The following is a 225430-nucleotide window of genomic DNA, read 5'->3' on the forward strand; positions in this document are numbered from 1 at the left end:
AGAAGTTTCGGATAGAGACGCACAGACCGACGATGTCGTCCTCGAGCGCCGCTCATGGAACTACGGCTACGTCAGTGAAGACACAGAAGGCCGACACCGCCACGTCGACCACAAATACGACCGCATCGTCATCACGACGTCCCGCGCCCATCGTGACGACTCCGGCGCCGTCCCAGTATTCTCACTCGAGGGGGTGATCCTGTACACCGAAGCCATCGAACTCGGACCGATGGATGAAGGTGACGAGGACCCCCGGCGCTGGATCCAGTTCATCGACCAGGAGTGTGGCGGCTGGGCCGACCGCCCTGTCTCCGCAGCCGATCAGGCACAGGACGTCCTCGAGGAGGTTCTCTGAGCATGTCGATCGGCAGAAATCGACACCAGAGCCGCCGCAGTGGACAACTCGAGCGCAAAGCTGCCCGCCAAACCCGCCACCTCGCAGAAGGGAAGGCGGTCGCCAGGCCAGAGCCCGACGACTCTACTCCCTCGGTTGACGACACCCCAACTACTGACTCGAACCCGGAGGTCGAAGCATGACGACCGGACCCGAGCATCCGATCCGCGTCCGTCTCGAGGAAGTCCTCGCGGACGTCTGGATTCTCGACGGGGACATAATCGAACCGCTGTCACTCGAGCCAGCGATTCAGAATCTCGAGGAGACGATCGAGGTATACAAGCGCATCGAAGCAGATGACTCCTACTCCACGGAGGACGACCGATGACGGACTCCTGTGTCTGGCTGGCGTCGGTCTGTGATAGCGACCTCGAGTCACCGAACAGCCAGCCACAGCAGACGCCGGCCGAGACCCACCGTCACTGTCTCCTCGAACAGCAGTTCGAGGGTGCACGGATCACGGCAGGCGAGACTGTGTCCTGTCGCGACTGTGGTGACCACCTCCACGAAGGACGTCCAATAAGCGTTCGAGCCTGCCGGTACTCGGACGAGCCTGCCTACACGATTGCGGCCATCTACTGTGCCGGCTGTGCTCCCACCGATCTGACGGAGACCGCGCACGGTCGAGACGATGGCCTCCTCGAGGGCGACCTCGGGCTCGCGATGGCCGGGCAGACGCACTGGACGATCCTCGTCGAGCCAACGATTGTGGCTACTTCCTGAGTACCACCACCTCGCATAGCCTCCCTGAACGGTGCTCCCTTCACGTACGGCCAGTCTCCAGTGGCCACGTCGCCAGCAGTCGCCCCACTCTCGAGACGGGCACAGTCCCCGTCGCGATAGCGGTAGTGCCGTGACTTCTGGTTGGCCTCCGAGCTCCGTTCTGACGAACGATCTCCGACTTCCTCCACTTTCCCGATGACACCCAACAATCCCGACAGCGACGCATCGATTCTCGACCGACTCGAGCAACTCGAAGCACGAATCGACGATCTCGAGAGCGAAAACAACGCTCTTCAAGAGACCGTCGCCGAGCAGAGCGATCAGATCGAAACACAACAAGAGCAGATCGATACCCTCCAGGAAGAGAACACGCGCCTCGAAGCAGTCGCGCAGGCAGCCCTGAAGAAAGCCGGCGCAAACAAAGACCGCATCGCCGAGCTCCAGACCAGAGAACTCGAGAAAGGGGCGCATCTCCTCGCCGATCACGTCGACCCAGACTCGCTTGCGGACGGAGTCGAACGTCTCGAACGGTTCACCAAAGAGGACGACACGTACATGCGGATTCCCGACTCCGAGGACCCACTCGACCGTGGTGGATCGGTCACGCTGTCCCACGGCGATCTCCTACCGATCCAGCAGCTCGCACAGATGGACGACGATATGCTCCGGTCGTCGACGAACTCGTTACCGTCTCGACTCGCGGTAAAACTCTGGCGGGCTCGGAGTGATCCGAGTGTCGGTGACAATCCGTGGCAGGAGGGGTGCAAGGGCGTCCGTGAGTACGTGAAGGCCAGCGATATGAAGCACTGGATTCGCCGGCAGGAAAAGGGCGTCAGCGACGCCTACGCGAAGAAACTCGTCTCGAGGACGATCGACGCTTTGCTCGAACTCTCGAAGAATCGTTTGGCCATTCGGAAGCAGACCGAACGGAAGAACGGATTGCCATACACAGAGCGACGAGTACTGCTGAAGACGGATGTCTCGATACCTGGCGAGACCGCAAAAGCGACTGGTTCACTGGAGCCGTCTGGTGTCCACGGATAGAACTGGCCACAGGGAAAGACCACCGCCCCACCGGGCTCATTCAGGTTTCCAGGACGAGTAATACGCTGCGATCGCGTTTGTCTGCGGGGTCTCGTTACGTGGTGGTCTCTCGTTCGATCGGTCGACGGCGGGTAGTGCTCGAGACGCGCTCCGGGTATTTCCCGAGGACATCAGCTGTCTCTTGAGTAGCACAGACTGTTCCAGCCTCGTACCAATCACTCACAGAGGCGATCTTTGGTCCACTCTATCAGACAATATCGTAGTGGAGTCGCATCGCGAGTCCGCGAATGACCACATCTTGTAATATCTCTCAGCCGTCGTTCGGAAATCCACTTTGAGGCGTACTCGATTCAACGAACATGTGCAAGCTGTGTGCATCAGCCGAAATCGTTTTCCTCCCGTGTGCAAAATATGCACATGAAATGAGTTCGAGCGATGATCCGCGACGGGTCCATTTCCAATCCCCGGAATACCTCGTCGAGCGGCTTGATGCTATCGCCGACCTCTTCGATACAGACCGGACAGATTTGCTTGTAAACGCTATTCGCGAGTACATCGAGGAGACAGCTGAGAGTCAGTCGTTCCAAGAATTGGTCGCAACGAAGTACTACGACAATCAGCTCGACTTCGAGACAGTCAAACAGTTGGTTGGGGCCGAAACCGCACAACGTCTTCGCCTCCTCAAATCGGATCTCGAGGATGAACCGTTTGATCTCGCTGCTCCTGACGATATCGATATTTACGATGGGGATAACAATACGATCGATACGGAGTCCCCGTCCACCGATATTGATGAGCGATGAGCGGCCAGTCCACGTTGCGAACGGTGGTTGCTGATACGAGCGCACTCGTGAGCCTCGGTGTTCCACGTGCTGACGCCGGATTCGACACCGCCACCAACCCGGATCCACTCCAGTATCTTCTTACGTCATGTACTGTCTCCGTGCCACCCGAAGTCGTCTCGGAACTCCACGATATCGCCCAATATCACGATATTCACGGTGCAGCGGCCACTACCGTTCTCGCCGCACAAAACCACTACAGCGTCAAGGACCCATACCAGCAGACAGAAACACCTGATTCACGCCCGGCGATCGGGTTGGACGACGGCGAAACGGACGGGATCCTCCTCGCAAACGCCGTCGATGCCGATGGCTTTCTCACTGACGAGTTCGGCGGTAATAACTTCGCACTCGTTCATGCAGCTCTTACTGGGCCTCGAATCGTCCCAACCCCGCGACTCATCTGTGACTACGCTCGTGATGGCCATATGTCTCCTGAGGAGGCGCAGAATCTCGTCACCGCGATCAGTCCGCATCGAAGTTGGGACAACAGCCCCTATGTCACCCAGTTGTTGGAACTTCTAGAGTGACCTGTTGATCTCTCGTTCGATCGGTCGACATCGGCCCTTGCTCGAGACGGGATTTGAAGTGTTCCACGAGAACACCATTTTACTCTCGAGGAACGCTGTAGATGTGATGCCATGGGACACAAATAGTCACGCCGGTGCAACGTCTGGGGAGTGGTAGCCGATCGGAAGATCGATATCAATCTCGTCATACTGGACGATTAGGACGTTTCGCGCGACCATCCTGTTCGACGAGGCCGTAGTCCGCGAGTTCGGTGATGTTGTCGGTAACTTCTGGCGGATGACGAGCGACAGCCTCCGAATCGGGTTCATGGAATGCTGACACGTTAATTACGGGCAAAGAGCGCGAATCCGGGCTGGAGAGTAATCACTTTCCCCCTGCGCTCGAACGAACACACATGGAATACGTCCCTCGAGAGCGCGTGCGGCTTCTCACCGGCGTGTTGAGCGTAGTGTCGCTGGCGGTTGTTTTCGCGGCTGCAGGTGGGCGGATTCCGTCCTCGAGCGTGCCCGCGTCCCCGGAGTGGGTCCTCGAGACGATTCCGCTGGTCAATGCCGTGCTCAGTGCGGCCGCAATCGGGACGATCACAGTGGGCTGGCGGGCGATCCGACGCGGCGACGTCGAACGCCACCGGATCGCCATGGTCACCTCGTTCGGCCTGTTCGTGAGCTTTCTCGCGCTCTATCTCTACCGGCTGACGGCGACCGGTGGACCGCAGCCGTTCCCCGGCCCCGAAGCGGTCTATCAGTTCGTTTACCTCCCACTGCTGGCGATCCACATCCTACTCGCGATCGTTTGCATCCCGTTGCTCTACTACGTGCTCCTGCTCGCGCTATCGCGTCCGATCGCCGATTTGCGCCGGACGAGCCACGCCCGCGTCGGTCGAATCGCGGCGACGCTGTGGCTGATTTCATTTTCACTCGGAATCGTCGTCTTCGTGGTACTACACGTCGTCTACTGAATTCGTCGGCTACCAATTTCATACGGACTGCTGTAAATCATTGCCGGTGCAACCGCGACCGTCCTGCGGGTGCACCGGTACATCGGTACAGCAGACCGTATCAGTCCAGAATGTCGCCGATTCGTCTGGGCTCGCCCTGCAGGTTCGGCTGTTCGGCGACGATTTTCAACACCTCGTGATCGGTCACGTCGTAGTAGGTCTTCTCGGTCGCTTCCTCGACGAGGTCCCGTTCGAGACGGAATTCGGTGCCTTCGTAGACGACGTCGACGCCGTCGTCGTCGAACGCGAGCGTGGTCATGAGCGGACGTATGCAGCGAGTGTGTAAAAGGGAGGCGGCTTCCGGCGTCGGTCGAGGCACCTCGAGCAGTGTAACTCTGGCAGACGGGCGTCAGACGAATGGCAGACGACGCGGGGGGTTTATTAGTCGGTGCTCCCTTTTGATGTGAGTGTGGCCTTCAGCAGGGACCCGCTCGATAAACTCGTCGTTCCCGACGGGACGGAAGCGCAGGAACGCGACCTCGTGACCGACGGGGACGTCCTCGTAGGCGGTCGGGCGACCGTCGAATTCGGCGTCCGCGGACGAAACGTTCTGGCTGGCGAATCGGCCGAATTCGGCGGTGCCATCGAGGCCGGTGGCGATTGTCGACTCGACATGTGGTGTGACGTCGCCGAGAACGTCCTCATCGGTCAGGACGCCTACATCGGCGAGCGCGTCCACATCGGCGGCGAGTTGAAAGTCGCCGGCGACCTCGACATCGGCGACGACGTCGAGATCGAAGAGGGATTCGAGGCCAACGGCTGGATCGTCATCCGGAACCCAATGCCGACGATCGTCTTCCTGTTCGTCTACCTCAAACACCTCCTTTTGATCGGCGAAGAGGATGCCGCCGAGCGGCTTATCTCCAATCTCGTCGACGAAGAGGACGACGAACCCGATGCAGACCCCCTCGTCATCCCTCGAAATGCGACCGTCGGCGACGACGCCTGGCGCGTCTCGACACCCGCGACGATCGGGTCGGAGTGCCGGCTCCACGGCAACGTCCGCGCCGAGACGATCGAGGTCGGTCCGAAAAGCAACGTCTTCGGCAGTCTTCGCGCTCGAGGCGACGTCACCGTCGGCGAGGAAACTCGGATTCACGGTGACCTGACGACGCGAGACGGCGACGTCGCTATCGAGCGCGGCGCTCGCGTCCTGGGCGACGTCTCCTGTGACGACCTCGATCTCGGCCCCGACGCCGAAATCGACGGCACGATCCGGGCCGACGGCGAGATCACGATGGGCACGACCGACCGGGAAATCGAGTAGATCGATCCGCTCCGATCGCCGGCGACCGCGGCCTCGGTACGTGTTGCGGCCGGGATCACCGCTCGACTCGAGTCGATAGCCGGCAGCGGTCGCACGAGCAGAGTGTGATTTCGGGCCAGGAACATATCTTCGGAGTCGATCCGGCCGGTTGGGACCTGCCTACGACGTCTGTCACGTTTGATGTGGTGAAATCGGCCTCGTTGAAATCCTCCGGCGGTGTTAGGTTTCGACAGACGTGCTGAACGAGAGCACGAATGCAGCAGAAACAATATTCCAGCAAGGGATGAGTCAGTCAGTATCGGATCGACACGTACCATGACCACCTCCGATGGGAAGCGTGAACGAGAACATCGCTCCTTCGCCAGGTTCGGAGTCGACCCAGATCTCGCCGCCGTGGCGTTCGACAATCCGTTTGCAGAGCGCGAGTCCGAGGCCCGTCCCATCGTACTCTTCGCGGCTATGCAGCCGATTAAAGACCGTAAATATTTGGTCCTGATCCTCAGGATTGATTCCGATCCCTTCATCGCGAACCGAGACCACCCATTCCTCACCCCGGTCGTCGGCATCGACGTGGATACGTGGCGGTTCGTCACCGCTATACGTGATCGCGTTCGAGAGCAAATTCTGAAATACCTGCCGTAATTGATTGATGTCGCCTTTCACACAAGGAAATTCCGCCGTCGTGATTTCGGCATCGCTTTCTTCGATCTGTATCTGCAGATCATCGAGAACGTCCCCGAGGACGACGTTCATGTCTATCGGTTCGAAGGGATCACCGCGCGTCTCGACACGGGAATACTTGAGGAGCCCATCGATCATCTCGCGCATCCGGTCGGCGCCGTTAATGGCGAACTCGAGGAACTCTTCGCCGTCTTCGTCGAGTTCGTCACCGTATCGGCGGTCGATGAGTTGCAGGTAACTCGAGACCATTCGGAGCGGTTCCTGCAGATCGTGGGAGGCGGCGTACGCGAACTGCTCGAGGCGGTCGTTCGATTCCTCGAGCTTGCGCTGATACGCCCGCCGTTCGGTGATATCGGAGATGGTGACGACGCCGCGGATCGCGTCGCCGCTGGCGTCCTGTACCGGCATTCCCTTCGCCTGGATGAGCCGCCGCTTTCCGTCCGTAGTCTCGATCTCGAAGATATCGGGGTCAGTCATCTCCGCGCCCTCAAGCACCTGGGTCATCGTCCATTCATCGGGCTCGACGGCATCGCCCGACTCGTCCCACACTGCCGGATACTGCTCGTACTTCTCGATAGACTCGGCGTCGAACACGTCTCCGCCCCAAATCTGCTTCGCCATCTCGTTGGCCTCGACGGCCCGTCCACTCCTGTCAGCGACCACGACCCCGACGGGAAGGATTTCGAACAGCGTCTCCAGTTGTTCAGAGGCTCGCTCGAGTTGTAACTCGGCTCGTTTTCGCTCGGTGATGTCAGTGAGCGCGCCGGGGAACGTGACTGGGTTGCCGTCCTCGTCGCTTTCTACGTGACCGCGGGAGACGACCCACCGAAGTTCGTCGTTGGCATTCCACACGCGGTACTCCGCCTCGTATTCTCCACGCGTTTCGACGGTCTCCTCGATCTCGGCCACGACACGATCGCGGTCGTCCTCGTGGACAGCCTCGAGGAACTGATCGAGGGAGACGCCGTCGCGGGCCGCCTCAGGATTCACCCCAAACGTCCTCGCAAACGACGGACCCACGATCATCTTGTCGTTCTGGATATGCCACTCCCACGTGCCCACCGCGCCTGCCTCCGTTGCCGCCTCCAACTGGGACTGGGTATCCTCGAGTTCGCGTTCGTGCTCCTTGCGCTTCGTGACGTCCATCGCTTCGCCGACGATACGGAAGGTGTTCCCGTCGTCGTCGATGATCGGAATCACGCGATCGTTGATCCATCGCACCTCGCCATCCGGTTGAACGATCCGATAGTCTAGTACATACGGTTCGTCGACCTGTTTGTCGAGTTCCTTGCGCATCATCTCCCGGTCGTCCGGATGGACGGCTTCGAGCAATGTTTCTGGGTTTTCGTACAGACGCTCACGATCCTGGCCGTAGACCTCTTCGAAAGCCGAGTTCACGTAGAGGGTTTCCCGCATGTTGGCAGTTGTCATCCAGACGACTTGATCGAGGTGCTCGACGAGTTGGCGGAACGTCACCTCGCTCCTGTGGCGGCTCTGCTCTGTCTCCCGATCCCCGGCAATGTCCTCGACGCACGTCCGCTCAGTAATGTCTCGGACGATGCCGACGGTTCCATGAAACCCGTCGTCGCGAAGGAGGTGCAACCTGAGTTTACAAGGGCGCCTGTTGCCGTCGGCAGTATGTACGATCGATTTGATCGTTTCATTCCGCCGGTCACCCGTCGTACGTTGCTCGGCGATTTCTTGCTCGATCTGCTGACAATCGTTCTCGTCGAATATGAAGGAGACGTACTCCCCTAACAGTGTCTCGCGCTTATAGCCTGCCATCTCAACGATAGTATCGTTGAGCGCGACGAACCGTCCGTCGGGACCGATCTGGAAAATACCGTCATCGATTCCATTCACGAGCGTCTGATACCGCTGGAGGGCTGTGGCTTCGTTCGTGCCATCCCAAATACCCTCTTTCGCGTCCTCTGCTCGTTCACCCATATAACTGCTATCACCCGGAGGTCGAAAAGTCTCTTGTCCACTGATTGAGACCAGATGGGGCTAGACGTCCTGTGGTTTTGTATATAAGCTGGAACAATTAAGTTCGGTAATCAACGATTGTCAATTACATCTATCGTACTGAACTCGATATCTGTATCCAGCGGACCGCTTCCCTCATATTTCCACACATTCACATTCCTCGTGTAAAATAGTGTGGCCTCGTTCCATGGTATGAACGACGCATTTGATGCGAATTCACGGAACTACTTCCGCCAGACGCGTGACCGTAGCGAACGCGCCAGGTTTCTGTTGTACGACGACATTCACCGACTCGCTCGTTACTGCGTGCCGCGAGAAGCGACGCACGAAGACATCGCCGAATCGCTTGACCTGTCCACTGGTACCGTCGGCGAGCACTTCCGGAAGATCAAAGCGAACGTGACGGTGGCGATCGGTCCGTGAGCCGCGCTGCGCTACGTGTCGCATCGGCAGCCCTCGCCCGGCGAACTCGGGCGAACTCGCGCGCGAAACCGAGTCTCGGGCTATCGGACTTCCGCTTTCGATTTGACCAGTTTGGGCCTCGAGTGCCTAAAATATCCGAATTAGCGTCGATTTTCGGTGAATATTTCGATACCTGCCGCTGCGTTCGGCTCCCCTGATGGCGATTCTAACCCGTATTCTTAATAGCGATAATTGCGATAGGGAGACACAGACATGTTAATATCAACCATTATTCCACGACGGAGGGGTCCATGCGATCGATCGTTCTGACGAAAGGCGTCCCCGACTTCTCGGAGGGTGCCGTCTCGTTCGACGAAGACGGCCACCTGGAGCGGGGGAAGACGCCGACGGTCATGAACCCGAACGACGCGTTCGCACTGGAGGCCGCGCTTCAGACGAAAGTTCGCCACGGCGGCCACGTCTCCGGGGTGAGCATGGGTCCGCCGGGATACGCCGACGTTCTACAGGGTGCGATGGAGTCGGTTTACACTGACGACAGCTATCTGCTCTCGGACCGCGAGCTGGCCGCCTCGGACACGTGGGCGACGGCGATCACGCTGAGTGCCGGCCTCGAGAAGTATCAGGAGGAAGTGGCCGACATCGACATCGTGTTCGCGGGATTCAAGACGGCCGACGGAGAGACCGGTCAGACCGGCCCGCAAACGTGCTGGGCGATGGAGTGGCCGATCGTCACTCACGTCATCGCACTCGACATCGATCCCGACGAGCGGATGCTGCGCGCAAAGCGCCTCGTCGAGGGTGACATCGACGAAATCGAGACGGTCGAGGCGCCCCTGCCCTGTTTCGTCGTTACCGATCCCGAGTTCGAGCCGACGTACCGGAAGGCTTCCCACCGGTTGACGCACAAGCGGCTCCGGGCAGAAACGGAAGCGCGGGCCGCAGCGCACGACGACCACCTGACGACGTGGGACCACGTCGATCTAAATCTCGATCCCGACTACATTGGACTCGACGGCTCGCCCACGATCGTCTCGTCGGTCGACCCGATCCCCAAAGCGCCCTCAGAGCGGGAGGCGACGATGATCGATCCCAACGACATGGGAGACGTACTCGAGGAAATGTATCCGTATAGCGCGGAGGCAGGTGATTGAAATGACGACAGTAGACCCGGACAACCACACCGTCGACGAACTGACCGACGAACTCGAGACGATTGACGACGCGGACGAACTCCAGGCGATCCTCGAAGCCGAACGGACCGGCCAGGATCGGACGACGGCCCGCGAAGCGATCCACAACCGACTCGAAGAGATAGGCGCTACTCTCGAGGGGGTCGAGGAGGGAACGGAGACAGAAGGCGAGTACGAGGAGACGGCCGAAGACGTGGGTGACGATGCCGATGCCGACGCCGAAGCCGAGGACGAGGGCGAGGCGGCAGACGAACCCGACGCTGACGAGGGCGGGGAAGACGAACCGGCGGAAGACGACGGACTCACGCACCCGACTCGCGACAAGAAGCACGTCAGGGCGCTCGCAGACGGCGAGTACGAAGACATGTGGGTCTTCTGTGAGACCCAGGCAGGCGAGTTGCTCGAGGTGTCGCGAGAGATGCTGGGCAAAGCCCGCGAGCTGATGGACCAGTTCGAAGCGGATTACGACGACGACGAGAACGTCGTCGCATTCCTGATGGGCGACGACTGCGAGGGACTCGCCGAGGAGTGTATCGCTCATGGAGCGGACGTGGCGGTCTACCACAACGACGACAGGCTGGAACGGTTCCTGCACAAACCGTACACAGAAATTTCGGCGCACATGGCACGCGGCGAGGGATCGATCGAGAGTACCGACTGGCGCGACTACGACAAGCCGCGCTACGTCCTGTTCCCTGCGACGAACAACGGGCGTGACCTCTCGGCGAAGGTCCAGGCCGAACTGGATTCCGGGCTGGCCTCGGACTGTTCGGACCTCTTCATTCAGGAGAACAAGGTCTCGAACCCGGTCAAGACCGGCGAACCGGGCGTCAAGAAGACCTTCGAAAAGGTCCTCCACATGAAGCGACCCGACTTCTCCGGGTTCGAGTACTCGACGATCCTGTGTCTCGACAACCCGGGACGAGAGTTCCACCCGCAGGGCTGTTCGGTCATCCCGGGGAGTTTCGAGCCCATGGAACCCGACTCCGATCGAGAGGGACTCGTCGTCGAACACGATATGGAACTCGAAGAGGAGTGGTTCCGCGTCGAGATTACCGACTCCGATCGACTCGAGGCTGGGATCGACCTCACCGATCACGACGTAATCGTCTGTCTGGGCCGGGGGATCGCCGACGATCCGACTCTCGGGATGGAACTCGGTCTCGATCTGGTGGATGCGTTCGAGGACGCCGAACTCGGCATCACGCGCGGAATCGTCACCTCCTCGTACCAGTTCGAAGGCCACGTCGAGCAGTACTCGAAAGAAGAGCGCCAGATCGGCGAGACAGGCCAGGTCGTCGCGCCAGATCTCTACATCGCGGCAGGGGTCTCCGGCGCGGTCCAGCACAAAGTCGGCATGGACGAATCCGACACCATCGTTGCAATCAACACCGACACCGACGCCCGCATCCATGACTTCAGCGACTACTTCATCGAGGGCGACCTCTTCGAGGTGTTACCGCGGCTCACCGAGGCCGTCGAATCGGGTGAGACGACGCTCGAGCCCGAAGCTGTCGCCGACGGGGGTGACGAGTGATGGGGGCCGAAACCGACGACTACGAACACTACGAGGCGGTCGTGGTGGGCTGTGGCCCCGGCGGGGCCGCGGCGGCCGCGCGGCTTGCCGACCACGGCGTCGAGACGCTCGTCCTGGAGCGAGGGACGGAAGCGGGCTCGAAGAACGTCTCGGGCGGGTTGATCTACGCCGAAGACTCCGCGCCCTATACGATCGACGACCTCTTCGACGGCTTCCGCGAGGAGGCGTCCGAACGGCCGGTCACGGACTACTACATCCATAACGTGGCCGGGAACTCGGTCAAGACCTACGATCTCGTCGATCTCCACGAACACGACACTGACTGGTGTGACGCTGTCCTCCGCCGGGAGATGGATTCCTGGCTCGAGCAGCGGGTCCACGAGAAGACGAGCGAGACGGGCGGTGGCGTGCTGACGAACGTTCGGGTGAACGGTCTTCTGAGGGAAAACGGCGAGATCGTCGGCGTCACCTGTGACGAACTCGACCCGATCAAAGCGGACCTGATCGTCGGGGCCGACGGCGTTAACTCGGAACTCGCCCGCGATGCCGGGCTGATGGACTGGGAGGACCCCGACGAGTGGTTCCAGGGCGTCAAGGCGGTCGTCGACATGGAACCGGACGCGATCGACGACCGGTTCGACATCGGTCCCGACGAAGGAGCTGCACACCTGTTCTCCGGCGACCTCTTCGAGGACGTCCGCGGCGGCGGTTTCCTCTACACGAACGAGGACTCGCTGTCGATCGGGACCGTCTTCCACCTCGACAGCCTCGTCGAACAGGAGGCGAACCCGCACGACCTGCTCGACGCCTTGCTGACGCATCCACTGCTCGCCGGCTGGTTCCGCAACGACTATCACGAGCTCGAGTACGCCGCAAAGCTCGTCCCCGACTCGAAGAAGGTCGCCCACCGCGAGCCCTATCGGGATCGGCTCGTTCTCGTCGGCGATGCCGCCGGGCAGATGCAGGCACAGGGGCCGATCATCAAGGGGATGAATCACGCCGTCACCGCTGGCGCGCTCGCGGCGGACGCCTTCTCCATCACTCGCGGGAACAACGATGCGGAGGCCGCCGGCCGGCGGTACGCCCGGATGCTCGAGGATTCCGGCACGATGGACAAGCTTCGGCCCCGCCGGTACGAACTCAGCCGGACCGTCGGCGAAAACGACACCGTTACCGCAGCCGTCGAACGGGTGCTCGACTCGCCGGTCGGCTCGGTCGCGGTCGGCAATCCGATCGCGAATCGCCTGCTCGAGCGCGCCTACAACTCGCCGTTCCTGGTGTCGATGCTGCCCGACACCAAGACCGGCTACGTTTCCCTGCCGACGGTGATCGGCGAGCAACACGGGCGAACGATCCAGTGGGAAAACGAGATCGAGCCGCCGAGCCTCGAGCAGCGGATCGGCGACCTCACCTACGATACCGACGTGGGCAATCCGCACATCGAACTCAGAGACGAGTCCTACGCGGCCAGCGGCGCGGCCGTCGCCGCCTGTCCCGTCAGCGCGGAGGACTTCGGCGGTGGCTGCTACCGTTCGGAGACGGTGAAGACCAACGGTTCAGAGGAGACGCTGGTCAGTCTCGACACCCAGCCGTGCGTCGAATGTGGCACCTGCGCGATCGTCGCCGACACCAACTGGAAACACCCCCGAGGCGGCAAGGGCGTGGAGTTCCGCGAGGGATAACGTGAGCCGGTACGGCCCCCGAATCGCCGCGCTCGCCCGCCGTGCCGAGCGCGAACGAGCTGCGCTCGAGGCAGCCTCCCGTTCGGGAGGTGCCAGCGGCGCAGACGCCGCCAGCCGTTCGCCGGCCGGAACCGCGGTCCATACAGATCCCGACGACGCCGACCGCTACCTTCGCGACGGCGCTGGTCAGGCTATCTGGCTCTACGTGGAAGCCCGCACCGGCGGTCGACTGGTCCCGTTTAGCGAGTACGAATTCGACGCACTCGAGGTCGCGATGAATCGCTGGTTCGAGTGTTACGCGCGCTGTCACGGCGTCGAACTCGAGGCCGAGTTCACCGTTCGGGAAGCCGCGGAGGTGTTGCTCGAGACGAGAAATATCGTCGATACGACACAGTTGTTGACCTGCGTTCCGAAACGCGAGTCGAGGTCGCAACCGACGCGGTGATCGCGGGCGAGTCGTGTGCGTATTTCACACGCTGAACGTGGCGTAATCGCCGATCCTTCCCGTTACAGACCCGCCCGTATTTGACTCCCACGCACTTGACGGGTATTCGTATATTCCCGGCGAGCACAAAATCGATATGATGACACGAGACGAGACGGTATCTCGACGGCGGATGCTCAAGCTAACAGGTGTCGCGACATCGACGGCGTTCGTCGCCGGTTGCGGTGGTAGCGGCGGTAACGGCAACGGCAACGGCGGTGGTGGCAATGGCGGTGGCGGTAACGGCGGCGGTGGCGGCGGCATCGAAATCGATCCCGGAACGGAGATTGAGTTCAGCGGTCAAACCAGCTACTGGGAGGGTCTCGCACCGTCCTCGATCGAGGGCGAGCAGAACCCGCCCCTCGTTTTGCAGGAAGGCGAAGACTACACGATCGGATGGACAGAAGGCGACGGCGCGGCCCACAACATGGAGATCCGAGACTCCAACGGAGAGGTCATCGACGATCTCACGACCGGGGACCCGACCTCAGACCCGGGTGACGGACAGTTCATCGATTTCACCGCCAGTAGCGATATGGCCACCTACAACTGCCAGCCACACCCGAATATGGAAGGCGAACTCCAGATCGGCGGTGGCGGCGGTGGAAATGGCGGCGGCAACGAAACAGGCGGGAACGAAACTGGCAACGAAACCGGCGGGAACGAAACCGGCGGGAACATGACCGGATAGAAACCGTCGCGATCGATTCCGAATACAAACCGTCGCGATCGGTTCTGGCCAGCCATCGGTGGTATCGCTCCGGGGCAGCGAGCTGTGGGTACCGCGATCCGGTACCGGCCTCAACCGACGAGCGAGTCTCGGTGCCGATCGGGGTCAGTAGATGAGTTCGTCGTCGTTTTCGACCATGTACAACGTCCGCGCGGCGATGTTGACCGTATGGTCTCCGACGCGCTCGAGATCACGTATCGTCAACAGAAGGCGCGAGACGTCCTGTAGCAACTGTTCGACCTCGTTCGGCGACTCGAGTTCGCGTTCGATGAGGTCACGAACGACGATTTCGCTGGCTCGTTCGGCGAAGCGATCGAGTTCGTCGTCGCGGGCGGCCAGTTGTCGACATCGATCGGTATCTTCGGAGTCGTAGGCGACCATCGCCTCCTCGAGCATATCGAGGGTCAATTCGCCCATTTCCTGCACGTCGACGTCCGGGAACAGGTCCCGTTCGGCCTCGATCGTGTACTCGCCGAGATTGGTCGCGAGGTCGGCGATTCGCTCTAAGTCGGTGATGATCTTGAACGATGCCGCGATAAACCGAAGGTCGCTCGCGACCGGCTGTTGGAGCGCGAGTAGGTCGATACAGTCCTGTTCCAGGTCGAGGTACATCCGGTTGACCTCGCCGTCACCTTCGATCACTTCGCGGGCGAGTTCCTCGTCTTTCTGCTCTAACGCGTCGAGTCCCATCCGAAGTCGCTCCATTACGACTTCGCTCATGTAGAGAACATCCTCACGAAGCTCCGTGAGTTTCTCCTGGTACGATTGTCTGGCCATATCTATGACACCTCGTCCGTCCGTGATAAAGGCTGCGTGCGAACCTCCGGGACGGCCACGGGGTCGGACGAGACAGTCGTCCACCCCTGCGGTGACTCGTCAAACTCCGCTCGCAGGCGCGACCACCGCCCCGGTCGACACCGGCTTACGACCGTGCCAGTGCCGACTCGACCTCGTCGTACGGCGGCGACTCGGGCCATTCGTCAGCGACCCAGACGTACTGGGCGGTCAGATCGGCGTCGATCAGAAAGACCGCCGGTCGTGGTTCGGCGATTCCGGCCATTCCATCGAGGTCGTGAACGATGTCGTACCGTTCCGCGACGCCGTTTCCGGGATCCGAGTAGAGCGGGTACTCCAGTCCCCTTGCTTCGATAAACCGCTGGTGGTCGAACGGTTGTGAAATTCCGACGCCGACGACTGCGACGTCGGCGTTCCCCCACTCGCGGTTCTGAATCTCCGTCCACCAGTACAGCGATTTTCCGCCCCAGTTCAACGGGTAGAATACCAGTAGGATGGATCCGGCGTTCTCGGCGAGGGCGGATAGTGAGATGTCCTCCCAGTATTCCTCCGTGACGAGCGGGCGTGTAAAGTCCGGCACGGGGTCCCCCTCGACGGGATGGTTCGACGGCGGAAACTCGATCAGTTCGAAGTCGGCCACGTTAGACACCCTCCTCGTCGGCGGCCGTCTCGGTGCCGTACTTTCGATCGAGGTACTCGACGATCTGGCCGCTTTCCGACATCGTAACCCCTCGCTCCCGATCGATCAACAGGGGAACCGACCGCGTGCCCGCGACGCGTTTGACGGCGTCACGCCGACTGTGTTCGCCGGCGACGAACCGGGAGCTGTACGACACGTCGTATCGCTCGAGTCGTCGCACGACTCGTTCGCAATACGGACAACCGTGCAGTCGATACAGTGTCACTGTCGGATCATCGCCGTCGAATCCGGTCGGTTCGGCCATGACGAGGATAGCAGACCGGATCCCTTAAACTATCACCCCCGCGGGAGTCGCTCGCGGAACTATCCCGGGGACGATCGAGCGTCTCCGAAGAGCAGGTGAACGCGCTCGAGCGATCGGTGGTCCGAAAAGCGATCGAGAGCGGCCCAACACGACGGCGCTACTGAAACCAGTCGAACACCGGTTTCGGGGCGAACGAGGAAGCCCCGTACTCGAAATCGTACTTCGTGGCGAACATACCGCCGAGGAGAACGGTCACTGCGAATGCCGACGTTACCAGGTTCAGGAGCAGCCAGTCTACGGAAACCCCGTACAGCGTGGGATCGAACGGGGCGAACAGTCGGACCCCGCCGGTCAGCGAATCGAAGACGAGGTGTGAACCGTATCCGATAGCGGCAGCCCGCCAGGGGCCGAACATGGAGAGGAAACCGATGACGACGACCCCAGCTAGCAACGAGTGTGTCAATCCCCGATGGGCCCACAGGACGCCCTCGGCGTATCCGAGGGTCGCCAACGGTCGAAAGACGATGACGTCGATGTCCGGAACGACGGCGGCGAGTGCCGTAACGAGGTACGGTTCGTGTTGTCTCGATCGAAAGATAATCATCACCAGTGCCAGGCTGATCAAGATATGGACCCCGTCGGCGACCATGTGCACATATGGCATGCTGTGGTAACGGATAAACTGCATGGTAAGTATCCGTCACTGACAGGAGTTAGAGACTGTCTCGAGCAGTTATGCCGATCCGCGAGGAAGTGTTTCCTCTGCACACGCACCAAAGTGGTCTCGTCAAAATGGATCGACGATGGTGACACCGCGGACCGACGATGGTGACCAAAACGGTACGGCGGTAGTACCGAAACGAGCCGACGATATCGAAACCATGAATCGAACGTAGTTCTAGAACGACCTGTTCGAGGGGTGCGTCTCTCCCTTATCCGAATTTCCCGGTGATGTAGTCCTCGACGCGGTCGTGCTCCGGGTTCTCGAAGATCTTGTCGGTGTCGTCGAACTCGACGAGTTCGCCGCCGGTCAGGAAGACGGCGGTCTTATCGGAGATCCGGGCAGCCTGCTGCATGTTGTGGGTGACGATGACGACCGTATACTCCTCGGCGAGGTCCTCGATCAGATCTTCGATTTTCGAGGTCGCGACCGGGTCCAGCGCCGAGGCCGGTTCGTCCATCAAGATCACGTCAGGGTCGGGTGCGATGGCCCGGGCGATACATAATCGCTGTTGCTGCCCACCCGAGAGGTCCAGTCCGCTCGAATCGAGTTGGTCTTCGACCTCCTCGAGTAACGCCGCCCGCTCGAGGGCGCTGTGGACCGTCTCGTCGATGTCAGCGTCCTTGCCCTGGACTTTGAGTCCGTAGGCGACGTTGTCGCGGATGCTCTTCGGGAACGGGTTGGGCGACTGGAAGACCATTCCGATCTTCCGGCGGAGTGCGACCGGATCGACGTCGTCGTCGTAGACGTTCTTCCCGTCGAACAGCAGTTCGCCGTCGACGCGGGCGGCGTCGACGAGGTCGTTCATCCGGTTGATACACCGGAGGAACGTCGACTTCCCACACCCCGACGGGCCGATGACGGCCGTGACCTGCTTTTCGGGAATTTCGATGTCGACGCCCCGGAGTGCCTGTTCGTCGCCGTAGTAGACGTCGAGATCGCGCGCCTCGAGCAGCGTTCGATCCGTCGTCGTGCGCTCGCCGGCGTCGCTGTCCGTCACGAGGGTGTCGGTTCCCGGCGTCGGGGCTGGTTGGTCGTCGGTCGGTTCCGTTTCCGAGGAAGTCATCTGTTTGTTAGTCATTGTTACGTGCGCTGTTGATATCGATTCCGGATGATGATCGCGATCGAGTTGATGGTTAGTAAGACGACGAGCAGCGTGACGACACCGGCGGCGACGACGCCGTACTGGAACTCCATTTGTGGGTACGACGCCCAGTTGTAGATCTGCAGGGGCATCGCGCTGACCTTGCTGAGCAAGCTGTTTGGGATACCAAAGACCGTCGTCGGGGCGGCGATCATGATCAGCGGCGCCGTCTCGCCGATCGCGCGGCCGAGCGCGAGGATGGTCCCCGTCATGATACCAGGCATCGCCCGCGGCAACACGACATTGCGAATCGTCTGCCACTTCGTCGCGCCCATCCCATAGGACGCTTGCCGCTGTGAGTCCGGGACGGCCCGAATCGCTTCCTGGGCCGAAATGATCACGATCGGCAGGATGAGCAGGGCGATGGTAAACGCCGCGGCCAGCACCGACCCGTATCCGATATTAAAGAACCCGATGAACAGTCCCAGCCCCAGTAGGCCGTAGACGACCGACGGGACGCCCGCGAGGTTGGCGATGTTGAGCTGGATGAACTGCGTGAGGTACCCGTCGTCGGCGTATTCCTCGAGGTAGACCGCGGCGCCGACACCGACCGGGAAGGTGATCAGCGCGATCAAGAGCATGATCGCGACAGAACCGACGAGTGCGGGCAGGAATCCAGCTTCGTTCGGATTCGGATGCGGCGGGCTCGTGAGGAATCCCCAGTCGAGCCAGCCGACGGCGTCGACGGCGACGTTCAGGAGCAACGCCGCGAGCGAAACGATCCCGATGAGCGTTGCCGCGAGCGCGAGCAGACGGAACGCGACGTCTTTCGTTCGGCTGATCTGTCCGAAACCAGTATCCACTGCGTTTTCGCGCGTATCGGCCGCCATTAGCGATACACCTCCCGGTAGTGCGATGCGACGAGTTCACTGACGAGATTCATCGCGAAGGTGATGACGAAGAGAGTCAGCCCGACCGCGAAGAGACTCTTGTACGCGGCGCCCTGGCCGACGATGTCGCCCGTTCCGATCTGCACCATCGCGGAGGTCATCGGCTGGATCGAATTGAGGAACATCCCCGCCGGATCGGTCAGGTCGATCATCCGTGGTGTCTGGCCGGCCGCGATTGCGACGATCATCGTTTCGCCGATCGCTCGCGAGAGCGCGAGGATGAACGACGAGAAGATTCCGGACAGTGCCGCCGGCACCACGACCGACGTGGAGACGGTGAACTTCGTTGCGCCGAGGCCGTAACTGGCCTGGCGCAGCGAATCGGGAACCGCGCTCATCGCGTCCTCGCTGATCGAGGAAACCATTGGGATGATCATGATTCCAACCATGATCGACGCCGACAACGCGTTGAACGTCGACAGCGGCAGGAACCGATCCAGAGCCGGTGTGACGTACACGAGTGCGAAGTAGCCGTAGACGACCGTCGGGACGCCGGCCAGCACCTCGAGTGCCGGCTTGAGATAGGCCCGCCGGCGCTCGGAAGCATATTCACTGAGATAGATCGCCGTGAGAAGACCGATCGGAAGCGCGACCATCGCCGAGCCGATCGTGATGATCAGCGTCCCAGAAATCAGCGGGAGAACGCCAAACGAGATCGGTTCGTTTGTCGGAGTCCACTGCGTTCCTGTGAAGAACTCTACGGGCGAGACGAGCCTGAAGAAGTCGACCGCGTCGACGAGGAGCGTCAGCAAGATCGCGATGGTCGTCAGGATCGAAAGCAGCGCGCACAGTTTGAACAGATACCGAAATAGCGTTCCGCGGGCCGTCCGGATCCCGTCGTGGGAGAAGTCAGGAACGCTCATCCAGTCACCTCCGCGATCTGCGCATCGAGTTTCTCGAGGTTTTCATCGCGCTGTTCTTCGGTGATCGGCACATAACCGACCTCTGAGACCAGATCCGTCGCAGCTCGTTTCATGTAAAACCGGACGAAGTTTCGGACGGCGGACTCCGCGAGCGATTCCTTCGCGACGTAGATGAACAGCGGTCGCGAGAGGGGTTTGTACTCGCCCGATTTTGCCGTCTCGATCGACGGTTCGACGCAGCCGTTCCCATTATCGATCGAGACCGCCTTGATCCGATTGGGGTTCTCGCTGTAGTACGAGAATCCGAAGTAGCCCATCGCAGCTTCTGACCCGCGGACCCCCTGAACGATCGTTCGATCGCGTTCGGTGGCGTAGTAGTCGTTTCGGTGGTTCAATTCCTCGCCGAGAATGGCCTCGTTGAAGTAGTCGAACGTCCCCGATGTCGTCGCGGCGCCATATAGCTCGAACTCTTGATCGGGCCACTCGTCGTCGATATCGCTCCAACGGTTGGCACCGTCGGCGCTCCAGATCTGCTGGAGCTGTTCGACGGTGAGGCAGTCGACCCAGTCGGCGTTCGGATTGACCACGACCGTCAGCGCGTCTGTGGCGATCTGGAATTCGATCGGCGTCACGTCGTTGCTCCCACACTGTTCGATTTCGGCGTCGGCGATCGCTCGACTCGCGTTGTTAATATCGGTTCGTCCCGCACAGAAGAAGTTCCCGAACCCACCACCCGTCCCCGTCTTGCTGAGCGAGAGGTTGACGGTGGGGTATTCTTCCGAGAACGCGGAGGCGATCGCCTCGGTCACGGGAAATACCGTACTACTTCCCGCGATGTTCACCTGGTTGCCCTCTGTGGCGAAGACGCCGGTACAACCGGCCAATCCGCCGGAGAGAGCAACGCTCGCCGCGGCGAGAAAATCTCGCCGACCGTGAGTGGCCGGCAGAGACGCCGTGGTATCTCTCGACATCACCGGATCGAAGTCACAGAGTAGGTAAATATACTACTATTAGTTCTATATAGTAGTATGTATCCAGATTCTAGACTGTCGGTATGGGGGCTACTGACGAGGGGGCCCGTTCAACGCATACGTATGACAACAGTTGTCGGTGGTCATTCTCTGCCAAACAAAAACCATCCGAAACCGGACTATACGTTGCAGAAATAGAGACGAGATATATAGATCAGGTACGTGCGCCCTCAGACCGGGTAAAACGCGCTTTCAGAAGAGTAACTCGTCGCTACTTTCGATCGCGTACAGCGTCCGAGCGGCCACGTTCACTGCGTGATCGCCGATCCGCTCCACGTCCCGAACGATTACGAGCGTTTGCGAGACGTCGGCAAGAACGTCATACGCTGACGAGAAAGTACCGGACTCGCCCTGGATCGCTTGGGTGTCTGTTGCGTCGATCTGCAGTTCGATGCAGGTCCTGACGGCTCGCTCGGTACCGGCGACACAGCGGGAGTCGAGTTCGTCATCTCGATCCGCAACCGCGAAACAGGCCGCCGAATCCGCGGCCGAGAAGGCGTCGGTCGCGTGCTCGACGAGTTCCAGCGCGGGCGCGGCGATCCGCTCGTAATCGGTGTTGGGAAGCGGTGACGACTCGGAGCCGTCTAGCGCGTACTCGGCCAGATTCGTCGCGAGATCGCCGACGCGCTCGAGGTCTGTAACGATCTTGAACGCTGCGCCGACGATCCGGAGATCGCCCGCAGCCGGCTGTTGGAGCGCGAGCAACTCGAGACACTCGCCTTCGATCTCGAGGGTGCGATGGTTGACGGTTCGATCCCCGGAGACGACCGTTCGTGCGAGCGCTCATCACCGGTAAAGAGCGCGGTGAATCCGTCGGCGAGTTGTTCCCGGACGAGGTCACCCAGCGCGATGACGGCTTCGTGAAGGCGCTCGAGCCGTGCCCGAAAGCCCTCGAGCGTCATCGTTTGTCACCCGAACTTGCCGGTGATGTAGTCCTCGACGCGGTCGTGCTCCGGGTTCTCGAAGATCTTGTCGGTGTCGTCGAACTCGACGAGTTCGCCGCCGGTCAGGAAGACGGCGGTCTTATCGGAGATCCGGGCAGCCTGCTGCATGTTGTGGGTGACGATGACGACCGTATACTCCTCGGCGAGGTCCTCGATCAGATCTTCGATTTTCGAGGTCGCGACCGGGTCCAGCGCCGAGGCCGGTTCGTCCATCAAGATCACGTCAGGGTCGGGTGCGATGGCCCGGGCGATACATAATCGCTGTTGCTGCCCACCCGAGAGGTCCAGTCCGCTCGAATCGAGTTGGTCTTCGACCTCCTCGAGCAGCGCCGCCCGCTCGAGGGCGCTGTGAACCGTCTCGTCGACGTCGACGTCCATGTCCTGGACTTCCAGTCCGAACGCCACGTTGTCGTAGATGCTCTTCGGGAACGGGTTGGGCGACTGGAAGACCATTCCGATCTTCCGGCGGAGTGCGACCGGATCGACGTCGTCGTCGTAGACGTTCTTCCCGTCGAACAGCAGCTCGCCGTCGACGCCGGCGCTATCGATGAGGTCGTTCATCCGGTTGATACACCGGAGGAACGTCGACTTCCCGCACCCCGAGGGGCCGATGAGCGCCGTAACACAGTTGTCCGGGATCTGGATGTCGACTCCGTCGAGCGCCCGGGTCTCGTCGTAGAAGACGTTCAGATCGCGCGATTCGATGATCGCGTCGCTGTCTGCTACCGTCGATCGGCCGTCCATGTCGAACGACTCGTCGAGCAGTGGTGTGGTCCCGGAGTCGGACTGAGTCATTGATTCCGGGACGGTAGATCCGCTGCCGTCCGTTCGCTGTTCGACACTGTCGTCGGCCTTTGGTGTGTCTTTTCGTGCCATCTCAATCTCGTCTCTGGTACTTGTTGCGCAGGAGGATCGCAGTGCCGTTCATCATCAGCAAGACGACGAGCAGGGTGAGCACTCCCGCAGCGAGAACCCCGTGATAAAACTCGGGTTTCGCCAGTTGGGCCCAAGCGTACAGTTGTCGCGGCATCGCGCTGAACAGCCCGAAGAACGACCGCGGCGGGATGCGAACGACCGCCGCGACGCCCACCATCAACAGCGGTGCCGTCTCACCGATCGCGCGGCCGAGCGCGAGGATCGTGCCAGTCAGTATCCCGGGCATCGCGCGTGGCAGCACGACCGTCCGGACCGTCTGCCACCTCGTCGCACCCATCCCGTAGGCAGCCTGCCGCTGCGAATCGGGAACCGCCTGAATAGCCTCCTGGGAGGAAACGATAATGATCGGCAGGATGAGCAACCCGATCGTCAGTCCACCGACGACCACGATACCCGGCTGTAGCCCGCCGATCTTGACGAACAGCGCGAGACCGAGTAGTCCGTAGACGACCGAGGGAACGCCGGCCAGGTTCGCGATGTTGATCTCGATCAGTTCGACGACTTTTCCCAGTAGGCCCCCGTTGGGAGCGTACTCCTCGAGATAGATCGCTGCGCCGACGCCCACGGGGAACGCGGCGACGGCGATCACGATGACCATCATCACGGATCCGACGAGTGCCGGATAAATCCCGGCCTCGCGGGGCGTCGTGTCGTGGACTTCGGTGAGGAAACTCCAGTCGAGCCAGACGGTCGGGCCGGCGAGTCCAACGATATCCGCGAGAAGGGCGCTACCGAGGACGCCGGCGCCGATTACGACGGGAAAGGCCAGGCCGGAAATGCCGTTCCCCCGTCTGATAACCTGCTCGACATATAGTCCGATCGGGACGACGACGATTGCCGTCAAAACGATCCACGCCATCGCTCCGATCCCGACGAGCGGACCCGCGACGATGCCGAGAGCCGCCATAGCGACCGTCGCACCGCTGGCGAGTAGGCCGGCACGGTCGCTCTCGCGAACGCGACCGATATGCCAGCCGGCCACCGCGGCAATCGGCACGGCAAACGTCCCGACGAGTGACAGCGACTCCGTCGGTAACACCGGAAGCGAGAGGATCAGGGTACGGAGGCTCGGGATCGCGCCCGGAACGCCGACGATCGAAACGACGAAGACGACCGCCGCGATCAGAGTGCGATCGTACGAATCGGTGTCGCGAACCCGACCGTACAGCTCGGTCAGGCCGACGGCGATACCCGTAGCCGCGACGAGTGCGAGCCACTCGTGGGGCGACAGGATGTGCCTGAAGAAAATTACGACGCCGCCGGCGAGCAACGTCGTCGCGATCGGGAGGCCGAGCGACGTATACGCCACTTCGCCCGCCGCCGGGTCGTATCGATAGTAATAGCCCGCCAGGACGAGCGCCGGTACCGGGACCAACACGACGACCGTTACCCACCAGCCAGGGTCGGCTGACAGGGGTTCGATCGCGTCGATGGCGACGTAGACGAGGAACACGAAGACGAGAAACAGGGTCAGCACGGTTGCGCCGAGACAGCCGGCTTTGAACAGTCGGCCGCGGAGCTGGCTCACCTGTCCGTCCGTGCCGAACCAGGCGTCGACGGATTCGTCGGTGGTGGCCATCAGTAAGTCACCCCCGATTCGGTCGCCTCGTCGGCGATGAGAGTCCGGTTCATTGATACTCCTCCCGGTAGCGTGCTGCGATGCGGTTGCTGAGCAGGTTCATCGCGAACGTGATCGCGAACAGCGTCAGCCCGATCGCGAACATCGAATAGTAGCCGGCCGTGCCGCCGGACAGGTCCGTCGTCACCGCCTGCACCATCGCACTCGTCATCGTCTGTCCCGAGTTGAAGAGGTTCGACTGCGGGTTCGTCGGGTCGAGCATTCGCGCCCGGCTCCCGCCAGCGACGACCACGATCATCGTCTCACCGATCGCCCGCGACAACGCCAGGATGTACGACGAAAAGATCCCCGAGACCGACGCGGGGATGACGATTTTCGTCGAGACTTCGAACTTCGTGGCACCGAGGCCGTATCCCGCCTGTCGGAGCGAGTCCGGGACGGCGCTCATGGCGTCCTCGCTGATCGACGAAACCATCGGAATGATCATGATTCCGACCATGATCGACGCGGAAAACAGGTTGAACAGGCTCAGATCGAGCCCGATCTCCTGGAGCCACGGCGTCAAATAGACGAGCGCGAAGAAGCCGTAGACGACGGTCGGAATTCCGGCGAGGATCTCGAGCGCCGGTTTGAGGACCGATCTCGTCCGCGCGCTGGCGTACTCGCTCAGGTAGACCGCGGCCGCCGTGCCGATCGGGATCGCGACCATCGCCGAGACGACCGTCACGATGAGCGTGGCGGTCACGAGCGGCAGGATTCCGAGAATCGGGTCCTCGCTCCGGAGCACCCACTCCGTCCCGGTGAAGAACGCGTACGGGTCCACCCGCTGGAAGAACTCGACGGCGTCGACCGCCAGCGTAGTGGCGATACTGATCGTTACGAAGACTGTCAGCGCCGCGCAACTGAACAACAGTCCGTGATAAATCCGTTCCTTTGCAACTCTCCCGTGTGCCGATCGCGTGAGATCAGCGTCGACTGATGTGTCACCCATGTTCTGTTCGTTTTCTCTCCGGAAAATCGGATCGGTCGTTCGCGTTACTTGCCTGCGGCGTTATCGAGCGCGCTCATGTTCTCGTCGACCATATCCTGGTTCGAGGGAACGTACCCGACGTCGTCTGCGATCCAGCTGGCGTTGCTGTTCTCGAGGTAGAACTTCAGGAACTCGTAGACCTCCTCGCGCTGGACGGCCTCCTCGGAGGGGTAAATGAACAGCGGGCGGGCCATCGGGTACGTCCCTTCGCTGGCCGCCTGCAGGTCGGGCGTGCCGCAGTCGTCGCTCTCGGTCTCTTTGACGTCGAGCGCCTTGACGCGGTCCTGGTTCTCGGCGTAGTATGCGTAGCCGAAGTACCCGATCGCGTACGGGCTGTTCGTGAGCCCCTGAATAATCGTGTTGTCGTCCTCGGTCCCCTCGTAGTCGGTGGTGTGGCTGCCGCCGCTGACGTTCGCGGTGAACCAGTCGTAGGTTCCGGAGGTCGTGTCGGGTCCGTAGCGCAGAATCTCCTCGTCGGGCCAGTCGGAGTTGACCTCGGACCACGTGCTGGCGGCGTTCTCGCCCCAGATCTGCTCCATTTCGTCGAAGGACATGCAGTCGACCCAGTCGTTGTCGGGGCTGACTGCCATCGTGAGCGCGTCGCCCGCGATGTGCATCTCAATCGGAGTGACGTCGTTCTCTGCGCAGTGATCTTCTTCCTCGGATTTGATCGGCCGGGAAGCGCCGTTGATGTCCGCGTTGCCGGGACAGAAATGGTTCTCGAATCCGCCGCCACTGCCGGTTGAGTCGACCGTGACGTTGACGCCCGGATTCTCGTCCATGAATCGCTGTGCCATCTCATCGGAAATCGGGAAGACGGTACTCGACCCCTTGACGATGACCTGACCGGAGAGGTCACCGCCGCCGTTGCCGTTCCCTCCGTTTCCGTTGCCTTCCCCGGTGTTCTCGGTACAGCCCGCGATAGCGACTGCGCTCACAGCTCCCGTTGCGGCCATAAACTCCCGTCGCGATACTGCGTCGCGTCCGAACTGGTTGTCTGCCATCACGTGGTTGATTCGAGAGGCTATAAAAAAGGGATGCTATGAACGATATATACTGGTCAGTGATCACATACTTCTATATAGTAGTGCACTGGTGTCAGTAGAACAAACCGGGTTCAGTGCCTTCCAGTCCGAGGTTCTCGAGACACCGTACCGGAGATATTCGCTGGTGCTTGCCGCAGACGGATCGTCGTTTCCTCTCGCGGACAGCGCAGCTCTAGGGCGACCGTTCCCGACGGGAGTCGTTTGTCGCCGCGCTCGAGAGAACGGATTGCGCGGCTATCGCCGGTTCGATCGGAGCGCCGCTGACGGTCGTGGGTGGGTCGAGAGGGACGATTTCCTCCCGGCGATGAAGGAACGAGGACGGTGTCAACCATACCGTATACGGAACTATTCCGATCGCTACCCAATACGAGGCGCAAGTATATTTGGTAACTCTTCGAAGTGATATTCTGACGAAAACGGAGTGTCAGTTACCGCCATTTTCAGCCCATTACGGGCGACAATCCCGCGCTTTCGTCGTCACTCTATAGATCCATGTATATTTATATTCGAGCGGTCGAAAGGCCGCCACATGGAGACGCGCAAGGTGCAGGTGACGGGCGGGTCGACGTACACGGTTTCGCTCCCCAAAACGTGGGCGACCGAAAACGAGGTCAGCGCGGGCACGACCGTCGAATTTTATCCCGAAGACGACACCCTCCTGTTGACACCCAAGAGCGAGTCGCATCGGCAGGAAGGAACGCTCGACGTCTCGAATCTGGAGGGCGACCGACTCACGCGGGCCGTGATGACCATGTACGTCAGCGGCTTCGACATCATCAGGCTCGAGGCGGGCCGAATCACGACGGACCAGCGACGGGCGATCCGCAGCGCGACACAGGGGCTGGTCGGCGTCGAGGTACTCGAGGAGACGACCGATAGCGTGGTCATCCAGGACCTCCTCGATTCCTCCGAACTGTCGATCCTTAACGCCGTCACGCGCATGCGATTGATATCCCAATCGATGCTCGAGGACGCCGTCAGGGCACTGATCGACAACGACGACGACATCGCCCACGACGTCATCGAGCGAGACGACGACGTCGACCGCCTCTGGCTGGTCGTCTCGCGAATCTTCCGTGCGACCCTTCGATCCCCACGTGCAGCGGAGGAACTCGGTGTCCCTCGCGAAGACTGCTTCGACTTCCACTCGAGCGCCCGCCAGCTCGAACGCGTCGCCGACCACGCGACGAAGATCAGCAACCTCGCGCTCAAACTCAACGAGATTCCCGAGCCGGTCGCCGACGCGCTCGAGGACCTTCAGGCGGACACATCGACGATCCTGGAAACGTCGATGGACGCGCTGTTCGCCGACGACACCGACGAGGCGACGCGACTCGGCCACGACGCCCGCGAAGCCATCCTCGAGATCGACGAACACACCCGACAGGTCGACAACATGCTTCGGGACCTCGACTCGGTGCAAGCCCAGTCGCTCGGGCTAATCGTCGACTCGCTGTCCAGAAGCGCCGACTACGGCGGAAATATCGCGGAAACGGCGCTACAGAAGGCCGCGCCACGACCCTGATTCGAATTTCGCTGGCTCACGTCCGCATTCGGAGGTCATCGCTCACCCACCGTGGACGGTCACGCACACGCCTCGAGATCCGTTCGTTCACTTCCACCCTCCTGCGGGAACGCTTTTGAAGCCCCGACTCGAATTGCCGCTGATGGAACTCGACGATCATGCCGAGGACCTCGCCTCCGACCTCGGTGTCGACAAAGAGGAGGTCAAATCCGACTTGCAGAACCTGGTGGAGTACAGCGTCCCGTTCGACGAGGCGAAACAGAGCCTTCGGCGGAAGTACGGCGACGGTTCGGGCGGCGGCGGGACTCCGTCGGCGAAGGAAATCGCCGAAATCACACCCGACGACGGCTCCGTTACCGTCACCGGCGTCGTCCTGACGGCGGGCAAACGATCGATCCGCTACCAGGGATCGGATCACGTCATCGTCGAAGGTCGACTGGCCGACGAGACCGGTGCGATCGACTACACGGCATGGGAGGACTTCGGCCTCTCGCCGGGAGAGACGATCACCGCAGGGAACGCGGGGGTCCGCGAGTGGGACGGCGAACCCGAACTCAACTTCGGAGAGAGCACGTCGCTCTCGTTCGAGGAAGAACCGGTCGACGTCTCCCACGAAATCGGTGGCGACGCGCGACTGGCCGACCTCCAGACCGGTGACCGCGCGGTCACCGTCGAGGTGTCGGTCCTCGAGTGCGAGCGCCGAACGATCGACGGCCGCGACGGCGAGACGGACATTCTGAGCGGCGTCTTCGGCGACGAGAGCGGTCGACTCCCGTTCACGAACTGGGATCCGTCGCCCGAAATCGAGGAGGGCGGATCGGTTCGAATCGAGAACGCGTACGTCCAGGAATTTCGCGGCGTTCCCGAACTCAACGTCTCGGCGTTCTCGACGGTCACCGGACTCGACCGGACGGTCGACGTCGGCAGCGACGCGGTGAGCATGACCGTCGGGGAGGCCGTCCGGACGGGCGGCGTCTACGACGTCGAAGTGGGCGGCAACGTCCTCGCCGTCCGGGAAGGGTCCGGCCTGATCCAGCGTTGTCCGGAGTGCTATCGCGTCATCCAGAAGGGACAGTGTCGGACGCACGGGGACGTCGACGGGATCGACGACCTTCGGATCAAAGCGATCCTCGACGACGGTACCGGAACCGTCACCGTCATCCTCGACGACGAACTGACCGAACGGGTCTACGGCGGCACCCTGGACGACGCTTTAAACCAGGCCCGCGAAGCCATGGATCAGGAGGTCGTCGCGGATACGATCCGCGAGTGCATCGTCGGCCGCGAGTACCGCGTGCGCGGTCACCTCTCGGTCGACGAGTACGGCGCGAACCTGGACGCCGAAACGTTCGAAGAAAGTGATGACGATCCGGCCGATCGTGCGACGGCCGTCCTCGAGGGGGTGAACGTATGAGCGCGAACGGGACCGACGACGAGATTCCTGGGCGGGAAATCGCCTACAGGCTGCTCGCGACGGAGTACGACGACGCCTCACTCTCGTACGCCGAAAGCGACGAAGAACGGGCACCGAACTACGTGATCTCGCCGACCGGCGCGAGACTCAACCGCGTCTTCGCCGTCGGCACGCTCACCGAGGTCACGTCGGTCAACGACGAGATGGTTCGCGCCCGGATCGTCGACCCGACCGGCGCGTTCGTCGTGTACGCCGGCCAGTACCAGCCGGACGAACTGGCGTTCCTCGAGCAGGTCGAGCCGCCCGCTTTCGTCGCAGTCACGGGCAAGGCGCGGACCTTCCAGCCGGACGATTCCGATCGCGTCTACACCTCGATTCGACCCGAGAGCATCGCCACAGTCGACGCCGACACCCGCGACCGCTGGGTCGTCAGCGCAGCCGAACAGACGCTCGAGCGTATCGGCACCTACGCGTCGGCCGCTCGAATTGACGGACCTGACGACGCGCTGACCGACGCCCTCCTCGAGGCGGGCGTCGAATCCGGCTTCGCCGCAGGGATTCCGCTCGCACGGAACCATTACGGGACGACGACGTCGTACCTCGCGGCGCTGCGGGAGCGTGCGCTCGAGGCGTGTGAAGTCATCGCGGACGAGCGCGATCAGGTGAGCGGGGTCGACGTCTTACCGGGGGACACGAATCCCGAGTCCGACGCGACCTTCGTCGCGCTGGCCGAACTCGCGGACGTCGGTCTCGACGAACTCGACGTGCACGACGAGCCGGATTCGGAGCTGGCCGCAACGTCGGGACGTGTAACGGCGGCGGCAAGCCCCGAGGCCGAATCCACATCGGCAAACGCACACCCGGGCTCAGCAGCAGGGACGGCCACCGGCACCGGGACCGATGCCGCCGGTGCCGAGACACAATCGACGACCGGTGAATCAGCCGCAGAGACGCTCGAGGGCACCGACGCGGAACCGGAGACCGACGAGGGAGACACGCCGCCCGCGGAACGTTCCGAGCCCGAAGCCGAATCGCCGGCTTCGACCGCCGATTCCGACACCACCGGGACGGAGACCGAGATCGCGGTCGACGACGAGACAACTGCCGTCGGCGAGACCGGCGAGGACGGCGACCTCGGCGATTTCGACGCCGGCGACGTCGATGTCGACGATGGCATGTACGAGATGGACGACGAGGAACGCGACCAACTCGAAGCCGAATTCGGGACTGAGTTTACGACCGGGAGCGAAGTCGACGACCCCGGCCAAGCCGACATCGATACTCCCGATTCGGACGAAGCGTCGACCGACCGATCGGCAACCGACGACCTCGGCGCACCGCCCCAATCCGGACTCGAGGACGCCGTCGCTGACGCGCCAGCCGACCCCGAGGAGCCGGAATCGGCCGAGACAGCGGCCGATGCACCGGACGAGCCTGACACTGACGAAACTGCGGCTCCAGCGGAGGTGGATTCCGCGGCCGGCGTCGAACTAGCGGACGAAACCGCCGATGAGCCAGCGGACGACGAACCGGCAGCCGACGTCGACCTGGAGAGCTACGTCGTCGAGACGATGGCGGAACTGGACGACGGAGACGGCGCCGCTCGAGGGACCGTCATCGAAACGGTTGCTGCTGACACCGGCGCGTCCACGGACGAGGTCGAGGACGCGATCCAGGACGCACTGATGGGCGGCCAATGTTACGAACCCGACGACGAGACGCTGAAAGCGATCTAACCGTTCGATGGGAGACGAGTCGTCTCGGTCGGATGGATCGGATCGGTCGGATCGACCGTGTGATCGTCGATGACTGCACCGCTCGTCCAGCCGATTCCCGATGAACCGGCCGCCACCGCGACCGTCGGCACCCAGCAGGCCCTCCTCGTCGCCGATTACCACGCCGGATACGAGGCCGGCCTACGATACGAACACGGCGTCGACGTTCCGAGCCGCGCCCCCGAGCGCCGCGAACGTCTCGCCTCGTTGCTCGAGCGTATCCGCCCCGATCGTCTACTCGTGCTTGGGGATCTCATGCACTCGATCGGCGACCCGGGCGGGGCCGAGCGCGGCGAACTCGAGGTGCTGTTCGAGTCTCTTCCCGACGACGTGGCGGTGACCGTCGTCAAGGGCAACCACGACGGACGCATCGAAACCTGGCTCACCGATGGTGACGGCATCGACATCGACACCGATATCGACGTCGTTCCCGGCGACGGCATCGCACTCGGCGACATCGGCGTCTGTCACGGCCACACGTGGCCCTCACAGGAGGTTCTCGAGTCCGATGTCGTCTGTCTGGGTCACGAACACCCTTGCGTGCGACTCGAAGACAAGATCGGTGGCAGCCGCGTCGAGCGAGCGTGGCTGCGCGGTCGACTCGATCCCGCTCCGTTTCGTGACCGTCTCGAGTACGAGGACGTCACGTGGCTCGAGCGAGCGGACGAAACGCCGCCTCGGGTGGTTGTCATTCCGGCGTTCAACGATCTCGTCGGCGGGACGTGGATCAACGTACCCGGACAGTCGTTTCTGTCGCCGTTCCTGCCTGCGGGGCTGGCCGACGGAGAGGCCTACCTGCTGGACGGGACGCGACTGGGTCCGTACGAGTCAGTGTAACGGTTCGGCACCACGATCCGATGGTCACCAACGTGATCAGGTTCTGGGCCGCGCTCGGCGGACCGGTGTTCGGACCGCGCGAGAAGCAACGCCTGAGCCGGGGAGGCAGCGGTCACCGCCGGACGGTTTCCGATCGGATTTCGTCCCCCTCGCGCCACTGGTAGTACCGGTATTCGGTCCCGCCGATCGTCGTCACCGAAACGCTCGCGCGTTTGGGAACGCGGTCGGGAAGTGCGATCGAATCGGCGTCCGCCGTCGCATGTGTTCCCTCGTCACCCTCGTCGTCGGCGCCCCGTCGCTCCGTCCACGCCGCCAGTTCTTCGAGATAGCGCCCTGCTGCGCGGAGCGTCGACGCGTCTCGACCCTCGAGTTCTCGGAGCGCCTCGCACCCCGTTCGGTCCAGTTCCGCCGGCACCGACGGCCGTTCGTCCGCGGTCATCTTTGTCGATGCGAGTGTGCGTACGGCCACTCTAAAACGTCTCGCTTCGAGCCGCGCGGGACAGCATAGTCTGTGACATGCTGACGTAGCCTCTATTGAGACCTAGTATTCTTTAGTTCCCCACTACGTGTAGATTTATATACCAGAGTGAGGTCCGTCCTGATGACAATGACATCACAGAAACACCGTTCTGCGACGAAGATCGATCCGGTTCCCGAGGGGCTGGAATCGGCGCGAGCGAAACTAGTGTACATCTATCTCGACGCGACCGGCGGTGCGACAGTCGAGGAGTTAGGAGAGATACTTGCGATGAAAAAGATCAACATCCTCTCCGTCCTGAACTCGCTTTCGAGTACGGGCTACGTCGATCGGATGGGAGACGAGTTCGTCGTCACGAACTGATCGCCACGCGGCGACGTCGCCGACGCCCCCGTTTTCGGTCCGTTCACGGTTCCATCGCAATCAGTCGTACACTCCGTAGTGATGGGGTTCAGCGACGACTTCGGTTGAACCCGCTCTCGAGACCGTTCGGATCAGAACGCCTCGAGAGTACGTTCGAAGTCGCGACGTGGATGGCGCTCGGAGTGTCACCCGTCGCCGGTCGACGTAACGGGCCGCTGGACCGTAGCCGGGAATCAGTACGCGTAGCGTTGACCCGGTGGTCGGTGGCGACGAGCGCAATCGGACCGTCGACCGGCTATGTGCGTCCGGACGCGCCGAACAGGGCAACCAGACTCGAGGTGCTGGCGTCTACGCTGGCCCGCCAGACGGTCGCCGACACTCGAAACGCCTCTCGCCACGCCACGATCGGTCTCGTAGCCGCGACGCTCGGTTTCGACGGGCGCCGCCGTGGTCGCTTCCCGAGCGTAGTCTCGCAATCAGGGCAGATGTATGCGACGAACGTCGGCCGTGACTGCAATACCCAGTCACCGTCGATGGGATTCGTGTGATCGCATTCCCAGCAGAACAGTGTCGCTTTTCGACGCGTCGGCGCACCGTCCACGGGGTCGGATGCGGGCCGGGTCATCGCGCAGGGATACGATTGCCAAGCATAAAGTCACCCATCGTGATTCGTTCACACGACCCACTCGGCCGATGACTCGACGAAACGCCGCTATCGTTAGTCTGGAGACGATGAATCGCAAGGGTGGTGACTGTCGACCACCCACCGCCTGGTCGATTGTCGGTAGCGACCGTCCGTCCCCGAATCCGCCATCGGTTTTTGCGAGCGGTCCGTACGTGACAACATGATCGCGACCGATAAACCGACCAGACTCGAGACGGGCGACGACGTCGACACATTCGTCGAGACCCACGACGTGGCACTCGTAGAGTTTTACACCAGCGGGTGTGCGATGTGTCAGGCGATGGAACCGGTACTGGGAAACGTCGCCCGCGCGACGCAAATCTCGATCGGGATGGTAAATCCCGGCACCGACAATGCGCTCGTCGACAGATTCGACGTTCGGTCGGTGCCGACGTTGATTCTCTTCGAGAACGGAGGCGAGGTCGCCCGTCTGGCCGAGGGATTCCAGGGTGGCGATGCGGTGACGGATTTCCTGGCCGAACACGTGCCCCACGCAGCTGAGACGGTGTAACGCGCGAGGTCGTACGCGTCCGGCCCAAGTTATCTCGATGCTACCGATCCGTGGATGCAGCGAAACGGAATCTCGTCCCGTCTCCCGTGTCTGCCGCGCTCGAATCTCCCACTCTCGTTTCCGTTGCCCCGTCGCTGCTCGCACTCGTTCGAGTCCACGAACGCTTATAGCGGCCCACACGCATTCCTTCGCCATGACCGCGGCCGAAGGTGTCGAACTACTGGGACTCCGTTGCGACGCCGTCGCCGATTTCGGGGCCCCGGCGCTCCGGGACCTGCTCGAGCACTTCGATCCGGACCTGGTTTACGTCGCCCGCGAGCGATCGGACGCGAGAGTCGTCAGCCGCCTTCGCCGATCGTTCGACGGTCCAGTCGTCTTCGCCGGCGGCCCAGCTAAAATACGAACCGAAACGGTGGCCGGAGTCTCGATTACGTTCTCGAGCGCCGCATTGCTGCTCGGGGATCCGGCCGACGAGCAGGTCGACACCACCGGCGATACGTGGAACGCCGATTTCGTCGTCTGTGACGACCTCGAACTGACGACCGACGCCGTTTCGCTCGACGTAACTCTCTCTGGCCGCGACGCCATCGCCCGCTACCAATCTCGGACGAGCGCGACGACGACGTTCCTCACGGGCGCGCTCGAGGCGAGTTACGATCACGTCTGGGACGCGACGGTCGACGGCGACCCCGTCCGGCTGCCGATTCGGGGTGTCGGTCCGCTGCGGCGATCCGGTGCGGCCGAACTTGCCTGCCTCACCTGCGACCGGCACGGTTCGGTGGCGGTCTCGTCGGTGCCGGCCGATCGGTTCGGGCTCCGAGCGCTTTCCGGCGTCGGTCCCACGACTGCTGATCGACTCCGTTCCAACGGATACGACACGCGGGCAGACGTCGCCGAGGCGACGTCGGTGGAACTGCGATCGATCGACGGCATCGGCGCATCGACTGCTCGAGAGATTGGGTCCAGCGCGCGTGCGCTCGAAGAATCGCGCGTAGTCCGTCGCACGGACGAGCCAGTTCCGCCGGCTCCCGAGGGATCGATGCCGCTGTTCGTCGATATCGAGACGGACGGGTTGCAGCCGACGATACTCTGGTTGATTGGCGTTTACGATCCCGAACGCGACGTCTACGTCGACTTCGTCGACACCGAACTGACTCGCGACGAGCCGGGTGCGGCGACCCTCGAGTTCGTCTCGTGGTTGGCCGCGGAGTACGACTCCCCCTCGCTGATCGCCTGGAATGGCCACGCGTTCGACTACAGACACCTCGAGCGGTTCATCTCTCGTTACGCACCCGACTATCACGAATACTGGGACGAGGACGTGTACGCGTACGACCTCTACGACTGGGCGGTGAGACGGGACAACGCCGTCCTGCCGGGCCGAACGAACCGGCTCGAGGACGTCGCCGACGGCCTCGGCTGTGCGCGGTCGGGGACCGTGGCCGCCCTCGACGGCAAGACGCTGGCGGAACGAATACGACGGCGGCTCGAGGGGCCGGGTACCCTGGCCGTCGAACCGGGCGACGATGCGGCCGCGGGAGCGTCAGAAATCGACTGGGACGCCGCCCGAGGCTACTGCGAGGCGGACGTCCGGGAACTGGCGGCGACCTACGACGCGATTGCGAGCGCCCCCCTCGAGGCGGATGCGGAGACACCGGAACGGAATCGAGCGCCGACCGACGGGACGACGCAAACGGGACTCGCCGATTTCTGACTATGCCGACCGACAAACCACCGGACCCGAACGACGGAACGGACGGAACAGCAGCGAGAAACGACGGGACCGAACGCGCAGGGTCGGACGGTTTTGCGATGACCGGCGAGGAACTCCGTGAGAGCTATCCGCGGAATCGCTATCGCGGGCAGGTTCACGAGGAGATTACCCTGCCGGCCGAACCGTCCGATCACGTGCCGGCTCAGCGGGTCTTGCCGCCGGAACTCGGAGCGAAGCTGGGTGTCGATCTCTGGAGTCATCAGGCGGCGGCACTCGAGGCGCTGGCAGACGACGAGAACGTATGCGTCGCCACGTCGACGTCTTCGGGAAAGACGTACGTCTACGGGATACACGTCGCACGACGGTTCAGGGAAAACCCCGACGTGCGCGCGCTTCTCGTCTACCCGACGAAAGCGCTCAGCCGCGACCAGGAACGCGAACTAAACGCGCTCTTCGAGTCGCTCGGGGTTGACGTCACCGTCGGCGTGTACGACGGCGACACGAAACGTGAGGACAAAGCGCGGATTCGCGACGAAGCGAACGTCGTCATCACCAATTTCGCGGGGTTGAATCACTATCTCGAGGGACACCACCGCTGGGCGTCGTTCCACGCGAACTGCTCGCTGGTCGTGATCGACGAGGCGCACGCGTGGACGGGTATCAGCGGGATGCACGCCGCCTGGATTCTCCGGCGTGCGCGGCGCGTGATCGACTGGTACGGCGGGGATCCTCAGTACGTGCTGACGACGGCGACGGTCGGCAATCCGTCCGAACACGCCCGCGCGTTGACCGGCGAACCGGCGACAGTGATCGGCGACGATGGCTCGCCCAGCGGCCGTCGCCATCTGGTGTTCTGGGATCCGCCGGCGGACGCCGACGGCGGCGCGACCCGCGTCGACACTGCCGACTGGAGCCCCGGCAAACGCCCCGCAACGGTCGAGGCACCCGAGGTCTGGGCTCACTGCTGCCATCACGGCGTCACCTCGTTGTTGTTCTGTGATTCCCGCAAACAGACGGAACTGGCCGTCGGACGGGCACGGGAGTTCCTCGAGCGCCCCGGCCTCCCCTCCCGGGGATCGACCGAACTCGCCGCGTACAACGCGGGTCACGGGAAGAGATTCCGCCGCGGGACGGAGAACAGGCTCAAAGCCGGCACGCTCGACGGCGTCGCGACGACCAGTGCACTCGAGGTCGGCATCGACGTCGGGGGGATCGACGGAACCGTCTTGCTCGGATATCCCGGCACCCGCCAGTCGTTCTGGCAGCGAGTCGGCCGGTCGGGTCGCGACGAACGCGAGGCGCTCTCGGTGTTCGTCCCCAGCCACGCGACGCTCGATCAGTACATCCTGCGTCATCCGGAATACCTCCTCGAGGAAGCCCCCGAGAGCGCAGTCGTCGATCTCGAGAACAATCCGGTCTACCTGCAGCACCTGCGCTGTGCCGCCCAGGAACTGCCGCTGCGCCGCGAGGACGCGTCCCGATTTGGTGGCATCGACCGACTCGAGCGGGCCGTCGAGTACGGCCGACGGACGGGCGATCTGGAGGGCTCGCTCGAAGGCGGGGTGACGTACGCCCATCGCGACCGGCCGCAAAGCGATATCAGCCTCTACGCGTCGAGCGGCAACGCGTTCGAGGTGCGCCTCGCCGGAGCGGACTCGTTCGATCATCAGCCGATCGGACGCGCACGCGCCTATCGAGACTATCACGAAGGTGCGACGGTACTGTATCGAGGCGACCAGTACGAAGTCGTCGAACTGCGGGAAGATCGCCCCCAGCCCATCGTCGAACTCGAGCCGGTCGACGTCGATTACTACACGCAGTCACAGCGCCGAACGACGATCTACGACACCGAGGTCCGCGAGTCCCGCGACCTCGGCTCGTTCCGACTCAACTGGGGATACGGGACCGTCACGGTCCACCACGACACGTTCATGAAACGGGAGATCGGCACGGGCGACGTTCGGGCCGTCGGCCTCGAGACCGGTGTCCCGCCGCTCGAGATGCGAACGCAGTTGTGCTGGGCTGAAGTACCGGCGGACGTCGAACGCGCGGTGACAGCCGCGCACAGCGACTACCACAACGACGACTGCCAGGACCTGCCGCCGCGACTCCACGGGTACCTTGGGGGGATTCACGCCATCGAACACGCGATGATCGCCGTGGCACCTCTCGAGCTGACGGTCGATGCGGCCGATCTCGGCGGCCTCGCGACGAACCGCCTTCCCGACGCGTCCGAATCGAGCGGCTGGTTCATCTACGACGGTGTCGAGGGCGGCCTGGGATTTTCGCGGCGCATCTACGAGGAGTACGAGGCAGTCGCACGACGGGCTCACGAGCTGATGACCGACTGCCCGTGTGGACGTGACGAGGGCTGTCCCGCCTGTCTCATGGATCCGCGGTGTGGGAACGATAACCGGCCACTGTACGCGCCCGCGGCGACCGACGTGATCGACGCGCTGCTCGGCGATCGTCCGCTCGACGATCGTCGATCGACCGAGTCGACAGACGAGGCGGCCGAGCCAGGCGACGACCGTCGCCCGCCCGCATCGATCTCGTAACCGGCTTAGTTGTCGGACTCCAGATCGCTCGGATCGAGGTCGTCCGCGAGGTAGCGTTCTCCCAGGTCGCTCACCTCGTAGAAGCCCGGCATGATTTTCTCGAGGAGGCCGTACTTGGTCATCTCGCGACATCGATAGGCGGCGTAATTCGCGGGACAGAGTCCCTCCTCGTCGATCTGGTTCGGCTCGAAGATATCCTCCTCGGAGTGTAGCAACTCGAGGATCGGCCTGTCTGCGGGCTCCATCCACTCTGCGTCGGTTTCTGCTTCCGGTTCACCGTCGGTTTGGGCGTCAGCCTCGGCCTCGGCTTCGGGGTCGGGGTCGGGGTCGGTAGTGGAGTCGTCCATAGGTATACGCTTCGCTCCCGGTCGGGGAGTCAGTGTCTCTATCGAATCGATGGGTGTCGCGCCACATGATTGTACTGGTCGTCGCGACCCGTCGACGGTATCGGGAACCGGTAACGGCGTCACGAGAGGTATCGATCGGCGTCGCGCGACGGAACGACCCGCGACCGACTACGCCCGTTCCGGCTCAGCGTAATCGACGTGGACGTTCGGCGTGGTTGCGGGCTCGTCGCCGGTGATCCCACGGTCGACGAACGTGACGTTCGTCAGGTCGCCGGTAAACCGGAACGTGATCATGCCGGTCTCGATCGCTCCTTCGACGGTGGTCCCCGAGAGGACGGTCACGTCCTTCGCCCTGTCTTCGTCGGCCAGTTCGATCTCGCCGTCGACAGTCAGTTCGAAGCTCGAGGGCGTTCCCTGACCGATAATGGTCAGCGTGTTCTGGCAGTCGCCGTCCGATTCGGCGGAATCGGGCGTCGGCCTCGTCGCTGCGACCGTGGCCGTAGCCGTCGTATCGGTGCTGATCGGTCCCGTCTGCTGGCGATTCGACTCGGCGGGAAATGCTCCGTCTTCACGGTTTACTGTCGCTTTTTCACGTGCCATATGGTGGACACAGTCGCGTATCAGATTATAAATCTTGTCACTGAACTAATGGTTAGAATGGACGAAATATAACTGCTCGATTGGAAGTACGTCGAAATTATGACCGAATGTTACGGATTTCTAGCCGATCTGGATCGTCCTCGAAGAACGAGGGAACGTAGTGTGACCGCTCGAGGTATTCCGTTCGCCTCAGGCCGCCGTCGTGGCCGAGAGCAACGATTCGAACACTTTCTGCTGGGCCCGCCGGAGATGTTGATGGAACGTCGCCGGCGCGATATCGAGCGATTCGGCGATCTCCTCGCCGGAAGCATCGCGTGGCCACTCGAAGAACCCCGCGTGATAGGCTGCCCGGAGCGTCGCCCGCTGGCGGTCGGTGAGATCATCCGTCAGAACGGCTCGAACGCGCTCGGGAGTGGTATCGCGGCGTGTATCCTGGCGATGCTTCAGCAGTTCCGCCGTCGGATAAGACGACTGTACGACGTCGATGACTCGGCGGACGTCAGTTCTCGGTGCCAGGTGTATCGTCATCTGGTAGTCGCCGTCCTCGATGACGACGTCTTCGATGGACCCGCCGAGCGAGGCGACCGTCGACAGCACCGGCGGTTCGGAGAGCCGAAGTTCGAAGTTCCGTCGTCCGCTCTCGGATCGGAACCGCACGTCGGTCCAGTGAGGGAGTGCTTCGACGACCGACTCGACTGTCTCGACCGCGTCTTCCGTTGCGCTTCCGTAGACGAGGTACTCGTCGTCCTCGATGGGCACAGCGTGGTCGAGCGTGATCGTGCCCGCGGGCTCGAGGTCGACGTCGAGCGCATCGAACATGTTTCGGATTCGAAATTGGAGTTCGACGACGTCGTCGCTCATCAACGCCCGCTTTCGCTCGGTAGCGGCGATGGCGTGACCCACCACTTCCCCGAGTCGGCCGATCACCGCCCGCTCCGGGCCCGTGAACGCGTCCGGCCGTTCGGCGTAGACGTTCAACACGCCGTATATCATATCCTCGTGAACGATCGGAATGGCCGCCGACGACCGGAATCCGTACTCCTCGATGGTGCTCCGCCAGGGATCGTACCTGGAATCGGCAGCGACGTCCTGGGTCGTCTGGAGTTCGCGCGTCGCGATTGCCCTGCCAGTTGCCCCTATACTTCGCTCGTCGTCCGGGTCGGTGGTGATCGTGATCTCCTCAAGGTATCCGTCCACGCCGGCTTCGGTTCGCACGTTCACCGTTTGCGTTGCGACGTCGACGTCGCCGATCCAGGACAACAGATAGGAATCCGAGTCGGCGAGGTGGTCGCAGACGACCTGTTCGATCTCCTCGCGTGTGGACCGATCGATGACCGCCTCGGAAATGCGGTTGACCACGTCGTTGAGATTGTTGAGCGCGGCGAGTTGCTCGCGCTGGCGCTCGAGTTCTCGCTCGCCGGTGCGTCGATCGATGGCGGTCTTGAATACGTTCGCGACCGATTGGACGAAGGCGACGTCGTGTTCGGAGAACGCCCGACGGTCCGCGTCGTGGACCTCGAGGACTCCCCAGGGATCGTCTCGCGTCCCGATGACAGCGCTGATACCGCTCGCGATCTCGTCTCCGGTCAACTCCTCGATGGTGCCGAAACGCGACTCCGTCGCAAAATCGTCGACCACGACAGGTCCCTCGTCGGTCAGCGTGTAGGCCGCCTGTGAGTTGTTCCCGAGTGCCGGGACGGTCGCCTCACCGACGACGTCCCTGTCCCACCCGACTCCCTCCCGCAGCAAGAACGATTCCTCGGCCGCATCGAGGTCCAACACCTTGCAGTAGTCGGCCTCGAGCATTTCGACCACCAGGTCGCTCCCCTCGGCCAATAGCGCGTCGACGTCGTGGCTCGCGAGCGCCCGCTGACCGAGATCGGCGACCGCTTCCTGCTGTCGAACTCGTTTCGTGAGTCGGTCCTCTCGCTCGAGGTGACTCGAGATGTCGCGAACCACGCCGCAACGCCCGGTGCCATCGTCCATCGGGAAGGGCCCCAATCGGCTCTCGCACGGCACGGTTTCTCCGCCCTTCGTGTAAACGTCGAGTTCGATACTCGCGACGTCGCGATCATCGTCCGTGATTTCCTCGGATAGCGATTCGGCCCGCGGTGTGATCCAGTCGTCGTGGATCGTCGCCGCGGCTTCGCCGAGGAGTTCCTCACGAGCGTAGCCAGTCAGCTCACAGAAGCCGTCGTTAACCATGACGAATCGGGCCTCGTCGTCGACCGCGTAAACGCCGTCGTCGATCGTCTCGACGATACGTTCGTACTGTTCGAGTTCCCGTTCGCGCTCTTTGCGTTCGGTGATGTCGGTGAAGTATACCGAGAGCCCGGATTCAGAGGGATAGACCCTGATGATCTCCCAGATATCGAGCGGGTCAGAGTACCGTTGAAAACTCGTCGCGGTCTGGGTGGCCAGGGCCGTCTCGAATCGGTCTCGAATTGGATCGTCGTCGGCCACGGACAGCACCTCCCAGGCGTTCGTTCCCAGGAGTTCGGTTTCCGTGTGGCCGAAGAGCTCTTCGGCGCGGTCGTTGACGTACGTGAACCGAAAGTCGTCGTCGAGTGCGCAGAACGCCTCGGAAACCCGGTCGAACACCTCCTCGAATTCGGTTTCGAGGTCGTCGCGCGTCCGCTCGAGTCGTCGTGCCTGCTCTTCGAGTGGGGTGACGTCGGTCACCGTGACGATGACGGAATCGCCGTCGAGCGGTTCGGCGGTCATCGACAACCACCGCGTCTCGCCGTCGGCATCGTCGACTCGAACCCGCTGGTCCACGACAGAGTCGCCGGTCGCGAGCGCCCGCTGGGCCGGCCGGTCCGGAGGCGGGATCACGTCGCCATCCTCGTCGAGCAGGGGCTGATCGCCCAGCGTGTGCTCCGCAGAGTCGTCTCCGTCCATCCCGAGATACTCGGTAAAACGCCGGTTCAATCGCCGCGGTTCGCCGTCTTCGTCGAAGATGCCGATCCCGGTCGGATTGAGCTCCATGACGCGCTCTACGAGATCGTGTTCGCGGCGGACCTGCTGTTCGCGCTCGCGTCGATCGGTCGCGTCCCAGGTGACCTTCGCGTATCCCTCGAGGGTGCCGTCTTCGTCGCGGATCGCGGTGATTGCAACCTGCGCCCAGAACCGCGACCCATCCACCCGAACGCGCCACCCCTCGTCCTCGATCGACCCGGTTTCGGCTGCGGCGGCGAGATTCGACTCGGGGACGTCGGCGTCCCGGTCATCCCGGGTGTAGAACATCGAGATGTGTTCGCCTACCACGTCGTCCGTCGCGTATCCTTCGATTCGTTCGGCTCCCGCGTTCCAACTGCGGACGTAGCCGTCCGCGTCGAGCACGAAGATGGCGTACTCCTCGACGGTCTCGACCGGCGATTCGGCGATGGCGGGCGCGTCACCGTTGTTGGCCGGCCGATCGGTCGTCGACGGTCGCGAGCGCCACCAGACACGCCCGCTCGCGCCGACCTTTTTCGTCTCGAGCGTCCCATGGTCGACGAGTCGCTCGAGTCGATCGTAGGTGCTCCGCCGGCCGAGCTCGAGCCGATCCGCTACCTCGTTCGTCGTCCGTGGAGCCCCGGACCCATCGAAGAGGGCGAGCGTCTCTCGGAGGCTCTCGGTCAACTGGCGTGAACTCATTCGATCGTGTGAAGTATACGGGTGCGTATCAACCCTCCGCCGACGGAATGTCAGCGGGGAGCGAACGGGTGATCGATCGATTGGTCGTGTCATACCGGACCTCGAGACGCTGCTCCGGATCGGGCTACCCGACCTGCCGCCGATCAGTACCTAATCACCTCTAGTGTATCCTTTCCCGGGAGAGGGTCCTCGTCTAGTACACGTCGGTCGCCGACCGAAGAAGTCCTCTATGACTCAATCCAAACGCGATTTCACGTGGCAGCAAACGGAACTCGACGAGCGATCCGAGGACACCCGTTACCGATTGCTCGAAGCAGAGCGGCGCAGAATGACGCTCGATATCCTCGCCGGCGTGACCGCGACCGTCGAACTCACGGAGTTGGCGGCGGGGATCGTCGCTCGAGAGGACGGCGTCGATGCGGTCACCGACGACGCCATTTCGGACGTGACGATAGTGCTCCACCACGTTCACCTCCCGATGATGGACGAACTCGGTATCATCGATTACGATGCGAGCAACCAGCGTATCGAATCGTGTCCCAGCAGGGCCGACGTGCAGGACACCTCGTGACCCGCCGTCCGTTCTCGGGTCGTTCGACGTCCGGATTTCGATACCGGTCACGTGTCGAATTCGCGCTGAAATCGCGCTATTACCCGTTCGTGGCGTTTTTGACGGCGTATCGACTAGGAGACGGCTGACGTGTTTTGGACAGCGCATTCGCTTCGAGACGGCTGACGGCTATCCCCGAATCGGATCGTCGGCACGCACGTCGTATTCGTTCGTGAGTGAACGGATTTCGGAGCGTGATAGCTGGCCCTGACGTCCGTCCGGGACGGAACCCGTCTCTCGATGCCGGTCTCGAAAAAGAAAGCCTATAACGGTCCAATTGTCAGCTTCGGTTGATATGAACGAGAACAGGACCGTTGCTGATATCCTCGAGCGAGTGCGCGAATCTCGTCGCCAGAAGCGCTGTCCCGACTGCGACGCAGCCGTTTCGATCCGTGGCTTCAGGGGGGAATACCGCTGGGAGTGTGTAAACTGCGATGCGCTCGGCATCGGATACACGTCCCGTTCGGCCGCTTTGGACGCGATTCGGAAACGTCGGTAACGTCTCGTCGCTCCGACGAGCCGGGCGTTCTCACCGGATTTCCGACCACCGCATTGGCGGAATACTGATCCCGCCGAGGGTCGGTCGGGAGATCGTGACTTGCCCGGTGGTCGACACCCCTCTCCCGGCGTGATAGATCCGCCCCCTCGGGCCCGAGGCCCTCGTTTTCGAGCGTTGTTCGTCCTCAAGCAGGCCGAGTTCGGCGGCTGCGAGATCCGCGATCCGGTCGGTGACGCCGGGATCGACCTCGGTGGGCCGCGTGAGCGCCCTGTCGCGGTCGGAACCGCAGTGTCGAGTAGCAGTGACGGCTTCCTCCGGCCGTTGACCGATCCGTCTACCGGTGTTCCTTGCAGAGTCGTTCCCCGTCACGAGTCGTGACAGGTGGCGCGGTCCCCAGTTCCGAGAGGGCCGCCTCGTCGTGGCTATCGATAGTATCGTGCAATGACCGCGATCGAAATGGCGACACCGGCCGCCAGCGGGCCGAATCCAGGCATTTCGTCGCGACCGTTATCGTCGGTCTGGCCTCCGTCGGTGGTGTCTCCGGTCCCGTCTTTCGGTTCGGTCGAGTCGGTTCCGTCGGTATCGTCATCCGAGGAGTTCGATTCGTTGGGGATCGTTCGCTCGTCGGCGGGCGCGTCGAGTTGCAACACGACGACGACCTGTCCGTGATTGGAGTCCTCGGTGGTGGTCCAGCCGCCGCCGGCTTCCTCGTAGGGCTCTGCGGCGTCGATCGGATCGATATCCGTATCCCAGCCGTCGCCCTTGGGGACCTGCTGGATGTACCCGACGACGTCGATCCGATCCGCGTACTGGCCGGTTATCTCGGCTTCACCGTACTCGATAGACGAGCCGACAGGATTCCCGTGGAATTCGATACAGTGGGAGTCCATGTATCCGTCACCTTGTGCGATGTCTGGGCTCGTCCCGAACTGGTCACCGTCGAGCGCGAACTCGTAGTTGTCGGTCATGGGGAATTTGACGGTCATCGGGTTCGCGTCGGGATGCCACGTCGTCGCCCCGCCGGTTGGAATCGTTACGGACGTGTTCGAAACCGACGTGCCGACGACCGGTTCGCCATTTTCGTTGACCAGCGAGACGCAGATTTTCCCGGACCCGTTCCCGAGATAGGGACTTCGGTACTCGTCGCGTGGGTTCTCGTAACTTACCCAGGACCCATCGTCCGCTGCCGCCTCGAAGTACGGATCTCCCTCTTCTGGCGCGGGCTCGACGTAGGCTTCCTCGGACACGCCGCTTTGGTCCGGATCGATCGCACTCGCGGCCGTGCCGGCAGCACCCGACGCGATGAGGCCACCGATCACGACCAGGCCGAGTCCGACCGCGAGTACTACGTGCAGTTCCCCCGGGAGCCACTCCGAGAGACGGTGTCGCCGGGACATGGATTACGCTCCGGGCCCAGTTCGGCCCGTCAGAGACTCGATCGATCTACTGTTCCGTGCCGATGACTGTCCTGATATGGTACTGATCATCCAATTGACGTACCGGATTGCCCGTTCTATATATGAGCAGCGTACTCACCGGTAGACGGGTTCTACGGACGGTAGGCTTCATTTGAAATCCGAAACGCCGATCGAAGACGGTGGATAACCGTCCGGTTCGATTACGGACGTCGGCCGGTGTCACGATGATCGACGAGCGATTCGAATGTGCCGGAACGGACGCGTGCCGCCCCATTTTCGCGGCCTGTGATAGTCGACTGGTATCCGAAAGACGAGCCTACCGCGGGTCGTACGACTCGAGTGATGGCTCGATACGGGCTGAACAGACACGCCGGTTGGTCGTCGCCAGCAGAGGGTGATAACGGTGTGCCGTACCCCCACGACGAAAGAGCATTATTTGAGCGCAGTATCGACAGAACCGCGCACGCGCTGGCCGGCCGCTTTTCTACCGGGTGACGGTACAGCTTCGTATGAGTGACGACGGACGGGGCCACGACCGCGTGCAAACGAGTGCCGAACGGCGGAAAGCAGAGCGGGCGGACCATACCGAATCGATCCTCGAGGACGTCGAACGCGGCCTCGAAGAGATGGAGTATCCGATCAGTAGTGAGGAACTCGCCACGGAGTACGGCGACCAGCCGATCGACATGCCGAACGAGACGGAATCGCTCGGGTCCGTCTTCGATCGGCTGGTCGACGAGGAATACGAATCACCCGAAGCAGTCCGTGAGGCCGTCTATGGGGAGATAACAGGTGAGGCCGGCAGTCCAAACGAAGCCAACGCCGAACGCGATCTCGAGGAACTGGACGCCGACACGCAGAGCTCGAGCGACGCGAGCGGCATCGACACGTACTGAAGTCGGTCCGTCTCGAGACGACTCGACCAAACGATGACCGGATAGCGACGAGCCTGCGGTGGGAAGAGCGTCCCACGACGGAACGACGGTGAACGGAGTCCGCCCTCTCGACATCGACACGTACCAGCACATTCACCGCCTATCGTCGTCCAGTCGGGCGGATTGTGAGAGCAGAACGGATTTACGTTCGCGTCGTCTGTTCTCGTGTATGGATTACGAATCGAGTCTCGACCGAGCGATGGAAGACGTTCCCGATATCGGGGGCGACGAACAGCGACTCCAGATTCCAGACCCCCAGACCCAGAAAGACGGCGCGTTTACCCGAGTGAAAAACTTGGACGAAGTCGCCGACGTTCTCTCTCGAGAGACGGAACACCTCCACCGATTCCTCCAGCGAGAACTGGGGACGAGTGGCAAACTCGAGAACGGCCGCGGTCGATACAATGGGACGTTCTCCCAGCGCGACATTAGCGCGGCGATCGACGCCTACGTCGACGAGTACGTCCTCTGTTCGGAGTGCGGACTGCCGGACACGCGGCTGGTCCGAGAGGACCGAACGCCGATGCTTCGGTGTGACGCCTGCGGTGCGTTCCGACCGGTTTCCAAACGGTCGACCAGCAGCCAGCAGCAACAGCAGCAAGACGCCGTCGAAGAGGGCCAGACGTACACGGTCGAAATCACCGGGACCGGACGGAAGGGCGACGGCGTCGCGGAGAAAGGGAACTATACGATTTTCGTTCCGGGTGCGGACGAGGGCGACGTCGTGGACATCTACATCAAGAACATCTCGGGGAACCTTGCGTTCGCCCGACTCGCCTGAATACGGTTGAGTCGGCCGGCAGCGCACCGACCCGTCAGCCGGTAGTACGCCGTCGTATCGGGCGACGTTGCGTCTCCGTGGCGACCACAGTCGGATCGCGAAATTAAAGTCAGTTTGTGCTAGTAACACGGACGTGGGAGTATCGTTCGATCTCTTCGGGACGCTGGTGACCGCCGATCGGCCGGCCGATCCGGCCGCAGCCATTGCAACAGAACTCGAGAAACGGGACGTCCGGGTTCCGGACGACTGGGCCGACGCGTACGCGGAACCACACGTCGACGCGCCAGACGGCGCGGAGGTCCCGCTTCCGGCTCACGTCTCGCGCGCGCTCGCGAGTCGCGGCGTCGAGTACGAGCACAACGCAGCGAGACGAGCCGTCGTCGCCGCGTTCGATCCGACCGTCGAAACCAGGCCGGGCGCCCTCGAGACGGTCGAGGCGGCCCGCGAACTGGGACCGGTCGGGATCTGTTCGAACTGCAGCGTTCCGGAACTCGTCGGCCGGACGCTCGTCAGATCCGACTTCGAGCGGGACGATTTCGACGCGATCGTAACCAGCGTCGGCTGTGGATGGCGCAAGCCCGCGCCCGAGATGTTCGACGTGACTGCGGACCGACTCGGCGTCGATCCGGCCGATCTCGTCCACGTCGGCGACGATCCGCAGGCCGACGGCGGGATCGAAGCCGTCGGCGGCACGGCGCTGTTACTCGAGGACGTGGCGCTCGCGGACGTGCCGACACGGCTGTCGACCGTGAAGTCACAGCAATCATGACCGAAGGGAGACGGATGGCCAGTACCGAGGGAATTCCGTGACGTTGACGACGCTCGCGGTGATCGGCCTGGCGTTCAGTCTCGATATACTGTTCGGCGAGCCGCCGACCGCCTTCCACCCGGTGGCGTGGTTCGGCCGACTCGTCGACGGTCTCGATCGCCAGTGGAGCACGACCGCGCGACGCCAGCGCCTCGTCGGCGTCGGAATCGCGGCCGCTGCCCCGCTCGTCCCTGCGACGGTCGCCGGCGCCACCGTCATCGCTGCGGCCGCGCTCAACCCGATGGCCGAAGGAATCGCCGCCGCGCTCGTCCTCTACTCGACGACCAGCCTTCGTTCACTGCTCGAACTCACTGCGAACGTCGTTCGAGCGACCGACGGAGACGGAGCGCGCGCCCGTGAGCTGGTCGTCGGCCTCGTCGGTCGCGACGTCTCGACGCTCTCGCCGCGTGAGCTCCGCAGCGCTGCCCTCGAGAGCGCCGCCGAAAACCTGGCGGACGGGTTGGTCGCGAGCCTGCTCGCGTTTTCTGCCCTCGCGCCGATCTCGCTACCGGTCGCAGCGGCCGTCGCCGCCTGGATCAAGGGCGTCAACACGCTGGACTCGATGCTCGGCTATCCCTCGAAGCCGATCGGGACCGCGAGCGCGCGACTGGACGACCTCGTGATGTATCTGGCCGCTCGAATCGCGGCGGTCACGATCGCCGTCGCTGCGGCCAATCCGCTGGTACTCCGCCGAGCCGGACAGTGGGCGCGAGTCCCGCCGTCGCCCAACTCCGGGTGGCCGATGGCGACGCTGGCCTGTGCCATGGATGTCCGTCTCGAGAAGCCATCGACGTACGTTCTCAATTCCGAAGCCGAACTCCCGACGCTCGCAGAGGGCGAGCGCGGCGTTGCGCTCGTCACCTCGGCTGCCATCGTCTCGGTCCTCGTGGCCGTCGGACTCGCGATCGTCGCGTCGACGGCCGGTACGACACTCGAGTCGCAGGCCACGGCGATAGCGGAGGTGATGAGATGACCACGGTCGAACGCTGGATCAGTGCCACTCGCGGAGCAACGGGGTTCCTGACGCGTCTTCCGGTCGGCTACCGCGACGAGGACTGGGACGCGTTTCGTTCGACGCCAGCCGCATTCCCGGTCGTCGGGTTCGTCGCTGGTGCACTCGCTGGAGTGCCGCTACTCGCGGCCGATTCCCTCGCACCGCCGACCGTCGCGTTCGGCTATCTCCTCGCGGTGTACGCCGTGATGGGAGTCCACCACCTCGACGGAGTCGCGGATCTGGGCGATGCGCTGGTCGTACACGGCGACGTTGAGCGTCGCCGCAACGTGCTGAAGGATACGACGACTGGCGTCGGGGCGCTACTTTCGGTGGCGGTCACCGTCGCCACCCTCGCACTCGGCGGGCTCGGACTGGCTGGCCTCCCGGTCCGCGCGGCGGTCGGCGTCGCGGTCGGCGCCGAAGTCGGGGCAAAACTCGGCATGGCCGCGATGGCCTGCTTCGGAGCAAGCGGATACGAAGGGATAGGAGAGTGGTTCACCTCGGCGTCCACGCCCCGCGCGTTTCTCGCACCCGTGGTCGTCGCCTTCCCCGGCGTCGCGCTCACCTGGCCCGATCCCGTCGCAGCGGTCGCCATCTGTGGTGGCGTCGCCGGCATCGGACTGCCGTGGTACCTGGCAAACCGCGACCTCGGGGGTATAAGCGGCGACATCTTCGGCGCGGCGAACGAGGTCGGTCGCATCGCCGGCGTTCACGCGGGGGTGATCGCGTGGACGCTGTTGTGATGTGCGGCGGTGCAGGAACTCGCCTCGAGAGCCCACACGAGAAGCCCTTACACCCGATCGACGGGTCGGCGATGGTCGATCGAGTACTGACGGCACTCCGCGGGAGCGGGGTCGAAACGACCTTCGCCGCCGTCTCGCCGAACGCGCCGGCGACGCGCTCTCATCTCGAGCGTGCCGACGACGTCCTCCCGATCGAGACGACCGGAGAGGGGTACGTGACCGATCTACTGGCGGTCCTCGAGCGACCCGAGATATCGCCGCCGATCCTGACCGTCGCCGCGGACGTACCGCTGCTCGAAGCCACCGTCATCGACCGAATACTCCTGATCCACGGCGACGGGGACGGCTCGCGGACAGTCTGCGTCCCCGTGGCGCTCAAACGGCGACTCGGGGTCAGCATCGACGCGCGACTCGAACCCGACGATCACCTCGCGCCCACCGGGGTCAACGTGGTCGGCGAGACGGACGCTGGGGGGAGCAACGCTGACGATCCGACGAGCGACGTGGGCGATTCGACGACCGACTCGCCCGATCCCACGACTATGACTGACGTCTACTACGACCCACGACTCGCGGTGAACGTGAACCGACTCGAAGACGCTCGAATCGCAGCCGATCGACTTCGGAACCGACGCGCTGAGGGGCGCTGACGATGCGGGTCCTCCTCTCCGCTGGAACGACGGAAACGGCGCTGATCGACGGCATCAGCGCCGCCGGTGCCGCGCCCGAGCTGATGGAACACACGCCGTCCGCGGACGTCGAAATCCTCGTGTACGGCGAGCCGATCGCCTCACCGGTGACTCCAGTGAGCCCGAACGGCTGTCCGACGCCCGCGGCCGTGACGCGCGCCGTTCGGGAGGTCGTCGGGTTCGAGGTCGCGGTAATCGACGCGGGACTCTCTCGATCGACGGCCGCGCCGACCGTCGGCCTCGACGTGCGTCCCGGCATGGACGTTCGAGAACCGGTCGCCGTTCTGGACGCTGACGCGACGTTCGATCGCGCGTACGACTACGGAGCGAGCCTCCCCGACGACGAGATCCTGATCGGTGAAACGGTCCCCGGCGGCACGACCACCGCCCTCGGCGTCCTCACTGCGCTCGGCGAGCCGGCCGGCGTGTCCTCGTCGCTCCCGACGAACCCGATCGAGCGCAAGCGCCAGGTCGTCGACGAGGCCCTGACCGCGAGCGACCTCGAGCCGGGCGACTGCGACGGCGCCCCTCTCGAGGCGGTCGCGGCCGTCGGCGACCCCATGCAACCGACGGTCGCCGGCGTGACGGCCGGCGCGCTTGAGGCCGGAATCGACGTAACGCTAGCCGGAGGGACCCAGATGGTCGCCGTCGCCGCGATCGTACGCCACGCCGGGATCGACGTCCCGCTTTCGATCGCGACAACCTCGTTCGTCGCGGACGAACAGGGCGGCAGGCTCGCGGACGCGTGTGAGCGGTTCGACTGCGGCCTCACCGTCACGGACCCTGGCTTCGACGAGCGGGAACACGTCGCGATGGACCGATACTGCGCCGGCGAGGCGAAAGAGGGGGTCGCGATGGGGGGCGCACTCTCGCTCGTTCCGGACGGTCGGATGAGTGAGGTCCGGGATCAATTCGAGGGGGTCTGTGCCCGACTCGGGATCGATGCCGAATCCGGGTGTGACGGGATCGACGGACCGTACAACGACGAGTCAGCGACGGTGGCGATAGGCGCGGCGGACGCCGCGGATGCAGACGGGTCGGACGCAGCGAACGATCGAGACGTCAGTGCGGAGGACGACCGTGGACCCTGACTCGATCCGAGCCGGAAACCGAGTGCCTCACGGCGGCGAATCCGATCGGGCGCTGTTGGACTTTTCGGCCAACACCAATCCCCGAATTCCGGCTGGCGTCGGCGACGCGTACGCGGCCGCGCTCGAGGACTCCCGCCGGTATCCGGACGACGACTACCCCGATTTCCGTGCCGCTGCGGCCGACTTCGTCGGCTGCGGCCCGGCGCAGGTGAGTCCGACTCCCGGGGGTCTGGCCGCGATCAGGCTGGCGATGGAGACGTCCCTCGAGCCGGGCGACGAGGCGCTGGTCCCGTACCCGAGCTTCAGCGAGTACGCTCGGGAAGTCAGACTCCAAGGGGCGAAGCCGCGGTTCGTTCGGTACGACGAGCTGTGTCGGGTCGGTCACGCACTCCTCGATCCCTGCTCGCTCGCGGTCGTCTGTCGGCCGAACAATCCGACCGGGGACGCGGTCGAGTTGGAGACGCTCGAGGCGTTCGCGGCCCGCTGTGCGGACGCCGGAACGACCCTGCTCGTCGACGAGGCGTTCCTCGGATTCACCGATCGGTCGTCGGCGGTCGAACTCGAGTCCGAGGCCGTCGTCGTCGCCCGCTCGCTCACCAAACTGTTCGGTCTGCCGGGACTCCGCGCCGGGTTCGCCGTCGCGACCGGCGATCGGACGGACGCGCTCGCGATCGCTCGACGCACGTGGTCGCTCGGGAGACCGGCCGCGAGCGTCGGCACGCACTGCCTCCGACAGGCGGCGTTCGTTCGCGACACGCGCGAGCGGGTCGAGTGCGAGCGCGAGCGGATGTGCTCCACGCTCGAGGATCGATTCGACGTGTATCCGTCGGCCGCCCCGTTCCTCCTCTGTGACGTGGGCGACCGCGACGTCTCGAGGGTGATCGCCGACGCACGCGCAAACGGCATAGCGATCCGTGACGCGACGACCTTCCGCGGGCTCGACTCGCACGTCCGGGTCGCCGTCAAGGATCGCTCGTCGAACGACCGCCTTCTCGAGGCGCTCGGCGTTCGTGAGACCGGAGACGGACCCGCCAACCGGATCAATGAGTTCGACGATGAGTGAGCACGAACCAGCCTACGCCGCGACTCGGCGAGCCAACGTCCTTCGAGTCAGTCGACCCGCCACCGAGTGGCTCTCCACCGGCTGGAACGGCGGCCGTCGCGTCGCCGATCACGCGTACAACGTTTCGGTTCCCGACGGCTGGGACCGAACGGATCTCGGCACCTACATCGGCGAACGGCTCGAGCGGGCGCGCTTCGGGCGGACAGCCGTGGACGAGACGGGACCGGCGCTGCTGACCGGGGTCGACATTTCGGACGCTCGGGGTGCCCGTCACGGTCCAGTGACGGCTTATGCGACAGCCGGGGTTTCGAACCCGGCCGCGTTACCGATGATACCGGAGCCGACGGCGGCGTCAGATGCGAACTCGAGGTCGGACGCGCGCGTCCTCGAGCCAGGCGAGTCCGACCTCGAGCAGGGACTAGAACGGAGGCCGGGAACCGTCAACGTCATCGTCGGAACGACGCGGGCGCTCGCACCGGGTGCGCTGGCCAACCTGGTCGCGGTCGCCGCAGAGGCGAAAGCAGCGACGCTGCTCGCCGAAACCGGCTTCCCAGGAACTACGACGGACGCAGTCGTCGTCGGCCACGATCCGGCGGGACCGCCAGCCGATTTCTCGGGGAGCGGAACCGAGGTCGGTGCGGCGACGCGGGCTTGTGTTCGGGAGGCCATCCGAGCGTCGCTGAGTGTCCACTATACCGAATCCGACGTGTCCCTCCCGGAATCGGTCGCGGACGCGGTGTACGGTGTCTCGACGGACGTTCGAGCAGAGGTCTTTTCTCCGCGGGTCGCTGACGACGCTGCCGAACCCGAAACCTAAATCCGCTGGGTGCCTATCCGTCCCCGATGGTGGAAGACGATCCGTCTGCGATCCGCTCGGTCGCCCTCTCGCCCGAGGACGCGGTCGACGCGTACGTCTACAGCCGAGAGAATCCCGGCGACGCCGTCCTCCGGGCGACTCCGCCATTTCACGGCCGAATGCGGGCCCGCATTCACGTTTACCAAGTTGACGACACTGAACTGACCGGGGCGGTTCACATCTCGCCCGCGGATGTCATCGCGGACGACGTCATCGCCACGTATCCGGATCTCGAGTCCCACCTCCCGGAGGTGGACGAGGGCGGGGGATCCGACGATCCCGACGCGATCCACAAACGTCACGCGAAAGCCGTCGCAGACTGGCAAGACCGGGCACGCGAAGCCATCGTCGACTCGGTCACACTCGAGACCGACGCCGGTCCCGTCGACGTCGAAATTAAGGCGCTCGGCTAGCAGCACCCCGTCAGGCGACCACCCGTCCAGTGTCGCTTTCGTTGTCCGGTTGATCCGCCACTACCGTCTCGGTCCGGATTCGGTTCGCCCATCACCGATTGCTCTGCTCGAGTGCCTCCGTTGCGTCCTGCACTTTTATTTTCACTTTCACTCCGGATGGGTCGGTTTGACGTACTGTCGGTCTAATTGAAACGTATGTCACTGATCGTCGACACAGAGGACGAGACCGCTGATCGCGGCGAGGGGCGCGACAGACACGACATAGGTGCATCCGCCGATTACCGGACCGAGACAGGAGACCGGTACCGGCGGATCGACGTCACTGATCTGCACGCGGCAGGAATTGACGACTTCGTTCGCTCGAACGTCGAGACGGACGCCGTCTCGCTCGAACACCGCGGTGCCCGAACGTACCTTTTGCTCGAGAGATAGCGAGCAGCGACCGTTCGCACCAGCGCCAATGGCGACGAAGCGGTGAGAGCTATCTCGTGATTCGCTTCGGCCCGAGACGGCCAGCTGAGGTGGCAGGACTCCGCCAGACTCCGGCTTTCCGCTGGTTCCAATCGCGATTACCAGCGCGGTTGCTCGAGTTCCACGTGCCGGCACCGACGTCGATCGCCGCTTCCCGGAATCGGTACGACTAATGCACCGGAACCGAGAGCGCCGGTAATGAAACTCGCGCGGATCGCGACGGACGAGGGGCCGGTCTCTGGACGGTACGAAGGTGGCGTCGTTCACACGGACGACGGCGTCTACGAGGTCGGCACGGAGGCGGATTTTCTCCCGCCGTGTACCCCCACGGCGCTGTACTGCGTCGGCCGAAACTTCGCGGCGACGATCGAACAAATGGAGTACGAGCGCCCCGACGAGCCCGATTTCTTCATCAAGTCGCCCGCCTCGGTCGTCGGCCACGAGGACCAGATACCGTACCCGACGTTCTCCGACGAACTCACCTACGCCGGTGAACTCGCGGCTGTCATCGACGAACCCTGCAGAAATCTCTCCGAGGCCGCCGTCTCCGATATCGTCCGCGGCTACACGATCCTGAACGACATGGACGCCCTCGACCAGGGCGACCGGACGCCTCGGAAGGCGTTCGACGCGTCCGGTCCGCTTGGACCGTGGATCGAAACGGCCATCGACCCGATCGGAATCGACATGTACACCGACGTCGCCGGGGAGCGACGACAGGAAGCGAACACCGAACGCATGCTGTTCTCTCCCGCCGAAATCATCGCTCACCTCTCACGCCGGATCACCTTTCAGCCCGGTGATGTCGTCTCCTTCGGGAGTCCCGCGAATCCCGGTCTGGTCGAACCCGGCGACGATGTCGAAATCACCTACGAGGGCGTCGGCACCCTCAGTAATACGGTCGTCGACTCGAGCGAACGCGAGTCCCTCGGACACGAGCAAGCGGTCGTTCGCGCCTAACCCGACTGGGTAGAAAGGCACTTGTGGACGACCACCGATCCACGACACGTGAGCGCTGACGTACCGCGACGAGTCGAAGTCTTCCCCGGCTGCGAGGCCGTCGTCGAGTTCGATCCGGATCTCACGTTCGAATGCGTCGACGATTGTACGTGGTGCTGTCACCACGGGGTTCTCCTCTACGACCGGGACCTCATAGCGCTCGCGCAGCGAGCGAATCTCGCCGAGACCACGACGGAATTTCGCGGCGAAAAATTCGTTGCACGCGAGGAAAAAGACCGGGACGACCACGTCGCCGAAGACGGCTGTGCCTGTGCGTTCCTGCGGGAAGACGGCCTCTGTTCGCTTCATCTCGAAGAGGACTGGAAACCGACTCGGTGTTCCGTCTTTCCGCTCGGCGTCTGGCTCGAGGACGGAGAACTCCACGTCGATATTCGCGATTCGGCCCACGACCACTGCGACGGACTGAACGTCAGTGAACGTCGCGTTATCGACAACCTCGAGGCCTTTTTGCCGGAGGTACTCTGGGCCCTCAAAAACCCGGACTCGGACCGCGAACTGTGAGTGCACAGTTGACCGTGAACCGAGTGGCTGTAACTGACTGCGTCGTTCAGAACGACCGGTTCGCCCGGCAGTCGAGCGGTGCTGCGTCGGTGATCAGCCTGCGCGTCGACCACCGGTATGAGAGTCGCTACCACGACTCTCCCATGTTTTAAACGTCTGCCCCCCGTAGGAAAGTTGTGACAGAAGAATCCGGGCGACGGAACCTCCGTATGCCCAACAACGATGAAGTATTCGCCGTCGTAACCGAACATCTCGGGGGCAATCACGTTCGCCTCCGCTGTGAGGACGGCGAGGAGCGACTCGGCCGAATTCCCGGGCGCATGAAATACCGTACCTGGATCGAGCAAGACGACATCGTCGTCGCAGAGCCCTGGGACTGGCAGGACGAGAAGGCCACTATCGAGTGGCGCTACACCGGCCAGGACGCCGATCAACTCCGTCGCGAAGGCCACATCGATTGAGTATCTCGGTTTCAGCCTGAGACGCAGATTTCTCTCGTAGACTGGTATCGAACGTACAGGTCAGTCTCGACCAGCATGTAGCGTCTCGACCAGTACCAGTGATTCGAAGCGGGTCGCTCGAGCCACCTCGAGCGGGACGGGAACGCGAGCGAGGCGAAACGACACACCCGGTTCGTGATCGGACCGACCGCGGGTTAACAGAAGTATACCCAGTACGTATCCCCCTGTGAACACGTAACCGTAGTGCATTCGCCGAACGCCGCGACAGATTTCCGTACGCGCACGTCCGTCTCCTCGTCGGGGAGCGCGACGCTCGCGTTCTCCCCGCAGAAGGGACAGGCGACCGCTCTCGTTACGACCTGATGCATCTCCTTTCTCCACGTTACCATACATCACGGTTTTGCATAACTGTTGTGTGGGATTTCCGTGACTGTTCGCGAATCGGTGACGGGAATCGCTTCGTGGTCCTTCCACGAGTTCGCTTCGTCGTTTACACTCGCCGTGCGCACGGGACCGACGAGAGTCGATTGCTGGATACGCCGACGAGTCTGACGACGCGGTCGTCAACCGTTGGTGACCGGTCGCATACCCTACCTATGTATGACACATGTTTAACACTGGTCCCCTACTCACCAGTACGTATGGAATCGCTGGTCGGTGAGTCGGTCGTCGTCGTCGGGGGCGGAATCGGGGGACTCTCGACGGCCTGTTACCTCGCCGATGCGGGTGCCGACGTTCGCGTCATCGAAAAGAACGAACAACTGGGTGGGCGAGCGAGCCGCCTCGAACGAGACGGGTTTCGGTTCGACATGGGCCCCTCGTGGTATCTGATGCCCGATGTCTTCGAGCGATTCTTCGCCGACTTCGATCGCACGCCGAGTGACTACTACGAACTCACACATCTCGATCCCCACTACAGGATCTTCTTCAAAGATGGGGACCGCGTCGACGTTACGTCAGATCTCAAGCGAACGAAGGCAGTCTTCGAAGCGTACGAACTGGGTGCCGGCGAGACGCTGGAGCGATACCTCGAGACGTCGAAAGAGAACTACGAAGTGGGGATGGAACACTTCGTCTACGAGGACCGGCCGCGACTGCGCGATTACCTGGATCTCGACGTGGCTCGACAGGCGCGAGGGCTCTCGCTGTTGGGGTCGATGCAGGGCCACGTCGAGAAGTACTTCGACCATCCGAAACTCCAGCAGATCATGCAGTACACGCTGGTGTTCCTGGGCGGTTCGCCCACGAACACCCCGGCGTTGTACAATCTAATGAGCCACGTCGATTTCAATCTCGGCGTCTGGTATCCCGACGGTGGCATCGGAACGGTCATCGATTCGATCGTCGAACTGGGCGACGAACTGGGAGTCGAGTACGACACCGACCGACCGGCGACAGCGATCAAGGGACGAGTGGGCGGATTCAAGATCGAAACGCCGGACGGTGCCCTCCGCCCGGATCTGATCGTGAGCAACGCCGATTACGCCCACACTGAACAGGAACTGCTGCCGCCCGAACGCCGCGGCTACGACGCCGACTACTGGGAGAAGCGCACCTACGCACCGTCCGCGTTCTTGCTCTATCTCGGCGTCGATGGCGACGTCGACGAGCTGGCCCACCACACGCTCGTTCTCCCGACCGAGTGGGACCGACATTTCGACCGGATCTTCGAGACTCCGCAGTGGCCCGAAAATCCCGCCTATTACGTCTGCGTCCCCTCTAAAACCGACGATACCGTCGCGCCTGATGGCCACAGCGCCCTGTTCGTGCTCGTCCCCATCGCACCCGGTCTCGAGGACACGCCCGAAATCCGGGACCGGTACCGCGATATGATCCTGTCAGACGTCGCCACACACACCGGGACCGATATTCGCGACCGGATCGTCCTGGAAGAGCGGTTTTGCGTCGACGATTTCGCGAACCGATACAACAGCTACGACGGCACCGCGCTGGGCCTGGCACACACGCTCCGGCAGACCTCGCTCTTCCGACCGCCGCACCGTTCGAAGGGAGTCGACGGACTCTATTTCGTCGGCGGTGATACCACACCAGGAATCGGAATGCCGATGTGCCTCATCAGTGCCAGGTTGACGGCCGAGGCAGTGCTCGAAGACCACGGATGACTGACCATATCGGGACAGCCAGATGGAACGTGATGATTCAACGTAACAGAACGGTCAGCCGGACCGCCATGGCCGACCAAACCGACTGTACTGGATACTCGAGGCGGCATCGATGACGGAGCGATCGAGTTCGACAGCCGCGACGGATCCCACGGTCGGCGAACAGTTGTCGTACCTGGTGACGCTCTCACGGCCGCGGTTCTGGCTGTATCTTGCGGGTCCCGTCCTGGTCGGTGTCGCGTTCGCCGCCGATTCGGTCGGGGAGTTGGTTACGCCGTCGACGGTTGCCCTGTTCGGCTACTTCCTCGTGCCGGCGAACGTCTTCCTCTACGGGATCAACGACGTCTACGATCGAGAGATCGATGCGGCGAACCCGAAGAAGGAAGTACGCGAGGCCCGCTATCGCGGTCAGCGATTCGTTCCCGCTGCCGTGGGGCTCTGTGCGGCCCTCCCGCTACTATTCGCACCGCTGATCGCCACTGCGGCGGTACCCTGGCTCGTCGTGTTTCTCGTCCTCGGTGGAGCCTATAGTGCTCCTCCGGTGCGGTTCAAGACGACGCCCTTCCTCGACTCGATTTCGAACGGCCTCTACGTCGCACCGGGGATTGCAGCCTACGCGGCCGTCGCCGGAGTGCAGCCACCGACCCTCGCGATCGCCGGCGGCTGGCTGTGGGCCATGGGAATGCACACCTTCTCGGCGATCCCGGACATCGAACCCGACCGGGCGGCGGGGATTCGAACGACTGCGACGGTGCTCGGCGAGCGTCGGACCTACGCCTACTGCGGCGCGTGCTGGCTCGCCAGCGCGGCCGCCTTCGGCCTGCTCGACGTTCGACTCGGCGCGCTCGTATTCGTGTATCCGATGCTCGTCGTCGCGATTGCCACCGCGAACGTCGCCGTCGATCGCGCCTACTGGTGGTTCCCCGCGATCAACACCGTCGTCGGTGCGCTCCTGACGATGGGCGGACTCTGGAGGATCCTGTATGGATAGCGGGGAAGCGAACGAGTCGACGTCGAATTCGAACCCGGACGCTGACGGCCGTTCGAATCCGCAACAGTCTATCGACTCGAGGAGCCGATCCGTCCTTTCTTTCAGCGCGGATTCCGAAGCAACGCGAGTCGTACTCCAGGATCGGCTCGAGGAACTCGTCCGCGAGAATCGCGTCACGATCGCGGTGGTGTTTCCAGTCGTTGGCGCGGTGTCGCTGCTCGCGAGCGCCGAGGGACTGCTCCCGCCGTTGCTTTCGTACAATCCGGTGTTGCTCCTGTTCGGCACCCTCGTGATGCGTTCGCCGTTAGTCGTGGCGCTCCTGCCACAGATCGACCGACGAGCGATCGGTCCGCTTGTCGTTTTGACGGGATACACCTACGCGATCGAACTGGTGGGCGTGCGGACGAACTGGCCGTACGGCGCGTTCCAGTACGGCGTGGAACTTGGACCGATGCTTGGCGGCGAGGTGCCGCTCGCGCTCCCGCTGTTTTTCGTGCCGCTGGTGCTAAACGCCTATCTGCTCACCCTTCTCGTCCTCGGTCGACACGCCGACCGCACCCTCGTCCGTCTCCTCGGGGCGATCGGTGCCGTCCTCGCGGTCGACCTGGTTCTCGATCCAGGGGCCGTCGCGATCGGATTCTGGACGTACACCCCGCCGGGCAGTTACTACGGCGTGCCGGCCTCGAACTACCGTGGGTGGCTCCTCTCTGGCGTCGTCGCGATCATCCTCGTCGATCTCGCGTTCGATCGCGCGACACTACTCGAGCGCATCCGAACCTGCGAATTCGCACTGGACGATCTGGTGAGTTTCGTCCTGCTCTGGGGATCGATCAACGTCCTGTACGGGAACTGGCTGGCTGCGCTCGTCGCGGGGCTGTTCTGTCTCGGCCTCTTGCGGACCGACCGTTACGATCTCGAGATGATCGGATCCGCATTCCCACTCGGCCGGAACTAACTCACTGCATTTGCCGCTGTCGAGATGTCGTTAACCTGACGACGATCATACGCAGTAGATGGCCCGTCATTCCGGCTACAGCAGCGATCCCGCCGGAACCTGTAGCGAACGCTGTGAAGAGTGTGATCGGTTCGACCACGAGCACTGTCAGGTCTGTGCCGAGAAACTGCAGGATTGCGCTGCTGGTGATTCGCGTACGTTTTCATACGTTCCAGCGTAGTGAAACGCAGATATATTGAAATAACAGTGAACGATAAAGAGGATGAGTTCAGCAAACGCAATACGTGCGTTCCGTGTGCTATCGATGCAATGTATATATGTACGAGTCAAGTTCGATACTAACTCACATGGACAAAGTCGCTATCTCCGAGGTAGCGTCATTCACAGTTGGCGAAGAGAGTACACGCCGCAGACTCACCGAACACCTCGGCACGACTGACATTTCACTCAATCACTATCAGCTTGCTCCCGGTGATGGTCTTCCCGGCGGGCTCCATTCCCACATGGATCAAGAGGAGGTCTTTGTGGTGCTTGACGGGACGGCAACGTTCGAAACGATGGGTGGGGAGGTTACCGTCGATGAATTCGAAGCGATTAGATTCGGTCCCGGCGAGTTCCAGTCCGGCGAAAATACATCAGACAGCGACCTGATCGTGTTAGCCCTCGGTGCGCCTCGTGAAACTGGCGATATCCGAATTCCAGTACCCTGTCCCGACTGCAATCATGAAACGCTGCGCTTGGATTCTGGTGATGAACTGACGTTCATATGTCCAGATTGTAGTGTTGAATACATCCCTCAGAATTGTCTAAATTGCGGGCACGACGATCTTCGGGTAACGCTAGGAGAGGAGACCCAAACAGTAGTTGTCTGCCAGAATTGTGAAACTACATTCGATCAGCCCCCGCTTCAAGACTGAATGCACGGCACTATCTAGTTGAGGTCCTCCTCGGCTAGTGTTCGGCCATCGAGCGCTTGATTCGGTCGATCGTGGTTGGAATGGTGTCTGAACCGTCGTAGCCAGCGGCGAGCGCTGGCTGGACTCCCTGCAAGAACGAATGAAAGCGGTCAATCCGTTGGCATTCCATAGCTCGATTGAGATACTCGGGCGGAAAGACGGCTGTCGATGTGGAGCGCCCGAGTTTCAGATAGTTGATGCCGACGTTCGAACGCGAATGGGGGCCGATCGGCAGTAGTCGCTCAAGGTGGGGGTAACGAACGCTGTCCAAATTCCGGTGAGACTCGGCGAAAAGGCGATCGTATTCGGACGACGAGCGACATCTTCACGACTCTTCGGTGACTGCGTCGTCCTCCCACCCCTCACTGTGGATCCGCTCCTCCGGCGCGCCGAGATCGCGGAGTTCGTCTTTCGTCTCGACGACCATCCCCGGGACGCCACAGACGTAGAAATCCCTCGTGTCGAACTCGTCGAAGAGGTCCTCGAGATGATCCTGGACGTAGCCGGCCCGGTCGAGCCAGTCCCACTCGGGGTCAGAGAGAGTGTAGGTCACCTCGACATCGTCGTGCATCGCGGCCAACTCGTCGAGCGTGCTCCGGTGGAAGATCGAGTCGGCCGTCCGCTCGCCGAAGACGAGGTGCGCGTCGCCAGTCCCGACCCGTGCATACTGCCTGAGGATCGACAGCAACGGCGTCAGCCCGGTTCCGCTCGCGAGCAGGGCGATATCACGGTCCGGATCCTCGAGGGAGAGGTTCCCCTCGAACTCGCCGATTTCGATGTCGTCGCCCGGCGGTCGGGTGTGCATATACGAGGACGCGAGCCCGTCGTCGTACCGCTTGATCGCCAGCGCGAACTCGTCGGTGCCGGGGAGGGTCGTCGGGCTGTAAGGGCGGACGACCTCCTTGCCATCGGCCTCGAACTGGACTGTGGTGTGTTGTCCTGGGTCGAACTCGAGTTCCGCGCCGGGAACACGGAGGCGGAACCCCCTCACTCGCGGCGCGAGGTGGTACGTGTCGACGATTGTGGCGGTCCGCGTCATCGAGTCGAATGCTACGCTGACCGGACAGAAAACGGTCATTGCTGTGACCGACGACTGTCACGACTAGGAGAACGATGGCGCCTGTGAACGGTCTGTGTGCAGCCGGCCGTCGTCAGTTCGCAGGCCGGCCCGGGCACCCTCGATCATCGACCGCACGTCGACCGTGCGTCACTCTTCGGCGGCGCCATACGCGGCCTCCGTCAGTGCCGTAATCGCGGGGCCGACGTCGCCGCCCACCGCGGGCCCGCCCCCACTGCGGACTAGAGGTCGTGGGCGACGATTGCGATATACACGGGGAGCGGGTAGCTGCGTCGAGGGCTCGAGTCGAAACGGACGGCCGTGATCCTGCGACATGGCCGCAGTGGCCTACGAAAGTGGCAGGTCGGACAATACTGATCGTGATTCTCTCGGTCTGTTCACCCAGAACAGAGAGCATACGATTACCAGACTGCAACAGATGTATCTAACAAGCCGGAAATAACGCAGAAGGCCGCAGATATTCGTTACTCGTTACCGAACATCTGGCGCATCATCGGGTGCATCTCCATGAGTTGCTCTTCTGCAATCTCCTCGTACAGCTTGTACGTGATGGAGACGGCCAGCAGCAGTCCCGTGCCGGAGACGGAGCCGATGGTGCCGAGCATGTTCGCCCAGACGGCCAGCAGACCGACCAGTGCACCACCGACGACGGTCACCTGCGGGATGTACCGCTCCATGACCTTCTCGATGACACCGATGTTCTGTCGGAAGCCGGGAATCTGCATCCCGGAGTTCTGAATCTGCTGCGCCGTCGATTCCGGACCCATGTCCGTCGTCTCGACCCAGAAGATAGCGAAGACCGCACCGCCGACGACCATGAAGGTGACGTCGATGCCGATTCGGATCAGGACCTGCCACGCGTCCTGTGAGACGTTCGCCGTCCACCACATCCAGTCCTGCGGTGAGTAGATCGGCGCGACGTAGTAGAAGAATCCGCCCGTCGGCTGTCCCTGTTGTGAGTACGTGCCGAGCCAGGCCGGCATGTTCGCCAGCTGGCGGTTCAGAATCTGACCCAGGAACTGGACGTTCGCTTGCACAGCGCGAACGAGGATCATCGGCAGGACGCTCGCGTAGATCAGCTTCACGGGGAAGCGACCGCGCGCGCCCTTGACTCGAGCGTGGCTCAGCGGAATTTCGACGCGAACCGATTCGGCGTAGACGACGATCCCGAAGATCAGCAGCGTCGTTACCAGGGCGATGATGTGTCCGTCGTTGAGCAACAGCGTCTGCAACCCTTCGCCGGAGACGATCGAGCCGACCTCGACCTTGCCAGTCAGGATCCGGTACCAGTCGAAGAAGAATCCGCCCGCAGCAGGCTGGACGAATCCGGTGACGAGTCGCTGGCTCACCCCGGCGATGATGAACAGGCCGATCCCGCTTCCGACGCCCCACTTGCTGACGACCTCGTCCATGTAGAGGATGAGGACTCCGCCGACGAAGATCTGAGCGAACATCAGCATCTGGACCTGCGTCTGATCGAGCGTGAGCCCGCCGAGCTGGAGTGACGGTTGGGCTGGCAGGAAGCCGCCGGCGAACACCATCGGCAGCCCGGTCAGGATCACCATCAAGACGACGAGTACTTTCTGGAGACCCTGGTAGAGCACCTGATCCCGCGGATCGTCCGTGTCGAGGCCGAGCAGGTTCGCCCCACCAAGTAACTGGAGGACGATGCTCGCGGTGACGATCGGCCCGATACCGACCTGCAACACCGATCCCTGTGATCCGGCCAAAATCGCACGGAACTGGCCGAAAAGATCGCCCGACCCGCCGGTCTGATATCCGAGCAGCGTGACGTTCGTCAGGAAGAAGTACAACACGAGGATACCGGCCGTCCACATCAGCTTTCGCTTGAAGGGAACGTGTCCCTCCGGACGGCGCACTGCTGGCATCCGCGTTAGGACCGGTTCAGCGGCTTCCTTCCATCCCATATGTTATTCCTCGTCCTGTTCGGCTTCGGCGTCGGCCTCAGCGTCCGATTCCGCTTCAGCAGCCTCCTGTGCACGCTCCGAGAGGACCGCCTCACCGCCGGCGTCCTCGAGTTTCTCGCGTGCCGCCTCGGAGAAGGCGTCCGCGGTGACCGAAAGCTGGTTGCGGACCTGGCCCGACCCGAGCACCTTGACGACGTCGGCCTCGTGGCCGTCCTCGACGATGTCTCGAGCGTCGAGTTCGTAGCCGTCGTCGGTCTCCGCTGCGAGATCGTCTTCGACGTAGAGGATCGCGTCCTCGTCGAGTTTCTGGACGTCGATCTCTGCGACTTCCTTGCGGATGTCGTGCGGTCGCTTGAAGCCGTGTTTTCCTTTCGGTTCGTAGTTGTGGAACTCGTGTTTGCTGCGTCCGGCGCGGCCGCGGCCACCGCGGTGACCCGCACCGCGTCGGTTCTTGTGAGAGCCGCCGCTGTGGGTTCGTGATCCGCGCTGGCGTCGTTTTTTACTCGTCATGGTTATCGCATCGATTCTAGGAGGTCGTTCATCTCCCCTGTTGTATGTTTTCCAAGTTGGCCACCCTCGATGGTTGGCTTTTTGATACCATTGTGACCGCCCCGCGGCGGGTGCAGCCGAAGCGTCGGTGACAGTCCCTCGTCACGAAGCGTCGTCTCCTCGTCGATCAGCGCGTCGGCCAGTTCGCCGAAGTCGTCGTACTCGGTGTTCGCCGCCAGCCACTCCTCGTCGACGTCGGACTGCTTGCCCTCGAGGGGCTCTGCGCGCTTTGCGAGGAGCGTCTCGAGGACGTCCGCGCTCGGCTCGCCGTGGGCGACGTAGTCGTTGACCTTCGCTATCATCCCCTCGTAGGCGTCGGTTTCGGGGACGAGCGTGCAGTGGTTGACGCTGTGGACGTTGAGCATCGACAGGGTGTCTTCGACGTCTTCCTGTCGATTGACTTCGCCACGAACCTGGACGATGGCCTTCATTGATCTGCCACCTCGGGTTCCTCTCGACCGCCCTGGTTCCGTCGCGGCATGCGCGACTGAGAGGCGTTCTCGAGCGCGTTGAACGTCGCTTTCGCGAGGTTAACTGTCGTTCGAGTGTTGCCGTGGCTCTTGGTCCAGGCGTTTTCGATGCCGGCCAGTTCGAGGACGGCGCGGACGGTGTCGCTCGCAGCCAGCCCGAGCCCTTCGGGGGCCGGGATGACTTCGACTTCGACGGAGCCAGCTTTGCCAGTCGTCCGTCGGGTCAGCGAGTGAGGCCGGTCCGAGCGGTCCTCCCAGGAGCCCGAACCGCGGGGCACCTGAATCATGTTCAGCTTCGCGATACCGATCGCCTTCTGGATGGCAGACCCGACCTGATCGTCTCGCCCTTCGGCGTAGCCGACGAATCCGTCGCGGTTGCCGACGGCGACGACGCAGCGGAACTTCACGCGTCGTCCGGAGTCGGTCATCCGCTGGACCATGTTGATGTCCAGCACTTCGTCTTCCAGCCCCGGCAGGAGCTGGTCGACGAGTTCGGGTTCCTTCAGCGGGAGGCCCGAATTCAGGGCGGTCTCCATGTCGTCGATCTCGCCCTCCTGGACCTGCCGGCCGAGACGGGTGACGGGCTGCCAGCCGTCGTCGTTGTAGTCGTTTGCGCTCATTCGAGAATCGCCTCTCGTACCTCGTCGAAGTGTTCTGGCAGTTCTGTTGCGTCGAAGTCACCGCTGTACAGCGGCTCGTCGAGCTGTTCGGCATACTCGGCGACGTGTTCGCCGCGCGTGCGCGACCAGTCCGCGAGCACGCTATCGTTGTGCGGGATCTCGAGGCCGGCGTCGATCGCCCCTTCCTGCACCGCAAACACCTTGTTTCCGGGCGTGGCTTTGTTGAGGCCGATGTCGAGAACCGCTTCCTCGAGACCGGCGTCGATCGCCCGCGTACCAGCCAGCAGGCCGGTCAGGTAAGCCGCGGAGATGTTGCTTGTGGGGGCGTCCCAGCCGTACTCTTCGAGATCGTTCGAGTGTGCACTCGCAAGCGTCTCGTCTCCCTGAGGCCCGGGAGTGATCAGCTGCGCCGTAGTGTGCTTGTTGCTCTTGCGAGCAACGAGGCGGGGCTTGCCCGATTTCAGCAGGCGCAACCTCTGATGGTAGTCCGTCCGGACCTCACGGCGACGGCGCATCGGCACTTTGTATCGTGGTCCTGTCGCCATTATTGGTCACCGTAGTTATCGTCGATGTAGTTCAACAGGTACCGGACGCTCCGGAACTCCCCGCCACCAGCCTTTTTGTAGAGCTGGCGGTACTGCGTGGGCGTCAACTCGCCCTTGTCGCGGAGTTCGCGCAGCTTCCGGCGCTGTGCGCGGATCTTGTTCTGCCACTCGTCTTTCTCGTTCTGGCGTGCGCCTTTCTTGCCGCGGCGCTTACCCTGACCGTTCTGGTGGCCGTAGGCCCGCTTCGCATTGCGCTCGCGTGCACGGCCCCGGGAATTACCCTTCGCATCGTCGGCCCGAATGCGACCCTCGTCGACGAGTTCACGGATCTCGTCTCGCGTGATCGCTTCAGCGATGTCGGCCTGCGCGTCGGGGTCGAGCCAGACGCGATTCTTGCCGACATCCAGGATGTCGGCGGCCAGTCGCTTCTGTGCGGAGAGATCAGTCATGTGATTCCACCTCGACTTCTTCGTAGGTCGGGTTCAGGACGCGGACGCCCTGGTCCTCGGCTTCCTCTTCGATTCGTTCGCGCTTGCGCGCGCCGACCGCGGAGGCGATCCGAACCGCCTCGCGGGAGCCGTCGACGCCCTCGAGGTCGGCTACGTTCTCGACGTAGACTTCCTCGAAGCCGCTGGGGTGTTTCCCTCGGACGGACTCCGGTGTGCGGTAGCCGGCCTGAACCGTCGGGCCTTTTCCTTTGACGCCACGGCGCTGCTTCGAGAGGCCGCCGCGTGGTCGGCGCCAGGATTCCGGCGTCCGTTTTTTCTTGTGGTAGTCCTGCCGATTAAACTGCGGTTTGCCCTCGCTCTGCCGACGGGTGAGCAGCCGTTGCTCGTTCTCGGAGAGGTCGGGCGTCTTCTCGGTCAGCCCGCGGGGCCGCAGTTCCGTTTCCACTTCTTCGGCGGGTGCTTCTTCCTCGACACCCTCTTCTTCGATTTCGGCTTCGGTCGTCTCTGTGACCTCGAGGTCGCCGACGTCGGCCTTGATACGCGCTGCGAGCGCGTTCCCGATGCCTTCGGCATCGGCCAGGTCGGACTGATCGGCTTCCTTGACGTCTTCGATGGACTCGAATCCGGCCTCGCGGAGCGCCTCGGCCTTGCTCTCGCCGACACCGCTGATTTCCTCGAGTTCCTGCGGTTCGTCCGCAGCCCTCTCGTCGTTCGATTGCTCGTCTGCCATCTATCAGACACCTCCTTTGGCGGGTTTGTTGGTGATGTAGACCCCGTCCTGGAAGATGCGGGTGTCCTTGCCGCTGACCTTCGTCAGCTGCTCAATGTCGGCCGCCGTCTGTCCGACGTGTTCCTTGTCGGGACCGGACAGGACGAGTTGCTCGTCGTCGACGGTAACATCGGTCTCACCGTGGATAGTCGTTCGTCGCGCTGCTTTTTCGCCGAGGAAGTTCTCGATGACGACCTCGTCGCCCTCCACGCGGACCTGCATCGGGAAGTGAGAGTAGAAGACTTCCATCTCGTACTCCCAGCCCTCGGTCACGCCGTGGGTAGCGTTCTGAATGTGGCTCTCGAACGTTCCGACGGTCGCGTTCGTCTTCGCGTCCTCGGACTCGCTTTCGATGACCACCTGATCGTCGTCGGCTTCGACGGTCACGTCGGGGTACCAGAGGCGACGCGAAACGCTGCCTTCTGGTCCCTCGACGGTCACGTCGAACCGATCGACCTCGACGGTTACGTCTTCGGGTATTTCCAATTCGACTCGCATTGTTAGTAGACGTACGCGATCACCTGACCCCCGATACCCTGTTCGCGCGCTTCGTAGTGGCTCATGATGCCACTGCTCGTCGTGACGACGAGGGCACCGAAGTCTCGAGCGGGGAGATACCGTTTCTCCCACTTCTCGAAGTCCTCGGAGCCGACGGCGTAGCGGGGCTTGATGGGGCCGCACTCGTTGATCGCTCCTTTCAATTCGACCTCGAACTGACCGGCTTTTCCGTCGTCGACGTACTCGAAGCCGTCGATGTACCCGCGGTCGTAGAAGACCTCGAGTACGCTGCCGATCTCGTTCGAGGCGGGCGTTACCTCGTGGGTGAGATGACCCACGCTCTCGGCGTTATCGAGGCCCGAGAGCGCGTTACTGAGTGGATCGTTTCCGGTCATGTTATCGATACTTCTTGAATCCCATGTCGCGGGCGATTTCGCGGAAGCACTGCCGGCAGAGGTTGATGTCGTATTTGCCAACAAGCCCCTGCTCGCGGCCACAGCGCTGGCAGGACTCGATCTGTCCCGTTCGCTTCGCCGCGTGCTCGCCCGTGCGGTCGTTTTCTGGTTCTGTTTCGCTCTCACTCATCGTCTGCGCCCTCCACGCTGACGTCGAAGTTTGCCTCGAGGAACGCGATGGCGTCCTCGGGGGTCAGTCGGTGGTTCGACGGGATCGATCGGGTGGCCTTGTCGCGCTTGGCGATGCGGTAGCCTGGACGTACCAGGTTGACGGTGACGTCCAGCCCGTAGATCCCGACGTTCGGATCGTACTCCTGGCTGGGGAAATCGGTGTGTTCCTCGACACCGAAGCTGAAGTTCCCCGTATCGTCGAACTGCGCCGTCGAGATCAACGAAAGCGGCAGCGCCGTCTCGAGGAACTCGTGAGCGTCGTCGCCACGGAGAGTCACCTTCGTGCCGATCGGGTCGCCCTGGCGGATGCCGAAGTCGGGTTCGGTTCGCTTGGCTTCGGTCCGGACACTCTGTTGTGCCGTGATCTCCTCGATGATGTCCTCGGCCTTGCCGAGTTCGCGGCCACCCTGGCCGACGCCCATGTGGACGACGACTTTCTCGACGCGCGGTTCACGCATTTCGTGGAACTGACCGTCTGAATCGGCTTCGCTACTCATCGTCATCACCCACGAAGTTCTCGTCGATGACCACGACGTACTCTTCGACGGTTTCGAAGCTGCCATCGTCAGTCGAGACGCCGACGGTGTTCGAGCCACTACCAGGCGTGACGTCGATCGCGTCGATCTCGCCGATCTTCCCGCCGTGGTTACCACGAACGGCCGTGACGAGTGCGCCTTCTTCGTAGGGGAAGTGAGCAACGACCGACTTGTCGTCGGTGTCGATGACGATCGAGTCCTTCGCGTTGTAGTCGTCGTCGGTGATGACGGTCGTTCCGTCGTGCAGCGTCAGCTGCGTGTCGCCACCCGGCACCTGCTGTTTCCCCTCGATCTTGCCGAGGCGGCTCTCTGCGGCGTCCTCGTCGATCTCGGTCAGCGCGAGCCGACCGCCTTCGTCGGGGAAGACGCGGTAGTACTCGTTCCGACCCGGGAACGCGACGATATCGAACATACCGATCGGGCGCTGTTCGTCGTTGATCGCGTTCCCGTTGATGAGGATCGCATCCTCAGACAGGGCGTATCGCGCTTCCTTTCGGGAGTCCACGTAGCCGAGGACGTCCCGCAAGAGGACGACGAGCGGCACGCCGTCTTCGCCGTGCGGGCCGGCGTCGGCCTTGACCGTGAAGGTTTCGGTCTTCCGTTCGACCGGCCAGGACTTCGGTACTGACAGTCGTTTCTGGTGTTTCGTCATTCGCTATCACCTTCGAGACGCGCCTCGCGACGCTCGTCCTCGAGATCGAGTTCCGTGATTCGAACGTTCGACGGGTCGAGCGGCCGCGGCACCTCCTCGCCGTCGGCCGTCTCAACGGTGACGTCTTCGACATGGACCGTCCCGTCCTCGAGAATCGCACGCAGGACCTCGCCTTCCGTGCCGGCGTGGTCGCCGCGCAGGACCTCGACCGTGTCGCCCGCGTTGACGCGGGTGCGTCGAGTGTCGTACTCCTCGCGGAGCTCGTCGGACAGCGTCGCGTGCAGCTGTTTCTGACGCTCGTGAAGCGGGGCGCGCTCCGTCTGCGTTCGCTGTTTGTGTGGTTGCTTGCTCATATCTATACGATCATCGTCGCCGTGCTGGCGATTGCTCCGAAGCGCTCTGCGACTTCGCGGGCGATCGGCCCCTTGATCTCCGTGCCGCGGGGCTCTTCGTTCTCGTCGATGATGACCGCTGCGTTGTCCTCGAACTTCAGTCGCGTCCCGTCCGGCCGGCGGATCGATTTCCGCTGACGGACGACGACGGCCTCGAGCACCTGGCGACGCATCTCGGGGGTCCCTTTGGTGACCGAGACGGTCACTTTGTCACCGATTCCTGCCTTCGGCTGGCGGTTTTTGGTACCGTGGTAGCCCGCGACGCTGATGATTTTCAGCTCACGCGCACCGGTGTTGTCGGCACACGTGACCAGCGACCCCTTCTTGAGGCCCTGCGTGACGTCGGCTTTCAGCGCCTCCATCACTCTTCACCCTCGTCTTCGGTTGCGGCGAAGTCCTCGTCCGAGAGCTCCGGCTCAGGCTCGGCCTGGCTCGTCAGCTCGGCGATGTCAGCCGCAGTCGCTTCTTCGGTTACTTCGACGACCACATGCGATTTCGTCTTCGACAGTGGTCGGGTCTCTGCGATCTTGACCGTATCACCGACCGAGAGCGGCTCGAGCACGCCCGGTACGTGTGCCGGGATGCGCGAACGACGTTTCATCTGACGGTCGTATTTCGGAACCGTCACGTCGTACTCTCGCTCGACGACTACGGTCTTGTCCATGTCCGTCGACACGACGGACCCCTCGAGGACCTGGCCTCGAACGGAGAGTTCGCCGTAAAACGGACACGTCTCGTAGTCGTATTCCTCCGGATTTTCGGGTTCCGGAGGGGTTTCAACGTCTAGTCCTATTGCCATGGTGAATCACCACTTGTTTCCGTGCGTCGGGCGGGTCGTGAGAGCAGTCGCGATCCATCGACCGTAACGTAGGCTACGTCCTCGCCAGCGCGTTCCGTGGCTTCCGATCGCTCGGAACCCCCAGGTTGAGTGTCGGCCAGTTTTGACGCAGTCCCCGACCCCTTGGCGGAGTCGGCGGCTTCATCTGTGATCGCGAACTCGAACGTCGAGCCCGACTTCGGCACCATGACGACCCGAGACTCGTCGCTCTCTCGAATCTCTATGGAAAGCGTCTTCGTCGTCTCGATGACGACTCTCCCCTCGAGGCCAACTCGCGAGGAGTCGTCACTCTCGACGATACGGACGGGCAGTCCATTGAGTTCGTGTCGCGGCAAGGTTTCGGGTGTCAGTGCCATTGTTGCGTTATTCTTCGTCTCGGGCGGTTTCGCCACCTTCGTTTCGAGACGTCTCCGACATCTCGCCTTCGAGATTGCCTTCCGCACGGGCTGTGCCCGTTCGGATACAGGATCTCATTCGAGATCGTCCTCTTCACGCTGAATCGTCTTGATTCGCGCGATGGTGCGACCCAGTTCGCCGATTCGGCCCGGATTCTCCGGGGCTCCACCCGCGGCGAGGACGGACTTCTGGTTCAGCAGTTCCGTCTCGAGTTCCTCGAGTTCTTCCTGCCGTTCGGCGGGCGTCATGTCGCGGATCTCTTCGACGTGGAGGATCGCCATCAGGCGTCACCTCCCTCGTCCGCGTCCTCGTCGGCTTCTTCCATCTCCGCCACGAGCTCTTCGGCTTCCGCCTCGACGTCTTCCTCGAGTTCGTCGAGTTCCTCCTCGACGTCCTCGTCTTCGCCGGGGACTTCGACTTCGTCGAATTCCTCGCCGGTGTCGGTCCCGACTTCCTCCTCGATGACCTCTTCGATGTCCTCCTCGGTGGTCTCGACGGCCTCGTCGGCCGCGGCCTCGGCACCACCCGAGGCGGCCTCGGCCGCCTCGGGTTCGCCCTCGAGAAGCTCTTCGACGCCCTCGGCCTCGTTGGCCTCGACGGCCTCCGGGACGAGCTCTTCCGGATCCAGATCCTCGGTGATCTGGAAGTCGTCGGGCAACTCGGCTCCCGGCGGGATGATCTTGACGTCGACACCGATCGTGCCGAGTTTCATGACCGCGACGCCCTGGCCGTGATCGACGACCTCTTCCGCGGGCTCGCCGTTGTGCTTGATGTAGCCGCGGTTGAACTTTTCGACGCGGGATCGCGCGCCCGTGACCTTCCCCGAGAGAACGATCTCCGCTCCGAGCGCGCCGGCTTCCATGATCCGGTCGATCGTGGTATGACCGGCCTTCCGGAAGTACCAGCCGCGCTCTAGTGCGTTGGCCAGTCGGTCCGCGACGATCCGTGCGTTGAGATCGGGTTCGTCGACCTCCTGGACGTCGATCTGGGGGTCCTCGAGGTTGAATTTCTCCTCCAGGGCCGCCGTGACCTTCCGGATGTTCTCGCCGCCTTTACCGATGACCATCCCGGGCTTTTCGGCCTTGAGGACGATCTGCGTTCCCATCGGCGTCTTGGCGACGTCCATACCACCGTAGCCCGCACGGCCGAGTTCTTCCTGGAAGAACTCGTCGATCTGGGACCGCTGCAGGCCGTTCTCGATGAATTGGTGTTCGTCAGCCATCAGCTATCGTCCTCCTCGTCGGTTTCGCTCCGTTCTTCGACCACGATTTCGACGTCGACCTGCGGTGTGTTCCACGACGACGCACGCCCCATCGCACGGGGTTTGCGGCCGACGGACTCACCGACTTTGTGGGCCGCGACGTGGACGATTTCCATCGATTCGCCGTCGAATCCCTGGTGGTCCGCGTTGGCCTCGACGTTCTCGAGGAGGTCGAGGAACTCGCCCGAGACCTTTTCGGGGTACTTGCCGGCGTCCCAGCCGTCGACGTCGGATCGGTGACCGGCGCCACTGTTGTGGGACTTGAACGGCACCGACTGCGTCTCGTCGATGACGTCACGAAGGTACGCCCGGGCATCGCCGACGGTTCGGCCCTTGATCTCGCGAGCGACCTCCTTGCTGTGCTTGTGGCTCATATGACGCTCCCGGAGCATCGCTTTCGCCGTTGCGTCCGGGTCCGCGTCGACTGAGTAGTTGATTCCCATGCGTGGATCACTTCAGTGGGACGAATTTCGAGGATCGGGTCGCGCCGATACCGGCCTGCCCGTGCTCGACGGAGGTCCGGGTCAGCTGGAACTCGCCGAGATAGTGGCCGATCATCTCCGGTTCGACGCGTACGCGTTCGAACGATTGTCCGTTGTAGACCTCGAAGGTCAACCCGACGAACTCCGGCAGGATCGGCATGTCCCGCAGGTGCGTTCGCAGCGGCGCGTTCGCCGTCTCTTCCTCGTCCGCCTCGCGGGCCTCCTCGAGAAGCTTCTCTTTCTCGACGGAGAGGCCGCGTTCGATACTTCGCCGCTGTCGAGCGGGTAGCAGTTCCACGACGTCGTCGAGCTCCATCTCCTGCAACTCCTCGAGCGTGTGGCCGCGGTAGGTGAACTCACCTTCACGGCCGGTTCGGTACTCCTGACTCATTTGTTTCCACCTCGGCCGGTGCGTCGGGACGAGATGTCACCGACCTTCCGTCCCGGCGGGGCGTCCCGCGAGACAGACTTGGGTTTGCCGGGGTGCTGGCGGCCGCCGCCACCGAACGGGTGATCGACGGCGTTCATCGCGACACCGCGGACGCGGGGCCACTTCGTGCCCCGAGCTTTCATCTTGTGGTACTTGTTGCCTGCCTTGACCAGCGGCTTCTCCGTGCGGCCGCCACCGGCGACGACGCCGATAGTGGCGCGACATTGCGGATCGAGGCGCTTGACCTCGCCGCTCGGAAGCTGGACGACCGCAGCGTTGCGGTCGTGCGTAATCAGGTCGGCGTTGGTTCCCGAAGCGCGGGCGAACCGGCCGCCGTCGCCCGGGTTCGCCTCGATGTTACAGACCGGGACACCTTCGGGAATCTCCGCGAGCGGGAGCGTATTGCCGGGCTTGATCTCCGCGCTCACGCCGACTTGCAGCTCATCGCCGACGGTGACGCCTTCGGGCGCGAGGATCAGCCGCTGATCGCCGTCTTCGAATTCGACGGCGGCGACCGGTGCGGATCGAGCCGGGTCGTGTTCGATGTCCACGACCGTTCCGGCCACGACATCGTCTGCTTCTTTCTTGTGGTCGAGCTTCGCCTTGTACCGGTGCGACGGGGCGCGGAAGGTGGAACTTCCGCGGCCGCGCCGTTGTCCTTGAATGCGACGTCCCATGCTCAGAACACCCCGATTCGCGAAGCGACTTCCTGTGCATCGTCGTCCTCTGAGAGGCGGACGACCGCTTTCTTCTTCCCGTTCATCGTTACCTGCGTGTTGATGTTCTGTACCGAGATCTCGAATCGTTCCTCGACCTCGTCGCGGATCTCCGGCTTGGTCGCGTCCGGATTGACGACGAACTGGAGCTTGTTCTCGAAGTCCATGTCGTTCATCGCCTTCTCGGTCACGAGGGGGTGTTCGATGACCGAACTCATCGGTCGGCCACCTCCTCGAGTGCGCTCTCGGTCCAGACGGTCAGCCGTCCGGGCTGTGCGCCAGGTGCGAGATCCTCCGCGTTAACCTCCGCGGCAGTCGTTACGTCTGCACCGGCGAGGTTCCGGGCCGCACGCGACGGGCCGGCCTCGCTCGAGGTGACGAAGAGGATCGACGTGGGCCGCTTGTACTTGCGACCGCGGGTCTTCCCGCGACCCGAGCGGATGCTGCGGCCTTCGTCAGCGCGTTCGACGTCGTCCGCGAGACCTGCCGCCTCGAGGAAGGAGACGACTTCTCTCGTTTTCTCTAGGTCCTCGAATTCGTCGTCGACGACCACCGGAATCTCGATGTCGGCGTCGAACTCGTGGCCCCGCTCGGCGACGAGTTCGGCGTCGCTCGTCGCGGCAATCGCGCTTCGGACGGCCAATTTCTTCTCTTTCGTATTGATCGATTCAGTCCAGTCCTTCTCGGCTTTCGGCGGGTGGGCCTTGCGCCCCTTGACCGTCTGGGGAACGCGTCGACCGCGTCCCTCCTGTCGTGGCACGTGGGCCATCCCGCGACCGCTCCCGAACGATTCGGCCGGCGTTCGCATGCCGGCGAATTCGTCGGCGCCGTAGTCCTGTTTTCGGTTTGCCTGGGCAGCACGGACGGCGCGGCCGATCAGGTCCGGGCGGTACTGCGTGTCGAAGACCGCCGGGAGCTCGACCGAGCCCGCGTCGTCGCCGTCCAGGTCGCGTACTGTTGCGTCCATATGTTATCCCTGGTTGGATGCGGTGGAGACGTAGCGCACCTCGGGGTCGAGGCGCGGCTGGCCTCCGGGTCGGATCGCCGGGCGGAAGCGCACGAGGCGCTTTTCTGGCCCGGGGAGCGAGCCCTTGATCAGCGCGTGCGGCCCGTCGACTTCGCCGTAGTTGACGAAGCCGCCGTCGACCGTCGCGTCGGCGCCGTCGCCGATATCGACGAGGCGCTTGTTCAGTTCCGTCCGCTGGTGGTAGCCGGTCTGGCCCTGCTGTGGGACCGTCGAGCGAACGCGGCTCGGGTTCCATGGGCCGAGGTTTCCAATGCGGCGACGCCAGCCCTGCCGGGCGTGTTTACCCTTGCGTTTCTGGACGCCCCATCGCTTGACCGGACCCTGGGTCCCTTTCCCCTTCGTGACGCCGCTCGCGTCGACGTATTCGCCGGCGCGGAACACGTCGTTCATCACGTGCTCGCCGCCATCCTCGAGCGTCTCGAGGGCGAAGTCGACGCGTTCGTCGACGGAACCGCCGCCGACTCGCGTCTCCATCACGTCGGGTTTCTTCTTCGGTACCGAGGGAACGTCCCCGGGAACCGTATGGGTGATGACGCGTACGTCGTCGACGCGGCCCTCCTCGTGGAGGCCACGGAGCTCGTCCGTGGCGGCGTCGGCGTCGTAATCGTCACCGGGAAGGTCGAGGACGCGATCGAGTTCGGGAACGAACTCGTCGGTCCAGACCTCAGTTATCGGCTTCATACCGTACGGCGTGTCTTCGTACGCTCGCAGTGCGACGGCGCGCATCGGCGGCGTCTCCACGATCGTGACGGGAACGGTCTGCTCCATTCCCTCGGTCGGCGAGTTCGCTTGATCGTCGACCATCACGACGTGGGTCATGCCGGCCTTGTAGCCCGCGAAGCCCTGCAGCGTCGGCTGTCCGTCGTCGTCCGGCCACGAATTGAAGCGCGGTATCTCCGAGGAGGCGCGCTTCCGTGGGCCGAACCCGAGTGAGCCTTTGCGTGGTCTATTTGGTTGTGGCATTCTATCACTCTCTCAGTGAGAGGGGAGCGAGGGTGGCGAACAGAGCCTCCTCCGTCCGCACGACCTCGCTTCCCTGGTCCGGAACCGTGTTTAGCCAGAGGTCGAACCCCGGATCGGCAGTGGGTTCGACTCCGTCATCCCCGTCGTCGGCTGCCATCTGTGCAGCGCCGACAGCGGATGCCTCGATTCCGAGGATATCCGGCAGCCCTCTCTCGGGCGCACCGAACGCGACGGTCATCCCGTCGCGCTCGATGCGACCGGCCAGCGTCTCGAGCCGCCCGACGGTGAGTTCTTCACCGAATCGGGAGGCCGCGATGCGGACGCCGGCGTCCTCACGGCCGAGTGCTGCCCGTAGGTCCGACTGCTCGATTGTGAGCCCCGGAAGGGGAACAGCCTCGAGCTTCGCCCGGACCGGTCGTCGCGAAGAGATCCTGACGGTCACGCGCTCCCCCTCCTCGACTGCCATTTCTGGCGGTACGTTGAGGGAGATTGGGTGTTGCAAGCCGCAATTGACCCGGACGCGCCCTTCAGGTCCGACCTCGGTCACGATCCCTTGTCTTAACGACCCCGAACCGTTCGATTCGGAGCCGGTCTGTGTCGCCGCGCGGAGCGGCGGCAAGACGCCCGCGTACTCCAGTTCGTCCCGCATTCCCCACACCTCGTTGCGGAGGTATGGCGGCGTTGCGGCGTACCGCAAGACGGTGTTTACGAACCCGCCGTCGAATCGCCCTGTTTCGCCGTCCCGATCGGGATAGACGAGCAGGCGATCGACCCGAAAGATCGTCGCCGCGCGGGCGACGTATCCGAGTTTGCGAGTCGCCTCGCGTTTGTCCTCGGCTTCTCGGGTGAGCGACGACGGCACGAGCACGCTGACGGTCATGCCGAAACGCTTCGGCGCCGCGTCACTAGACTGTAGCGATCTATTGCGGAGAGGGTCTTAAAAGAATAGCGGATTCGATTCCGGCTGTGAACGCCTCACACTCGTGAATTCGTGCCGAACAGACACACACTCGCGTTCGGTAACCTGTCGGCGATGACTGAGACTGTGATTCGCCGGACAGACTTGCAGACCGACTACACTGACTCGTGACCGCCAGCAGAACCCGCCAGCCGCGATCGGTGAATACGTTCGGAATGTGTTGCGGCGTTCGTGACCGAGTCGGCTGTCGAATTTCTCCGGAACCGCCATGCACCAGCGTGTCGATACGGGGTTGATTCGCAACCCTTATACATCCCTCCGGGAGTAGGTATGAGTGCAGCAGGGCGCTGGTAGTGTAGTGGTATCACGTGACCTTGCCATGGTCACAACCTGGGTTCAAATCCCAGCCAGCGCATTTTTGTCGCGAACTACTTCGTAAGCGACGGGTAGTACTCTAGATTCGAAGTAGACGAATCGCCGTGCGAAACCCCCGAATCCGAGGAGCCCCGTGTACTAGTCCGAGAGTAAAACGACAGCAATATTCCCATAGAATAGTGGACTTTTGTCGACTAAAATAGGGTATTAGATTAACAGTCGGATATATATCCGAGCCTTTATTGCCCAATATAATGTCCACTCGGACATGAAACCGAGGGATCGGAAAAGCGTCGTCGTTCCAGCTGTGGCTCCGAGTTCCGCCGCGTGTATTCGGTCGCTCGGTTCTCGGGGGATACGGACGATCGCCGTCTCTGAAACCGAAACCGCCCCGGAATTTCATTCGAAATACTGTGACGAGACGCTCGTTGTTCCGGATCCCGGGACGGATTTCCTCGGATACAAAGACGCGCTTCTCGGGCTCGCAAAACGGCCGTCCGTCCAGACGATCACCCCACTCCGAGAGGAGGACGTGTGGGCGCTCGCGAAGTACAGATCGGAGTTCGCAACGCACATCACTCCGCTCTGGCCGACCGTCGAGACACTGCGGACGGTATACGACAGAGTGGAATTGATGAAAACCGCCAGCGAAGCGGGGGTCGCAGTACCGGAGACGTGGACGTTCGACGAGGTCGAGGACTGGAGTCACGAACAAATCGCGAAACCTCGATACGCGATCCTCACGGACGAGTACGTCGACTCCGTTTCGTCGACTGAAGTCGTTCACCCCGGTTCGGTATCGTTTCTCCAACCCGGCCACAGACCGAATCGCGAAGAAATGGTCACGGAGATGGGACACGTTCCAATCGTCCAGGAGTACGTACCGGGTTCAGAATACGCGCTCTGGGCGCTCTACGATCGCGGCGACGTCGTCGCGACCTGCCAGAAACACCAGATTCGAGGCTACTCCTACGCTGGAAATACGAGCGTGGCACGACAGACCACGTCGATTCCGGACCTCGAGACAGTGGGACGAACGTTGCTCGATGCACTCGACTGGCACGGCCCCGTCTCGGTTCAGTTCGTCAGAAACGAAGCGACGGGCGAGTTTACGCTCCTCGAGATCAATCCGCGGTTCTGGGTGTCGTTGGAGTGTCCCATTCGGGCCGGTGTCGATTTCGCGTACTACTACTGGTGTCTTGCATGTGACTTGCCCGTTCGCGCCCAGTCGGACTACGAATCGGGGATCGCGACACATCTTTTGCGCGGGGAACTGGTACACATTCTCAGTATTCTGCGAGAAGATAATCCGGTGGTCGAACCGCCATCGCTGCCGGGCGCGGTATGGGACGTCGCGTCGTCGATCCGTCGCCAACCACACTTTGATTACCTAAGCGTGACCGATCCCGGCCCCTTCGCTCGCGATGTCCTCAATACGTGTCACGAATTGTTCGGGGCTGCTCTTGATGAGTCCAATTCACCCAGGGAACGACCGACCGACTCACCTGATGTGTCCACTGTCGCGTCGGAGATGCCGACCGACGCCTCAACAGGGGTGTTGTACGATCGCGATCGGCCATGATCCCACGGGGGAATCCGAACCGGGACCGCCTGCGACCCCTGCGAACGGACCGAGCGAACGGCTTCGACGGACAGTGCCATCAGTAAGTTGACCTGTCTCGAGTGGCGCTCGTCTCTGTCCGCTCCCGACGACCCCCTTGCCCCCGATCGGACGTGCAGTGAGGAATCTCTCGCCTTTCGCGGACGCCTGCCGCCTGGTCCGAGCCAGACACTGCAAGCGGCAAACCGGAACGGTCGCTACTCCGAGGCCGACTCGTCCCGAACCGTCAGCACGGGAATCGGCGACGTCCGAACGAGGTGTTCGGTGACGCTTCCGAGGAGATACCGATCGAAGCCCGTTCGACCGTGCGTGCCGACGACGACGAGATCGACGTCGTTGTCTTCGACGTACGAGCGGATCGTCTGGTGAATCGAGGTTCCGTATTCGACGGTCTCAGCGATCGACTCGACGCCGGCATTCGTCGCGTACGCGGAGGCGTCCTCGAGGATTTCGTTCGCGCTTTCCTCCAGCAGTGAGATCTGAATGTCGGTCCGGACGTCGACCCCGAGAGTCCTCGTGTCGATAACGGAGAGGAGGTGCAGCGCCGCACCCTCGGCGGTCGCGACGTCGGTTCCGATCGCGAGCGCCGCCGTCGCACAATTGCTCCCGTCGGTCGGGACCAGAACGTTCCGATACGGATGCGTCGTACTGCTGTCGCTGTCCGGTCGTATCGTCAGCACGGGGACGGTCGCCCTCCTGACGACGCGCTCCGTCGTGCTCCCGAGCATGAAGCGCTTGAGGCCCGTCCGTCCGTGTGTCGGCATCGCAACGAGATCGACGTCGTTCGACTCCGCGTACTCGATGATCGAGCTGTACGGGTCCCCTTCGTAAACTGCCGTGACGACGTCAATCCCACGTTCTTGTGCACGGTCGGCGCCGTCGCGAACGTGGTGTTCGCCTTCCCGCTCGAGGACGTCGACGACCTCGCCTTGCATCCGAAGAACGGCATCCTTCCTCGTGTTAGCCACGTTGAGGATGTGAACCGTCGACTCGTGGGTGGCGGCGATATCGAGGACGTGGTCGAACGCGATCGACGCTCCCTGACTGCCATCGGTGGGAAACAGGATACTGGTGAACATGATGTCGCTCTCCAAACGGGATCACTCCCGAACGTCGAGGGCCCCTTCCTCGGCAGTTTCCGCCGTCCGCCACCAGACGAGTTCGAATTCGATGCTCTGTTTCGCCGCCGTGTCCCCTTCGGACCAGTCCGATTCTCCCTCGAGTTTGAACGTAATCGGTTCCGCCGGGTCCAGCCGCACTGTCTTTCCCTCGAGTTCGAGCGTTACGTCGCCGTCGGCCTCGAGTTGGTCGGCCAGTTCGCGGAACGAGTCGGCGATTCCCGATCGCGACCGCTGTGCCTCCGTTTCGAGTTCACCCATATGAATCAGCACACTGAAAGCGGGTATAAACGGAGAGGGCACTCCTCAAATGTGTTGACTACCGGTTCGAATTACTAGTTGCGGGAGAGACATGGTTTCATCAGTCGATCGGTACCGTTCCACGCCCGGGAGTCGATCCGTGTTGTTTCACGGCCGAGGTCGTACGGTCGCCCTATTCGGCGAGATCCTGCAGAGCCAGGCGGAGGTTCCGCGTGTTGGCCTTCCAGAACGCGTCGAAGACGACACCGAGGACTGGGACGGACCCGCCAACGGCGTCGACGGCGACGATTGCAAGCATACGGAGCAGTGTCGACCGAGAGACGCCCATTCGGGCGGATTCGGCGACGATATATAGCGAGACGACTGCGGCCGCGGAGTCGCCGGCGCCCGGGAGGATCCCCATGATCGGATCTAGCCCGAATCGGAACTCCGTTCCCGGGACTCGGACACCCTTGTCGAGGGCGTGAGCGACCGTGTGCATTCGCTCGAGCGCTACCCTGTCGATGGATTCGGGGAGATCGCCATCGAAATCCTCGAGGGTCGATCGGACTCCGTCCATCTCATCAGTTTCCATGACCGTTGTTCGAAGCGGACGAGGATAAACGCGACGGCGGACGATGCAAGCGATGCAGTCACAGCGATAACGGGCCAAATCGGCTGTCGGCTGTGATCTCTCGGTCGGTGGCTTTGTGGCGGTGTCGGAGTCGGAGACGAACCACCTCGGAACGCAGTCTCTCGCGAGCGCGGGTGAGTCACAGACAGTCCCCGCAGTCCCCGAAGAACACCACCGACGATCGTCGCGTGAGGCGGCGTGGACGGCGTCCGGAGAACGTGACAGAGCGGAAGCGGACGGCAACAGCGTATTTCCGGTGAAAAAGACGATATTTCTACCGGGCTACTGACGCTTCGTCGGCTCGATACTGAAAATTCATACTTGCTCGTCACTGAACCCGGCATTTGACGGTCGTTATTCACGACCGCTTTAATTTCACAGCCTGAGACTATTATTAGCGACGAGTGGCTTTTATACTATGAGTAACTACAGTCTAACACACGATTAAACGATCAGATCTAGCAATGCAGACGGAACTCTCATCCGCAGATGGCACGGCCGACCTCCAGTACGACCAGCCCAACGACCGCTACGTCTTCCACCACGACAGCGACAGCACTGCGACGATCACCACGACCATCGTCCACGCGCTCGCGTCCATCGCCGACACAGACGTCTCACAAGGGGAGTTCTCCCTGTACGACAGCGTCGATCCGGACGCATTGAACCGCATCTTCAGTTCCAAAGCGGACGGCACCGAGCGAACGGGTGGCCACATCGCGTTCACCGCACTGGAACACGAAGTGTACGTCTACGCGAACGGGGACGTCATCATTTATCCGCCGGCGGAGACGCCGCGGCCGACACCGTCGAACTGAATTCGGCCGCTCCGGGCCCGTCACCCTGATCGTTTTTCAGAATGCTCCTGGCGACACGCCGAGCGGAGCGGACCTGCCGGGAAACGCCGTTCGCCACGCGAACCGGTCGTCGATCGCACGGGTTTAGGATCGTACGTGTCGAACGAACCGAACATGACGGTAGTTGCACTACTGAGTGTCGCACCGGTGATCGAGACGAGTATGGCGGGCGAAGTCGCCAAGGCGGTCGACGCGCTTGAGGAATACGACGTGCGTTACGAGACGAACCCGATGGGAACGGTGATCGAAGCCGAGACGACGGACGAACTCTTCGCGGCCGCACAGGCCGCCCACGACGCCGTCGACGGCGACCGTGTGAGCACCGTCCTGAAGATCGACGACAAGCGGACACGAACCGGCCGGGCATCGGAGAAAGTGTCGGCCGTCGAAGCGGAGCTCGGTCGACCGGCTCGAAGTACCGAGGAGTGACCGCGACGGGTTCCTCTGCCTCGAGATCGCCGGGAAAGCTGCCGCTCGAACGATGGCGTGGTGGAGGACCTGATCGAGAACGTGACCGGTCTTACCGACGCGTTCCGAGGTGCGAGACGAGTGGTGGCGCTGACCCGTCGATGGCGGCCGATCGCGAACGGACAAACGGTTTTACCTCGGAGACTGAACCCAGTCGCATGGACAGTCTCAATCGGATGGCGATCGAGCTGGTCGACGAAGCCCTCGATTACGCCGAGGAACTGAACATCGGGGGATACGACCTCGATAACGGAACGACGGTGCTGGACTTCGGACTCGAGTTCGAGGGCGGTATCGAAGCCGGGCTGTTACTCACCGAGATTCAGACGGCGGGAATGGCGACGCCGAGCTACGAACTCGGCGAACTCGGTGACGCGACGGTTCCCGTCGTCGAGCTGTCGACGGACCAGCCGGCGCTCTCGCTTCTGTGTTCCCAGAAGGCAGGCTGGGAACTGACGACGGATGATTTCGAAGGGCTCGGAAGCGGTCCGGCCAGAGCGCTCGTGGCCGAAGAAGAAGAGTTCCGTCGCGTCGGATACACCGACGCGTTCGACCTGACCGCGTTGGCGATCGAGACGGACGAGGAGCCAACCGAAGCTGCGGCCCAGCAGGTTGCCGACCTCGCCGAAGTCGAATCGAGCAGCGTCTTTCTGCTAGCGTATCGGACCGCGAGCATCGTCGGCAGCGTCACGAACGCCGCTCGAGCGGCCGAGCTCGCAACGTTCCGGCTCGCCGAACTGGGATACGACCCAATCGACATCGTCTCGGCGACTGGGCGTGCACCGGTCGCGCCCGTCGCGAGTGACGAGCGAACCGCCATCGCGAGAACGACTGACGCGGTCGCCTACGGCGGTCGAGCGCACCTCACCGTTCGGGAAGATGCCGACGTCTTCGATTCGGTGTCGTCGACGGCCGCCGAGGACCATGGTCGCCCGTTCGGTGACATCTTCGACGACCTCGAGTGGGAGTTCGAGGACGTGCCGTCGGATCTCTTCGCACCCGCGACGGTGACGATCGACGTGATTGGCGGCCCGACGTACGTCTTCGGCGAGACCGACGAGGACCTGCTCGTCGACTCTTTCGGACTGTAAGACTGTAACGGAGGAGAAAAGAGAAGAGAGAGCGCTAGTCGTCGGAGAGACGACCGGGGTTCCACTCGCCGTCGAACGCCTCGTGGGTGAATGGTTTTGCGTCGTCGCCCGCGTAGGTGGCGACGAGCTGGCCGTCACCTTCGAGGTAGTACTTGTAGGTCGTCAGCCCCTCGAGACCGACGGGGCCGCGGGCGTGGATCTTGCCCGTGCTGATGCCGACCTCGGCGCCGAGGCCGAACCGATAGCCGTCCGCGAACCGCGTGGAGGCGTTGTGGAAGACGCTGGCCGAATCGAGGCTTCGCATGAAGCTGCTCGCGCGGTCGGCATCCTCGGTCACGATCGAGTCGGTGTGCTTCGAGCCGTGAGTGGTGACGTGATCGATCGCGGTCTCGAGCGAGTCGACGACTCTGATCGAGACGATCAGATCGCCGTACTCGGTGTCCCAGTCGGCGTCGGTCGCCGTCTCCACGTCGACGGTTTCGCGGGTGGCCTCGTCGCCGCGCATTTCGACGCCGGCGGTCTCGTACCGGTCTGCGATCGCCGGCAGGAACTCGTCGGCGACCGCCTCGTGGACGAGCACCGTCTCGACGGCGTTACAGACGGCGGGGTACTGGACCTTGGCGTCGTAGGCAATCTCCTCGGCCATCGAGAGATCGGCCTCGTCGTCGACGTAGACGTGACAGATCCCCTCCGTGTGCCCGAGGACGGGAATGCTGGTATTGTCCTGAATGTAGGCGACGAACTCGGAGCTCCCCCGCGGCATGAGGAGATCGATCGACTCGTCCATCTCGAGCAGCGCGTCGACGTCCTCGCGGGCTTCGATGTGCTGTGCCCAGCCGTCAGGGATCCCGGCGTCGGCCGCGGCGTCCGTGATGATCTCGAACAGGATCCGATTGGAGTGGAGCGCCTCACTACCGCCTTTCAGGATCACTGCGTTCCCCGATTTGAGGCCGAGTGCAGCGATCTGAACCAGCGCGTCGGGTCGGGACTCGAAGACCGTGCCGACGACGCCGATTGGGACGGCGACCTTGTAGAGTTCGAGGTCGTCGTCGAGTTTCCGCGCTGAGAGCGTCTTCCCGAGCGGATCCGCCTGTTCCGCGACGCTGCGGACCATTTCGGCGATGCTCTCGATCTTCGACCCGGAGAGCTTCAGTCGGTCGACCAGCGCCTGCGTGTACTCACCGTCCTCGAGCATCCGTTCCCCTTCGGCGACGTCCGTCTCGTTGGCGTCTAAGATCTCGTCGGATCGCGCTTCGATCGCGTCGGCGATCTCGTGCAAGGCGGCGCTCCGGTCCTCGTCCGAGCGTTTTGCGAGCTCGAGCGCCGCGGTCTGTGCCTCGTCGACCTTTCGTTCCGTGTCAGTCTCAGTCATCGCTCACACCGTTTATGGGGACGAATATGGTACCCACGGGTTTGGCAGTAGCGATCTTCTCGAGGACGTCGGCCTCGGTCGACTTCGTGATGACGGCCGGAATGCCGTGTTCGCTGACGTCGCGCGCGCCCTCGACTTTCGTCTGAATGCCGCCGAACTCGTCGGACGTGCTCTCCGCGACCATCGCCTGGACCGTATCGTAGTTGGTCCCGACCGCCTCGATGCGCTCTGCATCGCGGTCTTCTTTCGGGTTCCCAGTGTAGACGCCGCCGACGTCGGTCAGCGTGACCAGCAAGTCGGCGTCGACGCCCATGGTCGCTGCGGCCGAGAGCATGTCGTTGTCACCGATCCGGATCTCCTCGGTCGCGACCGCGTCGTTCTCGTTGATTATCGGGACGACTCCCCAGTCCAGCAGCGTCTCGACGGTGTTCCGGAAATTCGTAAACCGCTCGGGGTTCTCGAGATCGTGCTGGGTCAACAGTAGCTGGGCCACCTTCCGGTCGTACCGGCTGAAGCTCTCGGTGTAGCGGTGCATGAGGTGGCTCTGACCGACGGTCGACAGAGCCTGGGACTCCTCGACGGTCCCTGTCGACGTCTCGATCCGACCCGTCCCGGCCCCGATCGCCCCCGACGAGACGAGGATGACCTCCTTGTTCCGCGTCAGGAGGGCTTCGATATCGTCGACGAGCTTGTCGAGTTTCTCGTTGTCGAGATTCGACTCCGCGTCCGTCAGGGAGTTCGTCCCCGCCTTGACGACGACCCGCTCCGCGTCGGCCGCCAGCCGCCGTGCCTCCGCGACGGCAGCCCCTTCGAGTCCCTCACTCATCGTCGAACCCGCTCGCGAGTTCAGCCGAGCGTTCTTCGGCCGCGTTCACCGCCTCGGCAACGATTTCCTGGACGTCGCTGTCCCAGAGGGCTTCCATCCCCTCGATAGTCGTCCCGTTCGGCGAACAGACGGCATCGATCAGGTCGTCGACGTCCTCGTCCGATCGGATGACGGTTTCGGCCGCCCCCTTGAACGTCTGGGCGGCCAGCGTCTCGGCGTCGTCGGCCTCGAGCCCGCCGTCGATACCGGCTTCTGTCATTGCCTGAATGAGATAGAAGACGAACGCCGGTCCGCTTCCGTTGACGGCCGTCGCGATGTCCATCTGGGCTTCGTCGATCTCGGCGTACTCGCCGAGGTCCTCGAGCAGCACCCGTACCTCGTCGGTGACGGTTTCTCCGGTCACGGCCGCAGCCATGTTACCGGTTTCGGCCGCGAGATTCGGCATGATTCGGACCACGTTCGCGTCGGTTCGCGCTTCGACGTAGTCGGTCGAGACGCCGGCAGCGATAGAGAGAATCGTCTGCTCCGGTGAGAGCTCGAGATCCTCGAGAACCGCGCTGACGATGTCCGGCTTCACGGCGACGACGACCACGTCAGCGTCGGCCGTCTCCGAGACGTCCGTCGTGGTTCGCTCGCAATAGTCGACGACCGACTCGAGTGCATCGGGATCGAGGTCACACGCGGTCACTGTGTGATTTCCGCCCCGCCAGAGGCCCTTTATCAGGGCGCTCCCCATGTTTCCACAACCGATAACGCTCGTCTGTACCATCTTGTTCTAGCTGATGAGCCGAACCGGACATACCAACTTTGGTTTCGATCGGCCGCGTCGGTCCACCGTGATCGGCTCGAAGGGAGTACACGCCGCTTCGAAACGAACCGGTGGCGGTCGCGACGACCCGAGCGAATTACCAACGGTGCTGACCGCGGTTAACCGAGGGTATCACGAAGTTTTACGGTCCGTGACTGTTACTGAGACCCGTAATGGAATTGGGCCCATCGACCGATGCGGAACTCCAGACCCGGGTTCGCCAGCAGGAGGTCGTCGCCGAACTCGGCCAGCAGGCGCTGGCGACGGCGGATCTCGACCGGTTGATGCACGACGCATCGGTGGCCGTCGCGGAGACGCTGGACGTTGAGTACTGCAAGGTGCTCGAGTTACTGCCGGGCGAGGACGAGGTCCTGTTGCGCCAGGGCGTGGGCTGGCGGGCGGGGCTCGTCTGAACCGAGCGTGTGCCCACCGATCGGGACTCGCAGGCGGGGTACACGCTCCTGACAGAGGAACCGGTCATCGTCGACGAGCTGGCGACCGAATCCCGCTTTTCCGGTCCGGATCTGCTCGTCGATCACGACGTCAGGAGCGGGGTCAGCGTCGTCATCGGTTCCGTCGAGGAGCCGTGCGGTGTCCTGGGGGCGCACGCGACCGACCGCCGCGAGTTCACCGACCACGACGCGAACTTCGTTCAGAGCGTGGCAAACGTCCTCGCGGCGGCGATCGACCGCGCAGCGAAAGAGCGGCAGTTGCGCGAGAACGAAGCACGACTCGAGCAGTACAGAAGCTACACCGACGAGATCTTGAACGCCGTCGACGACGTGTTCTACGTCATCGACGAGGCGGAGACGTTCAGGCGGTGGAACGAGACGCTGACCGACGTCACTGGCTACTCGGACACGGAGATCGAATCGATGAAGCTGCGCGAATTCGTCGTCGAAGCGGATCGGGAGACGCTCGCGAACGGTATCGACAAGATATTCGAAACCGGAAGCGGGCGCGTCGAAGTCACCATTCTGACCAGAGACGGCGAGCGGATACCCTACGAGCTCTCCGCGGCCAGACTCGAGAACCCGGATGGGGATCCCGTGCTGGCCGGACTCGGTCGAGACATCCGCAAACGCGAGGAACACGAGCGGGAGCTGAGGAAGTACGAAACGATCGTCGAGACGATCGGCGACGGAATCTACGTCAAAGACGAAGCGGGCCGGTTTACGATGGTCAACGACGCGTACGCGGACCTGACGGGCTACGATCGCGAAGAGCTGATCGGCGAACGCCACGGTGGGGACATCTGGGTCGATTCCGCCCTCGGCGATGGTGCGACGTTTTCGTTTACGCTGCCCGCGTCGCGCGAGCGCGGTCAGTGAATATTCGGCACCGGTCCGACGCAATCGGCTCTGCGCAGGTCACTAACCGTCCGTAAGGATCGCTGTAATCGGCTCTGGGCGGCTCTCGATCGGTCGTGGAACCACCGGCTGCGTTCGGTTACCCTCGAGCGGTCGATGGATTCGAGAAATCGAGAGACTCGAGCGATCGATCCAGTCACGGCCAGTGTCCGCGGACCGTCTACTGTGAGAGCGAAAATAATCGGTCGACCGAACGGCAGCCATTCATACGGACTACTGTAAGTCACTGCCGGTGCAACCGCGACCGTCCTGCGGTTGCACCGGTACATCGGTACAGCAGACCGTATCAGTCGTCGCCGTGGGCCGCCGCCTGCTGTTCGCGGACGTGTTCGACGATGTCTGCCGTTTCGGACACGAACTCCTCGTGATCCACCTCTGCGCCGTGGAGGACGGTCGAGAAGTGCCGGACGTTGCCGGCGATGGCGATCGCCTCGTCCAGTTCGGCGTCCGTCACGTCCTCGAGTTTCGCCTCCTCCCGGTGGAAGTGCGTGCAGTACGGACACTGGATGGCCGCCGCCGCACTGAGTGCGACGAGCGCCTTCTCTCGTTGTGCGAGGTCCGTCTCCTCGAGTTCGAGATCCCGAACGATCTCCCAGCAGTGATCTGCGCTCGGCTCCGGGAGCGCAGCGATCCAACTCGGGACTCTACCGAGGTACGATTCTATCTCCGTCTCCGTCTCTGTCGATACCATTGCTCTCCCCTCTGGATTCCGTGTTCGTCATCCGGCCCGGGGGCGGTGGAGACGACAGTGGGAACCCGTTTGTGGGTACGGTACCGTGAGAAATGAACGTGACACACTAATATTTGATACCGCGCACACTGTATTTGACAGCATTCATCCCGATCACAGAGCCGTCTCCGAACGAGCCGATCCGGTCGAGCGGATCAGTCGACAGGGTGAACGTCGGTCACAGTGCCGACGCCTTTGCTCCGACCCTCACGGAAGACGAACTTCTGGCCCTCCTCGACGAGATATGGGCGGAATTTGAACCTGACCGTGGTCTTGCCCGTATCACCGGGGAGGAGTCGCCCGTCTTCGGGAGAGAAGGCAGCGGCCTCCCCGATAGTCTCGAGGTGGACGACGGGTTCGTAGCCGTCGCCGATTCGGGTGGGATGGTTGAGGACCATGACTTCGGCCTCGAACTCCCGGACTGGATCGGGATCGGCGTCGCGAGGAAGCAAGACCATGCCGCGCTCGATCGTGCTTTCCTTGATTCCCTTCAGCGCGATGCCGACAATCCGGCCCGCCTGGGCCTTGTCGACCCGGTGGTAGTGCATCTCGATCGAACGGACCTCGACCGCCTGGAAGCGGCCGTCGCTCATGGGACCGATCAGGAGTTCGTCGCCGGCTTCGACCTCGCCCGCCATGACCGTCCCCGAGGCGACCGCGCCGACGCCCGTGACCGAATAGCTGCGGTCGACGTACATCCGAAACTCGCCGGTGTCGCTGGACGTCTTCGGGAGCCGGTCGAACAGTTCGTCCAGCGTTTCGATACCGTCCATCGTGATGGCGCTGGTTTCGACGATCGGGACGACTCGTTCGCTTATTTCCTCGACGGCGGCATCAGTGCCGTGACGGGAAACCCGGAGCGGCGATTTGTCGACCTCCCGGAGGAGTCGTTCGACTTCGCGTTCGACCTCGTCGATGCGCTCTTGGTCGACGGTATCGGCCTTCGTGATGGCGACGATGGTCGGGAGGTCGGTTGCGAGCAAGACCCCGAGGTGTTCTCGAGTCGTCCGCGTCGGGCCGTCGTCGGCGGCGACGACCAACAGGCCGTAGTCGAGTTTCTGGCCGACGAGACCGCGGATCGTCGTTCGAAGCCACGGCTCGTGGCCGACGGTATCGACGAACGAGACGAGTCGATCGGCCTCCTGGACGACGTCCGCACGGTCTGTCTTACGGTTTGGATTCCTGACTCGGACGGGTCCGTCGTCGTCGAAGCCGTAGACCGCGTAGGACAGGTCGGCGGAGAGGCCGCGCTCGACTTCGTGGGGTTGAACGTCGAGGAACGCGCGAGTCGCGCCGTTCCCGTCGTCGGGCTTGCCGGTCACCAGCGAGCCGACGAGCGTGCTCTTGCCGTGGTCGACGTGGCCCGCCGTTCCCACGACGACGTGTTCGTCGTCCGTCTCGAGGACGCCACCTTCGCGGATCTGGGCGACGCCAACGAGCCCCTCGTTTATCCCCCAGGTCTGGACGTCTTCGATGTGCGCATCGGCCTCCTCTGCGAGGAGGGAGAGGACGTCCATCGTCTCCGAGAATGTATCAGGGTCGATGCCAGCGAGACCGCCATCGTCCGTGACGCCGACCACGTACGTCGCATCGCCGTCGCCGGAAAGAAGTCGATGTCGGAGTTGCGCAGCGAGACTCTCCCGTCGTCCACCCTCGAGGTGGACGTCTCGTGACAGTCGTTCCTTAAACTCGACGTTGCCACCGTCCTGTTCGCCACGGTCCAGGGCCCGCTCGAGGAGAGCCCGGTCACGGCTCATATCCCCTGTTAGTCGAGCACGTAGCAAAAGCCTTCCCGTACATTGACACTGTATGTCATGGTGTGACTGTAGAGTCGGACGAAACAGTCTCAGCAGCCGATCGAATCCCGCGCTGACGGTGAGACGCTGCGCGCCCTATTGCCGCCCACTATGTTGCAATCGAGAGGAGACGCCGAACCGCGTCGTCGGTACGATGCAATCCGGGTGGGGACCGAGCGTGCCGGGCTCGCTTTCAAGCCCCTCGAGGCCGTACTGCTGGGCATGAGCGTCAGCGGTCTCTGTCAGATCTGCGAGTCGCGCCCCGCTCAGCACCAGTGTCCCAACTGCGGGGCGTTCGTCTGCGAACTCCACTACGACGACGAGTTAGGGTTGTGTGCCGACTGCGCCGCCCAAGCCAGGCCGGGACGACCCGAGGACGTGGACATCAATCGATTTTAAACCCCGGTAACCGGCCCCGACCTGTGTTATCCGTTGACGACCTGCTCGACGAAACGCTCGGCATCTGCTGGACGAGATGGTTTGATCCGCTCGTTCGGCCCAGCCGATTGCGAATCGATGATGAATTTTGAAAATAGCTTCCTCGAACCGTGTTTTCGAGAGTGGACTAGCCGAACAGCACCTATTCGCGGTACCGATTGAGCTGCTTTTTGAGCTGTTTCGCTGCCTGGCCGCTGGCCCTCGCGAACTCCTCACCGTCCTCCTCCCCAGCGAAGATGATGCCACGCGAAGAGTTGATTAGTCCGACCCCGTCGGCCAGACCGTACTCGACGGCCGCCTCCGCGTCGCCACCTTGCGCTCCGATCCCGGGGACGAGGAAGGGGAGATCGGGTACCTGTTCGCGCAGTTCCTCGAGTTCCGCGGGCTGGGTCGCGCCGACTACGAGCCCGACGTTTTCGTTTTCGTTCCAGAGGTCCGCGAGGGCCGCGACCCGCTCGTAAACCGGTTCACCGGTCTCGAGTTCGAGGTCCTGAATGTCGGCCCCGCCCGGGTTTGAGGTCCGACACAGTACGAAGACGCCGGCTTCCTCGTCCGCCAGGAACGGTTGCAAGGAGTCCCGCCCCATGTAGGGATTGACGGTGATGGCGTCGACGGTCTCGAGCATCTGTGCGTACTGCCGGGTCGTGTTCCCGATGTCGGCGCGCTTGGCGTCGAGCAAGACGGGCACGTCCTTGCCGTGAGCGTAAGCGATCGTTTCCTCGAGGGCGCGCCACCCGTCGGGATCCTCGTAGAAAGCTGCATTCGGCTTGAAAACGGCGGCGTGTTCGTGCGTCGCGTCGATGATTCGCCGGTTGAACGCCCACCGCGGCAGGTCGTACTCCCGGAGGTGGTCGGGGATGCGAGACGGATCGGGATCGAGGCCGACGGAGACGACGCTGTCGACCGTTCGAATGCGGTCTTGCACGCAGTCGAAGAAGTTCATGCCGGACGTGGCTTCGCAACTGTCGAAAAGGTTGCTATACTGGCGGGCGGCGTTCGCCGGGTACTCGGTCGCGACCGCGATATAATTGCCAGATGTCCGATACGGAGGGCCGAATCTGCCGTAAGTGGACGTTTGGCGTGAGAGTTGTGCGCACTCGCCGTTCCAAATATTTTAGACATCACTTACTTGCTCCGGATAGTGCATATTCAGGGCATGAGGATTCGAGAGACCGAGACATCATTCTCGAGACGCCTTCGAGAACGGATTCGATCAACGTTACTGGGAACTGAACCGAGCGAGGTCGAGGAGACCAGTGACGGCCGTCCGACACCGGACACCGTCTCGGAGAAGGTCACGGATTCACTCGGAAATCTCTTTCAGTGCTCCCGATGCAGCGTCGTGTACATCGCAGTCGACAAACACACCTGTTCGGAGTGCGATCAGGAAGTCGAGCAAGTTCGGTCGACGTTGGCCTGCCAGCGCCGGTAGCTCACCGGACGTCTTCTCCCGGTCGCGACGGCGGTTCTGGGGCTCCCTACGTTTCGAGCACCTCGATCAGATTCCCTTCAGGGTCGCGCAGGAACAGGATTCGGGTGCCGCTCTCGGTCGTTCGGGGGTCGCTGATCGTGGGCACGTCCTCGGGCAGGGAGACGTAGAACGCGTCGAGATCATCTACTGAGAGGCCGACGTGTGCTACCCCAGGCTGGTTTAGTGCCGTTGCTGGAGCGTCTCGCGCTTCGGGATCGTACTCGACGAGTTCGAGCCGAATACCGTCCGCCTCGAGGTGAGCGAAATCGGCGCGTGCCTCCTCGACGCCGACGGCGTCGGCGAAGGCCTCGCCGCCAACGCTGAATCGATCGGCGACGGAAAGGTCGAGAACGTCCCGGTAGAACGCGAGCGTTGCCTCGAGATCGGTGACGGTAAGTCCGACGTGGTGTGCGCTGAGTGCGTTCATTCACTGGTCATCGAGGCCGCACCGAGGAAAAAACGTTCGTCTGTGCCCGCGCTTCGCCCGACGTCCCAGCGGACAGCCAGCGGTCAGCGTCTACCGATTTCGTCCGCGTTCGATCGCAGTCCGAGGGTTCCGACGCGAGCGATGGCGGGCGGTCTCGAGGCGGAACGGCGACAAACGCGCTCCGATCCGGTGGCAGTGGCCGTCGTCTGCGCACTGGCGCTTTTTGACCTGCGCGGTGTACGAACGGTGCCATGACCGACGACGAGACCGATCGGCAGGAGTACGAGGTGGTCGTGATCGGGGGCGGTCCGGCCGGACAGACGGCTGGACTGTACACCACGCGACTCGGGCACGCGACGGCCGTCGTCGAACGCGGCGGCGGTCGCGCGGCGATGATGCAGGACGTCCACAACGTCCTCGGCATCACGGAAGAGACCAGCGGCAGCGAGTTCCTCGAGATCGGCCGTGAGCAACTCGAGTCCTACGGCTGCAACGTCGTCCGCGATTTCGTCTCGTCCGTTTCGGAGACGGACGACGGGCGGTACCGCGTTTGCGCCAGCGACGTCGATTACATCGCGGAGTCGGTGGTCCTCGCGACGGGCTTCGACGACGTCCGCCCCCAGCCGCCACTCCCGCGGACCGGACGCGGGCTCCACTACTGTCTCCACTGTGACGCGTACATGTTCGTCGACGAACCGGTCTACGTGATGGGCCACAGCGATAGCGCGGCCACCGTCGCGGCGATCATGCTGAACTTCACCGACGACGTGGATTTGCTGACGCGCGGCGACGAGCCAACGTGGAGCGACGAAACGGCGGCGATGCTCGACAGTCACCCAATCGGCGTGATCCGCGAGGACGTCGCGGGCGTCCGAAACGGCGACGACGGCTGGCTCGAGGCCCTGGAGTTCGCCGACGGGAGCGTTCGTGAGTACAGGGGCGGGTTCGCGATGTACGGGGCCGAGTACAACAACGGGCTGGCCGCCGACCTGGGCTGTGACATAAACGACGATGGGACGGTCTCTGTCGACGACCACGGGCGGACGAGCGTCGAGAACGTCTACGCGGTCGGCGATCTCACGCCGGGACACAATCAGGTCCCGGTCGCGCTCGGAGAGGGTTCGAAAGCCGGTATCGCGATCCACTGGACCCTGCGGGAGTTCCCGCGCGAACTCGAGGAGACCGACACGACCGAGGCCGTCCGCGACGAGGAAGTGCCCGGGATTCCGGACGAATTGCTCGAGCAGGCCGTCTCCTTTCACACTTATGATTAGCAGGGACCGAGCCGAGGCGCGCAACCTGCGTCGGGTCGTGCGAGCCAAGTCAGCCGACGTGTCGTGTGACGTGCCGGGCAACCCGAGTGATCCCGTGATCAGCCGTCGAGAAAATCGCTCGCGAGAACGGGGAAGACGTCGTGGGCGAAGTGAACCGCGAGGACGACGACGATTGGCCCGAGGAACAGTCCGTACCAGCCGAACGCGAGAGTGCCGAGGAAATAGCCGAGGAGGACTAGCCCCATGTGGACGCCGCTACGTGCGGAGAGGAACGAGCGCGCAAAGAAGTCGGGGATCGTATCGACGACGACGAACGTGAGGACGAGAAACGCGACCGGATGCCAGAACGGCGTCGGCGTCGTCACTGCGAGTCCGATCAGGATCAGCCCGTAGGGAACGTAGACGATTTTCATCCCGACGGCCGGGATCAGCGTCCCGATGCCGATGAGCAACGAGAGCAACACCGGCGTTCCGACGACGGGTCCGCCCGAGGCGAGCAGGTTGAGACCGTAGTACGTGACGGCGGCAACGGTAGCCGCGACCAGGATAACCGCGAGGTTGCTAACGAACACCGTCTCGAGGTCGTCGTCGACGGTGGTCGCGTACTCGACGATTCCCTCTTGGCCGTCGATGCTGTCGTCGAACCACCGTCGTAACCTGTGATCGTCTCGCAGGAGGTAAAAGAGGATCGTGAGCATGAGGAAGAATCGAGCGAGGACCGAGAAGACGAAGCCGGCGGCAGCGGCCACCTGCGGGATCGTACTCGACAGTCCCTGACGGAGGACGGTCGCGACCGAGCCGCCGGAGCCAGATCGCAGCGATTCGATCAATTGGCCGATATTTCTTTCGCGGGCCAGTCGCAGGTACGGCTGGAAGAGCGACCGATACGCTCCGAGGTCGCTCGCGGCGAGAAACTGATTGAGTTCCTGGAGGGCGACGAACCCGGCGTACGCGATGACGGCGACCATGGGAATAACGGCGAACAGGATCGTCGCTGTCGCCGTTACGTTCGGATGATCTATGTACTGATCGAGCCAGCGGTACAGCGGCCGCGTCGCGTAATAGACGAAGATCGCGAAGAGCAGCGTTCCGATGTATCGGAAGAGGGCGAGTGAGATCAGCGCTGCGAGTATCAGACCGAGTACGACCCAGACGAGGCGCGTACCATCAGGCCTGCGGAAACCGTCCATACTTCCTTCGATGGTTCTGAGGAGGAAAAGTGCCCGTCTTGAGAACTAATGCGATGGTCGGCGCGTGACAGACACGTCGTACTGACGGCCACGGCGGGAGTCACCGACTGTGCGGCGTCGGTGGCCTCGATCGGATTCGGGAGCCAGTAGAGTGTGGCCTCAGTATCGTCCTGATGGACGGTCCTGACGGTGTGGCCGTTGACAGTGACGACGAAACCGGCTTCGGAGAGAGACGTCGCAATCTCGAGTGTGGTCGCGGCCCGACAGTACTTGGGGAGGTACGTTTCTCGAGCCCCCTCACTCGTCCGGAGGGCAATTTCGTACGTATCGGCCGCCCATCGTTCGACGTCGATGTCGACGACGGTCTGGCGGGGATGGACGACCGTGGCGTTCATCGTGGTCGTTCACGTCTCGCCGGTCGCGACGACGTGAAGCCAACCGGCGTTTTCGCGGGGGCCATCGTCGCACGTGGGGCCCCTACTGGTGTAGCTCAGGGGCGGACTCGAGGCGTCTGCGGTGGACTGCTGAGCGGTCGACGTGAGCACACCGCCGACACACCCTCAATCACCAGACCAACGATGAAACCGAATATTAGTGCTTTATTGAAAACGACAGACGGTGTCGGGACTGTTCCGTAATAATTTGAGAGAACGAGGTCGAGAAGCCGATTATGGCAGTCGCACTCCTCGACCTCGTTGAGAAGGCACTACGTGTAGCAAAACAAGCTTTGGGGAATCACGCGGGGAAGCCCGAGTCAGGCGGGCTTCCCCGCGAAGCACACATCGTTGCTCATTGTATTCGGAAGAAGGCCACACGTTCACCGAACTCGTTGATCGGCTCGGGCTTATGCCAGATATCTGCGAGCGACTTGGCATTCACCCAGATGCATTGCCTGACCCAACGACGTTCTACCACTCGCTTGACCGATACGCGATGTACGTCTGGCGGGCGTTGCTGCGCGCTTCCGCGCAGCAACTCCGCCACTCCGGCCACGTCGCTCTCGACAGTACGTTCTTCGAACGGAAGCAAGCCTCACAGTACTACCCGCAGCGACAGGGTCGAGCGGTGAAGACGATCAAAGCGACGACACTCACCGATACAGAGTCGCTGGCGGTGCTGGACGTGCATTGTTGTATCGAGCGTGAACATGACACGAAGGCTGGCCCGCGGGTCGTCCGCCGGAACGCGGACGACCTGCGGGCCGTAGTCGCCGATAACGGATTTCAGGACTGGCACACCGAGTACGAGTTGTCTGGGTACAATCTCGAATACCTCGTTCATCACCGTGGATCGACGCCGATGGCTGCTGCGTACAACGCACTCAATCAGGAGAACGGGTACACGCAACGCTGGATGGCAGAAACGTCTTACTCAACCACGAAGCGAACGCAAAACTCCGCCTTGCGTTCGCGGTTCTGGTACCGACAGTTCCGTGAAATTGTCCTCATGTTCGCTCTTCACAACATCAAGAAGATGGCTGAGAAGCTATGATCGTGCTGCCGTACCGCATTTTCAATAGAGCAAATATTAGGGATCTGGAGGACGAAAGGAGATCCATTGCCACTACATGACAGCTCTATTAGACAAGTGTGCACTTTCTCGTGACGAACGCTCGCGACGCGGGCCTCACCCACCTGGGGCCACGATCACGGTTTAGCTGTAATTGAGGGCGCTAAGCCCCCTTCTGCTCACGGCGACGCCGTTCGCATGGTCAGCGGGACCGACGGTCCCGCGCTATCCGCAGCGAGCGAAGCGAGCAGGGAGGGGAGACAGCGCCCGCACGTCTTGGTTTCGTGTGAATCGGCACCCTTATTATCCCTTCGATCGAAGGTGGTATTAAGATGCTCACCACGCTTCCGGCGGTGTTCAAACGCGACAACAAGCGTGCATCGTCGGTTGTGGCCGAGTGTCGAACCGGTAGGAGTGGGACACTCCGAACCACCTGTCAAGGGAAGCCGCCTGTGGAGTCTGGAACCGTCCGCAGAACGCCGTTTGGCGTTCTGCCGGGCCGCACGAGACGCTCCGCGTCTTGTGGACGCTGTGGGGACGTTCCCTGCACGTTCCGACACCGAAGCAGGAAGCCCTGTCCGTAACAAGCGAGGGCTGGGTAAGCCCGAGCGCGGTAGGGCAGGGTAGTTCACTGGCCCGCACTCGTCTGGCCGGTATGACACGAACTGTCGTCATTGCAGGCGTCGGTCCTGGACTCGGAGCATCGATCGCGCGAACATTCGTCGCCGAGGGGTGTCGCGTAGGACTGTTCGCCCGCTCGGAGGACTACCTCGAGGAACTGGCAACCGAACTGGGCGACGACGCGCTTGCGGTTCCGACGGACGTCACCGATCCCGATCAGGTAGCGGCGGGATTTCGCGAGGTTCGAGACACGTTCGGTCCCGTCGATGTCCTCGTCAACCACGCGAGCGGTGGCGCGTGGTCTGGCCTTCGGGACATTACGCCCGACGAGTTCGAACGAGCGTGGCGCGTCGGGGCCTACGGTGGGCTCTTGTGTTCGCAAGCGGCCGTCGACGACATGCTCGCGGACGACGGCGACGGCGGGACGATCATCTTCACCGGTGCGACGTCGTCGGTTCGCGGCCGCGGCGGTGCGCTGGGCTTTAGTGGGGCTAAGTTTGCCGTTCGGGGGATGGCCGAGTCCATGGCCAGGGAGCTCGGTCCGGACGGGATTCACGTCGCCCACGTCGTCATCGACGGCCAGATCGAGACACCGTCGGTTCGCGAGGCCCACCCCAACCGCGACAGTGAGGAGTACCTCGATCCGGACGCCATCGCCGACACGTACTGGCATCTCGTCACGCAGGACCGATCCGCGTGGACGCTCGAGGCGGACGTCCGGCCGTACGTCGAAGAGTTCTGACCGCTTGGTGAGACGTCTGGTCCGTCGGGTTCTCTCCGACAGACCGCGGCTCACCCGAAGCGACGAGCGCCGGCGACCGCCGTTCGGGACCAGACCGATCGGACGGACGAGGACTTACTTTTCTCGAGGGGGAGTAGTCAATTATGACTCGTATCGCGTTGATCGCCCACGACGAGAAGAAACCGGACCTCATCGAATTCGCACGAACACACGAACGGCAACTGCGGGAATACGAACTGGTCGCGACCGGAACCACCGGAAAACGACTGCTCGAGGGAACGGACCTCGAGATCGAACGTAAGGAGTCCGGCCCACTCGGCGGGGATCTGATGATCGGCGCGGAGGTTGCAGCGGGAGCCCTCGACGGAATCGTCTTCCTCCGAGACCCGCTTCGGGCCCAGCCACACGAGCCCGACATCTCGGCGCTGCTTCGGATCTGCGACGTTCACGATACGGCGCTCGCGACGAATCTCGCCTCCGCGACGTTCCTCATCGAGGGGTTCGCCGAGTGAACCCCATCAGCCGAATTGTCCCTGCACTCGAGCGAAGATAAGCGAACTAGCCCACACCGGCCGAAGGGGCAGGCCGTTTAATAGGGCGCGCTGCTCTTTCTGTCGTATGACCATATACGAGAGCGACCTCCCCGGCGTGGGAAAGAAGTTCGAGGTCGAACTCGAGGACGGCAAACGCCTCGTCATCGTGACCCACAACACCGGGAAACGGGAGGTATTCCTGAAGCCGAACGCGGATGCTGACGGCGACAAGTTGTTCGACCTGTCGGATCGACTGGCCCGAACAGTCGGCACGATCCTCGAGGGCGCGTACTTTCAGCCGGTGCAGACCGAACAGGTGGAAACCATGCTCGGCGACGAGACGTACCTCGAGTGGTACGGCGTCACGGACGAATCTGATTTCGCGGGCCAGAGACTCGCAGAAGCGAATATCCGCGAGCGAACCGGCGTCTCTATCGTCGCCATTCAGCGCGACGACGAACTGATCTCGCCGCCGACTCCGGAGACCGTCATCGAAGTCGGCGACACGCTGGTCGTAATCGGCGACCGCGAGGACTGCGCCGAGTTCGAGGAGTTGCTCGGTGACGGATACGTGGGAGAGTGATCCGAACGGATGCGCTATTCACAGGGTGAAGGCTAGTGGCAACTGAAACCGCGCTCGTCGACGTCGGGATCCTCTTTGCAGCGGTCGCACTCGCCGGATTCCTCGCCAATCGAATCGATCAGTCGGTGATCCCATTTTACATCGTCATCGGGATCCTCCTCGGTTCGAACGTCCTCGGCGAGCTGCCCAGGTTCGCTGTCAGCGACGTCCTGACGGCGCTCGGCGGACTCGCGCTTACGGACACCGACTTCGTCGTCGTGGGCGCTGAAATCGGGATCGTCCTGTTGCTATTCTTCCTCGGCCTCGAGTTCAATCTCGATCGGCTCCTGGCGAGCAAGGATCGGATCGGGAAGGCTGGCACCGTCGACCTCGTCGTCAACTTCGGGATCGGACTCCTGGTCGGCTATCTCGTCTTCGGGGGCCTGCTGGCTGCCGTTCTGGTTGCCGGGATCGTCTACATCTCCTCGAGTGCGATCATCACCAAGTCGCTGATCGATCTCGGCTGGATCGCGAACGACGAGGCCGAGCCACTGCTGGGAACTCTCGTCTACGAAGACCTGTTCATCGCGGTCTACCTCGCGATCGTTTCCGCGCTCGTTCTCGGTGGCGGCGACCTCGGCGCGGCCGCGGGGGAGATCGCGATCGCGGTCGGCTTCATCATTACGTTGCTCGGGGTCGTTACCGTCGGAAGCGGGTTCTTCCAGCGCATTCTCGCGGGGGCCACCAACGAGTTCGTCGTCGTCCGAGCGCTCGGAGTGACGATCCTCGTCGCCGGCATCGCGCTCGCACTGGGCGTCAGCGAGGCCGTCGCCGCGTTCTTCGTCGGCATGGCCTTCTCGTCGACCGATCACGTCCACGATCTCGAGCGGCTGCTCGAGCCCCTCCGAGATGCGTTCGCCGCGGTCTTCTTCTTCTGGATCGGGCTCGTCACCGATCCGGCGCTGTTCTCGCTGTCGGTCCTCGGGACTATCCTCGCGGCCGCAATCGTAACGACGCCGACGAAGGCAATAAGTGGTTACCTCGGCGGACGAATCTACGATCTCGACACCCGTCGCTCGGTGCGCGTCGGACTCGGAATGACCACTCGCGGAGAATTCTCACTGATTATCGCGAGTCTCGCGTTATCGGGTGCCGGAACCAGTCTCGAAATGCACGTTGCCAATCAGATCTACGCCTTTTCGGTCGGCTACGTCCTCGTCATGAGCATTCTCGGGACGTCGCTCATGCAGCACTCGAACCGAATCGAGCCCGTCGCCGTCCCACTGCTCGAAGGGCGATTCGGGAATGCCCCCCAGCCGTCCGACGATTGATACGGACTACTGTAAGTCATTGCCGGTGCAACCGCAGGACGGTCGCGATTGCACCGGTACATCGTTACAGCAGACCGTATGAGTTCCACGCTCGACCGGAAAGGATAGCTTCAACCCGTTCGAGCCCTCTATCACGTCTATGCCACAGGCGGTCGTCTTCGATCTCGACTACACTCTTGCCGTTCCTCGACGCGACCGGGCGACCATCCTCGAGGAAGCCACGGCCGTCACGGGAGCGCCGGCGCTCACACGCGAAGAGTATCTCGCCGCTCATCGCCGGAACCTCACCACCGAAACGCGTGAGCCGATCTTCGCCGACCTGCTCGCCGAAAGCGACACAGATCCGGCCGCCGTCGCAACGGCGTACCGCGAAACGATCGCCGACGATCTCGAGCCGGTGCCGGGCGTCGAAGCTATGCTTTCGGAGTTCCGTGAGGAATACCGGGTCGGCCTCCTGACGAACGGCCCCGTCCGGGCCCAGCGGGACAAACTCGCGACGCTGGGCTGGGAGGACGCCTTCGATGCCGCGCTTGTCACCGGCGAGCTCGAGGCCGGAAAACCCGACCCGCGAGCGTTCGAGGCAATCGTGGACGAACTCGACGTCGCACCCACCGACGCAGTCTACGTCGGTGACGAGGTCGAAGCCGACGTTCTGGGTGCGACCGAAGCCGGGTTGCGTGCGGTTCAGGTGGTGCTCGAAGACGGCCCCAGGCCGGACCCGCGCGCGATCGACCACCTCGAGCAAACGGAGATCGCGACCGCACTGCCGGGGATCGTCGCCGGACTCGAGTGAGCGGTGTCCGCCGCCGACGCGTGTGGTCGCGATCGAACCCTCGACTCGACAGTGTCCCTATCCCGACGGCGACCGGTCCAACGAGTGGGTCTCGACGAGTCGACGACTCACGGCCTGCAACACGTCTGTCGCCCGCTTGACTTCCGCCCCACTTTCGACGAAAACGAGTGTGCTCGGCGGTTTCGACGCCTTCGGACGCACTCGGAGACCGACTTCAGGTGCCGTCGCAGCCGCCACGTCCTGTCCCGCCTCGAACTCGAGGTGTGCCCGGTCCTCGTGGATGAACGCGCGGGCGATTCGGTCGTCACCCCGAACGACGTCGTAGGCGCGGGCGCCGTCGACAGTCGGCTCGACGTCTCGATCGGCGTTCGTCACGGTAAAATACTCGAGTTCGCCGTCCGCTCGACCGTCGATCTCACTCGCGAGGAGTTCAGCGATCCGGCGACCGTCGGTGATTTGGTCTTCGACCATACCCGTCGGTCGGCACGCCTGAGATTAACCGTCTTCGGCTTCGAGGATGGCCGCTCGAGCGATCGGAACGAGGTCGCCGACCGCGAGCCCCTCGCGGCGAGCGTAGACGACGGCAGCGGCCTCGATCGTCAGCCCGAGGTCCTGCTGGAGAGAGTTGATCGCGCCGACCGCCTCGTGTTTCTCCGTCCCGTCTGCGACCAGCGAATCGAGGACGCGTTCGAACGCCGACCGCTCCCGAAGGAGATTTTCGTCGGGGACGAACGTCTCCGGCACCGTCGTCTCCGTCGGATCGAACGTGACCGTGAGACCCTCGTCATCGCGTACGAGCAGCCCCTCCTGGGTCGCGACGTCGATCAGCCGCTTTGATTGATCGGGAGAGAACCAGTCCCGGTCGAGCGAGAGGGCGACGACGAACTCGTTTTCCTCGAGGCGACGGGTTCCGTTCTGGATGAACGGGGCGGCAACCGCGACGCGAAGGCTCATCGGAGACGACTTTCTCGAGGAATGAAATAACGATGGCGGTCCAGTCCGACAGGCAGGAGACCGCGGCCAGACGCGTCGATCAGTCCGAGGCACGGCCACCGCCGTTCCGATCGGCTCGGGACGGCGGTGGGAACTCCGTTGGGGTCGGGTTAGGCGTTTCGGGCAGGACACAGCGATCGGGTTCGCGGTTGACGTGGCGGTACTGATCCGGGGCGTTCGCGAGCGGGTGAGCGGGGTTCTGATCGCTGTTGATGCGGGCGGCGCGCACTTCATTGAATCCGTTGAGACGGGCCTGGATCCCCCGCCAGTGATACCGCGTCGCGGTCGGGATCGAAACCGGTCGGGGTGATTTACCGTCGGGGTGTTGCGTCGCGAGAATCGCGTTGTTGACGTTGCTCGCGAGCGCGTCGTGGTCAATGAGGACACCGACGGAAGCATCTTTTGGCGCGCGTGTAGCGAGGACGTCCAGACCGAGGTGCAACGCTCGATATTCGGCGACGTTGTTATCCGGCGGTGTATCTGCGGTCGAGACGCGGGTGACACGGGTGCCGTCGCGCGTCTCGATTACGGCACCCAGACCGCCGCCCGAGTCCCGGAAGGACCCATCGGTAGCGACGTAGAAATCACGATGATGAGTCCGAGGGGGATGGGCGATATGGGGGGTGGGCGACTCGTCGAACAGATCTCGCAGTGCGGGCCGGCCGTGGGCGGCCATGTAAACGAATAGGCCAGTCCCGCACTTAAATATGTCGCCCGTGGTAACAAATAACAATATAGTACAGGAGACCGATCCATCCACTCCTATAGTGTTCTAGCGTCGTTCACGAGAAATAAAATGTTACTAAATCGGACTAAATCGGCTCGTAACCCCCGATTCTTGGACTGGAAATGCCAGATTCGGGTGAATAGAAAACCGCCCGTTCGTTCGAGCAATTCGGACCCAATCTGTGTTGGCAGTAGGTGTAATACCACTGAATGCATGGAAGCAATATGAACGAGACGAACGCGAGGCGGATGGAAGCAGCATGCTCCCTCCTCGCAAAATCTGAGCGGCGGTTTCTCCTGTATCAGCTCGCCGACGATGAACGGGCGAACATAGAGGACCTCGTCACACAGGTCGCGGCCTGGGAGCTCGATGCCCACAGGACGGCGATCGACAAGGAAACGAGACAGCGCGTCTACGTCTCGTTGGTACACAACCACCTGCCGCGACTCGCTGATTACGACATCATCGACTACGATCTGCGAAGCGGTGATATCGTGCTGGCAGCGGGATTCGACGACATCAAACCCCTGCTCGAGCAGTTCAGGCAGACCGAAGACGAACCCGAAATCCGCGAACTACCACCACTCTGAAGGGGTTCGACACCGGGATTTCGAGACCGCTATCCACGGAACGTTCTAAAGCGTCACAGCGCGAGTTCCACGGGTCGGGTGACCCGTGGTACTTTCCTCTCCGACGACCACTGTTCTCGTTGTCCCAATTCTAGGTCGAGGAGTTCGCTGTTGGACCGCCCCCGGATTCGGTCATGATCGACAGTCATGACATCCTCCCCGGCGTGAGCGCCGTGGGTTCCCCTCGCGTAACGTCGGCCGCGCCGACACCACCGAAGGCACGATTCCCCTCCCCCCGCGGGTACGCCGGGTTGCACGCACGCCGTCGGGCCTCGTGAAAGACGTGCTGTGCGTGAATATCGTGGCCCGTGCGGGCGGTGCCATCCATCCGACTCGGACGTACGGCCGCGTCTGCCTCGGGCAGGCTCGCGTTTGTGACACCGGAGGAACGCCAACGGACCTCCAATTTTCCCGAGTTGGTGGCTTCTGAGACGAACCCGGACGACATACATTCGACGGGATGCGATGCCCAGCAGCACGCGACGCGTTCTGCGGACGCCGTGAACGGCGGTACTCTCTCGCTGTTACAGGTAGGAGCTCCGTAGTAAACTACCCTACCCTACTTCGCTCACCCCATACGGGGTTCGCTCGTTGAGGGTAGGGCTTTGATGTGGACTCCCGGCAATCAGTCTCCGGCAATAAGCCGGTGACTCTTGCCGTTCAACATCCCACCATTTATACGCACGTCTACTGGTGCGTCTCCGCCCCCCGACTTGGGCGAGGAACGGAGTCTGTGGCGTCGTTTCCGGGCGTAGCGGAGCCCGATGTTCTTCGCGGCGTTGTAGTCCGCGTTGACCTCGTAGCCGCACTTCTGGCAGTGGAAGTGTTCACCGTCGCGGTTCGCTTCGTGCGTGAACCCACAGTCCGTCCGAGAACAACGTTGAGATGTGTGGTTCGGCGCAACCTGCTCCGCCGTGACGCCGCGTTCCGGGGCCTTGTACTCGACGTACTCGAACAGGCGTCGGAACGCCCAAATATGGTGCCACTTCGCGTGCGGAAGTCGCTCGCGGATGTTGGTCAAGTCCTCGAACACGATTACGTCGGAGTCGTGTTCGACGGCCTCCGAGATGATTTCGTTGGCGACGGTATGGATGTACTGCTTCCGCCACGCTTCTTCGCGCTTACCGAGGCGAAGGAGTGCGTTGTGCGCGGCTTGTGCCCCGCGCTGTTGCATCTCACCACGTCGCTTCTCGAACTCGCGGCACCAGTGGTCGTACTCGCCGCCCTGCCAGAACGTGCCGGTTGAAGCGACCGCAAGGCTGTTGACGCCGAGGTCAATACCGAGGACTGTTTGGTGCTCGGTATCTTCCGAAACCTCGGACTCCTCATCGTCCGAATCGTACTTCCGAGTCGTGATGTGGAAGTAGAACTCGTCGGTCGCCTTGTCGTATTGCAGTGTGCTCGCCCGAAACTCGTAGTCCTCCGAGAGAACGTATTGCTCGTAGGGTGTCGGGCTATCCGCAGGAAGTTCAAAGTCGCACTCGACCCGCCCGTTGACGGTTGAAAGTGACACATGGTCGCGGTGGAACGTCGCACTTCGCTTATCGTAGACCATGCTCCACGACGTGAACTCCGGCTGGCTCACCCGTTTGCCCTGTTTCCACCGTTCGACGCACCCTTTCGTCGCTTGCACGGCGCGTCGAATCGCTTCTTGAACGAGGTTTGCGGTGAGGTCGGTTTCCCCTCGTAGTTCTTCGTAGAGCGCATCTCGTGCCGTCGTATTCGCGGTGATGCAGTTTGTGTAGGAGTTGTTGTCCCAACAGAACTCGGCAGCACGGTTCGCACAGTGAAGGAACTGCCGGGCGGATTCGTGGAGGTCGTCGCGGCGCTCATCGGGAACGATGAGTTTGACCAGCGCGGTTCGACGCACCTCCATGTTTCAGATTACTGGCCGACGGTACTTATATGCTCGGGAGTCGAGTAACTACCGTCGTGCGATTGCGTCGTCCTTCGTCGGTTTCCTCTCCAACCTACTCGCTCCCTTCGGTCGCTCCTTGAGGTCGGAGGCTCCACCTTGAATTAGGCTGAAACAACGACCGTGAACCGGTATCGAAACAGTTCACTATTTCCGTGGCTCGCTCCGGCGCGGACGCTGCGTTTGTCGCGATCGGTGGCGGACTTTCGTCTTTCCCGCCGGTTCCGTTTGGGCCGTCCAGGTACGACATCGCCGGCGTGGTGATGCTCGACTCTGCGATCTGGACCGTCGATGTCCGGTCACCTCGAGGGCCGGACGGAGTAATCGTGAATCGCCATCGAAGTCGTTCCCGTAATATCGTAATAACTTATTACCGGGAGGATGCACCACACAGCGATCGGCGCGCACGTCGCCCTCTTACTCGGTGAGAGCGCAGTCGACTATCTCGTCTGTTTCGACTTGCTCGAGCGACCGGGTGCCGTCGCAAGCACCACGGTCCCGTGCGTCGCACCGACCGTCACCACCGCGATCAGCTGGCTCTCCCGACGACTCCGTGGCCGGGACGGACGGCCGTCGGATCGGACTCGCTGTGAGCGGGGTCTCACTCCCTGCGTGTCGCGCGATCCGGCGGCATGCAGGCCTGTTCGGTCGTGAAAATTGCAGGAGGAGGGACCGAGCCAGAACACTATCGATGTTGGGCACCTGGCGGAGTACAACATCTGGACGAACGTGCACGGCCTCTCTCGAGGAGCCAGCAAATGGCGCGAGTAGGGACGGGAGGTTACCGACGATGCGCGTGACCGACGTACAACGCGAGGAGATGTCCGACGATCAGACCGAGAAACAAAACGCCGTCGACGGACGACGACAACCCAGTCGCGAGCAGCGGAAAGTACAGGATCGGCATGGCAATCGCAGACCAGAAGCCGGCCGCGCGAATCGTCGTTGCGAGCCGCGGCGACGCTCGCTCGAGTACCCCGTGCTGGCTATTACGGCGGTCTCCAGGCGGACTCGAACTACCAGACCGTTGGCCCGAGATGGAGGATGGTTTTGTCATGGGAGGGTCCGTTGGCTGAATTCTTCTCGACAGCAACCCAAATACGGCTCGACCGTTTCGGTCGGTTGTGATGGATTCAACGGAATCCGGCCGCCTGAACGATTTATTTACACTGAAAAGATTTTATTTCGCTTGCGGAACGTCGACGGTACTGTCCGAGGGCTACGAGAATGAATAGCATATCGATGCCAGAAACCGGTGACGGTCCGGGTCGCGAAGATGTGTTGCGGCCAGGTCCACGAAACGCGTTACGCGTCTCCGCCGTCGACATCGGTATCGAGACCGAACTCACCGCCGGCCGCAACGTCCGGCAACTCGAGAACCACGGTTTCCCCTGCTGTCATCGAATCGCCGATGTCGACCGCGACGTCCGCTAATTCGACCGACTTCGGAAAGAGGAGATCTACGCGACTGCCGAATGCGATGTGGCCGATGCGTTCGCCGCGCTCGACGCCGTCATCGCGCTCGACGTATGGATAGATGCGTCGGGCGAACGCACCTGCGATCAGCGTCACCGCTGCGTGGGGCGCCGGTTCGGCCGGTGGGGATCCCCGAGCGTTGCTATCGGCATCGGCCGATTCCTCGCCGTCTGTCGCGCTTGCGTCCGAATTCGTGTTCGCGACCGACACCGACCCCCCGTCACCCTCGGCCGGTAGGTGCGGTGACTCGGTCACGAAGTGGACGTGGACTCGCTCGTTCCGGTCGGACTCTTTCGAGAAGGCGGGGCGATTCGCCCCTGAGACGTGCTCGACATCGGTGATGCGTCCCGCGAAAGGCGAACGGACGACGTGGACGTGCCAGAGGTTCATGAAAACGCCCAGTCGAACCCGATCGCCTTCCTCGCGGAGAACGGAAACGGTTCCATCGGCTGGCGAGACGACACCGGTCGGTGGAGGAGAACGGTCGGGGTCGCGGAAAAACACGAGCGTTCCGACACCGATCGCGAGCGCCACGAGACTCGCGGTGACGCTGATGAGGAGGGCAAACGGGGCGGCGAGCAGGGGGAAGATCGCGTACTTCCAGCCCCCCGGCGCGATGTTCATGAACCGACTGAGGGAGTCAAATCGTATGGCCGTTACGGATCGGGTGGTCCCGCGGATCGATACCGCTGCGACACAGCCGCCGCGGCAGTTCTTGCAGGGGCTTCTGACTGGACGACGTGTGCCAGCCACGCCCTGCCAAGCGTCGGTACGCGCTGAATTACGCCGGTAATGGACGCAACTCGGTGTCGCTAGGAGGTCACAAACGAAATTTGTGTCACGGCGAATCGGATATTCTGCGGCTACAACTGTCCCACCATGCGCCCGTTTCGTTTCGAGGGGCAACCCTCGTTCCCGAAGAGCAGGCCGCCTCGAGACGGCGTTTTATCGAACTAGTGGTGGTAACATATTGTTGATACTCGAGAATAACAATACGTTGGTCCGTGGCGCAAGCGGTCGCCAGCCATGAAACGACGAACGTATCTCAGCGCTGCCGCTGCGGCCGCTCTCGCCGGGTGTTCGAGTTCCGGAGAATCGGATAACGAAGGACCGGACGACGAGCAAGAGGGATCGGACGAAAACGGTGAATCCATCGCGTTCGACGACTTCGAAAATTTGGACGCGTGGACCGCGCCGCTCGGGTCGCTTTCTGCGGACGAGTCACGAGCGTACGCCGGATCGCAATCGGCAAAGCTCGAGTCGGGTTCCGACAATCAGTTCAGGATCGTTCGAGAGCTGTCCGAGCCGACAGATCTCTCCGGAATGCGACCCAGCCTTGCGGTGTCAACGGAGCACGAGGCGGATATAGTCATTCAGTTGCTCGACGGGGACGAAAATCGCATGGCCTTCAGACAGCAGGTTCACCGCGGAACGCCGCTCGTACAGACTAATTTCGGCGTCGCAACCGTCGACGGTGAACCCGACCTGAGCGCGGTACGCGAGGTACAACTCCTCCGATGGACCGGCGACGACGACAAGGGGGCCGTGTGGGTCGACGACCTCCGATTCGTCTCGGCTCCGGATACGGGCAAGGTCATGCTCCAGTTCGACAGTGGCTACGAAACCGACTACACGCACGCACTTCCGATCCTCCGGGAGTACGACTATCCAGCCGTCTCGTTTATCACACCGAGCCGGATTCGCGACGACGAACGCGCCACGGGTAACCACCTCCTCCGCGAACAGCTCGACGAACTCGCCGACGCCGGCTGGACGATCGCGAGCCACTCGATGCACGGCCTCAATCTCACCAGTCTGTCGGGACGCGACCCGGAGGCGGAGATTCTCGACGCAAAGGAGTGGCTCGAGGAGGAAGGGTTCGAGGACGGGGCGAAATTTTTCGCCTATCCCCAGGGAATGTACAACGGAGAGACGCTCGAACTCGTCTCGGAACACCACGAACTCGCCTTCGCGGGGCTCTATCCGGCCCAGGGAATCGCCACGAACCCACACCTCTGCTCGCGGGTCAGCGGTCCGGACGCCGGCGCAGCGCAGTCCATGCTCGATCTCACCGCCGAGGTGGGCGGCATCACGTCGCTGGCCTTCGGCCAGCTCGACCAGGGCTCCCGGTCGGCGTTGGCAGAGACGATCGGCCACCTCAACGAACTGGAGTCCGCAGGCGACCTCGAGATCATCAGTCCGACAGAGATGGCCGAATCGTACGTTCGCTGACTCATCGGGTACGATTCCCGAATCGAAGCAACTCACGAACAGACACCGAACGGTGAACGATGATACTGGGTGGCGCTCGTGGTACTGGCCGATGTGGCAGTGCTGGGCAGACGTCGGTGGCAGAAAACTGCGTCGCCGACCGCCTTCATACAGACTACTGTACGTCATTGCCGGTGCAACCGTGACCGTCCTGCGGTTGCACCGGTACATCGGTACAGCAGACCGTATCAGTCCCAGAACGCCTGGGTCCGGGCGTACTCGCGTTCTTTCGTGAGAATATCCCGATAGAATTCGTCTTCGTTCTCCCGAAGCTTGTTGATGATCCGCGCGGCGTTGTGTGGCCCTACGCCGCGGGCCGCCATCGCGATTACGGCCTGCTTGCCGTGGCTCTGGACGAGGCTCGCGCTGCGAAACGCGCGTTCGGTCATCGTCCGTTGCTCGTCGTCTTTCTCCTGTGCGCGGACCGCTCGAACGACCTCGTCGGCCCAGGGATTCAGCGACGCGATCCGGGTCGATCCACACTCCGGACACTCCGGCTGATCGGGAACTCGCTTGACCACCGTCTTCACCTTCCAATCCTCACAGTGCGTACAGAGCAGAATGACGCGATCGTTCCGAATTCGCTCCCGAACCGTCTTGATGACGCTCGCGTCTGCGTTCTCCGGTGCGAGCAGTTCCTGACCCGACGAGCGACCACCGTGGCCGACCGGCGTGCGACCGCGGTGCGTGACGAGTTCCAGATCGCCGGTCTGTACCGCCTCGAGGACCGCACTCGCACGCTCGACGTCTAAATCCTCGTGGAACACCTCCCGAATCGCCTCCTCGTACATGGGGGTCTCCTCGAGCGCCGACAGCAATCGGTCGTTCGAGATGCGGCCCGACCCCTGGCCCTGCCAGCGCTTGAGCGCGCCGAATTTCGCAGACACCTGCGCGAGTCGGAAGGCGAGTGCATCCGAACGCTTGAGTCCGAGTTCAACGATCGCCTCGACGTGGTCGGGATCGGTCTCTTCGACGACCTCGATTACGTCGCTGGTCGCGGTCGAGTTCGGAACCTCGAGTTCGATCCGATAGGGATCGGTCTCGAGGCCGACCGAGGAGCCGGCTCGCTGACCAAGCAGCGCCGAGAGGACTCGACCGAGCGTCTCGTTGGCCATGTGGCCGAACGGGGCGTTCAAGACGATCGTTCGGCCCTGGCGCTCGAGAACGAGCCGATCGGCCGTCGGCATCGGCGCGTCGGCGTCGACCTGACGCTCGAGCTGGGTACACGCTTCCGTGAGCGTGTACTCGTCAGCCGGGTACCGGTGTGCGAGGTCGCGACCGACCGCAGCGGCGTCGGCTCCAGCGCGAAGCTGTGGTTCCGCGACTGCCCGTATGTCACCGACCTCGCCCGCAACTGTGGCGGGAACGGGGATCTCCTGGCCGATCCACGAGGGTACCTCGCCGGCGGGGTCCTCGATCGGGCTGACTTTGACCCGACCCTCGTCGTCGTCGATCTCGGCGATCCGCCACATATCGCCGCGCTGGATGAACACCTCACCTGGCTGGGCAAAGTTGACGACAAACCGTTCGTCGAGCGTCCCGATCTGGCTCCCCGAGGCGATGTCGTGAACCTCGTAGGTCTCCTCGTCGGGAATCATCGAGAGGTTCGCGTAGACGTACTGCCAGGTGCCGCCCGTAGTTTCTACGCGGTCTTCCCCCTCGTCGAACCAGACGATCCGGTTCCGATGGAGTTCCAAGAGTATCTCGCGGACGGTCGCCTCGGGAACGTTTCGGAACGGGTATGCACGCGTGACGGTTTCGATAGCTTCGTCGACGTACGTGTCACCGCGGCTCTGAACGATGGCCGGCAGCTGGTTCGCGACCACGTCCAGGCTTCCTTCGTGGATCGCGGTCGGCTCGACCTCGCCGTCGCGGGCACGGCGGGCGATCGCCAGCGCCTCGAACGTGTCGTCGGGGCGCGTCGTCACGATCGTCCCGCTCGAGACCTCGTCTTGGCGGTGGCCAGCGCGGCCGATCCGCTGGAGGAGCCGCGTGACCTGACGGGGGCTCTTGTACTGGATCACGTGATCGACCTGCCCGACGTCTATTCCGAGTTCCATGGACGACGTACACAGCAACCCATCTATCGCGCCGGCTTTGAACCGATCCTCGACGTCGATCCGGGCCTCCTTCGAGAGCGACCCGTGATGGATGCCGATCGGAAGGTCGAGTTCCGTGAATCGCGATCCCAGCGCCTCGGCAGTCTGACGGGTGTTGACGAAAATGAGCGTCGACTCGTGTTCGTCGACCAGGTCCCGGATCAACCGCACGTGGCTGGCCGTGTCGGGTTCGGTCATGAGTTCGCCGGCCAGCCGCTCGTCCGCGTCAGTGACCTCGGGCTCGCGGACCGTGACGTCGACGTTGCTTCCCACGTCGATTTCGCGAATCTCGCAGGGCCGTCCGCCCGTGAGGAACCGGCCGACTTCCGACGGGTCGCCGACGGTCGCGGAGAGCCCGACCCGCTGGAACGGCCCGGCCAGATCACGGAGTCGCTCAAGGCCGACCGCCAACTGCGCGCCCCGCTTCGACGCCGCGAGTTCGTGAACCTCGTCGATGACCACGTGCGAGACGTCCGCGAGAGCCTCCCGAAGCCGCTCGCCGGTGAGCATCGCCTGCAGCGTTTCGGGCGTCGTTATCAGGACGTCCGGCGGATTCTCTGCCTGTTTCCCGCGCCGATATCGGGTCGTGTCGCCATGGCGGACGTCGACCGTGAGGTCGAGGTAGTCGCCCCACCACTCGAGGCGCTCGCGCATGTCGCGGTTGAGCGCCCGTAAAGGGGTGACGTAGATGGCCCCGATCCCCTCCGGCGGGCCGCCGTCGGAGGGAACCTCCGACGAGGATCGCATTGCTGCACTCGGCTCACCGCTGTCGGCAATCAGGTGATCGAAGACCGGTAACATCGCCGTCTCGGTCTTTCCGCTTCCGGTGGGCGCGATCACGAGCGTGTTCTTCCCGGCAGACAGCGGCGGAATCGCCAGTCGCTGTGGTGCCGTCGGCCGCGAAAAGCCACGTTCGGAGAGCGCTCCGCGAACCGTCGCGCCGAGGTGCGTAAAGGCCGCGACGTCACCCTCAGTCATCGACCCGTCGTACGGGCGAACGGCGGATAAGGGCCACGTTTTCGGTGTGCTCGAGCACCCAGACGCGAGCCGAGACCGACGGCCGCTTCGTCGTCGAAACGATCAGCGCTCGACGGCTGTCCGCACTCTCAGCCCTCGAGGTGGGTGATTCGTGCGTATCGACCGGCTCGCCATCCCGTGATCAACGCGACGATTGTGCCGACGCAGATCGCCAGTACGAAGCCGCCGGCGTAAACGTCCGGCGGTGTCCGGAGGAGGCGCTCGAAGCCGAGAACCGAGGTCGAGAACCGGTTCAATCCGAGCACCGCAGGCGGCGTCGCGGCGAGCCCGACGAGTCCACCGAGGAGACCGATTATCAATCCCTGTGCGCCGACCATCCCGGCGAGAACGCGTCGGGAGAGCCCGATCGCTCGAAGGGCCGCGAGTTGCTCTCGCTGCTGGTGTGCCACGAGCGCAAATAGATTGGCCGTCAGAATAACGCCACCGACGATCGCGAGCCCAACGAGCGTCGCACCGCTTGCAAGAACGACCGTCCGTTCTTCGATCATCCCGTCGACCTGCTCCTCGCTGGTTCGGACAGTGTATTCGGGATACTGCTCGCCGATGTCGTCCCGGACAGCATCGCGATCGACGTCGTCCGCCACATCGGCGGTGAGGAACGTAGCCCGATCGGTTCCCGACGTGCCGGCGACCGCCTGGAGATCACCCAGCGGGACCGTCATCGCCGGCGAGCCGAGGTACTGTGAGTAATAGGCGGACGTCCCGATGACAGTAAACTCGTGCTCGGAGGCCGTTTGCCTGCTCGTCCCGACGTACACCGTGTCCCCGACCGAAACGCCGAGTTCGTCGGCGGTCCGCGGGTCGATCACGATCGTCTCTGTCCTCGGCTCGTTTGGCGGCGGACTCGCAGCCGTCTCGGCGCCGAGTTCGAATCCGTGTCCTGCCTCGAAATCGAACCCCTCGTGAGTCTCCTGGACGCCGACCGCGGGTCTACGTCGCAAATCCGACGGATTCGAACCGATGTACACGTCGTACATCGCGATCGGGGAGGCGCTTTCGATATCCTCCCGTTGGGTGAGGGCGACTGCTATCCCGTGGGCACCCACGATCGGATTTTCGGTTCCGCTCGCCGCCGGATTGACCGGCTCTCTCGAGATCCAGATATCTCGACCCGCCTCGTCCAGTCCCCGTTCGCCCTTCTCGACGACACCGATGCCAAGGCTCGCGAGGATCGTCATCGAGAGGACGGCCAGTGTAACCGCGAGGACGGTCAATACGGTCCGGCCCGGTGACCGCCGGAGTTGGGCGAGCGCGAGCGCGGCGACGGCTCGCATCCGCACTGCTTCCTGTCGTACCGTCATCGTCCCACTTCGTCGAGGACCGACGTTCGCGCGGCCACGGCCAGCGGATACGGAACGGCTACCAGCCCCGACAGAACGGCAACGGCGATCGCGTACGGGACGAACAGCAGGTGAAAGTGCGCGACTGCTCCCGGTGCGACGGCCGCACCCGCGACGGCATTGACTCCGACGATACCCAGCGCACCGAGACAGATCCCTGCGACCGAGCCCACGAGCGTCGTGATCCCCGTCGACACCGCGATGACAGCGAGTCGGCCGCTGGTGGGGAAACCGATCGACTCGAGGACGGCGAGCGTGCGACGGTCCTCGTCGACGGTCATTCCCATGGTCGTCGCGACGAACGACGCACAGATCGTGACACCGACCAACAGCGCAACCACGCTCGTCGCAAACGCCAGTCCGTCGTCGAACAGCGACGACGGATCGGTACTCCCGGCGATGTCGACCGCCGCGTCGGGGTAGGCGTCGGTCGCTGCCGCCCGTGCAGCATCCGGTTCGCCCCAGATCAGCACCCTGTCGGCGAGTTCGTCATCGTCAGCGCCGGCGATCGACTGGAGCTCGCTCACATGGACGAGACCGACCGGCGCGTTCGCCCCACCACCGCCCGTCCCTCCCTTCACGACGGCGACGACCGAAAGCGAGCGGGTACTCGTGTTCGTCCATCCGACCGAGACGGAGAGGTCGTCGCCCGTCGATGCGTTGAGGCGCTCCGCTGCGGCAGGCGAAAGGACGATCCCTCCCGCCGGCGAACTGTCATACGTCCCGTTTGCATACTGTGGGTCACCCGGTTCGAGAGCGGTGGTCGGCAGTCCCGCAACAGTTCGCGATTCGGAATCGGGGACGATACCGACGAGCCGGACGGTTCGTTCGTCACCGTCTGCGGCCTCGAGCCGAACCGTTTCGACCAACACCGGCGAGGCGTGAGCCACACCATCGTGCGATCGGATCGTCGCGGCTCGTTCGTTAGTCGCACCGAGGCGCGGTCCCTCGACGCCGTCGACGGACGATAACGTGTTACTCTCCGCCGCAGTGATGCGAACCGACGCGTCGTCCTCGCTCATCACACCGCCGTCGGCGAGCGCCAGCGCAACGCCCGTTACAACCAGCAACAGCGCGATGGTAAGTGCGACAGCGGCGATCGTCGACGTGATTCGACCCGTCGTCGTTCGCGTCGCCTGCTTCCACCACCTGATGAGCGAAAAGCGGACGAGCCCCGCCCACCGAGTTCGCCACCGATCATAGTCCCCGTGCAGTCCCCACTCGCCGTCACCGGTCATCGTCGACCACCTGTCCGTCGCAAAGTGTGATGACCCGGTCGGCAACGGACAGTGTGGATTCGTCGTGTGATGCGACCAGAACCGCCCGTTCGCGACCGATGTCGGTCAACAACTCCAGGACGTCCGCACCCGTTGCCGTGTCGAGTTCCCCCGTAGGTTCGTCCGCGACGATCACGTCCGGATCGGCCGCCAAGGCACGAGCGATCGCGACCCGCTGGCGCTCCCCACCGCTGAGTTCCCCCGGAAGGTGAGTGACGCGGTCGGCGAGACCGACCGCCTCGAGCAGTTCCGTCGCACGGGCGCGTCGATCGGATCGCGGAACGCCCGCCTGAACGAGCGGCAACGCAACGTTCGCTCTCGCGGAGAGCGACGGTAACAGATGGAACCGCTGAAAGACGATCCCGATGTGCTGTCGACGGAGCCGCGTTCGCTGGGCGTCTGACAGCGCAGACAGGTCGGTACCGCGCAGTTCGACGCTGCCGGTCGTCGGGACCAGCAACCCCGAAACCACGTGCAATATCGTCGACTTGCCGCTTCCGCTTGGCCCCTCGAGCCCGACGATCGTTCCCATCAGCACCTCGAAAGAGACGTCGCGAAGCGCTGTCACCGTCCGCTCGGTGTTCGATCGAAATCGGCCACCAGTCGAACCGTACTGGTGACTGATTCCCTCGAGCCGAACGGCCGGCGTCGATTCGCGATCACCGTCGCCGTCTTCCTCCACCGAGGAGTGCGAATCGCGAACTGAGCGATCAAACATACTTACAGGGATCTCACTTCCATTGAACGGCCAACTGACACATTGTTTCGACCCGCATGCCCTTACAAGATGCCCGTTAACCGGGTTTCGAATGGTGCAACTGTCTCGATTGTATCGACTAAATCCGCCGTTCAGCGGCTGAGTGGGGTGCCATCGACCGGCCGAAATACGACGCGGCTACTACATAGTCTGACACGACCAGCCACCGAACGGTAGGGACGGGTTGTCCGCTGCTTGCTGTCTGAAAACGTGGCAGAACCGGATGATGACCGGGCCACCACAGTGACCACACGTCGAGTTATCGCCCGCCGGCCAGGGTGCGACCATCACGCCGACCACCCCATCAGTCAGCTACAAAATTCGCGCGCAGGTGTGCATCCAGTACTGGAAACCAGTTCCACTCCGAATTTGACCCCCGATCGCGAAAACGAAATCTGCAGTAGAGAGTCCCTTAGTGACGTAAACACCGCTATCCGACTCGGTTGTACTTCTGCGAGAACCCAGGTCTCCCCGGTTTGAACAGGCTATCACGAAGCCTTCAGGCGGTTTCACTGCCCTTCGGGCTCACGTATCGCCGCCATCAGGTCGCGAGCAAGTCTATATACGGGTCAGCTGTCCGGCGGAGAATCAACATCGTGGTCTCACGACAACCATGATTGGAGACCATAACCTCGAGCCGGTTTCCCCAGCGCAGGCGAAGGACAGGTACCACCAGGAACCTAACGGCGACGTGCCCACGCGAACCCTACCGCTCGCCCGTGCTCGAGAAAACAAAGCACTCGCAGTAGCAGCCACCATTGAGGCCACTGTCATCGCCACTGCCGGGCGGGTTCCCGTGCGTTACCGACATCAACTCTCATTCCCATCCCAGCACGGTCCGCGTCGCTTGGAAGCTGTAGTATTACGTCGGACACGCTGGTTTCCTCGAACGTTATACGGTCATGACTGCTTTCGACTGTGCTATTTGTCTGCCGATTGTCCGAGGCTGACGTGACCGTATGACCGGTGTCGGCTTCGTTCGTCCAGGTAACCGTCGTCCTCTCTCGACGTGACTGTCCCCCCTACTTGAGACCGCAGACATCCTCGTCAACGGTGGTGGCTTCGAGCTATGCTGGTAGTTCGATAAGCCTTGAGACACTCTCAGTCGGATAGAGAACCGCACGTGGTAACGATCACTGAGTAGAGTTCATCCCCGCAGAACGTCATACGTGCTCAGAGAATGGTAGCAGCTCACAGTCTCCGATCCCTGCTATGCTTCTGAACCAGACCCCGAAACGGCTTCAGTAGCGCCATAGGATACTGGCGCATTTGATGCGACATCCTCTCCGCAGACTGATGTGAGGGGCCTCGTGGACGTCGCTGTCCGTCGCCTGGGTCGCGGGATGGGGTCTGGGCCTCCGACTTTCGACGTCGTACAGCCGGTTCACACAGACGAACTCGCCTATCACTGCCTTCACCCCATCAAAGAGGAGCGGACGAATTCTGTAAGACCCTGTCCGACGCATCCGGCGGGAGTAGCCGCGTTTGTGACCGGCCTCCGAGCGTCCGTCGAGGAGCAGCGTACACCGAGCGCCGCACTCCGAGTAGCGGAACTCGCGCTCAGTCGTTGGCGAGGGCGCGGTAGCGACCCGTTTTTGGAATCCCTCGGGGGTCGATATCGGAATCCGTGGTCACTTGGACTACCCCCACGTTTCCCCTCGTAAATTCGCCAGTAGGCGATGCACCAGCTGGAACCAGTTCCACTCCGGATTTTGGCCCTGAAATCGCAAACACAAAGCTCCCGATAAACGCGCTATCGACGGCGTATGCTGGGGAATTATGTCCTACTACACTTCAGCGAGAATCGGAATCCGCCCTCCCCGATTTGAACGGGGGACAAGTCGATCTACAGTCGACTGCTCTACCAGTCTGAGCTAAGGGCGGGCACTAAATCGTAGCCACCGAAGGGGACATAAGGGTTATTATTCGAACTGAGAGGAACATGTAAGCGATAGCGAACAGCAGAATGATTGATATAGGTGGGGTTATAATACGAAAGTACTATCGGCTATGAGCAAGATCACGTTCCGCGCCGACGACGACCTCGTCGAACAACTCGAGGCCCTCGACGCTTCCAAAAGCGAAGCGATGCGAGAAGCACTCCGGTCGTATCTCGAGGACGGCGGAACCGGAGGCGACGAGACGAATTCGGGGCTGGATCGTGATCGGGAGAGCGAGATAGAGGAACTGGTTCGCGAGCGGGTCGACGAACGATTGGCAGAGCAACTGCGCGGAACCGCGCTTCTCGGACCGGAGCGCGCGAACTCTGACGGACGCGATACCGTTTCGTCACCCGAACCTCAGGACGTAAACGTCACGATTTCGCTCGAAGGGGCTGCTGTCCAATCGGCTGAGCGAGCAGAGGGAGCTCGGGTCAGCGTCAGTGAAACGGCAGACGGTGACCGACCGACGGCTCGATCACGGGACCAGACAGGGACGCAAACCCGTGATCGCGACGGCAAACGGCAGTGTAATCAGTGTGGCGACCAGCTCGATGGGAACCACGTGTACTGTCCGAATTGCGGAGAAAAAGCCTCGCGGCGACTGTTCTGTGACTGTGGCGACGAGATTCGGTCCGACTGGTCCTTCTGTCCAGGCTGTGGCCGACGAACGCCAGCAGCGGACGTTCTCGAGTCTGACGGAACACAATACTGACCAGTGTAAGACACAGAAAGTCACTCTGGACGAAAGTTTTATTATCCAAGCCAAACATCGCCTTATTCGCGTAAGACGGATTGTCTTACACCCGTCGACAAGACGGGAAATCGCCCGACATCGGGTGGTTCATACGTAAGACACGCCGCGTCTGACAGGGGCGCGCCTCCGTCTTACCCCCAACGGGGAATACAACAATGGAGCGTGTGACACTGCGAATCCCGAAACAGCAGATTGAAGAAGTCGAACAGTTAGTCGACTCGGGCGAGTTCCCGAACCGGAGCGAAGCGATCCGGTCGGCCGTCCGTGAGATGGTCAACGAACAACAGGACAGACCGAACGAGCAGACTGGCAAACGCAACTGGGCCAAGGTATAACGATGCAGGATATCGTTCAAGACGCCTTAGACAACGCGGAGGAGGAGGCCCAAGAGATAGACGTCTCGATGGACGGCGACGAGTTTGGGGACCCCCGAATCGTCATCGTCGGTTGCGGCGGCGCTGGAAACAATACGATCAATCGACTGTACAACATCGGCGTCGACGGTGCCGACACCGTGGCGATCAACACGGACAAGCAACATCTCAAGATGATCGAGGCCGACACGAAGATTCTGGTGGGCAAATCGCTCACGAACGGGCTCGGCGCTGGTGGCGATCCATCGATGGGTGAACGAGCCACCGAAATGGCCCAGAGCACGATCAAGGAGGTACTCGGCGACGCAGACCTCGTGTTCGTGACCGCCGGAATGGGTGGTGGCACCGGTACAGGTGCCGCCCCCATCGTCTCGAAAATCGCGAAAGAGCAGGGTGCAATCGTCGTCGGCATGGTCTCGACGCCGTTCAACGTCGAGCGTGCCCGTACGGTCAAAGCCGAGGAAGGTCTCGAGAAGTTGCGCGAGCAGGCTGACTCGATCATCGTGCTGGATAACAACCGACTGCTCGATTACGTCCCGAATCTGCCAATCGGAAAGGCGTTCTCGGTGATGGACCAGATCATCGCCGAAACCGTCAAGGGGATCTCGGAGACGATTACCCAGCCGTCGCTAATCAACCTGGATTACGCCGACATGTCCACCATCATGAACCAGGGCGGCGTCGCCGTCATGCTGGTCGGCGAGACCCAGGACAAGAACAAGACAGACGAAGTCGTCAAGGACGCGATGAACCACCCGCTACTGGACGTCGATTACCGCGGCGCCTCGGGAGGACTCGTCCACATCACCGGCGGTCCCGACCTCACGCTGAAAGAGGCCGAGGGCATCGCCGACAACATCACCGAGCGTCTCGAAGCCAGTGCAAACGTGATCTGGGGCGCCCGGATTCAGGAGAACTATAAGGGCAAAGTCCGCGTCATGGCGATTATGACCGGTGTCCAGAGTGCCCAGGTCCTCGGACCGACAACACAGAAGCAGGCAGACAAGTCCCGCGCGAGCATCGAGGGGCTGAACGATGGCAACTTCGACGCGAGCAACAACGTCGATGGCCAGCGATCCGGTTTCGGCGCACAGAGTGACGGCGGTCGCGACAAAGTCGAACGACAAAACGGCGTCGACGTCATACGGTAACTGCGGAGGCCCTCGAGCGAATTACGCGGACCGTTCATCAAACGGGCCGCTTTTCTACCACTGGTGAGGAAACACCCGATTGAGCGGGTGCCGCCGGGAGACTATCGGCGAACCAGTCGCAGTCGTCGCGCCGGACAGTGACGGTGTTGAACTGCGTTCAAAACGCGAAAACGGTGCGTAAACGTATCCTGACCCGAAATCTTCCAAACGGTAATTCAGGTGAGCGACTCGAGTAGCGAACACTTGCGACAGACGTCTCGAGTGGTGGTCGAGCCGCACTCGAGGCACTCTTGGAGGTCAGCCCCGTCGTCGCCGGCGTAGCGTTCGGCCGCAATCTCTGCCAGTTCTTCGTATCCCGAGAGGATCGAGTGGCGCGTTCCGGGGTGATTTTCTTCGAGACCGTAGAGGAGTTGCTGTATCTCGCCGCGATACGCCTCGCTCGCATGGGGACATTCGGTGATATGCGCGGGGAGGTCGTTGACGTGGGCGTAGAGGGCGACTTCTTTCTCGGGAACGTCGCGCAGCGGTTTCGCGCGTGGGACGAACTCGTCTTGGTCCTCGCGGGCCGAAAGCGGTCCGAGACTGGCATCGAAGTGCTTCGCGATCTGTTCGACGTCGCCCTCGAGGACGTTCATCAGCGCGGTCTGGGCTTCGTCGTCCAGGTTGTGCCCCGTCAGAAGGAGGTCGGCGTCGAGTTCGGTAGCATAGTTCGAAAGCAGATCTCGGCGGAAGACACCGCAGTAGGCGCAGGCGGCCATGTTTTCCGGGTCGTCCTCGACGACGTCGTCCATTCGGACGCCGAATTCCTCCTCGTAGCTGACGAGTTCGTGGCGGATTCCCAACTCGTCGCTGAGTTCGACGCACGCGTCGACCGATTTGTCCCGGTATCCATCGATGCCTTCGTGGATCGTCAGGCCGACGAGTTCGATGCGAGGATCCTCGGCGAAGGTCTCATAGAGGATCTGGGTAAGGACGACGCTATCCTTGCCACCCGAGAGTCCGATCACCCAGATCTGGGGATTTTGGGGTGTCGCGTCGTGCGGGACGAGATCGTCCCGTCGGATCCGGCGGCGAACTCGCTTTTCCACTGACTCGCGGAAGTGATCGGAACAGAGGTGAGCCCCCGAGTAGGCGGCGTGCATAATCGCCTCCTCGTCGCACCGGTTGCAGTCCATCGCGGTGACGTTGCGGTCGAACGCGTATGTCCGTTTCGTCTTTTCATCTCCGTGGCATCGACGCACTCTCTTTGGATCTGGCGGGGCAGTCCCCGGGACCCTGTCAGTCGGAACGTCTACCGATCCGCAGAACGACGACCACACATGGAATCCTTTGATCGGTCGCGGTCGACGGAATATTAGCTGATCGGCGACTTCGACGGCAGTCTCGGCTGCCTCGCCCATCCGGACGAGGCGGGGCGTCGCGCCAGCCACGCGCTGCTCGGTGACGAGGGCGACACCTGGTCGTTCGACCCACTCGAGGCACCGGGATTGCATCGGAGTTACTCGTCGGCCACGGGGTCGGTGTCTTCACCGATGTCGCGAGTGCCCTCACAGAAGCGCTCTCGAGCGCCCGACGGCGGTTTCCCGCGCCCTGCTGGAGGGAGGCCCCAGCTGCGCGCTCGTCGACCCCAGCGCGACACGCTCAGGCGGGGACGGTCGGACGCTCCTCGACGGCGTCTGACCCCTCCTCGAGGGCGGCCAGCAGGAGATCGACGTATCGATCGCGGTCAGCGGAGGAGAACAGTTCGTGACCGCCATCGTACAGGACGACGTGTTCTGCGGGGACTCGCTCGCCGATGGGCCGGAGACTGACGACGGGGTCACGAAGCGAGCAGAAGACGACGGCGTCGTGATCGATCGTCAGTAGCTCCCGCTGTGCGCGGCGGGTTTCCCGAACGAACGCCGGGGAGATCCACGACGGCGTCGTCTCTATCTGGTGATCAGTCGCCCGCGGGCCGAGTGCATCTCTGTCCAGGACCCCGACCGGTATCCACGGGAACGTGGTCGGAACCGTCGACACCGCGTCCAGAATCGGCTCGGGGAAGGCGTCGCTGTACCCCCACCACGGACTCAGGTACACGTGATTGTCCGCACCGTCGAGGGCCTGTCCCACGAGTGAGCCGGCGCTGTGACCCAGCAACTGGTAGTCCTCTACGTCCCGTACGTACTCCGCAATCGGCTCGAGCCAGTCGGCTTTGAAGTCGTCGATGTTCGTCGGAAGTTCGAACGCGTGGACACGGTAATCGGCTCCCGTTAGCTGTCCGATGAGCCAGCTGACGTTCTCGTGAGTCCAGCGGTTTCCCCAGCCCATGACGAAGACGAGTTCCTCGTCGCCGTCATCGTTGAAGATCCGGTGTCGCATAGGATTCCGTTCGTCGGGAACAGATAAAAAACCTGATCTCCCGACAGTGATGCCGATACCATCGTCTCCGTGCTGTCGGTACGTCGAACCAATCACACTCGAGCGGATCCCGCCGCGATCGAAGCGGGTCGGTCCGCGACTCGCGTGAGCTGAGAAACGACTTTGCGCGTCGAGTCCCAAGAGAGATCGATGAGTGGAATCGACCGGAACGACGCCGTCGACCGTCTCGAGCAGCTCGTGGACACCGTCGAGGACAACCGGATGCCGGTTCCCGTCCGCGAGGTGTGGGCCGTCGGCGACGTCGCGCTCGGGCTCGATCCGGTCGAGCGGCTGGACGTGTACCTTACCAAGGACGTTCTCGTACGCGACGATAGCGAGTCGACGTCCTCAAGCGCCGACGGCGGCCGCGACGAAGGCGATCCGGACGCTCGCTTCCGCGCATCTCACGGTATTCGGGGCGTCGGCAAATCCGTCAGGGAGGACTGGGCAAGCGAGTATCCACACCTCCTCAGGGCCAACGAGAACGGCCACGCCGCCCCCGAACGGTGTCTCGCCGCCCACCTCCTGGGGGACGACGAACCGATCCACCTCGAGGTCTGTAACTCGTCGTTCGAAGACAACGTCACACAGCGGCTCTGCGGCGCGCGAGCGCGCGAGGATTACACTCAGTTGCTCGACCCGCGCGGGGTCTGTCTCTGGGCAGACGGCATCAGAAGCGACGAAGCGTTTCGCAAGCTCCGAGAGAGCGAACTCGCCCTTCCGACGCTGTCTGTGGCCCTCGAAATGCTGGGGATGGACGATGACGAGGCCGAAGCGGCGGCTCGAGAACTGCACGCCTGGCGCGAGCGCCAGGAAGGCGCGACGGTTCGTGGCGACGTCGTCTAGGGGCGATCGTTCACAGGTCCTCCTGGATGAGTTCTGCCCCCCGTATCGCTATTACAACCTCTCGGTCGTCTTCGAGCCGTGCGTCTTCGTGGCATCGAACGAGCGCCTATCAGATCGGAATCGAGGAAGGGATTACTCTCCAGACCGTCACGGCGACGCACGAGGGGTGGTATTTTCGCATCACCGTCTCGAACGATCGAGCGCTCGAACGCTTTCACACGTAAGTCCTCGAGAACGACGTCGACATCGAACTTCGACAGCTGTACGAGCAAAGCGCAGCGGACGATTCCGATCAGACACAGTTCACAGTTCGGCGTGACGGACCGACAGCAAGAGACGCTGATCGTGGCCGTCGACGCGGGCTGCCTCGATATCCCGCAGTCGTGTTCGCTAGCCAAACTCGGAGAGCGGTCCGATATTTCGTCGAACGCGGCGTCCGAGCGGTTTCGCCACGGCGTGAAACCGCTCGTCGAAAACACGGTATATCCCGAGGGGACGCCGTGAAACGGCGGTTGCTGACCGAAACCGCATCGATCAGTCGATGTCGATTCGTGCGAACCACAACTGCGCGACGACGAGGAAGACGAGGGTCATCGCGACGAGGATCACCGCATTAGCGTAATCGTAACTACCCTCGATGAGGACCGCGTTCGGATCGTAGTACCGCATCGGGGCGACGGCGCCGACGATCTCGGCGTCGGTACCGGTCAGAAGCGATTCGGACAGAAACAGTGCGAACGTGACGCCGAGGGCGACTCGCTGGGCGACACCCGCCCGGTCGAATGCGACGGATGCGAGCAGGCCGATCCCTGCACAGGCGAAGAGATACGGGATCGAAAGCAGGTGGACCGCGATGACGTCCGCCGCGGCCAGCGGTTCGTTGATGAGTTCGGCACCGACGTAGACGACGATCGGCGGGAAGATGTTCGCGACGACCACCGGAACTGTCACCGCGGCGAACCGCTCGCCGATCAGTCGCTTTCGAGATATCGGCATCGCCAGGAGGACGTCCATCCGGCCGCGGTCGACGTCGTCGGCGATCGTTCCCGCCGTGCTGTAGGCCAGGTACAACCCGAGCAGGATCACCCAGCCGAAGGTGTAGAGTTCGAAGGAGAGAAACCCGCCCAGACTCGCCATTGTCTGTATGCCCATCACCTGCAGTATTGGCTCGGGATAGGCCGAGATCAACTGATCCAGATCGATCTCGGTCCGGAACGACGGGTAGACCCAGATGACCATCGCCGCGAGCAAGGAGAGTCCGATCGAAAGGTAGACGCTTCCCCGGACCCGACGGCGACCGTCGTATCGTGTCAGTTCAAACATCGTCACCACCCCCGACACCGGTGCCGGCAGCGACGCGATCCGATTCCGTCGATTCACCTTCCGAATCGTTCTCGCCGTAGAATCGCATGAAAACGTCCTCGAGCGGCGCTTCCTCGATCGAGAGATCGTGCAGCCGATACTCCCGAAGTTGCTCGAGGAGGACGTTGACGTCGCCGGTGAACGTGAACGTAATCGTGTATTCGGTCTCCGCACCACCGGACTCCCCGACCGCCATCCCGTCCCGGTCGGATTCGCTACCCGTCGTCGCGTCCGATCCGGAAGCGGCATGGCTCTCGATATCGTGAACACCAGCGATCGCGAGATCGTCCGGGGAAATCGGCTCGGAGGCGTCCAGGCGGACGACCTTCCCGCTTCTATCTAGCAGCGACTCGACGGGTTCGACCGTGACGAGTCGTCCGTTCCGGATAATTCCGACCCTGTCGCACAGACGGCGTACCTCGCTCAGGATGTGCGAGGAGAAGAACACGGTCACGCCCGCTTCTCGTTCGCCGCGAACGAACTCCGTAAAACGTTGTTGTAACAGCGGATCCAGCCCGCTCGTCGGCTCGTCTAAGATCACCAGCTCGGGATCGTGCATGAACGTCGTTACGAGCCCGAGTTTCTGGACGTTCCCTGTGGAGTAATCCCGAATTTCGCGATCCAACGGCGGGTCGAACAGTTCGAGCAGTTCCTCGCTTCGTTCGTCACCCTTGATTGATGCGTGGAGGTCGAGGATCTCTCGCCCGGTCGCCGTGTCGTCGAACGCCAGATCATCGGGCAGATACCCGAGATTGCGTTTTGCTTCGATAAGTTGGCGCTCGTCGGTGATCTCGTGACCCAACAGCCGCGCCGTCCCGGCAGTCGGCGAGATGAATCCCAGCAGCGTGCGGATCGTCGTCGTCTTCCCGGCGCCGTTCGGGCCGAGGTAGCCGAATATTTCGCCTCGATCGACATCGAACGAAACGCCGTCGTTGGCGAGCACCTCGCCGTAGTCCTTCGTGAGTCCCTCGAGTTCGATCGCGGCCATACGTGCTATTGAGGGGGTGACACCTTTGATGTAGCGGTCCCGTCGGCCTCCTGGTCCGGTGAGGACGGTCCGTTCGATTGCGGCGGTCGCGCGGGACGGCGTTTATTACCGGTATATCGAGGCGAGACGGCCGACTGTGCTCCGAACGCGCCAGCTCAGAACTCGGTACAGACCGGGATTCCCATCGTATCGTACTCGCCGAGTCGATCCAACACGTCGGGAACATCCTCGAGCGAACACGTCTCCGTGACGATCCTCCCCGGATCGATCTTCCCGCCGTCCATCATCTTGAAAATCTCGTCGTACTCGTTAGGCGGCATCCCGTACGAACCGTAGAACTCGCGCTCGTCGGTGACCATGGTGTCGACCGGGACGGAGACCTCGCCGCCCTCCGCCGAGGTCGTCATCCCGATCTGGAGGTGCTGGCCGCCCTTGCCGAGCGAATCGATCGAGTTGCGGACTGTCTCCGCGATTCCGAGCGCGTCGATCGACACGTCCACGCCGCGGCTCTTCTCGGTGTGTGCCTTCACAGCCTGTGGAACGTCGTCGACGCCCTCGGGGTCGACCGTTTCGATCGCACCGAGCTCGCGAGCGAGCTCGAGTTTCTCGGGAACGACGTCGATAGCGATGACGTTCCCGCCGAGCGCGCTGGCGACGTGAACCGCGGAGAGCCCGACGCCGCCGCAGCCGTGGACCGCGACCCAGTCGCCGGGCGTGACGTCGACGCGGTGGACGACACCGTGGAACGCGGTCGCGAACCGACAGCCCAGGCCCGCGACCGCGGCGGGGTCGACCGACTCGGGGACCGTCACGAGATTCTGATCGGCGTTTCGAACGGGGTACTCCTCGGCGAACGCACCCTGCTGGAACGGAACGAACCCCATCGGTACCGATTTCTCGCAGATATTCGCTCGACCCTCCCGGCAGTAGGGACACGTCCCGTCGCTCAGGTTGAACGGATTCGTGACGAGATCTCCCTCGCTGAATCGTTCGACATCCGCGCCGACCTCGACGACGCGCCCGACGGGTTCGTGACCGAAGATTAGTCCTGGCGTCGGAATCAACCCGATCCAGTCCCAGTCGCCCTGCCAGGCGTGCCAGTCGCTTCGACAGATTCCGCAGGCCTCGGTCTCGACGACGACGCCGTTCGCCTCACAATCCGGCCGATCGACATCCCGTATCTCGAGCGGTTCACCCGCTCCCTGGAACACTACTGCTTTCACAGCCGTTCCAACGATATCCTCGCCCATAAATTTAATGATTAATAATTATATATTTGTCGACGGCCGCCGCTGTCGTGGAGTCAGGCTGCCGCTTTAGGCCAGTCCGGAACCGATCCGGACCGGGAACCGGTGCCGCCGGATCCGACCAATCAGCCCATCTTCGGGACGCCTCCGAGGTTCACCTTGACCGTCTTCACCTGCGAGTAGTCGTCGAGGGCCTCTTGGGCAAGCTCACGGCCCGTACCGCTCTCTTTGTAGCCGCCGTGGGGGGCCGGATCGAAGAGATCGTTGTAGGTATTGATCCAGACCGTCCCGGCCTCGAGTTTGGCGGCGAACTCGTGGGCTGTCCGGAGATCCTCGGTCCAGACGCCCGCCGCGAGCCCGTACGACGTGTCGTTGGCCCGCCGAAGGACGTCCTCGCGGTCGCTCCACTCGAAGACCGAGAGCACCGGCCCGAACACTTCCTCGCAGCCGACGGTCGCCTCGTCGTCCACGTCGGTCAGCACCGTCGGCTGCACGAACGGTGCGCCCTGAAGGTCGTCGCCGACGGCGTCACTTTCGCCGCCGATGACTGGTGTCGCGCCCTCGACGACGGCGGTTTCGACGTAGTCGCGAACGGTCGCCGCGTGAGCGTGATCGATCATCGGCCCGATGTCGGTCGTCGGGCCGAGCGGATCGCCCACGGAGAGACCGTCGATCGCCTCCTCCAGCCGCTTGAGGAACTCCTCTCGGACGTCCTCGTGGAGGTAGAGCCGCGAGCCGGCAGTACACTGCTGGCCAGAGTTGAAAAAGATGCTCACGACCGTTCCCTCGATTGCCCGCTCGAGGTCGGCGTCGGGAAAGACGATGTTCGGACTCTTCCCGCCGAGTTCGAGCGACGTCGGCGTGATCGTCTCCGCGGCGCTCTCGAGGGTGGCCACGCCCGCCGCTCGCGACCCGGTCAGGCTCAGTTTGTCGACGCCCTCGTGGGCGGTCATCGCCGCCCCGACGTCCTCACCGAGCCCGGTGACGACGTTGACCGCCCCTGGCGGGAGCACGCGGTCGCAGACCCGCGCGACCTCGAGCGACGAGAGCGTTGCCCGCTCTGAGGGCTTGAAGACGACCGCGTTCCCGGCCGCCAGCGCCGGGCCGAGCTTCCACGCAACGAACATCGCGGGGAAGTTCCACGCGGAGATCGCGCCGACGACGCCGTGGGGTTCGCGGCGCGTGAAGACGTGTTTCTCGTCACCCGTCGGAACGACCCGGCCCTCGTCGACCGACCGCGCGAGCGCCGCGAAGTGGCGAAACTGCCCGATCAACACTTCGCAGTCGACGAACAGCGCGTGCAGGTTCGGCTTCCCCGCCTCGAGGCTGTCGACCTTCGCGATCTCGGTCTTGCGATCCTCGAGGCGATCGGCGATCTCCGCGAGCCGATCGGCGCGTTGTTCGGGCGAGAGCTGTCCCCAACTTCCCTCAAACGCGTCCCGCGCGGCTGCGACGGCCCGGTCGACGTCTGCGGCAGAGCCAATCTGGACCGTGGCGAGTGCCTCGCCCGTAGTCGCGTCGATCGCGACACCCTCCTCGCCGTCGGCGGCGTCGACCCACTCGCCGTCGATCAGATGGCCGTACTGGTCTCGCGAGAGGACCCTATCAGCCGCCGATCGGTGGCGCTCGAGAACGTCATCGCCGATATCGTATCGATTCCGGTCGTAGTACTCGGCCTGCATGGATTCACCGGTCCCTCGTCGCGTCCTGGTCGCGCCCGTCGATCGGCTCCGGCCCGGTCGATCGTGCGACCAAGACGGCGCGGCCGTCGGCTATCGATACGATCGAGTCACCGATTCGCCTCGGTTCTCCCGTAGGATGTGAGGAATTGCCACACATAGTGCTATACTCGTGCCGTCGCCGCGGAGACTCGTCAGCGTGACCCCTCGGAAACGCGGTGCTCTTTAAACGTCGATCCTGGGAGAGCGGCCGAAACCGGCGATCCGACTCAGAGCGCGTCGAGACCGAGCAATTCGTTCTGGACGCGCTCGCCGACCCGGATCTCGCTGTCCGCTCGCGGGTGCGAACAGCACAGCAGGACGTAACCGTCGGCCTCCTGGTCCGGCGAGAGTGCCGTCCCCTCGTGCCCGTCGAGTTCGCCCTCGAGCAGTTCGCCGGCACAGGAGGTACACATCCCGTTGCGACAGGAGTGGGGAAGCTCGAGGCCGGCGCGTTCGGCCGCCTCAAGGACGTACTCGTCCGGGGCGACAGCGACGGTTTCGGTCCCGTCCTCGAAGTGAAACGTGACGTCGTACATCTATATTCGCTGGCGGAGCTTGTACAGTTCCAGCGCTTCCAGCCGCGGATCGCCGGTACCGACCTCGTCGTGGTCGAGGCTGGCACCGCTGATGCTCTCGTTGAACGAGGTGCTGACGCCTTCCTCCTCGAACGTCGAATCCATGATATAGGCGACGTTCTCGCGCACCTCCTCGAAGCTCTGGCCGAGGTCGTCGGCGGCGTCCTCGATTGCCTCGATCACTTCCTCCTCCGAAGCAGTGAACGCCGCGCCGCGGGAGAGCTCTTCGAGTCCGGTATCGGTCGTCGTCTCCGTGTCGTCGGTCATGCTATCGCCCTCCGTCGGCCGCGACGCCGCGTTTGCGTCGATAGATATCCTCGTACTCTCGCACCTCCTCGTCGATGTCTTTCTCGAGACACTCCTGATGGCGGTCGGCAACGAGGCCGATGATCTTGCGGTGGTCGATGTCGAGGTTCAGCGTCTCGTTGAACTGGCCGTCGATGAGGTTCCCGACGCGCATCAGGAGGTCGTCGAAACTGATCTCGAGGGGGTCATCGACCGCGTCCGTGAACATGTAGCCGAAGTCCGCGACCGACCCTACGTTCTCGTAGAGGACGTCCTCGATGGCTCGGCTGACGCCCTGGAACTCGGGTTCGCCGGCGCGTTCCTTCGCGATCAGTTCGGAAAGCGCCTCGACGCCGTGGGTGATGTGCCGTCCCTCGTCGGTGCTGATGAACTTGAATCCGTGGTTCAACAGCGGAAGTGGTGCGTTCCGCGAGAGCTTGTTGATCGCGTAGAAGCCGCCGCGGGCGAGCAGCCCCTCCACGATCATGTGATACACCGTCAGTGCCTCGGCGACGTCGACGGGATCCTGCGAGTGGGCCGCTCTGGCGGTCAGCTGGCCCTGCCGATCGAAGATCTCGCCGAGTCCGGTCGCCTGCACGATCGGGATCCGGGCGCCGCCGTGTTTCGGATTCAGATCCGCGAAGACGTCCTGTTCGCCCATCACCTCGTGCATGTAGACGTCGAGGAACTGCGTGTGCTTGTGTTCGGTCACGGTGAACATTGCCATGTACATCTCCATCTCCTCGTTGTCGTCGAAACACGGCGCGCCCATGATCCGCTGGAGGTGGTGGCTCGCGTCCTCGCCGACCGCGAACTCGCCGTCGAGAAAGCCCGACACGAGGTATCGGATCTGCTTTCGCTCGCCGGGCTCGAGCGAGTTCCAGATCTCGCGATCCTCCTCGAACCCGATCTCGCCGAACAGCTTCTCGACGTTCCACGTCCCGAGTTCGACACCCTTCTGGAAGAGGTCGTACCACTTGCTCTCGGTGTCGATCCGTTCCGCCTGAAACCCCGTCGGTGTGGTAGCTTGTGACACAAGCATAGGTCGCCGTATCCGACAAAGAGCGTACTCGTTCGGATAACCGGCAGTTGAAGTCGAGACGGGGACGCCACGCCCGCGTCCGGGCCGTTCTCAGAACAGGTACCGCGAGTCGGTCTCGCCGGCGACGTCCCCCATCGCCGCTGCGGCGTCGCCGTAGTGCAGCACCCGCGTCACGCTCCCCTCGAGCGCCATCTCGTTGGACATCACCGACTCGATGACGTCCGCACCCTCGAGGAGGTCTTTCCACGTCTCGTAGGGAGCCTCGAGTTCGAACCCAGGATCACGCGCCGACGGGTCTTCGACGAGTTCAGCCCGTCGGCAGTCGCCGTCCTCCAGTTCGAGGTGGGCGTGGACCCGCGAGTCGTCGACGACGTACGTCTCCAGTTGCTCGAGCAGCGAGTCGAGGTCGCCCCGGATCAGGGCCTCGAGGTCCGGCCAGGCGACGTCCGGCACGTCGGCGAGGGTCACCCCGTCGAGCGCGCGCCTGAATCGCGCCCGTTCATCGTCGCCCTCGGCCGACTCGAGTCGGTCCTCGAACGCCGGCGTTGCCGTCTCCCGCAGGCGGGCGAACTCGTCGTCTGCGAGCGCGTCGATCCGGTCGGACAGGTCTGTGGTCAACTCGTCGGGGAGTTCGCCAATCGTCGTCTCCGCGAGCGGCAGGCGCGTGAGGACGAAGCGGAAATCGCCGTCGAAGCCGACGCCCCAGCCGTCGCTCTCGGCGGCGTACGTCTCGTCCTCGTTGAGGTTCGTGCGGTAACTCTCGAGCCACTCTCTGGACGGAAACCAGTCTGTCATGCGTTCAACGACCGGGTTCGGCGGCTTCAGCGTTCGTCCGTGAATACGAGGCGATATTTGTGGGCGACGCGGTCCACCGATCGAACCGGGCGCTCGAGACGACTCGACTCGCTCCGCGTCGACGACGTCGTACCGTTCGGCAGCAAACGGAGCGAGCCTCGAGTCATCGCTGTTCGAACGAGTGGCCGTGATAAACTCCCTCGGATACCCGGAGAAACCACAACAACAGTTCACAATGAGCACAGTATTATATCGGGTCCGCCGAGGCCCGGTGGCCACACATGAGTACGCAACGACTCCGACCGATTGAACAGTATTTCCCGACCGAACCGTGGCTCGAGGCGTATCGAGACGCGATCAACGACAGCGACGAGTACGCCGAGAGCTCCGCGGGTTGGGGCGTCGACTTCGACGGCTCGTTCATCTTCCAGATCGAGGACGTGCCCCTCGAGACCAACACCGTCACCGACCTGCCCCCGGAGATTGTCGAGGCCGTCGAGGACGAGCTCTCGAAGCGATCCCCGGAGCAACTCGAGAGCGTCCTCGAGGAAGCGCCGGACGACGTTCGCGAACGCGTCGAGTCCCGCGACGGATCGCTGGAGGAACGCGTCACCGAGGAGGTCCTCGCGACGACGATGTCGGCGGTCCCCGACCGCACCTGGCCAGACCTACGCGCGGCGCTCCCCGATCTCATGGCGGAACTGACTGCGCAAATCGAGGAGAACATGGCCGACGACGGCACCGTCTACGCGTATCTGGACCTCTACGACGGCGAGTGCCCGGAGGTCGACACGATCACCGACCTCGACGAGCGGGAGTACGGATTCCGGCTCGTCGGCGACTACGAGCAGTGGGCGCGGCTCGTCCGCGGCGAGGGCGACGTCATCGACATGCTGATGTCCGGCGACTTCGAAATCGACGGCGACATGCAGAAGATCCTGCAGTACTCCGACGCGGCGGTCGACCTGGCCGAAATCTCCGCCGACGTCGACACCCGGTTCATCTTCTGAGCCCCGACCTCGAACGGCGAACGGTCTGCCAACCGCCGGCCAGCGGCGATCCGGTGGCGATTTCGCACGCGGTTGCTCGAGGACTGCGTCATCTGACGAGTACGCCGCATCGTCTCAATTCACAGAATTGACACAACGACTCGGACGGGGAGCCGATCCGATATTGACGAGCGACGTAGTCGGTTCCTGTCGACTATCACTCATGAGCGTAGCGCGTCCGCTCACCTCAAAACGAAGGCCAGCGGGTGTGTTCCGTAGGGTACGGACGGTATCGTGAACCAATTCGAACGTCTGTCTCCCGGCGAGAATTTCAACGGCCAGCACTGGAAGGCAATCTGCTATTCCCGCTTCGTAGAGAAGAATCAGGTATGCGACGCAGCCAGACGACAGCAGAAACCGAGGACGAGTCGGACGGATGGCTGGATCGAGTGAGGGGACGTTCGAAGCAATCGACCACGGACGATTCAGGGAGCTTGTTGGATCGAGCGAGGGGGCGCTCGTCCGACTCGACCACGGGCGATTCCGGGAACGTGTTGGATCGGGCGAAAGGACGCTTAGCGGAACCGACCACGGACGACTCTCAGAGTCGGTTCGATCGGATGAGAGCGAAGTACGGGCTGGGAACGCTACTCGTTGCCGCCGGGGCAGTCCTCTTTCTGTTCCCCGAGCCGATCACCTCGACCGCCGGTGTCGTGCTGATCGGAGCGGGGGTCCTGCTCTGGCTCGTGGGCTGGCTCCGGTAGACGAACCCGTCGATCGAATCGGGGCCCAGGCCTCGAGTCCCGATTTGGAAGTGAAGTCGGTCGTCGAGTAACGCGCAGAACGGACGGACGAGCGGGGCAGTTCCCGTCTCGCTCTCCGTCATCAGTACTCGAGGATCAGCCCGTAGACCAGCCCGAGCGTCCCGCCGTAAATCGCCCACGCGACGACGCCGACGAGGCCGCCGACCGTGAGGTTCGGTATCGCCGCCGGTACACCCATCGCGACGGCAAGCCAGATCGGCATCGCAATGAGGGAGAAACACACGCCCACGGCGACCCCGTAGCCGTTTCCGAGCCCCATCGTCGTCGTCGTGAGCGCGGACCGTTGAAGCAGCGGCACCAGCACTTTGCGGAGATACTCGTTGCGACTCGAGAGCAACATGACCTTCGAGACGAACGCGTCGATCGAGCTCGAGACGAACAGGCTAAATGGAAGCGCAAACAGGACCCCGAGGGCGAACATCGCGAGCCAGCCACCGTCGAGTGTCGGCGCACCGAAGACCGCACCGACCCGCCTGATCGCGTCGGTGTCGTACAGCTGGATTACAAGCGCGGCCTGAAAGCCTCCGGCGAGCCCGCCCGCGACGGCGGCCTCGATTTCCCGGGCGTCGATCTCGAGCGACTCGATCGTCTCGAAGAGAGGGGCCAACGCGACCCGGTACGGCGGCTCGTCGGGATCGGCGTTCGAACCGGCGTCGGGTCCAGTGCTGGCGTCGGTATCTGCCATAGTCGATGCGTGGTTGTTCATCGGTGACGCGCCTCAACGTTGTTCCGCGTATCCGCGGCGGTTTATAACCACGAGGAACGCGACGTTGCGGCCCAGAGACGGACGCGACGTTGTGATCAGAAGCCGCTCAGTGAGCTGGCAGCGCGAACGACAGCCGTTCGAGACGGACTGGGCGCAAAAGATGAGCCGGACGAACCGGTGGGCGGCGGCAGACGGTCTCTCCGAACACAGTGTCACGGCAACCGAGACCCAAATTCATTTATTACGGGACGTGGGTCGGAACGGTATGAACGAGATGTTAGCACGAAACCTCGGCGGGAAGCCCATCGTCGGCATCGACGGTACCGACTTCGGCACGCTCTACACCATCACAATGGACCCCAAGTCTGGTGCACTCTGCGACCTCGTCGTCGACACCCACAGTCGGTCCTTGTCGGCGGCCATTCGATCCGACGACGACGGTCGGTTGCGGATCCCCGTCAGCCGCGTCGAGACGGTGAACGATCAGATCGTCATTCGGTCGGCCGACTGAACGCCGGCCGAACGCGGCTCATACGGACTACTGTACGTCATTGCCGGTGCAACCGCAGGACGGTCGCGGTTGCACCGGTACATCGGTACAGCAGACCGTATCAGGCTCTCGCGACGGCCCGCCGTGGCTCGCGCTCTCGCAGTCGGCGGACGCGAGGGACGTGAATCGACGACGTCCGACCGGGAGAAACAGGATCGAAAGCGAGCGCAATCGATTGAAACCGAAGCGCCAGCGGGGCGGAATCAATAGGCGCTCATGCCGGTCAGCTCCTTGCCGACGATGAGCTTCTGAATCTCGGTGGTGCCGTCCGGAATCGTCATCACCCGAGCGTCGCGATAGTAGCGCTCCATGCGGTTCTCGAGGTCGAGTCCCGACGCGCCCAGCACCTGGAGCGCGTCGCTGGTTGCCTCGATTGACCGTTCACAGGCGTATCCTTTCGCCAGCGAGGAGAGGAGTCGGGCGTCGGGATTGCCGTCGACGAGCGCCTCGGCGGCGCTGCGGGAGAGCCCACGCGAGGCCTCGATCGCCGCTCGGACGTCGTAGAGCTTCTCCTGGACCAGCTGGTGCTGACCGATCGGTTGGCCGAAGGTCTCGCGGTCCTGGGCGTACTCCAGCGCGTCCTCGAACGCCGCCTGCATGATCCCGACAGCCATGAACGCCATCCCCGTCCGCATGAACGAGAACATGACGTTGAGCGGCTTGTGCTCGAAGAACAGCTGGCTGACGTTCTCGGGGAAGGGCACGATCTCGTGGATGTCGTGACCGTCGGCGATCGCGTCGCCGAAGATCGTCGAGAATCGGTTTTCGACCGGAATCCGAACGTCGTCAAAGACCATTCGACCGTTCGGAACGCCCTTCCAGCCGAGCTTGTTCATTTCCTCGGTCTCGAAGTCGGCGTTCGAGCGATCGACCAGAAACATGTCCTGCGTGTCTGCAGACGCGTCGTGTGCGACGACGAGCGCGACGTCCGCGATCTGTGCGTTGCCGACCCAGACCTTCTCGCCGTCGAGGACGAACTCCTCGCCGTCCCGTCGCGCGACGGTGTTTGGATGCGCCGTATCGGAACCGCCTTCGGGCTCGGTCACGGCGAGACAGCCGATACAGCGGTTCTCCTCGAGTTTCGGCAGCATCGCCTGTCGCGTCTCGTCCGCGGCGAACCGGACGAACAGCGACGGGAACGACATCTGCAGGGCGACGTTCAGACTCGGCCAGACACGGCTGATCTCCTCCGAGGCGATGACGAATCGCCAGACGTCACCGAAGTACTGATCGACCGTATCCGGCGTGAACCCGATGCCGAGTTCCTGCAGGTCGTCGAGGTAGCCCACCAGGTCGTTGCGCGCCATCGGGCCGTCGCGATCAACCTCGTCGACGATCGGTTCGATCTCGGACTCGAGGTACCCCCTGAGATCGTCGCGAAACGCCTTCTGGTCGTCGGTCAGGCGCATGCTAGGACTCCGAGGGAACCTGTTCGGACAGCGAGTTCATGATCGGTGCGAGGCGGGTCCCCTTCTGGACCGAGCCGTCCATCTCGTACTGCTGTCTCATGAACCCCTGGATCGGATCGACGCTGCCGACGATGAGGCCGACGAGCGTGTCCGCCGGACCGCTGATCTCGAGCATCGGATCGTCGAGTTTGCCTGCGCCACCACACATTGTCTGCTCGTCTTCGTCGACCTCGAGGTGCCCTTCCATCGGGCAGTCGTCGGCCTCGAAGTTGACAGTGATGTCCTCGTTGATGCTCTCTCGCACCTCGGGCGAGGTCTCGACGAGGACGTTCATGCCGGCCCACAGCAGTTCCTGAAACTGGTCTGCGGTCTCGGGGTTGTTGGAGACGAACGACGCGATGTCCATCGTCTCCATGCGCTGGACCACGCGGCCGAACGTCTCCGGGTATTCACGGACGAGTTCCTCGGTCTGACCCTGCATTTCGCCGAGCAGTTCCGGCAGGTCGTTTTCGAGTTCGTCGTCGGGTTTCTCGAGCGATGCGTCGATGTCCTGAATCAGGTCGTCGTTCGTCATGACTATCGATTCGGGCTCACCGCGTGGGTGAGTCCCGTTGCTAACGAGTAGGGAATAACTGACGAACAGTGTGATCCGTGGAATACGCGGAGGTTTATATTCCGACGCCCGGGAGCCATCCCGGCCCGAGACGAGCAGATTGACGGATTTCGTGCGAGGAGACGATCCGGCGGACACGCTCGACACGGTGTGAGGAGAGTTCGTGACGCACGCTCAGGGCCGCAGGGAAGAAGATCGATACGTCACCGTCGAACCGATTTAACAGGCTACTACTCCCCAATCTGGTTCAGTTTCGTTGCAGTTAACCGTGTACGTGAGGGCCAATTACGGCTAATTCCGATTAAGTCTCTTTGATCCAAGCGCACAGTCGGGGGGGTCTAAGATATTCTCACCCGGTAGATGAACTGTCCCGGCGGAAGACAGAAGCGCGACGCGGAACCGATCGACAGCCTTCGATCGGACACCACCGAGTATGGAAAACAAAATACGAGATGCGGTCGTAGCGGGCTATCACGAGTGGGGAACGCCCCGTACTGCGCGAGTAATGCCTGACGGAGGGACAGTTCCTACCAGCCCCGATACCGCTTGCGAGTGTGACGAATCAGGCACTGGTCAGGAGATCTTACTTGTCGACGACAATCCCGGCGACGTTCGATTGATCAGAGAAGCGTTTCGGGGTGTTCAAAGCGTGAATTCGATCCATGTCGCCACCGACGGGCGAGAGGCGATCAATTTCATACGCCAATGCGGCGAATTCACGGACCATCCGCAACCGGACCTCGTCTTACTGGAGTGGCAACTACCAGGAGCTGACGGTGAAGAAGTCAGTAATGAAATTATAAAATGTTCGAATAGAGAACAGATACCTGTGGTAGTGTTGATCGGATTCGAAGTAGACGAAAAGTTTGTCAGTTCGTTCGACGTCTGCGCCGACGCGTACCTCACCAAGCCGATCGGTCCGACCGAATTCGTCGCGCTCGTTCGTTCGTGCGAGTACTTCTGGTACCCATGTCCGACAACTATCTAATCGGGAGCAACAGGTGAACTGCCTCGGGGTCGAGTGGTTCGAGAGAGCTTAATGAGTGACGGAAGTTATGGGCATAGACTGAGACGGGCGAGTAATGGGAGGAGACCGGCGAGGCGATCTTGTTCGTCATCTAAGTGAGCAGGAATTGGATCGTCTGCTGAACGAAGCAGACGATCCAAAGATCATCAAGCGACTCACCTTTGTCAAACGTCTCTACAAGGGAGCAACGTACGAGGAAGCAGCCGACGACGTTGGCAAATCTGCGTCGACTGGAAGTCGCTGGGCGCGTCGATGGAACGATGGCGGACTTGGTCAGTTGACACCGAACTTCGGGGGCGGAAGGCCCCCGAAGCTCGGTGACGAGGAACAAGAGCGTCTTTTAGAACTTCTCCGGGAGGGGCAACCCTGGAAAGCACAGGAAGTTCATCAGCTCTTGGACGAAGAGTTCGGTGTAGAGTACCATCCGGATTATCTCGGTCGATTCCTCCGGAATCTCGGACTGTCCTACGCTAAACCACGTCCAAAGCGCCCCTCTCGGCCAGAAAACGCAGATGAAATCCTCGAAGAACGCGTCGCAGACGCGTTCGACGAGGAGACAGAGACGGCACATAACAAGCGTCCTGATGATGAGGACGAAGGATGGGTCCTCGACGACGATATTTGCACGGATGGGGGAACTGTCGTCGGTTTTTGTGATGCTTCGCATCCACAACCATACGACAATTCGCATCGACTGTGGTACGTTGATGATCCGACACTGGAACGACCGCTGGTGAAGCTTGACGAACCAGCGGTCGGATGCTATACGCTCAACGGCGAAAGTGTCCTGACGTTCCCTGAAGATCAATCGAAAGAGAACATCTGTGCGCTCTTGGAGCAAGTCCGCGAGCAGAATCCGGGAACGCGGATTCTGCTCGTCTTGGATAACTTCTCGTCTCACATCTGTGAACACACGCGCAAGCGCGCACATCAACTCGGTATTGATCTCGTCTTTCTTCCGGTCGGCTCACCGCATCTCAACCCGATTGAACAGGTCTGGAAAGTACTCAAACGCACTGCCTCGCCAATCGTGGTGGCGAGCGAGAGCGCGTTCCGAACTCTCGCTCGCCGTCTCTTCGACACCCTTACCGACTGACTCGGATTTGCCAAGTCCTGGATCGATCAATTCCTCAGTCCATATTTGCAAAAGTTATCTTGATCATTACGCTCTCTCGTCATCTCGCGAAACTTTGTTCCGCGATGACTCGTCGAGGTGGCGACGCCATCTCGAGATCACGGAAGAACGTTGGTCTTCCGAACGACCCCGAGACACTCGCCTTATTCTACCTTTGACAGCGAGAGTCCCACATTCGGCCGGTCATTGTTCGATGTGGCCGGCGCACGTCACGTACTCGAATCCAAGCCGCGGGACGGAGCGCTCGACCGGGCACGTCACCGAAACGCGATCCGAGAGCGACCCGATTAGCGATCGAGTCAGCGCGGCTAGCTCGCTGCATACGCGCCCCGTATTCCGGACCTCGGAGCGAGACGACGAATCGGGTCAGTTGCCCGTCGCACCCTCGGGCAGCGCCTCCTTGTCAGTCTTGCCGACGTCGGTCAGCGGGATCGATTCAACGAACGTCACCTCGGAGGGCATCGCGTGTTTCGGCACCGCCCCCTCGAGGTGGTCGCGGACGTCGTCCGCGGTCAGATCGATGCCAGGTTCCGGTTCGATGAACACGCGGACGCGCTCGCTGCCCGGCCGCTCTGGGTCCGGGACGCCGACCGTCGCAGGTCGTTTGACCCCCTCGAGGGCGAACAGAGCCTCGTCGACCTCCTCGGAGTAGACCTTCAGTCCCGAGACGTTGATCATGTGCTTGACGCGGTCGACGACGTAGAACCGGCCCTCCTCGTCGACCCTCGCGACGTCGCCGGTCTCGACGTAGCCGTCCTCGTCGAACGGCGTTTGCTCCGCGTCGAGGTACCCCTTCATCCGCTGGGGGCCGTCGACCAGCATCTCGCCCTCGAGACCCTCCGCGGCGGCGCGCTCGAGGGGGATTTCGTCCCCGGTGTCGACGTCGCGGAGTTTAACTACGGTGTCGGGGACCGGAATCCCGACGGTCGGGTGATCCGGGTCGCCGTCGGTCTCTCGTCCGGCGAGAAGTTCGTAGAGACCGTGGATGTCGAAGTGGGTGATCGGGGACATCTCGGAGAGGCCATAGCCCTGAGAGACGCCGCCCGCTTCGCGCTCGAACTGGGACTTCGTCTCGGTGGCGAGGGGCGCGGAGCCGGAGATACCAAGGATGTCCGCGTCAATCGTCTCCTCGGCGAGTTCCATGAACTGCGTTGGGACCCCGAACATGATCAGCGGTTCGTGGCGCTCAACCAGATCAGTCATGTGGGCCGTGTCGCGTATATCGGGGACGATAAGCACGTCCAGCGCGAGCTCGAGCAGGCTGTTCATGATGGAGTAACCGTACGAGTGATACATCGGGAGTGCCATCACCGCGGCCTCGCTGCCCCGCATCATCTGGGCCAGCCGCGACTGCGCGGCAACGCCTTGCAACGCGTTCGCGACCAGATTCCGGTGCGTGAGGAGACACCCCTTCGGCTGACCGGTCGTGCCGCCGGTGAACAACAGCGTGTGAACGTCGTTCTCGACGTCGAAGTCGATGTCCGGGGGCGCTCGCTTGGTCGTTTCGACGACCGCTGGCAGCCACTCGGCTCCCTCGATCGCTTCGCGGTCGGACGGGGGGTCCGCCGAGTAATCGTCCAGGGACGTGAGGATGACGTCGTCCAGTTCGAGGTCGGCCGCCAGCGAGCACACGAGGTCACGGTGTTCGTCGTGTCCGATCAGCACCTCGGGCTCGCCCTGCTCGAGCCGGTAGGCGAGATCCGCCTCGGCGTCCAGGAAATCGTTCGGAATGTGGACGCCGCCGGCCAGCGAGATGGCGTTCGATGCGATGACGAACTGAATCGACGTCGGTAGGATCGTCGCGACCCTGCTGCCCTTCTCGACGCCGCGTTCCCGCAGCGCCGTCGCCAGTCGTTCGACGTCCGCGAGCACCTCGGGATAGGTGTATCGCTCGCCGAGCTGGACGATGCCCTGCTCCGGGTGGTCGGCGGCGGCATAGAGGAAATGGTGGACCGGTTCGTCGGGGTACGGCTCGAGCGTTTCGGGAATGCCGAACCGCTCGTAGGCCGTCGACCAGAGTGTCGCGTCTCGGGACATTCGTTCTCGTTACGATTCCTGATTCGCTAAAGGGTACTCACTGGCATCCGGGGGTGTTGAAGGCCTGTACCGGTGAACTCGCGCTCGAGTGGTCGCGGCCGGACAGGCCGGCGGACTGTGTCCTCGCGTATCGCGGCCCGTCAAACAGAGCGGCATCATAAACGACCTGTGATCCGCCGAGCAATCTCCTTGCTCGTTGCCGCTATCTCTCGGTGTATGGACTTCGGCTTGGACGACAAGACTGCGCTCGTCACGGGGGCGGGCGGCCGGATTGGCAGCGTCGACTGCGAGGTACTCGCCGCGGAAGGGGCGGAGATAATCGCACTCGACGTCGACCGCGACGCGGCCGAGTCGGTCGTCGACGACGTCGAGAGCGCGGGCGGGACGGCTCACGCGATCGAGTGTGACCTGACCGACCGCGACGCGGTCGCCGAGACGGTGTCGGCCATCGAGGAGGACGCCGACGGGATCGACGTGTTGATCAACAACGCCGGACTGGTCGACGCCCGCGACAGGATCGAGGACTTCGACGACGGGATCTGGGACCGCGACGTTGCAGTCAACCTGACGGGCACCTACAACGTCACCCGCGCGGTCTACCCTGGGATGAAAGAACGCGAGTGGGGTCGGATCGTCAACATGTCCTCGATGGCCGGCTGGTACGGCGGCTTTGGCCAGGCGTCCTACAGCGCGACGAAGTCGGCGCTGATCGGCTTCGGCAAAACGCTCGCCCTCGAGGGTGCACAGCACGGCATCACGAGCAACGTCGTCGCGCCGAGTATCGTCGTCGGCGCGCTCGCGGACCTGCCGGTCGACCAGCTGGAGGGGGTCGACGAACACTTCGCCCGGATCGCGAAGGCCACGCCGATGCGACGGCTGGGACGGGAGGAAGACGTCGCGAACCTGATCGCGTACCTCTGTTCCGAACAGGCGAACTACATCACGGGCCAGGTCGTCGGCGTTACGGGCGGCGTCGATCTCTTCAGTTTCTGATTCGCGAGATCGGTATCCGGATCGGTCGTGACTGGTGCTCGAGGCGATCCGCAACGCTCGCGTCTAGAGCAGATCGTCGTGAAAATGAGATCTGTTTGGTCGTATATATATATATATATATATCGGTCATGGCCGCCGTCTCGCGCGTCGGGTCCCGCGGTCGTCACGGAACGATCTGTGCGAGGATTTTCGACTCGATCTTTCGCAGGTGGCCGCCGACCGTGCCACCGGTGCAGCCGAGTTCGTCGCCGATGTCCTCGTGGGTCACTGCTCGGGGCACGCTGTAGTAGCCCATGTCGACGGCGGTCTGGAGGATCTCCTGCTGGCGATCGGTGAGCTGAGAGAACAACCGATCCGTGTTCGGCTCGTAGCTCCCTGTCTTGAGGAGTTTGAGCCTGATCCCGTCGGGGATGTTCGGGACTGCCTTCTGGAAACTCTTCACGTCGCCGATCATGGTGACGCGCAGACCCCCGCGTCGCGTGAACTCGAGCGGCGTATCGAAGATGAACTCGAACTCTTTGAGTATGCTCAACAGCCCGACGAGCCGGTCGTGAGCCTCGACGTGGATGTAGGTGTGTATCACGCCGTCCACGCCCGAGAGCTGGTACTTCCGCACCATCGAAGAGTCGTCTAGAATCGACTCGAGGGCGGCCCTGTCGCCCGAGAACTGATAGATCGTGACGATCGTTCCGTCGGCGAGGAGATTAACGTTGTGCAGGAGTTCGCGACTGATATCGGGGTGATCCGCGATGCGCCGGTCGACAGGGTGCAGTCCCTCGTCGTCCGGAATGATGATGCATTTCGCGTATCTCATTTCACGATGGTCACCACATTTCGAACGTACTTCTTGTTACCGATTATCAGGGAAGTTATAGACCGAGGCCGGAGTCCGGTGCCGGCTTCGGAATCCAGCTTACCCGTCCGTCGTCGGACGCGTCGTCCGGTGCAGAGTCGTCGGCTGATCGAACGAGACGGCATCGGCGTCTACGCGGACAGGTCGGCGGTGAAGTCGCCGTGGATGGCGATTCCGCGCTCGATGACGTCGTACTGGTGATAGAGCGTCACGCCCTGATCGACCGACGACTCGCTCTTCATGCCGAGCGCGGCTGCGACCATGAGCAGGGGCGTAACGAAAATCGAGAGCCACCGCTGGCGCCGTGATGACGGGATGATCTGTTCGTAGTGGTCGTCGAACGTCACGTTCGCGAAGCCGAGGTCCTCGAGGGCGTCCCGGAACTCGCCGACGTGCGCGAAGTCTGGAACCGCCCACCCGTCGAGAACGGTTCGCAGTTTCGCCGCTTCCGACTCCGTCAACACGGGCCGACCCACGAAGCCGTCGGAAATCATGAGCCGACCGCCAGGCTTGAGGACGCGGCGGACCTCCTCGAGAACCCGTTCTTTGCGCTCCGAGTGACAGACCGTCTCGATGCCGGAGACCGCGTCGAAGGTCCCGTCGGGGTACGGAATGTCGTGGTAGTTCCCGATGCTGAACTCGGTCGATTCAGAAACGCCGCGCTTTCGAGCGTTTTCTTCTGCTTCGCTGACGTGTTGCGGATCGATATCGATGCCGTGGACCTCGGCGCCGTACTCGGCCGCGACGTGCGTGGGAAAGCCGCCGCGTCCCGTCCCAATGTCCAGTACCGTATCCGTCACGTCCACCTCGAGTTTGTCGGCATAGACGCTGTTGGAGTTCGCCATGGCGTCCTGGTGGGTCGTCGCTTCGTCGTCGTAGAACCCGTAGTGGAGATTCACGTCGCTCCACAAGACGCGGTATTCCCACGCGGTCTCGTTATAGAAATCGACTATTTCGTCGGTGTCGAACTGTCGCGTTTCCATTAAGCTGACGGGCGCGACTTTCGGTAATAGTCCTTATCCCGCGTTTCCACGCTCCTTTATAACGCTCGAGGGGCGTCTCGGATCGGGCCGTCTCGACGTACTGTTTCCGTCCTACAGGGGCGATAGCGGCCGAATCCACTATCAACTATATAGTAATTTCGATCGGTTTCCATATAAACAGCCTCGCATACAAAGAGGTAGAATAATTGCAAATCGTGTGGGTGTGTTTATGTGGCATGTATGATGAAACACCTGCTCGGGCGGTTCGAGCACGATGCAGGTTTGAATGCGGCGAATCGGATCGAAATGACGGAAACAACACTCGATAAGGGATACTATGTATAATAGAAAGCGATTGGTGGGCGGAACCGGTGCATCGTTTCTGATCGTCGCGTTAGTCGGACTCGTCGTTCTCTCGTCGGGGACGGCCTACGCTGCGCCGATAGCGGCCGGCAACGGGTTCACCGTCGAGGCCGACGAAATCAGATCCGACGAGTTCCTCCTCTACCCGGGCGCCGGACAGAACGACGCTGGGCAGACGCCGGTCGTCGTCGTCGAGCAACGCGGCGTCGAGATCGACGGGCTGGTTTTGACGAGAGAGCAGGAAGTGCCGATGATGGACGGCACGATGGAGATCAAGTTCACCGCCTCCGAGACGGTCAAGGCGGACCAACAGTTCATCAAACTCACCGGAATGGAAGCGAAGAGCGCGAAGTTCAACGGACAGGTCATCAACGCCCAACCCAGCGACAATCCGGAACAGCAGTTCCAGCAGACAGCCGGTGAGAACGCCGACCCTGAACAGGGATACCTCACCAACATCAGCGGCGAAGCGCCCGGAACGGTGCAGAAAGACGTCAAGATCGATATGGCGTACCTCGCCTCGAACGAGATTACCCTCCCCGGACTCGACGTCAGCGTGGATTACAACTCCGGCGGCACTGACGATTCCGGAAACACTGACGAATCCAGTAGTTCCAACGAATCCAGCAAGTGATTTCCGATGGCAATCCAAGATAGCCAGAACGACTCCGGAGCCGTTCCCGATCGGGCCAAAAGGCGATGGGACCGGTTCAACGAATGGCGGTCGCAGCGCCCGTTTCTGGGCGGCGTCTTGCTCTGTCTGGCCGGTCTGCTCATCACCTGGGTCCCGATGCAGATTCTGCCCGACCTTTTCTTCATCGGCGGCCAGATGGCAGGCTTTCTCACCATCGGAGCCATGTTCGGCGTGTTCGTCTTCCTGACGGGCGTGTACGCGCTGTACAAGCCAGAACACTCTCACACGATCGGCGTCATCGGTGTGGTCCTCTCGATCTTCTCGCTGTTCGGATCGCTCGGGGGGTTGTTCATAGGGATGCTGCTCGGCATCCTCGGCGGCAATCTCTGCATCGCGTGGAAACCCGACGACGTCGTCGACGACGCTGTGGCGGAACCGAGCAAGGTCGACAGAGCGATCGCGCGAATTCACGAACGCGTCGAACGTACTGCCGAGAAAACGAGCGCACGTTTCCGCGAGGGCGTCGAAACCGACAAAGGACGGAGCGGCGACGAATGACACCGGCGCGAACGCGACACGGAGCAACCTGAGACATGAACCGAACGTGCGCACTCGCCATCGCGGTGCTGGTCGTCATCGGCAGTATGTCGGCAGGGATCAGCGCGTTGCCGGCAGCCGCCCAGGAGGACGACCGCCCCACCACGGTGGAACTCGGCGTGGACGAAGGCGCGACCGTCTGTGTCCAGCAGGTCGGGTCGGACACCAATCAGCTGATCGTCCAGAACGACGACTACGGAGACGTTACCCTCTATCTCGACGAAAACAGGCGAGTCGAATTCGAGCAGACCCAGCCCGAGGCGACGGTCATCCTGGAGACCGACCGTCAGAACGAGGCCCTGAACGAGCTCGCCGAGGCCGGCAAGTGTCTCGCTGCCAACCAAACCGACATCGTCGTCGACGCCAGCTCGGTCTCGATGCGAGGGCTCTCGGCAACCGAATACGCGATCGAAGTGGGCCCGGACAGCGAGATTCCCGAGTCCACCGTCTTCGACGCGCCTAACGAGAGCGACGACGATCCGGACGGCATCGGCGACTTGATAGACGGGAACGACGAATCTGACGGAATGGAGAACGGTACCGAAAACGGGTTGACCGACCCGATCAACGACACCGAGGAGACCCCCGATCCTCCGATGGAGGCGGTCGAAAACACCACTAATCAGACCGAAGGAACGGTTAGCGATACCGTCGATCAGACCGAGGAAACAGTCAGCGATACCGTCGATCAGACCGAGGAAACGGTCAGCGATACCGTCAATCACACCGAAGAGACGGTCAACGACACCGCCGACCACGTCGAAAACACCACCGAAGACGTGACGGAGACGGTCGCCAACGATCCGAACGAGACCGACGAACAACTCGCTGAAACGACCGAAGAAACCGGCGAGTACGCCGGCGAACAGGTCGACAATACCAGCGACTTCCTTCGAGAAACGACCGCGGAGACGACGGGATCGGTGATCTAGTGATGCAGCAAAACGCGATCGACACGAGCGTCCCGGTAGCCGACGGAGATAGCCATGAGTGAATACGAGACGGTCGGGTTCGAAGCGAGCGACCTCACGCTCGAGGCGGTCGACACGTGGATCATCGCCGGCGCGACTACCGCTGGCGTGCTCGTCAATCTCAACGCGTTGATGGTGCCGCTGCTCACCCGTCTCGGCGGCGGCGTCGTCGCCGGCTTCGTCGCCTCGTACGCCGTCAGACGGATCGTACCCGGAATCGTGCATGCGATACTCGCGAGCGCGCTCGTCGGCGGGTTCGCGGGAACGGTGACGGCGATTCTGGGAACCCTTCTCGGGCTGTACAACGAACCGCCGCTGCTGATACTGTCCTCCATCGGCCCGATCAGCCCGATGCTGTCGGGGCTCGGACTGCCGAGCGTCGTCCTGATCGCGTTCGCCTTCTCGTTGCTGACCGCTGTCGACGGCGTCGTCGGCGGACTGCTGGGCGGCGGGTTGCGAGCGCTCGTTCCCTGGTGACGGACGTGACCGACGCGGATACTCCCTCCTCTCGTCTGGACGAAACTGGACCGGACTGGAGCTGCCACTGAAACGGTTTACACACCGAACAGCTGTCGTGCAATCGGAAGTACACCGACGTTCATTCGCGACGGGAGTCGACCCGACCGACGGTGACGAAGAAGGGAATCGCCTCCTCGCGATGATACTCCCGCGCTTCCATCTGCTCGACGACGGCGCGTCCCATCTCCCGCCACGAACCCCGGAGGTCGTCGTACTCGGCCTCGGTTAGCGTCCCCGACAGCATCGTCCGACGGTCGTCGGAAAGTCCCGCCCCGGTGGCTTTCCGCCGGGCTGCAACCAGCGCCGACTCGCTGTAGGGTGGTTCGATCGTTCGGACGTGATCGTACCGACGAGTCTCGAGCGCCTCAAGGCCCACCGCCTCGAAGGCACTGCAGGCGTCGGCGCCGAGCGTGACGTCCGTGTTGACGCCGTCGAGGTAGGCCTGCCTCGCTCGGCGCTCGAGTCTGTCTTCCGCGTCGACACTCGAGTCGATCACGACCGCCTCGTTGTCCGGTTCGACAGCCGCGACGAGATCACTCGAGACGCGGGCGAACTCGGCTAGCGCAGTCGCGGGATCGGGCAGGTTGATCAACAGCGCCTGACAGACGACCAGATCGAACGCGTCATCGGGGAACGGCAGTTCCAGGGCGTTGCCAGCCACGACGGGGACGTGCTCACCGGCGGTCGCGAGCAGGTCGAGATCGACGTCACACCCGATCACGTCGCCTGCGGATTCGGCCGCGAGAACGCGGCTCAACTCGCCGGTTCCACAGCCAACGTCCAAAATTCGTTCGCGCGAATCGAGGGCTAACGGCTCGAGGGCGGTCCGGGAGTCGTCCCACATCCCGTCACGAGTCCGGCTGAGGTACGATTCGGAGAACTCTCGCACGGGGGTCGGTAGGGACGTGCCGAGTATAAGCGGGTCGATTCTTCGACTATCTGGGCAGACCGAAAACGCACACGCTCGGTGGCCGAGAATCGGATCCGCTAGGTGCACTCACGAAGTTCTTTGACTTTCTGGATGTTCCACGCGAATCCTCGGCCGTCCTCGGTCGGCGTCTCGAGTGCGAACGGCAGGTCCCGCAGGTCAGGGTGGTTTACGATCGCACACATGCCGTCCTCGCCAATGTAGCCCTCGCCGATGTGCGCGTGTTCGTCCTTCTGGGTACCCACGTCGTGTTTCGAGTCGTTGAGATGGATGTACTCGAGGTTCTCGAGGCCGACGACGTCGTCGAACCGGCCGACGGTCTCGTCGACCGCTTCAGGCGTCGTGAGATCGTTCCCTGCGACGAGGGTGTGGGCGGTATCGATGCAAACGCCGATGTCGGTCTCGGTGCGGTCGATGATCCCGGCGAGGTGTTCGAACTCGCCGCCGAGTTTCGTCCCACTGCCCGCGTCGGATTCGATAAGAATCGTGACGTCGTCGGGGACGTCGAGGTCGTCGATGACGCTCGCCGCGTTGTCGAGACCGCCCTCCACGCCCGCCCCCGTGTGCGCCCCGAGGTGGACGTTGACGTAGGGAATGCCCAGCATTTCGGCGGTGTCGAGTTCCGCCTGCATGCTCTCTTTCGATTTCCGGCGGAGATCTTCTTTGGGCGTACAGAGATTCACGAGGTACGACGAGTGGATCACCCACGGTCCCTCGAGTTGGTCCTCGGTCGCATCCCGGAACCCGGCGGCCGCCTCGTCACTGATTTCGGGCTGTTGCCAGACCTGCGGCGAGGTCGTAAATATCTGGCCGCAGTTGCCGCCGAACGCGAGCTGTCGGGGGACAGCGTTGCGAACGTCGTCGTACGGCGGTGTTTCCTCGTCGGAGGAAACACGCGAACCGGAGATCGAAACGTGTGCGCCGACCTTCATCGTCATAGATTTCCGTCAGTACCGGTTCGTGATAGGTATGTCGGACCCACGCGGCCAGCGACCGGTTGGCTGAGAGAGTCGACGCGGTACCAATAGCTGTCGTCCTGAAATGGTCGATCAGGCATTCAGAATACGTTCCTCAAGCCACCCACCGCGAACGTGGTGGAATTGAGCGTGGACTCCCCAGGCGGAATTCGGCACAAGGTTTTGTCGAGCACATTACCCTGTCAAGCGCATACAAGGAGAGAGGCTCGGCATTCAGATTCCAGTACAGTGATGTGCGGGCCTGTGAGGTAGTCTGTTGACTCGACCTGACGAGGTCGTGTTCAACGAGTTTCAGGTGACGGCCCAGCCCCATCCGTGCCCCCCCGGAGAGACGAGAACAAATGTCGAGCATTAATACTGGTCGCTTTGAAAGAGACGTTCGTATAGATGACAGCGTACGATACAATCCTCTTCGATAATGATGGTATTCTCGTCACACCGCCGGCCTCCGAAACACAGGCTGAAGCGACGCGTGAAGCGTTTCGGGAGGTTGGTGCAACAAATGTCGCCCAGCGTCACCTCGATGCGATCGTATCTGGGGTAACCATCGACGAACTCCGGGAAATCTGTACGGCCTACGATCTCGATGCAGAAACGTTCTGGGAGGCGCGCGAGCGCCACGACGAACGGTCTCAACTGGACAAGTTCGAAGGCGGCGCTCGAGAGTGCTACGACGACGTCAGCTGTCTTACCGAGCTCTCTCAGAACTGCGGGGTAGTAAGCAACAACCACCACAGTACGCTCGAGTTCGTTCTCGACCAGTTCGAACTGAAACCGCTGTTCAGTACCTACTACGGTCGCGAGAAAACGATCGAAAGCCTCCGACTGAAGAAGCCGAATCCGCACTACCTCGAGCGGGCGCTCGCCGATCTCGAAGCCGAGTCGGCGCTCTACGTCGGCGACAGTGAAACCGACGTACTCGCGGCCGAACGGGCCAGTATTGATTCGGCGTTCGTCCGTCGATCGCACTGTCGTGACGTCGATCTCGACGTGACTCCTACCTACGACGTGACGACGCTACGCGACGTCGTCCGGATCGCGGACAGCCACGCAAGCGGCGAATCCCCGAGCAGCTAACGTGGACCCAGCCGGGTACGGCCGTCCCACGTCAGCCACCGCCCGCCTCGAGCACCGTCCGATCGCGAACCCACGCGTCGGTACCGAACTTTCGATCGGCGAGTTCCCGGGCTGCCTCGAGTTCGCCGTCCCGCCAGGTCGACTCGTCGGCGTCGCACCAGTCCCGCAGCGCACTCGCGACCGAGTCGACGGCCTCGTCACGGTCGATCCCCGCCTCGCTGTGAATGCTCGTCACCCGATCAGTGAACGTCGACTCGTCGATGTCGGCATCGAAGACGCCGACGTGGGCCCGGGGCTCTGTGTCGTAGCTGATCGAGCCGTGCTGGATGACGACGTCGCGCTGGCGGTATTGCGCGTTGCCGCTGATCTTCTTCGCCCGGTCGTCCGTCCCCGTCGTCGCGACGATGTCGTGGGCCGGGTTGATATCTCGCAGGTAACACGAGGGGTGATAGATCGAGTCCTGCTCGGTCGAGGCGAAGGCAGCATCGACGCCCATTCGATCGAACGCATCGAGGATCGGGGCGCAGAACAGTTCGTAACAGTCCATCAGGTTCCCTGGGACTTCGTCGCTGGGTGCGACGATGGTGTAGGAGACATCCGCGTTGCGGTCGTGATAGATCCCCCCGCCGCCGGTCTGCCGGCGCGTGACGTCGATTCCCTCGCGCTCGCAGAAGTCCCAGTCGACCGTCGCCGAGTCCTGGCGGTACCCGAGCGAGAGCGTACTCGGCTCCCACGAGTAGACCCGAACCGTACGCAGGTCGTCTTCGAGCGCCGTCTTCGCGGCGATTTCCTCGATCGCCATCTGCGTCGCACCGTCTCGAGGGGCATCTCGGATCAGCCGCCAGTCCCGGTCGGCCAGTGCCGTCATACGCGAGCCCACGCCCAGGAGATGCATAGGGATTCCGACTGGAGTGTCGGGATTCCGACCGGATTCGTCGCGTCGAAACGGATGGCCGTGCGAGGGTCGGCGATCCTACGAGTCTGGTGCCGATCGATTGGGCGCGGTTCGTGCCGGCACTGGCGGTTCGTGCGTTCCGACGTCGAGATGCGTCTCCTCCATTCATGGGTGTGAAGGAACGATCCGTTGACGAGAAACGATTCGACGGCCAAGCACGTGGCGTCCCAGCACAGGGATCACGGCGCGTTCGGAACCAGCCGTCAGCCCGGTCGCGAACACCAGCAAGACGTGCAACGAGAACTGACCGAGGTGCTCGGGGATACTCTGCGTGATGTCCTCCGTCTCACTCATATCCCACCCTCCGTACGCTCGGCGTGCATCCCGTAGCCGGGATGTGCTCGGCGGACCGCTCGCGGTCGGGTACTCCGACTAACCGCAGAAAACGATATTCCGCGAACTGGCCGACCTGACGTCGATCGCTCGACGTACGAAGAACACCTTCGGAAAGCGGAGAACAAGCTCCTCACGAGTGAGAGACTACTCGGACTCACTGTTCACTCCGTGACCGATCGTCGCGAGGTGTCCGAGCGGTTCGTCCAGACACTCGCCCGACGATTCGGTATATCGACATGCGGTTTGTGCGGGGAACCACCCGACCAGAGTCGGATCGAGATGCGATGGTGCGAGCCGTGTCGGGGGACGATAGTGCGAGTCAGGTCGAGGGACGAAAATGCGAATCGGGTCGAGGTGCGGGCACCGTGAGCCGAACCGACGCGAACGCTGGGCCGGATAGGACGCGAGTCGAATACGCTTCGAGACGCCGCGCCGGCCGTCACGCCGTTTTTACGTACCCGCCGGCTACTCCGTTGTATGGTGCGAAACGTCGCCGGATTGCTTCCGGAACTCGAGGCGGAGGACTTCTATCTCCTCTCGGGGGTCGAACAGGGGATGCGCTTCTCCGAGTGGGTCCAGCGGGAAAAGCTCCCGAAATTCGCCTCCCTCTCCGAAGAGGAGGTTGATTACCGACTCGAGCGCTGTCTCAAGCGCGGACTCATCGAGAAGAAGACGATCCAGTACGAAGGGTATACGCTCCAGTTCGAGGGCTACGATGCGCTGGCACTCCGAGCGCTCGTCGAGCAAGATATGATCTCCGAATTCGGCTCGCCACTCGGCGTCGGCAAAGAAAGTGACGTATACGAGGTCCGCTCGTATAAGCCGCTGGCGCTGAAGTACCACCGGGAAGGCTACACGAACTTCCGGGAGGTCCACAAAGAACGTGACTACACCGCCGACAAGAAGCACGTCTCCTGGATGTACACCGCCAGGAAGGCCGCCGAGCGCGAATTCGGGATTCTCGAGGAACTGTACCCGGACGTCGCGGTCCCACAGCCGATCGGCCAGAACCGCCACGCGATCGTCATGGAGAAGATGGACGGGGTGGAACTCTCGCGGACGCGACTCGAGGACGAACAGGTACTCGGCGTCTTCGATCTGTTGTTATCGGAGATCACGTGCGCATACACGAACGGATACGTCCACGCCGACATGAGCGAGTACAACGTCTTCGTCAACGAGGAGGGAGTGACGATATTCGACTGGCCCCAGGCCGTCCCGACCGACCACGAAAACGCCGACGAGTTCCTCCGGCGAGACCTGCGAAACGTCGTGGGCTACTTCCGCCGGAAGTACCCCCAGTACGTTCCTGACGAACTGGAAAGCGACGAGCTCGTCGAGTCGATCACCGCAGACTCGTTCGAGACGGTCACCGAGTTCGTCTAGAAACCGTTGATTTCGCGTTACTCGAGGCTCACCAGCCAGCCGTAACCCGATCGTTGAAATCTAATTCCCCGCTCGTCGGGGCGACCGTCGAGGGACGCCTGAGTCGGTCTACTGGGGCGCTCCGGCAAATCGTTACAGTAGATAACGGTTTGTCGGAGCCCACATGACGGTCGCGGTTGCTCCGGAACTGGCGTACAGCAGCCCGTATGAAAGGTGAACTCCATGCGGTCGTCAGCCTCGAACTCAGTGCCGAACACGTCCTCGATGTACGTCGTCGGCGAAGTCGACGGTCGAATCGCCGTTCCGAGGCTCACCGACGGACGCGGGGTCACTGGTCGACTCGTTTCGCCGAAACGGAGACCGCGGCATCTCCGTCGGGGTTCGTGATCGAAGTCGACTCGTGCCCACAGTCTCCTTCGTCGGTTTCAGAGTCGGCTGGTTCGATGGTATCGGCCGAGCGGCCGCTCAGACAGCACGCCAGCCCGGCAGTGCGAGAGCGCTACGGTAGTCGTCGAGAGCTGCCGGCGAGAACGGTCTTCCGTCCGTCTCATTTTCTTCGGGAGTTGTCACGGTACAAGGCAAAACGTTCGGTCTCGCGTGCTCGGGGGACCTCGTTCGGGCGGGTACGAACGGCGACGGGGAATCACGCGAAACGATCCCGACAACCGCAACCGGCTACAGAGTCAATCCAGTCCGCAAACCGCGGATATCCAGTCTCACACACGCGATAGCGACGAGACCGCGATCTCACGGCATCGAACCGGTTCGGCTGTTCGCTCGCGACAGACGACGACATAGTCTCGATACATCAAATAACGATATATGAAATAGGCAGTTCACGGTACTGACTCGCTCGAGCGATACCGTCTGGATCGGTCGCGAAACGGTGCAGGCGGACATCCCGGTCGCGGCTCCAGATCGATGGGGTACTCGAGGCCGCGACATCCTGAGCGCGACGACGGCAGCGATTGTCGCGAGCCCGATCGCGATCGAGAACAGGCCAGTGACGAGGCCGACGAGCCCTGACGCGGGCTCCGTGCCGGTAGCAGAGCCCGACCCCGGCGGGGACGACGAGCGCGTTCGACAGTGCGAGGACGGCGAATACAGCGACGAAGTCGAGTCCGTTCGGCTCGGTGATGCGGGAGAACCCGTCGGTCGTCGCGTCGATGATGCGAAAGACCAGCGGAGTAGTACGCAGTCGGAACATATATGACAATAATTATATATATATATGGCGATATCGAGACTATGAGCCATCGTTACAGCAGATTTTCACCATCCCGTTCACAGGTATAGTCGCCTTTCGAGTGAAACACAGACGGCCGTGACTGCGTATAACTGACGACGCGAGCACGACTCAGCGCTCGTTACCGTCCGTCGCTGCTCGGCGCGATATCGATTTCGTCGAACGTCGCGAAATCGCCCGTTTCAGAGCGGGCGACCGCGGCGTGAGCGTCGACGTACCCCGCACCGACGGACTCGGCGGTGTAGGACTCGAGCCGTCGCTCGTCGGCAGTCGCCTCGAGCGTCGTGAGGACGTCCATCGGATCCGGCGACTCGCCGTCGCGCTCGATGGCGGCGTCGTAGACCAACGCGGCGCAGCCGGCGGTGACGGGACAGGACATGCTGGTCCCGGACATGGGACCGTAGTAGAACTCTCCATCGGGTGCGGTGACGTTCAGCAGATCGGTCGGATCGAGCGTACTCATCACATCTACGCCTTTCGCGGCGACGCCGTTGCGGTAGACGCCCAGCGGGCCGTCGATCTCGTCTGCGGTGACGTCCCCGTGAAACGCAGTGAGGTTCTCGTAGGCCGTTTCGCGATCGTAGTTGTCCGCGTCGTACGACCCGTCCTGTGGACGGCCCCGCGACGAGAAGTCCGCGACGGCACCCTCGGCGTTGGTAGCCGCGACTCCCAGAACGTGCGGGGCCATCGCATACTGGTTCAGCGTCCCTGCGTCGGGGCCGCCGTTGCCCGCCGCGAAGACTGGGAGGATCCCCGCTTCGTGGGCGTGCCACGTCGCGACGTTGACCGGATCGTCGGGGACGAATGAGCGGTCGTCCGCCACCGGACCGTAGGAGTTCGAGACGATCTGAACGGTGTGTTCGCCCCCACGTTGCCGCCGAAGCAAGTCGTCGTATGCGGCGACGATGAACACGATCGAGAGACCCAGGCCTGTCGCGTACATCGTCAGGTCGGCGTCGGGGGCCATCCCGGCGTACGCGCCGTCGCTCTGATCGCCGGTCCCGCCGACGCTACCTGCACAGTGAGTTCCGTGCCCGTTCGCGTCCGTGTCACCGGTGCCAAGGTCCTGCCACCAGAGGGGTTCGTCCTGAGCGACAGGAATCCCCACGTACTGGTAGTTCGCTGCGACGTTCGCCTGCAGATCGGGGTGAGAGCCATTAATCCCCGAGTCGATGAGCGCGACGTGGACGTTCTCACCAGTGTAGGCCGTTTCGAGATCGTGGCCGGCCTGCACGGCGTCGGCGTTCGTGTCTTCGCGAGCGCCATCGTTGTAGTACTCGAGGTCGTAGTTTCCGGAGACGTACCGGACCCCGTCCCAGCCAGCGACGGTCTCGATGAGCGATCCGGACAGTTCGGCGTATCCGATCGGGAGGAACTCGAAACCGAGCGCGACCTCGACGCCGAGCGTCTCGAGTCGGGCGGCGTCCGCGTTCGTCTCGAAGACGATCACTACCTCCTGGAGGACGTCGCTGTCGAGGTCGAGGTCGTCGTCGACGAGCGTGTCGCCGACGGCGAGCACTCCCTCGACCCAGGCGGGTCCCAGGTCGAGCGCCGCGCTGGTACCGGAGAGCACGACCGTGCCGGCGAGGCCGGTGCCGAACGCCTCGAGCGCCCTCCGTCGCGTCGGTCGGAACGAGGAATCGTCGCCGGTCATCGGTCGCCACCGTCGACGGACCGTTCCCGCCGAACTGCCGCCAAACGGACCGTCCAGCGCCCGCAGGACTGCCGCTCGCGAGAGGGGTTCGAACGGGCCGACGCACGGCGACGACTCGCCGCGGTCGAGGGATGTGGCGTCGACTCGAAACTTGGACGGAGGGCCGGGAGGCCGATCGTTGGTACCGTCGGTTGTGTCATGTTATAGCTCAACATGACTGTCCACGAAGTTATTGAAATGGATTGTGACAGTCATAACAGGGTATTAATCACCGGTCGATACAGGACCGATTTCGGGAACGCGAATCCGCCATAGAGCAAGTGTGCGGATCGAACGGTCGCTCGTCGATTGGCGGATCCGACGACAGCCGTCTCGGATGAGAGCCGCGGCCGGCGGATCTGCCATCGACTCCCTTCGAAGCCCTTATACTCGAGAGTTGGGAAGAACAGGTAGACTCGCCGGTTCGCGGGCATCGGCGGGCACCTGCACGGCACGGCGCCACAGGTCGGGATGTGATCCGCGGGGCTCTGCCCCGGTCTGGATTGAACCAGGAAACGCCCGCGGTGAATAACAATGGCACGAAGCTTCTATTCCCACATCAAGGACGCATGGAAGGACCCCGACGACGGAAAGCTCGGGGAACTACAGTGGCAGCGCAAGCAGGAGTGGCGCAAACAGGGCGCGATCGAACGGATCGATCGCCCGACGCGACTCGACAAGGCGCGCGAACTCGGCTACAAGGCCAAACAGGGTATTATTGTCACCCGGGTATCGGTTCGCAAGGGAACTGCTCGGAAGCAGCGACACACGGCCGGTCGGCGCTCGAAGCGCCAGGGCGTCAACCGTATCGGACGACGCAAGAACATCCAGCGCATCGGGGAAGAACGCGTCTCTCGGAAGTACCCCAACCTGCGGGTGCTCAACAGCTACTGGGTCGGTGAAGACGGCAGCCAGAAGTGGTTCGAAGTGATCCTCGTCGATCCGAACCACCCCGCCATTCAGAACGACGACGACCTCAACTGGATCTGTAACGATGCCCATCAGAACCGCGCGTTCCGCGGGCTGACCAACGCTGGGAAGGCTAACCGCGGCCTCAATAACCGCGGTAAAGGTGCCGAGAAAGTCCGCCCGTCCAACACCGGCGGTCGTGGCCGCGCCAAGTAACGTCGACAGCGGACACGGCGAACGAATTCACGACGGTATTTTTGCGACCGCCCTCGAAACTCGAGCGGTCACCGCCGTAGCCGTCGGTTCGGCGCGACCGTGTGACGATGAGAACGTGGCGTACCCTCGCTCCCGTTCGCCTGGGACGAGAGGTGGACTTATTCCATCGGCCGACGTATCGGTGAATATGACACGACACGTCCTGGTGGCGGTCGACGATTCGGCGCAATCGTTTGAAGCACTCGAGTTCGCCTGTGCGGAGTATCCTGACGCGACGATCACCGCGTTGCACGTCCTCGATCCCGGAGATTTCTACGCAGTCGGCGGCATCGAGGGGACGACGATGGCAAACTACGACGACGTACAGAGTCACTACGAGGAGCGGGCCGAGGAGATCCTCCAGGATGCGCGTGAACGAGCAGCCGAGTACGACATCGAGATCGACACGGATCACGTCATCGGTAGCATCTCGCGGTCGATCGTCGAATACGTCGACGATCGGGACGTCGATCACATCATTATCGGCAGTCACGGCCGAACGGGTGCGAGCCGGATTCTCCTCGGTAGCGTCGCCGAGACCGTCGCCCGTCGATCGCCGGTTCCCGTGACGATTGTCCGCTAACCAGATGCCGTACGGAGTCGATCGAGTACCGTCGAGCGGGGAAACAGAAACGAGATAAGACGGACTCGAGGCGCGCGGAAATACAACGAGCCTGCAGCGCTTGTATGTCGGCCGTTCGAGCGAAACCTGGGCCAGGAGCGATCAGGCTGAAACAGTCTGTCCCTCTCGCTCGGTCGAGCGCATGTCGAGATCCGCCCGCAGAGACGCGATGGCGTCCTCAGGATCGGTTTCCGAGTCGAAGACTCGGTCGAACCCCATCTTGCGGAAGAACGATCGAGTCTCCTCGAAGTCGTCCTGGCCGACGGCGAGGTTGCCACCGATGTAGGTCGTGACGTCGAGGCCGGCCTCCGCGATCCGCTGGTGGAAACCCTCGCAGTCCTGTTTGGCGTGGCCGTAGAGTGATGAGACGAGTACAGCCTCAGCGTCGTTGGCTTCGGCGGCTTCGACGAACTCCGACTGAGAACTCTGGACCCCCAGGTTGACGACGTCGAATCCGGCTGCGGAAAGCGCCTGTTCCAGGATCGTAATCCCGACGACGTGCGCATCAGAGCCGATCACACCGAGGATGACTGTCTTCGTCATGTGCGTACCACCACCGACGACCGGGACCACCATAAACCTAATGATTAATAATGTGCCAATCGTTCGCACGGTTTCCCTCTTGCGATCAGGTGATTCGGAACCGCCGTTGGACCGGCGGTCGGCTCGAGAGCGCGATTTCGATCGGGTACAGTACCGTTGCTCGAGCCGTCGGAGGATCGCCTCTCGAGGCGCGTCCATTCAGACGGTGATCAGCGCACCGACCGGTGCGTCGGTTCGCCCGCGCGCGCGACCGATGCCATCCTCGCCGGCCGCGATGAGCGCGAAGACCCCCGCGACGTCGGCGTCGGCGGTGTGGGCGATGTCCAAAAGGAGCTCCTGGGTTTCGCCCGACCGAATGAGGTCGTCGACCACGAGGACCGATTCGCCCGGTTCGATCGCTGACGCGGGCAGATAGTACGTGAGTTCGATGCCAGACTGAAGACGCTGGCGCGCCTCGATGAACTCCTCGACGGCGGTTTCCTTGCGCTTTTTCGCGTAGGCACACCGGACGCCGTAGTAGCTCGCGAGTGCCGCAGCGAGTGTGATTCCGTCCGTCGCAGCGGTCAGAACCACGTCCGGGCGCTCGAAGTCGAACCCGTTGGCCACGACCGGTGCCACGAGATCGAGAAACGGTTGATCGAAGACGGTCGCGGAGTTGTCGACGTACCCCTCGTGATCGACGCGGATCCGCGCATCGAGTTCCCCAGCCAACGCCTCCCGGCCGACTTCGTCGACGATCTCCCGCGCGCGATCGGTGCCCGGAAGGACGTGACCGTTGACGTACCGGTTGAGATCGCCAGCCGGGAGGCCCGTGGTATCCGCGAGTTCGTCGTAGGTTCGGGTCTCCTTCAACATCCGAAGCACGTCGACGGCCCGCAGCTGGAAGGCTGCTTTCTCGGCTCTGTTCATACAGCTATGCACGATTCCACAACTATGCCTATTTCGGTTGTCGGTCCGACGAATATCCCACAGATACGTGGTGACCCTGTCGATATCTAGCCGACCGACAACTGGAGGCAAAAGCCGAAAACGAGTGAATCATTCCGTGCGAGGTCTGATAGGAATTTTTAAATGTGGCTCGAGTAACTATTGCAATGGCGACATTTGTAGAGCGATTTGGAACGGCCGACTGATCAGTCATGACTGACAACAACCCCTACTGACGGCGTAGATTCCTCGGAACCGTTCTTACAGGTGCTTTCGTCGCGACCGCCGGTCGTCTAGCGCAGTTCCGTGCGGGACGGACACCCACAGGAAGAACGTCCGAATTACCCTCATCAGCACGCACTACGAGAACGAGACGACCACGTTCGAATTGACGGCCAAAGCACAGGACGGCGCCGTCATCTACGAAGACGAGAGAGGTGTGAGAAAGGGTCACTCGTTCACCACAGACCGCTTCCGAACGAGATTCGCACCATCACGTATAGAACCGACACCGGCGCGGAGGGAACCGTCTCTATTCCACCGAAATCGGACTATCCACCGGACCCGAGCGTCCCGCGGGAAATCGAACTCTACTACGGAGACGAACGGGAGATGGCGTACAGAGAGGAAATGCCCCGTTGTGAGTGACGTCCGAAAACTGAATCGGGCTAGTCCTGCAGGAAGTCCGGTTCCGTCCGCTGCTCGTCGCGTTCGCCCTCGAGATGTGCGCTAAACTCGCCGATTTCGACGTCGTACTCCTGGTCCTCGAAACGATCCCGAACCGAGATGGTGCCGGCTTCTTCCTCGTTGTCGCCGACGATGATCTGGTAGGGGACGCGGTCGTCGTGGGCCGCGCGGATTTTGCGCTCTAAGGTGCTATCGCGGTCGTCGACCTCGACGCGGAAGTCGTCGAAGTCGCTCGCGACCTTGTAGGCGTAGCCGAGGTTGTCGTCGGAGATCGGCAGGACGCGGATCTGTTCGGGTGCGAGCCACAGCGGGAATCGACCTTCGTAATGCTCGATGAGCATCATGAAGAACCGCTCGTAGCTGCCGTATAGCGCCCGGTGGATCATGACCGGGCGATGTTCCTCGTTGTCCTCGCCCACGTAGTGTAGGTCGAACCGTTCGGGCATGTTGAAGTCGAGCTGGACCGTCGGGCCGTCCCAGTCCCGCCCGATGGCGTCCTCGAACGCAAAGTCGATCTTGGGGCCGTAGAACGCGCCGTCACCGGCTTCGACCTCGTAGTCCAGTTCACGGGCCTCGAGGACGCTCTCGAGTTGTGATTCGGCCCGCTCCCAGATTTCGTCGCTTCCGACGCTCTTCTCGGGGCGCGTGGCCAGGGCCATCTCGTACTCGAGGTCGAACGTCTCGAGCACCTCGACGATCATGTCCATGATCTCTTCGACCTCGCGTTCGATCTGGTCGGGTTTGATGAAGAGGTGGCCGTCGTCGATGGTGAACGCCCAGACTCGGGAGAGCCCGGAGAGCTCGCCGCGTTGCTCCTTTCGATACACCTTCCCGTTCTCGGCGTATCGGATGGGGAGGTCGCGGTAACTCCAGGAGTGATCCTGAAAGATGGCGGCGTGGCCGGGACAGTTCATCGGCTTCAGGCCGAACTCGTCGTCGCCGACGTCGAAGATGAACATGTCGTCGGCGTAGTTCTCGTAGTGGCCCGAGCGGTGCCAGAGATCCGTCTTGAAGACGTGGGGCGTCTCGACGTAGTCGTACCCGGCGTCCTCGTTCAGGTTGGCGACGAAGTCCTCGAGTTCCTTCAGGATCGTCTTGCCCGGCGGATGATACAACGGGAGACCGGGACCAGTAACGTCCTGAATGGAAAAGAGATCCATTTCGTTGCCGATCCGGCGGTGGTCGCGCTTCTCGGCCTCCCGCTTGCGCTGGAGGAACGCCTCCAGATCGCTCTCGTCTTCGAACGCCGTGCCGTAGATGCGCGTTTGCATCGGGTTCTCCTCGTCGCCGCGCCAGTAGGCGCCGGCAATCTCGAGCAGTTCGATCGCTCCGATTTCACCCGTCGAGCCGACGTGGGGGCCGGCACAGAGGTCCTCCCACTCGCCCTGACTGTAGAACGTGACCGTGTCGGCCTCCTCGGCGAACTCCTCGAGCAACTCGAGTTTGTACGATTGGTCGGCCAGGCGCTGCTCCGCCTCGTCGATCGAGACCTCCTCGCGCTCGATCTCGTAGTCCTCGGCGATGATCTCCTCCATCTCACGCTCGAGGTCGGCGAGGTCTTCCTCGTCGACGTCGAGGTTGTCGAAGTCGTAGTAGAACCCCTCGTCGGTTGGCGGGCCGATAGCGAGGTCGACGTCGTCGTAGTGGCGGCAGACGGCCTGTGCGAGACAGTGGGCCGCGGAGTGGCGCATGACCTCGAGGTACTCCTCCGAACCGTCGGTGACGATCTCGAGAGCGGCGCCGTCGTAGACGGGGTGTTCTTTGGCGACGAGGTCGCCGTCGAGTTTGCCAGCGACCGTGTCGCTGCCGAGACCGGGGCCAATCTCGTACGCGCAGTCTTCGACCGTCGCATCCGCATCGACTGCAAGTTCCGAGCCGTCCGGCAGTACGACCGCTATCTGCTCCTGTGAATCTTGTTCTGACATAGCTGTGGATGTGGTGAACGTTCCGGTTGCGCGTCCGCGCGTCCCGCACACTGGTCGACGGGTGCCGACGCAATACGCGATAGGTGGGAATTAAAAACGGGCAAACGCCCCTGTAAAGCAGACACCTACCATCTGTGGCTACGGGTAGTCTCGAGCGGGATAAAAGCGTTGTGATGAGCCGCGATCCGGTAACGGTGTCGTCGCTCGAGAACGACGGCGAGTGAAACGCGAACCCAATCCGAGCACGACGACCGATCGGCACTGCTCCGTCGACGCCGAATTCGTCGAACGGGCCAGAAATGAGACTGTCACTAATAGAACAGCTAATAAGTTCCGAGACGAGAGGTGCTGGTAATGATCCTCGGTGGGTTCCTCCCGGATAGACCCGTCGTCTACGCGGTCGTCGTCGTCATCGCGACCGGCTTCATCTGGTTCGGAAGCGGCTGGCTCGAAGAATCGGCCGAACAGCTCTCGGCGTACTACGGGTTACCGGCGGTCGTTCAGGGGTCGATCGTCGTCGCCGTCGGCTCGAGTGTTCCGGAATTAGCGAGCGTCGTGTTCACGGCGATCGGTGGAACGTTCGATATGGGTATCGGCGCGATCGTCGGCTCGGCGATATTCAACATCCTCGTGATTCCCGCGCTGTCCGGAATCGTGTCGGACGGCGACCTGGACACGAATCGGACAATCGTCTACAAGGAAGCGCAGTTCTACATGATCTCCGTCTCCGCGCTGGTCGTCACTCTCGCACTCGCGGTCATTTACGTTCCCGTTCCTAACGGCCCCGACCTCTCGGGCCAGCTTACGCGGCCCCTGGCGGTACTGCCGCTTCTGCTGTATGGATTGTATCTCTTCATCCAGTGGCAGGACGTCAGCGATCACGACGTCGAGGGTGTCACGGATGGGATCGACAGCGGACGTGAGTGGGGAAAACTTGCCGTCGGTCTCGTCGTTATCCTCGTTGCAGTCCATCAACTGGTCGGGAGCGTCGAATCGCTCAGTTATACGTTTGGCATCCCGGAGTTCCTCGCCGGCGTAACCATCGTCGCAGCAGCGACGAGTCTTCCGGACATGCTCGTTAGCGTGCGGTCGGCCCAGACCGGCAAGGGGATTACGAGCATCGGAAACGTCCTCGGATCGAATACGTTCGACCTCTTGGTGGCGATTCCAATCGGCGTGCTCATCGTCGGGAGCGCTACTGTGGACTTCGCTACGGCCGTCCCGATGCTCGGCGTGTTGACACTCGCGACCGTCCTCCTGTTCTCGTTTCTTCGTACCGATCTTTCGATAACCGACTTCGAGTCCTACGTGCTGCTCCTGGCTTACGGACTGTTCGTCGCGTGGATGGTCGCCGAATCGGTGGGTCTAACAGATCTGATCACAGGAGCCTGATTTCCGATCAAGACGGCCCGTGGTTCCGCCGAAACCGCCTATCGATATCCGACAGCCAGCGTGTGAAGTACCACGGAGGCAAGCCCCGAGGCACTCTCGCTGTAATACTGTAGACCCAAGAGAGACGGGAACTGGCTACCGATTCTCGAGTAATTCGCCCGCGGTCACCAGGGACGCCATCTCGAGGCCCGCGTCTTCGACGTTCTCCCGGCCGCCCTCCTCGCGGTCGACGACGACGAGGGCACGCTCGACGGTCGCGCCGGCGTCCCTGAGCGCCTCGACGGCTTCGACGAGGCTCGTTCCCGTCGTGACGATGTCCTCGACGACGACGACCTCCTCGCCCTCGGCGAGGCGGCCCTCGATCAGGTTGCCGGTGCCGTACTCCTTGCGTTGCTTGCGCGCGATGACGTACGGAACGCCAGCAGCGACGCTGGTCGCGGCTGCGAGCGGGACGCCGCCGAGTGCGATGCCGCCGAGTTTGTCGTCTGCATCGAGTCGGTCGGCGAAGGCCTCGGCGATCAGCTCGAGGCAGTCGGGGTCAGTCTCGAAGAGGTATTTGTCGACGTAGTACTCGCTGGTACCGCCGTGTGAGAGTTCGAATTCGCCGAACTGAACGGCGTCGGCCGCCCGAAGGGCGTCGATGAGGTCCCGGTTCGTCATGCTCGAGAGAGCGCGCCCGACCGAAATAAGCGGTGTGGAACAGGACGCGCCGACGGGTGGACGTGAGCCGATGATAAACGTGGGAAGCCACGCATCCGCGCTACTCTGGAAGGGCTCTGCTGGAAGTATCTTTTTTGTTCCGACCGACAGATATGGTGTGATGACACTATACAGTGCGGCCGAGCCACACCCCGACGTGCAAGCGTTTCTCGAGCTATACGACTCCCTCGACGTGCCGTCGTTCGACGAGGTGTCGCCCGAAGAGGCCCGTCGGATGTTCGACGAGATGCGTGTCGGGGGGAGCCGGGCATCGAACTCGAGACCGTCGAAGATCAGACCATCGACGGCCCGCACGGCGACCTGCCGATCCGGATCTACGATCCGGGCACCGACGATACTCATCGGCCGCTGATCCTCTACATCCACGGCGGCGGCTGGGTCATCGGCAACGTCGATACCCACGACGGAACCTGCCGAAAGCTGGCGGCCGACTCGGGCTATCCCGTCGTCAGCGTCGACTACGGGCTCGCACCCGAGCACCCCTTCCCCGAGGGGCTCGAGGACTGTTATGCCGCCCTCGAGTGGGCGGCCGAGGCCGCACCGGAACTGGACGCGGATCCGGATCGAATCGTCGTCGCGGGGGACAGTGCCGGCGGCAATCTCTCGGCCGGACTGTCGCTGCTCGTCCGCGACCGTGGCGGCCCCGACATCGCCTATCAGCTGCTGATCTATCCCAGCACTGGCAAGGCGACCGAGACCGAGGCCTACGAGGAGAACGGCGAGGGGTACTTCCTCACGAAAGACGAAATGGAGTGGTTCCGCGGTCACCGATACGACTCCGAGTTCGATCAGGGAAACGTCTACGCGATGCCCCAGCTCGCCCACGACCTCTCGGATCTCCCGCCGGCGACGATCATCACGGCCGGGTTCGACCCGCTGCGCGACGACGGGGCGAACCTCGCCGAGCGACTCGAGGCCGACGGAGTCCCGGTCGAGCACCACCACTACGACGACGTCATCCACGGCTTCTTCAACATGATTTCCGAGCCCGTGAATCTCGACCGGGCGCACGAGGCCTACGACGACGCTGTCGCGGATCTGCATGCTGCGCTCGACTAAGCCCGGATCGACCGACTGTACTGAGACTGTCCTGGCTCGCCGTCCAGCGGTGACCTCGGCGACGGAAATCGGTATCCCGCTTTCGAGGTGATTACCACGGCTCGTTCTTCAGCCCCAGTTTGTACGCGATCATATTCGTCGTGACGTGAAGGATCGGGGTGATGACGACCACGACGAAAAGCACCTCGAGCGTGAACCAGGTGCGGAACCACTCGAACGCGAGAAGCGCGGTCAACAGGAGTGAGACGACGACGAAGTCCAGTTGATCGACGCCGGGGAACATCGCGCCGCGCTGGCGGCCGGTGCGGCGCTTGAGGAAGGAAGCGAGGATGTCGCCGAGCATCGCCCCGCCAGCGAGGCCGACCGCCGCAAGCGGCGTGAACTCGGGGACGGCAAAGCCGAGTGCATCGCCGACGCCGGGCGCGAGGACGGTCAGGATCGCTGCGAGCGCTACGCCCGCAAGGATTCCTACCGCCGTTCCGCGCCAGGTCTTTCCGTCGCCCAGTACCCGCCTGTCGCCCCACGTCCGGCCGCCGTCGATTGGTCGGCCGCCACCTGCCAGCACCGCCGCGTTGTTGGGGACGTAGGCGGGCAACATCGCCCAGAACGCGATTACGACTATCTCGAGTACTGCCATATTCGCCCGGACGAACCGGTGTGTCTTAACCGCCGGTGGTTTGTCCCAGCCCGACGAACCGTTTCATAAACGCTGGAGCGAACGCGTTTTTGTCCCCTTGACATCCTCCTCCGCGTTCAGGCGGAGGAATCCTGAGCGGTGGAGATTTCAGGTGTACAGTTCCACCGACCCCCGATACGGTGCGAATCCGTGCGGGAGTCACGGACTGTGGCGGGTGGGACTGCTGGGAGTGCCAAGCCCCCGGTACTCCTATCCTCAACCGTGTTCGACCCTCGTGGTTGTTTGTGCCCGGCGAAGGTCGGGTGGGCTTCGACAGACTCGGAGTTACGTTCCGTGGTGCTTCCAGCAGTCGACTCCGCGTCACCCCTGTGAGGGATGGGCGGTCATCGACTGGTTCCAATTATTGTCTGATTGCTTGGGGCGGCCGGGCCGCCATCGTCGGACTGGCGGGAATCACTCTATTCCCTGCCTGATTCCTGCGCCATCATAGAATTACTTCCTACTTCAAAGTATTGAAAAGAAATCTTGGACTGGTCATCGAAGTGTGGATTTCGTCCGAGTTGTCGTATCGAATTCATCCCGCGCCGAAACGCGCGGGTATTCTCCTCGCATCTCTATAATACACACAATCTGTTTCCACCATACACGAAAAGCTTTTGCCGTTCGTGGTGGACGCTTCGTTAGAGGCCCTGGTACCATGCCACAAGACGTTTTCGACGACGGCGAGTACGACCGACGAGTCGACAGGACGAGAGAGCGATTGCGCGAGGAGGACATGGACGCCATCGTCGTCGCCGATCCGGCGAATATGAACTACCTGACCGGATACGACGGCTGGTCGTTTTACGTCCATCAGGCCGTCGTCGTTACTCCCGACCGCGACGAGCCCGTCTGGATCGGGCGCGAAATGGACGCCAACGGCGCACGAGCGACGACTCACCTCACAGAGGAGAGCATCCGCGCGTACAGCGACGACCACGTCCACTCTCCCCACGACCTCCACCCGATGGACTACGTCGCGGGCGTACTCGACGAACTGGACGTCGCCGACGGTCGGATCGGCCTCGAGATGGACGCCTCCTACTTCACCGCGAAGTCGTACACGCGTCTGCAGGAGAACCTTCCGGAGGCCGAATTCGAGGACGCGACGTTACTGGTCGGCTGGGTTCGGATCAAGAAGTCCGAGCGGGAACTCGACTACATGCGCGAAGCCGCCCGAATCTCGGAGAACGCCATGCGCGCCGGGCTAGACGCGATCGAGGCCGGGGTGCCAGAGTACGAGGCCGCCGCGGCGATCTACGACGCGCTGATCACCGGCACCGACGAGTACGGCGGGGATTACCCCTCTATCGTCCCGCTCATGCCCTCCGGCGACCACACGGGGACGCCGCACCTGACGTGGACTGACCGGCCGTTCGAGGACGGCGACCCGGTCATCATTGAACTCTCCGGCTGTCGCCACCGGTACCACTCCCCGCTCGCTCGAACGACGTTCGTCGGCGATCCGCCCGCGGAACTCGAGCGGACCGCCGATATCGTCGTCGAAGGGCTGGAGGCCGCGCTTGACGCCGCCGAACCGGGCGTCACGTGCGAATCCGTCGAGACGGCCTGGCGTGAGACGATCGCACAGTACGGGCTCGAGAAAGAGGACCGAATCGGGTATTCGATGGGGCTCGGGTATCCACCGGACTGGGGCGAACACACCGCAAGCATCCGCCCCGGCGACGAAACGGTGCTCGAGAAGGACATGACGTTCCACATGATTCCAGGCATCTGGACGGACGAGATTGGCATGGAGATCAGCGAGACGTTCCACGTCACCCGCGACGGAGCAGAGACGCTGGCCGATTTCCCCCGCCGGCTGTTCACCGCGTGACCGGGCGCGACTCGGACCCGGTATCGACCGACCCTCCACGATTCCGACCACCCCGACCCGCCGACCGTATCCGAATCAGCGCGACCCCAATGACGATAATCGTACCCACCCAAGTCCAATGACGATGACACCAGCGACGGAGACCGAAACGGAAGAGGAACTCGACTCGGCGTTGATCACGGCCCGACGACAACTCGAGCGTGCGGCGACTCACGTCGACGTCGATCCCGGCGTCGTCGAGCGCCTGAAGCATCCGACCCGAGTCCAGCAGGTATCGGTGCCGCTCGAGCGCGATGACGGGGACGTGGAGGTGTTCACCGGCTACCGGGCCCAGCACGACGACGTTCGCGGCCCGTACAAGGGTGGGCTTCGATACCACCCCGACGTCACCAGCGACGAGTGTATCGGCCTCTCGATGTGGATGACCTGGAAGTGTGCGGTGATGGACCTGCCCTTCGGCGGCGGGAAAGGCGGCGTCACCGTCGATCCGAAGGACCTGTCCGCCGACGAGACCGAACGGCTCACCCGTCGGTTCGCCGAGGAACTGCGCAACGTCGTCGGCCCGACGAAGGACGTCCCCGCGCCAGATATGGGAACCGATGCCCAGACGATGGCCTGGTTCATGGACGCCTACTCGATGCAGCAAGGCGAGACGATACCCGGCGTCGTCACCGGAAAGCCGCCAGTTATCGGCGGCTCCTACGGCCGCGAGGAAGCACCCGGTCGCTCGACGGCGATCGTCGTGCGCGAGGCCGTCGACTACTACGAGGGGGACCTGTCCGGTACCACGGTCGCCGTACAGGGATTCGGGAGCGTCGGCGCGAACGCCGCCCGCCTACTCGAGGACTGGGGCGCGACAGTCGTCTCCGTCAGCGACGTCAACGGCGCAATTTACGACCCCGACGGCCTCGAAACGCACGCGATTCCGACCCACAACGAGGAACCCGAAGCGGTCCTCGAGCAGGACGCGCCGGAAACGCTGACCAACGAAGCGATCCTCGAACTCGACGTCGACGTCCTCGTTCCGGCGGCCGTCGGCAACGTCATCACCGCGGATAACGCCGACGCCATCGACGCGGATATCGTCGTCGAGGGTGCGAACGGCCCGACGACGTTCGCCGCCGACGCCATCCTCGAGGAACGGAACGTGCCGGTGATTCCCGACATTCTCGCGAACGCGGGCGGCGTTACTGTCTCCTACTTCGAGTGGCTGCAGGACATCAATCGCCGGCAATGGAAGCTCAAGCGCGTCAACGAGGAACTCGAGACCCACATGCTCAAGGCGTGGGATCACATCCGTGCGGTGGTCGACGAAGAGGGACTGACCTGGCGAGACGCAGCCTACGTGGTGGCGCTGTCCCGGATCGCAGAGGCGAAGGAGTCGCGCGGACTCTGGCCGTGACGTTCTCCCGGATAGCGCACCGTCGGACCCGGTAATTGGCGTCACGGACCACGCGCCGTGGATACCAGTGATCGGTGCGAGGAGAACAGAAGACCTCATGACGGAGCAGTCAGACAGTTGGACCATGGCGTCGTGGAAGCGGGTCTTCGCGAGCGGACTCATCCTCATCGGCCCGATACTCGTGACGCTGTATGCGATCTATCGATTCTACGCGATCGTAACCGGTGTGACGCCGATATTCCTGTTCGACGGCGAGATACTGAGTGGGTTGATCGGCCACGAGCCGACTCGATTGTTGGTCACTCGCGTCATGCGCGCCGTCGTTTCCCTGAGTTTCTTCTGTCTGGTGACGTTCGTGATCGGCGCCCTGATGCGAACGACGATTGGAGACGTGTTCTCCAGCGGTGTCGATCGAATCGCGAACGGGCTCCCCGGACTCCGGGTCGTCTACAACGCGTCGAAGGTCGCGGCAGAGACCACACTTGGGGAGGAACAGGCGCTTCAGGACCCCGTCAAGGTCACGAGCTGGGACGAGAAGCAGATGACGGCCTTCAAGACCGGAAACGTCACCGAGGACGGGCGGGAGGTCCTGTTCATCCCCACGGCACCGAACTTCACGTCCGGGTTCGTCGTCGAAGCGGAACCCGAACGCGTAAGCGAGACCGACGAACGAGTCGAAGAAGCGCTCGCGCGCGTATTGAGTGGCGGGTTCGGCCACGACGACGAGCAGAACGGACCAGGATCGACCGTGCCGTTGGACACGTCGAAGGACCGATCGACGGACGAGAGGTGAGTCGAGAGCGGCCGGCTACCGCGACAGTGCGGCCGCAACCTTCTCGATCGGGTGTGGCGGTTTCGCACGCTCTTCGCGGTCGGACAACTGCGCCCGACAGGAGGCGCCCGGTGCGACGACCGCGTCGCCGTCGCTCTCCTCGACTTGTTCGAAGAGGACCGCGCCGATCGCCCGGCTCAGTGAGTAGTGTTCGGCCTCGTAGCCGAAGGAGCCGGCCATGCCACAGCAGCCCGAATCGAGCGCGTCGACCTCGTACCCGACTGCTCGCAAGACGGTGGCCGCGTGGCCGTCTTTCGCGGTCGCCTTCTGATGGCAGTGGCCGTGGTAGGTGAGTCGCTCGTATACCTCGTCGGTCGGGAGCCCGGCAGCCAGGTCGAATCGGTCGAGATACTCCATGACGCCGTACGCGTTCGCCGCGATCCGCTCCGCGTCACGGCCGTCGAGAAGGTCCAGGTAGTCGGACTGGACCATGACCGCATCCGACGGTTCGACCAGGACGACGTCCCAGCCATCCTCGACGTCCGGGATCAGCGCCTCGACGTTCGTCTGGGCGCGTTCGCGCGAGAGATCGAGAAACCCCTTCGAGTGGGCCGGTCGGCCGGTCGCAGTCACACCGTCGGGAATTTCGACGCGAACGCCCGCCGTCTCGAGGACCTGAACGGCCGCCTTCCCCGCTTGGGGGTGGTTGTAGTTCGTGGACGTATCTGGGACGAGCAAGACCGCCCGGTCGGCGTCGTCGAGCGACACGCGAGACCCGCCGCGGCGTTCGAACCACGTTTCGAAGCTCTCGCGTGCGAAGGTCGGGAGTTCTCGTTCGCGGGCGATCCCGACCGACTTCTCGGCGGCGAGACCGGCGCCGGGGAGCGAGACGGCCCAGTTCGAAAGGGGCGCGAGCGCGGAGCCGACCGCGTTCAACCGGTCGACGTTTGCGAACAGTCGGTCACGGAGGGAAGCGCCAGTTTCCCGGTGATGGGCGTGCTCGACTTCGGCTTTGAGCTTGGCCATGTCGACCTCGCTCGGACAATCCCGTGCACAGCCTTTGCAGCCGATACAGAGGTCCATCACCTCGGCCACGAATTCCGGGTCGGCGGCGTCGGCATCGAGTTCGCCGTTCATCGCGCTTCGGAGCGCGTTCGCTCGCCCCCGAGTGCTCAGACTCTCCTCGTCGGCCGCGCGGTAGGTCGGGCACATCACGCCGCCGGTGGTCTCCTGGGAGCCCCGACAGCCACCACAGCCGTGACAGAGTTCGACCATTCCCTGAAACCCGTTGTCGACGTCCCACTCGAGGGCGGGTTCGAATCCTGCGTCGAACTCGTAGCCCGGAGAGTATCGGAGGTGCTCGGTCATGTCGTGGTCGCCGCAGACGGTTCCAGGGTTGAGGAGCCAGTCCGGATCGAAGGCCGATTTCAGGTCGCGAAAGAGCGACCAGACGGTCTCGCCGTAGAGTTTCCGGTTCCACTGGGTTCGAGCGCGCCCGTCGCCGTGTTCGCCCGAGACCGAGCCGCCATATCGAACGACGAGATCGGTAACGGCGTCGGAGATCGCTTCGAACTGAGTTACCCCGGCCGGGCTCTTGGTGTCGACCAGTGGCCGCATGTGCATACAGCCCGGTCCCGCGTGAGCGTAGAAGCTCGCGAACGTGTCGTTGTCCTCGAGGACCTCCTGGAAGTCGTCGACGTACTCAGCGAGGTTCTCCGTCGGAACGGCCGTGTCCTCGATGAACGAAATGTGCTTCGCGTCGGAGGTCCTGGAGAGGAGGATCGGTGCGGCACTCTTGCGGAGCTTCCAGAGTTCGGCCCGTTCGTCGGGATCGTAGGCCTCGATGGCGTCGAACGCACGGACGGGATCGGCCGCGTCGGGGTCTTCAGATTCGTCGGGGTCGGCGGTCGGGTCCGCATCGACCGCACCGGCCCCGCCGTTTGGTGCCGACGACCGCGACGGCGGGAGCCGATCCGCGAGCAGCGCCTGGATCTGTTCTCGGGCAGCAGCCTCGCCATCGGCGTAAACCTCTACGAGCAGCGCGGACTCCGTCTCATCGGGGAGTTTCGCCGCGACGTCGGCGAATTCCTCGGTGTCACGGGCGAGGTCGAGCAACACGTCGTCGATCGCTTCGACGGCCGCGGGATCGTGAGTGCGGACGATCGTGTCGACGTCGGCCATCGCCTCGCGCAGATCGTAGTAGGTGAGCAGGGCGACGGCCTTCGTTTCCGGAACGAGCTCGAGCGAGACGGTGGCCTCGGTGATGATGCCGAGGGTCCCCTCGCTGCCGGCGAAGACGCGAGCGAGGTTGACGGTCGCGTCGGGATCAGGATCGCCATCGGTCGCGACCGAACCGGCAGTAGACTCGTCGAACGCGACGGAATTTCCGTAGGCCTCCCCGACCAGTCGATCGAGATTGTAGCCGGAGACGTTGCGCTTCAACTGGGGGAAGACGTCACGGATTACGTCGGCCTCCTCGTCGACGACCCGACGAAGGGACTCGTAGATGCGCTCGAGCAGATCACCGTCGGGATCGGCCGCCTCGCGGAGGTCGGCGACTGTCATCTCGCCGAAGGTCGTGACGGTGCCGTCGGCGAGGACGACTTCGCACGCCTCGACGTACGCGTCGGTCTTGCCATACTGCAGCGAGTGGGCACCGGTGGAATTGTTACCGATCGCACCGCCGATCGTGCTGCGATTTCCTGCCGCGGGATCCGGCGCGAACTTTAGACCGTGGGACTCGAGTGCCCCGTTCAGGTCCGCGAGGACGGTACCCGCCTGGACCGTCGCGCGGCGCTCGTCGGGCGTGACGGAGAGCAGGGTGTCCACGTGTGCCGTGAAGTCGAGGACGATGGCCTCGTTGACCGCCTGGCCGGCGAGACTCGTGCCACCGCCTCGCGGGAGGATCGGAATCCCGCTATCGGCGCAGTATTCGACGACGCTGGCCACGTCCGCCGTCGAGCGCGGCAGGACGACGCCCACGGGCGTCACTTCGTACGCGCTCGCGTCGGTCGCGTATAGTCGCCGGCTGTATTCGTCGAATCGAACCTCACCGTCGATGCGTTCGTCGAGCGCCGCGACGAGCGCGGGGCGATCCACGTCGCCGCCGACGTAGTCGTAGTCGGCCCGCGGGTCCGCCGCCGGGTCAGTCCTGGAATGCGAGTTATCGGTGGCCATCGATCTCAACTCGAGTTGGGTCGGATCACGGCGTTCTCGAGGCCACCACCGGTCTCGAGGGCGTCGACGTTCGTTGCGACGATGTCGGCCAGCCGGTCCCAGTGTTTTGGCGTGTGGCCGCCGGTGTGAGGGGTGATCAGACAGTTCTCGAGATCCCAGAGCGGGTGATTGGCGGGGAGCGGTTCGGGGTCGGTGACGTCGAGGGCGGCCCCGCGGATCCCTTCGGACTGGAGCGCCGTGACGAGCGCGTCGGTGTCGACGATTCCGCCGCGGGCCGCGTTGACGATGACCGCATTCGGCGGGAGCGTGGCGAACTCCGCGTCGCCGACGAGCCCGCGAGTGAGATCGTTGAGTGGGCACGCGAGGACGACGTAGTCGCTCTCGGCGAAGGCCTCGTGGACGTCCTCCTCACCGAAGCCGAGGACCTCGTCGGTCGGCCCGCCCTTTTCGGGCGTGTAGCGGATGCCGATCGTCTCGACCTCGAAGCCCTCGAGGCGCTGAACGATTTCCCGTCCGATCGATCCGAGGCCGACGATCGTGACGGTGCTGTCGGTGAACTCGAACGACTGGAAGTGACGCCACTCGCGACGGTCCTTCCGGCGCCACCCCTCGTGCAGACGGCGCGCGAATACGAGCATGTTTCCGATGGACTGTTCGGCGATGCCGGGCGCGTGGATTCCGCCCGCGTTCGTCACGGCGACGCCGTGATCCGCTAGCGCGTCCATCGGCACGTGGTCCGTCCCGGCGAACGTACAGGCGAACAGCTCGAGCCGATTCGCGCGCTCGAGGAGGTCCTCGTCGATCGAAATCCCGGTCACGACCCGCGTGTTCCGGACGAGTTCGCGTTCCTCCGTCGGCGTCCGAGCGAGCGCGACTGTGCGATCCGGCAGCCGCTCGCGCAGAGTCTCGGCGTACGACTCCATCGATAGCCCTTCCGTTCCTTCTCTAAGAACGACGATATCTGGGTTCGTGTCCATATCGGTGTCTCCCGCGCCCCGATGACGCGTTTCGTAGTCTACTATACGATTACCATCGTGTTCCTTATCCTTTTTGTGTACACATCGTTAACAACAATTGTGTATAATTAAGGTGGTGGATCGCGATAGCACCGAACATGTCCGAGCCGATTCAGGATCGACTCGTCACGGTTCGCCGTCGCTTTCACCGCTACCCGGAGCCCGCGTGGCGCGAGTACCTCACTACCGCTCGGCTCGTCGAAGAGATACGGGAGATCGGTGTCGACCAACTCGCCGTCGGACCGGCCGCCTACGACCCTGCCGATAGGATGGCCGTCCCTGACGAGGACCTCGAGCCGTGGTTCGAGCGCGCTCGCGAACGCGGTGCGGACGAGACGGTGCTCGAGCACATCGCCGGCGGCAATACCGGCGCAGTCGCGACACTCGAGCGCGGCGAGGGGCCGGCGATCGGATTGCGCGTCGACATCGACGGACTGTTCATCGAGGAATCGACCGACGCGGAACACACGCCAGCCGCCGAGGGCTTCCGCTCGGAGATCGGGGGGACGATGCACGCCTGCGGCCACGATGCGCACATGACCTGGGGACTGGCCGCGCTCGAGGCGATCGCCGAGAGCGACTTTTCCGGACGGCTGGTCGTCTTTTTCCAGCCGGCCGAGGAGACGGGTGGCGGCGGCTGCCCAATGGCGAAAAGCGAGTACGCAGCCGACCTGGACTACCTGCTCGCGATCCACGTCGGGCTCGATCACCCGACCGGCGAGGTCGTCGCCGGAATCGAGAAGCCGCTCGCGATGTGCCACGTCGACGCGACGATCGAAGGGACCTCCGCGCACGCGGGGAAGGCGCCAAACGAGGGAGACAACGCCATGCACGCGATGGGAACCGCGATCGAGAACGCCTACGGTATCCCCCGACACAGCGACGGAATGACCCGCGTGAACGTCGGGAAAGCCGAGGCGGGGACGGCGAGCAACGTCATCGCCGAGCGCGCACACATGGAGGCCGAGGCGCGCGGCGAGACCACCGAACTGATGGAGTACATGAAGCGTCGGCTCGAACGCGCGGTTCGATCGGCGGCGACGATGCACGGTTGTACGGCCGAGGTCGACGTCGTCAGCGAGTCGCCGCGGGCGGACAGCGATCCCGAACTGCAGGACATCGTCAGCCAGGTCGCGAGTGGAGTCGCCGGCATCGAGCGCGTGGTGCCGGCCGCCGACTTCGGCGCGAGCGAGGACGCCACGTTCCTGATGGAGCGCGTCCAGAACGATGGCGGGCTGGCGACGTACGTGATCGTCGGGACGGATCACCCGACGAGCCACCACACGCCGACGTTCGACGTCGACGAGGAGAGTCTCGAACACGGCGTCACCGTACTCGTCGAGACGATTCGGGAACTCGAGCGGCGACATCCGGTCACCCGCAGCGAGGACGAGGGATGAGCGGGGAGCGCGAGGCAGACGACCGTCGCGGGCCGAACGAGAGCTCGGTTTCCCTCGCGGACGTCGAGGCGGCTCGAGAGCGCATCGCGGACGTCGTCCACCGGACGCCACTCGACACGTCGCGGACGTTCGCCGAATTGAGCGGCGCGGCCTCGGTCGGACTCAAACTCGAGAACGTCCAGCGAACGGGCTCGTTCAAGATTCGCGGCGCGTACAACAAGATGGCCCAGCTCTCGCCCGCGGAGCGCGACGCTGGCGTCATTGCCTCGAGTGCGGGCAACCACGCCCAGGGAGTGGCGCTCGCCGGCGACCTGCTCGACGTCGAGACGACGGTCGTCGTCCCGGCGGTTACCCCGGCCGCGAAGATCGAAGCGACCCGTGGCTACGGAGCCGAGGTCGTCGTCGAGGGCGACATCTACGAGCGCTCCTACGAATACGCCCTCGAGCGAGCCGCGGAGACTGGAGCGACGTTCGTCCACCCCTTCGACGACGAGGCGATCGTCGCCGGTCAGGGGACGATTGGGCTCGAGTTGCTCGAACAGTATCCCGACCTCGACACGGTGTTCGTCGCGATCGGTGGCGGCGGACTCATCGGCGGGATCGGAACGGTTCTCGACGCCGCCGAGCGCGATATTCGGGTTATCGGAGTGCAACCGACCGGGGCGTCGCACGCGAAACCGTCGCTCGAGGCCGGCGAGATTCGCGAACTCGCAGACGTCGACACCGTCGCGGAGGGGATCGCCGACACCCGAATGCTCGAAACGACGTTCGAGATCGCCCGCGAGGTCGTCGACGACGTGGTGAGCGTCAACGACCGTGAAATCGCCGCAGCAGTGACCTTGCTGGCCGAACGGGCGAAGACGATTGCGGAGAGCGCCGGCGCTGCCCCCCTCGCCGCCGCGTTGTCCGACGAGATCGATCTCGAGGGAGAGACCGTCGCCGTCGTGATTTCCGGTGGGAACGTAAACCTCACCGAGCACGCCGAATTGACCCGGACCGGCCTCCACGAACTCGAGCGCTACGCCGAGGCCCGCCTCGCACTCGCGGACTGGCCGGCGGCCGTCGGCGACGTGGTCGAGACAGTGACGGACCGGGGTGGCGAACTCGACGTCCTCGAGCGTGCCCGCCGAACCGCGGTCGATCATCCGAATCGAACGCCTGTAATACTCGGGCTCGAAGGCAGCGGCCCGGCGCATCTCGACGGTGTGCTCGAGGCGCTGTCCGAACTCGAGGGTGTCTCGATCGTCGAACGATCGCTCGAGTTCGAGTAATTGCGCTGCGAATACGTCCGGCGCGCCGACCAGGCCCACTGGCGCCGTTCTCCCGCGAGAACGGGCGACAGTATCCTCCCGCGAGACAGAAAACGGGAACCACACGTGTACCAGAAGTCGGTGAAACAGTATTCGTTTACCGAGCCTGTCAGAGACGAGTGCCGGCCGAGTACCACGCCGGCGAAGAAACGAAAATCGATCGCGGATACTCGTGCTCGCTACGCGACCGTCGGACTCGCACCGACCGCCTCGATCGCCTCGAGGAAGATACCGATCCCGAGTTCGATCTCGCGCTCGGTCGAATCCAGCGGCGGGAGCAACCGGATCGTCTTCTTCCCGCACCCGAGGGTCAGGAGACCGCGCTCGAGGGCGGCCTGAACGACTCCGGTTCGCCGCGCCGGCGTATCGAACTCGACTGCGAGCATCAGGCCCTTCCCGCGAACGTCCTCGACGTAGTCGGGCGCGTCGTCGCCCAGGAGGTCTTTGGCTTGCTCGCCACGTCGGGTAGCGTTCCCCAGCAGGTCGTATTCCTGGATGGCCTCGAGCGTGAACGCGCCCATCATCGACCCAAGCAGGTCGCCGCCACCGAAGGTCGACCCTAAGCGATTCTTTTCGTCCGGGAAGATTTCGGAACGGGAGATCGTGGCGCCGACGCGGAGGGCCTTCGCGCTGGCGATGACGTCGGGTTCGATCGGGTAGTGGTCCGAGGCCCAGATCTCGCCGGTGCGCCCGATTCCGGCCTGAATTTCGTCGACGACCAGCGGGATGTCGTAGGTGTCCGAGACGTCCGCGACCTCCTGCATGAACGCCTCGCTGGGGAAGCGATATCCGCCGACGCCCTGAATCGGCTCGAGGGTGAGGAAGGCAATCTCGTCCGGATCGACGTATCCCCCTTCGGGTGCGAGCATGGACCGCAATTGCGAGCCCTCCCCCGCGAAGAACCCGCAATCGCAACTGTCGGCATTACAGCCCCGATCCGCACAGAATGGCACCGTCTCGATTCCGCTGATTTCGGGGTACTGACGGGTGTAGACCTCCTTCGATTTCGTGATCGACAGCGTTCCGAGGGTGCGGCCGTGAAAGCTCCCTGAAAAGGTCACGCCGTACTTCGCGGGGGCGCGGAAATCGTTCGTGATCTTCATCGCGTTCTCCATCGCCTCGGCGCCGGAGTTCGAGAGGAAGACCGTGTCCATACCGTACCGGCTCGAGACTTCGGTCAACTTCTTCATCAGATGGCTCGAACCGGGGAACTCGGTATCGGCCGGATCAGGGCCGGCGCCAAAGTACAGGTCCTGGCCGGCGATCTTCATCGGCTCGACGAGGTCGAACTTCCGGACTTTCTCTGTGACCTTCTCGTTGTTGTAACCGAGCGGTGCCGCGCCGATATGGCAGGTGAAATCGAGCAACACGTTGCCGTCGACGTCGGTCACGAACGGCCCGTCGGCCTCCCGCGTGACGTCCCAGACGAACTCGTGGGAGTACTCGCTGGGCGCCGAGTACTCCTGATGGAAGTCGACCCATCGCTGCGCGTTCGGCCCTGGAAGCGCGTCCGCGTCGGGTTCGGCCGTGTCCCTATCCATACACAGTTTATGTATACATCGTACATTAAAACTTGTTATAGACTGTCGACGGGAGCTGCAAAAAAACAGACAGCATGACGGCCGAAGCGGGCGGCCAGCGGAGACGAGGGCGTCGGGCGAGTCAGTCGTCGTCCGATTCGACGGGACCGCCTGGGCCGGCGGGCGATTCGGTGTCGGTCGTCTTACTCGAGCCGACGAGAACGGTTTCGTCCTGAAGGAGAACTCGACCGTAATTCGACCCGAAGTCCTTGATCAGCGCGAGCATCGAGAGGAAGCACACGAAGGCGAAGGGCGTCCCCGTGATGATCGCGGCCTGCTGGAGCGTGTTCGCGCTACCCGTGCCGCCGAGGATCATCAGAATCGCCGCGGTCATGCCGAGGACGACCCCCCAGAAGATCCGGTTGATGGTCGACGGGCGCGCCTTGCCGCCAGTCGTCATCATCGAGACGGCCAGCGTCGAGGAGTCCGCCGACGTGACGAAGAACGTCGTCACGAGGACCATGAACGCCAGCATGAAGATAGTTCCCATGGGGAACGCCTCGAACAGGATGAACCCGGAGACCTCCGCACCGGCCTCGCCTGCGATCACCGCACCGAAGTCGGCGATACCGTTGTGATGAGCCCAGACGGAAGTTCCGCCGACGAACGTGAACCACGGGATGGTCGCCGCAGACGTCGCGACGATTCCGGTGAATGCCACTTCGCGGACGGTGCGTCCCTTGGAAATGCGGGCGATGAACAGGCCCGCGAACGGGGACCACGAGAGCGCCCAGGCCCAGTAGAAGACGGTCCAGGCGTTCATCCAGTTCGTGGCCTCGGGATTACCCGCGCCCATCGCGCCGGCCCCAGTAAAGAGGCTCATCGAGACGAAGTCGGAAATCATCCCGCCGAACGCCTGCGTCCCGAGCAGGATAAGAAACAGCGTCGGGCCGACGAAGAACGTCGCGAACATGAGGATGACGAAGAGGATCATGTTGAAGTTCGACAGCCGACGGATCCCCTTGTTGACCCCGAGCACCATCGAGGTCGTAAACAGTAGCGTCATCATCGTCACTACGAGGAGGATACCGACGTTCCCCATGCTGATGCCCCACTGGTAGTCCAATCCGGTTACGAACTGGCTCCCAATGAAGCCGAGCGAGGTGGCCACGCCGCCGATCGTCGCGAAGACGGCGAGGATGTCGACGACTTTGGCGAACGGGCCGTCCAAATTATCGGCACCGATGATAGGCGTCAGCGCCGATGATACCCGCAGGGGAACGTTCTCGTAGTTGTACGCGAAGTACCCGATGGCAATCCCCATGATAGTAAACACCGCCAGCTGGGGGAGCGCCCAGTGGAACAGCGTCTGCTGGACGGCGATCGTCATCGCTTCGGCCGATCCGCCTTCGACACCCTCGAACAGCGGTGACGGATTGGCGTAATAGAACAACGCCTCTGTCGGACCCCAGAAGACGACCCCTGCCGCGAAGCCTGCCGAGTACAGCATCGCGAAGAACGACAGGAAACTGTACTCGGGCGACTCGTCGCCCAGCCTGATCGACCCCCACGGGCCGACGATCAGGAACAACAGAAAGATGACGATCAGAAAGACGATCAACAGCAGCGCCCAGTTAAACGCACCGAGCAGCTGTTCGTTCAGCGCCGAGATGCCGCTCTCGACCGTACTCGGGCTGATGAAGAACGCCGCGATCACTCCGACTGTCAACAGCGCACCGAACAGGAAGACCGTCGTATCGATCTCCTCGCGGAACTCGGCGACCATTCCCTTCTCGGCGCCACTCATCGTCTCACCCCCGAAATCGGACGACAGCTCGGTAATTGTCTGTGCCTCCACCTACTGTTCGCCATGCTGCGTGATGGCATACCGAGATCATTGGCGTCGTATACAATAAGTGTTTCTCACTTGCGGAGTCCATCCACAGATTGTGTGTACTGCCCGGGCGCTCGAGAGGATGGCCGCCCTCGGAGGGAAACGGCCACGGGCACAACCATAACTATTTTTGTGGTATTTTCTGCTCGTTACGGACAGATCGAAAGACAATCAGGTTGGCGTATACCTGCGTTCGCCTCGTTCGTAGGGAGACGAAGTTCATAGAATCGGCTGTCCCTATCGACGCGACAACTCGAGATTCGGTCCGGAGAAAACGAGATCCCCCGTCGATTCGAGCGGCTAGCCAGAGGAGCACCCATGAGGAGCACTCATACGGTCTGCTGTAACGATGTACCGGTGCATCCGCAGGACGGTCGCGGTTGCACCGGCAATGACTGACAGTAGTCCGTATCAGTCGGCACGGACGTCGAAACGGAGAAAACACCGGCGAACCGAGAATAGAGGTAGAACTTCGACGCCGACGTGACGTGCCGACCGTCAGTCCGTCAGTTCTTCGAACGTCCGCTTGCGAGACGTGGCGCTCTCGGTCACTCGCTCGGAGAACTCGTCGACGCGGTCCTTGATCTCTTCGCGGGTGTCCTCCGGCGAAAACGCATCGGACATCGTCAGTAGCCGAACGAACGCGCGGAGTTCCTCGTCGGTGAGTTGGGCGAACTCCTCGTTCTCGAGTTTCTCGATGACTTCGTCGACGTCGATCTGACCGACTGGTTCGACGTTGAACTCGACGTTGACCATTCGGTAGTGAGAGCCGGCGAGGCGCTGTTCGGCTTTCCCGACACCCTCCGACAGCATGTCCTTAAACGGGGTGTAGTATCCCATCGTCCCGAGGTGGAGGAACGCGAGCATGTCGGTAATTCCCTGCGTGTACGCGTCGCGTTCGTCGTCGTTCGGGTCGAACACCGTCTCCCGGTCGCGTTCTTCCATGTACTCGAACAGAATACTGAAATCGAGAATCGCGTTCCGTACCCGGCGTCGAATTCGGTTTCGCTTCTGTTTCTTCGAGTGGTCAGTATAGTCGGTTTTCCGGCCGAGCAAGAAGTCGCGGTCGGAGGGCGTCAGAATGCCGCGTGGGCGGTCCGAGTCCGCCGCCGTCTGGAGCGACTCCGGCACGTCGTCCTGGCTCATATAACAGACAGTGTACCTGCGCGCGAATTAACGTTTCCCATTCCCCGATCGTGACCGGGAACAGACAATTCGTCGGGCGAACGGAGCCGAATTACGGTCGGCGATGGGAGAGTTCGATCGCCGTCTCCGAGAGCAACGCGACCCCGATCCCGAGGCTCTCCTCGTCGACGTCGAACGTCGGCGTGTGGTGGCTCGTCGGGTGATCCGTTCCGACGAGGACGTAGGAGGCGAGGCCGCCGCCGTCCTGGACCCGCTTCATCAGGTACGTCACGTCCTCGCTCGCACCGAAGTCGGCGGTCGGCACCACCCGTTCGACGCCCTCGACCTCCCAGGCCACGTTTCCGATGAGATCCCGAAGCGCGGGATGGCTGTCGACGCGGGGAGACTCGCCGAGCACCCGCGGCGTAACGTCACAATCGTGCATCTCGGCGGCGGCATAGAGGACCCGCTCGAGTTCGGTGCGGGTGTATTCCATCAGCGCCGTCGTCTCGCCGCGCACTTCGGCTTCGATGGAGACCTCCTCGGCGATGACGTTGCTCGCAGTCCCGCCCTCGATGCGGCCGACGTTCACGCGGGTCATTCCGTCGCTGTGCCGGGGGATGCCGTATGCGTTCTGAATCGCCGTGGCGGCCGCTTGCATCGCGTTCGCACCTTCGTTCGGCGCCTTCCCCGCGTGTGCACTCGCGCCCTCGAACGTCGCAGTCAGGTGAGCCATCGCAAGCGGCTTCTCGACGCCCGCGACGATTTCGCCGGTCGGGTGATCGAGCCCGACGTGGATCGCGAGCAGGTAGTCGACGTCGTCTATGTATCCGCCCTCAGCCATCGCCTTTCCGCCACCCGAGATTTCCTCGGCCGGCTGGAAGAACACCTTCAGCGTTCCCTCGAACGCACTGTCTTTCAGGGCTTCGATCGTGCCGAGCGCGATCGCGAGGTGGGCGTCGTGACCGCAGGCGTGCATGTAGCCGTCGTGTTCGGACCGAAACCCCTCGGCGGCCGGCCGGTGATCGCGGTCGGTCGACTCCCGCATCGAAATCGCGTCGAGATCGACGCGCAATCCGACACACGGGCCCATTCCCTGCTCGAGGACCGCGACGACTCCCGTGTGGCCGTCGGCCGTGCGCTCCAAGATGTCGGACCGAACGCCCGCCTCACGAGCGCGTTCGACCCAGGGCTCGAGTTCTGACGCGGAGGGCACAGCCATTCGTTGGTCGGTCGCCAGCGCCTCGCGGCCGACAGCGAGTTCGTCGACGCCGATTCGCTCGAGTTCCTCCACGACCCGGGCCGTCGTCTTGAACTCGCGCCAGCCGGGCTCCGGATAACGGTGAAACGCCCGACGCAACTCGCGCAGTCTGTTTCGTGGCTCGTGAGACATTCTTTCACAGAAAGTAGGGCGAGGTGCTACTTAACGGTGATCGATCATCGCAGCCGCGCCGTCCCCGATCGACGCGGTCGAGTCGGGGACCGACATCGCGAGCCACCGGCGCCGGCGATTAGCCTAGATAGGCCGTCGCGTCCAGCTCCACGCGAACGTCCTCGGGCAACCGAGCGGCCTCGATGCACACTCTGGCCGGTGGGTCCGCCCCGAATCGGGCGCCGTACGCATCGTTGACTCGTTCGTAGTCCTCGAGATCGGCCAGATAGACGGTGATCTTGACGACGTCTGCGAGTCCGTCGCCGCCGGCTTCGTCGACGACTGCGGCGACGTTGTCGAGCACCCGGTCGGTCTGCGTCTCGATGTCGCCGTCGACGGTCTCGCCCGTGTCCGGGTCGACCGGGCCGTAGCCGGAGACGTAGAGCGTGTCGCCGGCCCGGACGCCCTGCGAGTACGGGTTGTCGTTGGTCGGTGCGTCGTCCGTTCGAATGCGGTGTGTGTCGGTCATTGGTTCGAGCGGTAACTGTGATGAGGTGATCGGGTCGAAAATCGGTCGGAACAGAACGCGTCTCGCTCAGGCGGTCCGTTTGGATTCGGCGAGTACGTGTTCGACCGCGTCGTCGATGACGTCCAGCGCCGTTTCCGCCAAGGCTCGAGTGAGCACGAGCGGCGGAATGATTCGCAGGATGTTGCCGTGGCGGCCGGCCGTCCAGATGAGGACCCCGTGTTCGAAGCAGTACTGCTGGATGGCGTCGACAGCGTCGCCGTCTGGAGCGCCATCCGCATCGACGAACTCAGCGCCGATGAACAGGCCCCTGCCGCGGACATCGGCGAGGCGTTCGTTTCCGTCACCGACGTCGCGAAGCCGACCGCGAATGTATTGGCCGAGGTCGCGTGCGTGGGCCAGCAAATCGTGGTCCTGGATGTACTCGATGGCACGGGTTCCGGCCCGCATCCCGACGACGTGACCGCGGTACGTGCCGGCGTGGTCTCCTGCGCCCCACGTATCGAGGTCCTCGTGATACATCGTCGCCGAGAGCGGGAAGCCGACGCCGCCGAGCGCTTTCGCGGAAGTCATCACGTCCGGCGTAACGCCCTCCCAGTCGCTCGCCCACCACCGTCCGGTCCGTCCGAGCCCGCTCTGAATCTCGTCGAAGACGAGCACGACGTCGTTGTCGTCGGCGATATCGCGCAACCCCTGGAGGAACCCTTCCGGTGGCGTGACGATCCCGCCTTCCCCCAGGATCGGTTCGACGATGATCCCCGCCGGATTCGCTAGCCCGCCGTACGGATCCTCCACGATGGCCTGTACCTCCTCGAGCGCGTGATCGACGGCCTCTTCGGACGTCTTGTCCTGGTGGAACGGGTACGGATACGGCGCGTGGACGACGTCAGGGAGCAGCGGTGTGTACGGTCCCTTGAACTTCTTGTTCGACGTGACGCTCATCGCACCCGTCGTCGCACCGTGGTAGGACCCGCGAAAGGCGATCAGGCCGTCGCCGCCGGTGTTGTACTTGGCAAGTTTGATCGACGCCTCGATCGCGTCGCTGCCGGTCGGCCCGCCGAACACGACCTTGTTCCGTCCCTGCAGGCCGTCGGGTGCGATCTCGTCTAACTTCTCTATCAGTTCGAGGCGCGCGTCGGTCGGGAAATCGACCGTGTGAACGAACTTGTCGGCCTGTTCGTGGACGGCCTCGAGGACGTACGGGTTCGAGTGACCGACGTTGAGGACGCCGATTCCCGCGAAGAGGTCGATGTACGTATTGCCGTCCACGTCGCGAACCGTTGCGCCCGTTCCCTCCTCGAACGCGATTGGGATATCGTTCGGATAAGCGACCGCGCTACTGTCGATTCGGTCCTGTTTCTCGAGCAGGTCCCGCGTCTTCGGGCCGGGAACGGAATCGACACTCGGTGCATCCTGGAAGTGGAGTTCGTCTATCGGCGGTCCTGCCGTCATACGTAGGGGGAGGAGAAACAATCATAAATAATTTGTCCACAATATCCATGCAAGTAGTATACAATAATTGACTACGGGTCGGCATCCAAGTCGACTTCGAACGAGTCCAACCGAGTTCGCCGCAGTCGGTATCGAGCAGGTCGAAAAGGATACCCAGGGACGCAGGTTCTCAAGCAGCTGGCTCGATGTTCTGGTTCACGTGGAAGAAGTTGTCCGGATCGTACTGGGCCTTGACCGCTCGCAGTCGGTCGTGATTATCGCCGTAGGTAGCCCGAATTCGGTCCCCTCCCTCGTCCATCATGAAGTTGACGTACGAGCCGCCGGCCGAATGGGGATGGAACGCCTCCCAGTACTCGCGGGCCCAGTCGGTGATCAGGTCGTCGTTGTCGGCGTCCGAATCGACGCCCGCGATGACCATCGACCAGGTCGCATCACGGTAGTTCCAGGCCGTTTCGTCCGCATCGACGCGGCTGGCAGCCCCGTCGATTGGGTACAGGTGCATGAACGATTGCGTCGTCGGAACCTCCGCGAACCGCTCGTGGACGGCGACGGCGTCGTCCGAGAGTTCCGCGACGAAGTCACCCTTCCAGTACCACTGGTCGCCAGGCGGATAGATATCATCGAAGACACTCTGAATGGCTGGATACGGCATCGGATCGACGTGCTCGAAGAGGGGTTCGGCGACGGTCCGCGCCTCTCGGAGCGCACCGTCGGCGCGCTCTTCCGATCCCGTGCAACACCACACCAGACCACAGATCTTCTCGCCGTGAATCTCGGGCGGAAACGGTGCGCCCGGGACCTCGCCGGTCAGGTAGAAGGCATAGACGTCTTCGGGTGCTCGCGGGAGCCAGTCGCGGTACCAGCGCATCGTCGACTCGAGTCGGTCGATCGGCCAGATCATCGGTCCGCCGATCACGGTCTCGACCGGATGGAGCCGGAATTCGAAGGAGGTGACAACGCCGAAGTTACCACCGCCACCTCGCAGCGCCCAGAAGAGGTCCGGGTGTTCCTCCCTGCTGGCGCGGACCAGCCGCCCGTCGGCCAGGACGACGTCGGCGCTCAGCAGGTTGTCGATCGTCAGTCCGTACTGGCGCGTCAGGTACCCGTGCCCGCCACCGAGGGTGAGGCCGCCGACGCCGGTCGTCGAGACGACGCCGCTTACGGTCGCCAGTCCGAACGCGTGCGTAGCGTGGTCGACGTCGCCCCAGGTACACCCGGGTTCGACCCGCGCCGTCTTCGCGTCTGGATCGACGCGGATGCCGTCCATCCCGGAGAGATCGATCACAAGGCCGTCGTCGACGAGCGCGTGGCCGGCGCCGTTGTGGCCGCCACTGCGGATTGCTGTTTCGAGACCGTGTTCGCGACCGAGGGTCACGGCCGCGATGACATCGGCGACGTCGGTACAGCGAACGATCACCCGCGGCTCCTTGTCGATCATGCCGTTGTAGATCGCTCGAACGTCGTCGTATTCGTCGCCCGTGGCCGGATGGAACACGGGTCCGCGAAGCGTCTCTTCGAAGGCTCCCACGATCGGGTCGCCGCTCGAGTCGGTGTGTGACGCCATCTGCTCACACCACCCGTGATGCGTCGAAGTGGCGCAGTCCCCACGGCCTCACGCTAAACACGGCGCCGCGGTCCCGACACTGTGGCAACCGCGTGATCATCGAGTCCGACTTCACAGTCGGTCTGGCACCCGGAAACTCGCCTCGCGACGTGCGGGCCTGATCGTCGTTCACTTCGGTCGTTCGGTAGTGTACAGTCATACTGGATCTTCGACCGACGAGACGAGCCCCGACAACGTGTAAATTCCTCGTGAAATATTTCATCCCGTGAAAGCGCCGTCGACCGGTGGGCAAACGACACTTGAGCGAGTACACGACCGACGGGACAGCCAGATATGCCGAGTGAAGTACCACGGGGGCAAGCCCCGTGGCTTCACCGTGTTGGCGGCAGGCCCAGAAACGGGCCATATGGCCGCAGGCGAATGTACTTCCCCTCGGACTTCCCGAGATGGGTCAGCTGGAAGTAACACCCGAACACCCGGTGCGTCCGTGAGGGTCGGCCGCTCCACCACGGCCCGATGGCATCCGTCGCACCACGCCGAAGACGTGGGTTTTGAGAGAGTCACATTCCTCCGCAACTGTGCACAGTTGCGACGAATTACGATCTGTAACTCGCCCAACTGTAGCTCTAAACACGTTAGAAAAGCTAATAAAGCGTATGCGATTCACCCTCGAGGTCAAGCCCCGAGGCACTCTCGCTGTAATACTGTAGAGTAGTGGGGTTCAAGAGACCAGTTCCGGTGGGAATAACGAGGCTTTCTCCTCGCGACTGACCGCTCGAGCGTCGGCGCGGTGGCGTTCGAAAACGGAGAGCGCCCACTCGCGGGTTTCCGGACTATCGGTATCGATCACGGCTTCGAGCAGTCCCGTCTTCGGGTCGTGACAGCAGATACCGATTCGATCGTCGAAAATCCCGAGCCCACATCGGTCTTCGTCGGGGAGCGCGTCGTGCAGAAGGATGGTGCAGTTATCGCAGGCGGTCGCTTCCGCGACCCGTTCCGGTTTCCACTCGATAGTCGCCTCCAGGACCGCTGGCGAATAGATGTACTCGTAGTCCATGCCATCGATCACCGACGAACAGACGGTTTCATTGTTGATCGATTTGAAGACGGTCGTTCCGAACCCACACATCGCGGTCGTCTCCTCGATCAACTCTCTGACGCGCTGGACGGGTTCGTAGGGGTAGTTTGGACCGGGGTAGGAAACGACCGCGTCGTCGAACAGTTCGACCGAAAATCCCTCCATCTCGCGCGGAAGCCAGCGCCACACGTCGCGCAGCGTTCGCTCCGTTTCCATCGCGTCACAGAGGGTTCCGAACTGCTCGGCGACGTACTCACCGAGCGGCGTGAGTTCGTAGGTCGGCCCGTTCCTGACGATCCATCGTCTGTCCTCGAAATCTCCGAGTATTCGTCCCATCGTTTGCGAGGACGCGCCCGTCGTCGCGCACAGGTCGTTCCGATCCTGCGGGCCCTCGAGCAGCGCCTCGAGGACGCCCGTCCGGTGGGCTGAGCGCGCGAGGAATTCGATTTCGTCGAGTCGGCAATCCATGCGAACCGTATGCACAGATCGATAAAAAGTGTGTGCGGTCTCTGGCGAACCCGTCCGGAACAGGGGGCTGTCCGCTGACCGATCGACGGACCTTCCGAGATACCGCCCGGCGAAGATCGTGTCTACGCGGTAGTCACAGAAACTGGTCGGTCTGACGGGCTCCATCGCGGTCAAAGGGCGGTCTCGAGCTGGGCGAATTCGATTCGTGCGCGTCGAGTCACCCGGCCCTCCCGATCAGCGTTCCTGAAAATAAGACGACTGACGAGATACGCACGTCGAAAAACAGAAGAATTACCTTACCGCTGGCAGTTATCTCGAGTGATATGATCCCGCCGATAGCGAGTCGGTTCGTCGCGGGAGAGTCTCCGGCGGAAGCCCTCGAGCACGTCCGGCGACTGAACGAACGCGACGTAAACGCAATCGTGAACCTCCTCGGGGAGCACTACGACGAGCGTGATTCCGTCGCGGCGGACGGCGCCGAATACCGGACGCTCATCGGAGACATCGCGAACTCGGGACTCGAGGCCGCCGTCTCCGTCAAGCCCTCGCAGTTGGGACTGGACATCGGCGAGGACGTGTTTCGGGCGGAACTGACCGAGGTCGTCGACGCCGCGACAGATCACGGCGTCTTCGTCTGGATCGACATGGAAGATCACACGACCACTGACGCGACCCTGGACGCGTTCGAGACAGTCGCCCGCGAGCACGGAGGCGGCGTCGGGGTCTGCGTGCAGGCGAATCTCCGACGAACGCGAGCGGACGTCAGGCGACTCGCTGACGTCCCCGGAAAGGTCCGCTTCGTCAAGGGGGCGTACGATCCACCGGCCGACCTCGCCTACACCGACGGTGCTCGAGTGGACGAGGAATACAGAAAACTGCTCGAGTACGCGTTCGAACACTACGACGGTGGCATCGGCGTCGGAAGCCACGATCCGGCGATGATCGAATACGCGAAAGCGCTGTACGATCAGTACGGGACGGACTTCGAGATCCAGATGCTCATGGGCGTGCGCGAGGACGCCCAGTACGAGCTAGCCGCGGAGTACGAGGTCTGGCAGTACATTCCCTACGGCGACCGGTGGAAATCGTACTTCTACCGCCGGGTCACCGAGCGAACCGACAACCTCAAATTCGCGCTTCGGGCGGTCCTTACCGGGTGACGAATCGCTGTACAAACGTTTCAAACGGAAGGAAGAGATCATGGAGATCCCTGGTACCGAGAGAGACGACGATCGGACGATGTATGTTCGGTTCGAACGCGGCGACGAACAGTCCGTCCTCGAAACGCTTCGCGCGCTCGATCGGGGGGACGAACCGGAACCGCACTACGAGGTGGTCTACCACGATCTGAACGACCCGCATCGAGTGGTTTGGCCAAAGAACGTGGAACTGCTCAGGACGATTGCTCACCACGACCCGGAGAGCATCTGCGACACGGCCCGCCTCGTCGACCGGGACGTCAAGCAGGTTCACGGAACCCTCGAGGAACTCGAAGAATTACACCCGATCGGCCTTGTTTAGACGCGGAGCCACAGTCGATTCGTTTACGGTACTAACGAGACGAATTAGCCGCTCAGTGCACCGGCAAATCTACAGGGAGGTAAACGATAAATCGCCCGTCCAGTAATTGACGAGCATGGCGGAACTTCACTCCGATGCTGTAGGTCAACTTTTCTCCTCATCCGACTCGTGTCCAGTGGCGGCACCAGTATCGCGACCATTCGCTTCGACGGCTGCGGACGGCTCTGCGGTTTCCGCCTCGGTGGCTGCGTCCTCCTCTGTTGCTTCGTCTGATGGGTCCTCGAACCGCTCATCCATTCCACGGGGCATAGTTACGCCTCCACCTGTGTTTTGTCGAACGCTCGTTCCATGGTCTCTGCAATCTCCACGAAGAGGTCACGCTCTACCTGTTGGTCGTTCGGGTCCTCCCATTCGAAAATATCCTGCCCGTTATCCCAGGCGCGCTGAATCGCCACGCGCATCGGAAGCTTGAAAATCGGCGCTATCGACGCGAAGGACTCGTCGAAAGCGTTGAGGAACTTCTGCGATTGGCCGTCATCCTGGTACATATTTGCCAGGAGGCCGACAATTGCGATCTCGATCTGCTGGTTGTCCTCGATGGACCCCAGTTGGTCCCATAGGTCGTCAAGCGCGTCCCGTGGTGTGGCTTGGGTCTGTGCAGCGAGGAAGACGTTCTGCGCCGCGATGAACGCCGCATCCGTCAGGACTGAGAGGTCCGGCGGGCAGTCGATCAAGATGAAATCGTAGTCGTATCCGTCCTCAACCAACTCCTCGAGGGCGACTTTCAGCGACAGTCGAGCACTCGAATCGTCCATCCAATCTCGCGCGAGACCCACGTCTTTTTGGCTCGGGATCAGGTCGAAGTTCAGATGGTCGTACTCGCTCCTCTCAATCACGATCTCCGAGCCGGGATCCGAGCGGTTATCTGGCTAGCCAATTACAATCAACATACTTGATTCACGCTCGTGGGATAGCGGGGTTCCATCGTGTCATCACAGCAAATCAAACAAACTTCGAGATACTGATCATTGTAGATCGAGCCACTGACCTGTTCGTTCGCCAGTACTGCGTGGTTTCCAGTTCGTACTGATGTCCCACTCGTACCCAAACGGATCCTCAACGAGTAGACCACCTGGTTGATTAAAAAGGATTTCACACGCGGTCTCGACAGCTCGTTGCCTAAATCGTTCTATCTCCATCTGGCCCATCCCCAATCCGATATGATACTGCTGTTCAGGCGGTTTGTCTGGCTTAGTTTCCGTGGATTCGAGTGCGAGAAAGAGTTCATCGCGTTTGATGAAACTCATTCGAGGTTGATACCCGGCTCTCTCAGCGTCATCCCAATCGACACCGTTCACCAGGGTGTGCCACTCTCCGTCTACGGTCGTCTCCTGAAATGCCACCCCTGTATCGAAGAGGGTGGTGTACATCTCCTCGGCGTCCTGGAGGTTTGGAACACGGATTGCCACATGGGTAATGCGTTCGTATGCCATGGGTTTGCTACGCTGAGCAAGACCACGGATGTGCGCGTGAATATATTTATCTTTTTAAGTAATCCGGGAGTCCTTTAATCACTGCCCAGTCAACTCCGGTGTGTATAGCTCGTGTCCACCTGAAGGTCAAAATTGCGGCAGACGACGATAATTGGCTTGCTGGGCTTTCGACCGAGTTCTCGGACACCGAGTTCAAGAACCTGACGAGCCAGCCCGCAGACGATGAGGTAACACCGGATGGGACGCCATCGTTCGCTGGTTTGACGACGCACTGGAGGTGCACTCGTACGAAGTGTTCCATTCCGACGACGGGATGGTACTGGTTCAGTTGGTGTTTCTGATGCCGTCAACGCATGAGGCGAGGCGTACGATTGGGATCCTTCCGCGATTTCCCATCGCAATCCGAGACGGGTTGAGCTGCTGCTTTCGTGCGCAAACGGTCGTGAAACTCGGAAGCTCATCCGTCTTGAGTCCAATCTTCTCAACTATACCATGCATCTCGTGAAGAACGTCGAGAAGCTGCCGGTATGGGAGATAGAGGTATTCGCGGAGACCGTGGATATCGATGATGACCCAGTCAGCGTAGCCGCCGTCACCTTTTTTGTCTGCTGTATCGGGATCTCCACAGACAGCACGTTTCGCTAACGCTACGAGGCGGTCTGTGAAACGAGGCAGACGAGAGGGCACATTACTCGGTTCTGAGCTTGAGTTCGTTAGTCTGCAGGAGTGAGCCGTTTTCTCGGGCGTCTAAACAAGGCCCACCTGTTCGAGTTCGAACGAGACGGGCGGGCGAAGCGACCGACGGTCTGGTACGACGCGATTGAGGTGGATCTGTCGCTTACTGACGCCGATCCTGACGCCGTTCGGGCCTGAGGGTCGATTTCACGTCACGGTGTTCCCGTCATCGGCAATCGCGAAGCCACAGCCGTCACAGAGCCACCAGCCGACGAGGGGGTCCCGCTCCGGGATCACCCGGTTACAATCTGGGCACCGCCTGGACCCGTGGTCTCGAGCCTCGATCATTCTTTCTCCCTCCGCTCTCGAGCAAACGTCTCGGTCGCCGCCTCGGTCTCGACGGTTCGGATGCCACAGACCTCCGCGAGGCGCTCGGCGCGCTGTAACAGAAGGGCGCGACCCTCGTCCGCGAGGCGGTACTCGGTCGTCCGTTCGGCGGGTCGCACGGACCTCGAGAGGAAGCCGTGACCGACGAGAACCATGAGATCCGCGTACAGGTGCGTTCGGTCGGCGATGGGAGAGCGCTGCTCGAGCGCACGCAGTATCTCGTGTTCGTCGCACTGCCTCCCAGCGTTTTCGCGGCGGAAAACGATCTCGAGGCAGTCACGTTGAATTGCGGTGAGTTCGATCCACGTCGTCTTTTCAGCAGACGGGAGGAGACGATCGTGCTCGAGCGATGCGTCCGATCGGGCGGGGCTTTCGGGGGTTCGTGTGTCGTCTTCGTCCATGGTTTCGAGCGAATAGAGTCATGTCGATTGTCCATCGCGTGTGAGGGGGGTCGATTCGCGTCTTCCGGATCGGGGTGATTTAGATCAATACGACGCACCTACTCCACACAACAGTCAACGCTACAATAAGTTTTGCGCTAATTTTTGGTCAATATAGGACAATATTTTTACATTATCCGAAAATACCGATGTAATTATAGGATTGCTACCAGTGATTGGTATCGTGCGTCACCGGCCCAGCTGGATGAGTAAGAACGATGATACCATCTTGGAATTTCTATCGGAAACAGGAGCCGCCTTCTCAAAGCGGGGGCTTGAGGTGAACTTCGAACGACGCGATATCGAGATTTCCTATTCCACGATCAAGAGACGAATACGACGGCTCGAAGTGGTGGGACTGATAACGTGCGTCGAAGAGAAAGGCGGCTACTACGAAATCACGAACCTCGGCGAGACGTATCTGGATGGGAACCTGAGCGCGGAAGAACTCGAGGAATTGCGAGACTGAGTCACCATTTCCGAAACCGATACGTGGCCGTTCGAGCCGACGTGAACATGTAAGCTATACGATTCGTATGCCACTGTCGCTATCCCGGCTAGCGGACTCCTTGCGATCAAAGGATAGTATAAAGGCGAACGGGTTCTACGTGAGGGACATGACGACGACGCTCGGAACGGCGAGCGCGGGGCCCGGCGAGATAGATACGGGCCGTCTCGAGGTCGGCGAAACGCGAGACGGAAGCCCGTTCGGGCTCCCTGTCGCCGTAATAAATGGCGAATCTCGCGGACGGACTCTCTACATGCAGGCGGCCAGCGACGGGGACGAACTCAACGGGGTGGGCGTGATCCAGCGCGTCGTGCCGCAACTCGATCCCGCTGAACTCTCGGGGACGATTCTGATCGTCGGGATCGTGAACTATCACGCGTTTCAAGTCGCCGAACACCGGAATCCGATCGACGACACGAAGATGAATCGAGCCTACCCTGGCAACGAAGGGGGTACCTCGAGCGAGCGAATCGCGGCCGCGACCTTCGAGGCCGCGACTCGGGCCGATCTGATCCTCGATCTCCATCAGGGATCGACCAGTCGAATGCTCGACGAGGTCCGCGTTCGCTGCGGAACGCGCCACCGACTCCACGATCAGTGTCTCGAACTCGCGAAGGCCTTCGACTGCGGCTACGTGCTCGATCAAAAGGGGCCAGATGGGCAACTCGCCCGCGCAGCTCCCGACGAGGGGATCCCGACCGTGGACCCCGAACTCGGTGGCGCAGTCGGCTGGGACGAAGAAAGCATTCGAACGGGCGTCGAGGGCGTGTTCAACGTTCTCCGATACTTCGACTTCCTCGAGGGCGACCAGCCCCTCGAACCCCAGACCCACGCCAGCGGGTTCGAACAGTACGGCGCGCCGACGGGCGGGCTCGTGACCATGCAAAAGGAACTCGGCAATCGCGTTCGCCCGGGCGAGACGATCTTCGAGGTGACGACGCCCTTCGGCGAACCGAAAGACAAAGTCACGGCCGACAGCGACGGCATCCTCTGGCGGGCGCGCCGGCTTCCGCAGGTCGCGACCGGCGAGTACGTCTGCTCGGTCGGCACCGATATCGGTAACTACTGACATGGCCTCCGATCTCACCTGTCCCGAGTGCGGAGCCGTCTACGAGGCCAGCCCCGACGAACCGTGGCGCTGTGCCTGCGGCCACGCCCTCGAGTTCACCGAGCGGCCACACCCACAGGGCGAGCCGTTTCCCCTGCACAGCCTCGACACCAGTAACGGACTCTGGACGTTCTTCGAGTTCCTTCCGATCGAACAGCACGTCACCTTCTACGAAGGGTTCACGCCGATGGTCGACGCTCCCGACTGGAGCGCGCAGTTCAAACTCGAGTACGTCTTCCCCACGGGATCGTTCAAAGACCGCGGTGCGACGACGACCCTCTCGCGAGCCGTCGAACTCGGCGTCGAGAAGGTCATCGAGGACTCGTCGGGGAACGCCGGCGCATCGATTGCGACGTACGCAGCCCGGGCGGGGCTCGAAGCGGACATCTACGTCCCGGCCGACGTGAAACAGTCGAAGCTGATGATGATTCAGCGGGCGGACGCCCGTCCCGTTCGCATCGAGGGAACGCGATCGGACGTCACGGCGGCCTGTCTCGAAGCCGTCGAGGGCGGCGCCGACGGCGAGGAAGACGCGATCGATGACGACACCGCCCCGAGACAGACGGGCGACGGCTGGTACGCCAGCCACGCCTGGAATCCCGCGTTCCTCGCCGGCACGATGACGTTCGCCTTCGAAGTGGCCGCCCAGCAAAGCTGGTCCGTCCCGGACGCAATCGTCCTCCCGATCGGACAGGGAACGCTGCTCCTCGGGGCCTACCGAGGGTTCTCGCTGCTCAACGAGGCCGGTATCGTCGACGGCATGCCCCGCCTGTTCGGCGCGCAGGCGGCCGGCTACGCACCGATCGTCGGTGCGCTCGGCGGCGAGACGACCGACGAAGACGGCAACGGAACCACCATCGCCGACGGCATTCAGATCACCGAGCCGGCACGACGGGCCGAAATACTCGAGGCGATCGAAGAGACCGGCGGCGACGCAATCGCGCTCGGTGGCGATCCGATCGAAACCGCACTCGATCGACTCCATCGAAACGGATTCTACGTCGAACCGACCTGTGCGGTCGCACCGGCCGCCCTCCAGCAGTACCGCGACGACGGCGTGCTCCACGAGGACGACGACGTCGTCGTCCCACTGACCGGGAGCGGATTGAAAACCCTATGAACCGCCGGTCCTGAAGACTCGGATAGATGGTCAGCCGACCACCGACGTTCTGCCCCGAGTGTGGCACTCGAGTCGAGTCGATCACGTTCGACGATCGCGAGCGCATGCGCTGTCCAACCTGCGAGTCGATCGTCTGGCACAATCCGGTCCCCTGTGCTGGCGTTGCAGTAGTCGATTCGTCCCGATCCGCGCCCGCAGTTCTCTGTGTCGAACGTGGCGTCCCGCCGGGAGTGGGCGAGTGGACGATCCCCGGCGGCCACATGGAGATCGGGGAGGAACCACCCGTGGCGGCCGCCCGGGAACTCGCCGAGGAGACCGGCGTGGTCGTCGACCCCGCCGACCTCGAGATACTGGCCGCGTCGGCGATGCCGCCACGCGCGGGCAAGCACGTCGTCACCGTCCACTACGTGGCCGACTGGGCCGACGCGGAGGGCCGACTGGCGGCCGGGAGTGACGCCACGGACGTGCAATTCTGGACCCCGGGCGGGTTCGACGACTCGGACGAGCGTTTTCGGCCGGTCCACGAAGACCGGTTTCGCGAGGTCGCCGCGCTGTTCGAGTGGCCGGGACGGCGCGATGACCGGCAGTTCTGACATCCTCCCACGACTGCAGTCAAGGGCTTTCTCCTCGAACCTCTGTAATCCGCGGCCCGCACTGGAACGATCGGCTGCGCGACGACGAAACCAAACCCGACATTCCTTTACTCGAGCCCTGAATACGGGCGGGTATGTTCCTCTCCCTACGCGCAGAGGTCGAAGACGCCCTGGAAGAGGCTCTCTCGACGCTCGGCTTTCCGACGGACGATCTGGGGCTCGAAGAACCGCCGGACGACGTCGATAGCGTTCTCGCCTCGAGCGTTGCGTTCCGACTGGCCGACGAGGCGGGCGCAGCGCCGCCGCAGGTGGCGGGCCAGATCGCAGCCGAGATCGATGACGAGCAGTTGATGTACGTCTCCGACGTGGAGACCCAGGGGCCCTACCTCAATTTCCTCCCGAGCGACGGCTACCTCGCGGCGACACTCGACGAAGCGACGGACGATTCCTACGGCACCCTTCCGGATCGCGAGGAGTCGGTCGTCGTCGAACACACCAGTGCGAACCCAACGGGGCCCGTCCACGTCGGCCGCGCCCGGAACCCTATCATCGGCGACGCCATCGCGAACGTCCTCGGGTTCGCCGGCTACGACGTCGACCGCCATTACTACGTCAACGACGCCGGACGGCAGATGGCCGTCTTCACCTGGGCCTACGAAACGTTCGACGAGGAGGACGTAGAGGAAGCCCCCGAGCGCGACCGCATCGAATACGACCTCGTGCGCTACTACCGGAAGGGAAACGCGTTCCTCGAGAACGCGGCCGAGGCCGACGTCGAGGCCGCCGAAGCGGAGATCGAATCGATCATGCGAGGACTCGAGATGGGTGACAACGAGGCCTACGAGCGGGTCAGCGAGGTCGTCGACCAGGTCCTCGGCGGGATGACGGAGTGTCTCGCACGCCTGCCCGTCGAGTTCGACGAGTTCGTCAAGGAGACGCGATTCATGCGCAACGGCGCGGCCGAGGCGCTCGTCGATCGCCTCCAGGATCTCGACGAGGCGGTGTACGAGGAGGACGCCTGGCAACTCGAACTGGCTGACCACGGCATCGACAAGAACCTGGTCTTCCTGCGGTCGGACGGCACCTCGCTGTACGTCACCCGCGACCTGGCCCACCACGAGTGGAAGTTCGACGAGTACGACCGCGCGGTGACCGTCCTCGGCGAGGACCACAAACTCCAGGCCAGACAGCTCCGGACGACCCTCGAGTTGCTGGGCAACGATACGGATCAGCTTCAGCAGGTCCTGTATTCGTACGTCAACCTCCCCGAAGGGAAGATGAGCACGCGCCGCGGCACCGGCGTCGACCTCGACGACCTGCTCGACGAAGCGATCGAACGCGCCCGCGGTGAAGTCGAAGACCGGATGGACGACCGCATCCGCGACGACAATCTGGACGAAGCGGACATCGAGCGCATCGCGCATCAGGTCGGGATCGGCGCCGTCCGCTACGACATCGTCTCCAAGCAGCCGACGAAGGCGATCACCTTCGAGTGGGATCGGGCGCTGGACTTCGAAGCCCAGTCTGCCCCCTACGTGCAGTACGTCCACGCGCGCTGCTGTGGCATACTCGAAGAAGCGGGAATCGACCCCGAGACCGGCATGGACGACGTCGAGACGGCCGTCGACGCCGACCTCCTCGAGACCCCCGAAGAACGGGATCTCCTCGAGACGATTGCGCGGTTCCCGGCCGTCGTCGACGAGGCCGCGGACGACCTCGAACCCCACCAGGTCGCGACCTACACCCGCGAGTTTGCGGACCGTTTCAACGCCTTCTACCGCGAGTGTCCGGTGCTGGCCGACGACGTCGATCCTGCAGTCCGCGAGGCGCGGCTGGCGCTAGTGGCCGCTTCGAAGCACACGGTCGCCAACGCCCTGGCGATCCTGGGCGTGGCAGCGCCGCGTTCGATGTGATCGTCGCAGCCACGCCGTCTTCGGCCGACGAACACGCCTCGTTCCGCTCGGTTTCACAGATCTGTCCCTCAAAGCGTCCCACAGTCAGCCAAAAGAACGACAGCCACCTGCGCTCTCCAGCGGACGTTAGCGAGACTCGTCCGCGGTATCGAGAACGCGGTTCATGAACTCTTCCTGGTTCAGTTCTCCGTTGACGAACTTGACTGCCCACGACACGTCGACGTAGAACGACATCACCATCGCACCGTCCTTCTCGAGGACCCACGTGACGTTGTCGACCGCTTCCGCGAACGCCTCTGGGTCGGTGATCGCTCGCTGCATGTCGGTGGCGAGAGTTTCGAGTTCCGCGAACAGCGTCTCGGGGTCGGATGTCGTCGTCGTGGCGATGACGTCGATCTCGTTGCCATCTTTGTTGACGTCCTCGATCGTCAGCTTCTGGCTGCTGAGTTTTAGCTTGTCCCGGTCGAGGCCCGGAATATCGGCTTTCTTATCGGAGTTGCCGGAATCGCCGTTGCCGTTGCCGTTCCCGTTACCGTTGCCGTCGAGCGAGTCGTCGGAGTCGTCTCCGTTCTGATTGGATTCGTCGCCAGTCTGGTCGCTGGAACAGCCGGCGAGGACGGTTGCGATCGCTGCACCACTGCCGAGGAGGATCTTTCGTCGCTCCATGATCGAACCATCGAGAACGGTTATGATTAGTAATCAGTTCGTTATGGTTTCTATCGACAATGACAACGAATTTAGGCGGTAATCACCCCGAAACCGGCTCGAGAAATGACTGACAAACCGGTCGAGACTGTATGCGTATTACGGTTTGCCGGACGTTACAACGGCCGTGACGGTCACGAGTAAAAGGAGAGTCACGAGCGGACGATATTCACGCTATTCGATAGAGGAGGAGACGGTGTCCAAATAATCAACGGTAGAAGGCGGTCCGTACCTGCCGATCACCGGACGATGACGTAACCGCCCGACACCCAAGCGGCCGATCAGGGGTCGGTTTCGACGTCCGTACCCGCGCTCGAAACTTCGTCGTGTGCCGCTTCGCGTCCCGTCGAATCGTCTTCGGGGCCGACCGGCGGGTTCGAACGGGAGCGGGTGGCCGGCGGTCTGTTCACGCCGCCATCGGTGGCGGTCTCTGCGATGTCGACGCCCGTCAGATCCGACGCGAGACGACGGTAGGCGACGGCACCCGGCCTGTTCGGTTCGAACACGACCAGCGGCGTACCGGCGTAAATGCTGTCTCGAGCGGCGGGGTCCTCAGGAATGGTCCCGAGCAGCGAAATCCCGAGGCGGTCGGCGAGTTCCTTGTGGGAAATGTTGCTGTCGGGCCGGGTCCGAGTGAGGACGAGGCCGGCGACGGCGCCACCGGCGCGGTCGGTTAACTCGAGGGTCTTTTTCGAATCGTGGATGGCAGCGGGCTCGGGCGTCGAGACGATGACGACGGCGTCGGCCAGTCCCAGTGGCAGGATCGTCTCGTGGCTGATACCCGCGCCAACGTCGAGGAAGACGTAATCGAATTTCGTTCGAAGCGTGGCGATGGCCGCGCCGAGCCCTTCGGGTGAGGTTTCGGCGTACTCGTCGAGGCTGGTCCCGCTGGGAACAGCGAAGATGTTATTCGCCAATCGATACGTGGCGTCGTCGATCGATGCGTTGCCCGCTAAGACGTCATATAGGGTCGTCGAGTCGGGAGAGAGACTGACGAATCCAGCAAGGTTCGCCATGCCGAGGTCCGCGTCGACGATGGCGACGCGCTTTCCGGCCTCGGCCAGCGCCGTCCCGAGATTGACCGTCGTCGTCGTCTTCCCGACACCGCCTTTCCCACTCGCGATAGCGTAGACCGTCTTCTGAGACATACTCGATTACTGTCCAGACCCTAGAACGGCAACACCTTAAATCGTCACCTCCCCTTCCGACTCGTGCTGCCGCGCCGACACGTCTCGCACGGCCCGAAATCCGTCGTCACGATTCCGCCGGGACTGTGTGCCACGACGACGGGTGTGTCAAAGGATTCTTACCCGCAGCAGCTTTTGGTTCGACTAATGAGCCAGGAGAGGGAACAGGAACAATCCGACCGGAAGAAATACGAGTTCCGGAAAGTCATCGAGGATCTCAAGAATTACGACGGCTCCGGAACGCAGCTCGTAACGATCTACGTTCCCGAGGATAGACAGATCAGCGACGTCGTCCAACACGTCACCCAGGAACACAGCGAAGCGGCCAACATCAAATCCAAGCAGACCCGAACGGCCGTCCAGGACGCGCTGACGAGCATCAAAGATCGGCTCCGATACTACGACACCTACCCACCGGAGAACGGCATCGTCCTCTTCTCAGGTGCCGTCGACTCCGGCGGCGGGCAAACCGAGATGGTTACCAACGTCCTCGAGAGTCCGCCCCAGCCCGTCGAGTCCTTTCGCTATCACTGCGACTCGGACTTTCTGACCGAACCGCTCGAGGAGATGCTCGCCGACAAGGGACTTTACGGTCTGATCGTCCTCGACCGCCGCGAGGCCAACGTCGGCTGGCTGAAGGGCAAACGCATCGAACCGGTCAAATCCGCGTCCTCGCTCGTCCCCGGCAAGCAGCGCAAAGGTGGCCAGTCAGCCCAGCGATTCGCTCGCTTGCGCCTCGAAGCGATCGACAATTTCTATCAGGAGGTCGCGGGGATGGCGAACGACCTGTTCGTCCCGAAACGCCACGAACTCGACGGGATCCTCGTCGGCGGACCCTCGCCGACCAAAGACGAGTTCTTAGACGGCGATTACCTCCACCACGAGATTCAGGAGAACGTCATCGGAAAGTTCGACGTCGCGTACACGGACGAATCGGGACTGAAGGATCTGGTCGACAACGCCGAGGACGCCCTGGCCGACGCCGAGGTGATGAAAGACAAGCAGGTGATGGAGGAGTTCTTCCAGGAACTCAACGCCGGGGATCTGGCGACCTACGGCTTCGAGCAGACGCGACGAAATCTGATGATGGGTGCGGTCGACCGCCTGTTGATCAGCGAGGATCTCCGGAAGGACGTCGTCACCTACGACTGTCCGGAGTGCGGCGCCACCGAACGCGAGGTGATCGACCGCCGAAAGTCGACGCCGACCCACACCTGCACCGAATGTGGCACCGACGTCGAGGCAACCGAGGAGGACCGCGAGGACGCGATCGACCACCTCATCGAAATCGCCGAACAGCGGGGCACAGAGACGAAGTTCATCTCGACGGACTTCGAGAAGGGCGAACAGCTGTACAACGCCTTCGGCGGCTTTGCCGGTATATTACGGTATTCGACCGGCGTCTGATCCGGTCCCAGCCGTTCCGCCTGGTTCTGGCCATCGGACGAGTGATGGTCACTCGGGAGCGATACCGCCCTCGTGTCTGGTCAGCAAGTACACCACGAACGAAGAGAGCCAGTGTGAACCGGCGTAATTCTCCGTGAAAGCGTGCGCCAGTCCCGACGTCGCATGTCGCCCGGCGCTCTGCTCGAAAATCTCGGCGTATCGGTGCCCGTCAAGAGCGTCCGCTACTCCTGCCAGCGACCACGCCTTCGATACGTTTAGCCCGACGAAGTGGAGTGCCAGGTCGTCCGCCGGATCGGACGCCGTCTGAACCGGTTCGAGAATCGTCTTGTGAGGGGAGACGGTTACGTCCGGAAGGAAGTCATCGATCCACGTGATGAACTCGCCTCGGTCGAAAATACGACGCATGAGGTCCGCTTCCGTCAGTGTAGGCGACAGGAAGTCCCAGCCGAGCGGTTCGTACTCGACGGGATAGTCGCGGTCGTCAGTGAAGAATTCCGTTGCTGTGTCAGAAACGGCGGCTTCGAGAGAGTCGTCGGATATCGTCCTCGCGTAGTCCAGAATACAGAGCAGAGCAAACGCCGAGTTCTGATGCGTTCCCACTCTGAATGGGCGCGTCTGGGTCAGAAATTCGGATTCGACGAGCTCGACAATCTTCCGTTCTAACGGCTCGAGGATCGATTTCCACTCAGTCGCACGATTGCCTTCCCAGAGGGTCAGTTCCGATGCGAGACGTAAGAGCCACGCCCATCCGTACGGTTTCTCGAACGAGCCGTTCTCTTCGAATCGCTCGACCTCTCGTTCGACGTTCTGGATGGTGAGTCGTGTGTCGATACTGTCGACGATCTCGGATCGGACGGGATGCTCGTCGAACAGGCGAAGTTGCCGAACGAGTGCCCAGTGGCTGTGTACCGCCGAATGCCAGTCGTAACATCCGTAGAATACCGGATGCTGCTTCTTCGGCCGTGCGTGTCCGGCCGGGGAATCGAGCGAGCGAGCGTGGTGGGGAAACTCGGTTTCGATCGACTCAACCACGTGGTGTGAGAGCGTTTCAACAGCGTCTTTCCCGAGCCAGTCGCACCGTCCCGAAAGGATCGTCTCCGAATCAATATCTGGCTGAAAAGTCATCGATACGAGAATTACGAGAGATCGAAGTAAATCTTTGCATGATGCGTCGTCATCGAACGGAGATTGGAAGCGGGATCGCCAGGAAAACCCAACAGGATTAACAGCGTATCGGACGATATTCGAGTATGTCCCTCTCGGACCGACGGATTCTCGTCACGGGCGGCGCCGGTTTCATCGGCTCTCACCTCGCAGAGCGCCTGCTCGCGGACGGCGCGGACGTCGTCGTCGTCGACGACCTCTCGAACGGTACTCGACGCCGCATCCCCGACGACGCGGACTTTTTCGAGGCCGACCTCACCGAACCGGCCGCGCTCGACGGTCACCTCCACGACGTCGATCTCGTGTTTCACCTGGCCGCGTCGAAACGCGTCGACACGGATCGCCCGCACGGCCAGTTCGACGACAACACGCGGATGACGTGCACCCTTCTCGAGGCGATGGCTGACGCGGACGTCACTGAGATTGCCTACACTTCTTCCTCGACGGTCTACGGCGAGGCCCCGCGACCGACGCCGGAGGATTACGCCCCGCTCGAGCCGATCAGCGCCTACGGCGCCAGCAAGCTAGCCGACGAGGGGCTGCTCTCGGCGCGGGCCCACAGCCACGACCTGACGGTCTGGAATTTCAGGTTCGCAAACGTGGTTGGCCCCCGCCTCAGGGGAGCGGTGATACCCGATTTCGTCGAGAAACTGCAAGACGATCCCGAGACGCTTTCGATCCTCGGTGACGGCCGCCAGGAGAAGTCCTACCTTCACGTCGAGGACTGTCTCGACGCCATGCTACACGTCATCGAGCACGCCGACGACGCGATGAATACGTACAACCTCGGCACGCGCACCACGACGTCGGTCGACCGGATCGCGACGACCGTTGCCGAGGAACTCGGCGTCGATCCCAACCGGGAGTACACCGGCGGCGAGCGGGGCTGGACAGGCGACGTCCCGAAGATGCGCCTCTCCATCGAGAAGCTGTCCGCGCTGGGCTTCGAGCCCCGTCTCTCGAGCGACGAGGCGGTTCGGCGCGCAACCCGCGAGCTCATCGACGAGCTTCGTTGACCGAGACGACGGCAGCGGTCGGTTCGACTGAAAGCCACTCGAGAGCGGCCGTCGTGCCCGTTCGATCGTGTTTTAGGTGGGCTTAAATATCTGGCCCGAGAGGACAGTACCGTGAACGACGAGGGCGGGCGATCGGATTCACGGGGCGGCAGAACCGAGCTCGACGGCGGGGAGACCCGTAACGGTTCGATGAGCCGCGGGCTTACCGCCGTCCTGTCCCGCCGCCGGCTGACGATCGCCGGCACGGCCCTCGTGCTACTCGGACTGATCGTCGCGCTCCAGGAGATCGACGTCCGGACCGTCGTCGCCGAGGTTTCGAACGCCGACCCGCGATTGCTCGGGGCCGCGGTCGCCGTTTACGCCGTCTCGTGGCCGCTTCGCGGTCGCCGATACCGCGACGTGCTGGCCGCGATGGACCAGCACAGCGACACCGCCGTCGCCACGGCTGCCGTCTTCGTCAGTCAAACGGCGAACCTCGCGATTCCGGCGCGTGCCGGCGACGCGGTTCGCGCACACGTGATGCGGACCCGCCGGGACGTTCCGTACGCGGCAGGCTTCGCGTCGCTGGCCGTCGAGCGCGTGTTCGATCTGGCGACGATCGCCGTCCTCGCGGGGCTCGCAACGGCGTGGATCGCACTGGGAGACGCGGTCGGCCCGCTCGAGGCCGCCTTTTCGAGTGACGGTGCGCGAACCGCTGCGCTGGCCGCAGCGGCCGTGGGCACGACGACCGCGGGCGTCGGCCTCGCGGTCGTCACTTCGGCCCGAGCGGAGCACGGACTCGGCGCGCGGCTCCGTGCGAGAGTCGCGGGCCGACCGCGGCTGCTGGCGGCGCTCGAGGGCGCGCTCCGCTTCGCGGGCGACGTGCAGACGGTCGCTCGCCGACCGCGAGCGCTGGGGGGGATCGGGGCCGGGAGCCTGCTGGTCTGGTCGCTGGACGTGCTGACGGCGGTCCTCGTCCTCGCGGCGCTGGGAAGCGGACTCGCGTTCGCGACCCTGTTGACGGTCGGGACCCTGGCGGTCAGCGTCGGCAACCTCGCGAAGGTCCTGCCGCTCTCGCAGGGCGGCGTCGGGCTCTACGAGGCGGCCTTTACCGCCCTGGTGGTCGGACTCACTCCCGTCGGTGCGAGCACGGCGCTGGCGGCCGCCATCGTCGATCACGCCCTGAAAAACGGCGTGACGCTAGTCGGCGGTGCCGGCGCCGTCGCCGCGCTCGGCGTCTCCTTCTCGGAGGTCGCGGAGTCGACACCGGATGCGACGCGGGAAACCGGCAGTCTTTTAGGCCAGCCTAAAAAATAGTTGGGCAATGAGTCAGGACATCTGTGTAATCGTGCCGACGATCCGGGAGTACGAGTGTACGCGCTCGTACTTCGGGAACGCTCGCGAGCACGGGTTCGACCTCTCGCGGCTGCACGTCGTACTGGTCACCGAGGACTTCTGCGAGACCGACGAGATGGAAGCGATGCTCGAGGAGGAAAGCGTCTCGGGGGAGGTCTTCGACGGTAGCCGCCGCGAGAAGTGGTACGACGCCCACGACGTGTCGGAGTACGGCCACGTCGTCCCGGTGGCGAGCCACGCCGAGACGAGTTTCGGCCTGCTCTACATGTGGGCCCACGACGAGTTCGACTACGGGTTCTTCATCGACGACGACACCCTCCCACACCCCGACGAGGACTTCTTCGGGAGGCACATGGAGAACCTGACCTTCGAGGGCGATGTCGAGTCGGTCGCCTCCGACGAGCGGTGGGTCAACGTACTCTACCAGAACGCGGACGACCACGGTCTCTACCCGCGGGGGTATCCGTATTCGGCGATGGGCGAAACCGTGGAAACCAATACCACCCACATCGACGCCGGCGAGGTCGTCGCCTCGCAGGGTTTGTGGACGAACGTGCCCGACCTCGACGCCGTTCGCATCCTGATGGACGGCGACCTCGAAGGACAGGCCCAGACCCGGACCGCGAGCGAAGACTTCGGTGACGACTTCGTCGCCGCCCGCGGCAATTATCTCACCGTTTGCTCGATGAACCTCGCCTTCCGGCGCGAGGTGATCCCCGCGTTCTACCAGCTCCCGATGGACGATAACGAGTGGAACGTCGGCCGATTCGACGACATCTGGTCCGGAGTCTTCCTCAAGCGGGCCTGCGACGTGCTCGGCAAGCGCATCTACAACGGTTCGCCGCTTTGTGAACACAACAAGGCCCCCCGAAGCACCTTCGACGACCTCAACAACGAGGTGCCCGGTCTCGAACTCAACGAACACCTCTGGCGGGTGATTGACGATGTTGGCGGCGACGCGGACGACTACGCCGACGTCTTCGATGCGATGGGTCGCAAGCTCGCCGATGGCGAGTGGGAGCAGTACAACAATGGCGCGTTCTTCAACTACGTCGGCGAATACATGCTCGACTGGCTCGAGTGTCTCGGGACACTCACATCGGGCGCCGGCCTCGAGACTGACCGCACACAGGTCGTCGCCGACGACTGAATCGTCAACTATAAGGTTTTAGGTCAGCCTAAACCGAGTATGAACGGAGACAGCGGAAAGCGCGTGGTTACGCGCAGAAAGGCGTTGGGGATTGGGTCCACCCTGGCCGTCACCTCGCTCGCGGGGTGTATGGGGTTCTTTAGCAATAACAACGATCAGAACGTCGAGATACCGTCGCTCTCCGATTTCCGGGGGTCGGGATCGCTCGTGGAGGGTCGGCCCGCGCCGGGTGGGACGTCGATCGAGGACCTTCCGAACCTCTCGGGCGAACTTGCCCTCTACATCGGCGGCGGCGAAGGTGGCATCTACTACGAGTTCGTCGAGATGCTGCAGGATATCTATCCCGATTTCACGGTCTACCCGAACGACAACGACTCTGCGTCGCTGGCACAGACGATCGTTGAGGAGGTCGACGCCGGCGCGGCCCAGGCGGACGTGTTCTGGTCGATCGACGCTAGTTCGCTGGGATTCGTCGCGGACAACGACGCCTACGAGCCGCTCTCGGATGCAGCGGTCGATCCGGTCGCGAAAGACCAGTTCGTCGGCACCGACAAGGCGTGGGCCGGCGTCGCCGGGCGAGCGCGTTCCGTGCCGTACAACACCGACGAGTTGAGCAGTTCGGACATTCCGACCACCGTCCAGGAGTTCCCGTCGACCGATGCCCTTCGTGGAACGATGGGCTGGGCACCGACGTACGGCGCGTTCAAGTCGTTCGTGACTGCAATGCGGCTGATCGAAGGCGACGAGGCGACTCGTAACTGGCTGGTCGACATGCAAGAGGCTGGGACCGAGCGCTACGCCAACGAGTACGCCGTCTCCCAGACCGTTGCCAACGGCTCCCTGGCGGCCGGATTCGCGAACCACTACTACGCGATGCGGGTCAAAAATCAGCAACCGGACGCGCCGATCGATCTCGCCTTCACCGAAGGCGACGCCGGCGCGCTGATAAACGTCGCGGGTGCGCTGAAGGTGAAAGGGACCCGGCGGGGCGAACTCGTCGACGATTTCGTCCGCCACTTGCTCTCCTCGGAGGCACAGGAGTACTTCGCGACGATCAGCTTCGCCTACCCGATGATAGAAGGCGTTGCCCCGGTCGGCGGCCTCCCAACGATCGACGAACTGAGCCCGCCGGACATCGACCTCGCGAAGCTATCGAACCTGGAACCGACCCTCGACCTGATGGACGAAGCCGGCGTCTCAGGATGACGATCCGAGAGCAGGTCGCGCGAACGGTCGAACGTGGGACGAACGGAGACGACTCGCCCGTCGACGTCGGCCTCACGCTACTCGCTGCTGCTATCGCAGCCGTTCTGGTCCTCCCGCTTTCCTGGCTCGTCGTCGACGCCGCCGGGCTCGGGTCTCGAGCGCTCGAACTGACCGTCGACTCCCAGACCATCGAGGTGCTGGTCCGGAGCGTCGCGCTGGGCGCAGTGGTCACCGTCGCGAGCGTCCTCATCGGTGTCCCCCTCGCGGTATTGACCGTTCAAGGAGAGATTCCGTTTCCCCGGTTCTGGACCGTCCTCGCCGCACTGCCCCTCGCCGTCCCGAGTTATCTCGGAGCGTTCGCCTTCGTCTCGGCGTTCGGGCCGCAGGGAGAACTCGCGGATCTCCTCGCGCCGCTCGGCATCGGCTCGATCCCATCCGTCTATGGGTTCGCCGGGGCCGCGTTCGTGCTGACGCTGTACACCTACCCATACGTGTTCTTGACGACGCGTGCGGCGCTGCTCTCGTTCGACGGTTCGCTCGTCGAGGCGGCACGAACGCTCAACACCGGCCGCTGGGAGGCATTTCGCCGGGTCACGCTTCCACAAATTCTGCCGGGGATTACGGCCGGCGCGCTGCTTGTGGCGCTGTACGCGCTCGCCGACTTCGGCACGCCCAACATCATGCGGGTCGAGGTGTTCACGCAGTTCATCTACGCCCGATACAATGCGTTCGCCCGCGACTACGCCGCGTTGCTATCGCTCCAGTTGTTGACCGTGACGGCGATCATCCTCGCGATGGAATCCCGAATCGGCGTCGACGAATCGGAAGCCTACGAGAGCGGCGGGCATCGCGGCAGCGTCGACCTCGAACTTGGAAAGTGGCGATACCCGGTGTTGTTGCTCCCGACCGCCGTCTCCGTGCTCGCGCTCGCGCTGCCGATCGCGATCTTCGGAATGTGGTTGTTTAGCGGTGGGCCGGGCTATCAGGTCGGGCGGCTGACGTTCGAGTGGGAGTATGGCCTGAATTCGGCCTACGTCGCGTTACTGGCCGCCGGCGCCTCGATCCTCGTCGCGCTGCCGATCGCGATTGCGTCGGCGACGGCCGATTCGCGGCTGGCGGCGCTAGCCGACCGCGCACCGTACGTCGGGTACGCGACGCCAGGGATCGTCCTCGCGATCGCGTTACTGAGCTTCAGTCTCGACGTCCTCCCCGCGATCTACAAGACGGTGCCGCTGCTGGTGTTCGCGTACGTCGTCAGATTCATGCCCCAGGCGATCGGCTCGATTCGAACGTCGACGCTGCAGGTGGATCGGCAACTCCTCGAAGCGGCCCGCACGCTCGGACGCTCGCGGTTGAATACCTTCCGGGCAGTAACACTCCCGCTGATTCTGCCGGGAGTCGCGGCCGGGGCCGCGCTGGTGTTTCTCACGACGATGAAGGAACTGCCGGCGACGCTCATGTTACGCCCGCTGGGATTCGAGACGCTGGTGACGTACATCTGGCGGGTCGAGGAAACGGGCCTGTACGGGCAAGCGGCGGTCCCGGCGCTCGTTCTGGTCGTCATCTCGGGCCTGTCGATGGCCGTGATGCTCACACAGGAAGGGCGATGATCCCACCGTGACACCAAACCGATGAGACGCCGAACGTGGTGGATTGCAGTCGCTTCGATCGCCCTCGCCGGTGCTATCGCTGTATGGGTGCTCGAGGCGCGCACGTTTCCGTACCACTCGGTCAACCACGACGAGGGAGTCTATCTCCAGCAGGCGGCGATGTTGCTGGACGGGCAGCTCTTCGTTCGACCGCCCGTCGAGGACGTCTTTCGGCCCTGGTTCTTCGTCGAAGACGGAGACCGACTGTATCCGAAATATGCACCCGTCCCCGCGGCACTCTTCGCGCTCGGTGAACTCCTGGGAGGGTATCGAATCGCGCTTCTGGGAATCGCAGCTGTCATACTCGCACTCGTCGCCCTGGTAGTCGACGAAGTCTTCGATCGGGGGTCAGGCATCGTGGCCGCTGCGACCGTGCTCTGTTCGCCGCTCTTTCTGATCGAAGCGGCCGTCTTCCTGCCGTACGCACCGACGGCGATGTTCAACCTGACGTTCGCCTACGGCTATCTCAGAGCCGACCGGACGGAAGACCGACGCTGGGCCGGAGTAGCCGGCGCGGCGATCGGCCTGGCCTTTTTCTCGCGGCCCTATACGGCGGTCCTGTTCGCCGCGCCGTTCGTCGCCCACGCCTGTTGGACCCTCAGCCGGGACTCCCGACGGGCGCTTCCCAGACAGGCCACGACGGCGGCGCTCGGACTGGCGGGCGTCGGGCTCGCATTGGCCTACAACGCCACCGTGACCGGATCGCCGCTGCTGTTTCCATACGAAGCGTTCGCTCCGCTGGACGGCCTCGGCTTCGGTCGCCGACGACTTCTCGGCCCTGGAATAGAATACACCGTGGAGCTGGCGCTGCGCTCGAACGCGCTGGTGCTTTCGGAGTTCGTCACCGGCTGGATCGCCGGTGGGATTCTCGGCGCGACCGTCGCCGCGGTCGGGTTCGGCGTCGCCGTCCGACGCGGTCTCTCGCCCCGCGAGTCGATTCTCGCCGGACAGGTCCTCACCATCGCCGTCGGGAACGTCTACTTCTGGGGGAACGTCAACCTCCTCGGAGACGTAGAGCGCGCCGGCGACGGCCTGATCGCCACGCACGGCCCGTACTACCACTTCGATCTCCTGTTGCCGTTCGCGGCGTTCGCCGCCGTCGGCGCACTGGCGCTGGTCGCCGCCGCCCGACGGACGGCGGAGCGAAATCTGACGCCCCAGGCCGCACGTGCGACGCTCGTCGCGGCGCTGCTCGTGAGCGCGCTCGCGGTGGGCGGCGTCACCGCGGCGAACGTCGACGAGAAAATCGACCGGAACGCGGCGGTGACCGACACCTACGAACGAGTGTACGAGCCGCTCGAGGACGAGCCGAGTGAGCGGTCAGTCGTGTTCCTTCCGACGCCGTACGGGGACTGGCTCGCCCATCCGTTTCAGGCGCTTCGCAACGACCCGGATTTCGACGGACGGACGGTGTACGCGATGGACGAGCGCCCGTTCGCCGTCGTCGACGAGTATCCCGACCGATCGCTATACAGGTTCGCGTATCGCGGCACCTGGGCTCCGCACGAGGGGTCGCCGTGTGCGGCCCGCCTTCAGCCGGTGGATCACGTCGCCGGCTCCACGGTCGGGCTGAACGCCACCGTCGGCGTTCCGTCGGCGGCGGAGAGCGTCACTGTGACCCTCACGACGGACCAGGGGAGTGCCACGTACGTCCTGAACAACGCCTCGGATCGGACGTCCCTTCGACTGATCGCCACCGACGGATCGGTGCAACTGCACGGAACAGACATCGAAGCCACCGAATCCCTTCCCATCGGGGATCGCGACGACGTCGTGCTCGACGTCTTCGTCGACCGCGGGCTCGGAGGGAGTTTCAGCTACCGCCTCGAGGTCCCGATCAGGACGGACGGCGGGACCGTCCGAGCGCTGACGCCCAGAGTCGAACGGTGTAGCGGAATACGCGATTGTGGCGGCGAGGCAGCGTCAATCCCCGAGCAGTCCCCGAACGGTGTGTTCGTCCGAACCGACATCGTCGTCGAAGAATAGCGCTCGCGAACGGCTCGGCTTCAACGATCAGACGGAGTGAGGTCTCCGGTAACCGGAGGAGTGAAATCTCCGAGAGCCTCTCGGGTAGCCGGTCGAGGGTCGGGCGACGGACATATTTCAGGCAATAGCGTTAGAGGCCGTCCGCTCCCAGCATACTGTATGACTACCGAGCGGTGCGGCCACGTGACGAACAGCAGTGGGGTCGACGACGCCGGTGCCGTCTGTTGCTGGCGACCGACGTGGGAACACGGTGACCGGTGTCTCTGGCACACCGAGACCGTCGTGCCGACGGCGGCCTACGAGCAGCACGTACTCGCACCGGGAGAGCGCCTCGACGGGGCGAACTTCGAGGGTGCGCGGTTAAACGGAACCTCGTTCCTCGCGGGACAGTCGCTCGTCGAGGCGGATTTCTCCAACGCAGTCATAGACGACGCCGACCTCTCCGAGACGGATCTTCGGCGCGCCACGTTTCGGGACGTCGACGCCCACCGCGTGTCGTTTCGGGACGCAAACCTGCACGACACCGTGTTCGTCTTCGCCGACCTCCGCGGTGCAGATTTCCGGGGCGCACGGCTCTACCGCGCTGGCCTAACCGACGTGCGGATCAACCTCGAGACCTCGTTCAGCGAGCGCGCGGTCTACGAGGCCGAGATCGACCGAGAACCGACGAGCGACAGCGCTGCGGAACGTGCCGAATCCGCAAAGTGGGTGTATTCGGAACTCCAGCGGCTCTACAGGGAGAATGCGTTCCCGAAGCAGGCGAACGCGTTTTACCTCCGAGAGATGGACTTTCGCCGCCGCGAGGCCTGGCGGACGGGAAACTACAGGCGCGCGATTCGGCTGGCGGGATCACGCTGGATCATGCGCTATGGGACGAGTCCGTGGCGCGTTATCGCGACCTCGGTACTCCTGATTCTCGTCTGCGCGGCGCTGTACCCCCTGACCGGCGGCATCCAGGAGGTCGGGACCGAGACCGCCGTGACGTACGAGATCGATGACCCCACCGAGACGCCGAGTCGCGTCCTGGGGCGGGCGTATCTAAAGAGCCTCTACTTCAGCGTGATCACCTTCGCGACGCTCGGCTACGGCGATATACAACCGGTGGCGGGGATGGCTCGCGCCATCGCCGCGGCTGAAACCCTGCTCGGGTCGCTACTGATGGCGCTGCTGGTCTTCGTCCTGACCCAGAGCGTCCGATACTGACTGTCCTCGAACGATGCGATAAAAATACTGATCCGACGTGCTCCGCCTCTCAGAAGCGTTCCTCGAGACAGACCGTGACGATCGACTTCGCGATTTCGGCACCCCCCTGCAGTGGGTCGAGTTTGGTCTCGCCGGTTCGTTCGCGGTACTCGATCGGGTGTTCGCGGACGTCGTAGCCTCTCATTAGCGGACGGATCAGGAGTTCCGCCGAGAGGCCAGTGTTTTCCGTCCACTGGATCGACTCGACGACCTCACGGCGGTAGGCGCGCATTCCGGTCGTCGTGTCGTGGACGCGAGTGCCCATCAGCACGCTCGCGAGAGCGGCGAAGGCGTGGTTCCCGAAGCGATTGAACGCCGGCATCGCATCGGCGCCGTGATAGAGCCGGTCGCCGCTGACGACATCGTACCCCTCGTTGATCAACTCGAGGAACTCCGGGAGTTGCTCCATCGGATAGGTGTCGTCGCAGTCGGTAGTGACGACGATCGGTCTGTCCGGCTCTACGATTGCGGCGCGAACGGCGACGCCGTACCCCTGGGGGCGTTGTTCGACGACAGTCGCACCGTACTCGCGAGCGATTTCGGGGGTCCGGTCCGAGGAGCCGTCGACGCAGACGACTTCGGCCTTTCCGTCGGTGACGTCCTCAATGTCGGAGAGAACGGTTCCGATCGCGTCCTCCTCGTTGTAGGTTCCCATGACGACGCTGACGTCCTCGAACGTGTACTTCGCGTCGTACTCGTCGTGCTCGTCGTACTCGTCGGTTCTGCTGGTCGCCTCGGTTTGCTCCCCGCTACTCATTGGTGGGAGTCGCCGCCCGCCGTACTTATGCGTTTAGGTTTGCCTAAAATAGTGTCTGCAGCGTTTCACTACCGCTCTCGGGCGTCGATCGGTGGTGGAATACAGAGCGGTTTCGCGGACGGTTTCGAGCGATTCCCCACCAGTTTCCGGAGGCGCGACGACGGACGTCTCCCTCGGCCGCGACGAGCACAGCACCAGGTACGAACACCAGTGGAAGGAGACCGACCCCGTCACCATCGACTAGAGGATGTAGACAGCAGCGGACGCGGGGTTCAGTAGACGAAGTTCCACGGCGGCGTCAACGTAATCGACTCGATCTCTTCACGAGTAATATCCTTCTCGAGTCCGTTTTCACTCACCAACCGCAATACCGCCCTTCGATCATCTTGAATCGTTTCGGCGCTCGCCGCGAAGTACTCCGAGCGTCTGTCGTCCCCGGATACTTCGATACATAACTCTGCGCCCTCATCGTCGCTGGTCCACTGATGATCGACGTACGTCTCCCAGCACTCGCTACAGACGTCGTCGAACTGGTCCTCCAGATTCCCGGTGAACGAATCCGGTTCGAACGGTAAGGAATGGTGCAACACAGTTCGACAAACCGGCTCGGCTCGAACGACCGCGTCGTCCTGATCCCTGTCGAATAGAACCAGGCAGCCATTAACACACGCGATGGAATCGCCGTCGAAATCAGCAACTGGTTGGTCGAGTCCGTTCAGGCAATGTCCACACGTGATGTCCTCCTCTGTCACGTCCTCGTGTAACTCGAAGTGCGCCCCTTCGATCGGTAATCGTACCGCATCACAGAGGCTCGACCAACCGAATCCGGTGTCTGGAGGCACGTGGTTATCGTAGAACACGTGTATGAGACCGTCGTCAGTCCGCCAGCAATAGGGAATCGGATGATACATATTTATACGTCTCCCCTGAAATAATAAAATACTTTAGATACGTAGTCATTTCGAAACACAGTGATGGTCTGTCGCTAGCGCTCGCCGCAGCTCCGTTACCGAGACTCACCGACCGCGTACGTCGGACGTTTTCGCGTTCTTATATTTCTATTAGATTAATTCGCTATTACATAATTATTTGATAGGAATTAAGTAGAAAGTTACTGACCCGCTGGATGAGCCTCTCGGCCGTTCGAGTCAGTCTCTTACCTCCAGTTGTAACGTATCCGACTGACAGAGTTCGACGATTCGGTTTGCCATCTTTTTCGTTTGTGCTCGATGTGATCCCAGGTTGAACTGAAGGAGTCCGTCACCGCCACCACCGGAGAGAATCGTAATTCGTGACGTCGTTCCATCCGTCGTGTCAAATATTACCGTAGCCTGTTGATCCGAATTATTTCTAAGGTAGTATCGTTCGACCGCAATCACATCAAACCCGTCGCCATCGTACCGTTCCACACTTCCTTTTCGCTCTTGTTTCAATTCGTCGTAGAGGACTCCTGGTAGTTCGTGTACCGCCGACCCCGTGACGTTCAACTCTCTTTTGTCCATCTATACGATTATATCGAGTTAGTAATAAATACAGTTATCGGTCAGTGTACTTTTTCATACTATATTTTGCGTTTGTGATCGCTATACCGATCGTACCACGTTTCGCCTGCGGCACGTCGCTCAAGCGACTGCCTGGGTACACCCCACCGTCACCACATGATCAGCGCAGGCACCAGCTCTATCGGCACCGAGACCGACGAGCGACAAAAGATCGCTGCTCGATCCAGATCCCGACCGCGGCCGAGCCATCGCCATCACGTTTCGCTTCTACTCGAGAGACATCGGGCGGTTCGCCTTGCCCTGTGGCGGCGTCGGCAGACGACAGCCACAGGGCAACGGCGACGACTAGCCGAATCATCTATTACCCGTCATAGTCCCAGCGGGGTGGTTACCAATATTCCAAGAGAGATCGATACGGGACATAGTAGGCGGCTTCGTCGAATCACGGTGAGAGCCACTCGTCGTCAGTTTGTTCCTCGATCCTCCCGGCTTCGATCACGGCCAGAAGGTCGAGTACTGTACGGAAGGGGACGAATGCTCCTTCACCAGCCGAGATCGTTCGATCGAACTGTCACACCGTATCAACGATGTGATCGGCGGCCTTCAGCGCAAGCGCCGCGATCGTCAGCGTCGGGTTCATCGCGCCGCCGGTGGGGAAGACGCTGCTCGAGGCGATCCAGCAGTTCTCGAGGTCGTGGGTTCGGAGGGTGGGATCGACGACACTCTCGGTAGGATCGGTTCCCATTCGAGTCGTCCCCATGTGGTGGAACGTGGGAAACGTGTTTTCGGGGCCGATCTGGCCGGTGATCTCCGCGCCGAGTTCCGAGAGGATCTCCCGCTGGATCTCGTTCACCCGTTCGATCGTCCGGAGGGCCCGATCGCCCACGGTCCAGTTGATGTGGGGGACGGGATTGCCACGGTCGTCGGTGCGGTCGGGATCGAGACTGACGTAACTGTCCTCTCGGGGGAGTTGCTCGACCAGCGCGCCGATCCCTACATGGGTGCCGTAGTCGCTTCGAAGCCGCTCGAGCAGGTCGTCGCCCCAGTCGTCGCCGGTCAGCGCCATCCCGACCGGCGAAGGACCGGCGACGTTGAAGAACTCGAGTTTGAACGGCGCGTACTCGTCGTCGGCGTCGTCGTAGAACTGGTGGGACTCACTGGTGAGAAAGCCGACGTGGTTCTGCCGAGTTGGTTCGTCGAGGACGCCGTTCACGCCGGCGAAGAGGTGATCCATAAAATACTTTCCGACGAGACCGCTCGAATTCGCGAGTCCGTCGGGATAGCGACCCGACTCGGAGAGCAAGAGCAGACGGGGCGTCTCGACGCCGCCGCAGGCGATAACGAAGGCGTCGGCCTCCTGTCGATGCCGTTCGCCGTCGGGGGTCGCGTAGACGGCCGCCGTGATCGAGTCGGCGTCGTGCTCGAGGCGCTGGACCGGTGCGCGGTCGATCACCGTTGCGCCCGTCTCCTCGGCGCGCTCGACGTGGACGGTCGCGTCGTACTTCGCCCCGGAGGGGCAGACCGGCCGGCAGGTGCCGTACCCGACGCAGGCTCCTCGACCGTCGTAGCGTTCCGAGTTACGTGCGTTCGGAACGGAGTGCATCGCGATCTCGAGGTCGTCGCAGGCCTCGGCGAACAGGCCGTCGCTGTAAGACGGTGGAAACGGCGCCAGCGGATGGGGCTCCGCTCGCGGCGGCGCGAAGGGGTTGTCCTGAGCACCGGCGACGCCCAACTCTCGCTCCGCGGCCGCGTAGTAAGGGCGCAGATCCTGGTACTCGATGGGCCAATCGGTGCCCGCTCCGCGCGTGCTTCGGGAGTTGAAATCGTCCTCGTGGAGTCGCATCACCATGCCCTGCCAGTGGAGCGTCGACCCGCCCACGCCCTTGACGCGGGCCAGATTGAGCGGGTAGGACCACTCGTCTGACGTCGAGTAGGCGTCGCGTTCGGGATCACCGTCCCAGACGTCCTGTGGCCCGTAAAACGGCCGGATCGCCCGCTCCTGTCTGGCGAGCCTGTCTCCCCGATCGAACCGCGGCCCGGCTTCCAGGATCACGACTTCGCGGCCGGCCTCGGCAAGTCGATCCGCGACGATACCACCCGCAGGACCCGCCCCGATCACGCAGACGTCGGCGCCGACGACCGGCAAGCGATCCGCCTCGTCGTCGGCAATCCCCGCCGATGCAGCGGGTGGGTGGCTGCCGCTCACGCGTCCGGCCCCCGCTGGTAGGTCTCGAGGCCGCCCGCGTGGCCCCGGGGGTTCTCGAGGCCGACCAGTTCGCCGCCCGTCGGCGAGGCGTAGAGCGCGAGCAGGAGTTCGTTGACGACGTAGTACCGAACTCGCTCGGAGGGCGTTCCCTCGGGATCTTCGTCGGCGGTGTCCGCGCCCACGTTCCGCAGCACCTGCTCGCGGTCGGCGACCGACAGCGCAGCGAATCGATCCTGATACCACACCCTGGCGTTGTCGTCCAGTTCCGCGACCGCCGCCTCCATTCTCATCGCGTGCGTTCGGTCCTCGAGTCGGGCCTCGAGAAACGTTTCGACGAACGTCGCCGTCCCTGAGACCTCGTCCGGGTACACGACCGCGGCGGCCGCAACTTGCCCCTCTTGAACCCGCTCGACGTCGATCGCCGAATCGGCGCCGGGCGGCGCAACACAGCCGGACAACGACCCGCCGACACCGAGCGCCGCCAGTGCGGCGATCGCGTCTCGTCTAGACAGCTCCATAGGGTCGGATTAGGCAAACCTAAAACTTATACCCACTGGAACGAGACTCGCCCCTGCCGATTTCGCCGGACCTGAGACCGCGAGTGGGTTGTACCACGGGACGGACCGACCCTCGTGGACGCAGAATTGGTATCGGAAATACTGTGATTTATTACCGCGCGCCTTCTTTTCTCCCCGAGACGTCATGGAAACGGTCGTTGCCACCGGTCACACGACCGAGAGTGACAGCGTTCGCGCTGGCCGGAGCGCTGCGGCGCGCGCGCTCGCCGATCTGCCGTCCGATCGAGTCGACTTCTGTCACCTGTTTTGTTCGCCCGAGTACGAGTACGATGGAGTCATCGAGGGCGTACGCACCGCCATCGGTTCCGAAGCGGCGTTACTCGGTTGCTCTGCGGCGGGGGAGTTTACAGGGCTGTGTTGAATCGCCATACGGCGGTGGAATTCATTGTTTCACAGCACGCTTGATGTTATAGACGACACACATCAGTGCGATTTCTCGGAACTCACGGAACCAGGAACGCGCTCGCACGGCGAAGCCGAGCGAGCGCTTGACTGCCGAGTTCACGGTTTCCGTCATAGAGCGCTGATTGTAGCGTTGTTCGTCGATTCTGGCGTTGTGCGCGTGGTCGTACGGAGCGAAGATACGATGCTTGATCAGCGGTCTGATGCCGAGTTCACGGAGTGCTTCGCGGAGCGATTGCTTGTCGTAGCCCTTATCGGCGGCCAGAGATCGCAGATCGCCCGCCGAAACGCGGGCGATCTGCTCGGCGAGATCTGCGTCACTGCCTTCTCGGGTAGTCGAACAGTGAACGTCGAGGACGGCTTGAGACTTTGTATCGACGAGTTTCGTAACTTTGAGCTTCTGGACGCGGTAGCTTATTCGCTGACAGTAATGACGGCTCGCGGCTGATCGCTCGTAGAATGTGGCGTCAATAGCGCCGTGTTTTGAGGGATCGTGCAGCTGCGCCGACTGGCGCAGTAGCACTCGACAGACGCTCATACTGATCCGATCGAACGCTTTACACAACGTGGATGGGCAGGGGAGATCGGCCGCGCTGAGGCCGATCTCCCCGGTTATTTGTGGCATCTCCTTGAGCAGGTCAATCGTCATCCGGTAGGACGCATCGAGGTAAATCCGCAGACAGTGCAGTGAAACGAGAGCATAGTCGGCGAATCCGCCGCCTCCTTCCGGGGCGGCGGATTCGTCTCTATCGCCAGTAACGTTTTGAGCAACCGGCACAACTTCCCGAATGAAGCGGGAGATTTGCGTCATGGACACTCGCAGCCTCCCGCTTCAACTCCTTTGGTTTACCGACCTATCCCGACGCCGCCTAGTGATTCAACACAGCCGTTTACGGGGACCGACGTGGCCACCGAAAGCGTCGTCGTCGGGCTCGTCACCAGCGACTCGCTTCGCTTCTTTACCGGTCTCGGTACGGGACTCCGTACCAGCGTTCCGAACGCTGTTCGCGAAGCGGTCGCTGATCTTCCGACAACCGTCAGCGGCTATCCGTATCTTTCTGCGATCAGCCTCCACGACGGGCTCAGCGGGGTCGGCGAACAGCTCGCGCTAGTCGCCCAGCAGAAACTCGGCCCCAGGGTGAGCGTCGTCGGCGGCGCGGCCTCTGACCGGTACGAGCAAGATGCCACACACGTTTTCAGAAACGACACCATCGCCGCCGACGCCATCGGAATCGCCCTCGTCGCCTCGCGTGACCGCCTCCCGATCGCGGTCGGCCACGGCCACCAGCCGATTTCGGAGCCGGTCACGGTGACGGCGGCCGACGGCTGCGTCGTCTCCGAACTCGACGGACGGCCGGCCTACGATGTCTGGGAATCGACTGTCAGAGAGTGCGTCAGGGCGGAATTCGGCGTCGAGATTGACACCGTCCCACCGACTGGGACGCAGATGCTCAAAATCATGGGGGCCTTCGAATTCGGCGTCGACCAAGGCGGAACGTACAAGATCAGATGGCCGAGGGTCGAGGCCGACGACGGAACGCTTCGCTTCGCCGTCGAGATCCCGGAGGGGACGGTACTTCGAGTAATGTACGGCAGCCCCGAATCCCAGATCGAGTCGGCACGCGACACCATCCGCCAAGCGATGGCCGAGACCGACGCTGCGATCGCCGGGGCGTTCGTCTACGATTGTGCGTGTCGAGAAATCATCCTCGAGGACCGGTTCCCGGAAGCGGTCACCGCGATGCGCGAAGAACTCGGTTCACCCCTCTGTGGGTACGAAACCTACGGAGAAATGTGTCTGCAGATGGGACAACTCAGCGGCTTTCACAACACCTCGAGCGTCGTCATGCTCCTTCCGAAATGAAAACGGATCACGAGCAACTCGTCTCGAAGTTCAGCCAGACGGTCGGTGTCGAGAAGGCCGAAGCCCTCGTCGCGGCGAGCGCAGAGATTATCGGCCTCGAACGTAAAGAGTGCTACACGCCTCACGAACTCGAGGACCTCTGTTCCGTAATCGCAGACCGGTACGAAGGGTACATCGCCATCGTTGCCCAGGAGATTCGCGTCCACCAGCAGGCCCAGCAGCGATTCGAGGCGTTGCTCGAGCGAATCTCGGATCCGGTCGTCGTCGTCGAGTTCGAAGGCGACGAGCCGATCGTCACGTGGCTCAATCCGGCGTTTCAGGAGACGTTTGGCTACGGATCGGGAGCCATCGGAACGGCGCTTTCCGAACTCATCGTCCCCGGAGACGACGCCACGGGGGGAATCGATCACTGGCTGCGGTCGTCCGAGAACGGACAGGAACTCCGGCGAAAAACGGCAGCCGGTGACCTTCGAACGTTCATTTTCCGACCCGTGACCGTCACCAGAGAGGGCGGCCGCGTCGAGGGGGACGGCATCTACGTCGATATCACGGAGCGCAAACGCCGAGAACGGATGCTCGAGAACCAGACCGAGCAACTCGAACAGTTCGCGAGCGTCGTCAGTCACGACCTTCGAAACCCGCTGAACGTCGCACAGGGACATCTCATTCTCGCCCGAGAACACGCCGAGTCGTCGCGCGTTCGCGACTCCTTAGACAGCATCGAAGAGTCACACGACCGCATGAGTTCGCTCATAGACACCCTCCTGACGCTCGCTCGCAACGGCCAGCGCGTCGAGGACCCGAGTCCCGCGTCATTCGCGAAGGCCGTGACCGCCGCCTGGTCTCACGTCGACACCCGCGATGCGACACTCCGGACCGAGGCGCTTGAGGGAGTCGCGATCGCGGCTGACGAAAGTCGCCTCGTCCAACTGCTCGAGAATCTCGTGCGCAACTCCGTCGAACATGGATCCTCGTCGCCCACCGTTCGTATTGGCCTCCTCCGGGAAAGTACCGACCCTGTCGGCTTCTACGTCGAAGATGACGGACCCGGTATTCCGGACGACGCTCGCGAGCGGATCTTCACGCACGGCTTTTCGACGCAGGACGCCGGGACCGGGTTCGGCCTGACTATCGTCCAGACTATCGCGGACGCACACGGCTGGACCGTCACGCTCGCGGACACCGACGGTGGCGCCCGGTTCGAAGTGTCCGCCATCGAGTTTCGAGCCTAACTCGGCTCGCGGACCGACCGCGACCGACATCGGCTCGAGAAGCGGAGGGACGTCATTCGATGGGGCGTTCACCACTGTCGAAACCGGACAGGCACACATCCCATCGGCCGGATACGACTCGAGCAGCGCCTGCGGATCGTCGGCCGAGAGCCACTGCTGCGCGTCGTCGGGATCGAGGATCACCGCCATTCCGTGGTGTACGTCCGAGACGACCTCGTTCGGCTCCGACGTAAGTATCGTGAACGTCTCGAGCGGTTCCGCCTCGGATCCGGTTTCCACGGCGGCCCCAAAGGCGTCGAGTCCTGTCTGGATCGCATCCGGTTCTCAGCGTTCCCAGCGGCCCGCCATCGCGAAAACGTGGTCGTACTCGAAGGCAACGCGGGAGGATCGGGTTCCGTTCTCGGTTTCGACCCATTCGTAGCAGCCGTTGGCGGGAACCAGGCATCTGCGCCGGGCGCAGGCATCACAGGAACTCGGTTTCTCGTCGACGGACTCCGCTCGAGTGGTAATCGATCCGCCGATATCGTCGTCGGCTCACGACGGCACCAACCCCTACTCGAGGCGTCGAATCGTACCTCGAGATCGTTCTACTCGACGACGAGCGTGTATCGGCCGCACACGCTTCTACTGACGGTCCAGAGAGGCACATAGCCTGTCCGCCCGTCGTCGCCCGAGTCGGAGCGGGACAGAATTCGGGACCGACGAACCGTCGATCGCTCGATAGTCAGTATGAGGTTCTTACTCCGGGCGCCCCGTCGAGTATGCCCCCCGTTACCATATTCGATCCCAATGCACTCGTTGTCGGGGTCATCATGGAAGACCGATACGAAATGGTGGTGTGTCAGAGCGGCAATCTCCGACTCAGAGATCCGGATGACCCCAATTGCTGGATCGCGACCGACTCTCCTGTGGAGATCGAGCAGTAATACAGCGCCTCTTTCGCGTACCCTACCTTCCGTCCGTGTCCGCCCGATTATTGAACCGACGTGGAACGCTGTGTCCGTCCAACTATTGAACCGGCACGAGATAACCAGCGCTCGCTGGGAGCCGTTGCGACCCCTGATTATGTGGGACGATGGAGACGCCTCGATCGTGTGGTAATAACGAGGAGACGTGCTACTCGGAGGGGTAGCAACAGAAGCGCCAGGACAGGGATTTGAACCCTGAATCCCGAAAGGGAACACGCTTTCCAGGCGTGCGCCTTGCCGTTCGGCCATCCTGGCCCACGTGATCCTTACCCCGTCCGTCGTTTAACTGTTACGAGACGCGGTCACTCCCCGCGACGCCGTCTCGCCCACGCGGCGAGTCGCGACTCGAGCAGATACGACCCGACCATGGTAGCGAACCCGACCAGCGTGGCGAGAGCCAGCCCCTGTGTGATCGTGACGACCGGCACCCAGACGAGCGCGGCACCCTGAACGAGGACGAGAACCGAGAGGAAACCGATCGCTCCCCACAGGGCGGCGGATTTCGTGTGTGGGTCGATCCCCATCTTCCCGGCCGGATGCCCGCTCACGCGTCACTCACCGCCGTCACTCGAGGCTCGCGACGGCTTCGATCTCGACGCCGACGCCCTTCGGGAGGGCGGCGACCTCGACGGCGCTGCGAGCCGGCGGTTCGTCGTCGAAGTACGCGGCGTAGGTCTCGTTCATCGCGTCGAAGTCGTCGATATCCTCGAGGAAGACGGTCACCTTGAGAATATCCGCGGCCGTCGCGTCCGCCTCGTCGAGGACGGCGTCGAGATTGTAGAGGGCCTGCTCGGTCTGTGCCTCGATGGACTCGTCGGCGAGTACCTCACCGTCGGCCGTCATCGGAATCTGTCCGGCCGTGAACAGCAGCGAGCCGTTCCCTGCCGCCTGGCTGTAGGCACCGACCGCTGCGGGTGCGTCGTCGGTCTCGATGATCCGTTTCATACCCGGATGGTGTGGCCGGCTGCGCTTAAAGCCTCGAGATCCGCGAACGACGGCGGGGAGAATCGGGCGCTGGTCGAGCGCCGGAGATCGGCAGGTCTCAGTATCCCTCGGCGTGGACGGGACCAGAAAACGTCGAATAGAGAACCCCGAAATAGACGCAGACGAGCGGTACGAGGAGTGCGGCGGACAGGGTCAATAGCCGGAGCGCAAGCGGAGAAATCGCGGCCTCGGCAGCCGTCAGCCCGGTCGCCGGGTCGAGCGTCGGGTACATGAGCACGGCGACGAGCGCGACGAGCGCGTAGGTGAGGCTACCGGCGGCGAAAAACGCGACCAGGTCCCGCTCCCGGCGGAGAGCGACCGCGTAACCAGCGCCTAACGCAACGGTGGCGACGACGAGCGACAGGGGGAGTGCCTCGAGCAGGGCGTTTCGGACCGCGAGACGAGTGGCCAATACGAGGAGAGTCACGGCGGTCAGCAAGAGATAGGCTCCGAGGGCGCGAACACCCCACGATCGGGCGTCCGTCGCGAGGGTCCCGTCGGTTTTGAGCGCGAGGAACGCACCGCCAGTGACGACGGTGAGCGCGACGACACCGAGGCCGACCAGGAGGGTTTCCGGTGCCTCGGTGACCGTCGTCCCGAGCAGCCAGTTGCCGACGAAGGTGCCGAGCAAGAACGGAGTGGCGACGCTGCCGGCGACGAACGCTCGACCCCACCACCGCTGCCAGCGCTCGTCGTCGCGCTGTTCGTAGAACTCGGGGGCGAGACCACGACAGATGAGCGCCCCCAGGACCCCGAACAGCAATAGATAGTGGCGGCTGAATAGGGTGGCGTAGATGGGCGGAAACGCTGCGAACAGGCCCCCGCCGAAGACGACGAGCCACACCTCGTTGCCGTCCCAGAACGGGCCGATCGCGGCGAGGATTCGCTCGCGCTCGGCCTCCTCAGTTCGAGTCGCGAACACCGCGCCAGCCCCGAAATCGAATCCGTCGAGAAAGAGGAACGTACCGAGGAAGGCGAAGACGACGACGACCCACAGCGTCGGTAGGTCGACGTGAGACGTGAACGCAGTCGGTGCGATCCCGAAGGCCGTGGTTGGTACACCGTCGACAACCGAGACGAACGCCGCTTGAGCGACGGGGACAACGTCAGTCATCACCGGACACCTCCGCGGTCGCCGTTTCGTCGTCCGGTCTCGAGCCGCGACGCTGCGCTCCGTCCGACGCGGATTCGTCGGCGGATTCGATCTCGGGTGGTCCCGCTCGGAAGAGTCGGCGGACGACGTAGCCGTAGCCGACGAGTAATCCCGTATAGACGATGCCGAAACCGACCAGCGTGAGCGTCGCCTCGATTCCGGTGAGGCCGGGTGAGACGCCCGATTCGGTTCTGAGTAGTCCCTGGACGACCCACGGCTGACGACCGACCTCGGTGACGATCCAGCCGGTCTCGACGGCGACGAAGCCGAGCGGTGTGGAGGCCATCAGCGCGAGGTGGAGTCGGCGGTTCGTGAAGAGGTCGCCGTGTCGCCATCGGTAGGCACCCCATACCGCGAGCGCGGCGAACCAGAAGCCGAGCAACACCATGGCGCGGAACGACCAGAAGACGATTGCGACCGGCGGCGATCCCTCGAACTCGTCGAGACCCTGGACCGCGTACGACGGATCGCCGCCGCTCGCCAGGATCGACGCGAGCGCGGGGATGTCGATCGTCCAGAGGTTCTCCGCACGAGGATCGGTAAAGGCGCTCGGATCGGTCGGAATCGCGACGAGATGGAGCGCTGCTGGCGCGTCCGTCTCGTACTGTGCCTCCATCGCAGCGAACTTCTGTGGCTGTGTCTCTGCGACGTGACGGGCGTAGGAGTCGCCGTGGACGACCTGAAATGGCGCGGTCACGAGCAGGACGACGAGGGCAACCTTCAACGACGTTCGCCAGAAGCGCTCGTCGTCGGTGCCGGTACTCGCGCCGCCAGTCGGCGACTCGCCTGCGGCCGTGCTCGGATCCGTTTCGCCCACGGTCACGCTCGAGTCGGGGATCAGGTCGGTTTCATCGCGGCGCTCGCGCTGACGGCCGCCGTTCGCACCGAGACCGCCGCTCGAGCGGGAGACGAAATACGCCGCGGTCCCAGCCACGAACAGCGCGACCGAGAGGACGGCCGCAGATTGCATGTGGACGAACATCCACGGGAACCGTGGGTTGAGGTAGGCTGCGACGGGATCCACGAGGGTCACGACCGGTTGGCCGTTTCGTCGAGCGAGTTCGTAGCCGCGAGGGGTCTGCATCCACGAGTTTGCGATCAGGATCCAGACAGCCGAGAGCCACGTCCCGAGTCCGACGGCGACGGCCGATACCATGTAGAGAACGTCGTCGACCCGTTCGCGGCCGAAGACGAAGATTCCGAGGAAGGTTGCTTCGAGGAAGAACGCCATCATACCCTCGACGGCCAGTGGCCCGCCGAAGAGTTCGCCGGCGAAGGTCGCGAAGGCCGCAAAATTCGTCCCGAACTCGAACTCGAGGACGAGCCCCGTTACGGTGCCGACGACGAAACTGACAGCGAAAATCCGTGTCCAGAATCGACGCTGGCGCTCCCAGAGCGGGTCCGACGATCGGATCGATTTCCACGTAAAATAGACGAGGAACGGAGCGAGGCCCATGCTCATCACGGGGAACACGATGTGAACGATGGTCGTCAGCGCGAACTGAAGTCGACTGGCGAGGGCTGGATCTACCATGGAAGTATCCGGGCGTATACCCGGTCGGAGATACTGACCCGACGTTTGATGGGTCCTCGTCGATTCTCGAGTGCTGGGAACTGCGTCCGGCTTTGAGGACGTCGCGTTTCGAACGGCAAGAAGATGGTGATCGGACGAGATCAGGAAACCGACAACGGAGCCGATCTCTTCAGGCGAGGACGTCGACCGTGTACCCCGCCTTTCGAAGATCCGAAAGGAAGGCATCGACGTGGTCGGGACCGCGCATCTCGAGTTCGATCTCGACTTCGGTGTCGCTCATTTCGACCTCGCGCGAGGTGCGGTCGTGGTGGATCGCGTAAATGTTCGCCCGGTGGGCGGTGACGATTTCGAGTAAGTCTTCGAGCGCACCCGGCCGGTCTTTGAGTACGGTTCTGATCTTCAGATAGCGACCCGTTTCGACCAGCCCGCGGATGATGACGTTGGTCAGCATATTGAGATCGATATTTCCGCCGCACAGCGCGGGAACGATGACCTCGTCTGCCTCGTATTCGAATTTCTCGAAGAGGACGGCGGCGAGGGGAACCGCACCCGCGCCCTCGACGAGCGTCTTCGAACGCTCGAGCAAGTAGACTAACGCGACCGCGGTTTCGGGGTCCGAGACGGTGATCACTTCGTCCACGTACTTCCGGATATACGGGAACGTCTGCTCGCCGATACTGCGGGTCGCGATACCGTCCGCGATCGTATCGACCTCCTCGATCGAGACGCGTTCATCGGCCTCGAGCGAGTCGGCAGCGCTCGAGGCGCCCTCGGCCTGGACGCCGATCACTCGCGTGTCCGGTCGTTGCTCCTTGATTGCGGTCGCGATCCCGCTGATGAGCCCGCCGCCACCGATGGGGACGACGACCGTCTCGACATCGGGGCAATCATCCAGGATCTCGAGGCCGATCGTTCCCTGACCAGCCATTACGTACTCGTCGTCGAAGGCGTGGACGTAAGTCCGACCTTCCTCGCGCTCGATTTCGTGTGCGTGCTCGGCGGCCGCGTCGTAATCACGACCCGCGAGGACGACGTCGGCGCCGTAACTCTCGGTCGCCTTGACCTTCGAAATCGGCGCATATTCGGGCATGACGATCTTCGAATCGACGCCCGCCCGCGTGGCCGCGAGCGCGACGCCCTGGGCGTGGTTGCCTGCGCTCGCGGTCACGACGCCCGCGGCCTTTTGCTCCTCGGACAGCGTCGCGATTCGGTTCGTCGCACCGCGAATCTTGAACGCCCCCGTGCGCTGGAAGTTCTCCAGTTTCAGGCGGATATCGGCCCCGGTCATCGTCGAGTACGTGTGCGAGTACTCGAGCGGCGTCCGTCGAGAGGTTTCACGTACCCGCTCGCGAGCCTCGAGAATATCTGCGAGTTCGAGCATACGCCCGTCTACTCGGCGGACGGTGTAAGGG

General features: G+C 62.7%; 225 protein-coding genes, 3 tRNA genes and 9 pseudogenes (1 of these 237 cut by a window edge). 106 read left to right on the forward strand and 131 right to left on the reverse strand.

Annotated features, from left to right (window positions below):
- From NJU76_RS02975 to NJU76_RS03010, 8 genes are all read left to right on the forward strand, one after another.
- Positions 1–355, forward strand: partial view of a hypothetical protein gene (locus NJU76_RS02975; RefSeq protein ID WP_254531315.1) — the 3' portion only. Its footprint begins 26 nt before the window's first position; the window shows 355 of its 381 coding nt (coding positions 27–381); the start codon falls outside the window, past its left edge; its stop codon occupies positions 353–355.
- A 2-nt stretch (positions 356–357) separates the two neighbouring features.
- Positions 358–537, forward strand: a complete 180-nt coding sequence (locus tag NJU76_RS02980; RefSeq protein ID WP_254531316.1) for a hypothetical protein — start codon at positions 358–360, stop codon at positions 535–537.
- A complete protein-coding gene (locus NJU76_RS02985; protein WP_254531317.1) occupies positions 534–722 on the forward strand; it encodes a hypothetical protein in 189 nt (62 codons plus the stop codon). The genes NJU76_RS02980 and NJU76_RS02985 overlap by 4 nt, the downstream gene beginning before the upstream one ends.
- A complete protein-coding gene (locus NJU76_RS02990; RefSeq protein WP_254531318.1) occupies positions 719–1117 on the forward strand; it encodes a DUF8112 family protein in 399 nt (132 codons plus the stop codon). Before NJU76_RS02985 ends, NJU76_RS02990 begins: the two co-directional genes overlap by 4 nt.
- A gap of 195 nt (positions 1118–1312) precedes the next feature.
- The gene (locus NJU76_RS02995; protein WP_254531319.1) at positions 1313–2161 is read left to right on the forward strand and encodes a DUF8008 family protein; all 849 of its coding nucleotides are present in this window, start codon (positions 1313–1315) and stop codon (positions 2159–2161) included.
- Positions 2162–2583: 422 nt separating this feature from the next.
- Positions 2584–2964: a hypothetical protein gene (locus tag NJU76_RS03000; protein ID WP_254531320.1), complete on the forward strand. Its 381-nt coding sequence runs from the start codon at positions 2584–2586 to the stop codon at positions 2962–2964.
- Entirely contained in the window at positions 2961–3533 is a 573-nt protein-coding gene (locus tag NJU76_RS03005; RefSeq protein WP_254531321.1) for a hypothetical protein, read from the forward strand. The genes NJU76_RS03000 and NJU76_RS03005 overlap by 4 nt, the downstream gene beginning before the upstream one ends.
- A gap of 395 nt (positions 3534–3928) precedes the next feature.
- Positions 3929–4492 (forward strand): DUF420 domain-containing protein, encoded by a 564-nt coding sequence (locus NJU76_RS03010; RefSeq protein ID WP_254531322.1) that lies wholly within the window; start codon positions 3929–3931, stop codon positions 4490–4492.
- Between the two features lie 100 nt (positions 4493–4592).
- Here the strand turns inward: NJU76_RS03010 and NJU76_RS03015 are convergent, their stop codons facing one another.
- A complete protein-coding gene (locus NJU76_RS03015) occupies positions 4593–4790 on the reverse strand; it encodes a DUF5800 family protein (RefSeq protein WP_254531323.1) in 198 nt (65 codons plus the stop codon).
- Positions 4791–4940: 150 nt separating this feature from the next.
- Between NJU76_RS03015 and NJU76_RS03020 the strand changes: the two genes are divergently transcribed.
- Complete coding sequence (locus tag NJU76_RS03020) at positions 4941–5798, forward strand: acyltransferase (RefSeq protein WP_254531324.1); 858 nt, start codon at positions 4941–4943, stop codon at positions 5796–5798.
- A 288-nt stretch (positions 5799–6086) separates the two neighbouring features.
- Here the strand turns inward: NJU76_RS03020 and NJU76_RS03025 are convergent, their stop codons facing one another.
- Entirely contained in the window at positions 6087–8426 is a 2340-nt protein-coding gene (locus NJU76_RS03025) for a PAS domain-containing sensor histidine kinase (RefSeq protein WP_254531325.1), read from the reverse strand.
- A 231-nt stretch (positions 8427–8657) separates the two neighbouring features.
- Here NJU76_RS03025 and NJU76_RS03030 point away from each other — a divergent pair, with 231 nt between their 5' ends.
- The 6 genes from NJU76_RS03030 (at position 8658) to NJU76_RS03055 (ending at position 14472) form a co-directional block, all read left to right on the forward strand.
- Entirely contained in the window at positions 8658–8888 is a 231-nt protein-coding gene (locus NJU76_RS03030; protein WP_254531326.1) for a helix-turn-helix domain-containing protein, read from the forward strand.
- A gap of 290 nt (positions 8889–9178) precedes the next feature.
- Positions 9179–10039, forward strand: a complete 861-nt coding sequence (locus NJU76_RS03035; protein ID WP_254531327.1) for an electron transfer flavoprotein subunit beta/FixA family protein — start codon at positions 9179–9181, stop codon at positions 10037–10039.
- Position 10040: 1 nt separating this feature from the next.
- Positions 10041–11615 (forward strand): electron transfer flavoprotein subunit alpha/FixB family protein, encoded by a 1575-nt coding sequence (locus NJU76_RS03040; RefSeq protein ID WP_254531328.1) that lies wholly within the window; start codon positions 10041–10043, stop codon positions 11613–11615.
- Positions 11615–13297 (forward strand): FAD-dependent monooxygenase, encoded by a 1683-nt coding sequence (locus NJU76_RS03045; protein WP_254531329.1) that lies wholly within the window; start codon positions 11615–11617, stop codon positions 13295–13297. The genes NJU76_RS03040 and NJU76_RS03045 overlap by 1 nt, the downstream gene beginning before the upstream one ends.
- Position 13298: 1 nt before the next feature.
- Entirely contained in the window at positions 13299–13742 is a 444-nt protein-coding gene (locus NJU76_RS03050) for a DUF8055 family protein (RefSeq protein WP_254531330.1), read from the forward strand.
- 172 nt (positions 13743–13914) lie between these two features.
- On the forward strand, positions 13915–14472 hold the full coding sequence (locus tag NJU76_RS03055; protein ID WP_254532552.1) for a hypothetical protein: 558 nt from the start codon (positions 13915–13917) through the stop codon (positions 14470–14472).
- Between the two features lie 144 nt (positions 14473–14616).
- Here the strand turns inward: NJU76_RS03055 and phoU are convergent, their stop codons facing one another.
- The 13 genes from phoU to NJU76_RS03120 form a co-directional block, all read right to left on the reverse strand.
- A complete protein-coding gene (phoU, locus tag NJU76_RS03060) occupies positions 14617–15288 on the reverse strand; it encodes a phosphate signaling complex protein PhoU (RefSeq protein WP_254531331.1) in 672 nt (223 codons plus the stop codon).
- A gap of 145 nt (positions 15289–15433) precedes the next feature.
- Positions 15434–15946: a redoxin domain-containing protein gene (locus NJU76_RS03065; protein ID WP_254531332.1), complete on the reverse strand. Its 513-nt coding sequence runs from the start codon at positions 15944–15946 to the stop codon at positions 15434–15436.
- 1 nt (position 15947) lies between these two features.
- Positions 15948–16250 carry a glutaredoxin family protein gene (locus NJU76_RS03070; protein WP_254531333.1) on the reverse strand — a complete coding sequence of 101 codons (303 nt, stop codon included), beginning with the start codon at positions 16248–16250 and terminating at the stop codon, positions 15948–15950.
- A gap of 157 nt (positions 16251–16407) precedes the next feature.
- Positions 16408–16899: a metal-dependent hydrolase gene (locus tag NJU76_RS03075; RefSeq protein ID WP_254532554.1), complete on the reverse strand. Its 492-nt coding sequence runs from the start codon at positions 16897–16899 to the stop codon at positions 16408–16410.
- Positions 16900–17182: 283 nt separating this feature from the next.
- Positions 17183–18052: a phosphate ABC transporter ATP-binding protein PstB gene (gene pstB / locus NJU76_RS03080; RefSeq protein ID WP_254531334.1), complete on the reverse strand. Its 870-nt coding sequence runs from the start codon at positions 18050–18052 to the stop codon at positions 17183–17185.
- Positions 18053–18054: 2 nt separating this feature from the next.
- Positions 18055–18945, reverse strand: a complete 891-nt coding sequence (gene pstA / locus NJU76_RS03085) for a phosphate ABC transporter permease PstA (protein WP_254531335.1) — start codon at positions 18943–18945, stop codon at positions 18055–18057.
- Positions 18945–19868 (reverse strand): phosphate ABC transporter permease subunit PstC, encoded by a 924-nt coding sequence (gene pstC, locus NJU76_RS03090; protein WP_254531336.1) that lies wholly within the window; start codon positions 19866–19868, stop codon positions 18945–18947. Before pstC (NJU76_RS03090) ends, pstA (NJU76_RS03085) begins: the two co-directional genes overlap by 1 nt.
- The gene (locus tag NJU76_RS03095) at positions 19865–20839 is read right to left on the reverse strand and encodes a PstS family phosphate ABC transporter substrate-binding protein (RefSeq protein ID WP_254531337.1); all 975 of its coding nucleotides are present in this window, start codon (positions 20837–20839) and stop codon (positions 19865–19867) included. Before NJU76_RS03095 ends, pstC (NJU76_RS03090) begins: the two co-directional genes overlap by 4 nt.
- A 252-nt stretch (positions 20840–21091) precedes the next feature.
- Positions 21092–21625, reverse strand: a complete 534-nt coding sequence (locus NJU76_RS03100) for a phosphate signaling complex PhoU family protein (RefSeq protein WP_254532555.1) — start codon at positions 21623–21625, stop codon at positions 21092–21094.
- A 182-nt stretch (positions 21626–21807) separates the two neighbouring features.
- Positions 21808–22719, reverse strand: a complete 912-nt coding sequence (gene pstB, locus NJU76_RS03105; RefSeq protein WP_254531338.1) for a phosphate ABC transporter ATP-binding protein PstB — start codon at positions 22717–22719, stop codon at positions 21808–21810.
- A 1-nt stretch (position 22720) separates the two neighbouring features.
- Entirely contained in the window at positions 22721–24358 is a 1638-nt protein-coding gene (gene pstA, locus NJU76_RS03110) for a phosphate ABC transporter permease PstA (RefSeq protein WP_254531339.1), read from the reverse strand.
- Between the two features lie 49 nt (positions 24359–24407).
- Positions 24408–25349: a phosphate ABC transporter permease subunit PstC gene (gene pstC / locus NJU76_RS03115; protein ID WP_254531340.1), complete on the reverse strand. Its 942-nt coding sequence runs from the start codon at positions 25347–25349 to the stop codon at positions 24408–24410.
- 44 nt (positions 25350–25393) lie between these two features.
- On the reverse strand, positions 25394–26392 hold the full coding sequence (locus tag NJU76_RS03120; protein WP_254531341.1) for a PstS family phosphate ABC transporter substrate-binding protein: 999 nt from the start codon (positions 26390–26392) through the stop codon (positions 25394–25396).
- Positions 26393–26963: 571 nt separating this feature from the next.
- On the opposite strand from NJU76_RS03120, the gene NJU76_RS03125 reads away from it, so the two are divergent.
- The 4 genes from NJU76_RS03125 (at position 26964) to NJU76_RS03140 (ending at position 31985) form a co-directional block, all read left to right on the forward strand.
- Positions 26964–27959, forward strand: coding sequence for a phosphate uptake regulator PhoU (locus NJU76_RS03125; RefSeq protein WP_254531342.1), 996 nt, complete (start codon positions 26964–26966; stop codon positions 27957–27959).
- A gap of 142 nt (positions 27960–28101) precedes the next feature.
- Complete coding sequence (locus NJU76_RS03130; RefSeq protein ID WP_254531343.1) at positions 28102–29373, forward strand: Single-stranded DNA binding protein; 1272 nt, start codon at positions 28102–28104, stop codon at positions 29371–29373.
- On the forward strand, positions 29370–31109 hold the full coding sequence (locus tag NJU76_RS03135; protein WP_254531344.1) for a hypothetical protein: 1740 nt from the start codon (positions 29370–29372) through the stop codon (positions 31107–31109). Before NJU76_RS03130 ends, NJU76_RS03135 begins: the two co-directional genes overlap by 4 nt.
- 69 nt (positions 31110–31178) lie before the next feature.
- Positions 31179–31985 (forward strand): metallophosphoesterase, encoded by an 807-nt coding sequence (locus tag NJU76_RS03140; RefSeq protein WP_254531345.1) that lies wholly within the window; start codon positions 31179–31181, stop codon positions 31983–31985.
- Positions 31986–32097: 112 nt separating this feature from the next.
- On the opposite strand, the gene NJU76_RS03145 is transcribed toward NJU76_RS03140, so the two are convergent.
- Positions 32098–32424, reverse strand: a complete 327-nt coding sequence (locus NJU76_RS03145; RefSeq protein ID WP_254532557.1) for a hypothetical protein — start codon at positions 32422–32424, stop codon at positions 32098–32100.
- Between the two features lie 168 nt (positions 32425–32592).
- Between NJU76_RS03145 and NJU76_RS03150 the strand changes: the two genes are divergently transcribed.
- A complete protein-coding gene (locus NJU76_RS03150; protein ID WP_254532559.1) occupies positions 32593–32826 on the forward strand; it encodes a helix-turn-helix domain-containing protein in 234 nt (77 codons plus the stop codon).
- A gap of 295 nt (positions 32827–33121) precedes the next feature.
- Here the strand turns inward: NJU76_RS03150 and NJU76_RS27310 are convergent, their stop codons facing one another.
- The gene (locus tag NJU76_RS27310) at positions 33122–33451 is read right to left on the reverse strand and encodes a DUF8106 domain-containing protein (RefSeq protein ID WP_254531346.1); all 330 of its coding nucleotides are present in this window, start codon (positions 33449–33451) and stop codon (positions 33122–33124) included.
- A gap of 220 nt (positions 33452–33671) precedes the next feature.
- Here NJU76_RS27310 and NJU76_RS03160 point away from each other — a divergent pair, with 220 nt between their 5' ends.
- The 3 genes from NJU76_RS03160 to NJU76_RS03170 all read left to right on the forward strand — a co-directional run bounded on the left by NJU76_RS03160 (position 33672) and on the right by NJU76_RS03170 (position 38294).
- Positions 33672–34022, forward strand: a complete 351-nt coding sequence (locus NJU76_RS03160) for a thioredoxin family protein (protein WP_254531347.1) — start codon at positions 33672–33674, stop codon at positions 34020–34022.
- A gap of 193 nt (positions 34023–34215) precedes the next feature.
- Entirely contained in the window at positions 34216–35736 is a 1521-nt protein-coding gene (locus tag NJU76_RS03165; protein WP_254531348.1) for a ribonuclease H-like domain-containing protein, read from the forward strand.
- A gap of 98 nt (positions 35737–35834) precedes the next feature.
- Positions 35835–38294, forward strand: a complete 2460-nt coding sequence (locus NJU76_RS03170) for a DEAD/DEAH box helicase (RefSeq protein WP_254532560.1) — start codon at positions 35835–35837, stop codon at positions 38292–38294.
- Positions 38295–38299: 5 nt separating this feature from the next.
- Here NJU76_RS03170 and NJU76_RS03175 read toward each other — a convergent pair whose 3' ends face one another.
- From NJU76_RS03175 to NJU76_RS03185, 3 genes are all read right to left on the reverse strand, one after another.
- Positions 38300–38641 (reverse strand): hypothetical protein, encoded by a 342-nt coding sequence (locus NJU76_RS03175; RefSeq protein WP_254531349.1) that lies wholly within the window; start codon positions 38639–38641, stop codon positions 38300–38302.
- 168 nt (positions 38642–38809) lie between these two features.
- Entirely contained in the window at positions 38810–39241 is a 432-nt protein-coding gene (locus tag NJU76_RS03180) for a hypothetical protein (RefSeq protein ID WP_254531350.1), read from the reverse strand.
- Between the two features lie 189 nt (positions 39242–39430).
- A complete protein-coding gene (locus tag NJU76_RS03185) occupies positions 39431–42880 on the reverse strand; it encodes a PAS domain S-box protein (protein ID WP_254531351.1) in 3450 nt (1149 codons plus the stop codon).
- A gap of 229 nt (positions 42881–43109) precedes the next feature.
- On the opposite strand from NJU76_RS03185, the gene NJU76_RS03190 reads away from it, so the two are divergent.
- Positions 43110–43451 (forward strand): DUF7344 domain-containing protein, encoded by a 342-nt coding sequence (locus NJU76_RS03190; RefSeq protein ID WP_254531352.1) that lies wholly within the window; start codon positions 43110–43112, stop codon positions 43449–43451.
- A 568-nt stretch (positions 43452–44019) separates the two neighbouring features.
- Here NJU76_RS03190 and NJU76_RS03195 read toward each other — a convergent pair.
- Both NJU76_RS03195 and NJU76_RS03200 read right to left on the reverse strand, forming a co-directional pair.
- Entirely contained in the window at positions 44020–44358 is a 339-nt protein-coding gene (locus NJU76_RS03195; RefSeq protein WP_254531353.1) for a hypothetical protein, read from the reverse strand.
- Between the two features lie 53 nt (positions 44359–44411).
- Positions 44412–45386 (reverse strand): PGF-CTERM sorting domain-containing protein, encoded by a 975-nt coding sequence (locus NJU76_RS03200; RefSeq protein WP_254531354.1) that lies wholly within the window; start codon positions 45384–45386, stop codon positions 44412–44414.
- 530 nt (positions 45387–45916) lie between these two features.
- Between NJU76_RS03200 and NJU76_RS03205 the strand changes: the two genes are divergently transcribed.
- The 14 genes from NJU76_RS03205 to NJU76_RS03270 all read left to right on the forward strand — a co-directional run bounded on the left by NJU76_RS03205 (position 45917) and on the right by NJU76_RS03270 (position 56233).
- Positions 45917–46303 carry a DUF5789 family protein gene (locus NJU76_RS03205; RefSeq protein ID WP_254531355.1) on the forward strand — a complete coding sequence of 129 codons (387 nt, stop codon included), beginning with the start codon at positions 45917–45919 and terminating at the stop codon, positions 46301–46303.
- A gap of 208 nt (positions 46304–46511) precedes the next feature.
- Positions 46512–47123 (forward strand): translation initiation factor IF-2 subunit beta, encoded by a 612-nt coding sequence (locus NJU76_RS03210; protein ID WP_254531356.1) that lies wholly within the window; start codon positions 46512–46514, stop codon positions 47121–47123.
- A gap of 133 nt (positions 47124–47256) precedes the next feature.
- Complete coding sequence (locus NJU76_RS03215) at positions 47257–47892, forward strand: HAD family hydrolase (protein WP_254531357.1); 636 nt, start codon at positions 47257–47259, stop codon at positions 47890–47892.
- Between the two features lie 37 nt (positions 47893–47929).
- On the forward strand, positions 47930–48904 hold the full coding sequence (locus NJU76_RS03220; RefSeq protein WP_254531358.1) for a CobD/CbiB family cobalamin biosynthesis protein: 975 nt from the start codon (positions 47930–47932) through the stop codon (positions 48902–48904).
- A complete protein-coding gene (gene cobS / locus NJU76_RS03225) occupies positions 48901–49668 on the forward strand; it encodes an adenosylcobinamide-GDP ribazoletransferase (RefSeq protein WP_254531359.1) in 768 nt (255 codons plus the stop codon). Before NJU76_RS03220 ends, cobS begins: the two co-directional genes overlap by 4 nt.
- A complete protein-coding gene (locus NJU76_RS03230; protein WP_254532561.1) occupies positions 49668–50318 on the forward strand; it encodes an NTP transferase domain-containing protein in 651 nt (216 codons plus the stop codon). Before cobS ends, NJU76_RS03230 begins: the two co-directional genes overlap by 1 nt.
- 2 nt (positions 50319–50320) lie before the next feature.
- Complete coding sequence (cobT, locus tag NJU76_RS03235; protein ID WP_254531360.1) at positions 50321–51448, forward strand: nicotinate mononucleotide-dependent phosphoribosyltransferase CobT; 1128 nt, start codon at positions 50321–50323, stop codon at positions 51446–51448.
- Positions 51438–52511 carry an aminotransferase class I/II-fold pyridoxal phosphate-dependent enzyme gene (locus tag NJU76_RS03240; RefSeq protein ID WP_254531361.1) on the forward strand — a complete coding sequence of 358 codons (1074 nt, stop codon included), beginning with the start codon at positions 51438–51440 and terminating at the stop codon, positions 52509–52511. Before cobT ends, NJU76_RS03240 begins: the two co-directional genes overlap by 11 nt.
- Entirely contained in the window at positions 52504–53328 is an 825-nt protein-coding gene (locus NJU76_RS03245; protein WP_254531362.1) for an adenosylcobinamide amidohydrolase, read from the forward strand. Before NJU76_RS03240 ends, NJU76_RS03245 begins: the two co-directional genes overlap by 8 nt.
- A gap of 26 nt (positions 53329–53354) precedes the next feature.
- Positions 53355–53780: a DUF8009 family protein gene (locus tag NJU76_RS03250; protein ID WP_254531363.1), complete on the forward strand. Its 426-nt coding sequence runs from the start codon at positions 53355–53357 to the stop codon at positions 53778–53780.
- A gap of 195 nt (positions 53781–53975) precedes the next feature.
- Entirely contained in the window at positions 53976–54212 is a 237-nt protein-coding gene (locus NJU76_RS03255) for a hypothetical protein (protein ID WP_254531364.1), read from the forward strand.
- Positions 54213–54449: 237 nt separating this feature from the next.
- Entirely contained in the window at positions 54450–55211 is a 762-nt protein-coding gene (locus NJU76_RS03260; protein WP_254531365.1) for a fumarylacetoacetate hydrolase family protein, read from the forward strand.
- A 48-nt stretch (positions 55212–55259) separates the two neighbouring features.
- On the forward strand, positions 55260–55772 hold the full coding sequence (locus NJU76_RS03265; protein WP_254531366.1) for a hypothetical protein: 513 nt from the start codon (positions 55260–55262) through the stop codon (positions 55770–55772).
- A 176-nt stretch (positions 55773–55948) separates the two neighbouring features.
- Positions 55949–56233: a translation initiation factor eIF-1A gene (locus NJU76_RS03270; protein WP_179260169.1), complete on the forward strand. Its 285-nt coding sequence runs from the start codon at positions 55949–55951 to the stop codon at positions 56231–56233.
- A gap of 194 nt (positions 56234–56427) precedes the next feature.
- On the opposite strand, the gene NJU76_RS03275 is transcribed toward NJU76_RS03270, so the two are convergent.
- Positions 56428–56622 carry a hypothetical protein gene (locus NJU76_RS03275; protein WP_254531367.1) on the reverse strand — a complete coding sequence of 65 codons (195 nt, stop codon included), beginning with the start codon at positions 56620–56622 and terminating at the stop codon, positions 56428–56430.
- A 252-nt stretch (positions 56623–56874) separates the two neighbouring features.
- Between NJU76_RS03275 and NJU76_RS03280 the strand changes: the two genes are divergently transcribed.
- The 5 genes from NJU76_RS03280 to NJU76_RS03295 all read left to right on the forward strand — a co-directional run bounded on the left by NJU76_RS03280 (position 56875) and on the right by NJU76_RS03295 (position 61219).
- Entirely contained in the window at positions 56875–58356 is a 1482-nt protein-coding gene (locus NJU76_RS03280; RefSeq protein WP_254531368.1) for a phytoene desaturase family protein, read from the forward strand.
- A gap of 112 nt (positions 58357–58468) precedes the next feature.
- Positions 58469–59347, forward strand: coding sequence for a prenyltransferase (locus NJU76_RS03285; protein ID WP_254531369.1), 879 nt, complete (start codon positions 58469–58471; stop codon positions 59345–59347).
- Complete coding sequence (gene cruF, locus NJU76_RS03290; RefSeq protein WP_254531370.1) at positions 59340–60302, forward strand: bisanhydrobacterioruberin hydratase; 963 nt, start codon at positions 59340–59342, stop codon at positions 60300–60302. Before NJU76_RS03285 ends, cruF begins: the two co-directional genes overlap by 8 nt.
- 58 nt (positions 60303–60360) lie before the next feature.
- On the forward strand, positions 60361–60522 hold the full coding sequence (locus NJU76_RS27315; RefSeq protein WP_486642016.1) for a four-helix bundle copper-binding protein: 162 nt from the start codon (positions 60361–60363) through the stop codon (positions 60520–60522).
- Between the two features lie 127 nt (positions 60523–60649).
- Positions 60650–61219: a cupin domain-containing protein gene (locus tag NJU76_RS03295; protein ID WP_254531371.1), complete on the forward strand. Its 570-nt coding sequence runs from the start codon at positions 60650–60652 to the stop codon at positions 61217–61219.
- 14 nt (positions 61220–61233) lie between these two features.
- On the opposite strand, the pseudogene NJU76_RS03300 reads toward NJU76_RS03295, so the two are convergent.
- From NJU76_RS03300 to NJU76_RS03430, 27 genes and pseudogenes are all read right to left on the reverse strand, one after another.
- A pseudogene (locus tag NJU76_RS03300) lies at positions 61234–61376 on the reverse strand (IS6 family transposase); the annotation flags it as partial.
- A gap of 207 nt (positions 61377–61583) precedes the next feature.
- Positions 61584–62297, reverse strand: coding sequence for a ferredoxin--NADP reductase (locus NJU76_RS03305; RefSeq protein WP_254531372.1), 714 nt, complete (start codon positions 62295–62297; stop codon positions 61584–61586).
- A 503-nt stretch (positions 62298–62800) separates the two neighbouring features.
- Entirely contained in the window at positions 62801–64264 is a 1464-nt protein-coding gene (secY, locus tag NJU76_RS03310; protein WP_254531373.1) for a preprotein translocase subunit SecY, read from the reverse strand.
- A 3-nt stretch (positions 64265–64267) separates the two neighbouring features.
- Positions 64268–64774 (reverse strand): uL15m family ribosomal protein, encoded by a 507-nt coding sequence (locus tag NJU76_RS03315; RefSeq protein WP_254531374.1) that lies wholly within the window; start codon positions 64772–64774, stop codon positions 64268–64270.
- Positions 64775–64776: 2 nt separating this feature from the next.
- Positions 64777–65244, reverse strand: coding sequence for a 50S ribosomal protein L30 (locus NJU76_RS03320; RefSeq protein WP_254531375.1), 468 nt, complete (start codon positions 65242–65244; stop codon positions 64777–64779).
- On the reverse strand, positions 65241–65903 hold the full coding sequence (locus NJU76_RS03325; RefSeq protein ID WP_254531376.1) for a 30S ribosomal protein S5: 663 nt from the start codon (positions 65901–65903) through the stop codon (positions 65241–65243). The genes NJU76_RS03320 and NJU76_RS03325 overlap by 4 nt, the downstream gene beginning before the upstream one ends.
- Complete coding sequence (locus NJU76_RS03330; protein WP_254531377.1) at positions 65900–66448, reverse strand: 50S ribosomal protein L18; 549 nt, start codon at positions 66446–66448, stop codon at positions 65900–65902. The genes NJU76_RS03325 and NJU76_RS03330 overlap by 4 nt, the downstream gene beginning before the upstream one ends.
- Positions 66448–66897: a 50S ribosomal protein L19e gene (locus NJU76_RS03335; protein ID WP_254531378.1), complete on the reverse strand. Its 450-nt coding sequence runs from the start codon at positions 66895–66897 to the stop codon at positions 66448–66450. Before NJU76_RS03335 ends, NJU76_RS03330 begins: the two co-directional genes overlap by 1 nt.
- The gene (locus NJU76_RS03340; RefSeq protein ID WP_254531379.1) at positions 66890–67627 is read right to left on the reverse strand and encodes a 50S ribosomal protein L32e; all 738 of its coding nucleotides are present in this window, start codon (positions 67625–67627) and stop codon (positions 66890–66892) included. Before NJU76_RS03340 ends, NJU76_RS03335 begins: the two co-directional genes overlap by 8 nt.
- A 3-nt stretch (positions 67628–67630) precedes the next feature.
- Positions 67631–68164: a 50S ribosomal protein L6 gene (locus tag NJU76_RS03345; RefSeq protein ID WP_254531380.1), complete on the reverse strand. Its 534-nt coding sequence runs from the start codon at positions 68162–68164 to the stop codon at positions 67631–67633.
- 2 nt (positions 68165–68166) lie between these two features.
- Positions 68167–68559, reverse strand: a complete 393-nt coding sequence (locus NJU76_RS03350) for a 30S ribosomal protein S8 (RefSeq protein WP_097378332.1) — start codon at positions 68557–68559, stop codon at positions 68167–68169.
- 1 nt (position 68560) lies between these two features.
- Positions 68561–68749: a 30S ribosomal protein S14 gene (locus NJU76_RS03355; RefSeq protein WP_254524871.1), complete on the reverse strand. Its 189-nt coding sequence runs from the start codon at positions 68747–68749 to the stop codon at positions 68561–68563.
- Entirely contained in the window at positions 68742–69287 is a 546-nt protein-coding gene (locus NJU76_RS03360) for a 50S ribosomal protein L5 (RefSeq protein ID WP_254531381.1), read from the reverse strand. The genes NJU76_RS03355 and NJU76_RS03360 overlap by 8 nt, the downstream gene beginning before the upstream one ends.
- A complete protein-coding gene (locus NJU76_RS03365) occupies positions 69280–69978 on the reverse strand; it encodes a 30S ribosomal protein S4e (RefSeq protein ID WP_254531382.1) in 699 nt (232 codons plus the stop codon). The genes NJU76_RS03360 and NJU76_RS03365 overlap by 8 nt, the downstream gene beginning before the upstream one ends.
- A complete protein-coding gene (rplX, locus tag NJU76_RS03370; RefSeq protein WP_254531383.1) occupies positions 69975–70331 on the reverse strand; it encodes a 50S ribosomal protein L24 in 357 nt (118 codons plus the stop codon). Before rplX ends, NJU76_RS03365 begins: the two co-directional genes overlap by 4 nt.
- Positions 70332–70333: 2 nt before the next feature.
- Positions 70334–70732: a 50S ribosomal protein L14 gene (locus tag NJU76_RS03375; protein ID WP_254524875.1), complete on the reverse strand. Its 399-nt coding sequence runs from the start codon at positions 70730–70732 to the stop codon at positions 70334–70336.
- On the reverse strand, positions 70732–71169 hold the full coding sequence (locus tag NJU76_RS03380; protein ID WP_254531384.1) for a 30S ribosomal protein S17: 438 nt from the start codon (positions 71167–71169) through the stop codon (positions 70732–70734). The genes NJU76_RS03375 and NJU76_RS03380 overlap by 1 nt, the downstream gene beginning before the upstream one ends.
- Positions 71160–71564: a ribonuclease P protein component 1 gene (locus tag NJU76_RS03385; RefSeq protein ID WP_254531385.1), complete on the reverse strand. Its 405-nt coding sequence runs from the start codon at positions 71562–71564 to the stop codon at positions 71160–71162. Before NJU76_RS03385 ends, NJU76_RS03380 begins: the two co-directional genes overlap by 10 nt.
- A gap of 114 nt (positions 71565–71678) precedes the next feature.
- Positions 71679–71885, reverse strand: a complete 207-nt coding sequence (rpmC, locus tag NJU76_RS03390; protein ID WP_254531386.1) for a 50S ribosomal protein L29 — start codon at positions 71883–71885, stop codon at positions 71679–71681.
- Entirely contained in the window at positions 71885–72826 is a 942-nt protein-coding gene (locus tag NJU76_RS03395) for a 30S ribosomal protein S3 (RefSeq protein WP_254531387.1), read from the reverse strand. Before NJU76_RS03395 ends, rpmC begins: the two co-directional genes overlap by 1 nt.
- Entirely contained in the window at positions 72826–73308 is a 483-nt protein-coding gene (locus NJU76_RS03400; RefSeq protein ID WP_254531388.1) for a 50S ribosomal protein L22, read from the reverse strand. Before NJU76_RS03400 ends, NJU76_RS03395 begins: the two co-directional genes overlap by 1 nt.
- A 7-nt stretch (positions 73309–73315) precedes the next feature.
- Positions 73316–73738 (reverse strand): 30S ribosomal protein S19, encoded by a 423-nt coding sequence (locus NJU76_RS03405; protein WP_254531389.1) that lies wholly within the window; start codon positions 73736–73738, stop codon positions 73316–73318.
- Positions 73735–74454, reverse strand: a complete 720-nt coding sequence (locus tag NJU76_RS03410) for a 50S ribosomal protein L2 (RefSeq protein WP_254531390.1) — start codon at positions 74452–74454, stop codon at positions 73735–73737. Before NJU76_RS03410 ends, NJU76_RS03405 begins: the two co-directional genes overlap by 4 nt.
- Before the next feature lie 2 nt (positions 74455–74456).
- Entirely contained in the window at positions 74457–74711 is a 255-nt protein-coding gene (locus tag NJU76_RS03415; protein WP_254531391.1) for a 50S ribosomal protein L23, read from the reverse strand.
- On the reverse strand, positions 74708–75460 hold the full coding sequence (gene rpl4p, locus NJU76_RS03420) for a 50S ribosomal protein L4 (RefSeq protein ID WP_254531392.1): 753 nt from the start codon (positions 75458–75460) through the stop codon (positions 74708–74710). The genes NJU76_RS03415 and rpl4p overlap by 4 nt, the downstream gene beginning before the upstream one ends.
- 3 nt (positions 75461–75463) lie before the next feature.
- A complete protein-coding gene (locus tag NJU76_RS03425) occupies positions 75464–76483 on the reverse strand; it encodes a 50S ribosomal protein L3 (protein ID WP_254531393.1) in 1020 nt (339 codons plus the stop codon).
- A gap of 4 nt (positions 76484–76487) precedes the next feature.
- On the reverse strand, positions 76488–77363 hold the full coding sequence (locus NJU76_RS03430; protein WP_254531394.1) for an RNA methyltransferase: 876 nt from the start codon (positions 77361–77363) through the stop codon (positions 76488–76490).
- Positions 77364–77746: 383 nt separating this feature from the next.
- Between NJU76_RS03430 and NJU76_RS03435 the strand changes: the two genes are divergently transcribed.
- Positions 77747–77817, forward strand: a tRNA-Gly gene (locus NJU76_RS03435).
- A gap of 228 nt (positions 77818–78045) precedes the next feature.
- Positions 78046–79359, forward strand: a complete 1314-nt coding sequence (locus NJU76_RS03440; RefSeq protein ID WP_254531395.1) for a carboxylate--amine ligase — start codon at positions 78046–78048, stop codon at positions 79357–79359.
- Between the two features lie 236 nt (positions 79360–79595).
- Here the strand turns inward: NJU76_RS03440 and NJU76_RS03445 are convergent, their stop codons facing one another.
- The 3 genes from NJU76_RS03445 to NJU76_RS03455 all read right to left on the reverse strand — a co-directional run bounded on the left by NJU76_RS03445 (position 79596) and on the right by NJU76_RS03455 (position 81351).
- Positions 79596–80477 carry a universal stress protein gene (locus NJU76_RS03445; RefSeq protein WP_254531396.1) on the reverse strand — a complete coding sequence of 294 codons (882 nt, stop codon included), beginning with the start codon at positions 80475–80477 and terminating at the stop codon, positions 79596–79598.
- Positions 80478–80498: 21 nt separating this feature from the next.
- On the reverse strand, positions 80499–80777 hold the full coding sequence (locus NJU76_RS03450) for an amphi-Trp domain-containing protein (protein WP_254531397.1): 279 nt from the start codon (positions 80775–80777) through the stop codon (positions 80499–80501).
- A gap of 172 nt (positions 80778–80949) precedes the next feature.
- A complete protein-coding gene (locus NJU76_RS03455) occupies positions 80950–81351 on the reverse strand; it encodes a DUF4112 domain-containing protein (protein WP_254531398.1) in 402 nt (133 codons plus the stop codon).
- Between the two features lie 503 nt (positions 81352–81854).
- Here NJU76_RS03455 and NJU76_RS03460 point away from each other — a divergent pair.
- The 3 genes from NJU76_RS03460 (at position 81855) to mch (ending at position 83806) form a co-directional block, all read left to right on the forward strand.
- Positions 81855–82208, forward strand: coding sequence for a HalOD1 output domain-containing protein (locus tag NJU76_RS03460; protein WP_254531399.1), 354 nt, complete (start codon positions 81855–81857; stop codon positions 82206–82208).
- Positions 82209–82361: 153 nt separating this feature from the next.
- Positions 82362–82676 carry an MTH1187 family thiamine-binding protein gene (locus NJU76_RS03465; protein WP_254531400.1) on the forward strand — a complete coding sequence of 105 codons (315 nt, stop codon included), beginning with the start codon at positions 82362–82364 and terminating at the stop codon, positions 82674–82676.
- A gap of 197 nt (positions 82677–82873) precedes the next feature.
- On the forward strand, positions 82874–83806 hold the full coding sequence (gene mch, locus NJU76_RS03470) for a methenyltetrahydromethanopterin cyclohydrolase (protein ID WP_254531401.1): 933 nt from the start codon (positions 82874–82876) through the stop codon (positions 83804–83806).
- 34 nt (positions 83807–83840) lie between these two features.
- Here mch and NJU76_RS03475 read toward each other — a convergent pair whose 3' ends face one another.
- Genes NJU76_RS03475 through proC form a run of 3 tightly spaced genes read right to left on the reverse strand, consistent with a single transcriptional unit; the run spans position 83841 to position 86773 of the window.
- Positions 83841–85178 (reverse strand): glutamate-5-semialdehyde dehydrogenase, encoded by a 1338-nt coding sequence (locus NJU76_RS03475; RefSeq protein ID WP_254531402.1) that lies wholly within the window; start codon positions 85176–85178, stop codon positions 83841–83843.
- Complete coding sequence (proB, locus tag NJU76_RS03480) at positions 85171–86004, reverse strand: glutamate 5-kinase (RefSeq protein WP_254531403.1); 834 nt, start codon at positions 86002–86004, stop codon at positions 85171–85173. The genes NJU76_RS03475 and proB overlap by 8 nt, the downstream gene beginning before the upstream one ends.
- Entirely contained in the window at positions 85997–86773 is a 777-nt protein-coding gene (proC, locus tag NJU76_RS03485; RefSeq protein ID WP_256566151.1) for a pyrroline-5-carboxylate reductase, read from the reverse strand. Before proC ends, proB begins: the two co-directional genes overlap by 8 nt.
- Before the next feature lie 212 nt (positions 86774–86985).
- Here proC and NJU76_RS03495 point away from each other — a divergent pair.
- Positions 86986–88143: pseudogene (locus NJU76_RS03495) on the forward strand (PAS domain S-box protein).
- Positions 88144–88468: 325 nt separating this feature from the next.
- Here NJU76_RS03495 and NJU76_RS03500 read toward each other — a convergent pair.
- Positions 88469–88873, reverse strand: a complete 405-nt coding sequence (locus tag NJU76_RS03500; RefSeq protein ID WP_254531406.1) for a carboxymuconolactone decarboxylase family protein — start codon at positions 88871–88873, stop codon at positions 88469–88471.
- A 194-nt stretch (positions 88874–89067) separates the two neighbouring features.
- On the reverse strand, positions 89068–90669 hold the full coding sequence (locus NJU76_RS03505) for a GTPBP1 family GTP-binding protein (RefSeq protein WP_254531407.1): 1602 nt from the start codon (positions 90667–90669) through the stop codon (positions 89068–89070).
- A 150-nt stretch (positions 90670–90819) separates the two neighbouring features.
- On the opposite strand from NJU76_RS03505, the gene NJU76_RS03510 reads away from it, so the two are divergent.
- A complete protein-coding gene (locus NJU76_RS03510; protein WP_254532593.1) occupies positions 90820–91107 on the forward strand; it encodes a hypothetical protein in 288 nt (95 codons plus the stop codon).
- A gap of 181 nt (positions 91108–91288) precedes the next feature.
- On the opposite strand, the gene pyrF is transcribed toward NJU76_RS03510, so the two are convergent.
- Both pyrF and NJU76_RS03520 read right to left on the reverse strand, forming a co-directional pair.
- A complete protein-coding gene (gene pyrF, locus NJU76_RS03515) occupies positions 91289–92089 on the reverse strand; it encodes an orotidine-5'-phosphate decarboxylase (protein ID WP_254531408.1) in 801 nt (266 codons plus the stop codon).
- Between the two features lie 535 nt (positions 92090–92624).
- Positions 92625–93044, reverse strand: coding sequence for a VOC family protein (locus NJU76_RS03520; protein WP_254531409.1), 420 nt, complete (start codon positions 93042–93044; stop codon positions 92625–92627).
- A 251-nt stretch (positions 93045–93295) separates the two neighbouring features.
- On the opposite strand from NJU76_RS03520, the gene NJU76_RS03525 reads away from it, so the two are divergent.
- Positions 93296–94318 carry an NAD(P)/FAD-dependent oxidoreductase gene (locus NJU76_RS03525; protein WP_254531410.1) on the forward strand — a complete coding sequence of 341 codons (1023 nt, stop codon included), beginning with the start codon at positions 93296–93298 and terminating at the stop codon, positions 94316–94318.
- Positions 94319–94416: 98 nt separating this feature from the next.
- Here NJU76_RS03525 and NJU76_RS03530 read toward each other — a convergent pair whose 3' ends face one another.
- Complete coding sequence (locus NJU76_RS03530) at positions 94417–95508, reverse strand: AI-2E family transporter (protein ID WP_254531411.1); 1092 nt, start codon at positions 95506–95508, stop codon at positions 94417–94419.
- The gene (locus tag NJU76_RS03535; protein ID WP_254531412.1) at positions 95451–95903 is read right to left on the reverse strand and encodes a hypothetical protein; all 453 of its coding nucleotides are present in this window, start codon (positions 95901–95903) and stop codon (positions 95451–95453) included. The genes NJU76_RS03530 and NJU76_RS03535 overlap by 58 nt, the downstream gene beginning before the upstream one ends.
- Positions 95904–96178: 275 nt before the next feature.
- Between NJU76_RS03535 and NJU76_RS03540 the strand changes: the two are divergent.
- From NJU76_RS03540 to NJU76_RS03565, 6 genes and pseudogenes are all read left to right on the forward strand, one after another.
- Positions 96179–96999: pseudogene (locus NJU76_RS03540) on the forward strand (transposase).
- Between the two features lie 673 nt (positions 97000–97672).
- Positions 97673–98380 carry an SDR family NAD(P)-dependent oxidoreductase gene (locus tag NJU76_RS03545; RefSeq protein ID WP_254531413.1) on the forward strand — a complete coding sequence of 236 codons (708 nt, stop codon included), beginning with the start codon at positions 97673–97675 and terminating at the stop codon, positions 98378–98380.
- Between the two features lie 143 nt (positions 98381–98523).
- Positions 98524–98892: a methylglyoxal synthase gene (locus NJU76_RS03550; protein WP_254531414.1), complete on the forward strand. Its 369-nt coding sequence runs from the start codon at positions 98524–98526 to the stop codon at positions 98890–98892.
- A 106-nt stretch (positions 98893–98998) separates the two neighbouring features.
- Entirely contained in the window at positions 98999–99496 is a 498-nt protein-coding gene (locus NJU76_RS03555; RefSeq protein WP_254531415.1) for a cation:proton antiporter regulatory subunit, read from the forward strand.
- Positions 99497–99531: 35 nt separating this feature from the next.
- Positions 99532–100806 carry a cation:proton antiporter gene (locus NJU76_RS03560; RefSeq protein ID WP_254531416.1) on the forward strand — a complete coding sequence of 425 codons (1275 nt, stop codon included), beginning with the start codon at positions 99532–99534 and terminating at the stop codon, positions 100804–100806.
- A 139-nt stretch (positions 100807–100945) separates the two neighbouring features.
- Positions 100946–101599, forward strand: a complete 654-nt coding sequence (locus tag NJU76_RS03565) for an HAD family hydrolase (RefSeq protein ID WP_254531417.1) — start codon at positions 100946–100948, stop codon at positions 101597–101599.
- Positions 101600–101656: 57 nt separating this feature from the next.
- On the opposite strand, the gene NJU76_RS03570 is transcribed toward NJU76_RS03565, so the two are convergent.
- From NJU76_RS03570 to NJU76_RS03580, 3 genes are all read right to left on the reverse strand, one after another.
- Positions 101657–102070, reverse strand: coding sequence for a DUF7993 family protein (locus NJU76_RS03570; RefSeq protein ID WP_254531418.1), 414 nt, complete (start codon positions 102068–102070; stop codon positions 101657–101659).
- A gap of 24 nt (positions 102071–102094) precedes the next feature.
- Positions 102095–102553, reverse strand: coding sequence for a DUF2240 family protein (locus NJU76_RS03575; protein WP_254531419.1), 459 nt, complete (start codon positions 102551–102553; stop codon positions 102095–102097).
- A 79-nt stretch (positions 102554–102632) separates the two neighbouring features.
- On the reverse strand, positions 102633–103268 hold the full coding sequence (locus NJU76_RS03580) for a ribonuclease H family protein (RefSeq protein WP_254531420.1): 636 nt from the start codon (positions 103266–103268) through the stop codon (positions 102633–102635).
- 275 nt (positions 103269–103543) lie between these two features.
- Between NJU76_RS03580 and NJU76_RS03585 the strand changes: the two genes are divergently transcribed.
- Complete coding sequence (locus NJU76_RS03585; RefSeq protein WP_254531421.1) at positions 103544–103909, forward strand: DUF7344 domain-containing protein; 366 nt, start codon at positions 103544–103546, stop codon at positions 103907–103909.
- Positions 103910–104573: 664 nt separating this feature from the next.
- Here the strand turns inward: NJU76_RS03585 and NJU76_RS03590 are convergent.
- From NJU76_RS03590 to NJU76_RS03600, 3 genes are all read right to left on the reverse strand, one after another.
- Positions 104574–105824 (reverse strand): RNA-guided endonuclease InsQ/TnpB family protein, encoded by a 1251-nt coding sequence (locus NJU76_RS03590; protein WP_254531422.1) that lies wholly within the window; start codon positions 105822–105824, stop codon positions 104574–104576.
- An 820-nt stretch (positions 105825–106644) separates the two neighbouring features.
- On the reverse strand, positions 106645–106920 hold the full coding sequence (locus tag NJU76_RS03595) for a DUF8028 family protein (protein ID WP_254531423.1): 276 nt from the start codon (positions 106918–106920) through the stop codon (positions 106645–106647).
- A 248-nt stretch (positions 106921–107168) separates the two neighbouring features.
- Positions 107169–107963, reverse strand: a complete 795-nt coding sequence (locus NJU76_RS03600) for a protein sorting system archaetidylserine decarboxylase (RefSeq protein WP_254531424.1) — start codon at positions 107961–107963, stop codon at positions 107169–107171.
- Positions 107964–108365: 402 nt separating this feature from the next.
- Here NJU76_RS03600 and NJU76_RS03605 point away from each other — a divergent pair, with 402 nt between their 5' ends.
- On the forward strand, positions 108366–109571 hold the full coding sequence (locus NJU76_RS03605) for a polysaccharide deacetylase family protein (protein ID WP_254531425.1): 1206 nt from the start codon (positions 108366–108368) through the stop codon (positions 109569–109571).
- Between the two features lie 227 nt (positions 109572–109798).
- Here NJU76_RS03605 and NJU76_RS03610 read toward each other — a convergent pair whose 3' ends face one another.
- From NJU76_RS03610 to NJU76_RS03630, 5 genes are all read right to left on the reverse strand, one after another.
- Positions 109799–112687, reverse strand: coding sequence for a DEAD/DEAH box helicase (locus NJU76_RS03610; protein WP_254531426.1), 2889 nt, complete (start codon positions 112685–112687; stop codon positions 109799–109801).
- A 128-nt stretch (positions 112688–112815) separates the two neighbouring features.
- On the reverse strand, positions 112816–114048 hold the full coding sequence (locus NJU76_RS03615; RefSeq protein ID WP_254531427.1) for an ABC transporter permease: 1233 nt from the start codon (positions 114046–114048) through the stop codon (positions 112816–112818).
- The gene (locus tag NJU76_RS03620; protein ID WP_254531428.1) at positions 114045–115325 is read right to left on the reverse strand and encodes an ABC transporter permease; all 1281 of its coding nucleotides are present in this window, start codon (positions 115323–115325) and stop codon (positions 114045–114047) included. Before NJU76_RS03620 ends, NJU76_RS03615 begins: the two co-directional genes overlap by 4 nt.
- Positions 115315–116082, reverse strand: a complete 768-nt coding sequence (locus NJU76_RS03625) for an ABC transporter ATP-binding protein (RefSeq protein ID WP_254531429.1) — start codon at positions 116080–116082, stop codon at positions 115315–115317. The genes NJU76_RS03620 and NJU76_RS03625 overlap by 11 nt, the downstream gene beginning before the upstream one ends.
- A 1849-nt stretch (positions 116083–117931) precedes the next feature.
- Positions 117932–118005: transfer RNA gene (locus NJU76_RS03630), tRNA-Tyr, on the reverse strand.
- 126 nt (positions 118006–118131) lie between these two features.
- Between NJU76_RS03630 and NJU76_RS03635 the strand changes: the two genes are divergently transcribed.
- From NJU76_RS03635 to ftsZ, 3 genes are all read left to right on the forward strand, one after another.
- The gene (locus NJU76_RS03635; protein ID WP_254531430.1) at positions 118132–118776 is read left to right on the forward strand and encodes a ribbon-helix-helix protein, CopG family; all 645 of its coding nucleotides are present in this window, start codon (positions 118132–118134) and stop codon (positions 118774–118776) included.
- 197 nt (positions 118777–118973) lie between these two features.
- The gene (locus NJU76_RS03640; RefSeq protein WP_254531431.1) at positions 118974–119153 is read left to right on the forward strand and encodes a ribbon-helix-helix domain-containing protein; all 180 of its coding nucleotides are present in this window, start codon (positions 118974–118976) and stop codon (positions 119151–119153) included.
- Positions 119154–119155: 2 nt separating this feature from the next.
- A complete protein-coding gene (ftsZ, locus tag NJU76_RS03645; protein ID WP_254531432.1) occupies positions 119156–120343 on the forward strand; it encodes a cell division protein FtsZ in 1188 nt (395 codons plus the stop codon).
- 215 nt (positions 120344–120558) lie between these two features.
- Here ftsZ and ncsA read toward each other — a convergent pair whose 3' ends face one another.
- The gene (ncsA, locus tag NJU76_RS03650) at positions 120559–121518 is read right to left on the reverse strand and encodes a tRNA 2-thiolation protein NcsA (RefSeq protein ID WP_254532564.1); all 960 of its coding nucleotides are present in this window, start codon (positions 121516–121518) and stop codon (positions 120559–120561) included.
- Between the two features lie 466 nt (positions 121519–121984).
- Positions 121985–122704 (reverse strand): alpha/beta hydrolase, encoded by a 720-nt coding sequence (locus NJU76_RS03655; RefSeq protein ID WP_254531433.1) that lies wholly within the window; start codon positions 122702–122704, stop codon positions 121985–121987.
- A 189-nt stretch (positions 122705–122893) separates the two neighbouring features.
- Here NJU76_RS03655 and NJU76_RS03660 point away from each other — a divergent pair, with 189 nt between their 5' ends.
- Both NJU76_RS03660 and NJU76_RS03665 read left to right on the forward strand, forming a co-directional pair.
- The gene (locus NJU76_RS03660; protein WP_254531434.1) at positions 122894–123589 is read left to right on the forward strand and encodes a DUF7095 family protein; all 696 of its coding nucleotides are present in this window, start codon (positions 122894–122896) and stop codon (positions 123587–123589) included.
- A gap of 315 nt (positions 123590–123904) precedes the next feature.
- A complete protein-coding gene (locus NJU76_RS03665) occupies positions 123905–124093 on the forward strand; it encodes a helix-turn-helix domain-containing protein (protein WP_254531435.1) in 189 nt (62 codons plus the stop codon).
- 30 nt (positions 124094–124123) lie between these two features.
- Here the strand turns inward: NJU76_RS03665 and NJU76_RS03670 are convergent, their stop codons facing one another.
- The 8 genes from NJU76_RS03670 to NJU76_RS03705 form a co-directional block, all read right to left on the reverse strand.
- Complete coding sequence (locus NJU76_RS03670; protein ID WP_254531436.1) at positions 124124–124912, reverse strand: ABC transporter permease subunit; 789 nt, start codon at positions 124910–124912, stop codon at positions 124124–124126.
- On the reverse strand, positions 124905–125939 hold the full coding sequence (locus tag NJU76_RS03675) for an ABC transporter ATP-binding protein (protein ID WP_254531437.1): 1035 nt from the start codon (positions 125937–125939) through the stop codon (positions 124905–124907). Before NJU76_RS03675 ends, NJU76_RS03670 begins: the two co-directional genes overlap by 8 nt.
- A gap of 155 nt (positions 125940–126094) precedes the next feature.
- On the reverse strand, positions 126095–127162 hold the full coding sequence (locus tag NJU76_RS03680) for a zinc-dependent alcohol dehydrogenase family protein (protein ID WP_254531438.1): 1068 nt from the start codon (positions 127160–127162) through the stop codon (positions 126095–126097).
- Positions 127163–127311: 149 nt separating this feature from the next.
- A complete protein-coding gene (locus tag NJU76_RS03685) occupies positions 127312–128868 on the reverse strand; it encodes an aldehyde dehydrogenase family protein (protein WP_254531439.1) in 1557 nt (518 codons plus the stop codon).
- Between the two features lie 266 nt (positions 128869–129134).
- Positions 129135–129443, reverse strand: coding sequence for a 2Fe-2S iron-sulfur cluster-binding protein (locus tag NJU76_RS03690; RefSeq protein WP_254531440.1), 309 nt, complete (start codon positions 129441–129443; stop codon positions 129135–129137).
- Positions 129444–129749 (reverse strand): hypothetical protein, encoded by a 306-nt coding sequence (locus NJU76_RS03695; protein WP_254531441.1) that lies wholly within the window; start codon positions 129747–129749, stop codon positions 129444–129446. It abuts the gene before it with no gap.
- A 1-nt stretch (position 129750) separates the two neighbouring features.
- Complete coding sequence (locus NJU76_RS03700) at positions 129751–130803, reverse strand: ribonucleotide-diphosphate reductase subunit beta (protein ID WP_254531442.1); 1053 nt, start codon at positions 130801–130803, stop codon at positions 129751–129753.
- Positions 130804–130899: 96 nt separating this feature from the next.
- Positions 130900–131604 (reverse strand): sterol carrier protein, encoded by a 705-nt coding sequence (locus tag NJU76_RS03705; protein ID WP_254531443.1) that lies wholly within the window; start codon positions 131602–131604, stop codon positions 130900–130902.
- Between the two features lie 281 nt (positions 131605–131885).
- Between NJU76_RS03705 and NJU76_RS03710 the strand changes: the two genes are divergently transcribed.
- Together NJU76_RS03710 and NJU76_RS03715 are read left to right on the forward strand one after the other, a co-directional pair.
- Positions 131886–132614, forward strand: coding sequence for an SCP2 sterol-binding domain-containing protein (locus NJU76_RS03710; protein WP_254531444.1), 729 nt, complete (start codon positions 131886–131888; stop codon positions 132612–132614).
- A 368-nt stretch (positions 132615–132982) separates the two neighbouring features.
- The gene (locus NJU76_RS03715; RefSeq protein ID WP_254531445.1) at positions 132983–133357 is read left to right on the forward strand and encodes a hypothetical protein; all 375 of its coding nucleotides are present in this window, start codon (positions 132983–132985) and stop codon (positions 133355–133357) included.
- Between the two features lie 121 nt (positions 133358–133478).
- Here the strand turns inward: NJU76_RS03715 and NJU76_RS03720 are convergent, their stop codons facing one another.
- Positions 133479–134102 (reverse strand): hypothetical protein, encoded by a 624-nt coding sequence (locus NJU76_RS03720; RefSeq protein WP_254531446.1) that lies wholly within the window; start codon positions 134100–134102, stop codon positions 133479–133481.
- Between the two features lie 286 nt (positions 134103–134388).
- On the opposite strand from NJU76_RS03720, the gene NJU76_RS03725 reads away from it, so the two are divergent.
- Positions 134389–134634 (forward strand): PRC-barrel domain-containing protein, encoded by a 246-nt coding sequence (locus tag NJU76_RS03725; protein WP_254531447.1) that lies wholly within the window; start codon positions 134389–134391, stop codon positions 134632–134634.
- A 242-nt stretch (positions 134635–134876) separates the two neighbouring features.
- Here NJU76_RS03725 and NJU76_RS03730 read toward each other — a convergent pair whose 3' ends face one another.
- Positions 134877–136082, reverse strand: a complete 1206-nt coding sequence (locus tag NJU76_RS03730) for an acyl-CoA dehydrogenase family protein (protein ID WP_254531448.1) — start codon at positions 136080–136082, stop codon at positions 134877–134879.
- A 1-nt stretch (position 136083) separates the two neighbouring features.
- On the reverse strand, positions 136084–136656 hold the full coding sequence (locus tag NJU76_RS03735; RefSeq protein WP_254531449.1) for an SCP2 sterol-binding domain-containing protein: 573 nt from the start codon (positions 136654–136656) through the stop codon (positions 136084–136086).
- 544 nt (positions 136657–137200) lie between these two features.
- Between NJU76_RS03735 and NJU76_RS03740 the strand changes: the two genes are divergently transcribed.
- Entirely contained in the window at positions 137201–137683 is a 483-nt protein-coding gene (locus NJU76_RS03740) for a response regulator (protein WP_254532565.1), read from the forward strand.
- A 94-nt stretch (positions 137684–137777) separates the two neighbouring features.
- Positions 137778–138881, forward strand: a pseudogene (locus tag NJU76_RS03745) (IS630 family transposase).
- 342 nt (positions 138882–139223) lie between these two features.
- Here NJU76_RS03745 and NJU76_RS03750 read toward each other — a convergent pair.
- Positions 139224–140894: an AMP-binding protein gene (locus NJU76_RS03750; protein ID WP_254531450.1), complete on the reverse strand. Its 1671-nt coding sequence runs from the start codon at positions 140892–140894 to the stop codon at positions 139224–139226.
- Between the two features lie 216 nt (positions 140895–141110).
- Here NJU76_RS03750 and NJU76_RS03755 point away from each other — a divergent pair, with 216 nt between their 5' ends.
- Positions 141111–141887, forward strand: a complete 777-nt coding sequence (locus NJU76_RS03755; protein WP_254531451.1) for an SDR family NAD(P)-dependent oxidoreductase — start codon at positions 141111–141113, stop codon at positions 141885–141887.
- A gap of 163 nt (positions 141888–142050) precedes the next feature.
- Here NJU76_RS03755 and NJU76_RS03760 read toward each other — a convergent pair whose 3' ends face one another.
- The gene (locus NJU76_RS03760; RefSeq protein WP_254531452.1) at positions 142051–142701 is read right to left on the reverse strand and encodes a helix-turn-helix domain-containing protein; all 651 of its coding nucleotides are present in this window, start codon (positions 142699–142701) and stop codon (positions 142051–142053) included.
- Positions 142702–142871: 170 nt separating this feature from the next.
- Positions 142872–143723, reverse strand: coding sequence for an SAM-dependent methyltransferase (locus tag NJU76_RS03765; RefSeq protein ID WP_254531453.1), 852 nt, complete (start codon positions 143721–143723; stop codon positions 142872–142874).
- Positions 143724–144060: 337 nt separating this feature from the next.
- Here NJU76_RS03765 and NJU76_RS03770 point away from each other — a divergent pair, with 337 nt between their 5' ends.
- Genes NJU76_RS03770 through NJU76_RS03785 form a run of 4 tightly spaced genes read left to right on the forward strand, consistent with a single transcriptional unit; the run spans position 144061 to position 146765 of the window.
- Entirely contained in the window at positions 144061–144720 is a 660-nt protein-coding gene (locus NJU76_RS03770) for a DUF6230 family protein (protein WP_254531454.1), read from the forward strand.
- Between the two features lie 6 nt (positions 144721–144726).
- The gene (locus NJU76_RS03775) at positions 144727–145278 is read left to right on the forward strand and encodes a DUF6114 domain-containing protein (protein ID WP_254531455.1); all 552 of its coding nucleotides are present in this window, start codon (positions 144727–144729) and stop codon (positions 145276–145278) included.
- A 35-nt stretch (positions 145279–145313) separates the two neighbouring features.
- Positions 145314–146249 carry a hypothetical protein gene (locus tag NJU76_RS03780; RefSeq protein WP_254531456.1) on the forward strand — a complete coding sequence of 312 codons (936 nt, stop codon included), beginning with the start codon at positions 145314–145316 and terminating at the stop codon, positions 146247–146249.
- A gap of 54 nt (positions 146250–146303) precedes the next feature.
- On the forward strand, positions 146304–146765 hold the full coding sequence (locus NJU76_RS03785; RefSeq protein ID WP_254531457.1) for a hypothetical protein: 462 nt from the start codon (positions 146304–146306) through the stop codon (positions 146763–146765).
- A 121-nt stretch (positions 146766–146886) separates the two neighbouring features.
- On the opposite strand, the gene NJU76_RS03790 is transcribed toward NJU76_RS03785, so the two are convergent.
- Positions 146887–147696: a class I SAM-dependent methyltransferase gene (locus tag NJU76_RS03790; RefSeq protein WP_254531458.1), complete on the reverse strand. Its 810-nt coding sequence runs from the start codon at positions 147694–147696 to the stop codon at positions 146887–146889.
- 98 nt (positions 147697–147794) lie between these two features.
- The gene (locus NJU76_RS03795; protein WP_254532566.1) at positions 147795–148667 is read right to left on the reverse strand and encodes a deoxyribonuclease IV; all 873 of its coding nucleotides are present in this window, start codon (positions 148665–148667) and stop codon (positions 147795–147797) included.
- A 432-nt stretch (positions 148668–149099) separates the two neighbouring features.
- On the opposite strand from NJU76_RS03795, the gene NJU76_RS03800 reads away from it, so the two are divergent.
- On the forward strand, positions 149100–149789 hold the full coding sequence (locus tag NJU76_RS03800) for an HAD family hydrolase (RefSeq protein WP_254531459.1): 690 nt from the start codon (positions 149100–149102) through the stop codon (positions 149787–149789).
- Positions 149790–149820: 31 nt separating this feature from the next.
- Here the strand turns inward: NJU76_RS03800 and NJU76_RS03805 are convergent, their stop codons facing one another.
- A complete protein-coding gene (locus tag NJU76_RS03805; protein WP_254531460.1) occupies positions 149821–150657 on the reverse strand; it encodes a lipoate--protein ligase family protein in 837 nt (278 codons plus the stop codon).
- Between the two features lie 203 nt (positions 150658–150860).
- Positions 150861–151038: pseudogene (locus NJU76_RS03810) on the reverse strand (MFS transporter); the annotation flags it as partial.
- Between the two features lie 519 nt (positions 151039–151557).
- Here NJU76_RS03810 and NJU76_RS03815 point away from each other — a divergent pair.
- A complete protein-coding gene (locus NJU76_RS03815; protein ID WP_254531461.1) occupies positions 151558–152466 on the forward strand; it encodes a serine/threonine-protein kinase RIO2 in 909 nt (302 codons plus the stop codon).
- A gap of 886 nt (positions 152467–153352) precedes the next feature.
- A complete protein-coding gene (locus tag NJU76_RS03820) occupies positions 153353–153679 on the forward strand; it encodes a hypothetical protein (RefSeq protein ID WP_254531462.1) in 327 nt (108 codons plus the stop codon).
- A 154-nt stretch (positions 153680–153833) separates the two neighbouring features.
- On the opposite strand, the gene NJU76_RS03825 is transcribed toward NJU76_RS03820, so the two are convergent.
- Positions 153834–155366 (reverse strand): S8 family peptidase, encoded by a 1533-nt coding sequence (locus NJU76_RS03825; RefSeq protein ID WP_254531463.1) that lies wholly within the window; start codon positions 155364–155366, stop codon positions 153834–153836.
- Positions 155367–155939: 573 nt separating this feature from the next.
- Between NJU76_RS03825 and NJU76_RS03830 the strand changes: the two genes are divergently transcribed.
- Together NJU76_RS03830 and NJU76_RS03835 are read left to right on the forward strand one after the other, a co-directional pair.
- A complete protein-coding gene (locus NJU76_RS03830; protein WP_254531464.1) occupies positions 155940–156530 on the forward strand; it encodes a 50S ribosomal protein L15e in 591 nt (196 codons plus the stop codon).
- A gap of 187 nt (positions 156531–156717) precedes the next feature.
- Complete coding sequence (locus tag NJU76_RS03835; protein WP_254531465.1) at positions 156718–157152, forward strand: universal stress protein; 435 nt, start codon at positions 156718–156720, stop codon at positions 157150–157152.
- A gap of 141 nt (positions 157153–157293) precedes the next feature.
- Here the strand turns inward: NJU76_RS03835 and glmS are convergent, their stop codons facing one another.
- The 3 genes from glmS to thrS form a co-directional block, all read right to left on the reverse strand.
- The gene (glmS, locus tag NJU76_RS03840; protein ID WP_254531466.1) at positions 157294–157734 is read right to left on the reverse strand and encodes a methylaspartate mutase subunit S; all 441 of its coding nucleotides are present in this window, start codon (positions 157732–157734) and stop codon (positions 157294–157296) included.
- A 198-nt stretch (positions 157735–157932) separates the two neighbouring features.
- A complete protein-coding gene (locus NJU76_RS03845) occupies positions 157933–158643 on the reverse strand; it encodes a phosphoribosyltransferase family protein (RefSeq protein WP_254531467.1) in 711 nt (236 codons plus the stop codon).
- 686 nt (positions 158644–159329) lie between these two features.
- The gene (gene thrS / locus NJU76_RS03850) at positions 159330–161273 is read right to left on the reverse strand and encodes a threonine--tRNA ligase (RefSeq protein WP_254531468.1); all 1944 of its coding nucleotides are present in this window, start codon (positions 161271–161273) and stop codon (positions 159330–159332) included.
- A 354-nt stretch (positions 161274–161627) separates the two neighbouring features.
- On the opposite strand from thrS, the gene NJU76_RS03855 reads away from it, so the two are divergent.
- Positions 161628–162665, forward strand: a complete 1038-nt coding sequence (locus NJU76_RS03855; RefSeq protein WP_254531469.1) for a sodium:calcium antiporter — start codon at positions 161628–161630, stop codon at positions 162663–162665.
- A 135-nt stretch (positions 162666–162800) separates the two neighbouring features.
- Here NJU76_RS03855 and pyrE read toward each other — a convergent pair whose 3' ends face one another.
- Positions 162801–163325 carry an orotate phosphoribosyltransferase gene (gene pyrE / locus NJU76_RS03860; RefSeq protein WP_254531470.1) on the reverse strand — a complete coding sequence of 175 codons (525 nt, stop codon included), beginning with the start codon at positions 163323–163325 and terminating at the stop codon, positions 162801–162803.
- A 160-nt stretch (positions 163326–163485) separates the two neighbouring features.
- Between pyrE and NJU76_RS03865 the strand changes: the two are divergent.
- A pseudogene (locus NJU76_RS03865) lies at positions 163486–164444 on the forward strand (alpha/beta hydrolase).
- Positions 164445–164535: 91 nt separating this feature from the next.
- Here the strand turns inward: NJU76_RS03865 and NJU76_RS03870 are convergent.
- Positions 164536–165081 carry a CDP-2,3-bis-(O-geranylgeranyl)-sn-glycerol synthase gene (locus tag NJU76_RS03870; RefSeq protein WP_254531471.1) on the reverse strand — a complete coding sequence of 182 codons (546 nt, stop codon included), beginning with the start codon at positions 165079–165081 and terminating at the stop codon, positions 164536–164538.
- Between the two features lie 697 nt (positions 165082–165778).
- Here NJU76_RS03870 and NJU76_RS03875 point away from each other — a divergent pair.
- The 3 genes from NJU76_RS03875 to NJU76_RS03885 all read left to right on the forward strand — a co-directional run bounded on the left by NJU76_RS03875 (position 165779) and on the right by NJU76_RS03885 (position 169152).
- Positions 165779–166957, forward strand: a complete 1179-nt coding sequence (locus tag NJU76_RS03875; protein ID WP_254531472.1) for a M24 family metallopeptidase — start codon at positions 165779–165781, stop codon at positions 166955–166957.
- Positions 166958–167075: 118 nt separating this feature from the next.
- Complete coding sequence (gene gdhB, locus NJU76_RS03880; RefSeq protein WP_254531473.1) at positions 167076–168359, forward strand: glutamate dehydrogenase GdhB; 1284 nt, start codon at positions 167076–167078, stop codon at positions 168357–168359.
- 124 nt (positions 168360–168483) lie between these two features.
- A complete protein-coding gene (locus NJU76_RS03885) occupies positions 168484–169152 on the forward strand; it encodes a DUF502 domain-containing protein (RefSeq protein ID WP_254532567.1) in 669 nt (222 codons plus the stop codon).
- Positions 169153–169167: 15 nt separating this feature from the next.
- Here NJU76_RS03885 and NJU76_RS03890 read toward each other — a convergent pair whose 3' ends face one another.
- Together NJU76_RS03890 and NJU76_RS03895 are read right to left on the reverse strand one after the other, a co-directional pair.
- Positions 169168–172308, reverse strand: coding sequence for an FAD-binding and (Fe-S)-binding domain-containing protein (locus tag NJU76_RS03890; protein ID WP_254531474.1), 3141 nt, complete (start codon positions 172306–172308; stop codon positions 169168–169170).
- A 5-nt stretch (positions 172309–172313) separates the two neighbouring features.
- A complete protein-coding gene (locus NJU76_RS03895) occupies positions 172314–173285 on the reverse strand; it encodes an NAD(P)-dependent oxidoreductase (protein ID WP_254531475.1) in 972 nt (323 codons plus the stop codon).
- A 137-nt stretch (positions 173286–173422) separates the two neighbouring features.
- Here NJU76_RS03895 and NJU76_RS03900 point away from each other — a divergent pair, with 137 nt between their 5' ends.
- Positions 173423–174724, forward strand: a complete 1302-nt coding sequence (locus NJU76_RS03900; RefSeq protein WP_254531476.1) for an amidohydrolase — start codon at positions 173423–173425, stop codon at positions 174722–174724.
- Positions 174721–175995 (forward strand): threonine ammonia-lyase, encoded by a 1275-nt coding sequence (gene ilvA / locus NJU76_RS03905; RefSeq protein WP_254531477.1) that lies wholly within the window; start codon positions 174721–174723, stop codon positions 175993–175995. Before NJU76_RS03900 ends, ilvA (NJU76_RS03905) begins: the two co-directional genes overlap by 4 nt.
- 218 nt (positions 175996–176213) lie before the next feature.
- On the opposite strand, the gene NJU76_RS03910 is transcribed toward ilvA (NJU76_RS03905), so the two are convergent.
- The 8 genes from NJU76_RS03910 to NJU76_RS03945 all read right to left on the reverse strand — a co-directional run bounded on the left by NJU76_RS03910 (position 176214) and on the right by NJU76_RS03945 (position 187033).
- Positions 176214–177575 (reverse strand): aminotransferase class III-fold pyridoxal phosphate-dependent enzyme, encoded by a 1362-nt coding sequence (locus tag NJU76_RS03910; protein ID WP_254531478.1) that lies wholly within the window; start codon positions 177573–177575, stop codon positions 176214–176216.
- A 121-nt stretch (positions 177576–177696) separates the two neighbouring features.
- Positions 177697–179361 (reverse strand): BCCT family transporter, encoded by a 1665-nt coding sequence (locus NJU76_RS03915; RefSeq protein WP_254531479.1) that lies wholly within the window; start codon positions 179359–179361, stop codon positions 177697–177699.
- Between the two features lie 585 nt (positions 179362–179946).
- Positions 179947–180594, reverse strand: a complete 648-nt coding sequence (locus NJU76_RS03920) for a DUF8102 family protein (RefSeq protein ID WP_254531480.1) — start codon at positions 180592–180594, stop codon at positions 179947–179949.
- Positions 180595–180685: 91 nt separating this feature from the next.
- Complete coding sequence (locus NJU76_RS03925) at positions 180686–181966, reverse strand: amidohydrolase (RefSeq protein WP_254531481.1); 1281 nt, start codon at positions 181964–181966, stop codon at positions 180686–180688.
- A 118-nt stretch (positions 181967–182084) separates the two neighbouring features.
- Positions 182085–182474 (reverse strand): Rid family detoxifying hydrolase, encoded by a 390-nt coding sequence (locus tag NJU76_RS03930; protein WP_254531482.1) that lies wholly within the window; start codon positions 182472–182474, stop codon positions 182085–182087.
- A gap of 66 nt (positions 182475–182540) precedes the next feature.
- Positions 182541–183923, reverse strand: coding sequence for an aspartate aminotransferase family protein (locus tag NJU76_RS03935; protein WP_254531483.1), 1383 nt, complete (start codon positions 183921–183923; stop codon positions 182541–182543).
- A 169-nt stretch (positions 183924–184092) separates the two neighbouring features.
- Positions 184093–185487, reverse strand: a complete 1395-nt coding sequence (locus tag NJU76_RS03940) for an FAD-binding oxidoreductase (RefSeq protein WP_254531484.1) — start codon at positions 185485–185487, stop codon at positions 184093–184095.
- Between the two features lie 721 nt (positions 185488–186208).
- Positions 186209–187033 carry a helix-turn-helix transcriptional regulator gene (locus tag NJU76_RS03945; RefSeq protein WP_254531485.1) on the reverse strand — a complete coding sequence of 275 codons (825 nt, stop codon included), beginning with the start codon at positions 187031–187033 and terminating at the stop codon, positions 186209–186211.
- 323 nt (positions 187034–187356) lie between these two features.
- On the opposite strand from NJU76_RS03945, the gene NJU76_RS03950 reads away from it, so the two are divergent.
- Together NJU76_RS03950 and NJU76_RS03955 are read left to right on the forward strand one after the other, a co-directional pair.
- On the forward strand, positions 187357–188193 hold the full coding sequence (locus tag NJU76_RS03950; protein ID WP_254531486.1) for a proline dehydrogenase family protein: 837 nt from the start codon (positions 187357–187359) through the stop codon (positions 188191–188193).
- A gap of 40 nt (positions 188194–188233) precedes the next feature.
- Positions 188234–188554, forward strand: coding sequence for an HVO_A0114 family putative DNA-binding protein (locus NJU76_RS03955; protein ID WP_254531487.1), 321 nt, complete (start codon positions 188234–188236; stop codon positions 188552–188554).
- Between the two features lie 144 nt (positions 188555–188698).
- Here NJU76_RS03955 and NJU76_RS03960 read toward each other — a convergent pair whose 3' ends face one another.
- The 4 genes and pseudogenes from NJU76_RS03960 to NJU76_RS03975 all read right to left on the reverse strand — a co-directional run.
- A complete protein-coding gene (locus NJU76_RS03960) occupies positions 188699–188863 on the reverse strand; it encodes a hypothetical protein (RefSeq protein ID WP_254531488.1) in 165 nt (54 codons plus the stop codon).
- Positions 188864–188865: 2 nt separating this feature from the next.
- Positions 188866–189459: pseudogene (locus NJU76_RS03965) on the reverse strand (ParA family protein); the annotation flags it as partial.
- A 120-nt stretch (positions 189460–189579) separates the two neighbouring features.
- Positions 189580–190047 (reverse strand): VOC family protein, encoded by a 468-nt coding sequence (locus NJU76_RS03970; RefSeq protein ID WP_254531489.1) that lies wholly within the window; start codon positions 190045–190047, stop codon positions 189580–189582.
- 414 nt (positions 190048–190461) lie between these two features.
- Positions 190462–190734: pseudogene (locus tag NJU76_RS03975) on the reverse strand (IS5/IS1182 family transposase); the annotation flags it as partial.
- A 39-nt stretch (positions 190735–190773) separates the two neighbouring features.
- Between NJU76_RS03975 and NJU76_RS03980 the strand changes: the two are divergent.
- Complete coding sequence (locus tag NJU76_RS03980; RefSeq protein WP_254531490.1) at positions 190774–190920, forward strand: hypothetical protein; 147 nt, start codon at positions 190774–190776, stop codon at positions 190918–190920.
- Positions 190921–190929: 9 nt separating this feature from the next.
- Here the strand turns inward: NJU76_RS03980 and NJU76_RS03985 are convergent, their stop codons facing one another.
- Positions 190930–191070, reverse strand: a complete 141-nt coding sequence (locus NJU76_RS03985) for a hypothetical protein (RefSeq protein ID WP_254531491.1) — start codon at positions 191068–191070, stop codon at positions 190930–190932.
- Positions 191067–191510, reverse strand: a complete 444-nt coding sequence (locus NJU76_RS03990) for a PadR family transcriptional regulator (protein ID WP_254531492.1) — start codon at positions 191508–191510, stop codon at positions 191067–191069. Before NJU76_RS03990 ends, NJU76_RS03985 begins: the two co-directional genes overlap by 4 nt.
- A gap of 244 nt (positions 191511–191754) precedes the next feature.
- Between NJU76_RS03990 and NJU76_RS03995 the strand changes: the two genes are divergently transcribed.
- The 5 genes from NJU76_RS03995 to argS all read left to right on the forward strand — a co-directional run bounded on the left by NJU76_RS03995 (position 191755) and on the right by argS (position 196791).
- The gene (locus tag NJU76_RS03995; RefSeq protein WP_254531493.1) at positions 191755–192018 is read left to right on the forward strand and encodes a winged-helix domain-containing protein; all 264 of its coding nucleotides are present in this window, start codon (positions 191755–191757) and stop codon (positions 192016–192018) included.
- 148 nt (positions 192019–192166) lie between these two features.
- The gene (locus tag NJU76_RS04000) at positions 192167–193126 is read left to right on the forward strand and encodes a succinylglutamate desuccinylase/aspartoacylase family protein (protein ID WP_254531494.1); all 960 of its coding nucleotides are present in this window, start codon (positions 192167–192169) and stop codon (positions 193124–193126) included.
- Between the two features lies 1 nt (position 193127).
- Positions 193128–194285: a threonine synthase gene (locus tag NJU76_RS04005; protein WP_254531495.1), complete on the forward strand. Its 1158-nt coding sequence runs from the start codon at positions 193128–193130 to the stop codon at positions 194283–194285.
- Between the two features lie 26 nt (positions 194286–194311).
- Positions 194312–194878, forward strand: coding sequence for an NUDIX hydrolase (locus NJU76_RS04010; protein WP_254531496.1), 567 nt, complete (start codon positions 194312–194314; stop codon positions 194876–194878).
- Positions 194879–195012: 134 nt separating this feature from the next.
- Complete coding sequence (argS, locus tag NJU76_RS04015) at positions 195013–196791, forward strand: arginine--tRNA ligase (protein ID WP_254531497.1); 1779 nt, start codon at positions 195013–195015, stop codon at positions 196789–196791.
- Between the two features lie 126 nt (positions 196792–196917).
- On the opposite strand, the gene NJU76_RS04020 is transcribed toward argS, so the two are convergent.
- Positions 196918–197457 carry a DUF8159 domain-containing protein gene (locus tag NJU76_RS04020; RefSeq protein ID WP_254531498.1) on the reverse strand — a complete coding sequence of 180 codons (540 nt, stop codon included), beginning with the start codon at positions 197455–197457 and terminating at the stop codon, positions 196918–196920.
- Positions 197458–197777: 320 nt separating this feature from the next.
- Positions 197778–198644: a MinD/ParA family ATP-binding protein gene (locus NJU76_RS04025; protein WP_254531499.1), complete on the reverse strand. Its 867-nt coding sequence runs from the start codon at positions 198642–198644 to the stop codon at positions 197778–197780.
- 186 nt (positions 198645–198830) lie between these two features.
- On the opposite strand from NJU76_RS04025, the gene prf1 reads away from it, so the two are divergent.
- Positions 198831–200090 carry a peptide chain release factor aRF-1 gene (prf1, locus tag NJU76_RS04030; RefSeq protein WP_254531500.1) on the forward strand — a complete coding sequence of 420 codons (1260 nt, stop codon included), beginning with the start codon at positions 198831–198833 and terminating at the stop codon, positions 200088–200090.
- A 48-nt stretch (positions 200091–200138) separates the two neighbouring features.
- Here prf1 and NJU76_RS04035 read toward each other — a convergent pair whose 3' ends face one another.
- Positions 200139–201215: a DUF2891 domain-containing protein gene (locus tag NJU76_RS04035; RefSeq protein ID WP_254531501.1), complete on the reverse strand. Its 1077-nt coding sequence runs from the start codon at positions 201213–201215 to the stop codon at positions 200139–200141.
- A 125-nt stretch (positions 201216–201340) separates the two neighbouring features.
- Here NJU76_RS04035 and NJU76_RS04040 point away from each other — a divergent pair, with 125 nt between their 5' ends.
- From NJU76_RS04040 to NJU76_RS04070, 7 genes are all read left to right on the forward strand, one after another.
- The gene (locus NJU76_RS04040; protein WP_254531502.1) at positions 201341–202270 is read left to right on the forward strand and encodes an NAD-dependent epimerase/dehydratase family protein; all 930 of its coding nucleotides are present in this window, start codon (positions 201341–201343) and stop codon (positions 202268–202270) included.
- A 189-nt stretch (positions 202271–202459) separates the two neighbouring features.
- The gene (locus tag NJU76_RS04045; protein ID WP_254532568.1) at positions 202460–203566 is read left to right on the forward strand and encodes a lysylphosphatidylglycerol synthase transmembrane domain-containing protein; all 1107 of its coding nucleotides are present in this window, start codon (positions 202460–202462) and stop codon (positions 203564–203566) included.
- Positions 203567–203573: 7 nt separating this feature from the next.
- Positions 203574–204755: an alpha-1 4-glucan-protein synthase gene (locus tag NJU76_RS04050; RefSeq protein ID WP_254531503.1), complete on the forward strand. Its 1182-nt coding sequence runs from the start codon at positions 203574–203576 to the stop codon at positions 204753–204755.
- A gap of 39 nt (positions 204756–204794) precedes the next feature.
- Positions 204795–205961 carry an extracellular solute-binding protein gene (locus NJU76_RS04055; RefSeq protein WP_254531504.1) on the forward strand — a complete coding sequence of 389 codons (1167 nt, stop codon included), beginning with the start codon at positions 204795–204797 and terminating at the stop codon, positions 205959–205961.
- Positions 205958–207571, forward strand: a complete 1614-nt coding sequence (locus tag NJU76_RS04060; protein ID WP_254531505.1) for an ABC transporter permease — start codon at positions 205958–205960, stop codon at positions 207569–207571. Before NJU76_RS04055 ends, NJU76_RS04060 begins: the two co-directional genes overlap by 4 nt.
- 21 nt (positions 207572–207592) lie before the next feature.
- Positions 207593–209596 carry an ArnT family glycosyltransferase gene (locus NJU76_RS04065; RefSeq protein ID WP_254531506.1) on the forward strand — a complete coding sequence of 668 codons (2004 nt, stop codon included), beginning with the start codon at positions 207593–207595 and terminating at the stop codon, positions 209594–209596.
- 159 nt (positions 209597–209755) lie between these two features.
- A complete protein-coding gene (locus NJU76_RS04070) occupies positions 209756–210799 on the forward strand; it encodes a pentapeptide repeat-containing protein (RefSeq protein WP_254531507.1) in 1044 nt (347 codons plus the stop codon).
- A gap of 49 nt (positions 210800–210848) precedes the next feature.
- Here NJU76_RS04070 and NJU76_RS04075 read toward each other — a convergent pair whose 3' ends face one another.
- Positions 210849–211493, reverse strand: a complete 645-nt coding sequence (locus tag NJU76_RS04075) for a dolichyl-phosphate hexose transferase (RefSeq protein ID WP_254532570.1) — start codon at positions 211491–211493, stop codon at positions 210849–210851.
- Positions 211494–211689: 196 nt separating this feature from the next.
- Here NJU76_RS04075 and NJU76_RS04080 point away from each other — a divergent pair, with 196 nt between their 5' ends.
- A complete protein-coding gene (locus NJU76_RS04080; protein WP_254531508.1) occupies positions 211690–211839 on the forward strand; it encodes a hypothetical protein in 150 nt (49 codons plus the stop codon).
- Between the two features lie 28 nt (positions 211840–211867).
- On the opposite strand, the gene NJU76_RS04085 is transcribed toward NJU76_RS04080, so the two are convergent.
- The 4 genes from NJU76_RS04085 to NJU76_RS04100 form a co-directional block, all read right to left on the reverse strand.
- Complete coding sequence (locus tag NJU76_RS04085) at positions 211868–212506, reverse strand: hypothetical protein (RefSeq protein ID WP_254531509.1); 639 nt, start codon at positions 212504–212506, stop codon at positions 211868–211870.
- 237 nt (positions 212507–212743) lie between these two features.
- On the reverse strand, positions 212744–213097 hold the full coding sequence (locus tag NJU76_RS04090; RefSeq protein WP_254531510.1) for a hypothetical protein: 354 nt from the start codon (positions 213095–213097) through the stop codon (positions 212744–212746).
- Positions 213098–213668: 571 nt separating this feature from the next.
- Entirely contained in the window at positions 213669–215303 is a 1635-nt protein-coding gene (locus NJU76_RS04095) for a GMC family oxidoreductase (protein WP_254531511.1), read from the reverse strand.
- Complete coding sequence (locus tag NJU76_RS04100; protein ID WP_254531512.1) at positions 215300–215821, reverse strand: gluconate 2-dehydrogenase subunit 3 family protein; 522 nt, start codon at positions 215819–215821, stop codon at positions 215300–215302. The genes NJU76_RS04095 and NJU76_RS04100 overlap by 4 nt, the downstream gene beginning before the upstream one ends.
- Positions 215822–216005: 184 nt before the next feature.
- On the opposite strand from NJU76_RS04100, the gene NJU76_RS04105 reads away from it, so the two are divergent.
- Entirely contained in the window at positions 216006–216242 is a 237-nt protein-coding gene (locus NJU76_RS04105; RefSeq protein WP_254531513.1) for an FIST N-terminal domain-containing protein, read from the forward strand.
- A gap of 21 nt (positions 216243–216263) precedes the next feature.
- Here the strand turns inward: NJU76_RS04105 and NJU76_RS04110 are convergent, their stop codons facing one another.
- Positions 216264–217094 carry an IS5 family transposase gene (locus NJU76_RS04110; RefSeq protein WP_254531514.1) on the reverse strand — a complete coding sequence of 277 codons (831 nt, stop codon included), beginning with the start codon at positions 217092–217094 and terminating at the stop codon, positions 216264–216266.
- A 93-nt stretch (positions 217095–217187) separates the two neighbouring features.
- Between NJU76_RS04110 and NJU76_RS04115 the strand changes: the two genes are divergently transcribed.
- Positions 217188–218147, forward strand: a complete 960-nt coding sequence (locus NJU76_RS04115; protein ID WP_254531515.1) for an FIST signal transduction protein — start codon at positions 217188–217190, stop codon at positions 218145–218147.
- On the forward strand, positions 218144–219379 hold the full coding sequence (locus NJU76_RS04120; RefSeq protein ID WP_254531516.1) for a sensor histidine kinase: 1236 nt from the start codon (positions 218144–218146) through the stop codon (positions 219377–219379). The genes NJU76_RS04115 and NJU76_RS04120 overlap by 4 nt, the downstream gene beginning before the upstream one ends.
- Before the next feature lie 27 nt (positions 219380–219406).
- On the opposite strand, the pseudogene NJU76_RS04125 reads toward NJU76_RS04120, so the two are convergent.
- The 7 genes and pseudogenes from NJU76_RS04125 to ilvA (NJU76_RS04155) all read right to left on the reverse strand — a co-directional run.
- A pseudogene (locus tag NJU76_RS04125) lies at positions 219407–219931 on the reverse strand (SOS response-associated peptidase); the annotation flags it as partial.
- 589 nt (positions 219932–220520) lie between these two features.
- Positions 220521–220602 (reverse strand) — tRNA-Ser (locus tag NJU76_RS04130).
- A 47-nt stretch (positions 220603–220649) separates the two neighbouring features.
- Positions 220650–220895, reverse strand: coding sequence for a DUF7981 family protein (locus tag NJU76_RS04135; RefSeq protein WP_254531517.1), 246 nt, complete (start codon positions 220893–220895; stop codon positions 220650–220652).
- 16 nt (positions 220896–220911) lie between these two features.
- Positions 220912–221292, reverse strand: a complete 381-nt coding sequence (locus tag NJU76_RS04140; protein WP_254531518.1) for a Rid family detoxifying hydrolase — start codon at positions 221290–221292, stop codon at positions 220912–220914.
- 97 nt (positions 221293–221389) lie between these two features.
- On the reverse strand, positions 221390–222445 hold the full coding sequence (locus tag NJU76_RS04145) for a cytochrome d ubiquinol oxidase subunit II (protein WP_254531519.1): 1056 nt from the start codon (positions 222443–222445) through the stop codon (positions 221390–221392).
- Positions 222438–224018, reverse strand: a complete 1581-nt coding sequence (locus tag NJU76_RS04150) for a cytochrome ubiquinol oxidase subunit I (protein ID WP_254531520.1) — start codon at positions 224016–224018, stop codon at positions 222438–222440. Before NJU76_RS04150 ends, NJU76_RS04145 begins: the two co-directional genes overlap by 8 nt.
- 169 nt (positions 224019–224187) lie before the next feature.
- Complete coding sequence (gene ilvA, locus NJU76_RS04155) at positions 224188–225399, reverse strand: threonine ammonia-lyase (protein WP_254531521.1); 1212 nt, start codon at positions 225397–225399, stop codon at positions 224188–224190.
- Positions 225400–225430 lie beyond the last annotated feature (31 nt).

It is taken from the genome of Natrinema gelatinilyticum, assembly GCF_024266705.1.
GTDB classification, from domain to species: Archaea; Halobacteriota; Halobacteria; order Halobacteriales; family Natrialbaceae; genus Natrinema; species Natrinema gelatinilyticum.

Bases quoted from the DNA above. Each gene is read 5' to 3' on its own strand.
- NJU76_RS02980 (WP_254531316.1), top strand. From the start codon at position 358: ATGTCGATCGGCAGAAATCGACACCAGAGCCGCCGCAGTGGACAACTC.
- NJU76_RS02985 (WP_254531317.1), top strand. From the start codon at position 534: ATGACGACCGGACCCGAGCATCCGATCCGCGTCCGTCTCGAGGAAGTC.
- NJU76_RS02990 (WP_254531318.1), top strand. From the start codon at position 719: ATGACGGACTCCTGTGTCTGGCTGGCGTCGGTCTGTGATAGCGACCTC.
- NJU76_RS02995 (WP_254531319.1), top strand. From the start codon at position 1,313: ATGACACCCAACAATCCCGACAGCGACGCATCGATTCTCGACCGACTC.
- NJU76_RS03000 (WP_254531320.1), top strand. From the start codon at position 2,584: ATGAGTTCGAGCGATGATCCGCGACGGGTCCATTTCCAATCCCCGGAA.
- NJU76_RS03005 (WP_254531321.1), top strand. From the start codon at position 2,961: ATGAGCGGCCAGTCCACGTTGCGAACGGTGGTTGCTGATACGAGCGCA.
- NJU76_RS03010 (WP_254531322.1), top strand. From the start codon at position 3,929: ATGGAATACGTCCCTCGAGAGCGCGTGCGGCTTCTCACCGGCGTGTTG.
- NJU76_RS03015 (WP_254531323.1), bottom strand. From the start codon at position 4,790: ATGACCACGCTCGCGTTCGACGACGACGGCGTCGACGTCGTCTACGAA.
- NJU76_RS03025 (WP_254531325.1), bottom strand. From the start codon at position 8,426: ATGGGTGAACGAGCAGAGGACGCGAAAGAGGGTATTTGGGATGGCACG.
- NJU76_RS03030 (WP_254531326.1), top strand. From the start codon at position 8,658: ATGAACGACGCATTTGATGCGAATTCACGGAACTACTTCCGCCAGACG.
- NJU76_RS03035 (WP_254531327.1), top strand. From the start codon at position 9,179: ATGCGATCGATCGTTCTGACGAAAGGCGTCCCCGACTTCTCGGAGGGT.
- NJU76_RS03040 (WP_254531328.1), top strand. From the start codon at position 10,041: ATGACGACAGTAGACCCGGACAACCACACCGTCGACGAACTGACCGAC.
- NJU76_RS03045 (WP_254531329.1), top strand. From the start codon at position 11,615: ATGGGGGCCGAAACCGACGACTACGAACACTACGAGGCGGTCGTGGTG.
- NJU76_RS03055 (WP_254532552.1), top strand. From the start codon at position 13,915: ATGCTCAAGCTAACAGGTGTCGCGACATCGACGGCGTTCGTCGCCGGT.
- phoU (WP_254531331.1), bottom strand. From the start codon at position 15,288: ATGGCCAGACAATCGTACCAGGAGAAACTCACGGAGCTTCGTGAGGAT.
- NJU76_RS03070 (WP_254531333.1), bottom strand. From the start codon at position 16,250: ATGGCCGAACCGACCGGATTCGACGGCGATGATCCGACAGTGACACTG.
- NJU76_RS03075 (WP_254532554.1), bottom strand. From the start codon at position 16,899: ATGGTCGCCGACGGGGTCCATATCTTGATCAGCCTGGCACTGGTGATG.
- pstB (WP_254531334.1), bottom strand. From the start codon at position 18,052: ATGACTAACAAACAGATGACTTCCTCGGAAACGGAACCGACCGACGAC.
- pstA (WP_254531335.1), bottom strand. From the start codon at position 18,945: ATGGCGGCCGATACGCGCGAAAACGCAGTGGATACTGGTTTCGGACAG.
- pstC (WP_254531336.1), bottom strand. From the start codon at position 19,868: ATGAGCGTTCCTGACTTCTCCCACGACGGGATCCGGACGGCCCGCGGA.
- NJU76_RS03095 (WP_254531337.1), bottom strand. From the start codon at position 20,839: ATGTCGAGAGATACCACGGCGTCTCTGCCGGCCACTCACGGTCGGCGA.
- pstB (WP_254531338.1), bottom strand. From the start codon at position 22,719: ATGGCACGAAAAGACACACCAAAGGCCGACGACAGTGTCGAACAGCGA.
- pstA (WP_254531339.1), bottom strand. From the start codon at position 24,358: ATGGCCACCACCGACGAATCCGTCGACGCCTGGTTCGGCACGGACGGA.
- pstC (WP_254531340.1), bottom strand. From the start codon at position 25,349: ATGGGTGACACATCAGTCGACGCTGATCTCACGCGATCGGCACACGGG.
- NJU76_RS03120 (WP_254531341.1), bottom strand. From the start codon at position 26,392: ATGGCAGACAACCAGTTCGGACGCGACGCAGTATCGCGACGGGAGTTT.
- NJU76_RS03125 (WP_254531342.1), top strand. From the start codon at position 26,964: ATGGAGACGCGCAAGGTGCAGGTGACGGGCGGGTCGACGTACACGGTT.
- NJU76_RS03130 (WP_254531343.1), top strand. From the start codon at position 28,102: ATGGAACTCGACGATCATGCCGAGGACCTCGCCTCCGACCTCGGTGTC.
- NJU76_RS03135 (WP_254531344.1), top strand. From the start codon at position 29,370: ATGAGCGCGAACGGGACCGACGACGAGATTCCTGGGCGGGAAATCGCC.
- NJU76_RS03140 (WP_254531345.1), top strand. From the start codon at position 31,179: ATGACTGCACCGCTCGTCCAGCCGATTCCCGATGAACCGGCCGCCACC.
- NJU76_RS03145 (WP_254532557.1), bottom strand. From the start codon at position 32,424: ATGACCGCGGACGAACGGCCGTCGGTGCCGGCGGAACTGGACCGAACG.
- NJU76_RS03150 (WP_254532559.1), top strand. From the start codon at position 32,593: ATGACATCACAGAAACACCGTTCTGCGACGAAGATCGATCCGGTTCCC.
- NJU76_RS27310 (WP_254531346.1), bottom strand. From the start codon at position 33,451: ATGACCCGGCCCGCATCCGACCCCGTGGACGGTGCGCCGACGCGTCGA.
- NJU76_RS03160 (WP_254531347.1), top strand. From the start codon at position 33,672: ATGATCGCGACCGATAAACCGACCAGACTCGAGACGGGCGACGACGTC.
- NJU76_RS03165 (WP_254531348.1), top strand. From the start codon at position 34,216: ATGACCGCGGCCGAAGGTGTCGAACTACTGGGACTCCGTTGCGACGCC.
- NJU76_RS03170 (WP_254532560.1), top strand. From the start codon at position 35,835: ATGACCGGCGAGGAACTCCGTGAGAGCTATCCGCGGAATCGCTATCGC.
- NJU76_RS03175 (WP_254531349.1), bottom strand. From the start codon at position 38,641: ATGGACGACTCCACTACCGACCCCGACCCCGACCCCGAAGCCGAGGCC.
- NJU76_RS03180 (WP_254531350.1), bottom strand. From the start codon at position 39,241: ATGGCACGTGAAAAAGCGACAGTAAACCGTGAAGACGGAGCATTTCCC.
- NJU76_RS03185 (WP_254531351.1), bottom strand. From the start codon at position 42,880: ATGAGTTCACGCCAGTTGACCGAGAGCCTCCGAGAGACGCTCGCCCTC.
- NJU76_RS03190 (WP_254531352.1), top strand. From the start codon at position 43,110: ATGACTCAATCCAAACGCGATTTCACGTGGCAGCAAACGGAACTCGAC.
- NJU76_RS03200 (WP_254531354.1), bottom strand. From the start codon at position 45,386: ATGTCCCGGCGACACCGTCTCTCGGAGTGGCTCCCGGGGGAACTGCAC.
- NJU76_RS03205 (WP_254531355.1), top strand. From the start codon at position 45,917: ATGAGTGACGACGGACGGGGCCACGACCGCGTGCAAACGAGTGCCGAA.
- NJU76_RS03210 (WP_254531356.1), top strand. From the start codon at position 46,512: ATGGATTACGAATCGAGTCTCGACCGAGCGATGGAAGACGTTCCCGAT.
- cobS (WP_254531359.1), top strand. From the start codon at position 48,901: ATGACCACGGTCGAACGCTGGATCAGTGCCACTCGCGGAGCAACGGGG.
- NJU76_RS03230 (WP_254532561.1), top strand. From the start codon at position 49,668: ATGTGCGGCGGTGCAGGAACTCGCCTCGAGAGCCCACACGAGAAGCCC.
- cobT (WP_254531360.1), top strand. From the start codon at position 50,321: ATGCGGGTCCTCCTCTCCGCTGGAACGACGGAAACGGCGCTGATCGAC.
- NJU76_RS03245 (WP_254531362.1), top strand. From the start codon at position 52,504: ATGAGTGAGCACGAACCAGCCTACGCCGCGACTCGGCGAGCCAACGTC.
- NJU76_RS03250 (WP_254531363.1), top strand. From the start codon at position 53,355: ATGGTGGAAGACGATCCGTCTGCGATCCGCTCGGTCGCCCTCTCGCCC.
- NJU76_RS03255 (WP_254531364.1), top strand. From the start codon at position 53,976: ATGTCACTGATCGTCGACACAGAGGACGAGACCGCTGATCGCGGCGAG.
- NJU76_RS03260 (WP_254531365.1), top strand. From the start codon at position 54,450: ATGAAACTCGCGCGGATCGCGACGGACGAGGGGCCGGTCTCTGGACGG.
- NJU76_RS03275 (WP_254531367.1), bottom strand. From the start codon at position 56,622: ATGGTAACGTGGAGAAAGGAGATGCATCAGGTCGTAACGAGAGCGGTC.
- NJU76_RS03280 (WP_254531368.1), top strand. From the start codon at position 56,875: ATGGAATCGCTGGTCGGTGAGTCGGTCGTCGTCGTCGGGGGCGGAATC.
- NJU76_RS03285 (WP_254531369.1), top strand. From the start codon at position 58,469: ATGACGGAGCGATCGAGTTCGACAGCCGCGACGGATCCCACGGTCGGC.
- cruF (WP_254531370.1), top strand. From the start codon at position 59,340: ATGGATAGCGGGGAAGCGAACGAGTCGACGTCGAATTCGAACCCGGAC.
- NJU76_RS27315 (WP_486642016.1), top strand. From the start codon at position 60,361: ATGGCCCGTCATTCCGGCTACAGCAGCGATCCCGCCGGAACCTGTAGC.
- NJU76_RS03295 (WP_254531371.1), top strand. From the start codon at position 60,650: ATGGACAAAGTCGCTATCTCCGAGGTAGCGTCATTCACAGTTGGCGAA.
- NJU76_RS03305 (WP_254531372.1), bottom strand. From the start codon at position 62,297: ATGACGCGGACCGCCACAATCGTCGACACGTACCACCTCGCGCCGCGA.
- secY (WP_254531373.1), bottom strand. From the start codon at position 64,264: ATGGGATGGAAGGAAGCCGCTGAACCGGTCCTAACGCGGATGCCAGCA.
- NJU76_RS03315 (WP_254531374.1), bottom strand. From the start codon at position 64,774: ATGACGAGTAAAAAACGACGCCAGCGCGGATCACGAACCCACAGCGGC.
- NJU76_RS03320 (WP_254531375.1), bottom strand. From the start codon at position 65,244: ATGAAGGCCATCGTCCAGGTTCGTGGCGAAGTCAATCGACAGGAAGAC.
- NJU76_RS03325 (WP_254531376.1), bottom strand. From the start codon at position 65,903: ATGAGCGCAAACGACTACAACGACGACGGCTGGCAGCCCGTCACCCGT.
- NJU76_RS03330 (WP_254531377.1), bottom strand. From the start codon at position 66,448: ATGGCGACAGGACCACGATACAAAGTGCCGATGCGCCGTCGCCGTGAG.
- NJU76_RS03335 (WP_254531378.1), bottom strand. From the start codon at position 66,897: ATGACTGATCTCTCCGCACAGAAGCGACTGGCCGCCGACATCCTGGAT.
- NJU76_RS03340 (WP_254531379.1), bottom strand. From the start codon at position 67,627: ATGGCAGACGAGCAATCGAACGACGAGAGGGCTGCGGACGAACCGCAG.
- NJU76_RS03345 (WP_254531380.1), bottom strand. From the start codon at position 68,164: ATGCGAGTCGAATTGGAAATACCCGAAGACGTAACCGTCGAGGTCGAT.
- NJU76_RS03350 (WP_097378332.1), bottom strand. From the start codon at position 68,559: ATGACCGGAAACGATCCACTCAGTAACGCGCTCTCGGGCCTCGATAAC.
- NJU76_RS03355 (WP_254524871.1), bottom strand. From the start codon at position 68,749: ATGAGTGAGAGCGAAACAGAACCAGAAAACGACCGCACGGGCGAGCAC.
- NJU76_RS03360 (WP_254531381.1), bottom strand. From the start codon at position 69,287: ATGAGTAGCGAAGCCGATTCAGACGGTCAGTTCCACGAAATGCGTGAA.
- NJU76_RS03365 (WP_254531382.1), bottom strand. From the start codon at position 69,978: ATGACGAAACACCAGAAACGACTGTCAGTACCGAAGTCCTGGCCGGTC.
- rplX (WP_254531383.1), bottom strand. From the start codon at position 70,331: ATGAGCAAGCAACCACACAAACAGCGAACGCAGACGGAGCGCGCCCCG.
- NJU76_RS03375 (WP_254524875.1), bottom strand. From the start codon at position 70,732: ATGGAGGCGCTGAAAGCCGACGTCACGCAGGGCCTCAAGAAGGGGTCG.
- NJU76_RS03380 (WP_254531384.1), bottom strand. From the start codon at position 71,169: ATGGCAATAGGACTAGACGTTGAAACCCCTCCGGAACCCGAAAATCCG.
- NJU76_RS03385 (WP_254531385.1), bottom strand. From the start codon at position 71,564: ATGGCACTGACACCCGAAACCTTGCCGCGACACGAACTCAATGGACTG.
- rpmC (WP_254531386.1), bottom strand. From the start codon at position 71,885: ATGGCGATCCTCCACGTCGAAGAGATCCGCGACATGACGCCCGCCGAA.
- NJU76_RS03395 (WP_254531387.1), bottom strand. From the start codon at position 72,826: ATGGCTGACGAACACCAATTCATCGAGAACGGCCTGCAGCGGTCCCAG.
- NJU76_RS03400 (WP_254531388.1), bottom strand. From the start codon at position 73,308: ATGGGAATCAACTACTCAGTCGACGCGGACCCGGACGCAACGGCGAAA.
- NJU76_RS03405 (WP_254531389.1), bottom strand. From the start codon at position 73,738: ATGAGTCAGGAGTACCGAACCGGCCGTGAAGGTGAGTTCACCTACCGC.
- NJU76_RS03410 (WP_254531390.1), bottom strand. From the start codon at position 74,454: ATGGGACGTCGCATTCAAGGACAACGGCGCGGCCGCGGAAGTTCCACC.
- NJU76_RS03415 (WP_254531391.1), bottom strand. From the start codon at position 74,711: ATGAGTTCGGTCATCGAACACCCCCTCGTGACCGAGAAGGCGATGAAC.
- rpl4p (WP_254531392.1), bottom strand. From the start codon at position 75,460: ATGGACGCAACAGTACGCGACCTGGACGGCGACGACGCGGGCTCGGTC.
- NJU76_RS03425 (WP_254531393.1), bottom strand. From the start codon at position 76,483: ATGCCACAACCAAATAGACCACGCAAAGGCTCACTCGGGTTCGGCCCA.
- NJU76_RS03430 (WP_254531394.1), bottom strand. From the start codon at position 77,363: ATGACCGTCAGCGTGCTCGTGCCGTCGTCGCTCACCCGAGAAGCCGAG.
- NJU76_RS03440 (WP_254531395.1), top strand. From the start codon at position 78,046: ATGAAACCGAGGGATCGGAAAAGCGTCGTCGTTCCAGCTGTGGCTCCG.
- NJU76_RS03445 (WP_254531396.1), bottom strand. From the start codon at position 80,477: ATGTTCACCAGTATCCTGTTTCCCACCGATGGCAGTCAGGGAGCGTCG.
- NJU76_RS03450 (WP_254531397.1), bottom strand. From the start codon at position 80,777: ATGGGTGAACTCGAAACGGAGGCACAGCGGTCGCGATCGGGAATCGCC.
- NJU76_RS03455 (WP_254531398.1), bottom strand. From the start codon at position 81,351: ATGGAAACTGATGAGATGGACGGAGTCCGATCGACCCTCGAGGATTTC.
- NJU76_RS03460 (WP_254531399.1), top strand. From the start codon at position 81,855: ATGCAGACGGAACTCTCATCCGCAGATGGCACGGCCGACCTCCAGTAC.
- NJU76_RS03465 (WP_254531400.1), top strand. From the start codon at position 82,362: ATGACGGTAGTTGCACTACTGAGTGTCGCACCGGTGATCGAGACGAGT.
- mch (WP_254531401.1), top strand. From the start codon at position 82,874: ATGGACAGTCTCAATCGGATGGCGATCGAGCTGGTCGACGAAGCCCTC.
- NJU76_RS03475 (WP_254531402.1), bottom strand. From the start codon at position 85,178: ATGACTGAGACTGACACGGAACGAAAGGTCGACGAGGCACAGACCGCG.
- proB (WP_254531403.1), bottom strand. From the start codon at position 86,004: ATGAGTGAGGGACTCGAAGGGGCTGCCGTCGCGGAGGCACGGCGGCTG.
- proC (WP_256566151.1), bottom strand. From the start codon at position 86,773: ATGGTACAGACGAGCGTTATCGGTTGTGGAAACATGGGGAGCGCCCTG.
- NJU76_RS03500 (WP_254531406.1), bottom strand. From the start codon at position 88,873: ATGGTATCGACAGAGACGGAGACGGAGATAGAATCGTACCTCGGTAGA.
- NJU76_RS03505 (WP_254531407.1), bottom strand. From the start codon at position 90,669: ATGAGCCGTGACCGGGCTCTCCTCGAGCGGGCCCTGGACCGTGGCGAA.
- NJU76_RS03510 (WP_254532593.1), top strand. From the start codon at position 90,820: ATGTTGCAATCGAGAGGAGACGCCGAACCGCGTCGTCGGTACGATGCA.
- pyrF (WP_254531408.1), bottom strand. From the start codon at position 92,089: ATGAACTTCTTCGACTGCGTGCAAGACCGCATTCGAACGGTCGACAGC.
- NJU76_RS03520 (WP_254531409.1), bottom strand. From the start codon at position 93,044: ATGAACGCACTCAGCGCACACCACGTCGGACTTACCGTCACCGATCTC.
- NJU76_RS03525 (WP_254531410.1), top strand. From the start codon at position 93,296: ATGACCGACGACGAGACCGATCGGCAGGAGTACGAGGTGGTCGTGATC.
- NJU76_RS03530 (WP_254531411.1), bottom strand. From the start codon at position 95,508: ATGGACGGTTTCCGCAGGCCTGATGGTACGCGCCTCGTCTGGGTCGTA.
- NJU76_RS03535 (WP_254531412.1), bottom strand. From the start codon at position 95,903: ATGAACGCCACGGTCGTCCATCCCCGCCAGACCGTCGTCGACATCGAC.
- NJU76_RS03545 (WP_254531413.1), top strand. From the start codon at position 97,673: ATGACACGAACTGTCGTCATTGCAGGCGTCGGTCCTGGACTCGGAGCA.
- NJU76_RS03550 (WP_254531414.1), top strand. From the start codon at position 98,524: ATGACTCGTATCGCGTTGATCGCCCACGACGAGAAGAAACCGGACCTC.
- NJU76_RS03555 (WP_254531415.1), top strand. From the start codon at position 98,999: ATGACCATATACGAGAGCGACCTCCCCGGCGTGGGAAAGAAGTTCGAG.
- NJU76_RS03565 (WP_254531417.1), top strand. From the start codon at position 100,946: ATGCCACAGGCGGTCGTCTTCGATCTCGACTACACTCTTGCCGTTCCT.
- NJU76_RS03570 (WP_254531418.1), bottom strand. From the start codon at position 102,070: ATGGTCGAAGACCAAATCACCGACGGTCGCCGGATCGCTGAACTCCTC.
- NJU76_RS03575 (WP_254531419.1), bottom strand. From the start codon at position 102,553: ATGAGCCTTCGCGTCGCGGTTGCCGCCCCGTTCATCCAGAACGGAACC.
- NJU76_RS03580 (WP_254531420.1), bottom strand. From the start codon at position 103,268: ATGGCCGCCCACGGCCGGCCCGCACTGCGAGATCTGTTCGACGAGTCG.
- NJU76_RS03585 (WP_254531421.1), top strand. From the start codon at position 103,544: ATGAACGAGACGAACGCGAGGCGGATGGAAGCAGCATGCTCCCTCCTC.
- NJU76_RS03590 (WP_254531422.1), bottom strand. From the start codon at position 105,824: ATGGAGGTGCGTCGAACCGCGCTGGTCAAACTCATCGTTCCCGATGAG.
- NJU76_RS03595 (WP_254531423.1), bottom strand. From the start codon at position 106,920: ATGACAAAACCATCCTCCATCTCGGGCCAACGGTCTGGTAGTTCGAGT.
- NJU76_RS03600 (WP_254531424.1), bottom strand. From the start codon at position 107,963: ATGAACATCGCGCCGGGGGGCTGGAAGTACGCGATCTTCCCCCTGCTC.
- NJU76_RS03605 (WP_254531425.1), top strand. From the start codon at position 108,366: ATGAAACGACGAACGTATCTCAGCGCTGCCGCTGCGGCCGCTCTCGCC.
- NJU76_RS03610 (WP_254531426.1), bottom strand. From the start codon at position 112,687: ATGACTGAGGGTGACGTCGCGGCCTTTACGCACCTCGGCGCGACGGTT.
- NJU76_RS03615 (WP_254531427.1), bottom strand. From the start codon at position 114,048: ATGACGGTACGACAGGAAGCAGTGCGGATGCGAGCCGTCGCCGCGCTC.
- NJU76_RS03620 (WP_254531428.1), bottom strand. From the start codon at position 115,325: ATGACCGGTGACGGCGAGTGGGGACTGCACGGGGACTATGATCGGTGG.
- NJU76_RS03625 (WP_254531429.1), bottom strand. From the start codon at position 116,082: ATGTTTGATCGCTCAGTTCGCGATTCGCACTCCTCGGTGGAGGAAGAC.
- NJU76_RS03635 (WP_254531430.1), top strand. From the start codon at position 118,132: ATGAGCAAGATCACGTTCCGCGCCGACGACGACCTCGTCGAACAACTC.
- NJU76_RS03640 (WP_254531431.1), top strand. From the start codon at position 118,974: ATGGAGCGTGTGACACTGCGAATCCCGAAACAGCAGATTGAAGAAGTC.
- ftsZ (WP_254531432.1), top strand. From the start codon at position 119,156: ATGCAGGATATCGTTCAAGACGCCTTAGACAACGCGGAGGAGGAGGCC.
- ncsA (WP_254532564.1), bottom strand. From the start codon at position 121,518: ATGGACTGCAACCGGTGCGACGAGGAGGCGATTATGCACGCCGCCTAC.
- NJU76_RS03655 (WP_254531433.1), bottom strand. From the start codon at position 122,704: ATGCGACACCGGATCTTCAACGATGACGGCGACGAGGAACTCGTCTTC.
- NJU76_RS03660 (WP_254531434.1), top strand. From the start codon at position 122,894: ATGAGTGGAATCGACCGGAACGACGCCGTCGACCGTCTCGAGCAGCTC.
- NJU76_RS03670 (WP_254531436.1), bottom strand. From the start codon at position 124,912: ATGTTTGAACTGACACGATACGACGGTCGCCGTCGGGTCCGGGGAAGC.
- NJU76_RS03675 (WP_254531437.1), bottom strand. From the start codon at position 125,939: ATGGCCGCGATCGAACTCGAGGGACTCACGAAGGACTACGGCGAGGTG.
- NJU76_RS03685 (WP_254531439.1), bottom strand. From the start codon at position 128,868: ATGCAGGCCGAGTACTACGACCGGAATCGATACGATATCGGCGATGAC.
- NJU76_RS03690 (WP_254531440.1), bottom strand. From the start codon at position 129,443: ATGTACGACGTCACGTTTCACTTCGAGGACGGGACCGAAACCGTCGCT.
- NJU76_RS03695 (WP_254531441.1), bottom strand. From the start codon at position 129,749: ATGACCGACGACACGGAGACGACGACCGATACCGGACTCGAAGAGCTC.
- NJU76_RS03705 (WP_254531443.1), bottom strand. From the start codon at position 131,604: ATGACAGACTGGTTTCCGTCCAGAGAGTGGCTCGAGAGTTACCGCACG.
- NJU76_RS03710 (WP_254531444.1), top strand. From the start codon at position 131,886: ATGAGTACGCAACGACTCCGACCGATTGAACAGTATTTCCCGACCGAA.
- NJU76_RS03715 (WP_254531445.1), top strand. From the start codon at position 132,983: ATGCGACGCAGCCAGACGACAGCAGAAACCGAGGACGAGTCGGACGGA.
- NJU76_RS03720 (WP_254531446.1), bottom strand. From the start codon at position 134,102: ATGGCAGATACCGACGCCAGCACTGGACCCGACGCCGGTTCGAACGCC.
- NJU76_RS03725 (WP_254531447.1), top strand. From the start codon at position 134,389: ATGAACGAGATGTTAGCACGAAACCTCGGCGGGAAGCCCATCGTCGGC.
- NJU76_RS03730 (WP_254531448.1), bottom strand. From the start codon at position 136,082: ATGCGCCTGACCGACGACCAGAAGGCGTTTCGCGACGATCTCAGGGGG.
- NJU76_RS03735 (WP_254531449.1), bottom strand. From the start codon at position 136,656: ATGACGAACGACGACCTGATTCAGGACATCGACGCATCGCTCGAGAAA.
- NJU76_RS03740 (WP_254532565.1), top strand. From the start codon at position 137,201: ATGCCTGACGGAGGGACAGTTCCTACCAGCCCCGATACCGCTTGCGAG.
- NJU76_RS03750 (WP_254531450.1), bottom strand. From the start codon at position 140,894: ATGTCCCGAGACGCGACACTCTGGTCGACGGCCTACGAGCGGTTCGGC.
- NJU76_RS03755 (WP_254531451.1), top strand. From the start codon at position 141,111: ATGGACTTCGGCTTGGACGACAAGACTGCGCTCGTCACGGGGGCGGGC.
- NJU76_RS03760 (WP_254531452.1), bottom strand. From the start codon at position 142,701: ATGAGATACGCGAAATGCATCATCATTCCGGACGACGAGGGACTGCAC.
- NJU76_RS03765 (WP_254531453.1), bottom strand. From the start codon at position 143,723: ATGGAAACGCGACAGTTCGACACCGACGAAATAGTCGATTTCTATAAC.
- NJU76_RS03770 (WP_254531454.1), top strand. From the start codon at position 144,061: ATGTATAATAGAAAGCGATTGGTGGGCGGAACCGGTGCATCGTTTCTG.
- NJU76_RS03775 (WP_254531455.1), top strand. From the start codon at position 144,727: ATGGCAATCCAAGATAGCCAGAACGACTCCGGAGCCGTTCCCGATCGG.
- NJU76_RS03780 (WP_254531456.1), top strand. From the start codon at position 145,314: ATGAACCGAACGTGCGCACTCGCCATCGCGGTGCTGGTCGTCATCGGC.
- NJU76_RS03785 (WP_254531457.1), top strand. From the start codon at position 146,304: ATGAGTGAATACGAGACGGTCGGGTTCGAAGCGAGCGACCTCACGCTC.
- NJU76_RS03795 (WP_254532566.1), bottom strand. From the start codon at position 148,667: ATGAAGGTCGGCGCACACGTTTCGATCTCCGGTTCGCGTGTTTCCTCC.
- NJU76_RS03800 (WP_254531459.1), top strand. From the start codon at position 149,100: ATGACAGCGTACGATACAATCCTCTTCGATAATGATGGTATTCTCGTC.
- NJU76_RS03805 (WP_254531460.1), bottom strand. From the start codon at position 150,657: ATGACGGCACTGGCCGACCGGGACTGGCGGCTGATCCGAGATGCCCCT.
- NJU76_RS03815 (WP_254531461.1), top strand. From the start codon at position 151,558: ATGGTGCGAAACGTCGCCGGATTGCTTCCGGAACTCGAGGCGGAGGAC.
- NJU76_RS03825 (WP_254531463.1), bottom strand. From the start codon at position 155,366: ATGACCGGCGACGATTCCTCGTTCCGACCGACGCGACGGAGGGCGCTC.
- NJU76_RS03830 (WP_254531464.1), top strand. From the start codon at position 155,940: ATGGCACGAAGCTTCTATTCCCACATCAAGGACGCATGGAAGGACCCC.
- NJU76_RS03835 (WP_254531465.1), top strand. From the start codon at position 156,718: ATGACACGACACGTCCTGGTGGCGGTCGACGATTCGGCGCAATCGTTT.
- glmS (WP_254531466.1), bottom strand. From the start codon at position 157,734: ATGACGAAGACAGTCATCCTCGGTGTGATCGGCTCTGATGCGCACGTC.
- NJU76_RS03845 (WP_254531467.1), bottom strand. From the start codon at position 158,643: ATGAACAGAGCCGAGAAAGCAGCCTTCCAGCTGCGGGCCGTCGACGTG.
- thrS (WP_254531468.1), bottom strand. From the start codon at position 161,273: ATGTCAGAACAAGATTCACAGGAGCAGATAGCGGTCGTACTGCCGGAC.
- NJU76_RS03855 (WP_254531469.1), top strand. From the start codon at position 161,628: ATGATCCTCGGTGGGTTCCTCCCGGATAGACCCGTCGTCTACGCGGTC.
- pyrE (WP_254531470.1), bottom strand. From the start codon at position 163,325: ATGACGAACCGGGACCTCATCGACGCCCTTCGGGCGGCCGACGCCGTT.
- NJU76_RS03870 (WP_254531471.1), bottom strand. From the start codon at position 165,081: ATGGCAGTACTCGAGATAGTCGTAATCGCGTTCTGGGCGATGTTGCCC.
- NJU76_RS03875 (WP_254531472.1), top strand. From the start codon at position 165,779: ATGCCACAAGACGTTTTCGACGACGGCGAGTACGACCGACGAGTCGAC.
- gdhB (WP_254531473.1), top strand. From the start codon at position 167,076: ATGACGATGACACCAGCGACGGAGACCGAAACGGAAGAGGAACTCGAC.
- NJU76_RS03885 (WP_254532567.1), top strand. From the start codon at position 168,484: ATGGCGTCGTGGAAGCGGGTCTTCGCGAGCGGACTCATCCTCATCGGC.
- NJU76_RS03890 (WP_254531474.1), bottom strand. From the start codon at position 172,308: ATGGCCACCGATAACTCGCATTCCAGGACTGACCCGGCGGCGGACCCG.
- NJU76_RS03895 (WP_254531475.1), bottom strand. From the start codon at position 173,285: ATGGACACGAACCCAGATATCGTCGTTCTTAGAGAAGGAACGGAAGGG.
- NJU76_RS03900 (WP_254531476.1), top strand. From the start codon at position 173,423: ATGTCCGAGCCGATTCAGGATCGACTCGTCACGGTTCGCCGTCGCTTT.
- ilvA (WP_254531477.1), top strand. From the start codon at position 174,721: ATGAGCGGGGAGCGCGAGGCAGACGACCGTCGCGGGCCGAACGAGAGC.
- NJU76_RS03910 (WP_254531478.1), bottom strand. From the start codon at position 177,575: ATGGATAGGGACACGGCCGAACCCGACGCGGACGCGCTTCCAGGGCCG.
- NJU76_RS03915 (WP_254531479.1), bottom strand. From the start codon at position 179,361: ATGAGTGGCGCCGAGAAGGGAATGGTCGCCGAGTTCCGCGAGGAGATC.
- NJU76_RS03920 (WP_254531480.1), bottom strand. From the start codon at position 180,594: ATGAGCCAGGACGACGTGCCGGAGTCGCTCCAGACGGCGGCGGACTCG.
- NJU76_RS03925 (WP_254531481.1), bottom strand. From the start codon at position 181,966: ATGTCTCACGAGCCACGAAACAGACTGCGCGAGTTGCGTCGGGCGTTT.
- NJU76_RS03930 (WP_254531482.1), bottom strand. From the start codon at position 182,474: ATGACCGACACACACCGCATTCGAACGGACGACGCACCGACCAACGAC.
- NJU76_RS03935 (WP_254531483.1), bottom strand. From the start codon at position 183,923: ATGACGGCAGGACCGCCGATAGACGAACTCCACTTCCAGGATGCACCG.
- NJU76_RS03940 (WP_254531484.1), bottom strand. From the start codon at position 185,487: ATGGCGTCACACACCGACTCGAGCGGCGACCCGATCGTGGGAGCCTTC.
- NJU76_RS03945 (WP_254531485.1), bottom strand. From the start codon at position 187,033: ATGGATTGCCGACTCGACGAAATCGAATTCCTCGCGCGCTCAGCCCAC.
- NJU76_RS03950 (WP_254531486.1), top strand. From the start codon at position 187,357: ATGATCCCGCCGATAGCGAGTCGGTTCGTCGCGGGAGAGTCTCCGGCG.
- NJU76_RS03955 (WP_254531487.1), top strand. From the start codon at position 188,234: ATGGAGATCCCTGGTACCGAGAGAGACGACGATCGGACGATGTATGTT.
- NJU76_RS03960 (WP_254531488.1), bottom strand. From the start codon at position 188,863: ATGCCCCGTGGAATGGATGAGCGGTTCGAGGACCCATCAGACGAAGCA.
- NJU76_RS03970 (WP_254531489.1), bottom strand. From the start codon at position 190,047: ATGGCATACGAACGCATTACCCATGTGGCAATCCGTGTTCCAAACCTC.
- NJU76_RS03985 (WP_254531491.1), bottom strand. From the start codon at position 191,070: ATGATCGAGGCTCGAGACCACGGGTCCAGGCGGTGCCCAGATTGTAAC.
- NJU76_RS03990 (WP_254531492.1), bottom strand. From the start codon at position 191,510: ATGGACGAAGACGACACACGAACCCCCGAAAGCCCCGCCCGATCGGAC.
- NJU76_RS03995 (WP_254531493.1), top strand. From the start codon at position 191,755: ATGAGTAAGAACGATGATACCATCTTGGAATTTCTATCGGAAACAGGA.
- NJU76_RS04000 (WP_254531494.1), top strand. From the start codon at position 192,167: ATGACGACGACGCTCGGAACGGCGAGCGCGGGGCCCGGCGAGATAGAT.
- NJU76_RS04005 (WP_254531495.1), top strand. From the start codon at position 193,128: ATGGCCTCCGATCTCACCTGTCCCGAGTGCGGAGCCGTCTACGAGGCC.
- NJU76_RS04010 (WP_254531496.1), top strand. From the start codon at position 194,312: ATGGTCAGCCGACCACCGACGTTCTGCCCCGAGTGTGGCACTCGAGTC.
- argS (WP_254531497.1), top strand. From the start codon at position 195,013: ATGTTCCTCTCCCTACGCGCAGAGGTCGAAGACGCCCTGGAAGAGGCT.
- NJU76_RS04020 (WP_254531498.1), bottom strand. From the start codon at position 197,457: ATGGAGCGACGAAAGATCCTCCTCGGCAGTGGTGCAGCGATCGCAACC.
- NJU76_RS04025 (WP_254531499.1), bottom strand. From the start codon at position 198,644: ATGTCTCAGAAGACGGTCTACGCTATCGCGAGTGGGAAAGGCGGTGTC.
- prf1 (WP_254531500.1), top strand. From the start codon at position 198,831: ATGAGCCAGGAGAGGGAACAGGAACAATCCGACCGGAAGAAATACGAG.
- NJU76_RS04035 (WP_254531501.1), bottom strand. From the start codon at position 201,215: ATGACTTTTCAGCCAGATATTGATTCGGAGACGATCCTTTCGGGACGG.
- NJU76_RS04040 (WP_254531502.1), top strand. From the start codon at position 201,341: ATGTCCCTCTCGGACCGACGGATTCTCGTCACGGGCGGCGCCGGTTTC.
- NJU76_RS04045 (WP_254532568.1), top strand. From the start codon at position 202,460: ATGAGCCGCGGGCTTACCGCCGTCCTGTCCCGCCGCCGGCTGACGATC.
- NJU76_RS04050 (WP_254531503.1), top strand. From the start codon at position 203,574: ATGAGTCAGGACATCTGTGTAATCGTGCCGACGATCCGGGAGTACGAG.
- NJU76_RS04055 (WP_254531504.1), top strand. From the start codon at position 204,795: ATGAACGGAGACAGCGGAAAGCGCGTGGTTACGCGCAGAAAGGCGTTG.
- NJU76_RS04060 (WP_254531505.1), top strand. From the start codon at position 205,958: ATGACGATCCGAGAGCAGGTCGCGCGAACGGTCGAACGTGGGACGAAC.
- NJU76_RS04065 (WP_254531506.1), top strand. From the start codon at position 207,593: ATGAGACGCCGAACGTGGTGGATTGCAGTCGCTTCGATCGCCCTCGCC.
- NJU76_RS04070 (WP_254531507.1), top strand. From the start codon at position 209,756: ATGACTACCGAGCGGTGCGGCCACGTGACGAACAGCAGTGGGGTCGAC.
- NJU76_RS04075 (WP_254532570.1), bottom strand. From the start codon at position 211,493: ATGGGAACCTACAACGAGGAGGACGCGATCGGAACCGTTCTCTCCGAC.
- NJU76_RS04085 (WP_254531509.1), bottom strand. From the start codon at position 212,506: ATGTATCATCCGATTCCCTATTGCTGGCGGACTGACGACGGTCTCATA.
- NJU76_RS04090 (WP_254531510.1), bottom strand. From the start codon at position 213,097: ATGGACAAAAGAGAGTTGAACGTCACGGGGTCGGCGGTACACGAACTA.
- NJU76_RS04100 (WP_254531512.1), bottom strand. From the start codon at position 215,821: ATGGAGCTGTCTAGACGAGACGCGATCGCCGCACTGGCGGCGCTCGGT.
- NJU76_RS04105 (WP_254531513.1), top strand. From the start codon at position 216,006: ATGGAAACGGTCGTTGCCACCGGTCACACGACCGAGAGTGACAGCGTT.
- NJU76_RS04110 (WP_254531514.1), bottom strand. From the start codon at position 217,094: ATGACGCAAATCTCCCGCTTCATTCGGGAAGTTGTGCCGGTTGCTCAA.
- NJU76_RS04120 (WP_254531516.1), top strand. From the start codon at position 218,144: ATGAAAACGGATCACGAGCAACTCGTCTCGAAGTTCAGCCAGACGGTC.
- NJU76_RS04140 (WP_254531518.1), bottom strand. From the start codon at position 221,292: ATGAAACGGATCATCGAGACCGACGACGCACCCGCAGCGGTCGGTGCC.
- NJU76_RS04145 (WP_254531519.1), bottom strand. From the start codon at position 222,445: ATGACTGACGTTGTCCCCGTCGCTCAAGCGGCGTTCGTCTCGGTTGTC.
- NJU76_RS04150 (WP_254531520.1), bottom strand. From the start codon at position 224,018: ATGGTAGATCCAGCCCTCGCCAGTCGACTTCAGTTCGCGCTGACGACC.
- ilvA (WP_254531521.1), bottom strand. From the start codon at position 225,399: ATGCTCGAACTCGCAGATATTCTCGAGGCTCGCGAGCGGGTACGTGAA.